The sequence below is a fragment of the Cellulomonas sp. KU4C genome, assembly GCF_056868065.1.
Map to the genome: position 1 here is coordinate 686845 of NZ_CP200322.1, position 229422 is coordinate 916266.

207 protein-coding genes, 5 tRNA genes, 1 other RNA gene, 10 pseudogenes and 1 riboswitch (2 of these 224 cut by a window edge) are annotated in these 229422 nt (G+C 73.8%); of the genes and pseudogenes, 89 read left to right on the forward strand and 134 right to left on the reverse strand.

Features of this window, described 5'->3' with window-relative positions; genetic code table 11:
* The 7 genes from AC1VL8_RS03215 to AC1VL8_RS03245 form a co-directional block, all read right to left on the reverse strand.
* Positions 1-1544 carry the 5' portion of an FAD-binding dehydrogenase gene (locus AC1VL8_RS03215; protein ID WP_483074120.1) on the reverse strand. Its footprint begins 133 nt before the window's first position, so only the first 1544 of its 1677 coding nucleotides appear in the window; the start codon lies at positions 1542-1544; the stop codon falls past the left edge of the window.
* 79 nt (positions 1545-1623) lie between these two features.
* Positions 1624-3354: a hypothetical protein gene (locus AC1VL8_RS03220; protein ID WP_483074121.1), complete on the reverse strand. Its 1731-nt coding sequence runs from the start codon at positions 3352-3354 to the stop codon at positions 1624-1626.
* Positions 3355-3456: 102 nt separating this feature from the next.
* Positions 3457-3945: a hypothetical protein gene (locus tag AC1VL8_RS03225; RefSeq protein ID WP_483074122.1), complete on the reverse strand. Its 489-nt coding sequence runs from the start codon at positions 3943-3945 to the stop codon at positions 3457-3459.
* 74 nt (positions 3946-4019) lie between these two features.
* Complete coding sequence (locus tag AC1VL8_RS03230; RefSeq protein ID WP_483074123.1) at positions 4020-4499, reverse strand: hypothetical protein; 480 nt, start codon at positions 4497-4499, stop codon at positions 4020-4022.
* A 62-nt stretch (positions 4500-4561) separates the two neighbouring features.
* Positions 4562-6139, reverse strand: coding sequence for a DUF6571 family protein (locus AC1VL8_RS03235; protein ID WP_483074124.1), 1578 nt, complete (start codon positions 6137-6139; stop codon positions 4562-4564).
* Positions 6140-6174: 35 nt separating this feature from the next.
* The gene (locus AC1VL8_RS03240; RefSeq protein ID WP_483074125.1) at positions 6175-6909 is read right to left on the reverse strand and encodes a hypothetical protein; all 735 of its coding nucleotides are present in this window, start codon (positions 6907-6909) and stop codon (positions 6175-6177) included.
* Complete coding sequence (locus AC1VL8_RS03245) at positions 6909-7205, reverse strand: hypothetical protein (protein ID WP_483074126.1); 297 nt, start codon at positions 7203-7205, stop codon at positions 6909-6911. The genes AC1VL8_RS03240 and AC1VL8_RS03245 overlap by 1 nt, the downstream gene beginning before the upstream one ends.
* A 157-nt stretch (positions 7206-7362) precedes the next feature.
* On the opposite strand from AC1VL8_RS03245, the gene AC1VL8_RS03250 reads away from it, so the two are divergent.
* Positions 7363-8799 carry a TPM domain-containing protein gene (locus AC1VL8_RS03250; RefSeq protein WP_483074127.1) on the forward strand — a complete coding sequence of 479 codons (1437 nt, stop codon included), beginning with the start codon at positions 7363-7365 and terminating at the stop codon, positions 8797-8799.
* Positions 8690-9370 (forward strand): hypothetical protein, encoded by a 681-nt coding sequence (locus AC1VL8_RS03255; protein WP_483074128.1) that lies wholly within the window; start codon positions 8690-8692, stop codon positions 9368-9370. Before AC1VL8_RS03250 ends, AC1VL8_RS03255 begins: the two co-directional genes overlap by 110 nt.
* A gap of 246 nt (positions 9371-9616) precedes the next feature.
* On the opposite strand, the gene AC1VL8_RS03260 is transcribed toward AC1VL8_RS03255, so the two are convergent.
* Positions 9617-9705, reverse strand: a tRNA-Ser gene (locus AC1VL8_RS03260).
* 52 nt (positions 9706-9757) lie between these two features.
* Entirely contained in the window at positions 9758-11044 is a 1287-nt protein-coding gene (locus AC1VL8_RS03265; protein ID WP_389232354.1) for a threonine/serine exporter family protein, read from the reverse strand.
* 61 nt (positions 11045-11105) lie between these two features.
* Here AC1VL8_RS03265 and AC1VL8_RS03270 point away from each other — a divergent pair, with 61 nt between their 5' ends.
* Positions 11106-11510, forward strand: a complete 405-nt coding sequence (locus AC1VL8_RS03270) for a YchJ family protein (RefSeq protein ID WP_483074129.1) — start codon at positions 11106-11108, stop codon at positions 11508-11510.
* Between the two features lie 83 nt (positions 11511-11593).
* Positions 11594-12556: an acetylxylan esterase gene (locus AC1VL8_RS03275; protein WP_483074130.1), complete on the forward strand. Its 963-nt coding sequence runs from the start codon at positions 11594-11596 to the stop codon at positions 12554-12556.
* Between the two features lie 102 nt (positions 12557-12658).
* Here AC1VL8_RS03275 and AC1VL8_RS03280 read toward each other — a convergent pair whose 3' ends face one another.
* From AC1VL8_RS03280 to AC1VL8_RS03300, 5 genes and pseudogenes are all read right to left on the reverse strand, one after another.
* Positions 12659-14278, reverse strand: coding sequence for a glycoside hydrolase family 43 protein (locus AC1VL8_RS03280; protein ID WP_483074131.1), 1620 nt, complete (start codon positions 14276-14278; stop codon positions 12659-12661).
* A pseudogene (locus AC1VL8_RS03285) lies at positions 14275-16742 on the reverse strand (beta-xylosidase/alpha-l-arabinosidase). Before AC1VL8_RS03285 ends, AC1VL8_RS03280 begins: the two are co-directional and overlap by 4 nt.
* A 13-nt stretch (positions 16743-16755) precedes the next feature.
* On the reverse strand, positions 16756-17646 hold the full coding sequence (locus AC1VL8_RS03290; RefSeq protein ID WP_483074132.1) for a carbohydrate ABC transporter permease: 891 nt from the start codon (positions 17644-17646) through the stop codon (positions 16756-16758).
* Positions 17646-18662 carry a carbohydrate ABC transporter permease gene (locus tag AC1VL8_RS03295; protein ID WP_483074133.1) on the reverse strand — a complete coding sequence of 339 codons (1017 nt, stop codon included), beginning with the start codon at positions 18660-18662 and terminating at the stop codon, positions 17646-17648. The genes AC1VL8_RS03290 and AC1VL8_RS03295 overlap by 1 nt, the downstream gene beginning before the upstream one ends.
* A gap of 9 nt (positions 18663-18671) precedes the next feature.
* Positions 18672-19970, reverse strand: a complete 1299-nt coding sequence (locus AC1VL8_RS03300) for an extracellular solute-binding protein (RefSeq protein ID WP_483074134.1) — start codon at positions 19968-19970, stop codon at positions 18672-18674.
* 317 nt (positions 19971-20287) lie between these two features.
* Here AC1VL8_RS03300 and AC1VL8_RS03305 point away from each other — a divergent pair, with 317 nt between their 5' ends.
* Positions 20288-22174 (forward strand): glycoside hydrolase family 6 protein, encoded by a 1887-nt coding sequence (locus tag AC1VL8_RS03305; RefSeq protein ID WP_483074135.1) that lies wholly within the window; start codon positions 20288-20290, stop codon positions 22172-22174.
* A 118-nt stretch (positions 22175-22292) separates the two neighbouring features.
* Entirely contained in the window at positions 22293-23228 is a 936-nt protein-coding gene (locus AC1VL8_RS03310) for a DUF2510 domain-containing protein (protein ID WP_483074136.1), read from the forward strand.
* Between the two features lie 45 nt (positions 23229-23273).
* Here AC1VL8_RS03310 and AC1VL8_RS03315 read toward each other — a convergent pair.
* The 7 genes and pseudogenes from AC1VL8_RS03315 to AC1VL8_RS03345 form a co-directional block, all read right to left on the reverse strand.
* Positions 23274-23399, reverse strand: a pseudogene (locus AC1VL8_RS03315) (SDR family oxidoreductase); the annotation flags it as partial.
* A 183-nt stretch (positions 23400-23582) separates the two neighbouring features.
* A tRNA-Ser gene (locus AC1VL8_RS03320) sits at positions 23583-23673 on the reverse strand.
* A gap of 14 nt (positions 23674-23687) precedes the next feature.
* Positions 23688-24170: a hypothetical protein gene (locus AC1VL8_RS03325; protein WP_483074137.1), complete on the reverse strand. Its 483-nt coding sequence runs from the start codon at positions 24168-24170 to the stop codon at positions 23688-23690.
* Positions 24171-24209: 39 nt separating this feature from the next.
* Positions 24210-24857 carry a GTP-binding protein gene (locus AC1VL8_RS03330; RefSeq protein WP_389232389.1) on the reverse strand — a complete coding sequence of 216 codons (648 nt, stop codon included), beginning with the start codon at positions 24855-24857 and terminating at the stop codon, positions 24210-24212.
* Complete coding sequence (locus AC1VL8_RS03335) at positions 24838-25212, reverse strand: DUF742 domain-containing protein (protein ID WP_389232392.1); 375 nt, start codon at positions 25210-25212, stop codon at positions 24838-24840. The genes AC1VL8_RS03330 and AC1VL8_RS03335 overlap by 20 nt, the downstream gene beginning before the upstream one ends.
* Before the next feature lie 8 nt (positions 25213-25220).
* Positions 25221-25670: a roadblock/LC7 domain-containing protein gene (locus AC1VL8_RS03340; protein ID WP_389232395.1), complete on the reverse strand. Its 450-nt coding sequence runs from the start codon at positions 25668-25670 to the stop codon at positions 25221-25223.
* A 43-nt stretch (positions 25671-25713) separates the two neighbouring features.
* A complete protein-coding gene (locus AC1VL8_RS03345) occupies positions 25714-30186 on the reverse strand; it encodes a sensor histidine kinase (RefSeq protein ID WP_483074138.1) in 4473 nt (1490 codons plus the stop codon).
* Between the two features lie 178 nt (positions 30187-30364).
* Between AC1VL8_RS03345 and AC1VL8_RS03350 the strand changes: the two genes are divergently transcribed.
* From AC1VL8_RS03350 to AC1VL8_RS03360, 3 genes and pseudogenes are all read left to right on the forward strand, one after another.
* Positions 30365-31348: an NAD(P)H-quinone oxidoreductase gene (locus AC1VL8_RS03350; RefSeq protein WP_483074139.1), complete on the forward strand. Its 984-nt coding sequence runs from the start codon at positions 30365-30367 to the stop codon at positions 31346-31348.
* A 40-nt stretch (positions 31349-31388) separates the two neighbouring features.
* Positions 31389-31903, forward strand: a pseudogene (locus AC1VL8_RS03355) (bacterial proteasome activator family protein).
* Between the two features lie 231 nt (positions 31904-32134).
* Positions 32135-34021 carry an RCC1 domain-containing protein gene (locus AC1VL8_RS03360; protein WP_483074140.1) on the forward strand — a complete coding sequence of 629 codons (1887 nt, stop codon included), beginning with the start codon at positions 32135-32137 and terminating at the stop codon, positions 34019-34021.
* A gap of 50 nt (positions 34022-34071) precedes the next feature.
* Here the strand turns inward: AC1VL8_RS03360 and AC1VL8_RS03365 are convergent, their stop codons facing one another.
* The 3 genes from AC1VL8_RS03365 to AC1VL8_RS03375 form a co-directional block, all read right to left on the reverse strand.
* Positions 34072-34680, reverse strand: coding sequence for a TetR/AcrR family transcriptional regulator (locus AC1VL8_RS03365; protein ID WP_483074141.1), 609 nt, complete (start codon positions 34678-34680; stop codon positions 34072-34074).
* Positions 34681-34703: 23 nt separating this feature from the next.
* Entirely contained in the window at positions 34704-35345 is a 642-nt protein-coding gene (locus AC1VL8_RS03370) for a GNAT family N-acetyltransferase (RefSeq protein WP_483074142.1), read from the reverse strand.
* Between the two features lie 85 nt (positions 35346-35430).
* Positions 35431-36360: an EamA family transporter gene (locus tag AC1VL8_RS03375; RefSeq protein ID WP_483076178.1), complete on the reverse strand. Its 930-nt coding sequence runs from the start codon at positions 36358-36360 to the stop codon at positions 35431-35433.
* Positions 36361-36692: 332 nt separating this feature from the next.
* Here AC1VL8_RS03375 and AC1VL8_RS03380 point away from each other — a divergent pair, with 332 nt between their 5' ends.
* Entirely contained in the window at positions 36693-37631 is a 939-nt protein-coding gene (locus tag AC1VL8_RS03380; protein ID WP_483074143.1) for a hypothetical protein, read from the forward strand.
* A 2056-nt stretch (positions 37632-39687) separates the two neighbouring features.
* On the opposite strand, the gene AC1VL8_RS03385 is transcribed toward AC1VL8_RS03380, so the two are convergent.
* The 6 genes from AC1VL8_RS03385 to serS all read right to left on the reverse strand — a co-directional run bounded on the left by AC1VL8_RS03385 (position 39688) and on the right by serS (position 46556).
* A complete protein-coding gene (locus AC1VL8_RS03385; RefSeq protein ID WP_483074144.1) occupies positions 39688-40653 on the reverse strand; it encodes a carbohydrate ABC transporter permease in 966 nt (321 codons plus the stop codon).
* Positions 40650-41639: a carbohydrate ABC transporter permease gene (locus tag AC1VL8_RS03390; protein WP_389232425.1), complete on the reverse strand. Its 990-nt coding sequence runs from the start codon at positions 41637-41639 to the stop codon at positions 40650-40652. The genes AC1VL8_RS03385 and AC1VL8_RS03390 overlap by 4 nt, the downstream gene beginning before the upstream one ends.
* A gap of 90 nt (positions 41640-41729) precedes the next feature.
* The gene (locus AC1VL8_RS03395) at positions 41730-43121 is read right to left on the reverse strand and encodes an ABC transporter substrate-binding protein (RefSeq protein WP_389232428.1); all 1392 of its coding nucleotides are present in this window, start codon (positions 43119-43121) and stop codon (positions 41730-41732) included.
* 99 nt (positions 43122-43220) lie between these two features.
* Positions 43221-44243: a LacI family DNA-binding transcriptional regulator gene (locus AC1VL8_RS03400; RefSeq protein ID WP_483074145.1), complete on the reverse strand. Its 1023-nt coding sequence runs from the start codon at positions 44241-44243 to the stop codon at positions 43221-43223.
* A 193-nt stretch (positions 44244-44436) separates the two neighbouring features.
* Positions 44437-45249 (reverse strand): HAD family hydrolase, encoded by an 813-nt coding sequence (locus AC1VL8_RS03405; protein ID WP_389232434.1) that lies wholly within the window; start codon positions 45247-45249, stop codon positions 44437-44439.
* On the reverse strand, positions 45246-46556 hold the full coding sequence (gene serS / locus AC1VL8_RS03410) for a serine--tRNA ligase (protein WP_389232437.1): 1311 nt from the start codon (positions 46554-46556) through the stop codon (positions 45246-45248). The genes AC1VL8_RS03405 and serS overlap by 4 nt, the downstream gene beginning before the upstream one ends.
* A gap of 160 nt (positions 46557-46716) precedes the next feature.
* Between serS and AC1VL8_RS03415 the strand changes: the two genes are divergently transcribed.
* Positions 46717-47859, forward strand: coding sequence for a diacylglycerol/lipid kinase family protein (locus AC1VL8_RS03415; RefSeq protein ID WP_483074146.1), 1143 nt, complete (start codon positions 46717-46719; stop codon positions 47857-47859).
* A gap of 209 nt (positions 47860-48068) precedes the next feature.
* Here AC1VL8_RS03415 and pheA read toward each other — a convergent pair whose 3' ends face one another.
* Positions 48069-49031, reverse strand: coding sequence for a prephenate dehydratase (gene pheA, locus AC1VL8_RS03420; RefSeq protein ID WP_483074147.1), 963 nt, complete (start codon positions 49029-49031; stop codon positions 48069-48071).
* A gap of 129 nt (positions 49032-49160) precedes the next feature.
* Between pheA and AC1VL8_RS03425 the strand changes: the two genes are divergently transcribed.
* Positions 49161-51719 (forward strand): hypothetical protein, encoded by a 2559-nt coding sequence (locus AC1VL8_RS03425; protein ID WP_483074148.1) that lies wholly within the window; start codon positions 49161-49163, stop codon positions 51717-51719.
* On the opposite strand, the gene AC1VL8_RS03430 is transcribed toward AC1VL8_RS03425, so the two are convergent.
* Entirely contained in the window at positions 51602-54472 is a 2871-nt protein-coding gene (locus tag AC1VL8_RS03430; protein WP_483074149.1) for a bifunctional diguanylate cyclase/phosphodiesterase, read from the reverse strand. The two genes, AC1VL8_RS03425 and AC1VL8_RS03430, sit on opposite strands and share 118 nt — an antisense overlap.
* Positions 54473-54649: 177 nt before the next feature.
* Here AC1VL8_RS03430 and AC1VL8_RS03435 point away from each other — a divergent pair, with 177 nt between their 5' ends.
* Together AC1VL8_RS03435 and AC1VL8_RS03440 are read left to right on the forward strand one after the other, a co-directional pair.
* Positions 54650-54958 (forward strand): type II toxin-antitoxin system VapB family antitoxin, encoded by a 309-nt coding sequence (locus AC1VL8_RS03435; RefSeq protein ID WP_389232450.1) that lies wholly within the window; start codon positions 54650-54652, stop codon positions 54956-54958.
* Positions 54948-55619 carry a LytR C-terminal domain-containing protein gene (locus tag AC1VL8_RS03440; RefSeq protein ID WP_483074150.1) on the forward strand — a complete coding sequence of 224 codons (672 nt, stop codon included), beginning with the start codon at positions 54948-54950 and terminating at the stop codon, positions 55617-55619. The genes AC1VL8_RS03435 and AC1VL8_RS03440 overlap by 11 nt, the downstream gene beginning before the upstream one ends.
* Positions 55620-55638: 19 nt before the next feature.
* Here the strand turns inward: AC1VL8_RS03440 and AC1VL8_RS03445 are convergent, their stop codons facing one another.
* A complete protein-coding gene (locus AC1VL8_RS03445) occupies positions 55639-56976 on the reverse strand; it encodes a uracil-xanthine permease family protein (protein ID WP_389232456.1) in 1338 nt (445 codons plus the stop codon).
* A gap of 179 nt (positions 56977-57155) precedes the next feature.
* Between AC1VL8_RS03445 and AC1VL8_RS03450 the strand changes: the two genes are divergently transcribed.
* Positions 57156-58412 (forward strand): glycosyltransferase 87 family protein, encoded by a 1257-nt coding sequence (locus AC1VL8_RS03450; RefSeq protein ID WP_483074151.1) that lies wholly within the window; start codon positions 57156-57158, stop codon positions 58410-58412.
* Here AC1VL8_RS03450 and AC1VL8_RS03455 read toward each other — a convergent pair.
* Positions 58393-59337 carry an LLM class F420-dependent oxidoreductase gene (locus AC1VL8_RS03455; protein ID WP_483074152.1) on the reverse strand — a complete coding sequence of 315 codons (945 nt, stop codon included), beginning with the start codon at positions 59335-59337 and terminating at the stop codon, positions 58393-58395. The two genes, AC1VL8_RS03450 and AC1VL8_RS03455, sit on opposite strands and share 20 nt — an antisense overlap.
* A gap of 61 nt (positions 59338-59398) precedes the next feature.
* On the opposite strand from AC1VL8_RS03455, the gene AC1VL8_RS03460 reads away from it, so the two are divergent.
* From AC1VL8_RS03460 to AC1VL8_RS03470, 3 genes are read left to right on the forward strand one after another with little or no spacing between them, the layout of a single operon-like run.
* Positions 59399-59617: a hypothetical protein gene (locus tag AC1VL8_RS03460; protein ID WP_389232464.1), complete on the forward strand. Its 219-nt coding sequence runs from the start codon at positions 59399-59401 to the stop codon at positions 59615-59617.
* 4 nt (positions 59618-59621) lie between these two features.
* Positions 59622-60281, forward strand: coding sequence for a DUF1684 domain-containing protein (locus AC1VL8_RS03465; RefSeq protein WP_389232467.1), 660 nt, complete (start codon positions 59622-59624; stop codon positions 60279-60281).
* Between the two features lie 19 nt (positions 60282-60300).
* Positions 60301-60756 (forward strand): GNAT family N-acetyltransferase, encoded by a 456-nt coding sequence (locus AC1VL8_RS03470; RefSeq protein WP_483074153.1) that lies wholly within the window; start codon positions 60301-60303, stop codon positions 60754-60756.
* Position 60757: 1 nt separating this feature from the next.
* On the opposite strand, the gene AC1VL8_RS03475 is transcribed toward AC1VL8_RS03470, so the two are convergent.
* A complete protein-coding gene (locus tag AC1VL8_RS03475; RefSeq protein WP_483074154.1) occupies positions 60758-61687 on the reverse strand; it encodes an Fpg/Nei family DNA glycosylase in 930 nt (309 codons plus the stop codon).
* A gap of 241 nt (positions 61688-61928) precedes the next feature.
* On the opposite strand from AC1VL8_RS03475, the gene AC1VL8_RS03480 reads away from it, so the two are divergent.
* Both AC1VL8_RS03480 and AC1VL8_RS03485 read left to right on the forward strand, forming a co-directional pair.
* Positions 61929-62372 (forward strand): hypothetical protein, encoded by a 444-nt coding sequence (locus AC1VL8_RS03480; RefSeq protein ID WP_483074155.1) that lies wholly within the window; start codon positions 61929-61931, stop codon positions 62370-62372.
* Positions 62373-62400: 28 nt separating this feature from the next.
* Positions 62401-62643 (forward strand): hypothetical protein, encoded by a 243-nt coding sequence (locus AC1VL8_RS03485; protein ID WP_483074156.1) that lies wholly within the window; start codon positions 62401-62403, stop codon positions 62641-62643.
* Between the two features lie 3 nt (positions 62644-62646).
* On the opposite strand, the gene AC1VL8_RS03490 is transcribed toward AC1VL8_RS03485, so the two are convergent.
* Together AC1VL8_RS03490 and map are read right to left on the reverse strand one after the other, a co-directional pair.
* Positions 62647-63258, reverse strand: a complete 612-nt coding sequence (locus AC1VL8_RS03490) for a dihydrofolate reductase family protein (RefSeq protein WP_483074157.1) — start codon at positions 63256-63258, stop codon at positions 62647-62649.
* A gap of 94 nt (positions 63259-63352) precedes the next feature.
* Positions 63353-64132 (reverse strand): type I methionyl aminopeptidase, encoded by a 780-nt coding sequence (map, locus tag AC1VL8_RS03495; protein WP_483074158.1) that lies wholly within the window; start codon positions 64130-64132, stop codon positions 63353-63355.
* Between the two features lie 66 nt (positions 64133-64198).
* Between map and AC1VL8_RS03500 the strand changes: the two genes are divergently transcribed.
* The 5 genes from AC1VL8_RS03500 (at position 64199) to atpC (ending at position 66890) form a co-directional block, all read left to right on the forward strand.
* Positions 64199-64465, forward strand: a complete 267-nt coding sequence (locus AC1VL8_RS03500) for a helix-turn-helix domain-containing protein (RefSeq protein WP_483074159.1) — start codon at positions 64199-64201, stop codon at positions 64463-64465.
* A gap of 73 nt (positions 64466-64538) precedes the next feature.
* The gene (locus AC1VL8_RS03505; RefSeq protein WP_483074160.1) at positions 64539-64880 is read left to right on the forward strand and encodes a PadR family transcriptional regulator; all 342 of its coding nucleotides are present in this window, start codon (positions 64539-64541) and stop codon (positions 64878-64880) included.
* Positions 64877-66019: a hypothetical protein gene (locus tag AC1VL8_RS03510; RefSeq protein ID WP_483074161.1), complete on the forward strand. Its 1143-nt coding sequence runs from the start codon at positions 64877-64879 to the stop codon at positions 66017-66019. The genes AC1VL8_RS03505 and AC1VL8_RS03510 overlap by 4 nt, the downstream gene beginning before the upstream one ends.
* A gap of 144 nt (positions 66020-66163) precedes the next feature.
* Positions 66164-66457 (forward strand): hypothetical protein, encoded by a 294-nt coding sequence (locus AC1VL8_RS03515; protein WP_389232491.1) that lies wholly within the window; start codon positions 66164-66166, stop codon positions 66455-66457.
* Between the two features lie 118 nt (positions 66458-66575).
* A complete protein-coding gene (atpC, locus tag AC1VL8_RS03520) occupies positions 66576-66890 on the forward strand; it encodes an ATP synthase F1 subunit epsilon (protein WP_483074162.1) in 315 nt (104 codons plus the stop codon).
* Here the strand turns inward: atpC and AC1VL8_RS03525 are convergent.
* From AC1VL8_RS03525 to AC1VL8_RS03595, 15 genes are all read right to left on the reverse strand, one after another.
* Positions 66887-67540 carry a hypothetical protein gene (locus AC1VL8_RS03525; protein WP_483074163.1) on the reverse strand — a complete coding sequence of 218 codons (654 nt, stop codon included), beginning with the start codon at positions 67538-67540 and terminating at the stop codon, positions 66887-66889. The genes atpC and AC1VL8_RS03525 overlap by 4 nt on opposite strands.
* On the reverse strand, positions 67537-68088 hold the full coding sequence (locus AC1VL8_RS03530) for a hypothetical protein (RefSeq protein WP_483074164.1): 552 nt from the start codon (positions 68086-68088) through the stop codon (positions 67537-67539). The genes AC1VL8_RS03525 and AC1VL8_RS03530 overlap by 4 nt, the downstream gene beginning before the upstream one ends.
* A gap of 189 nt (positions 68089-68277) precedes the next feature.
* Positions 68278-68754, reverse strand: coding sequence for a GNAT family N-acetyltransferase (locus tag AC1VL8_RS03535; RefSeq protein WP_483076179.1), 477 nt, complete (start codon positions 68752-68754; stop codon positions 68278-68280).
* Between the two features lie 80 nt (positions 68755-68834).
* A complete protein-coding gene (locus AC1VL8_RS03540) occupies positions 68835-69893 on the reverse strand; it encodes an ABC transporter permease subunit (RefSeq protein ID WP_389232503.1) in 1059 nt (352 codons plus the stop codon).
* The gene (locus AC1VL8_RS03545; RefSeq protein ID WP_389232506.1) at positions 69890-70969 is read right to left on the reverse strand and encodes an ABC transporter permease; all 1080 of its coding nucleotides are present in this window, start codon (positions 70967-70969) and stop codon (positions 69890-69892) included. The genes AC1VL8_RS03540 and AC1VL8_RS03545 overlap by 4 nt, the downstream gene beginning before the upstream one ends.
* Positions 70966-72516, reverse strand: coding sequence for a sugar ABC transporter ATP-binding protein (locus tag AC1VL8_RS03550; RefSeq protein WP_483074165.1), 1551 nt, complete (start codon positions 72514-72516; stop codon positions 70966-70968). Before AC1VL8_RS03550 ends, AC1VL8_RS03545 begins: the two co-directional genes overlap by 4 nt.
* 70 nt (positions 72517-72586) lie before the next feature.
* Positions 72587-73561, reverse strand: a complete 975-nt coding sequence (locus AC1VL8_RS03555) for an ABC transporter substrate-binding protein (protein ID WP_483074166.1) — start codon at positions 73559-73561, stop codon at positions 72587-72589.
* Positions 73562-73661: 100 nt separating this feature from the next.
* Positions 73662-74798, reverse strand: coding sequence for a LacI family DNA-binding transcriptional regulator (locus tag AC1VL8_RS03560; protein ID WP_483074167.1), 1137 nt, complete (start codon positions 74796-74798; stop codon positions 73662-73664).
* A 131-nt stretch (positions 74799-74929) separates the two neighbouring features.
* Positions 74930-75298, reverse strand: a complete 369-nt coding sequence (locus AC1VL8_RS03565) for a hypothetical protein (protein ID WP_483074168.1) — start codon at positions 75296-75298, stop codon at positions 74930-74932.
* 180 nt (positions 75299-75478) lie between these two features.
* Positions 75479-75889, reverse strand: a complete 411-nt coding sequence (locus AC1VL8_RS03570; protein ID WP_483074169.1) for a hypothetical protein — start codon at positions 75887-75889, stop codon at positions 75479-75481.
* 141 nt (positions 75890-76030) lie between these two features.
* On the reverse strand, positions 76031-77068 hold the full coding sequence (locus tag AC1VL8_RS03575; RefSeq protein WP_483074170.1) for a hypothetical protein: 1038 nt from the start codon (positions 77066-77068) through the stop codon (positions 76031-76033).
* Positions 77069-77893: 825 nt separating this feature from the next.
* Positions 77894-78109 carry a hypothetical protein gene (locus AC1VL8_RS03580; protein WP_483074171.1) on the reverse strand — a complete coding sequence of 72 codons (216 nt, stop codon included), beginning with the start codon at positions 78107-78109 and terminating at the stop codon, positions 77894-77896.
* Between the two features lie 698 nt (positions 78110-78807).
* Positions 78808-84555: a DUF6531 domain-containing protein gene (locus AC1VL8_RS03585; protein ID WP_483074172.1), complete on the reverse strand. Its 5748-nt coding sequence runs from the start codon at positions 84553-84555 to the stop codon at positions 78808-78810.
* Positions 84552-85253 carry a hypothetical protein gene (locus tag AC1VL8_RS03590; RefSeq protein ID WP_483074173.1) on the reverse strand — a complete coding sequence of 234 codons (702 nt, stop codon included), beginning with the start codon at positions 85251-85253 and terminating at the stop codon, positions 84552-84554. Before AC1VL8_RS03590 ends, AC1VL8_RS03585 begins: the two co-directional genes overlap by 4 nt.
* Positions 85254-85542: 289 nt before the next feature.
* Positions 85543-85629 (reverse strand) — tRNA-Ser (locus AC1VL8_RS03595).
* Between the two features lie 62 nt (positions 85630-85691).
* Here AC1VL8_RS03595 and AC1VL8_RS03600 point away from each other — a divergent pair.
* The gene (locus AC1VL8_RS03600) at positions 85692-86588 is read left to right on the forward strand and encodes a Sir2 family NAD-dependent protein deacetylase (RefSeq protein ID WP_483074174.1); all 897 of its coding nucleotides are present in this window, start codon (positions 85692-85694) and stop codon (positions 86586-86588) included.
* A gap of 8 nt (positions 86589-86596) precedes the next feature.
* Here the strand turns inward: AC1VL8_RS03600 and AC1VL8_RS03605 are convergent, their stop codons facing one another.
* Positions 86597-87064 carry a nucleoside deaminase gene (locus AC1VL8_RS03605; RefSeq protein ID WP_483074175.1) on the reverse strand — a complete coding sequence of 156 codons (468 nt, stop codon included), beginning with the start codon at positions 87062-87064 and terminating at the stop codon, positions 86597-86599.
* Between the two features lie 79 nt (positions 87065-87143).
* Between AC1VL8_RS03605 and upp the strand changes: the two genes are divergently transcribed.
* The 3 genes from upp to AC1VL8_RS03620 all read left to right on the forward strand — a co-directional run bounded on the left by upp (position 87144) and on the right by AC1VL8_RS03620 (position 89427).
* The gene (gene upp / locus AC1VL8_RS03610; protein WP_389235606.1) at positions 87144-87779 is read left to right on the forward strand and encodes a uracil phosphoribosyltransferase; all 636 of its coding nucleotides are present in this window, start codon (positions 87144-87146) and stop codon (positions 87777-87779) included.
* Positions 87780-88063: 284 nt separating this feature from the next.
* Positions 88064-88438, forward strand: a complete 375-nt coding sequence (locus AC1VL8_RS03615; RefSeq protein ID WP_389235609.1) for a hypothetical protein — start codon at positions 88064-88066, stop codon at positions 88436-88438.
* 323 nt (positions 88439-88761) lie between these two features.
* On the forward strand, positions 88762-89427 hold the full coding sequence (locus tag AC1VL8_RS03620) for an SDR family oxidoreductase (protein ID WP_483074176.1): 666 nt from the start codon (positions 88762-88764) through the stop codon (positions 89425-89427).
* A 60-nt stretch (positions 89428-89487) separates the two neighbouring features.
* Here AC1VL8_RS03620 and AC1VL8_RS03625 read toward each other — a convergent pair whose 3' ends face one another.
* The 4 genes from AC1VL8_RS03625 to AC1VL8_RS03640 all read right to left on the reverse strand — a co-directional run bounded on the left by AC1VL8_RS03625 (position 89488) and on the right by AC1VL8_RS03640 (position 93074).
* On the reverse strand, positions 89488-89787 hold the full coding sequence (locus AC1VL8_RS03625) for a DUF1540 domain-containing protein (protein ID WP_389235614.1): 300 nt from the start codon (positions 89785-89787) through the stop codon (positions 89488-89490).
* A gap of 198 nt (positions 89788-89985) precedes the next feature.
* Complete coding sequence (locus AC1VL8_RS03630) at positions 89986-91227, reverse strand: YihY/virulence factor BrkB family protein (protein ID WP_483074177.1); 1242 nt, start codon at positions 91225-91227, stop codon at positions 89986-89988.
* 39 nt (positions 91228-91266) lie between these two features.
* Entirely contained in the window at positions 91267-92202 is a 936-nt protein-coding gene (locus AC1VL8_RS03635; protein WP_483074178.1) for a hypothetical protein, read from the reverse strand.
* Positions 92202-93074, reverse strand: a complete 873-nt coding sequence (locus AC1VL8_RS03640) for a hypothetical protein (RefSeq protein ID WP_483074179.1) — start codon at positions 93072-93074, stop codon at positions 92202-92204. The genes AC1VL8_RS03635 and AC1VL8_RS03640 overlap by 1 nt, the downstream gene beginning before the upstream one ends.
* A gap of 360 nt (positions 93075-93434) precedes the next feature.
* On the opposite strand from AC1VL8_RS03640, the gene AC1VL8_RS03645 reads away from it, so the two are divergent.
* The gene (locus AC1VL8_RS03645) at positions 93435-93854 is read left to right on the forward strand and encodes a hypothetical protein (protein WP_483074180.1); all 420 of its coding nucleotides are present in this window, start codon (positions 93435-93437) and stop codon (positions 93852-93854) included.
* A gap of 379 nt (positions 93855-94233) precedes the next feature.
* Here AC1VL8_RS03645 and AC1VL8_RS03650 read toward each other — a convergent pair whose 3' ends face one another.
* Both AC1VL8_RS03650 and AC1VL8_RS03655 read right to left on the reverse strand, forming a co-directional pair.
* Positions 94234-94632: a hypothetical protein gene (locus AC1VL8_RS03650; RefSeq protein WP_483074181.1), complete on the reverse strand. Its 399-nt coding sequence runs from the start codon at positions 94630-94632 to the stop codon at positions 94234-94236.
* On the reverse strand, positions 94575-95429 hold the full coding sequence (locus AC1VL8_RS03655; RefSeq protein ID WP_483074182.1) for an AlbA family DNA-binding domain-containing protein: 855 nt from the start codon (positions 95427-95429) through the stop codon (positions 94575-94577). The genes AC1VL8_RS03650 and AC1VL8_RS03655 overlap by 58 nt, the downstream gene beginning before the upstream one ends.
* Before the next feature lie 277 nt (positions 95430-95706).
* Between AC1VL8_RS03655 and AC1VL8_RS03660 the strand changes: the two genes are divergently transcribed.
* Positions 95707-96483: a hypothetical protein gene (locus tag AC1VL8_RS03660; protein ID WP_483074183.1), complete on the forward strand. Its 777-nt coding sequence runs from the start codon at positions 95707-95709 to the stop codon at positions 96481-96483.
* Here AC1VL8_RS03660 and AC1VL8_RS03665 read toward each other — a convergent pair.
* From AC1VL8_RS03665 to AC1VL8_RS03680, 4 genes are all read right to left on the reverse strand, one after another.
* On the reverse strand, positions 96455-97639 hold the full coding sequence (locus tag AC1VL8_RS03665) for a hypothetical protein (RefSeq protein WP_483074184.1): 1185 nt from the start codon (positions 97637-97639) through the stop codon (positions 96455-96457). The two genes, AC1VL8_RS03660 and AC1VL8_RS03665, sit on opposite strands and share 29 nt — an antisense overlap.
* 372 nt (positions 97640-98011) lie before the next feature.
* Positions 98012-98506, reverse strand: a complete 495-nt coding sequence (locus AC1VL8_RS03670) for a hypothetical protein (protein ID WP_483074185.1) — start codon at positions 98504-98506, stop codon at positions 98012-98014.
* A 101-nt stretch (positions 98507-98607) separates the two neighbouring features.
* Positions 98608-100035, reverse strand: a complete 1428-nt coding sequence (locus AC1VL8_RS03675) for a toll/interleukin-1 receptor domain-containing protein (protein WP_483074186.1) — start codon at positions 100033-100035, stop codon at positions 98608-98610.
* Positions 100036-100178: 143 nt separating this feature from the next.
* Positions 100179-100757, reverse strand: coding sequence for an NYN domain-containing protein (locus tag AC1VL8_RS03680; protein ID WP_483074187.1), 579 nt, complete (start codon positions 100755-100757; stop codon positions 100179-100181).
* 333 nt (positions 100758-101090) lie between these two features.
* On the opposite strand from AC1VL8_RS03680, the gene AC1VL8_RS03685 reads away from it, so the two are divergent.
* The 12 genes from AC1VL8_RS03685 to AC1VL8_RS03740 all read left to right on the forward strand — a co-directional run bounded on the left by AC1VL8_RS03685 (position 101091) and on the right by AC1VL8_RS03740 (position 112159).
* Entirely contained in the window at positions 101091-102305 is a 1215-nt protein-coding gene (locus AC1VL8_RS03685; RefSeq protein WP_483076180.1) for an MFS transporter, read from the forward strand.
* 41 nt (positions 102306-102346) lie between these two features.
* Positions 102347-103390 carry an amidohydrolase family protein gene (locus AC1VL8_RS03690; protein ID WP_483074188.1) on the forward strand — a complete coding sequence of 348 codons (1044 nt, stop codon included), beginning with the start codon at positions 102347-102349 and terminating at the stop codon, positions 103388-103390.
* A gap of 5 nt (positions 103391-103395) precedes the next feature.
* Positions 103396-103836: a hypothetical protein gene (locus tag AC1VL8_RS03695; RefSeq protein WP_483074189.1), complete on the forward strand. Its 441-nt coding sequence runs from the start codon at positions 103396-103398 to the stop codon at positions 103834-103836.
* Entirely contained in the window at positions 103833-105008 is a 1176-nt protein-coding gene (locus tag AC1VL8_RS03700) for an NAD(P)/FAD-dependent oxidoreductase (RefSeq protein WP_483074190.1), read from the forward strand. The genes AC1VL8_RS03695 and AC1VL8_RS03700 overlap by 4 nt, the downstream gene beginning before the upstream one ends.
* Complete coding sequence (locus AC1VL8_RS03705) at positions 105005-105919, forward strand: nucleotidyltransferase family protein (protein WP_483074191.1); 915 nt, start codon at positions 105005-105007, stop codon at positions 105917-105919. The genes AC1VL8_RS03700 and AC1VL8_RS03705 overlap by 4 nt, the downstream gene beginning before the upstream one ends.
* Positions 105907-107076 (forward strand): glycosyltransferase family 4 protein, encoded by a 1170-nt coding sequence (locus tag AC1VL8_RS03710; RefSeq protein ID WP_483074192.1) that lies wholly within the window; start codon positions 105907-105909, stop codon positions 107074-107076. Before AC1VL8_RS03705 ends, AC1VL8_RS03710 begins: the two co-directional genes overlap by 13 nt.
* The gene (locus AC1VL8_RS03715) at positions 107076-107996 is read left to right on the forward strand and encodes an aminotransferase class IV (protein WP_483074193.1); all 921 of its coding nucleotides are present in this window, start codon (positions 107076-107078) and stop codon (positions 107994-107996) included. The genes AC1VL8_RS03710 and AC1VL8_RS03715 overlap by 1 nt, the downstream gene beginning before the upstream one ends.
* A gap of 1 nt (position 107997) precedes the next feature.
* Positions 107998-108540 (forward strand): NUDIX domain-containing protein, encoded by a 543-nt coding sequence (locus AC1VL8_RS03720; RefSeq protein WP_483074194.1) that lies wholly within the window; start codon positions 107998-108000, stop codon positions 108538-108540.
* Positions 108537-109700 (forward strand): glycosyltransferase, encoded by a 1164-nt coding sequence (locus AC1VL8_RS03725; protein ID WP_483074195.1) that lies wholly within the window; start codon positions 108537-108539, stop codon positions 109698-109700. Before AC1VL8_RS03720 ends, AC1VL8_RS03725 begins: the two co-directional genes overlap by 4 nt.
* Positions 109697-110410, forward strand: coding sequence for an HAD family hydrolase (locus AC1VL8_RS03730; protein ID WP_483074196.1), 714 nt, complete (start codon positions 109697-109699; stop codon positions 110408-110410). Before AC1VL8_RS03725 ends, AC1VL8_RS03730 begins: the two co-directional genes overlap by 4 nt.
* On the forward strand, positions 110407-111315 hold the full coding sequence (locus AC1VL8_RS03735; protein WP_483074197.1) for a class I SAM-dependent methyltransferase: 909 nt from the start codon (positions 110407-110409) through the stop codon (positions 111313-111315). The genes AC1VL8_RS03730 and AC1VL8_RS03735 overlap by 4 nt, the downstream gene beginning before the upstream one ends.
* A 211-nt stretch (positions 111316-111526) precedes the next feature.
* A complete protein-coding gene (locus tag AC1VL8_RS03740; protein ID WP_483074198.1) occupies positions 111527-112159 on the forward strand; it encodes a hypothetical protein in 633 nt (210 codons plus the stop codon).
* 944 nt (positions 112160-113103) lie between these two features.
* On the opposite strand, the gene AC1VL8_RS03745 is transcribed toward AC1VL8_RS03740, so the two are convergent.
* Both AC1VL8_RS03745 and AC1VL8_RS03750 read right to left on the reverse strand, forming a co-directional pair.
* On the reverse strand, positions 113104-113670 hold the full coding sequence (locus AC1VL8_RS03745; protein WP_483074199.1) for a hypothetical protein: 567 nt from the start codon (positions 113668-113670) through the stop codon (positions 113104-113106).
* Positions 113671-113831: 161 nt separating this feature from the next.
* Complete coding sequence (locus AC1VL8_RS03750) at positions 113832-114059, reverse strand: hypothetical protein (protein WP_483074200.1); 228 nt, start codon at positions 114057-114059, stop codon at positions 113832-113834.
* Between the two features lie 459 nt (positions 114060-114518).
* On the opposite strand from AC1VL8_RS03750, the gene AC1VL8_RS03755 reads away from it, so the two are divergent.
* The 6 genes from AC1VL8_RS03755 to AC1VL8_RS03780 all read left to right on the forward strand — a co-directional run bounded on the left by AC1VL8_RS03755 (position 114519) and on the right by AC1VL8_RS03780 (position 119531).
* The gene (locus AC1VL8_RS03755; RefSeq protein ID WP_483076181.1) at positions 114519-115427 is read left to right on the forward strand and encodes a GNAT family N-acetyltransferase; all 909 of its coding nucleotides are present in this window, start codon (positions 114519-114521) and stop codon (positions 115425-115427) included.
* Complete coding sequence (locus tag AC1VL8_RS03760; protein WP_483074201.1) at positions 115381-116415, forward strand: hypothetical protein; 1035 nt, start codon at positions 115381-115383, stop codon at positions 116413-116415. The genes AC1VL8_RS03755 and AC1VL8_RS03760 overlap by 47 nt, the downstream gene beginning before the upstream one ends.
* 122 nt (positions 116416-116537) lie before the next feature.
* Entirely contained in the window at positions 116538-118055 is a 1518-nt protein-coding gene (locus AC1VL8_RS03765; protein ID WP_483074202.1) for a PIN domain-containing protein, read from the forward strand.
* Positions 118055-118477, forward strand: coding sequence for an ASCH domain-containing protein (locus tag AC1VL8_RS03770; protein ID WP_483074203.1), 423 nt, complete (start codon positions 118055-118057; stop codon positions 118475-118477). Before AC1VL8_RS03765 ends, AC1VL8_RS03770 begins: the two co-directional genes overlap by 1 nt.
* Before the next feature lie 165 nt (positions 118478-118642).
* Positions 118643-119095 (forward strand): ImmA/IrrE family metallo-endopeptidase, encoded by a 453-nt coding sequence (locus AC1VL8_RS03775; RefSeq protein WP_483074204.1) that lies wholly within the window; start codon positions 118643-118645, stop codon positions 119093-119095.
* On the forward strand, positions 119088-119531 hold the full coding sequence (locus AC1VL8_RS03780; RefSeq protein ID WP_483074205.1) for a hypothetical protein: 444 nt from the start codon (positions 119088-119090) through the stop codon (positions 119529-119531). Before AC1VL8_RS03775 ends, AC1VL8_RS03780 begins: the two co-directional genes overlap by 8 nt.
* Positions 119532-119930: 399 nt before the next feature.
* Here the strand turns inward: AC1VL8_RS03780 and AC1VL8_RS03785 are convergent, their stop codons facing one another.
* Positions 119931-120527, reverse strand: coding sequence for a hypothetical protein (locus AC1VL8_RS03785; protein WP_483074206.1), 597 nt, complete (start codon positions 120525-120527; stop codon positions 119931-119933).
* Between the two features lie 781 nt (positions 120528-121308).
* Here AC1VL8_RS03785 and AC1VL8_RS03790 point away from each other — a divergent pair.
* Positions 121309-121593, forward strand: coding sequence for a hypothetical protein (locus AC1VL8_RS03790; protein WP_483074207.1), 285 nt, complete (start codon positions 121309-121311; stop codon positions 121591-121593).
* A gap of 205 nt (positions 121594-121798) precedes the next feature.
* Here AC1VL8_RS03790 and AC1VL8_RS03795 read toward each other — a convergent pair whose 3' ends face one another.
* The 4 genes from AC1VL8_RS03795 to AC1VL8_RS03810 form a co-directional block, all read right to left on the reverse strand.
* Positions 121799-122527 (reverse strand): hypothetical protein, encoded by a 729-nt coding sequence (locus tag AC1VL8_RS03795; RefSeq protein WP_483074208.1) that lies wholly within the window; start codon positions 122525-122527, stop codon positions 121799-121801.
* Positions 122520-122882 carry a hypothetical protein gene (locus tag AC1VL8_RS03800; RefSeq protein ID WP_483074209.1) on the reverse strand — a complete coding sequence of 121 codons (363 nt, stop codon included), beginning with the start codon at positions 122880-122882 and terminating at the stop codon, positions 122520-122522. Before AC1VL8_RS03800 ends, AC1VL8_RS03795 begins: the two co-directional genes overlap by 8 nt.
* Complete coding sequence (locus tag AC1VL8_RS03805; RefSeq protein ID WP_483074210.1) at positions 122866-123240, reverse strand: hypothetical protein; 375 nt, start codon at positions 123238-123240, stop codon at positions 122866-122868. Before AC1VL8_RS03805 ends, AC1VL8_RS03800 begins: the two co-directional genes overlap by 17 nt.
* A gap of 78 nt (positions 123241-123318) precedes the next feature.
* A complete protein-coding gene (locus tag AC1VL8_RS03810) occupies positions 123319-123684 on the reverse strand; it encodes a hypothetical protein (RefSeq protein ID WP_483074211.1) in 366 nt (121 codons plus the stop codon).
* 621 nt (positions 123685-124305) lie between these two features.
* On the opposite strand from AC1VL8_RS03810, the gene AC1VL8_RS03815 reads away from it, so the two are divergent.
* The gene (locus AC1VL8_RS03815) at positions 124306-124590 is read left to right on the forward strand and encodes a helix-turn-helix domain-containing protein (protein WP_483074212.1); all 285 of its coding nucleotides are present in this window, start codon (positions 124306-124308) and stop codon (positions 124588-124590) included.
* Positions 124591-124651: 61 nt separating this feature from the next.
* Positions 124652-125221 carry a Pycsar system effector family protein gene (locus AC1VL8_RS03820; protein ID WP_483074213.1) on the forward strand — a complete coding sequence of 190 codons (570 nt, stop codon included), beginning with the start codon at positions 124652-124654 and terminating at the stop codon, positions 125219-125221.
* 8 nt (positions 125222-125229) lie between these two features.
* On the opposite strand, the gene AC1VL8_RS03825 is transcribed toward AC1VL8_RS03820, so the two are convergent.
* Positions 125230-126150 (reverse strand): hypothetical protein, encoded by a 921-nt coding sequence (locus tag AC1VL8_RS03825; protein ID WP_483074214.1) that lies wholly within the window; start codon positions 126148-126150, stop codon positions 125230-125232.
* Positions 126151-126394: 244 nt separating this feature from the next.
* On the opposite strand from AC1VL8_RS03825, the gene AC1VL8_RS03830 reads away from it, so the two are divergent.
* On the forward strand, positions 126395-127126 hold the full coding sequence (locus AC1VL8_RS03830; RefSeq protein ID WP_483074215.1) for an adenylate/guanylate cyclase domain-containing protein: 732 nt from the start codon (positions 126395-126397) through the stop codon (positions 127124-127126).
* A 199-nt stretch (positions 127127-127325) separates the two neighbouring features.
* Here AC1VL8_RS03830 and nrdF read toward each other — a convergent pair whose 3' ends face one another.
* From nrdF to AC1VL8_RS03885, 11 genes are all read right to left on the reverse strand, one after another.
* Positions 127326-128300, reverse strand: a complete 975-nt coding sequence (nrdF, locus tag AC1VL8_RS03835; protein WP_389235632.1) for a class 1b ribonucleoside-diphosphate reductase subunit beta — start codon at positions 128298-128300, stop codon at positions 127326-127328.
* 107 nt (positions 128301-128407) lie between these two features.
* Positions 128408-130513: a class 1b ribonucleoside-diphosphate reductase subunit alpha gene (nrdE, locus tag AC1VL8_RS03840; protein ID WP_483076182.1), complete on the reverse strand. Its 2106-nt coding sequence runs from the start codon at positions 130511-130513 to the stop codon at positions 128408-128410.
* Between the two features lie 35 nt (positions 130514-130548).
* A complete protein-coding gene (gene nrdI / locus AC1VL8_RS03845; RefSeq protein WP_389235638.1) occupies positions 130549-130965 on the reverse strand; it encodes a class Ib ribonucleoside-diphosphate reductase assembly flavoprotein NrdI in 417 nt (138 codons plus the stop codon).
* 81 nt (positions 130966-131046) lie between these two features.
* On the reverse strand, positions 131047-131292 hold the full coding sequence (gene nrdH, locus AC1VL8_RS03850; protein ID WP_389235641.1) for a glutaredoxin-like protein NrdH: 246 nt from the start codon (positions 131290-131292) through the stop codon (positions 131047-131049).
* Between the two features lie 438 nt (positions 131293-131730).
* Positions 131731-132690 (reverse strand): class A beta-lactamase, encoded by a 960-nt coding sequence (gene bla, locus AC1VL8_RS03855; protein WP_483074216.1) that lies wholly within the window; start codon positions 132688-132690, stop codon positions 131731-131733.
* Between the two features lies 1 nt (position 132691).
* Positions 132692-133135 (reverse strand): heat shock protein transcriptional repressor HspR, encoded by a 444-nt coding sequence (locus AC1VL8_RS03860; protein ID WP_389235647.1) that lies wholly within the window; start codon positions 133133-133135, stop codon positions 132692-132694.
* A 61-nt stretch (positions 133136-133196) separates the two neighbouring features.
* Positions 133197-134207, reverse strand: a complete 1011-nt coding sequence (locus AC1VL8_RS03865) for a DnaJ C-terminal domain-containing protein (RefSeq protein ID WP_483074217.1) — start codon at positions 134205-134207, stop codon at positions 133197-133199.
* Between the two features lie 106 nt (positions 134208-134313).
* Complete coding sequence (locus AC1VL8_RS03870) at positions 134314-134943, reverse strand: nucleotide exchange factor GrpE (RefSeq protein WP_389235653.1); 630 nt, start codon at positions 134941-134943, stop codon at positions 134314-134316.
* On the reverse strand, positions 134940-136796 hold the full coding sequence (gene dnaK / locus AC1VL8_RS03875; RefSeq protein WP_483074218.1) for a molecular chaperone DnaK: 1857 nt from the start codon (positions 136794-136796) through the stop codon (positions 134940-134942). The genes AC1VL8_RS03870 and dnaK overlap by 4 nt, the downstream gene beginning before the upstream one ends.
* 272 nt (positions 136797-137068) lie before the next feature.
* Positions 137069-137866, reverse strand: a complete 798-nt coding sequence (locus AC1VL8_RS03880) for a hypothetical protein (protein ID WP_483074219.1) — start codon at positions 137864-137866, stop codon at positions 137069-137071.
* A gap of 848 nt (positions 137867-138714) precedes the next feature.
* Positions 138715-139356, reverse strand: a complete 642-nt coding sequence (locus AC1VL8_RS03885; RefSeq protein WP_483074220.1) for a TetR/AcrR family transcriptional regulator — start codon at positions 139354-139356, stop codon at positions 138715-138717.
* A gap of 199 nt (positions 139357-139555) precedes the next feature.
* Between AC1VL8_RS03885 and AC1VL8_RS03890 the strand changes: the two genes are divergently transcribed.
* From AC1VL8_RS03890 to AC1VL8_RS03900, 3 genes are read left to right on the forward strand one after another with little or no spacing between them, the layout of a single operon-like run.
* Positions 139556-141010 carry an MFS transporter gene (locus tag AC1VL8_RS03890; RefSeq protein WP_483074221.1) on the forward strand — a complete coding sequence of 485 codons (1455 nt, stop codon included), beginning with the start codon at positions 139556-139558 and terminating at the stop codon, positions 141008-141010.
* Positions 141011-141069: 59 nt separating this feature from the next.
* Positions 141070-141543 (forward strand): DUF2975 domain-containing protein, encoded by a 474-nt coding sequence (locus tag AC1VL8_RS03895; protein ID WP_483074222.1) that lies wholly within the window; start codon positions 141070-141072, stop codon positions 141541-141543.
* Complete coding sequence (locus AC1VL8_RS03900; RefSeq protein WP_483074223.1) at positions 141543-141749, forward strand: helix-turn-helix domain-containing protein; 207 nt, start codon at positions 141543-141545, stop codon at positions 141747-141749. Before AC1VL8_RS03895 ends, AC1VL8_RS03900 begins: the two co-directional genes overlap by 1 nt.
* A 26-nt stretch (positions 141750-141775) precedes the next feature.
* Here the strand turns inward: AC1VL8_RS03900 and AC1VL8_RS03905 are convergent, their stop codons facing one another.
* Entirely contained in the window at positions 141776-142741 is a 966-nt protein-coding gene (locus tag AC1VL8_RS03905; RefSeq protein WP_483074224.1) for a cold-shock protein, read from the reverse strand.
* 158 nt (positions 142742-142899) lie between these two features.
* On the opposite strand from AC1VL8_RS03905, the gene AC1VL8_RS03910 reads away from it, so the two are divergent.
* Positions 142900-144411, forward strand: a complete 1512-nt coding sequence (locus AC1VL8_RS03910; protein WP_483074225.1) for an SDR family NAD(P)-dependent oxidoreductase — start codon at positions 142900-142902, stop codon at positions 144409-144411.
* A gap of 72 nt (positions 144412-144483) precedes the next feature.
* On the opposite strand, the gene AC1VL8_RS03915 is transcribed toward AC1VL8_RS03910, so the two are convergent.
* The 4 genes from AC1VL8_RS03915 to AC1VL8_RS03930 all read right to left on the reverse strand — a co-directional run bounded on the left by AC1VL8_RS03915 (position 144484) and on the right by AC1VL8_RS03930 (position 148174).
* Entirely contained in the window at positions 144484-145323 is an 840-nt protein-coding gene (locus AC1VL8_RS03915) for a class II glutamine amidotransferase (RefSeq protein ID WP_483074226.1), read from the reverse strand.
* A gap of 52 nt (positions 145324-145375) precedes the next feature.
* Positions 145376-146026 (reverse strand): TetR/AcrR family transcriptional regulator, encoded by a 651-nt coding sequence (locus tag AC1VL8_RS03920; protein WP_483074227.1) that lies wholly within the window; start codon positions 146024-146026, stop codon positions 145376-145378.
* A 199-nt stretch (positions 146027-146225) separates the two neighbouring features.
* Positions 146226-147464, reverse strand: coding sequence for an Nramp family divalent metal transporter (locus tag AC1VL8_RS03925; protein ID WP_483074228.1), 1239 nt, complete (start codon positions 147462-147464; stop codon positions 146226-146228).
* A gap of 77 nt (positions 147465-147541) precedes the next feature.
* On the reverse strand, positions 147542-148174 hold the full coding sequence (locus AC1VL8_RS03930; protein ID WP_389235689.1) for a hypothetical protein: 633 nt from the start codon (positions 148172-148174) through the stop codon (positions 147542-147544).
* A gap of 113 nt (positions 148175-148287) precedes the next feature.
* Between AC1VL8_RS03930 and AC1VL8_RS03935 the strand changes: the two genes are divergently transcribed.
* Complete coding sequence (locus AC1VL8_RS03935; RefSeq protein WP_389235692.1) at positions 148288-149415, forward strand: GNAT family N-acetyltransferase; 1128 nt, start codon at positions 148288-148290, stop codon at positions 149413-149415.
* An 18-nt stretch (positions 149416-149433) separates the two neighbouring features.
* Here the strand turns inward: AC1VL8_RS03935 and AC1VL8_RS03940 are convergent, their stop codons facing one another.
* Genes AC1VL8_RS03940 through AC1VL8_RS03950 form a run of 3 tightly spaced genes read right to left on the reverse strand, consistent with a single transcriptional unit; the run spans position 149434 to position 153390 of the window.
* Entirely contained in the window at positions 149434-150567 is a 1134-nt protein-coding gene (locus AC1VL8_RS03940; protein ID WP_483074229.1) for an ABC transporter ATP-binding protein, read from the reverse strand.
* Positions 150564-152288 carry an ABC transporter permease gene (locus AC1VL8_RS03945; protein WP_483074230.1) on the reverse strand — a complete coding sequence of 575 codons (1725 nt, stop codon included), beginning with the start codon at positions 152286-152288 and terminating at the stop codon, positions 150564-150566. Before AC1VL8_RS03945 ends, AC1VL8_RS03940 begins: the two co-directional genes overlap by 4 nt.
* Positions 152289-152298: 10 nt before the next feature.
* On the reverse strand, positions 152299-153390 hold the full coding sequence (locus tag AC1VL8_RS03950; RefSeq protein ID WP_483074231.1) for a thiamine ABC transporter substrate-binding protein: 1092 nt from the start codon (positions 153388-153390) through the stop codon (positions 152299-152301).
* 86 nt (positions 153391-153476) lie between these two features.
* A riboswitch (TPP riboswitch) is annotated at positions 153477-153608 on the reverse strand.
* A 137-nt stretch (positions 153609-153745) separates the two neighbouring features.
* On the opposite strand from AC1VL8_RS03950, the gene AC1VL8_RS03955 reads away from it, so the two are divergent.
* Both AC1VL8_RS03955 and AC1VL8_RS03960 read left to right on the forward strand, forming a co-directional pair.
* Positions 153746-154030: a DUF4235 domain-containing protein gene (locus tag AC1VL8_RS03955; protein ID WP_483074232.1), complete on the forward strand. Its 285-nt coding sequence runs from the start codon at positions 153746-153748 to the stop codon at positions 154028-154030.
* A 112-nt stretch (positions 154031-154142) separates the two neighbouring features.
* On the forward strand, positions 154143-154862 hold the full coding sequence (locus AC1VL8_RS03960) for an SAM-dependent methyltransferase (RefSeq protein WP_483074233.1): 720 nt from the start codon (positions 154143-154145) through the stop codon (positions 154860-154862).
* Positions 154863-154963: 101 nt separating this feature from the next.
* Here the strand turns inward: AC1VL8_RS03960 and mnhG are convergent, their stop codons facing one another.
* From mnhG to AC1VL8_RS03990, 6 genes and pseudogenes are all read right to left on the reverse strand, one after another.
* The gene (gene mnhG, locus AC1VL8_RS03965; protein ID WP_389235710.1) at positions 154964-155386 is read right to left on the reverse strand and encodes a monovalent cation/H(+) antiporter subunit G; all 423 of its coding nucleotides are present in this window, start codon (positions 155384-155386) and stop codon (positions 154964-154966) included.
* A complete protein-coding gene (locus tag AC1VL8_RS03970; protein ID WP_483074234.1) occupies positions 155383-155853 on the reverse strand; it encodes an MrpF/PhaF family protein in 471 nt (156 codons plus the stop codon). Before AC1VL8_RS03970 ends, mnhG begins: the two co-directional genes overlap by 4 nt.
* Entirely contained in the window at positions 155850-156434 is a 585-nt protein-coding gene (locus AC1VL8_RS03975) for a Na+/H+ antiporter subunit E (protein ID WP_483074235.1), read from the reverse strand. Before AC1VL8_RS03975 ends, AC1VL8_RS03970 begins: the two co-directional genes overlap by 4 nt.
* On the reverse strand, positions 156431-158005 hold the full coding sequence (locus AC1VL8_RS03980) for a Na+/H+ antiporter subunit D (protein WP_389235719.1): 1575 nt from the start codon (positions 158003-158005) through the stop codon (positions 156431-156433). Before AC1VL8_RS03980 ends, AC1VL8_RS03975 begins: the two co-directional genes overlap by 4 nt.
* Positions 158002-158529, reverse strand: coding sequence for a Na(+)/H(+) antiporter subunit C (locus AC1VL8_RS03985; RefSeq protein WP_483074236.1), 528 nt, complete (start codon positions 158527-158529; stop codon positions 158002-158004). Before AC1VL8_RS03985 ends, AC1VL8_RS03980 begins: the two co-directional genes overlap by 4 nt.
* Positions 158526-161628: pseudogene (locus AC1VL8_RS03990) on the reverse strand (Na+/H+ antiporter subunit A). The gene AC1VL8_RS03985 and the pseudogene AC1VL8_RS03990 overlap by 4 nt, the downstream one beginning before the upstream one ends.
* Positions 161629-161894: 266 nt before the next feature.
* Here AC1VL8_RS03990 and AC1VL8_RS03995 point away from each other — a divergent pair.
* Positions 161895-164117 carry a (Fe-S)-binding protein gene (locus AC1VL8_RS03995; RefSeq protein ID WP_483074237.1) on the forward strand — a complete coding sequence of 741 codons (2223 nt, stop codon included), beginning with the start codon at positions 161895-161897 and terminating at the stop codon, positions 164115-164117.
* An 83-nt stretch (positions 164118-164200) separates the two neighbouring features.
* Here the strand turns inward: AC1VL8_RS03995 and AC1VL8_RS04000 are convergent, their stop codons facing one another.
* Positions 164201-165787 (reverse strand): MFS transporter, encoded by a 1587-nt coding sequence (locus AC1VL8_RS04000; protein ID WP_483074238.1) that lies wholly within the window; start codon positions 165785-165787, stop codon positions 164201-164203.
* A 74-nt stretch (positions 165788-165861) separates the two neighbouring features.
* Here AC1VL8_RS04000 and AC1VL8_RS04005 point away from each other — a divergent pair, with 74 nt between their 5' ends.
* Positions 165862-166374 (forward strand): TetR family transcriptional regulator, encoded by a 513-nt coding sequence (locus tag AC1VL8_RS04005; RefSeq protein WP_389235731.1) that lies wholly within the window; start codon positions 165862-165864, stop codon positions 166372-166374.
* Between the two features lie 406 nt (positions 166375-166780).
* A pseudogene (locus AC1VL8_RS04010) lies at positions 166781-169492 on the forward strand (cation-translocating P-type ATPase); the annotation flags it as partial.
* Between the two features lie 748 nt (positions 169493-170240).
* On the opposite strand, the gene AC1VL8_RS04015 reads toward AC1VL8_RS04010, so the two are convergent.
* The 6 genes and pseudogenes from AC1VL8_RS04015 to nth all read right to left on the reverse strand — a co-directional run bounded on the left by AC1VL8_RS04015 (position 170241) and on the right by nth (position 176385).
* Positions 170241-171041: an SDR family NAD(P)-dependent oxidoreductase gene (locus AC1VL8_RS04015; protein WP_483074239.1), complete on the reverse strand. Its 801-nt coding sequence runs from the start codon at positions 171039-171041 to the stop codon at positions 170241-170243.
* Between the two features lie 60 nt (positions 171042-171101).
* A complete protein-coding gene (locus AC1VL8_RS04020; RefSeq protein WP_483076183.1) occupies positions 171102-172874 on the reverse strand; it encodes a glycoside hydrolase family 15 protein in 1773 nt (590 codons plus the stop codon).
* A gap of 119 nt (positions 172875-172993) precedes the next feature.
* A pseudogene (locus AC1VL8_RS04025) lies at positions 172994-173887 on the reverse strand (SDR family oxidoreductase).
* Between the two features lie 122 nt (positions 173888-174009).
* Entirely contained in the window at positions 174010-175107 is a 1098-nt protein-coding gene (locus AC1VL8_RS04030) for a hypothetical protein (RefSeq protein ID WP_483074240.1), read from the reverse strand.
* 13 nt (positions 175108-175120) lie between these two features.
* Positions 175121-175697, reverse strand: a pseudogene (dcd, locus tag AC1VL8_RS04035) (dCTP deaminase).
* Positions 175678-176385, reverse strand: a complete 708-nt coding sequence (nth, locus tag AC1VL8_RS04040; protein ID WP_483074241.1) for an endonuclease III — start codon at positions 176383-176385, stop codon at positions 175678-175680. Before nth ends, dcd begins: the two are co-directional and overlap by 20 nt.
* A 159-nt stretch (positions 176386-176544) precedes the next feature.
* On the opposite strand from nth, the gene AC1VL8_RS04045 reads away from it, so the two are divergent.
* The gene (locus AC1VL8_RS04045; RefSeq protein ID WP_483074242.1) at positions 176545-176973 is read left to right on the forward strand and encodes a hypothetical protein; all 429 of its coding nucleotides are present in this window, start codon (positions 176545-176547) and stop codon (positions 176971-176973) included.
* Positions 176974-177024: 51 nt separating this feature from the next.
* Positions 177025-177702, forward strand: a complete 678-nt coding sequence (locus AC1VL8_RS04050; RefSeq protein ID WP_483074243.1) for a Crp/Fnr family transcriptional regulator — start codon at positions 177025-177027, stop codon at positions 177700-177702.
* Positions 177703-177774: 72 nt separating this feature from the next.
* On the opposite strand, the gene AC1VL8_RS04055 is transcribed toward AC1VL8_RS04050, so the two are convergent.
* The 3 genes from AC1VL8_RS04055 to AC1VL8_RS04065 are packed head-to-tail and all read right to left on the reverse strand — an operon-like array spanning position 177775 to position 178750.
* The gene (locus AC1VL8_RS04055; protein ID WP_389235752.1) at positions 177775-178257 is read right to left on the reverse strand and encodes a RidA family protein; all 483 of its coding nucleotides are present in this window, start codon (positions 178255-178257) and stop codon (positions 177775-177777) included.
* Complete coding sequence (gene sp36, locus AC1VL8_RS04060; RefSeq protein ID WP_146837291.1) at positions 178254-178415, reverse strand: Sp36 family protein; 162 nt, start codon at positions 178413-178415, stop codon at positions 178254-178256. The genes AC1VL8_RS04055 and sp36 overlap by 4 nt, the downstream gene beginning before the upstream one ends.
* A gap of 23 nt (positions 178416-178438) precedes the next feature.
* Positions 178439-178750, reverse strand: a complete 312-nt coding sequence (locus AC1VL8_RS04065; protein ID WP_483076184.1) for a WhiB family transcriptional regulator — start codon at positions 178748-178750, stop codon at positions 178439-178441.
* A gap of 490 nt (positions 178751-179240) precedes the next feature.
* Between AC1VL8_RS04065 and AC1VL8_RS04070 the strand changes: the two are divergent.
* The 4 genes and pseudogenes from AC1VL8_RS04070 to AC1VL8_RS04085 form a co-directional block, all read left to right on the forward strand.
* Positions 179241-179663: pseudogene (locus AC1VL8_RS04070) on the forward strand (transglycosylase domain-containing protein); the annotation flags it as partial.
* Between the two features lie 115 nt (positions 179664-179778).
* Positions 179779-181434, forward strand: coding sequence for a penicillin-binding protein (locus tag AC1VL8_RS04075; protein WP_483074244.1), 1656 nt, complete (start codon positions 179779-179781; stop codon positions 181432-181434).
* A complete protein-coding gene (locus AC1VL8_RS04080) occupies positions 181431-182405 on the forward strand; it encodes a metallophosphoesterase (RefSeq protein WP_483074245.1) in 975 nt (324 codons plus the stop codon). Before AC1VL8_RS04075 ends, AC1VL8_RS04080 begins: the two co-directional genes overlap by 4 nt.
* A 65-nt stretch (positions 182406-182470) precedes the next feature.
* Positions 182471-182544, forward strand: a tRNA-Pro gene (locus AC1VL8_RS04085).
* Between the two features lie 260 nt (positions 182545-182804).
* Here AC1VL8_RS04085 and AC1VL8_RS04090 read toward each other — a convergent pair.
* The 10 genes from AC1VL8_RS04090 to AC1VL8_RS04135 form a co-directional block, all read right to left on the reverse strand.
* Complete coding sequence (locus AC1VL8_RS04090) at positions 182805-183908, reverse strand: GGDEF domain-containing protein (protein WP_483074246.1); 1104 nt, start codon at positions 183906-183908, stop codon at positions 182805-182807.
* A 62-nt stretch (positions 183909-183970) separates the two neighbouring features.
* The gene (locus AC1VL8_RS04095; protein WP_483074247.1) at positions 183971-184741 is read right to left on the reverse strand and encodes an ABC transporter permease; all 771 of its coding nucleotides are present in this window, start codon (positions 184739-184741) and stop codon (positions 183971-183973) included.
* 1 nt (position 184742) lies between these two features.
* Positions 184743-185696: an ABC transporter ATP-binding protein gene (locus tag AC1VL8_RS04100; RefSeq protein ID WP_483074248.1), complete on the reverse strand. Its 954-nt coding sequence runs from the start codon at positions 185694-185696 to the stop codon at positions 184743-184745.
* 24 nt (positions 185697-185720) lie between these two features.
* The gene (locus tag AC1VL8_RS04105) at positions 185721-186512 is read right to left on the reverse strand and encodes a hypothetical protein (RefSeq protein ID WP_483074249.1); all 792 of its coding nucleotides are present in this window, start codon (positions 186510-186512) and stop codon (positions 185721-185723) included.
* Positions 186509-187417 carry an ABC transporter ATP-binding protein gene (locus tag AC1VL8_RS04110; protein WP_483074250.1) on the reverse strand — a complete coding sequence of 303 codons (909 nt, stop codon included), beginning with the start codon at positions 187415-187417 and terminating at the stop codon, positions 186509-186511. The genes AC1VL8_RS04105 and AC1VL8_RS04110 overlap by 4 nt, the downstream gene beginning before the upstream one ends.
* Positions 187414-187809 (reverse strand): GntR family transcriptional regulator, encoded by a 396-nt coding sequence (locus AC1VL8_RS04115; RefSeq protein WP_483074251.1) that lies wholly within the window; start codon positions 187807-187809, stop codon positions 187414-187416. The genes AC1VL8_RS04110 and AC1VL8_RS04115 overlap by 4 nt, the downstream gene beginning before the upstream one ends.
* A 160-nt stretch (positions 187810-187969) precedes the next feature.
* A complete protein-coding gene (locus AC1VL8_RS04120) occupies positions 187970-189040 on the reverse strand; it encodes an aspartate-semialdehyde dehydrogenase (RefSeq protein WP_483074252.1) in 1071 nt (356 codons plus the stop codon).
* Positions 189037-190314: an aspartate kinase gene (locus tag AC1VL8_RS04125; RefSeq protein WP_389234103.1), complete on the reverse strand. Its 1278-nt coding sequence runs from the start codon at positions 190312-190314 to the stop codon at positions 189037-189039. Before AC1VL8_RS04125 ends, AC1VL8_RS04120 begins: the two co-directional genes overlap by 4 nt.
* A 135-nt stretch (positions 190315-190449) precedes the next feature.
* Complete coding sequence (locus AC1VL8_RS04130) at positions 190450-191229, reverse strand: sulfite exporter TauE/SafE family protein (protein ID WP_483074253.1); 780 nt, start codon at positions 191227-191229, stop codon at positions 190450-190452.
* On the reverse strand, positions 191226-191843 hold the full coding sequence (locus tag AC1VL8_RS04135; protein ID WP_483074254.1) for a TetR/AcrR family transcriptional regulator: 618 nt from the start codon (positions 191841-191843) through the stop codon (positions 191226-191228). The genes AC1VL8_RS04130 and AC1VL8_RS04135 overlap by 4 nt, the downstream gene beginning before the upstream one ends.
* 107 nt (positions 191844-191950) lie before the next feature.
* Here AC1VL8_RS04135 and AC1VL8_RS04140 point away from each other — a divergent pair, with 107 nt between their 5' ends.
* Positions 191951-192376 (forward strand): organic hydroperoxide resistance protein, encoded by a 426-nt coding sequence (locus tag AC1VL8_RS04140; RefSeq protein WP_483074255.1) that lies wholly within the window; start codon positions 191951-191953, stop codon positions 192374-192376.
* A gap of 150 nt (positions 192377-192526) precedes the next feature.
* Here AC1VL8_RS04140 and AC1VL8_RS04145 read toward each other — a convergent pair whose 3' ends face one another.
* The 3 genes and pseudogenes from AC1VL8_RS04145 to AC1VL8_RS04155 all read right to left on the reverse strand — a co-directional run bounded on the left by AC1VL8_RS04145 (position 192527) and on the right by AC1VL8_RS04155 (position 196501).
* Positions 192527-193096 carry a DUF5063 domain-containing protein gene (locus AC1VL8_RS04145; protein ID WP_389234836.1) on the reverse strand — a complete coding sequence of 190 codons (570 nt, stop codon included), beginning with the start codon at positions 193094-193096 and terminating at the stop codon, positions 192527-192529.
* Positions 193097-193223: 127 nt separating this feature from the next.
* On the reverse strand, positions 193224-193823 hold the full coding sequence (recR, locus tag AC1VL8_RS04150) for a recombination mediator RecR (RefSeq protein WP_389234115.1): 600 nt from the start codon (positions 193821-193823) through the stop codon (positions 193224-193226).
* A gap of 43 nt (positions 193824-193866) precedes the next feature.
* Positions 193867-196501 (reverse strand): annotated as a pseudogene (locus AC1VL8_RS04155) (DNA polymerase III subunit gamma and tau).
* 427 nt (positions 196502-196928) lie between these two features.
* On the opposite strand from AC1VL8_RS04155, the gene AC1VL8_RS04160 reads away from it, so the two are divergent.
* The 5 genes and pseudogenes from AC1VL8_RS04160 to AC1VL8_RS04180 all read left to right on the forward strand — a co-directional run bounded on the left by AC1VL8_RS04160 (position 196929) and on the right by AC1VL8_RS04180 (position 201018).
* Positions 196929-197843, forward strand: coding sequence for a MetQ/NlpA family ABC transporter substrate-binding protein (locus tag AC1VL8_RS04160; RefSeq protein WP_483074256.1), 915 nt, complete (start codon positions 196929-196931; stop codon positions 197841-197843).
* 528 nt (positions 197844-198371) lie between these two features.
* On the forward strand, positions 198372-199271 hold the full coding sequence (locus tag AC1VL8_RS04165; RefSeq protein WP_389234124.1) for a MetQ/NlpA family ABC transporter substrate-binding protein: 900 nt from the start codon (positions 198372-198374) through the stop codon (positions 199269-199271).
* A gap of 52 nt (positions 199272-199323) precedes the next feature.
* Positions 199324-199440, forward strand: a pseudogene (locus AC1VL8_RS04170) (methionine ABC transporter ATP-binding protein); the annotation flags it as partial.
* Positions 199441-199444: 4 nt separating this feature from the next.
* Positions 199445-200359 carry a methionine ABC transporter ATP-binding protein gene (locus tag AC1VL8_RS04175; protein ID WP_483074257.1) on the forward strand — a complete coding sequence of 305 codons (915 nt, stop codon included), beginning with the start codon at positions 199445-199447 and terminating at the stop codon, positions 200357-200359.
* Positions 200360-200418: 59 nt separating this feature from the next.
* Positions 200419-201018: a methionine ABC transporter permease gene (locus tag AC1VL8_RS04180; protein ID WP_389234840.1), complete on the forward strand. Its 600-nt coding sequence runs from the start codon at positions 200419-200421 to the stop codon at positions 201016-201018.
* Positions 201019-201047: 29 nt separating this feature from the next.
* On the opposite strand, the gene AC1VL8_RS04185 is transcribed toward AC1VL8_RS04180, so the two are convergent.
* From AC1VL8_RS04185 to ffs, 5 genes are all read right to left on the reverse strand, one after another.
* On the reverse strand, positions 201048-202529 hold the full coding sequence (locus tag AC1VL8_RS04185) for an FAD-binding oxidoreductase (protein ID WP_483074258.1): 1482 nt from the start codon (positions 202527-202529) through the stop codon (positions 201048-201050).
* A gap of 114 nt (positions 202530-202643) precedes the next feature.
* Positions 202644-203903, reverse strand: a complete 1260-nt coding sequence (locus AC1VL8_RS04190) for a protein kinase domain-containing protein (RefSeq protein ID WP_483076185.1) — start codon at positions 203901-203903, stop codon at positions 202644-202646.
* Positions 203903-205747 (reverse strand): FtsX-like permease family protein, encoded by a 1845-nt coding sequence (locus AC1VL8_RS04195; protein WP_483074259.1) that lies wholly within the window; start codon positions 205745-205747, stop codon positions 203903-203905. Before AC1VL8_RS04195 ends, AC1VL8_RS04190 begins: the two co-directional genes overlap by 1 nt.
* Entirely contained in the window at positions 205744-206466 is a 723-nt protein-coding gene (locus tag AC1VL8_RS04200) for an ABC transporter ATP-binding protein (RefSeq protein ID WP_483074260.1), read from the reverse strand. Before AC1VL8_RS04200 ends, AC1VL8_RS04195 begins: the two co-directional genes overlap by 4 nt.
* A 130-nt stretch (positions 206467-206596) precedes the next feature.
* Positions 206597-206693: signal recognition particle sRNA small type (gene ffs / locus AC1VL8_RS04205), an RNA gene on the reverse strand.
* A 218-nt stretch (positions 206694-206911) separates the two neighbouring features.
* Here ffs and AC1VL8_RS04210 point away from each other — a divergent pair.
* The 4 genes from AC1VL8_RS04210 to AC1VL8_RS04225 all read left to right on the forward strand — a co-directional run bounded on the left by AC1VL8_RS04210 (position 206912) and on the right by AC1VL8_RS04225 (position 208921).
* On the forward strand, positions 206912-207277 hold the full coding sequence (locus tag AC1VL8_RS04210) for a hypothetical protein (RefSeq protein WP_389234142.1): 366 nt from the start codon (positions 206912-206914) through the stop codon (positions 207275-207277).
* A 52-nt stretch (positions 207278-207329) separates the two neighbouring features.
* The gene (locus AC1VL8_RS04215) at positions 207330-207707 is read left to right on the forward strand and encodes a roadblock/LC7 domain-containing protein (RefSeq protein ID WP_389234145.1); all 378 of its coding nucleotides are present in this window, start codon (positions 207330-207332) and stop codon (positions 207705-207707) included.
* Between the two features lie 100 nt (positions 207708-207807).
* A tRNA-Ser gene (locus AC1VL8_RS04220) sits at positions 207808-207892 on the forward strand.
* Positions 207893-208273: 381 nt separating this feature from the next.
* Positions 208274-208921: a hypothetical protein gene (locus AC1VL8_RS04225; protein WP_483074261.1), complete on the forward strand. Its 648-nt coding sequence runs from the start codon at positions 208274-208276 to the stop codon at positions 208919-208921.
* Between the two features lie 61 nt (positions 208922-208982).
* Here AC1VL8_RS04225 and AC1VL8_RS04230 read toward each other — a convergent pair whose 3' ends face one another.
* From AC1VL8_RS04230 to AC1VL8_RS04240, 3 genes are all read right to left on the reverse strand, one after another.
* The gene (locus tag AC1VL8_RS04230; RefSeq protein WP_483074262.1) at positions 208983-209357 is read right to left on the reverse strand and encodes a VOC family protein; all 375 of its coding nucleotides are present in this window, start codon (positions 209355-209357) and stop codon (positions 208983-208985) included.
* Between the two features lie 88 nt (positions 209358-209445).
* Positions 209446-210360, reverse strand: a complete 915-nt coding sequence (locus tag AC1VL8_RS04235; protein WP_483074263.1) for a glycosyltransferase family 2 protein — start codon at positions 210358-210360, stop codon at positions 209446-209448.
* A gap of 248 nt (positions 210361-210608) precedes the next feature.
* A complete protein-coding gene (locus AC1VL8_RS04240) occupies positions 210609-211436 on the reverse strand; it encodes a DUF5926 family protein (protein ID WP_483074264.1) in 828 nt (275 codons plus the stop codon).
* Between the two features lie 102 nt (positions 211437-211538).
* On the opposite strand from AC1VL8_RS04240, the gene pgm reads away from it, so the two are divergent.
* A complete protein-coding gene (pgm, locus tag AC1VL8_RS04245) occupies positions 211539-213212 on the forward strand; it encodes a phosphoglucomutase (alpha-D-glucose-1,6-bisphosphate-dependent) (RefSeq protein WP_483074265.1) in 1674 nt (557 codons plus the stop codon).
* Between the two features lie 119 nt (positions 213213-213331).
* The gene (locus tag AC1VL8_RS04250) at positions 213332-213493 is read left to right on the forward strand and encodes a hypothetical protein (RefSeq protein WP_483074266.1); all 162 of its coding nucleotides are present in this window, start codon (positions 213332-213334) and stop codon (positions 213491-213493) included.
* A 16-nt stretch (positions 213494-213509) separates the two neighbouring features.
* Here AC1VL8_RS04250 and AC1VL8_RS04255 read toward each other — a convergent pair whose 3' ends face one another.
* Positions 213510-214139: a DUF998 domain-containing protein gene (locus AC1VL8_RS04255; RefSeq protein WP_483074267.1), complete on the reverse strand. Its 630-nt coding sequence runs from the start codon at positions 214137-214139 to the stop codon at positions 213510-213512.
* Between the two features lie 119 nt (positions 214140-214258).
* On the reverse strand, positions 214259-214555 hold the full coding sequence (locus tag AC1VL8_RS04260) for a GNAT family N-acetyltransferase (protein ID WP_483074268.1): 297 nt from the start codon (positions 214553-214555) through the stop codon (positions 214259-214261).
* 81 nt (positions 214556-214636) lie between these two features.
* Between AC1VL8_RS04260 and AC1VL8_RS04265 the strand changes: the two genes are divergently transcribed.
* On the forward strand, positions 214637-216028 hold the full coding sequence (locus AC1VL8_RS04265; RefSeq protein ID WP_483074269.1) for an MFS transporter: 1392 nt from the start codon (positions 214637-214639) through the stop codon (positions 216026-216028).
* 97 nt (positions 216029-216125) lie between these two features.
* Here the strand turns inward: AC1VL8_RS04265 and AC1VL8_RS04270 are convergent, their stop codons facing one another.
* Complete coding sequence (locus AC1VL8_RS04270) at positions 216126-216455, reverse strand: SCO7613 C-terminal domain-containing membrane protein (protein WP_483074270.1); 330 nt, start codon at positions 216453-216455, stop codon at positions 216126-216128.
* Positions 216404-220261 (reverse strand): hypothetical protein, encoded by a 3858-nt coding sequence (locus tag AC1VL8_RS04275; protein ID WP_483074271.1) that lies wholly within the window; start codon positions 220259-220261, stop codon positions 216404-216406. The genes AC1VL8_RS04270 and AC1VL8_RS04275 overlap by 52 nt, the downstream gene beginning before the upstream one ends.
* A 238-nt stretch (positions 220262-220499) precedes the next feature.
* Between AC1VL8_RS04275 and AC1VL8_RS04280 the strand changes: the two genes are divergently transcribed.
* On the forward strand, positions 220500-222272 hold the full coding sequence (locus AC1VL8_RS04280) for a pyruvate dehydrogenase (RefSeq protein ID WP_389234170.1): 1773 nt from the start codon (positions 220500-220502) through the stop codon (positions 222270-222272).
* 97 nt (positions 222273-222369) lie between these two features.
* Here AC1VL8_RS04280 and AC1VL8_RS04285 read toward each other — a convergent pair whose 3' ends face one another.
* On the reverse strand, positions 222370-223062 hold the full coding sequence (locus AC1VL8_RS04285; protein WP_483074272.1) for a FadR/GntR family transcriptional regulator: 693 nt from the start codon (positions 223060-223062) through the stop codon (positions 222370-222372).
* Between the two features lie 240 nt (positions 223063-223302).
* Between AC1VL8_RS04285 and AC1VL8_RS04290 the strand changes: the two genes are divergently transcribed.
* Positions 223303-223866, forward strand: a complete 564-nt coding sequence (locus AC1VL8_RS04290; protein ID WP_483074273.1) for a gluconokinase — start codon at positions 223303-223305, stop codon at positions 223864-223866.
* Positions 223866-225263 (forward strand): GntT/GntP/DsdX family permease, encoded by a 1398-nt coding sequence (locus AC1VL8_RS04295; RefSeq protein WP_483074274.1) that lies wholly within the window; start codon positions 223866-223868, stop codon positions 225261-225263. Before AC1VL8_RS04290 ends, AC1VL8_RS04295 begins: the two co-directional genes overlap by 1 nt.
* Positions 225264-225330: 67 nt before the next feature.
* Here AC1VL8_RS04295 and AC1VL8_RS04300 read toward each other — a convergent pair whose 3' ends face one another.
* The gene (locus tag AC1VL8_RS04300; protein ID WP_483074275.1) at positions 225331-225654 is read right to left on the reverse strand and encodes a YtxH domain-containing protein; all 324 of its coding nucleotides are present in this window, start codon (positions 225652-225654) and stop codon (positions 225331-225333) included.
* A 136-nt stretch (positions 225655-225790) separates the two neighbouring features.
* Here AC1VL8_RS04300 and AC1VL8_RS04305 point away from each other — a divergent pair, with 136 nt between their 5' ends.
* The 4 genes from AC1VL8_RS04305 to AC1VL8_RS04320 all read left to right on the forward strand — a co-directional run bounded on the left by AC1VL8_RS04305 (position 225791) and on the right by AC1VL8_RS04320 (position 229098).
* Complete coding sequence (locus tag AC1VL8_RS04305) at positions 225791-227164, forward strand: APC family permease (RefSeq protein ID WP_483074276.1); 1374 nt, start codon at positions 225791-225793, stop codon at positions 227162-227164.
* On the forward strand, positions 227161-227982 hold the full coding sequence (gene ppk2, locus AC1VL8_RS04310) for a polyphosphate kinase 2 (protein WP_483074277.1): 822 nt from the start codon (positions 227161-227163) through the stop codon (positions 227980-227982). Before AC1VL8_RS04305 ends, ppk2 begins: the two co-directional genes overlap by 4 nt.
* Positions 227983-228019: 37 nt before the next feature.
* The gene (locus AC1VL8_RS04315; RefSeq protein WP_483074278.1) at positions 228020-228505 is read left to right on the forward strand and encodes a GNAT family N-acetyltransferase; all 486 of its coding nucleotides are present in this window, start codon (positions 228020-228022) and stop codon (positions 228503-228505) included.
* A 107-nt stretch (positions 228506-228612) separates the two neighbouring features.
* Positions 228613-229098: an ATP-binding protein gene (locus tag AC1VL8_RS04320; protein ID WP_389234194.1), complete on the forward strand. Its 486-nt coding sequence runs from the start codon at positions 228613-228615 to the stop codon at positions 229096-229098.
* Positions 229099-229157: 59 nt separating this feature from the next.
* Here the strand turns inward: AC1VL8_RS04320 and AC1VL8_RS04325 are convergent, their stop codons facing one another.
* Positions 229158-229422, reverse strand: partial view of a hypothetical protein gene (locus tag AC1VL8_RS04325; protein ID WP_483074279.1) — the 3' portion only. Its footprint extends 251 nt past the window's final position; the window shows 265 of its 516 coding nt (coding positions 252-516); its start codon lies off the right edge, out of view; its stop codon occupies positions 229158-229160.

A 229422-nucleotide genomic window follows, 5' to 3' on the forward strand; every position in this document is an offset into this window, starting at 1 on the left:
AGCCCGGGCACCGGTGCGCCGTCGCGGCCCAGCGCCCGGCCGTCGAGGTCGGTCTGGATGCCGCCGAGTGTCTTGCGCGTGATGACCCGCAGCCGGACCGCGACCAGCGGCCCGGCGTCCGGGTCCAGCAGCCGGTGCGGTGCCGCGACCCGCAGCAGCCGGTCGCCCCGGTACCGCCGGGCGTTGTGGATGCTCTGGACCTGCGCGTCCTTCGTGAACGGGTTCGCCAGCTGGGCGTCGCGGTCGCGCACCTGCCGCTCGACGGCGCCCGGGTCGAGCAGCGGCTCCGGCGTCAGCGCGTTCATCCCCGCGACCAGCTCCCGCAGGGTGCTCGCGGTGACGAAGTCCGCGCCGCCGCGCTGGAACGCCGCGACGGGCCCCGGCGCGCCCCGCCCGAGCCGGCTCGCGAGCAGCAGCCGGTAGTCCCGGCCGGTGAGGTCGGGGTTCTGCTCCGACCCGGACAGCGCGAGCTCCTTGGCGATGATCCGCCGCGTCAGCACGAACCAGGAGTGGTCGTGCGGGGCCAGGTCCGGGTCGGTGCGCAGCAGCCGGAGCGTGCCGATCGTGTCGTGCCCGGGCAGGCCCGGCGGGGGCAGCCGGCGCCCGAGCGCGTCCAGCCACAGCGACGACGGCCCCGGCAGGATCCGGATGCCGTGCCCCGGCCACACCGGCGCCCAGTTCGCGATGCCCTCGGTGTAGTGCCACATCCGGTCCCGGTTCACCAGGCGCACGCCCTCGGCCTCCGCGAGATCCAGCACCCGGCCGTCCACGTGCGCGGGCACGCCGGTGAGCATCGTCGCCGGCGGCGTGCCCAGCCGCTCCGGCCACCAGCGCCGCACCAGGTCGTGGTTCCCGCCGATCCCCCCGCTCGCGAGCAGCACCGCGCCCGCGCTCAGCGTGAAGTCGCCCACCACGTCGCGGTTCGACGCCACCCCGCGGGGCGTCGGGTCCTCCGCCAGCACCGACCCGTGCACCCCGGTCACCGCCCCGCCGGTGCGGACCAGCCCGTCGACGCGGCGCCGGTGCAGCAGGGTCAGCCGCCCGTCCGCCGCCGCCTCCCGCACCCGGTCCGCGAACGGCTCGACGACCCCCGTGCCGGTCCCCCACGGCACGTGGAACCGCGGCACCGAGTTGCCGTGCCCGCCCGCGCGCCCGTCACCGCGCTCCGCCCAGCCCACCACCGGCGTGAACCGCACCCCGCGGTCGCGCAGCCACGGCAGCGCCTCGCCCGCGGCGAACTCCACGAACGCCCGGCCCCAGCGCACCGCCCACGCGTCCTCCGGCAGGTGACCGTCGAGCCGGTCCCAGCCCGCGCTGCCCTGCCAGTCCCGCCACGCCAGGTCGAGGGAGTCCCGGATCCCCGCGCGGCGCTGCATCGGGCTGTCGACCAGGAACAGGCCGCCGAACGACCAGAACGCCTGCCCGCCCAGGTCCGCCGGTCCCTCCTGCTCGACCACCGTGACCCGCCGGCCCGCCCGGACCAGCTCGTCCGCCGCCACCAGACCCGCCAGCCCACCACCCACGACGATGACGTCCGCGTCCACGCCGCCCCCTCGACCGCCCGGGGTGGGGCGCCGTCGCCCGCACCGGTGGGGCGACTGTAGCGACCGGCGACGTCGCCGGTCAGTCCCCGTCCAGCTCGGCGGCCCACCGCTCGACGTCGAGGTCGCTGAGCAGGAACCCGATCGGCTCGCGGGCCTCGACGGCGCGCTCCCCGAGCGCGTCCGCCGGGATGTCCCCGAGCGTCACGAGCTCCCCGCCCGGCGCCCACGCGCCGGCCAGGTCGTCCGGCAGGGCGAGCACACCCGCCTCGAGCAGCGCGCGGTAGGCCGTCACCCACACCCGGTCGCGGCCGTCCTGCTCGGACGGGGGCCGGGACGACGCCCGGGCGAACGCCCGCTCGACGACGTCGGCGGGGAGCTGCCGGACGTCGACCCACGCGGGGCCGCCGTCGGTACCCGGGTCCTCGCGCACGTCGGTCGTCCGGTAGACGAACGGCACCGGCAGGTCCGCCTCGGCACGCGACACGAGGTCGACGTACGCGGCGACCCGCCGGTCGGCATCGGGTCCGGTCGCGCGCAGCTCGCCGCGCACGACGGCGTCGAGACCGGTCGACGCGTACAGGATGTTCTCCAGCTCGATCGCGTGGACGCGCGCGGCGTCGGGCTCGGGGTACCGGGCCGCGAAGCTCGCGAGCTCCGCCTGCCGGTAGCCCGCCACGCCCTCGGCGATCCGCGCCACGCCCTCGTCGGTGCTCAGCGCCACGGCGAGCAGACCCTCGACGTCCGGGCCGTCCATCACGGGGTACGCCGTGAACGGCCCGATGCTGCTGAGCGACAGGTCCCAGGTCCGGGCAGGGTAGTCGGGGCCCGGGACGCCGAACGGCGTGGCGACGTCCACCGCCACCACGTAGTGCTTGAGCAGGTCCGCGACGGCCTCCGACGCCCCGGCGGCGCGCTCCGGGGTGAACGCCGGGTTCTTCCAGAGCTGGTCGGCGACGGTGGACACCAGCAGCCCCGTCCGCTCCGGCTCCGCCGCCAGGTTGTCCGGGTCCGTGCCCACGGCGAGCGCCACCGCGGCGATCCCCGCGAAGCCGTCCCGGCTCCAGTCCCGCTCCGCGAGGTAGTAGCCGCTGCGGGCCGGGTCGGCGACGAAGAACTCCAGCGCCAGCGCCGGGTGCTGCGCGAGCTGCCCCATCGCCTCGGCCACCGGGTCCGCACCCGGCCCGCCCAGCGGGGCGCCCGTGGTCCCGTGCCGCACCCACGACGCCGCCCCGACCGGGTCCGCGCGCTCGACCTCGTCCAGCGCCCACGCGACGCCGCGGACCAGGTCCTGGCCGTACGCGCCCTCCGCGAGCAGGTGGGTGAGCACCGCCGCGTGGCCACCCGCTGACCGGTCCAGCCGCTCGAACGCGCGCTGCCGCTGCTCGTCCGCCGTCCCCGTCGCGTACCGCACCAGGTCCGTGCCGAACGTCGCGCCGTCGAACCCCGGTGTCACCGACGCCGCCTGCACCGTCGACCGCACGGCGTCCGCCAACCGCGTCAGTCCCGCCACGTCGTCGGCGCCAGCGACCCGCAGCACCGCGGCCACGGCGTCGACCGCGGCGAGGACCCCGTCCGGGCCCAGCGCGTCGACCACCGACGCGGCGTCGTCGCGCGCGGCGTCGACCGCGTCCGTCAGCCGGTCCACCGCGTCGGCGTCGGCGAGCACCCGCGCGTCCCGGGCGACGGCCCGCAGCTGCTCCGCCAGGCCGGCGGCCGGGTCCAGCACGGCGCCGGCCGGGGCGCAGGCGGTGAGCGCGAGCAGCACACCGACGGTCAGCAGCCAGCCACGCCGTGCGGCCGTGCGGCGCACGGTCCCGCCCGACCGACTCGCTCCCACCGCAGATCCCCCTCGTCGACCACCTGGCACAGGGAGAGACAGTAGAGGACGGCACGCGCTGACCTGCGGAGCGGTTCACCCGTCCGTGGTCGCCCGCTGCCGTGCGAGGGAGATGAGGTCCTCGAGCTCCGCGGGAGCCTCGTCGCGATCCGTCTGGAAACCCACCGCCAGCACCCGGGTGTCGTCCAGTGGCAGCACGGCGAACTCACCCCAGACCCCGTTCGGGTCCTCGGTCCGCCACGCGGTGACACCCTGCCCGAGTCCCTCGAGCGGCTCGACCGATCGCCCGACGCCGATCTCCCGGCCCTCGAGCGCGCACTGGTCGGCGTGCACCACGAACTCGGCGACCAGGTCCGACGCGTCCTGACCGAACCCGGACCGGTCCAGGACCGTCGCACCGACCGACGGCCGACCGTCGATCTCCAACCACGTCCCGTGCACCGGATCACCCACGTAGAGCCCCGGACTCATCACCTGGCACCACGTCCACCCGGGCGCGATCGAGTACGTGGTGTTCTGCTCGACGATCGTCACGTCGTCGAACTCGTCCTCCGGCAGCAGCACCGGCGCGGACGAGCAGCCAGAGAGAAACGCGGCCCCTATCGCGGCGAGCGCCGCACCCACGCGACGCGTGGACGTCACCCTGCCCCCTCGCGAGCCAGGGCGATCAGGTCCGTCAGCTCGGCTGGGGCCTGGTCACGATCCGTCTGGAAACCCACCGCCAGCACCCGGGTGTCGTCCAGCGGCAGCACGGCGAACTCGCCCCAGACCCCGTTCGGGTCCTCGGTCCGCCACGCCGTCACGCCGTCGCCCTGCCCGTCGAGCGGCTCGATCGAGCGTCCCGTGCCGATGGTCGCAGCCGAGAGCGTGCACTGGTCCGCGTCAGCCACGAACTCAGCCACCAAGCCCGCCGAGTCCTCGCCGATCCCCGACTGGTCCAGCACCGTCGCCCCGACGGACGGGCCTCCGTCGATCTCCAACCAGGTTCCGCGGTCCGGATCGCCCCCGTACTCGACCGGGCTCATCGCCCGGCACCACGTCCACCCGGGTGCGATCGAGTACTTCGTGTCGTGTTCGACGATCGTCACGTCGTCGAACTCGTCCTCCGGCAGCAGCACCGGCGCCGACGAGCAGCCCGCCAGGGCCAGCAGCGCACCGAGGGCGAGCAGCCGTGCGCGCTTCACGGTTGCTTCCCGACACTGATCACGCCGTAAGGATCGGCATATGCGCCCTTGATCGCGTCCGGCGACACGATCCACCGCAACGCATTCGCGGCCTCGGAATCGCGGGCGCCGAGTTCGTCGACCGAGATCTCGTCGAGCGTCAGCAACCGCCCCTCCGGCATCCAGGTGCCCAGCTGTTCGGCAGGGATCTCCACGACGCCCGCCTGAGCGAGCGCCAGGTAGCTCGACACGAGTGCCCGCGCCTGCCCGTCCTTGAAAGCGTCCGTCGCCTCGGCGCGGGCAGCGTCCTCGTTGCCGCCGAAGATCTGGGTGATCTGACCGCTCGGGACGTTCTTGATCTGCGACCACGCGGCGTCGGCCAGCTGCTTGCCCGTAGATCCAACGGTGTCGACCACCATGTCTGCGCCTGGGAGAGGAACCAGTCCGGTCGCCTTCGAGACCAACCCGGTGAACGCGGCGACCTGCTGGTCGCGCGACTTCGCCCCGGCGATGTCTATCTGGCTGAGGGCCTCCTGCATGTGGCCCTCCAGCTTCGTGCTCGTCGTGAGGACGTGCTCCAGCGCCTGGTGCGTCGCTGCCTCCACGCCAGCTCCGTTCAACGCCGCCCAGCCCCCGATGGACGCCTGCCGGTAGTTCGCAACGCCCTCGGCGATGCGGGCCATGCCCTCGTCGGTGCTGAGCGCGACCTTGAGGATGCTGTCGAGATCCTTCGAGTAGAGGATCGGCTGGTTCTGGAGCCGAGGAAGGAAGTCGTCAGACAGTGTCGTCACCGCCGCCGCGCCGTTCGCTGACGTCTCACTACCGACGGCGATCTGCACGCTCGGCATGTACTGCTTCAGCAGCGCGCCCAGAGGCTCGGACGCACCTCCCGCGTCCTCCGCTGTGAAGTGCTCGTTGTCCGGCAGCCGGCCGAAGAAGTCGGAGACGAACAACCCGGTCTTCTCGGGGTCCGCTGCGATGTTCTCCGGGTCCGTCCCGATCGCGAGCGCGGCCTCGGAGATCCCCGCGAACCCGTCCCTGCTCCAGTCACGCTCGGCGAAGTAGTACGCGCCCCGCTCCTCGTCGCCGGAGAAGAACTCGAGGCCCAGCACCGGGTGGTCGACGAGCTGGCCCATCGCGGCGGCCGTCGGATCCGGCTGGCGCAGGTCGCCAGGGTCCATCCCGAGCCCGCCGAACGGGGACTGCGTCGCGCCCGCCTCGATCCACAGCGCGGCACGGTCCGGGTTGCTGCGCTCGAACGCGTCGAGCTTCCACAGCGCACCGCGGACGAACGACTCGCCGTACGTCCCCTCGCGCAGGAGGTAGTCCAGGGCCCCACTCAGCGCGGTGGGCCCCGGGAACGCCCGGTCGAAGTCGTTCTGGTCCGCGCCCTCCGCAGTGCCGGTCGCGAGGCGCACGAGGTCCTCGCCGAACGTCCTGCCGGCGAACCCGGGTGCCTGGGTGGCGGTCGCGAGTCCGCCGCGCAGCTCCGCTGCCAGGGCCTCGAGGCCGCTCCGGTCGCGCACGCCGTACAGCCCGTCGCTCAGACCGCTGAGGGTCCCGAGGAGCCCGTCCGGTCCGAGGCGCTCGTACATCGGCCCCATGACGGCGGGGTCGTCGCCGAACGCGCTCAGCAGATCGGTCTGGCGCTGGACGGCGTCGGCGTCGGTGAACCCGGTGGCGTCCCGCGCGAAGGCGTCCAGCCCGGCACCGAGCTGCTCCCCAGCTGCGCCTTCACCTCGGGCGACACGTGCTCCCCGAGGAACGCGTACGCCTCCGGGTGGTCGAGCAGGTACTGCACCTGCTCGGCGGGTGTCTTCGCCTCGAACTCCGCGAGCTGACGCTGCTGCGTGAGCGTGCCGAGGGTGTTGGTGTCGGTGGTGCTGGCGGTGGTGAGCGCGGCGGCGAGGGCGTCGTCGGCGGCCTGGGCGTCGGTCAGCGCGGACGTGATCTGGGTGGCGAGGTCCTGCTGGACGAGCCGGGCGTCGGCGCGCTCGGCGTCGTCCTCGTAGGTCCGGGTGGAGCGCACGGCGCCGGTGGTCGGGTCGACCGTCATCCCGTAGGACCGGGCGGTGCTCTTCGCGCCGGCGAGGCTGCTCTTCGCCGTGGTGATGGCCGCGGCGGCGGCGTCGAGCGCGTCGATCACCCCCGTGGTCTCGGAGACCTGCGTCGCGAGTGCGGCCGTCAGGGTGTCGTGCGTCGTCCGGGCCGCGTCGCCGTCGGCGAACGTCCAGGACGCCGGCGGGCGGCCGTCGAGGAGGTCGTCGTCGAGGGCGGTGAGGGTGCGGCGGTGACTCAGGATCGACTCGGCGATGTCGGTCAGCGACGAGGGCTGCCAGGACTCGAGCTCGGCGGGGGTGACCATCAGATCGCCGTCTGGCCGTACCGGTTGAACCGGTCCGCCGTGGTCGTGTTCGCGGCCGTCCAGGCGTCGGCGGCGTCGCGCATCGACTGGGCGTGCGTCTCGGCGCTGGTCGCCCACGCGGCGTACGCGTCCGTCCAGGTGGTCGCGAGCGTCGACCCGGCGGCGCCGCTGGCGCTGCCCGGGAGCGCCGCCGCGATCTGCCCGACCTCGTCGGGGACGTGGTTGCGGACGCTCGACGCGACCCCCTCGACCGCCGTCGCCGCCGTCCGGACCTCGCCCGGCTTGATCTCTCCCACCGCAGGTTCCCCCCTGTCGACCGTGTGACCTCGGGAGAGACAGTAGAGGAACCGCTGCGTCCGCACCCGCGATCCGGTCCGCTCCGCCACACTGGGACCGGTCGCCGCCACCCCGGCCAGACCCGACCCGCCGACCGCCCGACGCCCCGGAGTCCGCATGCCCGTGACCGCCCGCCCGTCCGCCGCCGCACGCGGCGCCCTCGCCCTGGCGTGCACGGTCGTCGGCACCGCCGCGATGCTCGCGCTCGCCGAGCCCGCCGCCGCCGAGCCGCCGCTCGACCTGCCCGGGCCGGTCACGGACCTCGCCGGGGTGCTGTCACCGGCGCAGGAGCAGGAGGTCGAGGCGGCGCTGGACCGGCTGGACGACGCGACGCCGTACCAGCTGTTCGTCGTCTACGTGGACTCGTTCGACGGTCTGGGCAACGAGCAGTGGGCAGCGGACACCGCGGCGGCGTCGGGCCTCGGGCGCGACGACATCCTGCTGGCCGTCGCCGTCGAGGACCGCCGCTACCAGGTGTCCGTGCAGGACGACATCGACCTCACCGACCGCGAGCTGACGTCGGTCGAGCAGCACGCGATCGAGCCGGCGCTGGGCGACGACGACTGGGCGGGCGCGGCGACCGCCGCGGCGGACGCGTACGCGGACGTCCCCGGGTCCCGGGGCGCCGGGATGCGGACGTTCCTCGCGGTGGTCGGCGTCCTGGCGCTGCTCGCGGCGCTGGTCGTCGGCGGTGTCTGGCTGGTGCGCCGGCGGCGGTCCGCGGCCGAGCTCGACGCGCTCGACGACAGCGCCGCGCTGGCCCTGGTCGCCGCCGACGACGCGGTGACGGCCGCCGCGCAGGAGATCGGCTTCGCCGAGGCTCGGTACGGCACCGCGGCGGTCGCCCCGTTCGCCGCGGCGCTCGGCACCGGGCGCTCGGCGCTCGCCGAGGCGTTCCGCGTCCGGCAGCTGCTCGACGACGACGAGCCCGACACGGCCGCCGAGCGCCGCGCCCTGTCCGAGGCGGTCCTCGCGGGCTGCGCGCGGGTGCACGCGGTGATCGCCGAGCAGCGGACCGCCTTCGACCGGCTGCGCGACCTGCACGAGAACGCGCCGCGCGACCTGGCCGCCGCCCGCGACGAGGCCGCCCGGACCACCGAGCGGGTGGAGGCGGCGCGGGTCACGACCGCCGGGCTCACGCAGCGGTTCGCCGCGACCGCCCTGGGTGACGTCGCCGGCGCGGCGGACCGGGCCGCCGGCGGTGCCGCCGCCGCCGCGGCGCAGGCCACGTCCGGGCTGGCGGTCCTGGACACCGACCGCGTCGCCGCCGTCGAGCACGCCCAGGCGGCGTGGGCGCAGCTCCGGCTCGCCGCCGCGGACCTGGACGCCCTCGAGCAGCGGGCCGCGGAAGCTCGAGGCCGCCCCGCGCGCGATCGCGGCGATCTCGGCGGAGGTCGACGCCGACCTCGGCGACGCCGCACGGCTCGCCGCGGGCGACGTCGCGGTGGCGACCCTCGTGGACGCCGCGCGGTCCGCGCAGGCCCGGGCCGCCGCGACCGAGCAGGCCGCCGACCCGCTCGCTGCCCTGGCCGCGCTCCAGGCCGCCGAGCGTGACCTCGACCGGCTGCTCGACCCCCTGCGAGCCGCGGAGGCCGCCCGGTACCACGCGATCGAGCGGATCCCCCAGGCGCTGCAGACCGCCCGCACCCGGATCACCTCCGCCACCGCCACGATCGCCCGCGACCGGTCCGACGTCGGCTCCGCCGCCCGCACCCGCCTCGCCGAGGCCGAGCGGCTCGCCACCCAGGCCGACGCCGCGTCCGGGACCGACCCCGTGGGCGCCCTGCGCGACCTGCGGGCCGCCGCCGAGCGCGCCGAGCAGGCCGCGCGGGCCGCGCGGTCGGACATCGCGGCGGCGCAGCGCCGGCGCGACGACGCCGCGGGGCTCGGCTCGTCGGGCGGCTGGTCCGGCGGGTCGTCGAGCGGGTGGTCGTGGGGCTCGTCGAGCTCGTCCGGCTCACGGTCGCGGTCGTCGTGGTCCGGGCGCTCGTCGTCGGGCAGGTCCTCGTCGAGCCGGTCGTCGTCGAGCCGGTCGTCGTCCGGCCGCTCGTCGGGCGCGACGCGGTCGAGCTCGTCCTCCCGGCGCTCCGGCGGCGGTCGCCGCGGCGGCGGCGGCCGCTTCTGACCCGGCGCTCCCTCCCGCCGCGCCCCACCTCGCCGCACCCCACCCCCGCCGCGCCCCCCTCCGTCCGCGGACGAGAGGTCACGACACGCTGACGCAGCCGCGCCGGACCCAGCGTGTCGTGACCTCTCGTCGGCCGCGGGAGCGGGAGCGGGAGCGGGAGCGGGGGCGGGGCAGGGGGGGCGGGGCGGGGACGCAGGTCCCCGGGGACGACGAAGGCCCGGTCGCCGTGACCGGGCCCTCGTGATGCGGAGACGGTGGGATTTGAACCCACGGAAGGGTTGCCCCTTCACGACCTTAGCAGGGTCGCGCACTAGACCTGGCTATGCGACGTCTCCAGACTGCGCCACAGTACCGGGCGGCACGGGCACCGGGCAAAACGCCGGACGGTCAGCGCTCGAACGCCCACTCCCGGTCGGTCAGCATCCGCGCGATGGCCAGCCCCATCGCGAGCGCGACCACCACCAGACCGGCCTGCACGCCGTAGGCCAGCGCCTCGGTGGTGTCGCCGTTCGACAGGTAGAACACCGACCGGTACGCCGCCACGCCGGGCACCATGATGACGACCGCGGGCACGGACACGGTGATCCGCGGGACGCCGAGCCGGGGTGCGACGAGGGCCGCCAGCAGCCCGACGAGCAGCGCCGCACCGGCGGCCGCGGCCTGCGGGGCGAGGCCGGTGTCGACCAGGTACAGGCGGCCGGTGTTCGCGAGCATCCCGACGGCCGCGGCGCCCAGCGCCATCCGCCACGGGCTGTTGAACATCAGCGCGAACCCGAGGACGCCGACGAAGCTCGCGGCCGCGCGCAGGGGCAGCAGCGCGGCGGGCTCGATGGTGACCGCGACCTCCGGGTCCGGGGTCAGCCCCACCGCGATGGACACGCCCCACACCGCGAGCGCCGCCGAGGTCAGGATCATCATCGCGTAGGTCAGGCGGGCGACCCCCGCGGAGAAGTCGAGCTTCGCGAGGTCCAGCCCGCCCGTGACCAGCGGGAAACCGGGGACGAGGAACAGCACCGCGGACACGTACCCCGCGGCGTGCCGGACCTCGGTCGCGCCGAGCCCGTGCAGCGCGGACACCACCCCGAGGTAGGCGAGGCAGGCCAGCGCGGCGGCGAGCATCGTGACGCCGAACTGGTTGAACCCCCGGTGCACCAGCAGCCGGCGGGCGAGCTGCCCGAGCCACGCGGCGACGAACGCGCCGGCCATCTCGATCGGTCCGCCGTGGTTGAGGAACGCGAACGCCGCGCACGCGACCGCCGCCCACAGCGCGTTGACGGCCGCCGGGTACAGCGGGGGCTTGCGCTCGATGCGGTCGAGGGCGCCCGAGACCTCCTCGACCGTGGCGGAGCCGCCCGCGGCGGTCCGGGCGGCGAGCGACCCCGCCAGGCGCTCGAGCTCCGCGAGCCGGTCGGCGTTGATGCCGACGCTGCGGACCTCCGCGACCTCGGTGCGGAAGCTCGGGCCGCGGTGGGAGGTCGTGGTGATCTCGGTCAGGGTGACGTGCGCGGCGTGCCGGTCGACGCCGAGCGCGTGCGCGACGCGCGCCATCGACGACTTCACGCGGTACGAGCCGGTGCCGGCGGACAGGCTGAGGCGTCCGACGCGCAGGGCGACGCCGGACTGCCGGATGAGCAGGAGCTCGTCGTCGGTGGGCTGGGTGGGCACGGGCTCCATGATGGCGGCCCGCGGGCCCGGCGGACGGGACGTCGGTCCGCCGCGCGCCGATACTGACCGGGTGCCCGCGACCCCACCCACGCCCCCGACGCCCCCGACCCGCTGCCCCTGCCTCAGCGGGGAGACCTACGCGGCCTGCTGCGGCCCGCTGCACGCCGGCACCGCGACGGCCGCGACCGCCGAGCAGCTGATGCGGTCCCGGTACAGCGCGTTCGCGGTCGGCGACGCCGCCTACCTGCGCGCCACCTGGCATCCGTCGACCCGGCCGGCGGACCTGGACCTCGACCCGGCGGTGCGCTGGTCCCGGCTCGACGTGCTCGCGACCTCGGGCGGCGGGCCGTTCGACCGCGCGGGCACCGTCGAGTTCCAGGCGCACCACCGGCACCCGACCGGCTCGCTGCACGAGGTCAGCCGGTTCACCCGGGAGGGCGGCCGCTGGCTGTACGTGGACGGCGTGACCGGCTGACCAGGCCGTCCGGCGTCCCGGGACCGACCGGCGTCCGCTAGCGTGCTGGCCGACGGCGACGACGCCGAGGACGGAGCCGCACCGTGTACCTGGACCTGGCCGAGCCGCAGCTGTGGGCGCACACGAGCGCGCTCGTGGAGCCCGACGACTTCGACGGCTTCTGGGCGTCCACCCTCGCCGAGGGCCGCGCCGCGAGCGGGGCCCCGCAGGTGCGTCGGGTGCACACCCCGCTGACGACGGTCGACGTGTGGGACGTGACGTTCGGCGGGTTCGGGGGCGACCCGGTCCGCGCCTGGTACCGCCGGCCCGCGGGCGTCGACGCGGACCTGCCGGTCGTCGTGCAGTTCATCGGGTACGGCGGCGGGCGCGGCGAGCCCACCGACAACCTGCTGTGGGCGTCCGCCGGGTACGCGCACCTGTACGTCGACAGCCGCGGTCAGGGCTCCGGCTGGAGCCGCGGCGACACCCCCGACCCGTGGGGCACCGGCCCGCAGTCGCCCGGCGTGATGACCCGGGGCATCGAGGACCCGTCGACCTACTACTACCGGCGGCTGCTCGCCGACGCGGCGCTGGCCGTGGACGCCGCGCGCGCCCTGCCCGGGGTCGACCCCGACCGCGTCGCGGTGGTCGGCGGCAGCCAGGGCGGGGCGATGGCCCTGGCCGCGGGCGCGCTGGCCACGGACGTCGGGGCGGTGGTCGCGCACGTGCCGTTCCTCTGCGACGTCGCGCGGGCGATCACGATCACCGACGCGAAGCCGTTCGGGGAGGTCGTCGAGTACCTGCGCGTGCACCGCGACACCGACGAGCGGGTGCTGCGGACGCTGTCCTACGTCGACGGCGTGGCGTTCTCCCGCCGGGGCACGGCGCCCGCGCGGTTCGCCGTCGCGCTGATGGACCCGGTGGTGCCGCCGTCGACGGTGGTCGCCGCGCACGAGGCCTGGCAGGGGCCGAAGGAGCTGCGGGTCTGGCGGTACAACGGCCACGAGGCCGGCGGCCCGGTCGACGACCGCGAGGCCGTCGAGTTCGTCGCGACCGCGCTGGCCTGAGCCGGCCGGTCCGCCCGACCCAGGCCGCCCAACCCTGGGCGCCGAGATAGGTCGTCCGCGCCGAGACGGGGCCGCCGGACGACCTACCTCGGCGCGGCGGTCCTATCTCGGCGGCACCGGGAGCGGCACCGGGAGCGGCAGCGCGGGCGCGAGCGGGGCGTACGTCACCGCGTCGACGTGCGCGACCGTCGTCGTCGGGCGGCCGTGGCTCGTGCCGTGGACGCCGAGCCAGATGCCGAGGAACCCGCCGGTCGCGACGCTGTCCAGGGTGCGCAGGTCGGCGCGGCCGACGACGGCAGGGTCCGCGTCGCCGAGCCCGGCGAGCAGGTCGACGTCGACCCCCCGGACGCGGGCGACCAGCGTCAGCGGCAGCGCCGGGTCGCCCGGCAGCGCCGCCTTCCCGAGGTCGTGCTCGGCGTCGCCGTCCTGGTGCCGCACCGCCGCGCGCAGCCCGCCGCGGCCGTCGGGGGTCACCGCGAGCCGGACGTGGTGCCGCTCCGACTGCCGGACGGTCAGCCCGACCTCCTCGCCGTCCGCGAGCGCCGCGCGCAGCGTGACGTGCAGGTCCGCGTCGTGGTGCTGGAGCCGCAGGCCGAGGAACGCGGGCACCTCGACCTCGGCGGGTGCCGCGGGCCGCAGGGGCAGGTCCCAGCCGGTGCCGCGCGGCGTCGCCACGTCGGTCGGCAGGGCCCGGACGGCGCACCACCGCAGGTCGTCGGACGGGACCGGGCCCGCGACGGCGCCCTGGACCGCGCCCGGGTGCCACGCGTCGCCCGGCACCTCGACCTCCGTGGGCACGCGTCCCACGCCGCGCGCGAGCACCGGCCAGCCGTCCTCCCAGGTCACGGGGACCAGGAACGTCTCGCGGCCGAGCGGGTAGTGGTAGCCGCCGTAGGGCCGCATGCCGAGCAGCACCGCCCACCAGGTGCCGTCGGGCGCCTCGACCAGGTCGGCGTGCCCGACCCCGACCACGTCGCCGCCGTGCCCGAGGTGCCGGTGGGTGAGCACCGGGTTGCCGCGGTTGCCGGTGTACGGCCCGGTGACGTGGTCGGCCCGGGCGACGCAGACGGCGTGGTGGTGCTCGGTGCCGCCCTCGGCCGCCACCAGCAGGTAGCCGTCGCCGACCCGGTAGAGGTGCGGGCCCTCCGCCCAGACCGCGCCGTGCAGGGCGCCGGTCCAGATGACGTGCTCGGGCCCGACGAGCCGCCGGGTCGTGAGGTCGAGCTCGCGGACCCAGACCTCCGTCTGGTGGTGCCACTGCGGGTCGCGGGCGAGCCGGGTCGCGTGGAACCACGCGCGCCCGTCGTCGTCGATCAGCAGGGACGGGTCGATGCCGTCGCCCTCGAGGTGCACCGGGTCGGACCACGGGCCCGCGGCGTCCTCGGCGGTGAGCAGCACGTGCCCGCCGCGGGAGTCGTCCTGCTGGTCGACGAGCGTGCACACCAGCCAGAACAGCCCGTCGTGGTGCCGCAGCGTCGGGGCGTAGAGGCCGCTGGACGACGCGAGCCCCGTGTAGTCCAGCCCGCCGGGGCCGAGCTGCCCGGGCCGGTGCACGACGTGCCCGACCTGCTCCCAGCCCACCAGGTCGGTGCTGCGCAGCACCGGCAGGCCGGGCAGGTACTCGAACGTCGACGTGACGAGGTAGTAGGTGTCCCCGACCCGGCAGACCGACGGGTCGGGGTAGCACCCGGGCAGGACGGGGTTCGGGACCCGGACCGTCACAGGGGCATGACCTTCACCTCGACCAGCCGCGGGTCCGCGCCGGTGACCTCGTGCACGTCGCCGGTCACGACCAGCGTCCCCCGCGGGGTCGCGGTGCCGGGCAGGTCGACGACGTCCCGGTCGCGGGCGCTGCGGATCGCGCCACCGGTCGTCCCGCCGAGCTCACCGGGCGCGGCGCCCGCGGGGTCGACGTGCGCCGCTGCGGCGTGGGACCCGGCCCAGACCTCGACGTCGCCGGGCTCGACGACCCGGACCACCCGCCGGTCCGCGAACGCGAGCCGCGTCGTGGGCACCTGGAACGTCACCCGCCGCGACTCGCCGGGTTCGAGGTCCACGCGGCCGTAGCCGAGCAGCTGCGCCACCGGGCGCGGGATGCTGCCGAGCAGGTCCCGGGCGTAGAGCTGGACCGTCTCGGTGCCGGCGACCGTCCCGGTGTTGGTGATCGTCACCGCCGCCTCGAACGCGCCGTCGGTGGCGACGGACGGGTCGACCGCGAGGTCCGCGTAGGCGAACGTCGTGTAGCCGAGCCCGAACCCGAACGGCCGGACCGGCGTGGGGTCGGTGGACGTGACGTCGGAGGGACCGCCGAGCACCGGGTGCAGGTAGCCGTGCGGCTGCGCCCCGGCGGCGCGCGGCAGGGACACCGGCAGCCGGCCCGAGGGGTTGACCACCCCGGTCAGGACGTCGGCGAGCGCGTCGCCGCCCCCCTCGCCGGGGAAGAACGCCTGCACGACGGCCGCGGGTCGCGGGCCGGTCCCGTCCAGGGCCCAGCCGATCGCGTACGGCCGGCCGGTGAGCAGCACCAGCACCACCGGCGTGCCCGTGGCGACGACGGCCTCGACCAGCTCGCGCTGGACACCGGGCAGGTCGAGCGACTGGACGTCGTTGCCCTCCCCCACCGTGCCGCGGCCGAACAGCCCGGCCTGGTCGCCGACGACGACCACCGCGACGTCCGCCCCCGTCGCCGCCTCGACGGCCGCCGCGAACCCGCTGCGGTCGTCGCCCTCGACGGTGCAGCCCTCGGCGACGACGAGCTCGGCCGTTCGGCCCCCGCACGGTCGAACGCCGGGCCCAGCGCGTCGAGCACGCTGGCGATCTCGAACCCGAACGGCAGCCCCGGGTGGTGCGCCAGCACGTGGTTGGCGAACGAGTAGCAGCCCATCAGCGCCTCGGGCCGGGCCGCGTTGGGGCCCAGCACCGCGACCCGCGCCGGCGCGGTGCGTCCCGGACCGGCGAGCGGCAGGACGCCGTCGTCGGCGAGCAGCACCACGGACTCCTGCGCGAGCCGCCGGGCGAGCGCGCGCTGCCGCGGGGAGTCCAGGTCGACGCCGGTCGGCGGCCCGTCGGCGAACGCGTCCGGGTCCAGCAGGCCGAGCTCCTCCTTCTGCGCGAGCACGCGCAGGACGGCCCGGTCGACCAGGGCCTCGTCGAGCAGCCCGGCGCGCACCCGCGCGGCGAGCGGCTCCAGGTAGGCGTCGCCGGTCGGCAGCTCGACGTCGATCCCGGCCTCGAGCGCCTGCGCCGCGGCCTCGCCCCGGTCGGCGGCGACGCCGTGCATCACCTCGAGGAACGCGACGGCGAAGTAGTCCGCGACCACGACGCCGTCGAAGCCCCAGGTGTCGCGCAGCAGCGTCGTCAGGTGCTCCGTGCTCGCGGCCATCGGGACGCCGTCGACCGTCGCGTAGGAGTTCATCACGGACCGGGCGCCGCCGTCGCGGACGGCCATCTCGAACGGCGGCAGGTAGACGTCCGCCATCTCGCGCGGCCCGGCGCTGACCGGGGCGTGGTTGCGCCCCGCGGCCGACCCGGAGTACCCGGCGAAGTGCTTGAGGGTGGCGTGCACCCCCGCCTCCTGCAGGCCCCTCACGTACGCGGTGCCGATGGTGCCGACCAGGTACGGGTCCTCGCCGATGCACTCGTCGACCCGCCCCCAGCGCGGGTCGCGGACCACGTCGAGCACCGGTGCCAGGCCCTGGTGCACGCCGATCTCCCGCATCGAGTCCCCGATCGCCCGGGCGGCCTCCTGCACCAGGTCCGGGTCGAACGACGCGCCCCACGCCAGCGGCGTCGGGTAGGTCGCGGCCCGCCACGCGGCCAGACCGGTGAGGCACTCCTCGTGCACCAGCGCGGGGATCCCGAGCCGGGTGTCGCGCTGCAGGCGGCGCTGCTCGGCCCACAGCCACGCGGCGCGCTCGTCGGGCTCCACCGGCCGGGTGCCGTACACCCGGGTGTAGTGCCCGATGCCGTGCCGGGTGATCTCCGGCAGCGCGGACGCGTCCGCCTGTCCGGCGGCCATCTCGGACTGCATCGGCGCGACGGTGCCGTTCTGGTCGAGCCAGTAGCCGACCAGCTGGGCGAGCTTCTCCTCCAGGGTCATCCGGGCGTGCAGCGCCTGCACCCGCTCGGAGGTCGGGTGGGCTGCGGGGGTCTCGGGCACGCGGGCCTTCTCCTTCGACGTGGTCATCGGTGAGCTGCGCTCAGCCCTTGACGGCACCGGTCAGACCGCCCACGATCCTCCGCTCGAAGAGCGAGAAGAAGATCAGCGCGGGGATCATCGACAGGGACGTGAACGCCAGCACCCGGGCGGTGTCGACGGAGTACTGCGACGCGAACGACTGCACGCCCAGCGGGAGCGTGTAGGAGGTCTCGTCGTTGAGGATGAACAGCGGAAGCATGTAGCTGTTCCAGCTCGCGACGAACGCGAGGATGCCGACCGTGACGACGCCGGGCACCGACAGCGGCACGACCATCCGGAAGAAGAACCCGAGGCGGCTCGCGCCGTCGATGGCCGCGGCCTCCTCGATCTCCTGCGGGATGGCCCGCAGGAAGGGCACCAGGATGATGATCGTCGTCGGCAGCGCGAACGCGATCTGCGGGAGGATGATCCCCGCGAGGCTGTTCATCAGGCCGAGGCTCTTGATCATCAGGTACAGCGGGGTGATCGCCACGGTCATCGGGAACATCAGGCCGGCGGCGAACAGCGCGTAGAGCGCGCCGCGGGCGTTGAACCGGTACCGGGCGAGGACGAAGCTCGCCATCACGCCCAGCACCACGACCCCGATGGTGGTGCCGATGCCGCAGATCGCGGAGTTCGCGGCCTGCCGCCAGAACAGCGAGCTGCCCAGCACGTCGCCGTAGTTCCCGAACTCCCACGTGGTCGGGAAGCCGGACGGGTCCTGGGTGATCTGCGCGTTGGTCCGCAGGCCGCCGAGGATGATGTAGGCGACCGGCCCGATGCACACGGCGACGAGCAGCCACGCGACCACGTAGACCAGCGGGTTGACCTTCTCGAACCGGGAGACCTTGCGGACGGCGCCCCGGGACCGCGGCCCCGGGACGGGCGGAGCCTGCACGGCGACGGCGGCCATCACTTCTTCCCTCCGGTGAGCGCGCCCTCGGTGTCCCGGCGGAGCACGAAGCGCTGGTAGGTCAGGGCGATCACCAGCGAGATCACGAACAGGACGACCGCGACGGCGTTGCCGAAGCCGTAGTTCCCGGCGTTGCGGCCGTTGGCCACCATGTACGTCGCCATCGTCGAGGTGCCCGCGGTCGCTGCCACGTACTGGCCCCAGATGATGTAGACGAGGTCGAACAGCTGGAGCGAGCCGATGATCGACAGGAACGCCCAGATGCGGATCGTCGGGCCGAGCAGCGGCAGGGTGATCGCCCGCTGGCTCTGCCAGTAGGACGCGCCGTCGATGGCAGCGGCCTCGTGCAGCTCCTCGGGGATGGACTGCAGCCCGGCGAGGAACAGGATCACCGCGAACCCGATGTACTTCCACGTGATGATGAGCATGAGCGACCAGATCGCGACCTTCGGGTCGGACAGCCAGTCGACGGCCCACCCCTCCAGGCCGATCTTCCCCAGCAGGTCGTTGACGGCCCCGGAGGTCTGGAGCATCAGGCTCCAGCCCGTCCCGACGATGACCTCGGCGATCACGTACGGCACGAAGATCAGCACCCGGATCAGGGAGCGGCCGCGGATCCGCCGGTTCAGCAGCAGGGCGAGCACCACCGCGGCCGGACCCTGCAGCAGCAGGGACAGCACCACGATGACGCCGTTGTGCCGCAGGGCGTCGAGGAACGTCGGGTCCTTGAGGATCGTCAGGTAGTTCTCGAACCCGACGAAGTCCGTGGGGGGCCCGAAGCCCTTCCACTTGTAGAACCCGTAGTAGGCCGCCATCAGCACGGGGAAGATCACGAACGCCAGGAAGATCAGGACGGCCGGGCCGGCGAGCAGCCCGATCTCCATCCGCTGGCGCCAGGCGCCGCGGTTCCCCGGCTTGCGCCGGAGCCGGGCGGCCGGGGCCGGCGCCGTGGTGGCACCGTCCCCGGCCGCGACCGGAGCCGCGGGCGACGTCGTCACGAGTCGCGCGTCGCTCATCGCTGTCGACTACTCCTTGGCAGCAGCGTCGTTGACGGCGCTGACGATGCCGTCCGCGTCACCCGAGCCGGCGAGCATGTCGACGACGCTGGTGTTGAGGGCGTTGCCGATGTTCTGGCCGAACAGGGTGTCGAGCCACACCGACACGTACGCGGCGTCGTTGTACGCGGCGAGGATGTCCTGCAGCGCGGGCTCGGTCACGACGGACTGGGCGTCCTTGCTGGCGGGCAGGGTGTGGAACGCCTCGGCGTAGCCCTCCTGCTGCTCCTGACCCAGGATGAAGTTGAGGAACGCGGCGCACTCCTCCTGCGGGGCCTGCGCGGAGCAGGAGAACCCGTCGACGCCGCCCATCATCGCGGTGGGGTCGCCCTCACCGCCGTCGACGGCGGGGAACGGGAACCAGCCGAGGTCCGCCAGCGGCTGCTGGTCGGGCGTCAGGTTGGCGATCACACCGGGGTTCCAGGCGCCCATGAGCTCCATCGCGGCCTGGTGGTTGGCGATCAGGCCGGCGGACGAGCCGGCGCCCTGCTGCGCGGAGGTCGTCAGGTAGCCGTCGTTGAACGGCTCGGTCCCGGCGAAGTCGGCGAACGCCTCGCCCGCCTCGGCCCAGCACGGGTCGTCGAACGTCCGGTCCTTGGCCGCCTGGTCCATCGTGTCCTGCGAGCAGGCCCGCAGGGCGAAGAAGTAGTACCAGTGCGCGGCCGGCCAGGCGTCCTTGGCACCGAGGGCGATCGGCGCGGTGCCGGCGGCCTTCAGCTGGTCGACGGCGGTCTCGAGCTCGGCGATCGTCGTCGGCGTCTCGGTGATGCCGGCCTGGGCGAACAGGTCCTTGCTGTAGTAGATGCCGCCCGGGAGCACGGCGACCGGCATCCCGTAGACCTTGCCGTCGACGGTGAACGCGCTGAACGCGCCGTCGCCGACAGCAGTCTTGGTGGCGTCGTCGACCAGGTCGGTCAGGTCCATCGCCTGCCCGGCCTCGACGACGTCGGCGAGCTTGCCGCCGCCGCGGGCCATGAAGATGTCGGGGGCGTCGCCCGAGTTGAGGGCGGTCTGGAGCTTGCCGTCCATGTCCTCGTTCTGGATGGACTGGATGGTGATCGTGACGCCGGGGTTGGCCTCCTCGAAGGCGGCGACCGTGTCCTCCCAGTACGCCTTGCCCTCCCCGGTGGTGGAGTTGTGCCAGAACGTCATCTCCACGGCGCCGTCGCTGCTGCCGGAGCCGCCGTCGTCGCCTCCGCCGCACGCGCTCAGGCCCAACGCTCCCATGAGCACGGCGGCCGAGAGCGCCAGTGTCTTCCTCGCCATCATCTGATCTGTCCTCTTCGTCGAGTGACCGTCTCGCGGTCGTCGCTGACCGGGCAGAGCGACTCTGACAGGGACAAAACGGCATGTCAACCGTTATCGATAACGTTTTCGTTACCGGTATCGGAGGCCGCGTGGGTCGCCGCGGCGGTCGAGGTCGAGGGTTTCGCGGGCTGGGGCGCCCGGAAACCCTCGACCTCGCGCGAAACCCTCGACCTCGACGGGCGCGGGCCGGGGGGTGGGGGGTTTCACCCGGGGGGTGGGGGCGGTGGGGGCGTGGGGCGGTCGATCGGGAGGGGACCGCCCCCGACGAGGACCTCACCATGCCGCGCCTGCTCACCCGCCCGACCGCCACCCCGCCCGCCCGCGGCGCCGACCTGCTGACCGCCGCGGTCGCCCTCGCCGGCGCCGTGCTGCTGACCCTGACGCTGCTCGCCCCCGTGCCCGCCGCGGCCGCGCCCGCCGCACCCGGAGCGGGCACCACGACCGGCGACCGCCTCACCAGCGGCGCGCAGCTCGCGTCGGGGGCGACGCTGGTCGCCGTCGGCAGCGCGCACCGGCTGAGCGTCCAGGCCGACGGGGACGTCACCGTGCGGCTCGGCACCGGACCGGTGCTCTGGCACACCGGCACCACGGGCAACCCCGGCGCGCGCCTCGTGCAGCAGCCGTCGGGCGCGCTCGAGGTCCGGTCGACCGCGGGCGCCGTGCTGTGGAGCACCGGTGTCGCGTCGCCGGGCGCGCGGTCGGTCATCAAGCCGGACGGCGTCCTCTACACGGTCGACACCGCCGGGTCCCTGGCGTGGAAGTCCACCACCGACGGCCCCGCGCTGCGCACCGGCGGCGCCGGCGACCGCATCCCGTCCGGCGGCGTCCTGCTGGCCGGCGAGTCCGTCGGCGTCGGCGACGTGCGCCTGGCGATGGGCGGCGACGGCGACCTGGTGCTCACGCGCGCCGGCACCCCGGTCTGGCGCAGCGGGACCGCTGCGCGCGGCGCCCACGCGCGGGTCACGCCCGACGGGGCGCTCCAGGTGGTGGCCGTCGACGGGTCGGTCCGCTGGACGTCCGGCACCAGCGCCCCGGGCGCCCGCCTGGTCGTCAAGGACCACGCCCGGATCTACCTCATCACCACCGCGGGCGCGAGCGCCTGGTCGACCCCGACGCCCACCGGTGCGCCGGTGCCCGCCGTGCCCGCTGTGGTGTCCCTGCCGCTGCCCGCCGCCCTGCCGGTCCCGGTCCGCCCCGGCGCAGGTCTCGGCGGCGGCGCGGGTCTCGGCGGCGGCGCGGGCACCGACGCCGGCGGCGGGACGGACGAGCGCGTCTACCGGACCGTCCTGCAGCGTGCCCCGCAGTACGCCGACCCGGCGTCGACCGTCGCCGAGGCGGCCCGCACCGCCCAGGCCGAGGGCCGGTCCGCCGACGCGGCGCTGCTCGCGCGTGCCGCATCCGGCGGAGCCGCGCGCTGGCTCGGTCCGGCCGACGGCACCGCGGAGGTCCGCGCGTACACCGCCGCCGCGACGGCCGCGGGCCGGACCCCGGTCGTGGTCACCTACGCCATCCCCGACCGGGACTGCGGGAACCACTCCGCCGGCGGGTTCGCGACGCCCGCGGAGTACCGCACCTGGGTCGACGCCGTCGCGGCGGGCCTGCGGGGGTCCGCCGCCGTGGTCGTGGTCGAGCCGGACGCCCTGCTGCACCTCGACCGCTGCGGGAACCGCGACGACCGCACCGCCCTGCTGCGCTACTCGGTGACCGCGTACGCCGCCGTCGGCGCGGAGGTCTACCTCGACGCGGCCAGCAGCAACAGCTACGGCTGGAGCGCGGCGCAGCTGCAGGAGATGGCGCTGCGGCTGCGGGCCGCCGGGGTGGACCGCGCCGCCGGGTTCTCCGTCAACGTGTCCAACTTCCAGCGCACCGACCACGAGGTCGCCTACGGCCGCTACCTGTCGGCGCTGCTCGGCGGCCCCGCGTTCGTGGTCGACACCTCCCGGAACGGCAACGGCCCGCTCCCCGGCCCGGACGGCACGGTCTGGTGCAACCCCGAGGGCCGCGCCCTCGGCGCCCTGCCCGCCGCCACCGGCAGCGGTCCGCACGTCGCGAACCTGTGGATCAAGACGGTCGGGCGCTCCGACGGCGTGTGCGGTGGCGGCCCGGCGGCGGGTACGTACTGGGAGCCGTACCTGCTGGGGATGGCGGCACGGGCCGGGTGGTGACCTCCCCGCGGCCCTGCTCCGACCAGGTGATTCTCACCCTCTGAGTCCTCGATCCGCTCCCGTGCGCCCGCCGGGCCGCCGATAGTCGGGGCATCCGTCGTCCAAGGAGTCCCACCACGTGAACGTCTTCCGCACCGCCCTCGGCGGCATCACCGAGGCGCGGGCGACCATCGCCCGCACCGAGACCACCAACCCGCACACGGCGGGACAGGTCCGGCGGGCCGTGGGCGCGGTGCTGGTCGCCGACGGTCTGGTCGGCCTCGAGGTGCCGGGCGGGAAGAAGTCGCGCCCGGGCGTCGTCGGAGCACTGGGCGGCGTCCTGCTCGGGCTGGCGTTCGTCGCGACCGGGCTGTTCGTCGTCGGGCTCGGCCCGGAGACGGACGCCTCCACCACCGGTTCGGTCACCGCGGTGGATAGTCACGACGACACGTGCGCGCTCCGGGCCGTCTTCACCGTCGACGGGCAGGAGTACCGGACGAGCTCGACCGCCCGGTCGAGCTCCTTCTGCTCGAAGGACGTCGGCGACGCGATCCGGGTCGACTACGACTCGGCTGACCCGAGCCGGAGCGAGACCGCGGACGCCACCGGTCGCTGGGTCCCGCTGCTCTTCGTCGCCGTCGGCGCCCTCGTCGCGCTGGTGTCGCTCGGCCAGGTGGTGCTGCGCTGCGCCTCCATCGTGCTCGGCCTCCGGCTGGTGGCGACCGGCTCGTCCCAGATGAAGCGGCACCCCCGGACGGCCGAGGACGCCGGCCTGGTCGAGGAGGCGCGGCAGGCGGTGACGGCCGCGCTGCTCAGCCACCGGCGCACGGTCCGGCGGGCCACGACGCCGGCGGGATCCGGCTCCGCACCCGCGGCCGCGCCCAGGCAGGCGGGTCCGGCGTGGGCGGCGGGTGCGCCCGCCGTCACGGCTCCCGTCCTGGCACCGCCGGAGCCCCTCATCGCGGCCGGCTGGTACCTGACCGCCGACCAGCGGCACTACCGCTGGCACGACGGCACCTCGTGGACGGCGCACGTCCGTCCGGCACAGGACGAGAGCGCGCTCCCGCAGGCGTGAGACACGCCCAGCGGCGCGGCTGGCCGTGGGGGACGCGGTGCCCGGTCAGGGCAGGATCGCGTCGACGTACCCGCCGTCGACGCGCAGCGCCCCGCCCGTGGTCGCCGAGGCCAGGGGCGACGCGAGGTAGACGACCGTGTGCGCGATCTCCTCGGGCTCGATGAGCCGGCGCGGACTGCGGCGACGCCCTCCTCGGTGGTGACGTCGCCCGGCGTGGCCACGAACGACCCCGTGACCCCGACGGCGGTCGCGAGCTCCGCCAGCGCCCGGTCGACCGCGGGAGCACACCATCGAGGTGCCTGCACACGGGCGGGCTGCGAGGTGGCGGTCGACCGACCTCCGCAGCCCGCTGGGCGGAGGGCGTGGGATTCGAACCCACGAGGACGCCTTTCGACGCCCCAACGGTTTTCAAGACCGTCGCTTTCGGCCGCTCAGCCAGCCCTCCCGGACGCGAAGACCCTACCGGCCGGTCCGGGGCCCCGCAGCAACGGCGGGCCAGCGCGGCGGCGCGTCACCGTGCGGCACCCCGGCGAGCGGGTCCCACCACCGCTCGGGGCGCCCCGGGGTCACCACCGCGAGACCGCGCACCGCCGCGGCGGCCGCCAGCAGCGGGTCGTAGGAGGCGAACGCCGTCACCTCGGGATGCGCGACCGCGACGCCGAGGTGCAGCCGCCCGAACGGCGACAGGCCCGACTCGTCCAGTGCGGCCACGTGCACCGCCTGGTCGGAGAACCGCGTGACCTCGAGCCGCTCCGTCACGGCGTGCAGGCGCGCGCGGACGTGCGCCGGCGTCCACAGGGCCGCGAGCCGGAGCTCGGCCAGGGACAGCGACGTGACCAGGAGGTCCGGCAGCCGCTGCTCCGCCCACCGCTGCCAGTCGACCGACTGGTCCGGGGCGGGCAGGAAGCGCACGAGCGCCGAACCGTCGGCGTAGACCCGCACGCCCCGAACCCTATCGGGACGCGCGGGTCCGCCGGACGGTCAGGCGCCGCGCAGACGCTCCATCGCGAGCTGGACCAGCGAGATCAGCGTCTGCTTGGTCGCGGTGCGCGAGCGGGCGTCGGTGTACAGCACCGGCACGTGCGCCGGGATGGCGAGCGCCTCGCGGACGTCCTCCAGCCGGTGCTTGGCCACGCCGTCGAAGCAGTTGACGCCGACCACGAACGGGATGCCCCGCGACTCGAAGTAGTCGACGGCCGGGAAGCACTGGTCGAGACGGTCGGTGTCGACCAGGACGACCGCGCCGATCGCGCCGCGCACCAGGTCGTCCCACATGAACAGGAAGCGGTCCTGGCCCGGGGTGCCGAACAGGTAGAGCCACAGCGAGCCCGGCAGCGCGATGCGACCGAAGTCCATCGCGACCGTGGTCGACGTCTTGCGGTCGGTCTGGCCGCCCGCGTCGTCGACGCCGACCGAGTGCTCGGTCATCGCGGCCTCGGTGTTCAGCGGCTCGATGTCGGAGATCGAGCCGATGAAGGTCGTCTTGCCGACGGCGAACCCGCCGGCCACGACGATCTTGACGACGGTGGGCGCGGCGCCCATCGTGCCCGCGTCGCCCGACGGGCGCGCGGTGGGGACGGCAGCGGCCTGGCCGGTCGCGGTGCCGGCGTCAGAGGGCGGAAATGCCATTGAGAACACTCTCCAGGACGCTGAGGGACAGGGCAGGCGACTGGCCGGTCTTCGCCTCGACCGGGTCGGACGTGTGGACCTTGATGAATCCGGCGTCCGCCAGGTCGGAGGTGACGATGCGCGTCACGCCCAGGGGCAGGTGCAGCAGCGCCGACAGCTCCGCGACGGAGATGTACCCGTGCGACGCGTGCTGCAGGATCGCGCGCTTCTCCGGCGTCAGGCCCTGCGCGGAGGCTGCCGCGGGCAGCATCTCCACCAGCGCCTCGAGGGGGTAGTCGGACCGCTCCGACTTCACCCGGCCGCCCGTGAGGGCGTACGGGCGGACGGTCCGCGTCTCGAACTCGCTCTCGCTCATCGGCTACCTCACGCAGACGGAGCGCGCATGGCGCCGTCGACGGGCAGGCTGCCGCGCATCTCGCTGATCAGCTGCGGGGTGAGCGTCGCCTCGGTGCGGGACACCAGCATCGCCATCTCGTAGCCGATGAGGCCGACGTCGCACGTGGCCTCGGCCACGACCGACAGGACGGACCCGTTGGAGACGCTCATGAGGAAGAGGAACAGGTTGTCCATCTCCACGATCGACTGACGCACGTCGCCGGCGCGCAGCTGGCGCGCCGCCCCGCGGGTCAGGCTGGACATGCCGGCCACGATGGCGGCGAGCTGGTCGCCGCTCGTCCGGTCGAGCTGCTCGGACATCGCCATGAGCAGACCGTCGGCCGACACCACCAGCGTGTGCCGGGTGCCGGGCACGGTCCGGACGAAGTTGTCCAGCAGCCAGCCGAAGTTGGCTGCCTCGGTGCTGAGGGTGGTCACACATCCTCCTGATGTGAAGCAGCCGGAGCTGCGGGGACGGGTGTCACCACGAGGGCGACGGCGGGACGGGCTGCTGGTCGGACTCGGTGCGGGGCTGCTGGTCGGGCATGGTACCCGGCTGCCCCTCCCCGGCGTCCGTGAGGGAACGACGCCCCCGCCGGCTGCCGGACTGGAAGCTCGACAACCGGGACCGCAGGCCGTCGGCGTCACGCGCCGGGGCCGGGCCGGAGTCCGGGGTCGAGATCTCGGGTGCCGCCGGGATGGCGGTCGGCACGCGCCGGGTGAGCGAACCGCCGGCGGGCACGTCGACCTGGGGCCGGTACGCGGACAGCTGGGTCAGCTCGCTCAACGCCTGCTCCTGGATGTCGGCGCGCAGGGAGAGCATCGCGGCCGCCTCGGCGTCCATGCCTCCGGGGCGACGGGGGGACTCGCCGGTCGACGCCGGGGTGCTCGCGGCGGCGGGTGCGGCCGCCGGGCGCGACGACCAGGTCGGGGCCGGGGCCGGCTGCGGGACGCTGCCGCCCTCGGGCGACCAGGAGGACGCCCAGGCGCTGATGTCCCGCGGGGCGCGACGCTCGGCGATCGGGGCCGCGGTCGGCTCCGGGACGGGCGGCGGCACGGCGCCGCGGGTCCGGGTCGGCAGCGGTGCGGCCGCCGGGGCCGCAGCGGCCCAGGTGGGCTCCGCGGGGGCGACGGGCGCAGGCGGGGTCGCCACCGGCTGCGCGGGCGCGACCTGCTCCGGGACGAGGGCCTGCGGGGCACCCCAGGAGGGGGCCTCGGCGGCGGGCGCGGGCGCCCACTCGGCCGGCGCCTGCGGGGTCCAGACCGGTGCTGCGGCGGCCGGCTGCTCCGCCTCGACCGCCGCGGCGGCGGCCGGGAGCCACGTCTGCGACAGCACGGGGACCACCGCCGGGGCGACGGGCTGCGGCGCGACCGGCTGGGGCGCGGGCTGCTGGACGACGGGCTGCTGGAGCACGGGCTGCCGCGCGACGGCCGGGGCCGGCGGCGCCACGGGCACGCCCGCCGGCGACGACGTGGCGGGCCAGGCCGGGGCCGCGGACGGCGCCGGCGTGGCGGCGACCGGGGCCGTCGGCTCGGCCTGCTTGCGCCGGAAGGAGAAGAACGACCGGCGCTCGCGCTGCCGGCGCGCGGGCTCGGCCGGCTCGTCACCCTGCACGAGGGAGGCGAAGTCCGGCAGGGCCGGGGCGGTGGGCGCGGCGGGTGCGGGCGCGGCGGGTACCGGCGCTGCGGCGACGGGCTGCGGCGCGGGCTGCTCGGCGAAGGCCTGGGGTGCGGGCTGCTGCGCGTACGGCGCGTGCTGCTCGACCGACTGCGGCTCGGCGTGCTGCGGCTCGGCGTGCCGTGCCGCCAGCGGCGCGGGGGACGACTCCGTGGGGACGGGCGCCGACCACGCGGGCGTCTCGGCCCAGGGAGCCGGTGCGGCGGGCGCCTCCTGCGACCACGACGGCGCCGGGGCGTCGTCCTGCCAGGTGGGTGCGGGCGCGTCGTACGACGGAGCCGGCGCGTCCTGCGACCACGCGGCAGCCGGGGCGTCCCACGAGGCGGCGGGCTGCTCCCAGCCGGGTGCGGCGGGCTCGCTGACGGTGGCGGCGGGCTCGGTGACGGTGGCGGCGGGCTCGCTCGCGGCCCAGCCACCGTCCCACGCGTCGCCGGCGTCGGGCGTCTCGTCGGGCACGAGGCCCGGCACGACGAACGCGGCGGGCTGGACGGGGGCCGGCTCGTGCTCGGGCTCGGGGGCCGGCTCGGGCTCGGGGGCGGTGCGGAACGCCCCGAGATCGGCGGTGGTGTCGGCGACGGGCTGGCGCGTGACCAGGGGCAGGTCGCCGGTCAGCGGCGCCGACAGCGCGTCCAGGCGCGCGTGGTCCTCGGGGGACAGCTCGGGCTCGTGGTCGGCCATCGCTGCCTCGAACGAGGCGGTGTCGAAGACGGCCGTGTCGAACACCGACGCGGCGGGGGCGGCGACCGGCTCGTGGGGCGCGTCCTCGGGGTACGCGTGCTCCTGCCGCGCGGCGTCCTCGTGCGCGGCGTCCTCGTGCGCGGCGTCCTCGTGCGCGGCCTCCACCTGCGCGGCGACCTCCGGAGCGGGTGCCTCGTGCGCGGCGGCCTCCGGAGCGGGTGCCTCGGTCCCGCCCGGCGCGACGGACGTGGCGGGCCCGTCCTGCTGGGGCGTCTCGCGCTCCCCGGCGGCGAGCTCGCGCGCCCGGAAGGCGGAGAACAGGCCGCTGCGGGGACCGGCGGGCGCCGCGGGGGCGACGGGGGCCTCGTCGACAGGCGGCAGCGCGGGCGTCCGGCTGGGCAGCGAGCCCCGGGACGGCAGCGCGGCGGGACCGGCGGCGGACGGGGCGACGGCAGGGGTCCAGCCGCTGGCCTCGGCGGTGATCTCGGGCGAGAGCGTGGTCTCGGTCGGCGCGGGCAGGACGACGTCCTGCTCGGTCGGCAGCTCGGAGCGGCCGCCCGCGGGCGCGTCGGCGGTCCGGCGGCGCGGCAGGCCCGTGGTCGTGGCGCCGTCGGTGAGCGCCGCCAGGTCGACGGGGACCGCGACCGGCGCGTCGGCGACCGGGACGGAGCCCGTGGCCGGACCCGAGGCGGGCCGAGCGGCGCCGGGGCCGCCGGTGAGCGCGGGGTCGTTCGACGTGAACAGCGCGACCGGGAACCGGACGACCGCGGCCGTGCCGGAGACGTCGCCGGTGGCGCGGACCAGGGAGACCTGGGCCCCGAGCCGCTGGGCCAGGCGGGCCACCACGAACAGGCCCAGGCGCTGGGCGCCGAGCGCCTCGGTCGGGGACGTGGAGGCGATGGTGCGGTTCGCGGCCTCGATCTCGGCGGGCGACATGCCCAGGCCCTGGTCGACGATCCGGACGACGACGTGGTCGCCGTCGACGCCGGTCTCGACGACCACCGGCGTGCCGGGCTCGGAGAACAGCGTCGCGTTCTCCAGCAGCTCGGCCAGCAGGTGCGCGGCGGCGAGGGCGTTGAAGCCGTGCATCAGCGGGTCGGCCCGCAGGTCGAGCTGGACGCGGTCGTACTGCTCGATCTCGGAGGACGCGGTGCGGACCACGTCGGACAGCGGCATCGCCTCGCGCAGGCGGCGGCCGGAGTCGATGCCCGCGAGCACGAGGAGCGACTCCGCGTTGCGGCGCATACGGGTGGCGAGGTGGTCGAGGCGGAACAGGTTCGCGAGGACCGCCGGGTCCTCCTCGGAGCGCTCGAGGGAGTCGATGAACGACAGCTGGCGGCCGAGCAGCACCTGGTCGCGGCGGGCGACGTTCACGAACATCTCGGCGATGGAGCCACGCAGCGCGGCCTGCTCGCGGGCCACCTGGATGGTGGTGGCGTTGACGTCGTTGAACGCCTGGGCCAGCCGGCCGACCTCGTCCTGGGACTCGACGGGGATGTCGGCGAGCGTGAGGTCGGGGCTCTCGCCCGGGACCGCCACCTGCTCGACGAGGCGCGGCAGCTCCTCGCGGACGTTGCCGGCCGCGGCCGTCAGGCGCCGCATCGGGACGACGATCCCCCGCGACACGATGAAGGCGATGACGATCGACAGCACGGCGGCGGCGACGGTCAGGCCCACGGTGAGCAGCGTCTGCTCCTGCGCCTGGGTGGCGAGGGCGTCGGCGTCGCTCGCGGCGGACTCGAGCAGGTCGGCGGCGACGGGGCGCAGCGCGGCGAGCTCGGCGTTGACGAGGCCGTTCCACCGCGTCGCGTCCAGCGCGGACACGGTGAGCTCGTTGCCGGAGGTCAGCGACAGCTGCATCGCGGTGAGGTCGGCGTCGCGCGACGGGAGCTGGATGTTCCCGATGCGGAGGTTGTTGGTCAGCTCACGGGCCTCGGACCGGGCGTTGTCGCCGACGGCCAGGAGGGCGGCCAGCTCGCGCACCGTGCCGGAGTCGGCGCCGTCGTCCGCGAGGACGTCGTCGGCGACCGGGCCGGCGCGCAGCACCTGCTCGATGGTCTCGGCGATCGCGGCGTACGCGGACATCTGGCTGGCCAGGGACCGCTCGGACAGCGTCTCGGCGACGACGCCGGTGACGTTGTTGTCGGAGTCGACGATGTCGGTGTAGTTGCTGGACACCAGCGTCGCGGGGATGGTGTCGGCGTCGACGCGGGCGCGGATCTCCGCGAGCCGCCCGTGCTGGGTGTCGGCGGTGACGACCGCCTCGCGGACGCGCGCGTCCAGCGCGGACAGGTCGAGCGCGCGGACCGCGTCGGTGAGCTCGGCGATCGCGGCGTCGGTCGCGGCGCGGGACGCCTCCAGGTTGCCGCCGAGCGGCTTGTCGTCCGCCTCCTGGACGGAGAGCGTGCGCTCCTGCTGGAGCGACTCGGCCGCGCGGCCGGACAACGGCAGCACCGCCACCACGTCGCGGACCGTGGCGGCCGTGCGGGCCTGGTTCACGGACTGCGCGGTGACGAAGGACGAGATCGCGAGCAGGACGAGCACGGGCACGGCGAGGACCGCCAGCACCTTGGCGCGGATGCCCAGCCTGCGCAGCATGTCGACCTGCCTCCCGTTCCCTGTCGTCCGCCCGGCGACCGTGGTGCGGCCGCCCGGCGCGGGCACCCCGTTCAGGGCGCCCGTCCGAACCTCATCGGCGCCCCACCCGCCCGACTGAAGCCCCGGGCGCACTTTCATCCGCTGTGTGCTGCGCCGACGCCGTGCGTAGGCTCGCACGATGCGGGTGGTGCAGGTCAAGGAAGCAGGCGGACCGGAACAGCTGGAGACGGTGGAGCGCGCCGGTCCCCGACCCGGCCCCGGTGAGGTCCTGGTGCGGGTCGCGGCCGCGGGCGTGAACCGCGCGGACCTCCTCCAGCGCCAGGGACACTACCCGCCGCCGCCCGGTGCACCCGACTGGCCGGGGCTCGAGGTGTCCGGCGTCGTCGCAGGTCACGGCCCCGGCGTGGACGTCGCCGCGTGGCCGCTGGGTGCCCGGGTCGCGGCGCTGCTGCCGGGCGGCGGCTACGCGTCCGAGGCCGTGGTCCCGGCCGGGATGCTGCTGCCCGTGCCCGACGACCTGGACCTCGTGGACGCCGCCGGGCTGCCCGAGGCGGTGCTCACCTCGTGGACGAACCTGGTGGACGCCGGACGGCTCGCCGCGGGCGAGGTGCTCCTGGTGCAGGGCGGGTCCGGGGGCGTCGGCTCGGTCGCGGTGCAGATCGGCGCGGCCCTGGGGGCGCACGTCGTCGCCACCGCCGGCGGGGCGGACCGGGCCGCGCGGTGCCGGGACCTGGGCGCGCGCGACGTCATCGACCACCGCACCCAGGACGTGGTCGAGGCGGTCCGCGCGGCCACCGGCAGGCACGGCGCGGACGTGGTGCTCGACGTCCTCGGCGCTGGTGGGCTCGCGACGCACCTCGCGTTGCTGGCCACCGGCGGCCGGCTGGTCGTGATCGGCACCCAGCGGGGCTCCCGCGGGGAGATCGACCTGGGGCTGCTGATGACCCGGCGCGCCAGCGTCATCGGGACGACCCTGCGCCCGCGTCCCCTCGCGGACAAGGAGCGGGTCGTGGCGGACGTGCGCGCCCACGTGTGGCCGATGCTGTCCGACGGGCGGCTGCGGCCGGTCGTGCACGCGCGCCTGCCGCTGGACCGCGCGGGCGACGCGCACCGGCTGCTGGACTCCGGCGAGGTGTTCGGGAAGGTGCTGCTCGTCCCGTGAGGGCGTGACGCACGGGCCGGGGCGGGGGAGGATGGCGGGCATGAGCGACCCGAGCACCCCCGGCGCCCCGACCCCGCGGATCGTGGTGGTGGGTCAGGACGCGCCCGCCGACGGCGAGGGCGACCCGGGTCCGGCCCCGGCCGGGACGGTCGGCCAGCCCGCGAAGGTGATGCGGATCGGCACGATGATCAAGCAGCTGCTCGAGGAGGTCCGCACGGCGCCGCTCGACGACGCCGCCCGCGCGCGGCTCGCCGAGGTGCACGAGCGGTCGCTGCAGGAGCTCGAGGACGGCCTGTCCCCGAGCTGGTGGAGGAGCTGCACCGGCTGACGCTGCCGTTCGGCGACGACCAGACGCCGAGCGACGCGGAGCTGCGGATCGCGCAGGCGCAGCTGGTCGGTTGGCTGGAGGGCCTGTTCCACGGGATCCAGACGGCCCTGGTGGCGCAGCAGATGGCGGCGCAGGCGCAGCTGAGCCACATGCGGGCGCTGCCGGGCGGCTCGGGTCCGGCGCACCCGGCGACGCAGGGCGACGCGGGGCCGGGTCAGTACCTCTAGGGCCGTGGCCCCGCCGCGGGCACTGCGTAGGTGGTCGGGGGCGACGGCGGACCACCGCTCAGCTGCGCCGCGGCCGATCGCGGCGCCGCAGGTCAGGTCGTGCGTAGGTGACGTCAGCAGTCCCGCCTGGGTACCGGAGCGGATCTAGCGTCCCCGTCGACCGGGAGCCACGCCGTGTGGGACGCGCCCGGCCCGGCCCTGGCGCCGGACCACCGAACGAACGGGACCACCATGTCCGCACCACTGAGGGCGTCGGCGCGCCTCCGCCGAGCAGGGGCCACCGCACTGGCCGCGGTCGTCGTGCTCGTCGCACCGTCCGCCGCGTGGGCGCTGCCCTCGCCCGACCACGGCCCCACGGCGGGCGGGACCCTGGTCGCCGGTCCGCTCCCGGAGCGGACCGACCTCGTCCTGTCCCCCGTGGGCGGGGGAAGCAGCGGGCGCCACACGGTGCTGCTCGACCCCGACGGCGCGGCGGTCGCGTGGGGGGACAACGTCGCCGGCCAGCTCGGCGACGGCACGACGACGTCGACGAGCCGTCCCGTCCGGGTGCTCGCACCGGCGGGCGTCTCGTTCACCCAGGTCGCCACCGGCGGGTCGCACACGGTGGCGGTCGGCTCGGACGGCGCGACGTACGCCTGGGGCAGCAACGCGAACGGGCAGCTCGGTGACGGCACGACCGCCGACTCCTCCGTCCCGGTGCGCGTGCTCGCGCCGGCGGGCGTCGAGCTCACGGCCGTCGCGGCGGGCGGCGAGTTCACCGTCGCGACCGCGTCCGACGGGACGCTGTACGCGTGGGGACGGAACAACTGGGGCCAGCTCGGAACGGGCACGACCGAGAACGCGGCCTCGCCCGTCGCGGTGACGACGCCCCCGGGGGTCACCTTCAGCGAGGTGTCGCTGGGGACCAGCGTGGCCTACGCGGTCGGGTCCGACGGCGTCACGTACGCCTGGGGCAGCAACACCCGGGGTCAGCTCGGCACCGGCAACCTCACCGCGTCTTCCGTCCCGGTCCCGGTCCGCACGCCCGTCGGGGTGACCTTCGCCCGGGTCGTGGCCGGCTCCACGCACGGTCTCGGCCTGACCGCCGACGGCGACGCGTACGCGTGGGGCCACAACATCTTCGGGACGCTCGGCGACGGGACGACGACGGACCGGTGGAGCCCGGTACCCGTGGCGCTGCCGGCGGGCGTCCGCGGGCTCTCGGCCGGCGCCGGGCAGTACCACTCGGTGCTGATCGGGTCCGACGGCCTCACCTACGCATGGGGGGACGGCACCAGCGTCGGCCACGGCACCACGGACGACAGCCCGACCCCGGCGCTGGTCCGGACTCCCCCTGGCGTGACGTTCACGCACGTCGCCGCCGGGTTGCGGCACACCGTCGCCCAGGGGTCGGACGGCCTCACCTACACGTGGGGCCAGAACACCGTCGGCCAGCTCGGCGAGCCGGCGGGGCCCGACGGATCGACCGTCCCCGTCGCGCTGCGACCGGAGCCCCTGGTCACCCAGGTCGCGTTCGGCGGCGTGCCCGGCACCGACCTCCGCCAGGACGCCGCGGGCTGGACGGTCACGACGCCCGCGGGCCTGTGCGGACCCGTCGACGTGACCGTCACGTCGCGCCTGCTGGACGTCACCACGACGACGTCCACGAACGCCTTCACCGCGGGGACCTCGCCGACGGTGACGCTCCAGCCGGTGGCCCCGCCGGCGGCAGGGACGGGCACCGAGGTGCGGCTCGTCGCGGCGGCCGAGGGCGACCCCGCGCCGACGGTGCAGTGGCAGCGGTCCGCGCCCGGGTCGGACTGGGCCGACGTCGTGGGCGCGACCTCCGAGGAGCTGGCCGCCCGGGTCGAGGACGGGACCCGGCTGCGCGCGGTGTTCACGAGCTGCGCCGGCAGCGTGACGTCCGACGTCGTCGAGCTCGCGGGCCTCCCGCTGCCCGGCGCGGTGCCCGCGGCGACCGCGGACACGGCCGCGACGCCCGGGACCGTCGACCCCGATCCCGCCGGCGTCGGCGCGCTCGCCACCACCGGTGCCCCGGTGCTGGTGTGGGCCGTCGGCGGTCTGGTCCTCGTGCTGGCCGGGTCGCTGCTCGTCCGCGCTCGGAGGCTCCGCGGTTGACGCGGGGTGGCGGCGCCGGGCTGGGGGGCGCGACGGGGTGGCATGGCGGGTCAGCGCGCCGCCGCGCCACCCAGGCCCGCGGCGAGCAGGGCCACCGAGGCGTCCGCCGCGGCGTCGTCCCGGGTGCTCAGCCACGCCGTCGTGACCCCGGTCGACGCCGCGACCAGCGTCTCGGCCAGCGCGCGTGCCGGGACCGCCAGCACCGCACCGGTGTCCTGCTGCCAACGGTCCAGCATCTCCTCGACGTGCTCGGCGTAGGCGACCTGCTCCCGGCGGGCGACGTGCGCGAGGTCGGGCGTGCGGGCGGCGACGGCCACGAGCTCGGCGGTCAGCAGGTGGTACTCGGGGTCCGACCGCACCCGGTCGAGCACCGCGCCGAGCGCCGCAGCGATGCCGGCCCGGAGGTCCGTGCCGCCGGCGACGGCGTCCCAGGCCCGGCCGAGCGACGCGTCGAGCTCCCGCTCCAGGAGCGCCGCGAACAGCTCGTCCTTCGACCGGAAGCAGTAGTGGAACGCCCCCTGCGGCAGGCCGGCACGCTCGGCGACCGCGCGGGTGGTCGCCGCGCCGACGCCGCCGGCGCGCATCACCTCGACGGCGGCGTCGAGCAGCTGCTCGCGCCGCTCGGCGGCGGGACGGTGCTCCCGGGTCGTGCGTGCCACCGTCGGGTCTCCTCGGGCCGGGGTCAGGACTGCCGCGCGAGGTCCCGGTCGAGCGCGCCGGAGCGCCACATGGCGATCGGCGCCGTCGCGCCGAAGCCCGCCACCCTACCGGTGGGGACGAACCCGAACCGGGCGTACAGGGCGGCGCTGCGCTCGGTCGACGCCTCCAGGTAGGCGGGTGCGGGCGCTCCGGACCCGTCCACCGCGCGGAGACGGGTGTGCAGCAGCGCCGAGCCGATGCCGCGACCGCGGGCCGCGGCGCTGCTGCCGATCGCCCCGAGGTACCAGTGCGGCTCCCCCGGCCGGGACGCGTGCAGGTGCCGGTCGAACGCCGCCCCGGCGCGCAGGCCGGTGACGCCGAGGGCCCGGACGTACGAGCCGACGTCGCGCAGCAGGTCGAGCAGGCCCTCCGACCGGTGCCCGGGCGCCGACCAGACCGCGACACCGAGCACGGCGGGGTCTCCCTCCGCGCGGGCCAGGTCGACGACGCCGTGCCGCAGGCCGCGCCGGACCAGCGCACGGAACAGGTGCGTGAGGCGCCGCTCGCGGTCGGCGGGGCGGCCGCCGACGAGCGAGGACATCAGCGCGTCCTCGCGGAAGGTGCCGGCGAGGACGTGGGCTGCCTCGTCGACGTGGACGGGCGCGGCGGGGGTGACGACGACCATGACGGCTCCTGACGGCGGGGACGACGAGCGGACCACCCCACCGTAGGCAGTTCAGGTCAGTTGACCAAGTCGTCCGACCGGATCTTCACCGGTCCCGCACGTCCGGGTCGGGCGACCGGCGCGTCGCCGTCAGCACGATGGCCACGGACACGCATCCCAGTCCCACGACCTCCCACCCGTGCGGCAGCTGCCGCAGCGCCACCGCCCCGACCACCGCGGCCGTCGCGGGCAGCATCGCCAGCAGCACCGCGAACGTCGCCGCGCTCACCCGGCGCAGCACCACCTGCTCGATCGCGTACGGCACCACCGAGGACAGCACCGCGATGCCCACGACCGCCGCGGCCAGACCGGCGTCGGCGAGCACCGGCGCGGCGGGGGCGGCGAGGAACGGCGCGCCGACCAGCGCGCCCGCGGTCATGCCGACCGCCAGCGAGGCGATGCCGTCGGGGCGGGGCCGGGGGTCGGGGCGGGGCCGGGGGTCGGGGCGCGGGCCGGCGCCCGGCACCTCGTCCACCTCGGCCCGGCCCACCGCCACGCGCCGCCCGAGCAGGATGTACCCCGCCCAGCAGGCCGCGGCGAGCCCGATGGCGACCAGCCCGCGCACGCCGTCCTCGCCACCGGCGCGCAGCTCGACGCCGGCCAGCGCGACCACTCCCGCCGCGGCGACGACGATGCCCGCCCGCTCCCGCCACGTCCGACCGGTGACCGCCGCGACCGCGACCGGCCCGAGGAACTCGATGGCGACGGCCGTCCCCAGCGGCAGCACGTCGATCGCGACGTAGAACGTCACGTTCATCGCCGCCAGCACCACGCCGAAGGCCGCCGCGGTCACCAGCTCCGCCCGGGTCCACCGCGCCCGCCACGGGCGCCGCCACGCGAGCAGCACCACGGCCGCGACCGCGATCCGCAGCCACGCGACCGTCGGCGCGGCCACCACGGCGAACAGGGCCACCGCGAGCGCCGCGCCGCCGTACTGCGCCAGGCCCGAGACCAGGAACAGCCCGGGCGCGGGCACCCGGCCGAGGGCGCGACCCGCGCCGGCGCCCGGGGTCATCGGGTCGGCCCCTCGCCGCGCATCTCGTGGCCCTTCCCGTCGCCCTGGCGTGCCGGTGGCCGACTGTACGCGGGCCGCACCGACACCCGTGCGACGCCCGGCGAGCAGGACCACAGGGAACATCTCGGGCATTGCGTCAGCAATGTCGCCCGAATAGTCAGGAATGCGATGTTGGTACTTTCGGCGCGCCCGCACATGGCATTAGCGTCGCGACGGTGCGAGGCGATCATCGACGACGCTGGTGCGCGGTCCTGGCGGCCGCGGCGCTGGTCCTGACGTCAGGAGGCTGTGCCGTGGTGCCGTTGCTGGACGCGATCGGACCGGACGAACCCGTGCTCGTGACCGTGGCCGAGAAGGAGCGGCTGGGGTACTTCCGCCCGGAGGACTCCCGCACCCCGGGGTTGCAGCGCAAGGTCTGGGAGCACCGCGAGCAGATCTACTCCGTCGTGCAGCCGTACGTCGAGCGCGAGCTCGGCCGCGAGGTGCGGATGACCGGGATCAGCACCGGGTACCCCTACTCCGCGGCGAACGTCGAGTGGCGGACCGCGGACGAGCCGATCGTGGCGTCGTACGAGTTCGTGGAGATCGAGGCGGACGGGACCCTGAAGTCGGAGGCGCACATCTCGCGCAGCGGCGGGGACGTGCTGTCGCCCTTCGACGTGGACTCGATCTACCACCTGGCCTACCGGGCGGAGATCCAGGCGCTGCGCGACCACCTGGCGACGGCGTACCCGCACCTGGCGCCGCTCCCCGAGGGCTACGCGGAGGCCATGTCCCGGCCCGACCGGACGTTCCGGTTCCGGTTCGACGGCGAGCGGCTCGAAGACGTCCCGGCGAGGCTGGCCGCCGAGGACGCGATCGAGCTCGCCTACCGCGACGACCACGACCGCACGGACGCGGAGTGGCGGACGATCGTCGACGCCGTCGCCGGGGACCTCACCTGGTCGATCCAGATCGACCTGGTGCACACCGACCCCGCGGCCGAGGTGACCCGTGAGGACACCCTGCGCCTCGCGGACGAGCTGCGCGCGCACCCCCTCTTCGCGCCGTACACGGCCTGGGACGTCCGCGTCGCGACCCACCTCATGACCCGCGACGGGAACGACTTCCACCACGAGGTCGGGGTCTGGGCCGACCGCGACCGGGTCGAGTGGCGGGTCGACGAGACGCTCGACGGCGGCTCGATCAACTGGCGCGACGACGAGACGACCGAGCCGGAGTCGGCACCGTGACCGGGCGACCGGGCACGGACGACGACGACCTGATGGACCTCGCGAGCAGGTTCAGCTACGAGAAGGAGCTCAAGCGCGGCGCCGTCGTCGACCCCAACGGCAAGCCGTTCGTCGTGGTCGACGTCAAGCACGACACCGTGACCGGCCTGGACGCCTTCACCTTCCGCAACATGGCGACCCTGGAGCTCACCGTCGGCTTCCAGGGCACCCAGGGCGGCACCGACGTGCGCCAGGACATCGCCCTGATCACCTCCCTGACGCCGTCGCAGTTCGCGGCCGCCGAGGCCTACGTCCTGCAGGTGGAGCGCGACCGCGGCCAGGTCGTGTCGTCCGTCTGCGGCAACTCGCTCGGCGGCGGGCTGGCCGCCTACGTGTCCGCGAAGAACCCCCGGATCCGGGCCGTGACGGTCAACCCCGCACCGGTCCCGCACGCCGTCGCGGACGTGCACGCCCCGCAGGTGCGCAACTACATCACCCCCACGGACCCGCTGCACCGGGCGGTCGTCGCCGGCAAGCTCGAGAGCCGGATCCTCGGGGAGCAGGTGCGGATCGCCGGCACCGGGTTCAACCTCGCGTTCCTGGGGGCGAACCACGTCGGCAGCGACCGCTCGGACGGGGTCTACGACGCGTCGATGGGCGTGCCGTTCTCGCTGTTCCACCCCGGCGTGGTGCTCCGGTCCGACGGCCACGGGGCGCTGCGACGGCCCGGCGCGCCGGTCGCGGTGGACGCGGACGTCCTGGGGTGGATGGGCGCGAGCCTGTCCCGGCAGCGCGAGGACCTCGTCGCGGTCCTGGCGTCCGAGCTCGACGACGTCGCCGACACCCTGCGCGCCCACGAGGACGACCTCGACCGGCGCGCCGCGCAGATGCGCGAGTCGTTCGCGGCCGACGTCGACGAGGCCTACCGGCCGGTGCGCCGCACGATGTCCGACGTGGTCGAGCAGATCGACCGGGCGCTGCGGTCCCCGTGGGTCCGGATGCGGCCGCCCGGGCCGCTGCGGGTGCTCTGGACCCCGCTGCGTGATCCCGTGCTGGACGCGCTCGCCGACCTGGCCGCGGGGTGCGGCCGGGTCGCGGACTTCGCCACCCGGCTCGGCGCCGTCCAGGTCTGGGACCTGTGCGAGCAGGGGTTCCTCGCGGAGTCCCGCCACCTCACCCGGTCGCTGCTCGACAGCAGCGAGGACCTGCGGGCGGACCTGCGCCTCGTCGACGACAAGTGGCTGGCGTTCGCCGCCGGCACGCAGACGCTGGGCACCGCGCTCGCCCAGGTCGACCAGGACCTCGCCGCCGCCATCGCCGGGCGCACCTGCCCGCCCGACGCGCTGCCGGCGAGCGCGCCGCCCTGGCCGGCCGGGTCCGCGTCGCCGTCCGTGCCCGACGCCCGCGCCCGGTCGCTCCGGGACGCCGTCGAGCAGCGGCAGGACGCGGCCGGGACCCTGGCCCGCGAGCTCGCCTCCGACCTCGCGGAGCTGCTGTCCCAGCTCGACCTGGCGTGCACGGTGGCGGTCGCGGCGGTCGAGGTCGTCGGCCTGGCACTGACGACCGCGCTCCGGGGCGTCCGCGCCGGGATCGGCGCGTACCTGCTGACCCCCGTCGGCCTGGCCATGACCGCCGCGGGCTCGACCGGGGACCTGCGCCGGTTCGACGACGAGCTGGAGTACGTCACCACGTGCGTCCGCGTCGAGCTCGAGCGCGTGGAGGACGACATCCGCCGGGTGCGCAGCACGCTGGGCGAAGCTGCCCGACCTGGTCGACGAGCTGGTCCCGTACCTGCGCGACACCTTCCTCGCGGACGCCGTGCTGGAGGCCGCCGAGGACGGGTACCGCCGGTGCCGCAACCTGGTCGACCGGTCCCGGCTCGCGTTCGCGGAGGTCGCGCACCACCTGGACGACCACGCAGCCGACGCCGTCGACGCGCTGGCCGAGAACGCCCGGGACCTCGGCGCCGACCTCGACACCGTCCACGACGCGCTGTCCGCGATGATCGGCTGACGACGCACGACGCCCCGGCCCCCACGACGGCGGGGACCGGGGCGCACGGCTCGCGACCGGCGGCTCAGCCCTTGACGGACCCCGCCAGCAGGCCGCGGACGAAGTACCGCTGGAGCGAGATGAACACGATCAGCGGCACCACCATCGAGATGAACGCCCCCGCGGTGAGCACGTGCCAGTCGCCGCCGCGGCTGCCCGCCATCTCCGCGACCGCCACGGTCAGCGGCCGGGAGCCGGTGTTCGCGAAGGTGAGGCCGACCAGCAGGTCGTTCCACACCCACAGGAACTGGAAGATCCCGAACGCGGCGATCGCCGGCACCAGCAGCGGCATGAGCACCTGGAAGAAGATCTTCACGTGCCCGGCGCCGTCGACGCGCGCCGCCTCGACGAGCGAGGCGGGGATGTCCTTCATGAAGTTGTGCAGCAGGAAGATCGCCAGCGGCAGGCCGAAGATCGAGTGCGACAGCCACACGGTCCAGAACGAGCCCTCGATTCCGAACCCGACGTAGTCGCGCAGCAGCGGCACCAGCGCCACCTGGAGCGGCACGACCTGCAGCGCGAACACCGCCACGAACAGCAGGTTCCGGCCCCGGAAGTCGATCCACGCGAACGCGTAGGCCGCGAGCAGCGCGATGGTGATCGGGATGATCACGGCCGGGATCGTGATGACGAACGAGTTGACGAAGTACGTCGCCAGGTTCGCCCCGGAGCCGAAGAGCGCCTGGTCGTAGTTGTCGAGCGTGAACTCGGCCTCGCCGTTGAACAGGCCAGCGAACACCGACCACCAGCCGGAGCGCCGGATGTCGAGCTCGGGGCGGAACGACGTCACCAGCAGACCGACCGAGGGGATGGTCCACAGGATCGCGATGAGGATCGCGATGAACGACGCCCAGGGCGACGAGAGCTTGCCCTTGGTGGCGATCGCGCGCTTCTCGAGCCGGCTCAGCTCGCGCAGCTGCCCGTTGCCCGACGCGGTCTCGTCGATCGCCTGGCCGACGGGTGCCGTCGGCGGGAGGGGGGTGGTGGTCATCGGATCTCCTCCGACTTGCGCAGCTGCCGCACGTTGTAGATCACGATGGGGATGACCAGGATGAACAGGATCACCGCGAGCGCGGCGGCCAGCCCCTGGTTGTTCTGCCGGAACGCCTGCGTGTAGAACTCGTTCGCGATGACCTGGGTGTCGAACTGCCCACCGGTCATGGTCCGGACGATGTCGAACACCTTGAGCGTGCCGATCGCGATGGTGGTGAGCACGACCACGAGCGCCGGCCGGATCGACGGCACCGTGATGAACCGGAACATCTTCGCGCCGTGCAGGCCGTCCAGGCGGGCGGCCTCGACGATGTCGTCCGGGATCGCCTTGATCGCCGCCGACAGCACCGTCATCGCGAACCCGGTCTGGATCCACACCATCACGACGATGAGGAACATCGTGTTCCAGGGCCCGTTGATGAGGAACTGCTGGGGTTCCAGGCCGATCCAGACCAGCACCTGGTTGAGCAGGCCGGTCTGCTTCACGCCCGGCTGGTTCGGGCGGAACTCGTAGACGAACTTCCAGATGATCGACGCGCCGACCATCGAGATCGCCATCGGGATGAAGACCAGGGCCTTCGCGAGGCGCTCGAACCGGGTGCGGTCGACCAGCACCGCGTAGACCAGGCCGATCAGGGTGGACCCGATCGGCACCAGGATCACCCAGACCGCGGTGTTGGCCAGCACGCTCTGGAACTGGCCCTCGGTCACCGCGCGCTGGTAGTTGTCCAGCCCGACGAACTCGTTGCCCCGCCGGTCGAAGAACGAGTTCCAGATCGTGATCAGCGCGGGCCGCACGAGGCCCCACGCCAGCAGCAGCAGCGCGGGCCCGGCGAACGCGGTCGCCACGACCCACTTCGGGATCCGCTTCGGTCGGTCGACCAGGAAGAGGATCGCCCCCATCACGACCACGAACAACGCGATCGCCACGAACATCAGGGCGAACTTCTCGCCCACCGTGCTCGCATTCGTCAACCAGTCCATGTGCCCCTCCGAGCCAGGTCGGCCCGCCCGGCCGGACGAGGGAGGTCCCCCGTCCGGCCGGGCAGGCCGGTTCCGATCAGTGCCTGACGGTCAGGACGACGCCGGCCAGGACGCCTCGATCTGGTCGGTGACCTCCTGGGTCGACGAACCGGTGAACCAGTTGACCATCCCGGTCCAGAACGTCCCGGCACCGACCTCGCCCGGCATCAGGTCGGACGCGTCGAACCGGATCACCGAGTCGGGGTTGGACAGGATCTCGGCCGACAGCTTGTCGAAGTCGGTCGCGAGGTTCTCCGGGTCGAGCCCGTTGTTCGCGCTGACCCAGCCGCCCATCGGGGTGGCCTTGGCCTTGGCGTTGGCCCAGTCGGCGCTGGACAGGTACGCCTGGAACGCCTGGACCTCGGGACGGTCGTCGAACGCCGCCACGAACTCCGCGCCGCCGAGGACCGGCTTGATGTCGGTCTGGTTGGTCGGCAGGTAGAACGCGTACACGTCGCCGTCCTCGGCGACCTCCGTGCCCTCCGGCCACTGCGTGGCGTAGAAGTTCGCCGCGCGGTGCATCCAGCAGGTGCCGTCGAGGATCGGGAAGCCCGCGTCGGTCCACGGGGTGGTCGCGATCGAGTCGACGCCGCCGAGGCCGGCGTTCACGAACTCGTCGTTCTTGAGGATCTCGCCCGCGGTGTCGAACGCGTCGACGATCTGCGGGTCGTTGAACGGGATCTCGTGGGTGTACCACTGGTCGTAGACCTCGGGGCCGGCGGTGCGGAGCACCACGTCCTCGATCCAGTCGGTGGCCGGCCAGCCCGTGGCGTCACCGGACTCGACGCCCGCGCACCACGGCATCGCGCCGTCGTCGACGATCTGCTGGGACAGGTCCATCATCTCGTCCCAGGTCTCGGGGACCTCGTAGCCGGCGTCCTCGAACATGGCCGGGGAGTACCAGACGAACGACTTGGCGTTCGCGCCGAGCGGGGCCGCGTAGAACGTGCCGTCGACCGAGCCGTACTCCTTCCACGACTCGGTGAAGAACTCGTCCACGTTCGCGTTCACCGCGTCGGGGGCGGGCACGATCGCGTCCGGGAAGTCCTGGACGATCGTCTTCAGCAGGCCGGGCTGGGGCAGGTAGGCGATGTCGGGCGCGTTGCCGGCCTGGATGCGGACGAGCAGCTGCGCCTCGAACTCGCGGGAGCCCTCGTACTCGACGGTGACGCCGGTGCACTCCTCGAACGGGTCGTAGGAGTCCTCCTGGGTCTGCTGCTCGGGCTCGACGATCGACGTGTAGATCGACACGGTCGTGCCCTCGAGGTCACCGAACTCCTCGTAGGGGGCGCAGTCGATCTCCGACGCGGCGCCCGTGTCGCCGCCCGAGTCGTCCGTGCTGCCGCCTCCCGAGTCGCCACCGGAACAAGCCGTGAGCGCGAGCGCCAGCCCGAGCCCGCCGGCGATCGCGGCACCTGTGCCGCGACGACGAATCCTGGTCATGCGTTGCCTCCACCTCGTCGTGGTAGCCCGAGGCGGGGGACGCCTCGGTGCGTGGGCACCATGCAAGCGTTTACATGGCTCGCGCACAACCACTTCGGGCTAGACCGTGGTCACAATTCGGTCACAGGGAGGGGCCGTCGAACCCCGGTCGACCAGCACCGTCGGGAACACGACGTCCGCGGGGACCGGCGTCCCGGTGATCATCTCGAGCAGCATCGTGGCCGCCGTGACCCCCTGCTCGTGCGCGTTCTGGGCCATCGTGCTCAGCCCCAGGTGCTCGCCCATCTCGTGCCCGTCCACCCCGACGACCGACACGTCCTGCGGCACCCGCAGCCCCCGGTCGCGCAGCGCGAGGACAGCGCCCATCGCCATCTCGTCCGACGCAGCGAACACCGCGGTCACGTCCGGTCGCCGGTCCAGCAGCGCGTGCATCGACGCCCGGCCGCCGCGCACGTCGAAGTGCCCGTGCACCTCCAGCCCGGCGTGCGCCAGGCCCCGGTCCCGCATCTCCGCCTGCCAGCCCTGCGCCCGCCGCACCGCGGGCGACCACGGCAGCGTGTCGTCCGGCTCGCCGCTCAGGTGCGCGATCACGACGTGCCCGAGGTCCGCCAGGTGCGCGACCGCGCGCCGGGCCGTGGCGACGTCGTCGACGCCGACGGTCACCTGGCCGGGCGCCCCGGCCCCGACGAACACCAGCGGCAGCTCCAGGCCCTCCAGCGTCGCGACCTCCTCGGCCTCCAGCGGCAGGCCGACGACCAGCACCCCGTCCACGCGCCGACGGAGCACGTCGGGGTCGACCGGGCGCCGCCGCCGCTCGCGGGAGACCTCGAACGTGTACAGCAGCGCGTCGAACTCCTCCGCACGCAGCGCCCGCTCGGCCCCCTCGATCACGTTCGCGAAGAACCAGTGCGCCACCCACGGCGTGATGAGGCCGATCGTCCGGGTCCGGCCCGAGGCCAGCGAGGCGGCGGACGGCGACGGGACGTAGCCGAGCTCGTCGGCAGCACGACGCACCCGCTCGCGCGTGGCCGCCGTGACGTTCGGCAGGCCCCGCAGCGCGCGGGAGACGGTCGCGGTGGACACCCCGGCCGCCCGGGCCACGTCCACGATGCCGTGAGCCATGCGGGGGATTGTGCTCTGCGCCGACCGGGCGGGTCCACCCTCATCGACACCGGGTTGCCGTGGGAGCGCGACCGCATCGTGCGGGACGGCACGTGCCGTCCCGGGGACGCTGGGTTCGCGCGCGCACGAGCACTGACGTGCCCGTCAGCGCCTGTCAGTGCCGGTCAGCGCCTGTCAGTGCCCGTCGGGCCCGTCAGCGCCCGATGCTGCGCAGCACCGCGACGGCGCCGTCGTCGTCGATCGAGCCGGTGACCTCGTCCGCCGCGAGCCGCACGTGCTCGGACGCGTGCCCCATCGCCACCCCGCGGGCGGCCCAGCGCAGCATCTCGACGTCGTTGCCGCCGTCGCCCACCGCCACCGTCGCGAACGGCTCGACGCCCAGCGCGCGCCGGACCTCCTCCAGCGCGCTGGCCTTCGACACCCCGCCCGGGGTGAGGTCCAGCCAGGCGCTCCAGCCGACCGCGTACGACACCTGGTGCAGGCCGACCCGCTCGACGAGCGCGTGGAACTCCTCCGGCGTGCTCCCCGGGTCCCGGACGACGACGCGGGTCGCCGGCTCGGCCACCAGGTCGTCGAACGGCACCACCGTCTGGTCGCCCGTGAGCTCGTTCTCCGGGAACGCCCGCGACACCTTGAACCCGTGGCCCAGGTCCTCGACGGCGAACAGCGCGTCGGGCAGCTCCATCTGGAGCAGCCGGAGCGCCGGCTCCGGGTCGAACGTGATCGTGCTGGTCACCTCGTACCCGCCGGGCAGCGACGGGTCGAGCCGCGCCGTCACGGCGCCGTTCGAGCAGACCACCCAGCCGGACGTGATCCCCAGGTCCTGCGCCACCGGGACCGCGCTGCGCACGCCGCGACCGGTCGCGAGGACGACGTGCGCCCCCGCGTCCCGCAGCGACGCCAGGCAGCCGCGCACCTCGTCCGAGACCACGCCGTCGTAGGTGAGCAGCGTGCCGTCGACGTCCAGCGCGACGAGCGTGCCGGCCGCGGTGCGCGGGTGGGTCATCGGGATCCGCCTCCGGTGGTGGCGCGGGCCGTCGGCTCGAGGACCTCGAGGCCGCCCAGGTACGGACGCAGCCCCTCCGGCACCCGGACCGAGCCGTCGGCCTGCTGGTGGTTCTCCAGGATCGCGACGATCCAGCGGGTCGTCGCGAGGGTGCCGTTCAGGGTCGCGACCGGACGGACCTCGCCGTCCGCGGTCCGCTCCCGGACGCCGAGGCGCCGGGCCTGGAACGTCGTGCAGTTCGACGTCGAGGTCAGCTCGAGGTACCGCTCCTGGCTCGGGAGCCACGCCTCGCAGTCGAACTTGCGCGCGGCGCTCGACCCCAGGTCCCCCGCCGCCGTGTCGATCACCCGGTACGGCAGGCCGGCCAGGGCGAGCATCTGCTCCTCCCAGCCCAGGATGCGGCGGTGCTCGTCGGCGGCGTCCTCGACGGTCGTGTAGCTGAACGCCTCGACCTTGTGGAACTGGTGCACCCGGATGATGCCGCGGGTGTCCTTGCCGTACGACCCGGCCTCGCGCCGGTAGCACGCCGACCAGCCCGCGTACCGCCGCGGACCCGCCGACAGGTCGAGGATCTCCCCCGAGTGGTAGCCCGCGAGCGCCACCTCGCTGGTGCCGACCAGGTACAGGTCGTCGGCCTCCAGGCGGTAGATCTCGTCCGCGTGCGCACCCAGGAACCCGGTGCCCGCCATGATCTCGGGCTTCACCAGCGTCGGCGTGATGACCGGGGTGAAGCCGGCGGCGAGCGCGCGGTCGACGGCCGCGTTCAGCAGCGCGAGCTCGAGGCGGGCGCCGATCCCGGTCAGGTAGTAGAACCGCGCGCCGGACACCTTGGCGCCGCGCTCGGTGTCGATCGCCTGCAGGCCCTCGCCGAGCTCGAGGTGGTCGCGCACCCGGAAGTCCGCGCCGTACTCGGCCCCGAAGTCGCGCGGGGTGCCCTCGTGCCGCAGCACGACGTAGTCGTCCTCGCCGCCGGCCGGGACGCCGTCCTCGATGACGTTGCCGATCCGGCGCGCGAGCTCGGTGGCGTGCGCCTCCGCGGCGTCGGCGTCGGCCTGCAGCGCCTTGACCTGCTCGGCGAGCGTCTTGCCGCGGGCCAGCAGCGCCTGCTTCTCGTCGCCCTGCGCGGACGCCACCTGCTTGCCCAGGGACTTCTGCTCCGCGCGGAGCTGCTCGAAGTCGGTGAGCGCGGCGCGGCGGCGGGCGTCCGCGTCGAGCACCTGGTCCACGAGCCCCGGGTCGTCCCCGCGGGCCACCTGGCTGGCGCGGACGACGTCGGGGTCCTGCCGGAGCAGCTTCAGATCGATCACCAGGCGAGCGTACCGACCGCCGCCACCCCGGCCCGCCCCCAGTCCCCCGGGTGGATCCACCCGGTCCGGGATGGCGGGGTCGCGCTCGACACGCCCGGCGCGCCGTCCCGGGTGGATCCACCCCGCGCGGGACGGGGACGCGGGGCCGTAGATTCGGCGCATGACCTGGGAAGGATGGCTCGCGCTCGTCGCCGCCGTGCTGTCCGTGGTGGCCCTCGGGGTCTCCGCGGTCGTCTGGCGGCGGACCGCCCCGACGCGCCGGACCGGGACCGTCGTGGGGACCGCGTCCGCGCCCGACGAGCCGGCACCGCACCGGCCGCTGGTGGCGTTCGTCGCGAACCCCTCGAAGCCCGACGTGCCGGACCTGCGCGCCCAGGTGCGGCGCGCGTGCGCGGAGCAGTACCTGCCCGAGCCGCTGTGGCTGGAGACCACGCTCGACGACCCGGGCGTCGGGCAGACGCGCGACGCGGTCGCCCGCGGGGCGGACGTGGTGGTGGCGCTGGGCGGCGACGGCACGGTGCGCGCGGTCGCGGAGGGCCTGGTCGGCACGGGCGTCCCGATGGGGCTGGTCCCGGTCGGCACCGGGAACCTGCTGGCGCGGAACCTCGACATCCCGATCGGCGACCCGCTGGCCGCGCTGCAGATCGCGCTGGACGGCACGGACCGCACGATCGACGTCGGCTGGCTGCGGGTGCTGAAGTTCGAGTCCGGGGTGGACGACGACATCGCCGAGGCCGCCGACGACCTGCCCGCGGACACCGACGTACCGCGGGACCACATCTTCCTGGTGATCGCCGGGGTGGGGTTCGACGCGGCGATGGTCGCGGACGCCGACGACGACCTCAAGGCGCGGGTCGGCTGGATGGCCTACTTCGTCGCCGGCATCAAGCACCTGCACGGCCGCCGCCTGCGCACGACCGTCCGCCTCGACCACGAGGACGCCGAGCCGGCCCGGGTCCGCAGCCTGCTGATCGGCAACTGCGGCCGGCTGCCCGGCGGCATCACGCTGCTGCCCGACGCGGTCCTCGACGACGGCTGGCTGGACGTCGCGGCGATCGACACCCGGGGCGGCGTCGCGGGCTGGGCGCAGCTCCTCGGCGAGGTGGTCCTGCAGGGCGTGGGCGTCCGCACCGAGCTGCCCGCGAAGATCGGCCGGATCGACCACGCCCGCGCCCGCGAGGTGCACGTGGAGATCGACGGCGGCGAGTGGGTGCAGGTCGACGGCGACGTGATCGGCCAGGTCACGGAGCTGTCCGCGCGCGTCGACCCGGGCGCCCTGGTCGTCCGCGTCGCGCACCCCTGACCCGCCTCACCCGCACCCGCACCGCGCCCGACCCGCACCCGCACCCGCACCCGCACCCGCCGAGATCGGACGTCCCGGCCGAGGTCGCACCTCCTACGGACCTACCTCGGCCCGATGGTCCTACCTCGCCGTCCCCGAGCGAGGGCCCGGCCCCGTCCTCGGCCCGGTCCTCGGCCCGGGAGCGGCAGCGGCCCGGGAGCGGCGCCGCGTCAGACCGACGTGCCGCCGCGGACGGAGCGCAGGCGGTCCCGCGCGGCCCGGAAGTCGGGGTCGGCGGTGCCGAGGTGCACGTCGGCGGCGCGGCCGTCGGCCCGCGGGTAGGACCCGAGGTACCGGACCAGCGGGCACACCCGGTGCAGGCCCATGAACGCCTCGCCCATCCGCTCCTCGGCGATGTGCCCCTCGGCGTCGAGGGAGAACGAGTACCGGCCGAGCGAGTCCCCGATCGGCCGGGACTCGATGCGCGACAGGTTCACGCCGCGCGCCGCGAACTGCTCGAGCATCGTCAGCAGCGCGCCCGCCTCGTTGCTGGGCAGGTGCACGACGAGCGTGGTCTTGTCGGCACCCGTGGGCTGCGGGACCTCCCCCGGCGGGCCCACGACGACGAACCGGGTGACCGCGTCGGGGTTGTCGGCGACGCCGTCGGCGAGGACGTCGAGCCCGTAGTGCGTCGGCGCGGCGGGCGGGACGAGCGCGGCGTCGAAGCCCAGCGCCTCCCCGGCGTCGGGCGACCCGGCGGCCTCGGCCAGCAGCGCGGCGGGCGCGGTGTTCGAGGTCGCGGGCACGTGCACGGCGCCGGGCAGGTGCGCGGCGAGCCACCGGCGGCACTGCACCCAGGCGTGCGGGTGCGCGGCGACGCGGCGGACGTCCGCGAGCGCGACCCCGGGCCGCCCGACCAGGGTGAAGCCCACAGGCACGAGCACCTCGCGGTGCAGCACCAGCGGGCTGCCGACGGCGAGCGCGTCGAGGGTCGCCGTGACGCCGCCCTCGATGGTGCTCTCGATGGCGACCACGGCGCGGTCGGCCTGCCCGGTGCGGACCGCCTCGATCGCGGAGACCACGTCGGCCTGCGGGAGGTACTCCGCCTCGCGCGGGTCGGCGACCTGCCGGAGCGCTGCCTCCGTGAACGTGCCCGCGGGTCCGAGGTACGCGTAGCGGGTGCGGCCGGGCATCGGGACCTCCGGGTGGTGCGGGCGGCGCTCGTGAGGACGCGGTGAGCGCCCTGTGCGGCGCGGGTGCACGTGCGGGCGGGGACGCCCGGCACGACGCGACCGACAGTAGTGCGCCCGTACGCTGGCACGGTGCTCCTGTCCACGCCCGTGCCGTGCCCGTCCGACCCGGGCGGACCGCCCCAGCCGGCGCGGCGCCGCGCGCCCGGCGCCCGGCTGCTCGCCGTCGCACTGGCGCTGGTCGCCGTCGGCACCGGCTGGCTGACCGCCGCCCCGACGGCCGCCGCCGCGCAGGAGCCCGCGCCCGAGCAGCCGGTGGTGCTGCTCGGCGTGACCGGGCTGCGCTGGGACGACCTCGGGTCGCTCACGACGCCGTCGCTGTGGGAGCTGTCCCGCGAGGCGTCGGTCGGGACGACGGTGGTGCGCAGCCGCTGGTCGTACACCTGCCCCAGCGCGGGCTGGCTCGCGGTCTCGGCCGGCGGGCGCTCGGACGACGTGCGGGTCGCCGACGGCACCTGCCGCACGCTGCGCGACCCCTTGGCGAACGGCGCGGTGCCGGGGTGGCAGGACTACCTCGACGCGACCGACGCCTCGCCGTACGACTCCCGCCTCGGGCTGCTGGGCGACACCGTCGCGGCCGCCGGGGTGACGGCGACGGGCGTCGGGCCGGGCGCGGCGATCGCCCTGGCCGGCGCCGACGGGATGCCCGTCGGGACCCACGTGCGCGAGCCCGCGGACGCCGACGCGCTCGAGGCGGTCGTCGGGGACGCCCTCGCCACGTCCCGCCTGGTCGTGGTCGACGCGGGCGTGGTGCGGGACCCGGGCTACCAGACGCGCGGTCGCTCGGAGGCGGACGGCACCGCGACCGGCGAGGGCGAGCAGGCCCCCGACGTGTCCGGGACGGACGTCGTCATCGAGCCCACCCGCGCGGAGCAGGTCCAGGCCATCGACGCGCACGTCGGCGCCGTGCTCGACGCGGTCGCCGCGTCCCGCACGGACATCACCGTGCTGCTGTTCTCCCTCGCGGACTCCAGCCGCCGCGCGCAGCTGCAGGTCGCCGCCGCGACGGGTCCGACGCCGTCCGGGGGCGTCTACGCGGGTGGCACGATCGGCTCGCAGTCGACCCGGCAGCCCGGCTACCTCCAGGCCACGGACATCGCGCCGACCGTGCTCGACGCGCTGGGCGTCCGCGACCGCGCCCCCGCGGGCGCGCTGGTCGGGTCGGGCATCCGGTTCTCGCCGGACGACGCGACCGCGGGCGAGCGGGTCGCGTACCTGATGGACCAGAACCGCCAGGCGCAGGCCGCCAAGCCCCTGGTCGGCAGCTTCTACGTGTGGTGGGTCGGCGCGAACCTCGCCCTGTACCTGCTGGTGATGGTCGGTCTGAACAGCCGGGTCCGTCGCTGGTGGCTGGACCTCCTGCACCGGCTCCGCCCGGGGCACGACGCCGGTCCCGAGCACCCGCGCCGGGTGCTGCACGGCCTGCGGGTCGCGGCGGTGCTGGTGGCCGCGGTGCCGGTGTCGACGTTCCTGGCGAACCTGGTCCCGTGGTGGCGGTCGTCCTCGCCCGCGTGGGCGCTGGTGGTCGTGGTCGTCGGGTTCGCCGCGCTCATCACCGCGCTCACGCTCGCGGCGCCCTGGTGGCGCACGCGGCTGCTGGGCCCGCTGGGCGTGGTCGGCGCGGTCACGGCACTGGTCCTCGCGGTCGACGTGGCGACCGGGGCCCGCCTCGCGCTGGACTCGATGATGGGGCCGGGGTCGCTCGTCGCGGGCCGGTTCTACGGGTTCGGCAACCCGGCGTTCGCCCTGTTCGCCACGGCGATGATCCTCACGACGGTCGCGCTCGCGGACCCGCTGCTCCGCCGGGGCCGCCGCGGCCTGGCGGTCGGCGTCGTGGCCGTGATGGGCGTGACCGCGACGGTCGTCAACGGCACGCCGAGCATCGGCGCGGACTTCGGCGGCCCCCCCGCGCTGGTGCCGGGGTTCGGCATCCTCGCGCTGCTGGCCGCCGGGATCCGGTTGAACTGGCGCCGGGTCCTGCTGGTGCTCGCCGCCGGCGCGGTGACGGTCATCGGCATCGCCACCCTCGACTACCTGCGCCCCCCGGACGAGCGCACCCACCTCGGCGCGTTCATCGAGACCGTGCTCGACGGCGGCCTGTGGACGGTGCTGCTGCGCAAGGGCCAGGCGAACCTCGGCATCCTGTTCGGCAGCGAGCAGACGCTGCTGGCGATCGGCGGCCTGCTGCTGGTCGTGCTGCTGGTCGGGCGGCCCGCGCGGTCGGCGGTCAGCGCCCCCGACGGCGGCCCGTACGCGTGGCTGTCCGGCGGGGCGCCCGTACGCCGGCTCGCCACGGACGCGCCGATGCTGCTCAAGGGCCTGATCGCGCTCGCCGTCACGCTGGGCATCGGGTTCGCGCTGAACGACTCCGGCGTGGTCATCCCCGCGACGGGGATCGGCCTGGCGGTCCCGCTGCTGGCCGCGGTCTGCGCGAGCTGGATGCTGCTGCTACCGGCGTCGGCGACCGTGCCGGGAGCCGATCCCTTCACGGACGACGGCGCCGGGGCCGAGGCTCAGCGCACCGTCCGGAACGCCGGCGGCCTCGCGCCGACCATCCCCGGCAGCGCCGGACCGGGCACGTCGACCGGCCGCACGGCCAGCTCGAACGCCGAGGGCCGCCCGAACAGGTAGCCCTGCGCGAGGTCGCAGCCGAGGGACCGCAGCGCCGTGTACCGGGGCTCGTCCTCGACGCCCTCGGCGATCACGTCGGCGCCCAGCGACCGGCCGAGCGCGACGATCGCCTCGACCACGCCGCCCGCGCGCGAGCCCACCGGGCCGCCGCCGCCGAGCCCCTGCACGAACGACTGGTCGATCTTCAGCAGCGTCACCGGGTAGTCGTGCAGCCGGGACAGCGACGAGTAGCCGGTGCCGAAGTCGTCGATGGCGACGCCGATGCCCGTCTCGCGCAGCGCCCGCAGCATGGGGACGGCGCGGGCGTCGTCGGCGAGCGCGCTCTCGGTGACCTCGATGCCGAGCCAGCTCGGCGGCGCGTCGTGCGCGGCGAGCGTGTCGACCACGAGCGTCACCAGGTCCGGGCGGTCCTTGGCGGCCGCGAACTGCCGCGGGGAGACGTTGACCCAGACGCGCAGGTCCGCCCCGGTGCGGCGGTTGTGCGCGCTGACCTCGCCGAGCGCGCGGTCCAGCGCCCACGCGCCGAGGTCGCCGATCAGGCCGGTCTCCTCCGCCACCGGGATGAACTCCGCCGGGGACACGGGCCCGCGGGTGCGGCTGGTCCAGCGCATCAGCGCCTCGACGCCCTCGACGCGTCCGGTGATGAGGTCGACCTCGGCCTGGTAGACGAGCGTGACCTCGCCCTCCTCGACCGCGCGCCGCAGGTCGGCGGCCATCGTGAGCCGCTGGCGCGCGTGGTCGGCGCCGTGCTCCTCGTACCAGTGGTGGGTGCTGCCGCCGGCGGCCTTCGCCCCGTACATCGCGACGTCGGCGCAGCGCAGCAGCTCGTCCCAGGGCATCGCGCCGGGCTCGGCGTGCACCACGCCGACGCTGCACCCGACGGCGAACTCCTCGTCGCGCAGCACGAACGGCTCGTCGAACGCGGTGACCAGCCGCCGCGCGACCCGCTCGGCCGTCGCCGCGTCCACGTCGGGCAGCAGCACCACGAACTCGTCGCCGCCGAGCCGCGCGGCGGTCGCCCGGTCCGGCAGGTCCGCGGCGACCCGGCCCGCGGCCCGCTGCAGCAGCTCGTCGCCGACCACGTGGCCGTAGGAGTCGTTGACGAGCTTGAACCGGTCGAGGTCGAGCAGCAGCAGCGCCGTGCCCTCCCGCGAGGTCGCCAGCGCCGCGACGGCCCGCTCGCGCGCGAGGTCCCGGTTCGGCAGGCCGGTCAGCGAGTCGTGCGTGGCCGCGTGCGTGAGCCGGTCCTGCGCCTCGCGGAACCGGGTGACGTCCCGCGCCACCACCAGCACCGAGTCGACGCCCCCGTCGGGCCCGGGCTCGGGGACGGCGCGCACGTCGTACCAGTGGCCGCCGGACGGCGCCGACATGCTGATCAGGCGCCGGGGGTCGGCGTCGACGTCCACCCCGGGCTCGGTGCCCAGGGCGATCATGTGGTGCGCGAGCGCGCGGACGGCGTCCATCACCGCGGACCGACCGGACAGCTCCTTGACCGTGCGCCCGAGGTCGTCCTCGGTGAGCGAGGCCGCGCGCCGCATCGCCTCGTTCACGAACTGCAGGCAGCCGTCCGCGTCCACCCGGGCGAGCGCGTCGGGCGTGTTGCGGGTGATCGACTCCAGGTCCCGGGTGCGCAGCGCCAGCGCCCGGGTCCGCTCCGCGGCGAGCACCACCGCCCGCACCTCCGCTGCGGCCCGGGAGCCCATCAGCCCGACGACCAGCCCGGTCAGCAGCAGCCCGAGCACCAGCGGGAACCAGGCGAGGGGCCCGGGCTCGGCCTGCGGGGCGGCGACGAGGGTCCAGGTCCGGCCGGCCACGGGCACGTCGAGGGTCTGCGCGGTCCCGGAGCCGGCGCGGTCCGGTGCGGCGGCGGGGACCGTGCCCGCCGTGCCGTCCGCGAGCTCGCCCAGCACGGTCGCGCCGTCGCGCACGACGATCGCGTCGCGGGGCCGGGTGGGCACCTGGTCGAGCAGCGGGGCGACCCGGAACGTGACGACCGTCCAGCCGAGCAGCAGCCGCTGCCGTGCGGCGACGTCGTCGGGCGGGGCGGGCGCGTCGTACACCGGAGCGACCACCGCGGCCTCCGGCCCCACCGCCGAACCCGCCCGAGCCACCAGGCCGGTGTCGGCCGGGTGGCTGTCGGCGGTCAGGGCGTCCACCGGGTAGACGGCCGACAGGGCGGGCCGGCCCGTGTCCCGCGCGACGGTGAGCGCCGCGGCCACGGCGGACAGCGCGGAGGGGGCGCCGGTGCCCGCGACCAGGCCGTCGAGCAGGGACGGCGCGCCCGAGCGGACCATGCCGCCGACCGTGACGCCGTGCGGGGTTGTCGTCCCGGCGGGCGCGAGGTGCACCGGTGCGGCGGGGTCGGCCCCGTCGGACGCCGCCACCCAGCCGATCCCGGCGGTCGCGACACCGGCGGTGCCGTCGGCACCGCCGCCCGACACGGCTCCCTCCGCGGATCCCAGCACCTCGACGTGCACGTCCCACGCCGCGACGCCGTCGTCCCAGGAGGTGGCCTCGGTGGGCGTGAGCAGCCGGGCGGCGGCGCGGGCCAGCCGGGTCTGCACGTCCACGCGGCCGGAGACCGACTCCGCCGTGACGGCGAGCTGCGCGCGGGTCGCGGCGTGGATCCGCTCGCGCTGCTGCTGCGCGTCGAGCGCGGAGAACGCCAGGGTCAGCACCAGGCCGAGCGGGATCAGCACGGCGAGGATGAAGCGCAGCCGGCGACGGGCGCGCCGACGGGCGTCGAGCGGCATCCGCACCTCCCTCGGGCTCGTCACGGCGGTCCGCGCCGCCGGCGGCGGACCAGCGCGTACACCTCCCATCGGTCGCGAGGGGTCCGGACGCGACCCCTGTGGCGAACTTCACCCGGGTGCGCGCCGCCGGGCGAGCCGATCCCCTGCGGCAGCGCGGATGCCCCTAGACTCGCCGACGTGATCTTCAAGTCGGTGGGCGAGGGCAGGCCCTATCCCGATCACGGCCTCGTCACGCCCAAGCAGTGGGCCGAGGTGCCGCCGCGCCAGGTCCGCCTGGACGAGCTGGTCACCACCAAGCGGGACCTCAACCTGGACAACCTCCTGTCGGAGGACTCCACGTTCTACGGGGACCTGTTCGCGCACGTCGTGCAGTGGCGCGGCGTCCTCTACCTGGAGGACGGCCTGCACCGTGCCGTGCGTGCCGCCCTGCACCAGCGGCCCGTGCTGCACGCGCGCGTCCTCGTGATCGAGAACGATGAGCGCTGACCGCACCCCGGACGCCGCCCGCCAGCGACGCCACCGGCACGTCCGCGAGCGCCAGGCCGTCGTGTTCGGCGTGCTGCTGGGTGGCCTCGCGGTCGCCGCGCTCGGCGCCGCCGCCGTCTACACCGGCAGCTGGACGCCGCCCCTGCTCGCGCGCGGCTTCTCGTCCCCCGCCCCGACGGGCCTGGCCGCGGCGAACTCGCCGTGCCCGCCCGAGGGCGCCACGCCCGTCCCGTACGGCCAGGTGACGGTGAACGTCCTCAACTCCACCAGCCGGATCGGGCTCGCGGGCGACACCGCGTCCGCGCTGGCGTCGCGCGGGTTCGTCGTCGCTTCGCAGAACAACGCCGCCGCGATGGGCTACACCGGCTACGACGGCACCGCGCTGATCCAGTTCGGCACGCAGGGCGTGGCCGCCGCGTACACCGTCGCCGCGCAGTTCGACACCCCGCAGCTCGTGCTCGACACCCGGGCGGACGCGACCGTCGACGTCGTGGTCGGCAAGACCTACAACGCGCTGGTCGCGGCGGCCGACGTCGTGCTCGTCGCGGACCAGCCGTTCGCCGTGCCGGAGGGCTGCATCGCCCTCGACCAGGTCACCGCGGTCCCCCAGCCGACGCCGCCCCCGGCACCCGAGGCGACCGCGCCCCCGGCCGAGGGCTGACGCCCCCGGCCGGTCCGCCTCAGCGGCCGAGCTCGGTCCCGCCCGGCACGGACGCCGGGGACGCCGGCTCCTGGGTGGTGCCGCGCCACCGGGCCACGGCCCGCATCAGGTGGTAGACGCCGATCGCCGCGGCCGAGCCCAGCGCGATGCCCTCGAACGTGAGGTCGCCGACGGCCCACGTGTAGTTGGCGATGCCGATGACCAGCGCGACGGCCGCCGTGGTGAGGTTCACGGGGTTCGAGAAGTCGACCTTGTTCTGCACCCAGATCCGGGCGCCGAGCACGCCGATCATCCCGTAGAGCACCGTGGTCGCGCCGCCGAGGACGCCGGCGGGGATCGTGTTGATCAGCTCGCCGAACTTCGGCGACAGGCTCAGCACCAGCGCCGTGGCGGCCGCGACCCAGTAGGCCGCCGTCGAGTACACCTTGGTCGCCGCCATCACGCCGATGTTCTCCGCGTAGGTGGTGGTCCCGGAGCCGCCGCCGACGCCCGCGAGCGTGGTGGCCAGGCCGTCGGCGAGCAGCGCGCGGCCGGTGAGCGGGTCGAGGTCCTTGCCGGTCATCGCGGCGACGGACTTCACGTGGCCGACGTTCTCGGCGATCAGCACGAACACCACGGGCAGGAACAGCCCGAGCAGCCGCGGCTCGAACGTCGGGGTGACGAACTCCGGCAGCCCGACCCACGCGGCCTCGCCGACGGCGGTGAAGTCGACCTCGCCGCGCAGGGTCGCCACCGCGTAGCCGATCACGACGCCGACCAGGATCGACAACCGGCCGAGGATGCCGCGGAACAGCACGCCGGTGAGCACGATCGCCGCGAGGGTGACCACGGCGGTCACCGGTGCGGCACGGAACCCGCTGCACGCGCCGCTGTCGTCGCAGGTGCCCCACGCGGTCGGCGCGAGGTTGAAGCCGATCAGCGCGACGACGGTGCCGGTGACGACCGGGGGCATCACGAGGTCGATCCACCGGGAGCCGGCGAGGTGCACCACGAGGCCGATCAGCGCGAGCAGCACGCCGGTGAGCAGCACGCCGCCGACGGCCGCGGACTGCCCGCCGGACGCGGTCGCCGCGACGATCGGGCCGATGAACGCGAAGCTCGAGCCCAGGTACGAGGGCAGCCTGTTCCCCGTGACCAGCAGGAACACGACGGTGCCGAGGGCGGAGAACAGCAGCGTCGTCGCCGGGGAGAACCCGGTGAGCAGCGGCACCAGGAACGTCGCGCCGAACATGGCGACGACGTGCTGCATGCCGATCCCGATGGTCCGGGGCCAGGACAGCCGCTCGTCCGGGGCGACGACCGCCCCCGGCTCGACGCGCCTGCCGTCGCCGTGCACCCGCCACCCGATCGCGCTCACGCCGGTCCCGCCTCCTCGTGGCGCGGCGGACCGTCCGCGCGCCGGGGGCAGGCTACCGGGCCCGCTTCACCCGGTCGGGCGCCCGCGTAGGGTGTGGACGCCCGCACCCGCCCGCCCACGCCCGAGGTGACGTCATCGACCGCCTGCTGCGCTCGCGCCCCGCCCTGTGGACCGCGTTCGTGCTGGTGCACGGCTGGATCACGTACGTCGGCACCGTCCTGATCCCCGCGCGGGCCTTCTGGGACCTCGACCTGTACCGCTGGTGGATGTGGCAGGGCCTGCACCAGGGCGTGTGGCCGGTGCTGGACGGCGACTGGGTGTACCCCGCCGGGGCCGTCGTGCCGATGGCGCTGCCCGCGCTGGTCGACGCCGTCGGCACCCGGCCGTACGCGCTCGCCTGGTCCGCGATGGTCGCGCTGCTGAACGCGGTCGCGGTGCTGGTGCTGCTGCGCCGGGCCGGCGCGGGCGCGACAGGTGTCCGCGGCGTCGTCGAGGCCCCCCGGCACGACCCGGCGGTCGGCGCGTGGTGGTGGCTGGGGTTCGTGCTGCTGCTCGGTCCGGTGGCGGTCGGGCGGCTGGACGCCGTGGTCGCGCCGGTCGTCGTCGTCGCGCTCACGGTCGCGCTGCGGCACCCGGCGGTGGCGTCCGCCCTGCTCACGGCGGGTGCGTGGGTCAAGGTCGCCCCCGGCGCGCTGCTGCTGGCCCTCGTGCTCGTCGTCCGCCGCCCCTGGCGGGACCTCGTGCTGCCCGCCGCCGCGGTGTGCGCGGTGGTGGTCGGCGCGGTCGCGGCCGGCGGCGGGCTCGGGCACCTCACGAGCTTCCTCACCGAGCAGGGCGACCGCGGGCTCCAGCTCGAGTCCGTCGCCGCGACGCCGTGGCTGGTCGCCGGCATCACCAGCCCGGACGTGCGGGTGGTGCTCAACGACGCGATCACGACCTGGGAGATCGCCGGGCCGGGGACCGCGGGCGTCGCCGCCGCGCTGGGGCTGGTCCTGCCGGTCGCGCTGGCGCTCGTCACCGGCCTGCTCGCGTGGGTGCGGCTGCGCGCCGGCGACGCCCTGGACACCGCGGGGTTCCTCGCGCGCGGGGCGCTGCTGCTCGCGGTCGTGCTGATCCTGGCGAACAAGGTCGGCTCGCCGCAGTTCGTCGGCTGGCTGGCCGGGCCCGTGGTCGTCGGCCTCGCCCGGCCCGGGCTCGCCGGCCTGCGGTCCTGGCGGGTGCCGGCGGTGCTGGTGCTCGTCGTCGCGGGGCTCACGCAGGTCGTGTTCCCGGTCGCCTACGACGCGATCACCCTGCAGCAGGCGGGCCCGACGCTGGTGCTCGCGCTCCGCAACGTGCTGCTGGTCGTGCTCGCGGTGGTGGTGGCCCGCGACCTGGTCCGCACGGGGCGTGCGGACCGGTCGCGGGCGCCCGGACTCAGCGCAGCTGCGGCATGACCTCGGAGGCCACCAGCTCCAGGTGGTCGAGGTCGTGCAGGTCCAGCACCTGCAGGTAGACGCGGGTCGCGCCCAGCTCGGCGAGCGAGCCCAGGCGGTCGACGATCGCGGTCGGCGTGCCGGCGATGCCGACCTCGCGCAGCTCCTTCGGGTCGCGGCCGATCGCGGCGGCCCGGCGGTCGACCTCGGCGTCGTCACGGCCCGCGCACAGCACGAGCGCCGCGGACAGCGTCAGGGACTCCGGGTCGCGGCCGATCGTCCGGCACGCCTCGCGGACGGTCTCGAACTTCTCGCCCACGACGTCCAGCGCGGGGAACGACAGGTTGAACTCGGTGGCGAACCGGGCGGCCAGCGCGGGGGTCCGCTTCGGGCCGAGGCCGCCGACGATCACCGGCACCCCCGCCTTCGACGGGTCCAGCGGGGAGGTCTGCACGGGCTTCGGCAGCGCGGGGCTGCGCGTCAGCGTGTAGTGCTCGCCGGCGTAGTCGAACGTCTCGCCCACCGGCGTGCCCCACAGGCCGGTGACGACCTCGAGCTGCTCGGTCAGCGGGCCGAACCGCTTCTCCGGGAACGGGATGCCGTACGCCGCGTGCTCCTCGGCGTACCAGCCGGCGCCGAGCCCGAGCTCGACGCGGCCGCCCGACATCTGGTCGACCTGCGCGACCTGGATCGCGAGGACACCCGGGTGCCGGAACGTCGCGGAGGTGACCAGCGTGCCGAGCCGGATCCGGCTGGTCTCGCGCGCCAGGCCGGCGAGCGTCGTCCACGCGTCGGTCGGGCCGGGCAGGCCGTCGCCGCCCATCGTCAGGTAGTGGTCGGAGCGGAAGAACGCGTCGTAGCCCAGCTCCTCCGTGGCACGCGCCACGGCCAGGAGGTCGTCGTAGGTCGCGCCCTGCTGCGGTTCGGTGAAGATCCTCAGGTCCATGCCCCCGAGCCTTTCACGCCCGCGGAGCCGTGCACGCCGACGCCGGGGTAGCGTCGTCGGCGTGCTGCGCAGCATCCGGTGGTCGAGCCTCGCCGTGGTCGCGGGCGCCCTGACGCTGACGGTCGTCTGCCTGGTGCTGGCCGCACGCGGCGCCGTGTGGGCGCTGCTCGTCGCGCTGGTGAGCGCCGCGACGGCGGTCCGCGAGGTGCGCGCGCTGCGCCGGCTCGACCGGGCCCCGCGCGCTCGACCCGCGCGGACGCGCCCGTCCGTGAGACCGTGAGCGCATGGTGACGCAGCTCGGCCTGGCCCTCGACGCGCTCGCGGTCGCGGACTGGCGCCGACGCACCGCCCAGACCTACGCGGACGTGCGCCGGATCGCGGAGTCCGACCCCGCCGCCGCGCACGCCGAGTGGGTCGCCCGCCGCGACGAGCTGTTCGCCGAGCACGCCGCGTCCCCCCTGCGGCCCGCGGCCAAGGCCGTGTTCACCGGCCTGTCGGTGGCGCCCTACGACCCGGCCTTCCGGTTCGAGGTCCGGGTGCGCGCCACCTCCGCGCAGCGGCTCGAGGTCGCGACCGGCACCGACGGCGTCGTCCCGTTCGACCGGGTCGGCCGCGTCGAGCTCGACGGCCTCGGCGGGTTGTCCGTGTGGGCGCTGCGCAGCTACGGCGGCGGCATCTTCATCCCCGTGAAGGACCGCACCGCGGGGCGCGGCACCTACGGCGGCGGCCGGTACCTGCTGGACACCGTCAAGCACGCCGACCTGGGCCGTGCGGCCGACGGCGGCCTCGTGCTCGACCTCAACTTCGCCTACAACCCGTCGTGCGCGTACGACCCGGCGTGGGCGTGCCCGCTCGCGACCCGCGGCAACGTGCTCGACGCGGAGGTCCCCGTCGGCGAGCAGCAGCCCGACCCGCTGATCGTCGCCGACTTCGAGCTCGAGTAGCGCCGCCTACGCTGGTCCGGTGCCCCTGACGATCGAGACCCGCACCGCCGCCACGATCACCGCCGCCGAGCTGTACCCGCTGCTGCGGCTGCGCGTCGACGTGTTCGTCGTCGAGCAGGACTGCCCGTACCCCGACCTCGACGGCCAGGACCTGCTGGACGACACCCTGCAGGTCTGGGCGCACGAGGACGGCGAGGTGCTCGGCTGCATCCGGGTGCTGCGGTCCTCCGGCGCCGAGCCCGCGATCGGCCGGGTGGCGACCGCCGGGGCCGCCCGGGGACGGGGCGTCGCCGCCGCGCTGATCCGGCACGGCCTCACCCTGGTGCGCCCCGGCGCGACGGTGCACCTGCACGCGCAGGCGCACCTCGAGGACTGGTACGCGCGGTTCGGGTTCGCCCGCGCGGGCGAGGACGACGTCGAGGACGGCATCCCGCACCTGCCGATGACGCTGGTCGCACCCGGCCCCGCCGCCTGACTCAGCGCTGGCAGGTCGGGCACCAGTAGAGCTTGCGCCCCGCCATCTCCTCGACGACGACCGGGGTGCCGCACGTCCGGCACGGCTCACCGCCGCGCCCGTAGACCCAGTGCCGCAGCGACCGGTCCCGCAGCGCCGCCGCGCGGCCCGCGTCGTCCAGGTCCTCGCGCGTCAGCATCACGCCCGTGCGGATCCCGTCCGCGAGCAGCACCGCCCAGTCGTCCCACAGCGCCCGCGCCGTCCCGGCCGGGACCCGCCTGCCGGGCACGTGCGGGTCGAGCCGCGCGCGGTACAGCAGCTCCGCGCGGTAGATGTTGCCGATCCCCGCGACCACCGCCTGGTCCATCAGCAGCTGACCGACGGGCGTCCCCCGCGACGTCAGCCGCCGGACCATCTCGTCCCCGCCCGCGCCGTCGTCCGACGCCGGGTCCGGCCCCAGGCGCGCGACCGCCAGCGCCGCGGCCGCCGGGTCGAGCACCTCGCACGCCGTGGGACCGCGCAGGTCCGCGACCGTCGCCTCCGCGGCGAGCCGCACCCGGACCTGCCCGACCGGGGCCGGCGGGAACGGCGCGTCCGGCTCGTCGGCCCCGGCGTCGTCGCGCTCGCGCTCCTCCTCGCCGATCCGGACCGAGCGGCGCACCCGCGGCGCCCCGAGGCTCGCGACCGCCTCCGCCCCCTCGACCAGCGGGGACACCACGCCGTGCAGGTCCCACGCCCCGTACAGCCCGAGGTGCACCCGCAGCACGTGCCCGCCCTCGAACGTGAGGAACAGCTGCTTGCCGACCGCCGACGACCCCAGCAGCTCCCGGCCGTCGAGCAGCGCGGCCCCCGCCGCGAACCGCCCCTGCGGCGACGACACCGCCAGGCGGTGCCCGACGAGGTCCCGGTCGAACTGGCGGGCGATGCGGTGGACGGTGTGACCCTCGGGCATCCGCCCAGGTTAGGCGCGCCCCCGCCGCCGCGCCGCCCCGTACCCGCTCCCCCGTCGCTGTCCCCGCTCCCGCGTCGCTGTCCCCGACGAGGGGTCACGACACGCTGGGTGCGTCGCCCGCACGCCCGCGTGTCGTGACCTCTCGTCGGGCGGAGCGGGTGGGGGTGCGGGAGCGGGTGCGGGTGGGGGGTGGGGGGGTGGCACGATGGGGCGGCCCGTCGCCGTCGTCCGGAGGTCCCGCATGGTCAGCAGCACGTCCGACGCGACCGCGACGGCCCGGGGGCGTCGACGGCCGAGCCCGGTGCTGGTCACGGGGCTCGTGGTCGCGGTGCTGGCGGTGCTGGTGCTCGGCGGGCTGTGGCTGGTCGGGCAGCAGCGGGCGAGGGTCGCCGCGCAGGCGGACCTGGACGAGGCGCTCGAGCGCCTGGCGTCCACCGCCGCGGAGCTGGACGAGCGCGTCGTGACCGCGCGCGACCTGCTCGCGTCGACGGACGGCCGGATCGACCCCGCGGTGCAGGACGAGTTCACCGCCGTGGTGGACGACGCGGCGGAGCTGGACACCAGCGCGCCGACGGACGGCTCGGTCGCCGAGCGCGCGGCGGAGGCTGACCGCCGGACCGACCAGGCCCGCGAGCGGTTCGCCGCCGTCGACTCCGGCTCGACGGACGTCCTGGAGGGGAGCTGACTACTGGGAGCTCGCCGCCGAGGTCGAGGTGTACGAGGCCGCTCTCGTGGCGGTCGACCAGGCCGTCGCCGCGGGCGAGCAGGCCTACGCGGCGGGCTCCGGGGCCCCGGCGGCCCGGGACGCGCTGAGGGCGGCGCTCGACGCGGCCGTCGTCGCGCGCGCGACCCCGGTCGCCGACCCGGAGGACATCGACCTGGTGATCGCGGCGCGCCGCGCCGTCGACGACGCCCGCGCGGCGGTCGAGGCGGCCGTCGCGGGCGTCGCCGGCTGAGGGTCAGGCGCCGGGCAGCGACCCGGTGACGTCCTCGTAGCCCTGCGCACCCGGGAGCGCGGCCGGCGCGTAGACCAGGCGCACGACGCCGGTCGGCAGCACGTCGGAGCGCAGCAGCCGCAGCGGGTAGATCGGCTCGCCCTCGTCGAACAGGCGCTCGCCCTTCCGGGCCGCGACGGGGTGCACCAGCAGACGCAGCTCGTCCAGCAGCCCGGCGGCGAGCAGCTGGCGCACCACGGACAGCGAGCCGGGCACGAGGATCGTGCCGAGCCCGGGCTGGGCCTTGAGCGCCGCGACGGCCGCGGGCAGGTCCCCGTCGAGGCGCTCGGTGTTGCGCCACCCGAGGTCCTGGTCGCCGCGGGTCGCGACGACCTTGCGGGTGTCGCCGAGCTGCGCCGCGAACGTCGCGTCCTCGCCGCCCGCCGCCTCCCGGTCCGGCCACGCGCCGGCGAAGCTGTCGTAGGTGACGCGCCCGAGCAGCAGGAGGTCGACGTCGGCGTAGTCCTCCCCGACCGCGGCGCCCATCCGGTCGTCGAAGTACGGGAAGTGCCACGCCGGGTCGATCTCCGCGACGCCGTCGAGCGAGATGAACAGGGTGGAGACGATCGTCGCCATCGAGGGACCTCCGCGGTCGGGCCGCCGGGTGCGGCACCCGGCCATCACACCCCGGGCGACCCCGCCGTGACCAGACCCCCGCCGCCCGCCGGTCTCAGCGCGCGCGGGTCGGCAGCGTGAGGATCTCCGGGCCGTCCGCGGTGATCGCGATGGTGTGCTCGCTGTGCGCGGTCCGGCAGCCCGTGGCGCTGCGCAGGGTCCAGCCGTCCGCGTCGGTGACGAGCTCGTCGGTGTCGGCCATGATCCAGGGCTCGATCGCCAGGAGCATCCCGGGGCGCAGCGGGAACCCGCGGCCGGGGCGGCCGGTGTTCGCGACGTGCGGGTCCTGGTGCATCGTCGAGCCGATGCCGTGCCCGCCGAACTCCGTGTTCACCGGGTAGCCGGCCCCGGTGAGGACGGTGCCGATCGCGTGCGCGATGTCCCCGGTCCGCGCGCCGGGCCGGGCGGCGGCGATGCCCGCGCCGAGCGCGCGGCGGGTGGTCTCGATCATCGCGACGTCCTCGTCCCGCCGCGCGGCGCCGACGACGAAGCTGATCGCGGAGTCGGCGGCGATCCCGTCGAGCAGCACCGCGAGGTCCAGGGTGAGCAGGTCCCCGTCCGCGAGCGCGTAGTCGTGCGGCAGGCCGTGCAGGACGGCGTCGTTGACGGCCGTGCAGATGTAGTGGCCGAACGGCCCGCGACCGAACGACGGGGCGTAGTCGACGTAGCAGGAGACCGCGCCGGCGCCGAGGATCATCTCCTGGGCCCACGCGTCGATCTGGAGCAGGTTGGTCCCGACCACGGCGCGCTCGCGCAGGGTGTCCAGGATGTCGGCGACCAGCGCGCCGGTGGCCCGCGCCCGGGTCAGCTCGGCGGCGTCGAGGATCTCGATCATGCGGGGGTGCCTCCCGGCGGTGGTGATAACTATCCCGGTAAGACTATCCCGGGTTAGAGTCGGCGCATGGTCCGACTCCCGCTCACCGCCGCGGAGATCGAGCGCGGGCAGCGCCTCGGCGCCCTGCTGCGGCGCGCCCGCGGCGACCGCTCGATGCTCACCACCGCGCTCGACGCCGGCATCTCGCCGGAGACGCTCCGCAAGATCGAGTCGGGCCGGGTCGCGACCCCCGCGTTCTCCACCGTCGCCGCCGTCGCCGCGGTCCTCAGCCTCTCGCTCGACGACCTCTGGTCCGAGCTCGACCGCCCCACCGCCGACCGCCTGGCCTCCTAGCCCCCCGCACCCCCGCCCCGCCGGCGCGGGGGGGGGGTTGCCCCTATGGGTCGGGGGGCGATATATATCGGGGATGACGATGCGGCTGACCGAGCAGGCGTACCTCGTGCTGCTCGCGCTCGCGGACGAGCCCCGGCACGGGTACGGGGTGGTCCAGGAGGTGCAGGAGCTGTCCGGGGGGGCGGTCCGCCTCGGCGCCGGCACGTTGTACGGGATCCTCGACCGGGCGGTCACCGCGGGGTACGCGGAGGCGTCCGGCGAGGTCGTGGTCGACGGGCGCCTGCGCCGCTACTACCGCCTCACCCCGCAGGGGCGCGCCGCCCTGACGACCGAGACCGCCCGGCTGACCGCGCTCGCCCGGCGTGCCGACCGCCTGCTCGGCGGCACCGCCCGACCCGCCCCGGGCATCGCGTGACGACGGGCGCCGACCCGGCCTTCGCGCGGTCCGCCGCCCGGTGGCTGCGGGCCTACCCCCGGCGCTGGCGCACCGCGCGCGCCGCCGAGGTGACCGCCCTGCTCGCCGACCTCGCACCCGAGGGCTCCCGTCGGCTCGACCTGCGGTCCGGCCTCGGCCTCGTCCGCGGCGGGTGGGCGACCCGGTGGCGGGAGCACCCCCCGCTGCGAGCCTGGCTCGGGTACGTGCTGCTCGAGCGCCGGCTCGACCCCCGGTACCGCGACTGGGTGCGGGACGACATCGAGGGCCCGCTGCACGCGGCGCGCCGGACGGTCCCGTCCGGACTCGGCGGCCTGATGGTCTACCTCGTCGCGCGGGCGGGGCACGACGGCGGCGTCCCGGTCGGGTTCGTCGGCGCCTGGCTGGGGGTCGCCGCGCTCGTGGGCGCCGTCGGCGCGCCGGTCCGCCGCCGCCGCGCGGTCTCCCGGTACCTCGTCGTCCAGCCCGGCGAGGTCGTCACCCCCAGCGGCCGGCTGTACGCCCAGGTCGCCCGCACCCGCACCGCCGCACGCCCGTGGCTGACGGTCGCGCTCACGGTGACCGTCGCGGTGCTGGCGGGCTGCTCGGCGGTCGTCGCCCTGGCGCCGCGCGTCGCCGCCTCGGCACCGTGCGGCACCGCGTGCCTCACCGTGTCGACCGCACCCGTGCCGCCCGCCCACCGCTGGACGGTCCTGGCCGGTGGCGTGGTCGGCGCGCTGGTCGGCCTGCTCCTGGCCCGGGGCGCGGCGTCCCGGCTGCGGCGCTGGACGCCGGGCCCGCAGCCGCACCGGTGGGTCGCGCCGCTGCGCACGGGCACCTCCGTCCGGCTGGCGCTGCTGCTCGTCGTGGCCGCGGCGCTCGCCGCCGTCGCGCAGCCGCTGACCGTCCTGCTCGCCGGGCCGGCGGCCGTGGTGGCGTGCGTCCTGCTGCCGGTGCTGGTCGCCGCCCGCCGCGTCGTCGGCACCGGTGCGACCCGCGCGGCCGCCGGGGTCGAGGTCCTGCGCGCGGTCGCCGGCCTGCCCGACCCGCCCGACCGACTCGTCGAGGGGCACGTCCCCGCGACGACGTGGCTCCCGCCCGGCGCGGTCCTCCCCCGCCCGGGCGACCCGCCCCCGCCCTGACCCCCGCCCGCCCGCGCCGGCGTCGGCCCGGCGGCGCGCGGGCGCGTCGGCGGCGATCATCCGCGGTTTCACCCTCCTCGGGCGGTCCCCACGGGGCGCGAGCGCAGCACACTCGACGAGGACCGACCGAGCGCGGAGGTGATCGTGGAGCGGAGCGTCCCCCTGATCGGCGACCTCGGGCCCGACGCGCGCCCGCACGCCCGGATCGTGGTGCTGCACGGTCCGCGGCCCGCGGACGGCCGGACCACGTGGTTGCTCAGCCTGGTCGACCTCGGCGGCCGCGTGCTGGCGCGCGACATCGTGGCGGAGGACGGGATCCTCCCGCTCGACCACCTCGTCCAGCCGAGCCTGGACGCCATCGGCCGCCGCGTGGACGGCGAGTGGGTCAGCGACCAGGACGCCGCGGGTCAACCCCGGCACCGCGCCCGCCTCGCCTGACGAGCCCCGCTACCACGTCCAGGTCGACCACCCCCGGACCAAAGGACGACGGGCCCCGCGCGCCACGCGGCGAGACTCGGGCGGAGCAGAGCCCCGCGCGACCCGAGGAGACCCGTCCGTGACCGCCGAGCAGCCCCGCACCCCCGCGTCCGACGCGCCGACCGACGGCGCCTCGCTGACCGTCCAGGTGGTCGCCCCGGACGGCGTCCTCTGGTCGGGTGCCGCGCGCGGGGTCACGGTCCCGTCGACCGCCGGCTCGCTGGGCGTCCTCGCCCGGCACGCGCCCGTCGCCGCCGTCCTCGGCGCCGGCGTCGTGCGGCTCCGGCTCGCCGACGGGGACCCGGTCGAGGTCGCGATCACGGGCGGCTTCGTCGTCGCGGACGACGACGAGGTCACCGTGCTCGTGGACGCGGTCGCGCCCGCGCAGGACTAGGCGGGCGCGTCCCCGGCCCGGCGACGGCGACGCGCGGCGAGGAGCAGGAGCCCGAGCGCGACCAGGGCACCGGCCAGCGCGACGCCGCCCAGCGCGGGGGCTCCGGTCACCGCCAGCGCACCCCACCCGGGGGTCGGTGCGGTCGAGACGTCCTGCGTGGCCGTGAGCCCGAACGTCAGGCTCAGCCCCACGCCCTGGAGCTCGTCGCCGGCCGTGGCGGGGAGCGCCGCGACGCCGTGCACCGTCACGGGCTCGCCCTCGAGCGTGCCGAGGTCGACCGGCCGGCCCGCCAGGTCGGCCGCCGTCCCCTGCGCGAGGACGGCACCCGCGGAGTCCGCGAGGGTGAGGACCAGCGCGTCGGGTCCGTCGGCGAGCGGGCCGGTCCCTCCGGTCACGACGAGCGAGAGCGCGCTGGGCCCGGTGGTCGCCGGGTGCGCGGTGATGTCGAGCTCCGTGGCGTGCCCCGGGTAGGGCACCGCGAGCCGTGCGGTCGTGGTGGACCCCTCGACCAGGTCGATCCCGGGCCCCGCCGCCCGGGCGGTCGCCGCCGACCCGACGAGCACCCCGGCGGCGGCCGAGACGGCGACCAGGGCGGCCGCGGCCACCAGCCGGAGACCGCGCGGCGGCTGGGGAGTCCGTCGGCGGCTCATCGGCTCGTCCCCTCGAGGAGGACCTGGAGGCCGGTGCGGGCACCCGCCCAGCGGTCGTCGCCCGTGGCCGGGCTGGTGATCTCGACGTCGAGCACCCGGACGTCCGCGCCGTGCGGGCCGACGTCCCCGGGCAGGGTGGCCCGCACCGCGTGCGCGGGTCCGGCGGCGAGCACCCGACCGTCGTCGCGGACCACGACGTGGAGCGAGTCGAAGAAGCCGTCGGACGCCGGCGCCGTGTCGTCGAACGCGACGTCGACCGCGGCCGGGGTGCCCGAGACGTTCCGCACCGCGACGCGCAGCTCGAGCGGCACCCCGGGGACGAGCACGTCGTGGGCCAGGTCGACCGTCCACGCGTCCGTCGAGGAGTGCCAGTCGACGTCGCCGGGCTGCCAGCCCGGCGACGTGCTGCCCGCGGCCTCGATCGCGAAGGTCGTGCCGTCGAAGTCGATCCGGACGTCGTCACGGTCGACGACCTGCGCCGCCGTCAGGGCGACGAGCAGGCACAGCGGGGCTGCGAGGGCGGCGGCCCGGGTGCGGGGCGTGCGCATGCGAGGTCCTTCCGGCGGGGTTCGGGGCGACCGGCGACGCACGGGGGTGCCCGCCCGGTCGCCCCCAGCCTCCGTCGCCCCTGCGCCGCACGACGGCGCGCCGGCGCGCGGTGAGTAGGCCCGGGGCGCGGATGAGTAGCGTCCGCCCGGTACCTGGGTGCCGTACGCACCCGGCCCCCGGGCGACCGCCTAGAGCCGCTTCTCCAGCAGCACCACGTCGAGCCAGGACCCGGCGAGCGGCCCGTGCCCCATCAGCCCGAGGCGCTCGCGGGTGCCCACCACCCGGAACCCGGCGGCGGCGTGCAGCGCGAGGCTGGCCCGGTTCTGCGGGAACACCCCGGCCTGGATCGTCCACACGCCGCCGGCCCGCGCGGAGTCGACCAGGCCGTCGACGAGCAGCCGGCCGACGCCGCGCCCGCGGGCCGCCGGGTCCACGTACACCGACAGCTCGACCACCCCGGCGTACACGCACCGGCCGGACACCGGCGAGACCGCGACCCAGCCGAGCACGGCGTCGTCGGCGTCGAGCGCCACGAGCCGGTGGTCGGGCAGGTGCCCCGCGTCGAACTCGACCCAGGTCGGCGGCTGCGCCTGGAACGTCGCGAGCCCGGAGGCGGCGCCGGCGCCGTAGATCCGCAGCACCGCGTCGGCGTGCGCGGGCGTCATCGGGGCGAGGCGGACGGTGGGCGGCACGGGGCACCTCCGGGTCGGCGGGGTCGCTGCGCCCATCGTCGCAGGTGGGTCCGTCAGCGCCGGCGGGCCACGATCAGCCGCTGCAGCATCACGAACAGCAGCAGCACCCCGCCGATGAACACCCGCGTCCACCAGGAGTCGAGGCCCTCGCGGGCGATCAGCACCTGGATCAGCCCGTACACGAGCACGCCGGCGCCGGTGCCGAGCACGAACCCGACCCCGCCGGACAGCAGCGTCCCGCCGATGACGACCGCCGCGATGGCGTCGAGCTCCATCCCGATGCCGGTGAGGTTGTACCCGGACTTGGTGTAGAGCGCGAACAGGATGCCGGCGATCCCGGCGCAGGTCCCGCTGATCACGTAGACCCAGATCCGGGTGCGCGCGGGGCGCAGGCCCATGAGGCTGACGGCCGTGCCCCGGTCGCTGGCCCCGAGCCCGTAGACGGTCCGCCCGAACCGCGTGTAGTGCAGCACCACGAACGCGATCAGGAGCACCGCGACCGCGATCAGGATGCTCGCGTTGATCCGCCAGGTGGTGCGGCCCTCGCCGAACTTCAGGCTCCACGAGGCGAGCGCGGCGAACCCCTCGTCCTTGATCGCCAGCGAGCTGGTGCTGACGACGTTCGCCAGGCCCCGGGCGAGGAACATCACCGCGAGCGAGGCGATGAAGGGTTGGATGTCGAACACCTGCACCAGGACGCCGATCAGCAGCCCGCAGGCGGTGCCGATCAGCACGCCGACGACCAGCACGACCGGCAGCGGGAGCCCCGCGGTGAACAGCTTCGCGACGACCAGCCCGACCAGCGCCACCACGGCGCCGACCGACAGGTCGATGCCGCCGGTGAGGATCACGAACGTCATACCCACGGCGAGGACCAGCAGGTAGGAGTTGTCGATCATCAGGTTCGAGAACAGCTTCATGCTGATGAAGTCGGACCGGGACGTCGAGTACCGGCTCTGCCCGACGCCGAGCATGAGCACGAGCGTCAGCACCGTGCCGAGCACCGGCAGGAACCGGCGGTCGAGGTGCGCGAGCTGCACGAGACCGGCGAGCCGGCGTCGCACGGGACGCTCCGGCGCGGGGGCCGGGGCGTGCGTGAGCTGGTCGGTCATCGGACGACCTCCACGGGTCGGGGCCGGCTCGCCCGCGCGCGGCGGGACTCGACGAGCGAGCGCAGGTACGGGGACGCCGCGACGCACACGGCGATCAGGACGACGGCCTTGAACAGCGGCGTCGTCTGCGAGGGGAGCTCGAAGATGATGACCGCGCGCTCGAGGGTCGACAGCAGCAGGGCGCCCGCGATCAGCCCTCCGAGGTTGAACCGGCCGCCGTCGAGCTTGGTCCCGCCGAGGACGACGACCATGATCGCGTCGAGCTCCTTGAGCAGGCCGATGTTGTTCGCGTCGGCCGCCATCGTCGGCGCGCCGTAGACCAGGCCGGCGAGCGCCGCGAGGACGCCCGCGATCACGTACACGGTCCAGGTGGTCGACCGCGCCCGGACGCCCGCGAGCCGGCTCGCCTCGCCGTTGACGCCGATCGACTCCAGGAACATCCCGAGGGCGGTGCGGCGGACCAGCAGCGTCACCAGCACGAACACCACCGCCGCGATCACCACCGGCGTCGGCACCCCGAGCAGGAACCCGGACCCGATCGACTTGAACGGCGGGCTGGTGACGGTCGTGATCTGCCCCTGGGTGATGAGCATCGCGATGCCGCGGCCCGCGACCATGAGGATCATCGTGGCGATGAACGGCTGGATGCCCAGGGCCGCGACCATGAACCCGTTGAAGGCGCCCACGACCAGCCCGACGGCCAGCCCCAGCGCGATCGCCACCGCGACCGCGCCGACGGAGCCCGGGTCCGGTGACCCGTCGAGGTAGGTGAGCGACACCGCCAGCGCGATCGCCATGACGGCGCCGACGGACAGGTCGATGCCGCCGGTCGCGATCACCAGGCACATGCCCAGCGCCAGGAGCAGCGGGGTCGCGCTGTTGCGCAGCAGGTCGATGAGCTGGCCGAACAGGTGCCCGTCGCGCAGGGTCACGTCGAGGAACCCGGGGCTCTTCAGCCCGCACGCGACCAGCAGCACGAGCAGGGCGACGACGGGCCAGAACATCCCGTGGTCGGCGACGCGCCGCAGCGCCCGCAGGTCGAGGGTGCGCGCCGGTGCCGGGGCGGGGGCGGTCATCGGGACGTCTCCGCGCTCATCGCGATGGTCTCCAGGACGGTGTCGGTGGTGACGGCGTCGTCGTTCTCGATCTCGGCGATCTTCTGCCGGTCGCGCATGACGACGATGCGCTGGCTGAGCCGGAGCACCTCCTCGAGCTCGGAGGAGATGAACACCACCGACATGCCGTCGGCGGCGAGCTCCGTGACCAGGCGCTGGATCTCGGCCTTGGCGCCGATGTCGATGCCGCGCGTGGGCTCGTCGAGCACGAGGACGCGGGGGGAGGTGGCGAGCCAGCGCGCGAGCAGCACCTTCTGCTGGTTGCCGCCGGACAGGTTCTTGATCAGCGCGTTCGGGTTCGGCGGGTTGATGTTCAGCGCGACGATGTACTTCTGCACCAGCTCGTCGAGCTGGCGGGCGGGGACGCGGCGCAGCGTGCCGCGGCGGGCCTGGAGCGCGAGGGCGATGTTCTCCCGGACGGTGAGGTCCGCGATGATCCCCTCCTTCTTGCGGTCCTCGCTGGACATCGCGATGCCGCGCTGCAGGGCCGCGAGCGGCGTGCTCAACCGGGTGGGCGTGCCCTGGACCCGCAGCTCGCCGTGGTCGGGGCGGTCCGCGCCGGTCAGCAGCCGCGCGGCCTCGGTCCGGCCGGAGCCGAGCAGCCCGGCGACGCCCACGATCTCGCCCGCGTACAGGTTCACGTCGAACGGCTCCACGGCCCCGTCGCGCCCGAGGCCGACGCCCGCGAGCACCGGCACCTCCTGCGCGGAGTGGGTGGTGACCGCGCCGCGGGCCCGCTCCTCGATGCCCGCGAGGTCCTCCTCGGCGCGGCCGATCATGTGCGAGATGAGGTCCCGGCGGCTCAGGTCCGCGGTGCGGAACTCGCCGACGAACCGCCCGTTGCGCAGCACCGTCATCCGGTCGGAGATCGCGTACACCTGCTCGAGGAAGTGCGACACGAACAGGATCGCCACCCCGGACTCGCGCAGCTGGCGGACCACCCGGAACAGCTCGGCGACCTCCGCCTTGTCGAGCGACGACGTCGGCTCGTCGAGGATCAGCACCTTCGCGTCGACGACCAGCGCCCGGGCGATCGCGCACAGCTGCTGCACGGCGATGCTGTGGCTCGCGAGCTGCGACCGGGGGTCGATGTCGAGGTTGAGGCGCTCGAGGACCCGCCGCGCCGCCCGCCGGGTCGCCCGCCAGCTGATGAACGGACCGCGGCGCACCTCGTGGCCGAGCATGACGTTCTCGGCCACGGTGAGGTTCGAGCAGAGGTTGACCTCCTGGTAGACCGTGCTGATCCCGGCCCGCTGCGCGCGGTCCGGGCCGTCGAACACGTGCTCCTCGCCGTCGACCTCGATGCCGCCGGAGTCCACCCGGTACACGCCGGTCAGCGCCTTGATCAGCGTGGACTTCCCCGCGCCGTTCTCCCCCATCAGCGCGTGGACCTCGCCGGCGCGCAGCGTGAGGTCGACACCGTCGAGCGCCTTGACCCCGGGGAACGTGATGGTGATGCCGGTCATGCGCACGACGGCGCGGTCGTCGGGGTGACTCCCTGCGGACATCGGTGTCCTCCTGGTCCCGGGCCGTGGTCGGGCGGGGTGGGCCGGGACCGCCCACCCCGCCCGGCGTGGCTCAGTAGGCGCGGGCGTCCACGTCGGCCTGCGTGATCGTCTGGTCGAAGGCCTGGTCGACGACGATGGTCTCCTTCGGGACGTCCTCGCCGTCCGCGACCTGCTGGATCAGCTCGGCGAGCTGGTCGCCGAACACCGGGTTGCACTCGACGACGTAGTTGAACTTCTTGTCGACGAGCGCCTGGAGGCCGTCGCGGACCCCGTCCACCGACACGATCTGGATGTCCTCCCCCGGCACCTTGCCGGCGGCCTCGATCGCCTCGATCGCACCGAGCCCCATGTCGTCGTTGTGCGTGAAGATCAGCGTGGTCTCCGGGTACGCCTGCAGCGCGGCCTCGACGGCCGTCTTGCCCTCGGCGCGCGTGAAGTTGCCGCTGGCCTTGCCGACGACCTGGTCCCCGACGATCTCGTCGAAGCCCTCCTCGCGGTCGATCTGGGCGCCCGAGCCGAGCGTGCCCTGCAGCTCGAAGATCTTCGCGTCGGGCGCGTTCTCGGCGACCCACTCGCCCGCGGTGGTGCCCTCCTGGCGGAAGTCGGCCCCGATCCAGGTGACGTACGGGTCCTCGACGGTGGTGTCGACGGTGCGGTCGACCAGCACCACCGGGATGCCGGCGTCCTTGATCTCCTGCAGCACCTCGTCCCACCCGGTCTCGATCACCGGGGAGAACGCGATGACGTCGACGTCCTGGGCGACGAAGTCGCGCAGCGCCTTGATCTGGTTCTCCTGCTTCTGCTGCGCGTCGACGAAGTTGAGGTCGAAGCCGGCGTCCTCGGTGAGGCTCGCCTTGACCGACTCGGTGTTCGCGGTGCGCCAGCCGCTCTCGGCGCCGAGCTGGGAGAAGCCCACGCGGATCAGGTCGTCACCGCCGTCGTCGCCGCCACCGCCGCCGGAACCGGAGCTGCACGCGGCCACGCCCAGCAGGGCGGCCAGGGAGACGGCACCGAACGCGGCCCGCCGGGACTGTCGTCCGAACATGAACTCCTCCTTGAGTCACTGGACCGACGCCTGTGTCGGTGGCGAAATTGTGATCGTTCACAATCCGGCGGGTCAAGGGTGGGTGGTCACGATCCGGTAACTACCCGGGGACGGTGCGGGACGCCGGCGCGCCGGCGCGGGGCGGGGCGGTGCTCGCGCGGACGCGGACCGTCGCACCGACGTTGCCGTCCACCGCGGGCGCGCCGGCGATGGCCGCGACCATCTGGTCCAGGCACCGCCGACCCAGCTCCGTGAAGTCCGGCGTGATCGTCGTCAGCGGCGGGAAGAAGTGCGCCGACCCCTCCACGTCGTCGAACCCGATGACCGACACGTCCCGCGGCACGCGCACCCCCGCCTCCGCGAACGCGTGCAGCAGACCCAGCGCGAGCTGGTCGTTCGCCGCGAACACCGCCGTCGGCAGCTCCTCGCCCGCGGTGCGCGCCTTCGCGACCAGCTCCTGCCCGATCCGGTAGCCGGTGCTCGCCCGCCAGTCCCCCGGGATCGGCTCGCGCGGGGTGATGCCCGCCTGCCGCATGGCGTCCCGCCAGCCCCGCGACCGCGACCGCGCGTCCAGCCACGACTCCGGCCCCGCCACGTGCAGCACGTCGGTGTGCCCGAGCTCCAGCAGGTGCCGCGTCGCCATCCGGCCGCCCGCGTACTGGTTCACCGCCGCGGTGTACACCCCGCCCGACAGGTCCGACGGCCCCAGCATCACCACCGGCAGCTGCTCGTGCGCGAAGCCCTCCACGGCCCGCACCGCGTCGTCGTGCGACGCGATCACCACCGCGCCGTCCACACCCTGGTCCAGGAAGTGCTCCAGCGACCCCCGCACCGAGTCCACGTCCCACTGCGTCACCGTCGCGACGCTCACGTACATCCCGGAGCTGCGGGCCGCGTTCTCCACCGCGATCAGCGTCATCGTCGGACCGTGCAGCGGCGAGTCCTCCGTGACCACGCCGATCGACCCCGTCCGGCGCGTGACCAGGGCCCGCGCCACGGAGTTCCGCCGGTAGCCCAGCTCGGCGATCGCCGCCTCGACCTTCGCGCGGGTGCGCGCGCTGACGTTCGGGTGGTCGTTGAGCACCCGCGACACGGTCTGGTGGGACACGCCCGCGCGGCTAGCGACGTCGAGGATGCCGGGGCGTCGGGGGCGGCCGTCGGGGTCCCGACCGGCCCGGGTCTCCGGAACCGCCCGTCCCGCCTGGTCCAGGCGCGGCGTGTCGGATCCGGACTGCATCGCCCGTCCACCCTTCTGGCTACGACTGCGGCGACCGCGGCGCACGCACGAGGGTCCGCGCGCCGGTGCCGGTTCCTGTAGTGAACGTTAACAGGCAAGTGGGGGCCGTTGGCGGCGGGCGCGGGACCCGACTAGACGAGCATCCCGAGGACGAACGCGCCGGGCGCGAGCGCCACGACCAGCGCGACGTCGTCCAGGCTCGGCCAGGCCGGACGACGCACGACCCGGTCATCGTCGGGCGCCCGGTCGGTCAACGCCGGGCGCACCGACTCGATCCGCTCGACCACGTCGTCCACCACCGACCGCCGATTCAGGATCATCGCGATCCTCGCCCGCTGCACCGCCCACAACCGGTGCTGTGCACCCGAGGAGGTCACGACCACCACCAGGTCCCGCGCCACCACCTCCCGGACCGCGCGCCACGGGACGTGCAGGTCGAGCAGGAGGTTGCGGGCGTGGATGCCCGTGGCGTCGCAGGTGATGGTGCCGCGGCTCAGCACGAGGGCGAAGAGAAGCCGAGAAGAGCGCGGGCCCCAGGCCGAGCCCGGCGTCGGCATCGCCCCCGACGTCCACACCCGACACGAACGCGATGACCGCGGCCAGCACCAAGAGCACCACTCTCATGACCCGCATCCCGCGCGACATCCCGAAGACCAGCGGGACTTCTGTGACCGCGACGCTCACAGGACCTCCTCCGACCGCTCCGCCACCTGCACGCCCCGCTCGGTCAGACGCAACCAGAAGCCGTCACCCATCGAGTGCCAGTCGAAGCGGTCGAGCTCTCTCGCCGCCCGGTCGAGCCAGTCGGCGGGCGTCCCGCGCCAATCCTCGAACCCTGACGCGCGGAGCTCGCCCGGTACCAGAAGACCGTCGTCGAAGACGCGCGCAGCAACGCCCAGCACCCGTGTCCGGCCCACTGTGCTCAGCGGGTACTCGCGTCCCGACCCTTCGTAGTTGAGAGTCTGGTTCGGCAGCCAGTCGATCAGACCCATCACGAGGATCCGCTCGAGCGACGCCTGCTCGCTACGCAGATCAACGCCGCAACCCGCGTGCTCCGCGCCGCCCCTGAGCCGATCGAGGAGCCTCCGCACGCGTCCCGCCGGCCTCACCCCGCCTCCCGCGAACGCGCCGCCACGAGGCCGCCTCCCGGGCACGAGACACGGTGGTGCGTTCCGCGTGAACCCTCGAGGGACACCACCATCGGGGCACTCGGAACCGTCGCGTGCACGTGGTCACCCATGCACGTACCCCCCGACGAGAGCACCCAGTGGGACCACGCCGACGAGCGCAGCGAGCTCGACGCGAGTCGGTCGAATCAACCGGCGTCGGACCGGACCCGGCGGATGCTCACCTCTCGCCCCGAAGAGATCCAGCGCGCCGCGGAGCTCCTGGACCACTCGATCGACACGGGACTCTGCGCCGTTCATCGCCGCGATGTTGGCTCGCTGGACGGCGTAGAGGCGGTGACTCCGTCCGTACCGGTCATGGACGACGACGCGATCGGCGGCCTCGATCGCAGCTATGGCAGCCCACTCGATCCGCCACTCGAACACGAGATTCCTGCTATCAAGTGCGTCAGGGCTGGCGTAGATCCAGGATCGAGCCACGAAGAACCATGCCAGCACCGCAAGTTGCGCAATCACCACAGAGAACACGCGAGCCCCGAACTCGAGGCGTGGATCAGCGACCATCGTGGCCGTAGCCGCGGCAAGAACGAGAACCACGACACCCACGGAGCGCGTTGAATCCGAAATCCTGAAGAGCATCTCTCCTGCTTTCAGCGCCGCTGAGAGGCGGTGCATGCCAGTGCCGGAATACCCCACGCATCGTGGGCCCACCTGGCTTCTCACTGGCGTGGATGATCTCTGAAGAGGACCTCGGGCGCGATGATCCGTCGCGCCCGTGACTGCGGGTAGTTGATCGCCAGTCTCGCCAGGCAGTAGCCACCGAGCGGAGCCGGAGCCACGGCGGCCAACCCCAACCACAGGGCGAACGTCCCCCCCGACGGTCGAGCCCACGACGAACGCCATGACCGGGACCGCCAGGCTGGAGAGAAAGGTCGAGTAGGCGGAGAGCGCCTCCTGACGTGGTGGCTTGTCGGCACGTCCCGGCACGGCGGTCGGAACCTGGGCGAGGAGCGATCCCCACACGATGCCCATCAAGCCCGCCCCGATGATCCTGACCGCTCCCTCCGGGTTTCCTGCATACGCGCCGATCGCGCCCATCGCCGCACAGGCGAAGAACCCTGCGGCAAGCTCCAGCTTCAGCACATCACCCTCCACGTGAATCACGAGCGCGGCCGGAAGTGGCCGCTCAGAGCCACAGCCCGAGCGCGTAGACGCCGGGACCGAACCAGGCGACCGCGGCCAGCTCGCGCAGGCTCAGCCACGCGATGCGTCGGCTCACCTCCGCTCTCGAGGACGGCCCCCGATCAGCGGCGAGCCGGCACGCCTCGATCTGCTCGACCGCCTCCTGCACGAGAACGTTCCGCGGTCGCCGGCTCGCTTTCGCTTTGACCACGAGACATCAATCTCACCGAGACGGGATGAAGCATGTCAGGAACTGGCTGGTCGTCGCGGTGGGCACCTGTGCCGAATCTCGTTCGTCACCGGGGGCGCTGAAGTCAGTATCAATTGCCACGCTCTATTCACGATAGGAACACGCTCGAGAAGTCTCCACTCTTTCATTCGACATGTACCTTTCAATCGGGAGTACGAGAGGCGGCCAGCGCGTATCCCGCCCAAGCGAGCGTCATGACTCCGTAGGCCACCGCCGCCGCCAGCGGCGCGATGAGCGCGCGACCGAGCCAGAGGCCTGAGGCGGCCGCGACCAAGGCGCAAAAACTGGCCACGAGGCACCAGCGGTAGAAGCGCTCGGACCCGGCCCTGGTCGCCTTATCAGGAACCTGAGCCGCTTCAATTCGAAGCCGGCGAGCAAGCCGCCCCACCACGGCGGTCGCGCCAGCCGACACAGCCACGGACAATAGCGCGACTACCCCAGGTCGAACCAGCGCGTATGCCGCTAAGAAAGTGGCAGGAGCTCCGAGAAGGAGACTCGACCGCGCGACCGCGCCGACTGGGTGCCGATCGTCCATGTCAGCGAATCTCGAAGAACAAGAGGTACGACCCGAGGACCATCACCACGGGATAGAGAATCGACAGCATCCTGGCAGGCATCCTCGTCGGCTCGCGCGTGAGTCGCGGCGCGCGAACGGCGAACTCTCGCAGCAGAACCTCGACCGAGCGATGCTTGATCGCACACACAACTCCCGCGACCAGCAAAATGCTGGCGACTATGAACTGGACTAACATCCAACCTCATCTCCATGTGTAGCCGACTTTAATAGCGCAACCAGCTCCTGCGCCTGGCGAAAATCCGACGCTCGGGGACATGTCAGGCGAGAATTCGAGCCCCACTGTCGCCCCTCCTGGTCCTACCTTCGCCGTGCATTCAGGAGTCACGGAGTATCCGCCATCTGCGCCATTTGATATTGCGAATGTCAATCCGGCGTCTACCCGAGCCCCCAAACCGGTTCCCGCGTAGAAGAAGAAGCCTGACCCCGCATCCTCGTACCCAACGGCAAGGTCGAGGCAGATGAACGCGCACGCCCCGAGAACCACCCTCGGAGCGGCCCTGAAAGCAATGATGCTGTCGACGATTAATCCCGCTACATGCTCTTCAAGCCAAGCAATTGCGTCGTAGAATGCATGCCGTGCATGCGTCATACTTTCACGTGCGGTGGGTTTGGACACCAAACCCCCTGGGCTCTGCGGACTAACGACGGTGCGCTTGCCCCGCTGAGGGTTGGCTTTCTGCTGCACCGTCTCCTCGGGTGAGACCCCAGGCCTCCACCCCGGCGCATAGGCCGACGTCGGCGCCGCGGACTTCTTGGCTGCCTGAGCCTTCTTGTACGCCTGGACGCTGCCCCACTGCCCGTCGATCAGCATCCCCGCGAACCCGAGCACGTCGACCTGCGACACCGGGTTCCCGGTCAGGAACGCGAACCCGTTCAGCGTCGCCGGCGCCGTGAGCAGCCCGCGCCACGCATCGCGCGTGGCCCACGTCCCGGACACCGGGTCGTAGAGCCGCTGGTGGTACCCGACCGTCCCGGTCGCCAGGTCGCTGCAGCTCCCCGGAGTACCCGACGTCGGACGCCCACCCGTCCGTACGCGCGGTCGCCGCCCCGAGGTCGTCGTACGTCACCTCCTGGGTGATCGCCGTCGGGCCACCTGCGCCGGAGGCCTGAGCGATCACGGAGCCGAGCGCGTCGACCAGGCCCCAGCGCACCGGTCCGTCGAGGGTGCCCGCCAGGCGGTCGTCGGCCTGGAGCGCGAGGGTCCCGAGCTGGTCGCGGACCAGCGCGATCGTGTCGCCGCCGGACCGGCCCGCCACAGCCGTGAGGCCGTCGTAAGCCCAGGACGTCGAGACGGTGCCGGTCGCGGTCTGCGTCGCGGTGCCGACGGCACGGCCCAGGCCGTCGCGGGTGGTGGTCGTCGTGGCGTCGTCGGTCGCGTAGGAGCGGATCCGCCCGGCGGCGTCGTAGTCGGCGGTCATCCGGAAGCTCGGAGGCGAGGGCCGGGTCCCCGGTGGCGGTGGCGGACCGCCGGGCGCCGTTCGCGTCGACGGCGTACGCGACGTGCGCCGTGGCGTCGTCGCGGGTGACGTCGGCGGCGACCAGGCGGTGCGCCGCGTCGTAGGTGGCCGCCCAGCTGCTCGTGCCGTCCCGGGTGGTGCTCGACCGGTCGGTCCGGTTGCCCGTCGCGTCGTACGCGTACGTGGCGGTAGCGCCGTCGGTGCTGCTCGACCCGGTCAGCCGGGACAGCGCGTCGTAGGCGTACGTCGTCCGGTGGGCAGCGGCCGGGGCCGCGAGCGCCGCGGCGGGCTCGGTCGCGGCGGACACGTCGCCGGTGGTGCGGGTGCGGGCGGTGACGTTCGACGCGGGGTCGTAGGCGTAGTCCAGGCGGACGCCCTCGCCGTGCGCGGCGACCGGGTCGGACGTCGGCAGGGTGCGGGCGCCGAGGTAGTCGGCGGCGGCGCGGCACCGGGTGCCGGCGCCGGACTCCGGGATCGTCCGGCCCGCCAGGTACGCGGACGCGGAGGTGCAGGTGGCCGGCGCACCAGCAGACGCGAGCGACGCGGGCTCCGACGCGGTGACCGCCGCCGACGGCCGGGGCGCGTCGGGGACGACGGGCGTGAGGTGCGCGAGCGCGGTGAGTCGCCCCGCCGGGTCGTAGGCGAACGTGGACGCCATGCCCGGTGCCCCGTCGGCCTCGGTGCGGGTGGTGGCGGTCAGCCGTCCGGTCGCGTCCCAGGCGTGGTCGAGGTCGCCCCACGGCGTGTGCTGGGCGACGAGCCTGCCGGCGAGGTCGTACGTCGAGGCCACGGTGTCGCCCGACGGGAGCGTCAGGCCGACCACCTGCCCGGCGTCGTCGTAGTCGTACGCGAGCGTCTGCTCGGCGGCGTCGGTCTGCCGGACGAGCCGACCGGCGGCGTCGTAGGCCCACGCGGTCGCGCCCGTGGGGTCGGTCATGGCGATGGGCAGGCCGCCGGCGTCGTACGTGAGCTCGACGGTGCTGCCGTCGGCGTACCGGGTGCGGACCAGGTCGCCGCGAGGGTCGTAGGAGTAGCCGGTGACCCGGCCGTCCGCCGCCCGCGTCCGCGTGACCCGGCCGGCGGCGTCGTAGCGGGCGGTCGTGACCGACCCCACCTGGTCGGTCTCGCGGACCACCCGCCCCGCCGGGTCGTACGCGAACGACGACACGCCGCCGCGCGCGTCCGTGATCCCGGCGAGCCGGCCGTCCCCGTCGTAGGCGTACGCGGTGGTGGCCGCCAGGTCGGTGCCCGCGCCCTCGACCACCTCCACGAGCTGCCCCGCGGCGTCGTACGCGTACCGGGTCGCGGTGCCGAGCGGGTCGGTGGTGCTGGTCTGGCGGCCGGCCGCGTCGTAGCCGTACCGGCCGACGGCTCCGGTGGGGTCGGTGACCGAGGTCAGGCGCCCGGCGAGGTCGTAGCCGTACGCGGTGACCGCCCCGAGCGGGTCGGTCGCGGCCACGACACGCCCGGCGAGGTCGTACGCGGTCGTGCTCACGTCGCCCAGCGGGTCCGTGACCGCGACGACCCGGCCGGCCGCGTCGTGCGAGAAGCCCGTCACCGCGCCGAGCGGGTCGGTGACGGCGGCCACCCGGCCCGCGGCGTCGTACGCGTACGCGGTGCGCGCGCCGAGCGGGTCGGTTAGGGCGACGACCCGGCCGGACCGGTCGTGCTCGCGCGTCCAGGTCTGCCCGCGCCGGTCGGTGACCCCGGTCAGGTTCCCCACGGCGTCGTACGCGTACCCGGTGACCTCCCCGACGGGGTCGGTCACCGCGACGAGCTGGTCCACGGCGTCGTACGCGTAGGTCGTGGTGGCGCCGACCGGGTCCACCTCGGCGACCAGCCGGCCGGCGGCGTCGTAGGCGTAGGCGGTGGTCCCGCCGGCCGGGTCGGTGACCGACTCCAGGCGGCCCGCGGCGTCGTAGGTCGACGTCGTGGTGCCGCCCTCCGGGCTGGTCTCGGCGACGACCGCGCCCGTCGCGTCGTAGGCGACGCGCCACGCGCCGCCGACCGGGTCCCGCACGGTCACGGGCCGGTACGCGTCGTCGAGCTCGTAGGCGACGACCCCGCCCTCGGGGTCGGTGCGCCGCACGAGGGCGTCCTCGCGGTTGTACGCGTACGTGGTGACGCCGCCCTCCGGGTCCGTGACGGACGTGAGGCGGAACATCGCGTCCCAGGCGTAGCGGGTGACCGCTCCGCCCGGGTCGGTGACCGACGTCGGGTGGTCGTTCGCGTCGTACTCGATCCGCACGACGCCGCCGTCCGGCTGGGTCTGCGCCACCAGTCGGTCGCCGTCGTCCCAGGCGTACGACGTGGTCGACCCGGCCGGGTCGGTGACGGCGGTCAGGCGGTTGGCCGCGTCGTACGCGTACGCGGTGACCGCGCCGGTCGGGTCGGTCGAGGTCACGACGTTGCCCCGGCCGTCGTACGCGTAGCCGCGGGTGCCGCCCGCCGGGTCGGTCTCGGTGAGCACGTCCCCGGCCGCGTCGTACGTCGCCGTGGCGGTCGTGCCGTCCGCGAAGACGACCGCGTCGACGAGGCCGCGCGGGGACAGCGCCCACGTCGTGCTGCGGGTGCCGCCGTCCGCCCCGCCGGGCTCGGTGACCGACGTGAGGGCCCCGGCGCCGTCGTACGCGTACGCCGTGACGGCGCCGTCCGGCCCGGTCCGCGTCGCCACGTCGCCACGCGCGTCGTAGGTGTAGCGCGTCACGCGGCCCTCGCCGTCGGCGAACCGGGTGACCCGGTCCGCGCCGTCGTACGTGAACCGCTCCGTCTGGCCGGCGGTGTCCTCGGTGCGGACCACGCGGTAGCGGGCGTCGAACCAGTACGTCGACGGGTTGCCCTCGTTGTCGGTGTAGACGACGTGCCGCAGCCCGTCCGCGTCGGGGGTGTCCGCGTAGGCCCAGGTCCGGAGGTTGTCCTGCGCGTCCCGCTGCTCGGCGACGCGGCCCGCGGCGTCGTAGACGTTGTGCAGGTAGCGCACGCCCGCGGGGTCGGTGGCCGTCACCATCCGGTGCGCGCCGTCGTAGGTGAACCCCCGGGTGCGGCCGTCGGGGCCGGTGATCGTCGTGAGGTCGCCGGCCCCGTCGTAGGTCAGCCCCCACGCCCGGCCGTCCGGCAGGGTGAACGCGGTGATCCGCCCCGCGTCGTCGTTCGTCACGGCGATCCGCTGCCCGGCGGCGTCGGTGATCGCGGTCAGCGGCACGAACGCGTCGTCGCCGTCCGGCTGCCCGTAGGTCAGGGTCGTGACGTTCCCGGCCCGGTCGGTGACCGAGACGAGCTCGCCGATCCCCTCGAGGTCGCTGGTGTCGTAGACGCGGCGGGTGCCGTCGGCGTCGGTCTGCTCGAGCACGCCGCCGGCGACCTCCCGCAGCACCGACGGGTCGCCCGGGTCGGCGGTGAACCCGCCGGCGCCGTCGGGCTCGTGGACGAACGAGGCGCCGTCGCCGCGCACGACCAGCACGGACCCGTCGGAGAACCGTTGCGCGCGCCCGCCGAGGTCGAACGACCAGCCCGCGCCGACCCGGGTGGGCCGGCCGTCCTGGGAGTTGTGGACCAGGGTCACCTCGGTGTCGGTGCCGCCCGGGCCGGGCAGCGCGAACAGCGGCTCGTCCTCGACCAGGTTGCCGGTGGAGAACGACACCGGGTCGGCGCCGTACACGAGGTAGTTCAGGTGCCCGAGCAGCCGCCACCGCGCCAGGTCGGCCGCGCTGGGCCGGTCCGGCCACCCGCCGCCGAAGTAGTCCGTGCAGTTGAAGCCCTGGCCCTCCAGGTGCTTGCCGAGCCCGGTGAACACCCCGTTGACCAGGTGGTCGAAGCCCCCGTCGATGACGGGCCAGTCGTAGTTGTGGTTGAGGTGCAGCGCCTCCAGGTGCACCTTCGCGCCGGGCAGGCCGGCGTAGTCCGCGTACGGCAGGCTCGGGTGCACGTCGATCGCCAGGGACGGTCGCCCGGTGTACCCCGGCAGCTCCTGGTGCAGGCGGATCCCCGCGTCCACCGACAGCGGGTCGCCCCGGAAGTACACCCGCGACCCGCCGCCGCCCTCGCTGCCGCCCGGGCCGCCGGCGAACGAGTTGAACCCGATCGTGAGCAGCAGGTCCGGGTCGGCCGCGGCCGCGACGCCCGCGCGCAGCTGCCGGGACACGGTGGGCGTGCTGCCGTCGCGGGTCAGCACGACGTCCGCGTGGCACGCCTGCCCGAACAGCTGCTGGAGCCCGGTGGCGAGCCGCACGTTGTACGGCAGCTCGGTGACGTGCGCCCCGTTCGGGGCGGTGACGCTCGCGACGTCGTTGTCCGGGTCCAGCACGATCCGCGGGCGCGGCTCCGGGTCGTTGGGGGTGCCGACGACGACGAACTGCGACAGGTGGTCGAGCTCGCCCACCACGGTCGACGTCGCGGCGTCGAGGTACGACGCGACCCGCACCCACGGCTCGGCCGCGGTCTCCCGGGTGAACAGGCGCACGGTGCCCCGGTCGACGTCCGCCGCGCGCACCCGTGCCGCGTCGACGGCGACCTCGAGCCGCAGCCCCGGCACGACGTCCGCGTCGGTCGCCGGGTCGTCGGGCGTCAGGGGCTCGACCGCCGCCGACCGGGCGGGGAAGGACGTGACGACACCGCCGGCCCCGTCGGTCGCGACGACCTCGAACGGGTCGACCAGCAGCACCGCGTCCGCCGGCAGCCCCGGGTCGACGCCCGCGCGGGACCGGGCCGAGGGAGCGCCGGGGAGGTCATCGACCCGCACCGCCAGGTCGGCCGGCACCTCGTGCCCGGAGAACTCCGCCCTCACCCCGAGGTCGTCCGCGACCACGGTCCCGCCCTCGCCGGCGACCACGGTGCCGTCCGGGCCCTGGGCGGGTTGCGTGAGGGTCCGCGTGAGGTCGCCGAGCACCGCCGCGGCCTGGTCCCCGGTGAGCGGGTCGGGCGCCGGGGCGTCCGGCGGCTCCGTGGTGGCGGCCGGGGCCGGGTCGGTGCCGGTGAGCTGCGCCGCCCACGCCCGCGCGCGCTCGACGACCTCCGCGCCGGACAGCAGCCGGAGGCCCTCGTCGGCGGCGACGGGACCGCCGACCGACACCAGCAGCGTCCCCGCGACCGCGATCCCCACGCCCCGGCGCAGCGCCCGGCACGCGCGCAGCGTCCGCAGGGTGCGACCCCGACCGGGCGGCGTCACGGCGCGACCCCGCCGTCACCGCCGGGTCCGCGTCCACCGCCGGGTCCGGGCGCCGCGGTCGTCACCGTCCGGCCCGCCCGGCGCACCAGCCAGGTCCCGCCGACGACCGCCCCCAGCGCGGCGAGCAGGACGGGCCACCAGTCGCCGCCGGTCCGTGCCAGGCGCCCCGCCCACCGGTCGCCCCACCACGACCCGCGGTCGTAGACGACGCACGCGTGCAGCTGGTCGGCGTCCGGCACCCCGTCGCCGTCGTAGTCCTCCGACCCGGTGGCGCAGGTGGTGTCGCCGCAGATGACGACCTCCGCCCAGTCGCGCACGCCGTCGCCGTCGACGTCCTCGCGCCCCGTCGCGCACACCGTCGAGCCGCAGGTCAGCAGCTCGGCGTGGTCCGGTATCCCGTCGGCGTCCCGGTCCGCACCCGGGTCGGCGTCGGTGGTCGATCCCGACGCCAGCACCTCGACCCAGTCCGGCAGGCCGTCCGCGTCCGCGTCCTCGTGCCCGGTGGCGCACGTGACCGACCCGCAGACCACCTGCTCGACCGCGTCGGGGATCCGGTCGCCGTCGCCGTCGCAGGCGCGCTCACCGGGGGCGCACCGCAGGTCGGCGGGCGGCGGCGCGGCCGACGCGACGGCGGCACCCCCCGCCGTCCCGACGCAGCCCAGCAGCAGGACGAGCAGCACGCGGCACGCGGCACCCACGCCGGACCCCCTCGTTCGTCGGTCGCCGCACCCCGGGACGGGCAGCGGCTGACGACAAGCAAGGCGGAACCGGCACTACTCAACGGACCATCTGGTCCGATCTCGCGGGCGATGAGGTGGTGCGGCGACCCCTCAGACGGGGTAGATCGCGCGAAATGAGGTGGTGCGGGGCAGATCACCGACCTGCCTGGGTAGGTGGTCGGGGCGTCCACGGACCACCGCGGAGATGACGACAGCCCGAACCCTGATCAGGGTTCGGGCTGTCGCGGACGCCTCTCGGCATCACACGCGGTAGCGGTGGGATTTGAACCCACGGTGGACTTTCACCCACACACGCTTTCGAGGCGTGCTCCTTAGGCCGCTCGGACACGCTACCTCGGCAAGGGAGACTACCGGATGCCGGACGGATCTCCCGCATCGGGGTCGTACCGTGGGGGTGTGACGTCCTTGCGCCTGCCCGTTCCCGCCCACGACGACGTCCGGCCGAACCCCGGCACGGTCGACGACGCGGTGGCGCTGCTGCGGGGCAGCCGGCTGACGGTGCTGACCGGTGCGGGACTGTCGACGGACTCGGGGATCCCCGACTACCGCAGCCCGGACTCCCCGCCGCGCAACCCGATGACGTACCAGCAGTTCGTGGGCGACGCGGCGTTCCGGCAGCACTACTGGGCGCGCAACCACATCGGGTGGCAGCACGTGCACCGCACGCACCCGAACGCCGGGCACCGGGCGCTGGCGTCGATGGAGGCGCACGGCACGGTGGTCGGGCTCATCACGCAGAACGTCGACCTGCTGCACGAGCAGGCGGGCTCGCGGCGGGTCATCGACCTGCACGGCCGGTACGACCGGGTGATCTGCCTGCGCTGCCACCGCGTGGTGTCCCGGACGGAGCTCGCGGAGCGGCTGGAGGCGCTGAACCCGGGGTTCGCGGAGTCCGTGGGGGCGGTCGGGGACGTGGAGATCGCCCCGGACGCGGACGCGGTGATCGAGCAGACGTCGCACTTCGTCGTCGCGGGCTGCTGGCAGCCGGACCCCGACGGGGGCGACGGGCCGTGCGGCGGGATGTTGAAGCCGGACATCGTCTACTTCGGGGAGACGGTGCCCGCCGAGCGGGTGGCGGCCGCGTACGCGCTGGTCGACGAGGCGGACGCCCTGCTGGTCGCGGGGTCGTCGCTGACGGTGCAGTCGGGGCTGCGTTTCGTGCGGCACGCGGCGGCCGGCGGTCGACCGGTGGTGATCCTCAACCGGGGTGCGACCCGCGGGGACCCGCTGGCGACGATGACGCTGGACGCCGGTGCCTCGGAGACGCTGCAGGAGCTCGCCGCGCGGCTCTGACCGGGTGCTCAGCGCCCCCGGTGCCCCGCGAAGAACTCCCGCAGCACCGCCGCGCACTCGTCCTCGCGGACCCCGCCGACGACCTCGACCTGGTGGTTGAGCCGCACGTCGCGCACGACGTCCCACTGGGACCCGCACGCCCCGGCCTTCGGGTCCCACGCGCCGAGAACCAGCCGCGGCACCCGGGCCAGGACGGTCGCCCCCGCGCACATCAGGCACGGCTCGAGGGTGACGACGAGGGTGCAGTCGTCGAGGCGCCACCGGCCCAGCACCGAGGACGCCGCCCGCAGCGCCAGCACCTCGGCGTGCGCGGTCGGGTCGGCGTCGGCCTCCCGGCGGTTGCGGCCCGCCCCGACGACCGCGCCGTCCGGCCCCAGCACGACGGCACCGACCGGGACGTCGCCGGTGGCCGCGCAGCCCGCCGCCTCGGTGAGGGCCAGGCCCATGGCGGTGAGGTCGTCGGCGCGCGCGAACATGCCGCCATCCTCCCGCACGCGGGCGCCGGCGGGCCCGCGTGCGGCGTCCGGCACCCCCGGCGCGCGGTAGGTTGGGCACATGCGCCTGCACGTCGCCGACCACCCGCTCGTCGCCCACAAGCTGTCGGTGCTCCGGAACAAGGACACGTCGTCCCCCACGTTCCGCAAGCTCGTCGACGAGCTGGTGACCCTCCTGGCGTACGAGGCGACGCGCCACGTCCGCACCGCGCCGGTCGAGGTCCAGACCCCGGTCGCGACGACCACGGGCGTGAAGATCGCCGAGCCGCTGCCGCTCGTCGTCCCGATCCTGCGCGCCGGGCTCGGCATGCTCGACGGCATGACCCGCCTGATGCCGACCGCCGAGGTCGGGTTCCTGGGCATGCAGCGCGACGAGGAGACGCTCGAGGCCGTCACGTACGCCAACCGGCTGCCCGACGACCTGACCGGCCGGCAGTGCTTCCTCATCGACCCGATGCTCGCCACGGGCGGGACGCTGGTCGCGGCGATCGACTTCCTGCTCGACCGCGGCGCGCGTGACGTCACCGTCGTCTGCCTGCTGGCCGCGCCGGAGGGCCTCAAGGTCCTCGAGGACCACCTGGGCGACCGGATCGACGTCTCGATCGTCGTGGCAGCGGTCGACGACCACCTGGATGAGAACGCGTACATCATCCCGGGCCTCGGCGACGCCGGCGACCGCCTGTACGGCGTGGTCTGAGCCCCGGCCGCACCGCCCCCGGGCCCGCGAGGACCCGGACATCCGGTCTCGGACGCTGAGACCGCGCGCTATCCCCTTGGCCGTGGCCGCCGCGCCTGCCACGATCGACGCATGACGTCCCGCCGCCGCCCGACCCACGCCGCCCCGGCGTCCGTCGGCGACCGCCCCGGGACGTATCCGCGCTGTCGGGCCTGACGCACCGCCGTCCCCGCCCGACTCCCCGACCGCCGCCCGCCGAGGCCCGCGGTCCCCGCGCACCCCCGAGCAGCACCCTGGAGCACCCCGTGGCCCGAACCCGACCTCCCGCGACCGTCGCCCGCCCTGCGTCGGGCGCCCGACGCCGCGCGCCCGTCCTGCCCCTCGCCCCGCCGCGGCGCACGACCACGACCCCCGACGGGCAGCCCGCCCGGGCCGGCTTCGTCCTGTACGTGGGCCTGCAGGGCGACGGGCCGGAGCTCGACGCGGCGCACGCGGCCGACCTGGCGGAGGTCGCCGAGGCGCTGCGGGACCTCGCACGGGACCTGCTGCCCGCCGCCGAGACGTTCACCGCCCTGTCGCTGGTGCCCGGCACCGGAGCGGACGACGTGCCGTCGCTGCGCGCACGCCTCGCGTCGCTACGGACCCTCGAGCACCCTGCCGGCGACGCCGCGACGGGCTGACACCACTCAGCGGACCGCACGAGTCCCACCCGAGGAGCACCCAACCTCGACGTCCGACCACCCAGGCTCGGGGGATCGCGCTACTCATCAGTACTCAACCGCCCGCGGCCGGACCTAATCTGGCGGAGCAGCCCCACCCCGGCGGACTCGTTCCCCGGGGCGGGGCCTGCGACCCGCACGACGCCAACCCCCCGGCCGAGTGCGGTCACTCGCCCCCCGGGCCCGCGGACTGCCCCCCTCTGACGCGGCCCGGGGGGCGAACCACGTCCCACCCCACCGGCTCCCCGCTCGCGACCCGCGACCCGCGCTCCTACGGTGGGCAGATGCGCATCGCCATCGCCGGAGGCCACGGACAGATCGCCCGCCGACTCAGCCGCCAGCTCGCGGCCCGCGGGGACCTCCCCCTCGCCATCGTGCGGAACCCCGACCACGTCGCCGACGTCGAGGCCGACGGGGCCACCGCCGTGGTGCTCGACCTGGAGCACACCGACGCCGAGACGCTCGCCGCGCGGCTCACGGACGTGGACGCCGTCGTGTTCGCGGCCGGCGCCGGTCCGGGCAGCGGCGACGCGCGCAAGGACACGGTCGACCGCGGGGCCGCCGGACTGCTCGCCGACGCCGCCGCGCTCGCCGGGATCCGCCGCTACCTGCTGGTGTCGTCCGTCGGGGCGGGCTCGGAGCCGCCCGCCGGCACCGACCCGACCTTCGTCGCGTACCTGCGCGCGAAGACCGCGGCGGAGGAGGACCTGCGCCCCCGCGACCTCGACTGGACGATCCTGCGCCCCGGCGCCCTCACCGACGACCCCGGCACCGGGCACGTGCGCCTGGGTCCCGACATCCCGCGCGGCGAGGTGCCCCGCGACGACGTCGCCGCCGTGCTGGTGGCCCTGCTCGACGAGCCCCTCACCGCGGGTCTGGTGCTCGAGCTGTCCGAGGGGCAGACCCCGGTCCCCGCGGCCATCGCCGCCGCTCTGGAGCCGGAGGACTGACCCGGGCACGGCACGACCCCCGGTCCCGGCGAGGGGAACGGGGGTCGGTGGCGCCGCAGGTCAGGCCGGGGCGTAGGTGAGGCAGTCCGCCAGGTCGTGACCGGCACCGATGCGGACCGACGAGGCCCCGCAGGTGAGGTGCTCGTTGTGGGCGCAGTCGCCGCGCTGGCAGGCGCCGACGTGCGAGACGACGCGGTCGAGGCCGCCCTTGACGCCGAGCGGGATGAACGTCGCGCACTGCGCGTCGCCGCTGCCCCCGCCGACCGTGATGGCCGCGGCGCTGCAGGCGTGCGCGTGGTTGTACGAGCATCCGTCGACCGAGCACTCGGAGACGGGGGGCTGCTCCATGAGGGTGCTCATGATGACCTCCGGGTGGGGACGTTCTTGCTGACCTCGTCGACGTTAGGACGCCTTTCCGGGCCCGTCCAGCCAGGAAGGCCTGGCTAACTCACGTACCCGCAGGTCAGCGCGTCATATGCCGCAGAACTCGTTCTCGAGGCGCACCATCTCTCGACATTCGACAGGCGGGCCGAATACGTCACGCCGGCGTCACGGAATTCAGCCGTTCTCGCCCTCGCGGTCCGCCCGCAGCTCCGCGTGCAGCACCCCGCCGAGCAGCACGACGATGCTGGACAGCCAGATCCACAGGGCGGCCGCGAGCACCAGGCCGAGCATCTGCGCCCCGGCCTGCACCACCGCCGCGCTCCCGGCGTCCGCGCCCGGCGTGTCCGGGACCGCCGCGTCGACGTAGACCATGAAGCCCGTCGACACGAGCACCACGCCCACCGCCCCGAGCACCGACCCGGGAAGGCAGCGTCGCCAGGTGGTCGAGACGTTCGGCGCGTACCGGTGCAGCAGCGTCAGGAACCCGATGAGCACCCCCAGCACCACCGGCCAGCGCAGCACCGACCACGCCGCGCGGAACGCGTCGCCGAGCCCGAGCCGGTCCGCGATCGCGTCGCCCCCGCCCAACAGCGGGCCCACCACGACCAGCAGCAGCACGGTGACGAGGGTGACGAGCGCACCGATCGTGAACGCGAAGCCGAGCAGGAACTGCGTCACGACGTTGCGCCGGGAACCCGCCCGGTAGGCGTCGTCGAGCGCCCGCACCGCGGCACGGAACACCCGGCTGGCCAGGAACAGGGTCACGAGCAGGGCACCGACCGCGAACCCGCCGCGTTCCTCGTCGAGCAGCCCGTCGACCAGCGGCGCGAGCACGTCGGTCGCGACCTGTTGCGCGAACACCGCCGCCAGCCCGTCGATCACGGTGGCGCGGAGCTCGTCGACCTGCGCGTCGCCGAGCAGCGGGCGCAGGTACCCGAGGCTGGCACCCAGTGCCGTCGCGAGCGGCACCAGCGAGATCAGCGCGTAGTACGTCATCTCGGCCGCAAGCCCGGTGACCCGCACCTCGCCGGCCCGGACCACGGACCGCACCGCGATCGACGCCAGGTCCCGGCCGCCGATCGCGACCGGGTGCCGGTCAGCGAACGCGACGGCCCGCTCGGGCACCGTCGGCGTCCCCGCACGCTGCGCGCGCCGCTGCTCGAGCCGGGGCCGCACCGCGCCGGCGACCCAGCCGCCGGCCGCGATCGCCCCCGCACCGGCGACGGCCGCGACGCCGCCGGCGAGGACGACCCGGGGCGCGCCGTCGGCGACGGGCGCGAGGACGAGGCCCACGACGCCCGCAGCGGTCCACGCGAGGATCGTCGTCGCGGCGACCGGCAGGCGGTCCCGCACCCACGCAAGCCGCCGGGACGCGACAGCCACGGCCAGCCCGACGAGCACGAGGACGACGAGCACCGGATCAGGCCCCGGGACGCGGCGCCGGTCGGGTGGACGTCATCCTGCGACCAACATGAAGGCGTGGTCCTTGCCGGTGGGCGCGCCCTCCGTCACGACCATCCCTGGACGCAACCGCGTAGCGACGTCTACGAGGAAAGCCACCTTGCCGCGCTTCACCCGCCCCTTCTGGTCGACGTGCAGGAGGTCGATCGACGACGTGTCGGCCTGCATCTCCTGCCCTGGGAACAACACAGGGCGCCGGTTGAACATGCGGTCGGGGACGAGCGACTGGGCTTGCCGTTGGCGAGCGGTCCCGTGCGTCTTCGCGTACTCCTCCCGCTCCCCGTAGCGCCGGCGAAGCGTCCGATCGCTCGGGATCGTGAGCGGCTTCTCGTCATCGGCATGGCGGGCGATCGCCCGCTCCCTGACCTTCCTGATCCGCAGCTTGACCGAGACATCGGACCGGCTTGAATACTCCTCGATCACCTCGTCGATGATGGACAGAATTCGCTCGTCCGTGTAGCCGAACGGCCTCTTCTGCCGGACCGACCGCATATCCCGCAGAGCAAGCGCTCCACCCGTCAGGTACCGCTTCTTCCAGTTGCGCAACGAGTTGGCGGAGGCCGGCAGCTGCGCCTTCCTCCGAACGTTGATCTGGCTGTCCATGAGTGCGGTGAGGCTGGGTTCCGGGCTCACGCGAAGGCGCTCATCGTCCGGGGGGACGATCCCCAGGACCACTTCGACGGCGTGCTGCTTGGACTCGACGAGCATTCGCTCCGCCGGCCCGAGCCGGGCCGACAGCCGTCGATCGAACCGAGGGTCCCGCATCATGAGCGGCGCACTGATAGCCACCGGCACGTCTTCGAGCGGCAGAAGCAGGTCTGCAAGGCCATCGAGGCTGCGCAGCAGGACCGCGGCACCAACCGGACGCACGACCTCGTAGTCACCGTCATCGAGGCTCAGCAGCTGCCCCCGGACCAAGGTGCGGTCCATCACCGCACCTCGCGCGGCGTCGCGACCACGAGCGAGTCCCAGCCCAACGGCTCCTGCAGCGTAAGAAGGTCGATCTCACGGTGCCACATCATGTGGTGGACGTAGGAGATCACCAGGCCACGCGCGATCGGCGAGATCGCGTCGACGACGTCACCGAGGGGCCGCGGCAGCGCGCACTGGTCGCGAACAGCCTGACGCAGCTCCGGCCACGGAGCGTAGCGCTGCTGCCGGCGCGACGACAGCGTCTCGAGGTTGTACTCCGTAACCTTGACGAGGGGCTCGTGCACCACGGCGTACTCCCAGCCGACTGTCCCGCACACCTCCCGCGTCACCGCGAGATTGGCCACGACCTCATCGGACATCTTGTCGCGGGGCTTGGCATCGATCACCAGGCGGCGCCCATCACTCAGAGCGAGCAGGAAGTCCGGGTAGCGGTCGCGGCCTTCGCTCAGCATGAGCATCGGCTGCGCCGCCGCAGCGGTGACGCGCGGCATCCCCGGACCGTTGAAGAAGTACTCGATCTGCATGAGCGCCAGGCGCTCGTTCATCGACTCGCAGTGCAGGGACTCACCTGTGTGGGAGAACCACCTCTCGTTGGAGTACGCGTGACGCTTGGGCCACCGGTACTCGAGGCGGATCGGGTAGCTCCGCTCCATCCCGAGGCCCCAGCAGCGCGGTCCGATCTCGGCACGTCGGAGCCGGTTGTCTCGGGTGCGCCAGACGATGATGTTGTCCCGACCGGTGGTGGCGACACGCACACGCTCAGCCAGGTGCCGGGCGACGACGTTGGGCCCGGTTCGCCCCAGGCGCGGGGGCATGATCCCGGGGAGCGGGAAGCCGCCCGGTCCCGTGAACGTGGATGCTGCGGACATCGCAGTCCCAACCGATGGTGGACTCACCACCCGGGACGGGTGGCATGCGGTTCGGTGTGGCCTCGTCGGTCCGACGGGGTCGCGAGTCGAGCTTGGCGAACCTGGGCGGCGGTGGTGACCGGACGCCCACGCGAGAGTCAACCAGCCTGCTCCACCTGTTCCCGTTTGGCAACCCTGCACCGCCAGGTGGGCACGAGCGACTCTCGCACAGATCACCAGGCGGGCGTACCTTTGTGTATAGACGTACAGGTAGAGCCAGTGCATCACCCTACGACCGTGAGTTCAGCTGGGATCGCTGCGGACTCGATCTTCAGATGCCTTACCTGCGAGTTTACGGATTGGGTACAAGCTTGACACCGCTTGGAGGGGCTGATGAGTAGCGTCGAGGGTGTGGACCAGGCATCAGGGAGCGCGGCTGCCAAGCGGCGCGCGCCGAACGCGCACTTCGCCAAGGGCGCATGGCCTTCGGGCTCACCGGAACCCGGTGCGCCCGAGGCCGTGCTGTACGTCGCCGAGCTCGCGGCGTTCCTCCGCGCCGAGGCGGACCGGGTCGGCGGCTCCTTGGGCGACGGTCTGAAGACGGTCTCCGCGAGGTCGGGCGTCCCGGCCGGGACGCTGCGCCATGTGGCGGACGGGAACCGCTGGCCCGGGATCGAGATCCTCGCGATGGTCGAGCTGGCGTACAAGCAGGACATCATCGGCGGCTACAGCGCTGTGCTCCGCCGACGTGACCTCGCCGAGGACGACGCCGGTCGCGACACCGCCGATCACCGGAAGTAGCCGACCCGCGCAGCTGGATCGCGCAGATGCACGCTCAGATCAACGGGGTGCGCCGACCGCCACTGGCCCGCCTCACTGGGGAGCGGGTGACTCGCCGGCCGAGGGTCTCCTGCGATCCGACACGGCCCCCCTCACGTTCGCCCGCCCCCTCGTCGCCGTGCTCGATGGCCGACAGGTCCAGTGGCTCCTGCGCCCGGAGGTCGACATGCTCGCCGCTGTCAGCGCGTTCATCGACGCCCACCTCCATCGACCGCTGGCCGAGCTGTAGCGTCGACGTCGACGTCGGCGTCGGCGTCGGTGTCGGGACGGTCTACGGGTGGAACTGCCCTTGCGCCTGCGGGTTCGGTGACGCGGCTCATTGCGCCTGCGACGGGATCGGTCAGTCCTTCCGGTCGAGGAACGTGACGCCCTCGAGACCTCCCTGGGACAACAGAAGCACGACGATGTCCCGCATCGACGCGCGCAAGTCCGTGTCCGTGCCGGCGGCGTCGACTTCCGTGACCTCCGGATGCACCTCGAACACCCGGATGAGTGGCCGGTTCAGCCGAACCTTCCCCATGGGGTCCTCCCGGGCCATGATGAGGGGGGTGCTCGTCGGCCACCATACGAGGCCGGTCTTCACCCGGAACCGGGTGGGGTCGCTCAGCCGCCGACCGGAGGCGGCCACCGTCCCTAACGCCTCAGCGACGGCACGTTCGAGATCCTCGCGCGTCATGACCGTCAGCGACCCCTCGACGTCGTAGTCGCTCCACGTGCCGACACGCTGGGCGTAGACCACCGAGCCGTCGTGCCCGACAGCGCGGTACTCCCCGAGCTCCAGCCGTCCGCATCGAACGTCTGCCACCTGCGACGTCCCGGCCGCACGGGGAACCGCCGGATCACGCTGCCGTTGCTGCCCGCGATGATGCGCTCACCCAGGCGGTACCCGGCGAACAGGACGTCAGCCGCTGCTTCGGCGACGACCTGCCCGACACCGGCCGGCGTCGGGTCGACCGGCATCGCCGTCATCACCATCCAGACCTCGCTCTCGGTCGCCTGCTGGCGCAAACGGACCGCCTCGGCCTCCTGCGACCACATCGTGTCGAGCAGCGCCGTCCTCGCCTCCTGCCCACGGAACCGGGCGCGGTAGGCACGTTCGATCTGCCACTCCTGCATCCATTCGGTGTCCCTACCGACCCGCATCGGCACGCCGAACGCGTCCTGGTGCCGCATGACGAGATGCGGCGCGTCGACGCTCGCCGGAACTCGAACCACCAAGGCATGCATGCTGCCGTCCGGGGACTCCGGGCGGTCGAACGCCAAGTTCGTGACTGCCGGACGGATGGTCGTGAACGCGATTCGGCGGAGCTTCTTCTCCTGCACCTGGTCGATCGCGCCGATGTCGTTCAGCTCGCGCGCCGCCGAGGTCGCCCTGACTTCGCGAACCCCGAGCACGATCATCCCGCCGATGCCGTTCGCCATCGCGGCGATGTCCTTGCCGAACTCGTCGGGCCAGCCCGGCTTGTCGGAGAACCCGGCCTTCCAGTCGAGGTCCTCGTGCTCGAGGACGCCCTCGGCGACGGCCTGCTCGAGCATGTCGAACGTCAGCGACTCCGTAGGACCGAGGCCGAGCTCGCGATGCAACGGTGTGAACACCGTTCGAGCCTAGGGCGGCCGTCGCCGCGCCGGGACCGAACCGGAGAGGCCGTGGTTCCGGGGCTGGTGCCGCTCACCCCGACCAGCCTTGGACGTGCCCACGTGCTCAGCGCTTCTACGCAGGATGTCCACGATCCACGCGTCCGGACCTGAACGAATGCCCCCGGTGCGCCCCCTCTGGCGCCGACGATCGGGACGTGCCGGTACCGTCGCTCTCGTGTCCACGGGTCAGGATCGTCAGCTCCGCGTCGTCCGCGGCGGCGAAGCCGACCTCATCGCGCCCGTGATGAACGCGCGTGCGGCGTTCCTGCCGGACGGCGACACCGGGCTGACGGCGACGTTCCTCGAGGTCCCGTGCGAGTACGGCGTGATCGACGTCGTCCACACCAGGTTCGACGCGGACGAGCTCGACCGCCGCGACGAGCTGGGCCTGGTCGCGGTACCGGAGCGTCGGCTGCTGTCGACGCTACGGTTGCTGGCATCGGAGGGTGGCGTCGGGGACATCTCCCGGCTGGCGGGGTTGAGCATGGTGTCGCAGGCGCGGATGCGTAAGGTCATCGGCCCCGAGCTCGCTGCCCGCGGGTGGATCACGATCGACGACGGCCGCTGGCGGCTACGTGCACCGCTGGTCTCACCGGTGCACGCCGTCGTCGCGGTCGAGATCAAGCAGACCGACGCGAGCCGGGGCCTGGCGCAGGCGGGCCGTTACTCCGCCGCCGCGGAGTGCGTTGCCCTGGCCCTCGGTCCCGACGGGTCGGCCGAGCGCACGGCGGCACGCACTGCAGGGTCAGGCATCGGCGTCGCGCAGGTGCGGCCCGACGGGACGGTCACGAGCTGGCAGGCGCCGTCGCCTCAGCCTGACCTCGACCCGCTCGCCCGGGTGGCACTGGCCGAGCAGCTCGCGCACATGCGGGCGAGCGGCGCGCACAGCGGCCCGGTTCGTGAGGTGTTCGGTCGGATGCTCGTCAGCGCAGGAGCCGATCCCAGATTGTGAGGTGGGTGGGCATCACGCCCGCCAGCGGGTTCGGCGTGAGCGCCTTGATCGTCGCGGCCCTCGCCGAGGCGGCGGTCACCAGACCGAGCATGTGAGCCTTGGGGTCCACCATGGGAAGGGCAGCCGTCAGCTGCGCCAGATGCTGCAGGTAGTGCTGCCCGCCCAGCTCGTAGTCCCAGAATGACGGCATCGTCGTCCGGCCGGCGGTCCACAGCGCCCGGCACCACCGGCACCGGCAGCGCGCCGCGGACGGCAGCCGCCGCTGCAGCGCCAGGTACGTCACGGCGGTCGTCGAGTGCAGCAGGTCGGGGTGGAAGTACCGGCCGGGTCCCGGCCTGCCGCCTCCGGGCTGCAGCCAGACGCGCTGAGCCCAGCCGACGCCGCCGCCGAACCCCCGGGCACCGAACCCGAGCATCAGCCAGCCCGTCAGACCGGTGTTCGGCAGCACCACGGGCACTCCGGCGTCGGCGAGCGTGCCGACGAGGTCGACCAGCCCCTCGGGGAACAGCTTGCGGCGCGGTTCGGTGTACGACGGGTCGTAACCGGGGAGCTGGGCGCGCACGTACACCGCCTCGGGCCGCCCGTCCTCGCCGATGCCGGCACCCAGCAGGTCGCTGAGGAGGACCTTGCGAGCGACCGGGTCGATCACGTGCGAGTGGTGCACCGCCACGTTCAGCCACACCGGCGCGCCGGCCGCACGTGCCGCGACCTCGTTCACGAGCGACAGCTCCCGCTGCACGGTGCCGTTCGGCGCGACCCACAGGCCCGGGGTGAGGATGACGTTCGCACCCGCGCTCGTCTGTGCAGCATGCACGGCGTCGAGCCACGCCCGCTCCTCCGGCGAGCCGGTCGCCCCGCGCGGTAGGCACAGGTGCGGGTAGTGGGCCAGGTGGGTGCTCGACGTCTCGTCGAGCTCCTCGGCGCGGGTCCAGGACTCGGGGTCGGCGATCTTCAGCGCGGTGGCGCCCCCAGCCGCCAGCCAGTGCCGGATCGTCGACGGATGGTCTCGACCGAGGCGCGCGACCGCGCCGTACTGCGTGGGCGCGATGCTCGGGAGAGCGCTCAGGGTGGTGACCTGCGCGGCGGTGGCGGTGGTGTCCCGCGACGACCGCTGGATCAGCATCAGGCGCGATCCCGGGATGAGCGACGTGGTCACGAACGCCTCCATGGCTTCGTGGGACGGCCCCCTGCCGGCCCGTCTCCATTCCATCGGCACCCGCCCACGGCGAGGTTAGGCCGAAGGTCCCTCCCGCCGACTCCGGGTGGCTGAGCCGCCGACGCCTGCGGCACCCGGGAGGCGAGCGCGAACGTTCCGGCCCGACGAAGTTCGTCAGCCGAGCAGGTGCTCCTGGCCGTTGAGCGCGCCGGCGGTCGAGCAGTACCGCAGGAGGGAGGAGTTGATGATCCGCCCGGCCTCCTGGGAGTCCTGCTGCGAGATCACGTCGTACACGCTTGGCCAGCACCCGCTCGTCATGCGCCTCATGACCGAGCGGGCAGCGAACCGAACCCCGGCTTACAGCGGAGGTCCTCAACCCGAAGCCGGCCTCGCGAGCACGCTGGTATCAGCCGCAAGCACGAAGCTTGACGGACTCTGCTCACGGCGTCGGGCTTGCACACGCTTGACGTTGACCCAGCACTGGTACGCGGCGAACACGTACATCGCGGCGAGGCTTCCCCCCGCGAGTGCAGGACGCCACACGTCAGCGGCCGAGTCGGTGACAGCCACTGCAACCACGACGATCACGCAGAAAACCGCGACCGCGGCGCAGAACAAGAACCCCAGGATCGCGAACACGAACTGAGCCTTCGTGCCGCGCTCCTCCAACAGCTGCACGGTCTCCGATTCGGCCACTCCCCGTGCGGCACGGCCCTCGGGGGTGTCGCCGAGACGGTCGGCGATCTGCAGGTAGTTCAAGACCTTGCGCTGCTGGCGGCCTTCGGCCCCACCGTTGAACTCGACACCGACCCACCCGATGCCCGCGACGAGCAGCGGTACGAGCACCAATCCGACCCACGTGTCCATCCGACCTGCGCCTCCGAGCCTCGCGATGTGAGCGACGCAGGTGAGGATGCCGACTACCACTGACACTGACGAACGGGATGCGCCGCCACTAGGGCCAGCAATCAGTCTTCGCTGCGGCGGTGGGCGCGCTTCAAGCGCTGATCGAATAGGTGCTCGAGGAACCTCGGGTCGGTCACATGTGCGGCCAGCTCGTTTGCGTTTTCGGGCAGGCCGAGGAGCCGCACGCTGAAGTCGAGCCTGCGCAGCAGGTCCTCGCGGGCACGTGTGGTGATCTTCAACGTGTCGACTGACTGCGCGTCCTGCATCGCTTCCCCGAACCTCCCCGCGATGCGCCGGTCGGATTCGTAGCCGAAGCGTTCCGCTGAGTAGTCGTCGCCGTCCCAGGTCCACACGCCCCACCGGGCCATCCCCACGGTGAGGAAGTCCCGTACGCGAGTTCCGAGCCACAGGCTCTCGGTGGACAGCAGCCAGGCCAGGTAGTCGATCGTTCCGTAGTGCTTGACCGGTGGGCCGCTGGCGACCGCGTCGCCCTGAACGAAGGCACATGCGACGTGCTCGGGTTCGTAGCCGCCGAACTCAGGGTCACGCAGGGCAAGCTCGACGGAGCATCGGGGGTTGCGGCGGTCCCGGGTGGTGCCGGTTCCGAACGACGACCCGTCGATCGCCTGGCTCTCGTGCCAGTCGAGCGACCGGAGGTACATGTCGTCGATGGCGGACTCGAACGGCCCCGCGTTCCCGGGGATGAGCAGCTGGGGCGCGTACGCCGTCAGGTAGTGAGGGTGCGCCGCGCACATCTCCGCGAGCCCGGTCTCGGAGTCGATGAAGTCGAGCACCTGCTCAGGTGGTGTTATCTGTGTGACCGGGCGTTCGTCCGCGGCCCGTTGCCACTGCTGCTGGAGGGCCGCCCATCCCAGCCGCACGCCGCGCTGGGCGGGGTCGCGCGAGAACTCTGGCAACGGGAAGCCCCACCTGCCCCAGCCCATCGGCGACTGCCAGGTGTCTTCCATGTCGTTCGACTCGGCTGCGGCGGCGACGTCCAGCCACCAGTCGTCGGTCACGACCGGGGGCTCGAACCCCTTGTCGATGAGGAAGTCGCGGGCGACCACGAGCGTCGATCCTTGTGGGCGGATCACCTCGCCGAGTCGGCGGACGACCTCGTCCAGGCCGGCGTCGGCGTTCAGCGCGAACGTGTCAGCGAGAGGCGGTGAGTACTGCAGCACGTCGTCGCGTGTCAGTCCGAGCCAGATCGGCAGGATGACCGTGTGGCCTCCGGCCATCTGTCGGGCGACCAGTCCGTCGAGCTCCCACTGCGACCACTGCTTGCGAAAGAAGTCCTTACTCAGGACGACGATCCCGAACCGGGACCGCGCGAGTCCGGCGTCGATCGACCGGCGCAGGCTGTCCACGACGTGCAGACTGGTTTCGTCGTACCAGACGTCGATGTGCGCGTCGCGGAGCCGTTCAGCCAACGCGCGCACGAAGGTGTCCTTGTCTTCGCTAGCGTGGCTGATGAAGGCGTCGTGCAGCATGCACCGGAGAATAGGTGCCTTGCAGGCGTTTCGGGGCTCGACCGGTGACAGGACGAGCCCCGTTCCCGTGGCCAACTGCAGCAGCGATTACGTCGCAATGCCCGCTGGGAGCGTCGCCCGTCCGCGCCGAGCGCGACCAGCTCTCAGGGTTGTTCCACCCCTCCGGACTCGTCGCGCTGGCGAGAGATCGCGTCGAACGCGTCGTCCAACAGGCGGAACTCGTCGACGACCTCACGCAGGTGTACCGCGGTGGCGTGCTCCCAGAAGACCACGGTCGTCGGGATGGACCTACGGGCCAGCGCCTCCACAACGGGCGCGTAGTCACGGTCGCCGGAGACAAGGACGACGCGGTCTCCCCGCTCAGGCTTCATGTACTCGTAGGAGTCCGCGGTGATCTGCACCGCGATCGCGACGTCGACCTCCTTCTCCTTGTTCTGGAAGTTCCGGTCAAAGGTGGTGACCTCGAACCCTGCGTCCCGGGCGATCTCCCAGAGACTGTCGTTCGCCGGCGGCCGCGACCCGAACAAGCTCGACCGGCCGATCATCTCCGTCTCGGGGCAGACCTCGCGGTAGAGAGCACCGAAGTCGTACGTCCACGAGTGGTCGACGATCTTCTTCTCCATCGCGTCCTTCGGGCTAGTCGCGAGGCCACGGCGGACGGCATTGATCCGCATGCCTTCGATCCACACATTGGAGTTGTCGACGTAGACGAACAGGACCATGACATCCCCCTGAGAGTTGCACGACTCCGTGCCTGCTGGACGCCAGCGCGGCCACCCTTCAAGTCACCACACCAGGGTGTCGGCGCATCGTCCAGGGACCTTCGTCCAGCACGAGTTTCGCGGACCCCACGCCATCTCCCGCAGAGAGCCTCAACGCACGAGGTGGGAGGTCCGGGAGCACCGAGGAGCGCCGTGGATCACCCGAACGAGTGACTGGAATCGCTCCCATGACCGCCACGGTCGCGGATACGTTGCTTACGGTCGCTGGAGATCACCGCACGTGGTCACCGCTGACCCGACGCTTCTGTCATGCAATTCGGGGGGCTTTGCTTGATGCGGCAACAACGCGCATCGGCGTCCAGTGCGGCATTCGTCGACGCTCTGGGCTCCGGTCTCGTCATGTCCATGACCGTCCTTTACTTCTCTCTCCTCACCGACCTACCGCTGGCCGAGATCGGATTCGCGGTGGCGGCGGCAGGAATCGCCGCGCTTCCGCTGGGGGTGCTCGGTGGCTGGTTGTGCGACCGCTACGACTCGCGTCTGGCGATGGTTCTCAACAACGGTCTCGCTGCCGCTGGATACATCCTGTACTTGGTGGCGGACAACTTCGTCCTGGTGTTCCTCGCATTCCTCCTGGTCGCGATCGGCGACCGGATCTACTGGGCCGCTTGGACCTCGTATATCCACGACCTCTCCGCGGGGCGCCCGTACGAGCAGCTGTTCGCGAAGCTCGAGTCGGCGAAGATGGCGGCGATGGGCGTCGGCGCCGCGATCTCGGCGGCAGTGCTGGCCGTCGGTGCTGCGACCGGAGCCCGCTGGCTCGTCATCGCGAACATCGTGCTGACCGTCGTCGCGGCGACGATCTACGCCCGCATCCCGATGCCCGAGCCTGTCGCTGACGAGCCGTCGGACGAGCCCGAACCATCGTCTCCGACCCGGATCGGGCGTCTCGTCCGCCAGCGCGGGTTTCTCTCGCTCACGGCGGGTCAGTTCTTCCTCGCTCCGATCATGGTGCTGCCCAACGTCGCGCTCTCGGTCTTCTTCGTCGACGCCTGGGGGATGAATCCTGCGGTCGCCTCGGTGCTCTTCGGCATCAACGCCGCTGTGGTCGCCGCACTGCAGAGCCCATCCTCGCGCCTGGTGCGCTTCGTCCCGCGTGCGCGTCTGATCGTGGCGGCATGTGCGCTGCTCGTCGCCGTGCTCGTGGCGATCGCCTTGCTCCCGACCCTCTCTGGCCTCGCCGCGTGGTCGTTCGTCGTGCTCGTGGGTCTCGCCCTGGCGGCGGCCGACATCCTCTACATGCCGGCGACGAACGCCCTGATGGCGGAGATCCCCCTGCGCGCCGTGCGTGGTGTGTCGATCTCCGTGTTCCAGACGTCGATGGCCGTGGGTATGGCGGTGTATCCGGCGACTCTCGGACTCCTCGACGAGCAGCCCAAGGCGTTGTGGGCGCTGACCTCCGCCTCGCTCGCACTCGGCGCGATCTGCTACTCCGTCGCTGCTCGGCGGGCGCCGGAGCACGTGCGCGTCTCGGAAGTCCGCTGCTAGTTCCTTCCACCAGCAAGTTTCGTCACGAGCAGGGGGTTCACATGAACGTGCTCATCCACACCCACGGAATCGGGGAGATCGACTACAGCTCGATGGCTCCCGGCGACCTCGCGGCAGTGGAACGCCACGCCACCGAGTCGGACGTCCTGGTGGTGCCGGGGGTCTTCCTGGCCCGTGAGTACCTGGACGTGCTCGAAGAGGTGCTGCGGCAGTACGACGCTGCTCGCGAGGATTTCCCGCACATCCTCGGGTTCTCGATCGAGGGTCCGTTGCTCGGCAACTCGGGCGGCGTGCCCAGCGCCGGTATCTGGATGCCGACCGCCGACGAGTGGCGCCGGATCGCCGCGCTGGGGCCGCTCGGACTGCGGTACGTGGTGATCGGGCCCGACGGTGGCGAGCTGGACGAGCCCCTCGGTGACCTCACGCTGGGCGGCGTGATCGAGCTGCTCTACGCCAACGGCGTCAGGGCTGCGCTCGGTCACTTCCAGCACGACGACCCGACCGTCAGCGCGCGGCGCACCCGGGAAGTGATCGCCTTCATCCGCGAGCGCTTCGGCAAGGCCAAGGGTTTGATCCTCACCGACCACCTCTACAACGACATGCCCGCGTACGTCGGGCACGCGTGGCGGACCGCCGAGCAGCGTGTTCACCGAGATACGGATCTCGCTCCGACTCTCCAGGCCGACTGGTCCACCACGGACCTTCACGAGCTCCTGGGCCCGGTACCCGCCACGCTGCTCGAGGCGGCCCGTGCCGGGGAGGTGCTGCCGTTCCTGAACTTCGACGGTGACCACGTCGACCTGGAGATCTGCAAGAAGACCGTTGAGTACCTCACACCGAGCAACCTCATCGGGATCACTGACGACACGCCGGTCAGCGTGCTCGCCGGGGAGGTCCTGCACCAGCAGGAGGACCACGGCCTGTGGTACCGAAGCGACGGCATCGTCGCGGCAGGCTCTGTCCCCTGGCGAGAGCAGCTGGACAACCTCGCCCGCATCGGCGTCGACGAAGAAGGCCGCAGAGCGATCTTCGATGACAACCCCCACCTCGCGCTGCGCCCGATCGGCGTCGTGGCGCAGCGGTGACCCGGGTGCTCCGGTCTCCGCTCACCCTCGCCCCGGGGATGCTGGGGATCGACGACGGCGCCCTGATCTGGTCCGGACCGTTCGGCCGCAGGGTCGTGCTGTCAGGGCTCACGCAAGACGCCGTGCTCGTGCGGTGCGGAGACCTGTTCGCGCTCCTCGGTCTGCGCTCCGCCGAGGCGATGACGTTCACCATCTCCCGTGGTCTCGCCGGAGGTTACGCCTGGATGCCCGCGCCCTCGTGGAGCCGTGCGCTCGAGGAGCTCGCCCGACAGCCAGCGCCCTCGTGGGCCGAGCTCACCCTCGTCGGCGAGTCAGGTCCCGAGTGGATCGTCTCGGTGCCTCACGCGGAGATCCAGCACTCCATCCGTGTGCTCGACGACGCTGGCGCCGCTGTCGCCCAGGTCCAGGCGCCCGGATGGCCGCTCACGGTGGACCGCTCGCGGTGAGCGGCCACGACGGACCCGCCGTGGTCGTCATCGGTGGCGGCTGCACGGGCCTTCTGGTGGCTGTCGGCCTCGCGCGCCTGGACATCGACGTGGTCGTCGTCGAGCAGCAGGCTCTCGGCGGTGGACAGACCGCGCACGCCCACGGCTGGTTGCACCACGGCCACATCTACGACGACATCACGGCGGACCAGGCGAGCGTCCTGCGCGCCGGTGCCGACCGATGGCGGACGATGGCCGAGCAGCACGACGTCCCGCTCATCTCGAGCGGCAACGTCGTCGCCTTCAGCGGCGCCGGGGAGGCCCGGAGTGCCCGACGTAGGTGGCAGCGCGCCGGGATCGACGACTACGTCGGCGCTACCGGCGACTTCCCCGGGCTCCTCACCTACGACACCGGGGAGATTGCTCTGAGCCCTGGCCGGGTCCTGCGACGGGTTGTCGCGGGGACAGCGGTGCGGGCGGTGCGCGGCAGGGCGACGGGCGTCACGCGCTCGGCGACCGGCCCGCTCGGCGTGGAGATCGACACAGGCGCCGCCGCTCGGCACGTGCTGCATGCCGACAACGTCGTCATCGCCGCCGGCGTGGGCACCGCGTCCTTCCCTCACGTCTCGGTCGGCCTCGGCCGAAGGACCGCTCACATGCTCGTCGTGCAGACGTCCGCGTCGCTTCCCGCTGCCTTCGCCTTCCCCGAGCAGCACGCCCTCGGCCTGTTCGCGGTCCGCCGCTCGCGCGGTGCGAGGGACACCTACCTGCTCTCCGGATTCCTGTCCTCGGGTCCGGCCGCCGATCACGGACTGCTGGAGACAGAGATGTGGCGACGCGCCACCGAGCCGGTCCTGCGCCGCTACCTGCCCACCGTCTGGTCGGATCCCGACGCCCGGTGGGGCATCTATCCCGCGGAGAAGCTCGAGAGCATCCGAGACGTCCCGCTCGGCGTGCCCGGCGCCTCGGTCCACCGGAGTCTCGACGACCGCATCGTCGCCGTGAACCCCGGGAAGCTCACCACCGCACCCGTGGTCGCCGACGACGTCGTGGCCACTCTGGCTGGCGTCCGCCGCGGCGGATGTGCGCCGGTTCCGGGGGCGATTCCGATCGACCGCGCCCCGTGGGCGCGCGAGGACTGGAGCCTGACACCCCTGGTGCGCCGCGACACGCTGTTCCGGAGGTCCGCATGATCGAGGTGCTCATCCTGGCCGCCGGCGTCGGATCGCGGCTCGACCCCCTGACCCGCAGCACCCCGAAACCCGCGCTGCCGCTCGGCCAGTCCACGATCGTCGGGCAGCTCGTCGCGAAGGCGCGCAGGCTCGGCGTCGCGTCAGTGCGTGCGAACCTCTACCACCAACCGGAACGCATGAGCGCCGCGATCCTCGAGGCCGCCGAGGATCTCCCCGTCGACGCGCGACGCGAACCGGCTCTCACCGGTCCCGCGGGCGCGTTGCACGCGTTCGACGACGTCCTGGCGAGCGCCGAGGCCATCGTCGTCATGTCGGGTGATCTGTCGTTCGACGACGAGCTCGGGCCGATGGTCGCCGCCCACCTCGACGCCGGAGCGCTGCTCACGGTCGCGACCTCGGAGGTGCTCGACGGACACCGGTTCGGGGTGTTCACGACGGGACCGGACGGCGTGCCGACCGACTTCGTCGAGAAGCCCGCGTGGGCGCGAGGTCGTCCGCACCGGGTGAGCGCGGGCACGTACGTCGTCGCGCCATCCCTGCTGGGAAGGATTCCCCGCGGGACGGTCTACGACTTCGGCGCCGATCTCATTCCCGAGCTCGTCCACGAGCCCGGGGCGCTGCTGACCCACTCGTTGACGGGGCAGTGGGACGACCTCGGGGACATCGCGACCTACCGCAGGGTCGCTCTGCGGCATGCCGCCCCGACGATCGTCCACCCGACGGCATGGGTGCACCCGACTGCGGAGCTCCGCGGCGTCGTCCACGTCGCAGCCGGCGCCCGGGTCGGCGCCCGCGCGGTCGTCCGCGATTCGGTCGTCCTTCCCGGCGCCGTCGTCGCTCCCGGCCAGCTGGTCTGCGACGCCGTCATCGGAACAGCATCCCAACGAGAGGAAGCCTCGTGCGCATCCTGATCCTCGCGCCCGCCTACCACCCGCACATGGGAGGCGCAGAGACGTACGCCCGGGTCCTGGCTGAGGGTCTCGCCTCACGGGGTGACGAGGTCACGGTCGTGACCGACGGCACCCGCACCGACACTCCGAGCGGCGCCGCGGACGGCGTCAGCGTCGAGCGTCTCACCGCCTTCGCCTCAGCCCTCGCGGACCGGAACAAGCTGCCCTGGGAGCAGATGGCGTTCGCGCTCACCGAGGATGTCGCCTCCGTCGTGGCCCCGAGCCTGCCGGACCTGGTCATCGCGAACAGCAACGACACTGCCGCTCTGGGACGGATGATCGGTGATACCTACGGTGTCCCGGTCGTCGGGGCGTTCCACGAGCAGGAACCGGAGAGCGGCCCTCTGGGACCGGGACGTGCCCGCCTCGTCTACCGCAGGCTCGAGCTCGACGGCTACCTCGCCGGCAGCGACTTCTACGCTCAGAAGGCCATCCGCTTCGGTGCTCCAGCGACGCGCGTCCACCACATCCCCCACGGCGTGGACACCGAGATGTTCGCGCCCGGTCCGTCCCGCTCTCCCGACGGCGCCTTCCGCATCACCCTCAGCGGGCGGATCGCCCCCCGCAAGCAGCAGCACCTGGCCGTCGAAGTCGTCCGTCGCCTGCGGCATGAGCGTGGCCGGGACGTCGAGCTCGTGCTCGCCGGCCGGCCGCACTCCTCCACGGTCGACTACGCCGAGCGGATCCGCGCGGACGTGGCCCGGGCGGACATCGCCGCCCACGTCCATCTCCTCGAAGACCTGGGACTGCGCGACATGCCTGCCGTCTACCGGGAGAGCGACCTCGTCATCCAACCCAGCCTGGCCGAAGGTCTGGGTCTGGCCGTGCTGGAGGCGATGGCGTGCGCGCGCCCGGTCGTCGTCGCCGACACCTCCGGGCTCCGCGAGGTCATCCGCAGCGTCCAGCACGGCATCCGGGTCGACCCCACTCACGTCGACGCGTGGGTCGACGTGGTCGAGCACCTCATGGACCACCCCGACGACGCCCAGGCGATCGCGCAGAACGGTCGCGACCTCGTCCTGCAACGGTTCACCCGCGACCGCATGATCGCGGACACCCGGAGGGTCCTCGCGGCCCTCGTGGAGTCCTGGGCCTTCCCCCGAGGATCGGAGTACTGATGACATCACCCGCTTCCCGCGAGCAGAACGGCTCGCTCTGGATCGACACGTCGCTCGCGTCCTGGGACCGCGCCACAGTTCCCGTGATGAGCGATGCCGTGCTGCGAGCGCTGTCGGTCTTCGACGGCTTGATCGCCGTTCGCGACGAGGGGGCCGCTGCTCTCGTCGCCGCCCACGCGCACACCAGCCGGCTGCTCCGCAGTGCGCGCGTCATCGACCTCGACCACACCTTCACCGCCCACGACGTCCTGCGAGCGTGCCAGACGGTGGCCGACGCCGAGCTCACCAGCACCCGTACCGACGTGGTGTACGTCCGACCCATGCTGATCGGCGCGCCGATGAGCACGCAGGCGTCAGGCACGAGCCTCGTGGTCACAGCATTCGCGCAGCCGACGTACTTCGCCGAGGCCGTGGGCGCACGGCTCCAGACGTCTGCTTACCGACGCCCTCCAGGTGACACGATCTCTCCCGCGGTGAAGGCCACCGCGAACTACCACCTGACCCGGTTGGTCCGCCGGCAGGCCGCGCGCGCAGGCTTCGACGAAGCGCTGCTGCTGAACTCGGGCGGCCGGGTCGCCGAGGCCGCGGGGTCCGCGGTCCTCCTTGAGCAGGACGGCGCCCTGATCACACCCCCGACTTCCGAGGACTGTCTCCCCTCCGTCACGATCGACCTGCTCGAGCAGGTCGCTGACGAGATCGGCATCCCGTTCCGGCGTCAGCCGATCAGCCTCGCCGAGGCACACGGCGCGGCTGCACTCGCTCTGGCGGGGACGCTCACCCCGCTGACTCCCGTCGCGCAGCTCGACCACGTCTCTTACGGAGCGGGCGACACCATGACGCGGATCAGGGACGCGTATCTCTCCGCCCTGCGCACCCGCGTCAGCTGGCGAGACGCCGGTGAGCTCACGGAGGTCCGGTGACATGGGCGATGAGTTCGTCATTCTGGGCAGCGACCTCGCGCTGCAGACCCCCTGGTTCACCATCCGCAGGGACCGGGTCCGGTTCCCTGACAGCTCGACGGGTGATTACTACGTCATGGAGCGCACCCCGTTCGCTGCGGTCGTCGCCCGCGATAGCGCCCAGCGCATCTGCCTCGTCAGCGTGTTCCGCCATCCCGTCCGGGCACGACGCTGGGAACTACCGCAAGGCTCGGGAGCACCGGGAACGCCGCTGTCGGTCGTCGCGGAGGACGAGGTCCGCCAAGAGGCCGGCATCGTCGCCGCCCACCTGCGCCACGTCGGAACGCTCCACGAGGCGTACGGGTACTCCGACGGAACGTGCGAGGTCTACGTCGCCGATCACGGAGGTGACACGTCGCCGGAGCCCGAACCCTCGGAAGGTCTCATCGCGACCCGGTGGGTCCACGAGGACGAGTTCTGGTTGCTCGTCGGGTCCGGCGAGATCACCGACGCCGTGACCATCGCCGCCGTGGCGCTCGCGACGCATGACTCGGAGACACCGTGAGCGGGGAGTTCGGCTCGTCCAGCGCAGGAGCCCATCTCGCGGAGGCGCTCATCATGCTGGCCGAGCAGACGCCGCACCTGAACGACCACGCGTGGGCCGCGGATCGCGAGCGGTTTCAGCGGGCCGTCGAGGCCGGGCCCGCCGACGCACGGAACGCCGACATCGCGCGCCTCGTGGCGGCCGCCGCGACGGAGGAAGGCGACCGGAAGCATCTGGACGAGCTCGTCGCCGAGCTCGAGATCCTTGTCGACGGCTCCGACCTCACTGCCTCGGTGCGCGACATCGACGAGCACGTCTACACACGTCTCGCCCCGGGTGACGGTTCGGAGGACGGCGCCTTCGAGGTCTGCGACCCTCCCGAGAGCCCGATCTCCCGGCCGATGACGGTCGTGGTCCCTTTCCGAGCGAGCTCATCTGACCGCACCAGGAACCTCGCGGCGTGCTTGCGGGCGGTACGAGACGCCTCGGCGCACACCGGCGACGTCGAGATCACCGTCGTCGAGCAGGACACGGACACCCGGCTGCGTGACATCCCGCGCCACCTGTACGACACCCATCTGCTTGCCGTGAACAACGGGCCGTTCAACAAGGCATGGGCCGTCAATCTCGGGGTGTTCCGCTCGATGCACGACCGGGTCTGCGTCCTGGACGCCGATATGCTCACCGACGCGCGGCTTCTGACGACCGTCTGGGACCTCCTGGAGGACGCGGACCTCGTGGTGCCGCATCGGCGGGTCATCTGGATGGACCCGTGCTCCACGCGTCGGACTCTCGAGGCGGCGCAGCGCCCCCGGGAGCACCGTGCGGCGTTCCGCTACGACGGCGCGCGTGCCAGGGGGTTCGCGATCGAGGGCTCCGTCGGCGCCTGCATCGGGGTGCGCAAGGGCTTCTACCTGGACATCGGCGGTCACGACGAGCGATTCGAAGGGTGGGGAGACGAGGACAACGCGTTCTACCGTTTCGCCTCCGGACGCGGACGCACCGCACACGGCGACCACGTGATGCCTCACATGCACCACCCCCGTGCCGTCTCCGTGCGCCCCGACGGGTCCCGGCTGAACGAACGGGCCAGGCAGGTCGCCCGCCCGGCCGAGCAGAACGCCGGGTGGCTCCGCCGGTACACGCACGCTGCTGGTGCTGGCGCTGGGGACGCACGATGAAGCGTCCGCGCGCGGTCGCGTTCGACTGCGGAGGCACCTTGTTGCATCCCGACGTCCGGCTGCTGCGCAACGCGCTCGACAGCGCCGGAGTCATCTACCCACCCGAGGTGGACCTAGCAGCGACGTTGTCCAGGACCGGAGACGTGTCACGCTTCGGACTGCGCGACATCCCGTCGCGAGATGCGTTTTTCGACATCTGGGCGTTCATCTCGGGAATCCGCGATTCACGCGCCCCAGACGTCCTCCGGGAAGTCGCCCACAGCGGCGCGCTCTACACCCAGCTCGACATCGGCGCTGTTCCCACGTTGCGCGCACTCCACGAGCGCGGGCTCGCCGTCGGCGTGCTCGCGAACGACGACGGCGAGCTCAGCGACGAGCTCACGCGGTTCGGGCTGATCGATCACGTCGACGCGCACGTCTCCTCCCACGAGATCGGCTTGTCGAAGCCCGACGCAGAGCCCTTCCGTGCCATGAGCGAGCGCCTTCACACACCGCCGGGCGACTGCTGGTACGTCGGTGACTCGGTCGTCAACGACTACCTCGGCGCGCTCGAGGCCGGATACGGAGCCGCCATCACCTTCGACCCCTACCTCCGCAGCCGAGCACTGCCCGTACGACGCATCACCCACCTGTCCGCCGTCCTGAACCTCGTCGACGCGACCCGTGACTTCGAGATGGCGGACCACTCGGAACAGGAGATCCCCTCGTGACCGCTCCCGACACCGTCAACCCGAGCGACGTCGCCATGATCCGCTCGTACGCAAGGGACATCGGCACCAAGTACCACAATCACGGTGGGGCCTCACGGCGCTCCCGCCTGTGGACTCAGGAGAACGTCGACGAGGCGATCCAGACGGAACGCTTCCGCGACGACAGCCTCTACGTCTGGCAGCGCACGGAGGCCGAGGCCGAGCAGAGGCGCCTCGTCGCGTTCGCCGACCACCTCGCCATGGACGACCCGCACGACCTCCTGCACCGCTGCACGGAAGACGGCGCCTTCGGTGCGCACGTCGCGCGGACGCCCGACGGTCTCCTGGTGAGCAGGGACCTCCTGGACTCGATCGCCGAGATCTACGCCCTCGACCACAAGGTCGGCCTGCTCGGGCGGTCGCGCTGGCGCATCCTCGACATCGGAGCCGGTTATGGAAGGCTCGCCCACCGCATGGTCCAAGCGGGGGTCGACATCGAGAGCTACCTGTGTCTCGATGGCGTTCCCCTCTCGACGGCTATCTGCCGGTTCTACCTCGACTACCGCACGCTCCCCCCGGTTGTCCGGGCAGCATCGTTGACAGAGATCGACTTCGAGAACCCACCGCCGGCAGACCTCGCAGTCGCTGTGCACTCGATCTCCGAGATGCCGCTCGCCGCAGTGGATGCGTGGATCGAGCTCGCCGCCCGCGCGGGCGTGCAGCACGTGGTCGTCGTGCCCAACGATCCGGATCGGCTGCAGAGCACGGAGGCCGATGGTCGTCATGAGCCGCTGGCACCGGTCCTCGCCCGACACGGGTTCGAGCTCGAGTCCGATGAGCCCATGCTTCAGCGCGCACATCCGTGGTTGGCCCCTAGCGATCACCGGGGTGTACCGGATCGACTGCTCGTGTTCAGGCACGCATAGCGTCCACCGAACGCTGCGGTGACCGCGGCGACGACGGCTGTGGTGGCTGATCGAGGTTCGGGGAATGGCTCTACCGCACTCAGGCGGCAAACGACCCGGGACGAATTGTCCCCTGGGGCCTTACGTTCGACGAAGCCTCATGATCGTCGCCGCAGGATGCTCGCGGCAGGCTGGCGCGCCCCGCTGGAGGCGGGCCTCTAGCCTGCAACGTATGGAATCCGACGGCTCTGCACTCGAGCCGTGGCGAGCGACCCTGCTCCGGGCTGCCGCCGCGGCCACCACGAAGTGGACTGGGAACGCGCTACCGATCATCGTCAACAGGTGGAACGCCGGTCAGGCGCGGAGAGCCGAGCAGTTCATCGGCGAGCTGCAGAGCGAGATCGACGAAGACTCCTTCGGGCGTGCGATGGATCGACCGGAGACCGACGCCATGTTCGGCTGGGCGCTACGCGCCGCTGCCGACACCGGTGTCGCGGCGAAGAGGCGCATGCTCGCTCGCGTTGTGGCCCAAGCGATGAAGGACGACGCCAAGGTGGACGAGGCGCAGCTCTTCGTCTCCGCGCTTCGCGAGCTCGACGGTCCACACTTGCGTGCCCTTGCTCGGCTCAACGCGGCAGATCAGCAGGCTGAAGGGAGCGAGCGCGCCGAGGCGCTCAAGAAGGTCTGGGAAGCGGAGCCGATTCCCGTCCGAGCTACCCTCATCCGCACAGGGTGCAGCACGGCAACGGTGGAGAGCATCGCTCTGGACCTGATGTTCGTGCCCACCCCAACACCAGTGACTCAGTTCGGCCGGGACCTGTTGACCTGGATCCTCGCCGAAGACGTCGAGCGGGATCTGCAGTAGGCGACACGCGCAACGCTGCTCTCGCACGCCAGCCGGTCCGCCACAGGTTCCTCCCCGTGATGGGTCACACGATCGCTGCCGATCTCCGGTGCTCGTCGCCTGAGCTGGCGCCCCGCCGGACGATCAAGGCATGGACGAAGGCGCCGCTACGCACCCACTCTCCGCAGATCCGCGCCGGACTGTCAGTCCGGAAACTCTTCGTCGACGACCTCGGGGAAAGACCAAGGCGCCGAATCGGCCTCGGCCCAACGCTGCTCGTGCAGAACGCGTAAGCGGACGCGGGCCGGCTCACATTGGGGGGTCGTGGATCCGGGCGCGGAGGTCTCTGCCGTCGTCACCGAGCGATACCCTCTCCGGCAGCGAAGGAGCAACGGACGTCGACCCGGCAACGAGGACTGGTGGCGCCTTGCCCAAGACCCAGTCACGAATGAGTTGCACCTCGGTCGCTGGACTGACGGGCGCACGCCACGGCTCGGGTCGCTCGACAACGACCATTGCGCTCGATTTGAGGGGGATGAACGTCCCCCAAGTGCCCTGCGCCAGGACTGCGCCAACGGGGATCTCGCGCAGCGATCGGTCTTGCGGCAAGTACGGCTCCCCGAGTTTGGTCACGAGCTCGCGCGCCGCCATGACCCGGATTGAACGATGCTTGTCGGCATTCGAACACGCATGCAGGAGCTCGAGTGGATGGGCCCGCTCGGGTTTGACGTTCATCAGCGCGGCGAGCGCGGGGCCTAGTGACGGGACGCGTGACGGGGTCGTGGAACGGCTGCAGCCGTTCCACTCGTTCCCGGACCGGCCCATCCTCGGCGCCGAGGATGGGCACGCTCTTGCGAATCCTCCGCGCCCACAGGCCGCGAAGCTCGCCGCGTCCGCGTAAGTAGGCAGCTTCACCTGTACAGTGACCCGCTTGACGTGATGCCTGGCGCTTTCGTGCGTGGAGCCTAGGGCCGACTCTCCCGAGCGGCGGCGATCCTGTCCGCCGAGATGAAGACCGTCGTCAGGTTCGTGTCTTCGTGCCCCGCGGTCTGAGGTTCCCGCTCGACGACGGCCGGACCGTCCGTAGGTACCACCGCGTACGTCTGCTGCTCGAGCTCGGCGGAGCGGGCGATCGGTGCGTAGAAGTCCATCGGACCTGGTGTGACCTCGTCCCCGTCTCCGCCCTCGACGCTTGCGACGATCTTGGACACGAGCTCACTGTGCGACAACTTCGCCGACGCGCCGCCACGGGGCACCGCGAAGAGCGCAGGAAGCCCACGAGGGCCGCCGCAAACGTCCATGTCGTCCCAGAACTCGCGCCACTCGAGGAACGGGGACGGCGACGGCGGCGACCCGATGCCCGTCGCGACGAGCGGAGGAGTCAGCCCCGCGTACCGCTTCTCCATCGTGATCACGGGCACGGTCCCAGAGACGTCGATCGTGAACAGCGGCTCCTGCACCTTCGTCGAAACCGCGGTGCCGAGCGGGTACTTCACAGCAAGCGGCGCGTACAGCTCGTAGTCCGGGATCACGACGCACCATTGCCCGAACCACAGCGTCCCGGACCTGGTGAATCCAAGCTCGGTGGGGTTCGTGCCGCCCAGCCATCCGCTGGGTGCGCCGGGAGCGAGCGAGCCACGCCACATCGGTACCGGGAAGACGTAGTACGTCGGGACAGGGCTCGCCAGATATTTCAAGGCTGCGAGACCCGGATCTCGGCTTGATGCTCCTTCCCGGATCGGCTCGCCTCGGTCGTCTTGATCTCGAGATTGAAGACTTTGCCCGGTCCGCGGACAGGAAGCCGACCGACCGCGATGTCCTCCCCTTGGGTGGGCCACCACAGCCCCGCGAACGAGCGGTACCGGTACGCCGCATAGAGCGATGCCCAGTGCTCGAGAGTCTTCTCGGGGATGGAACGCACGTCAGCCTGCTTTCGGTCGCACGGTGGGGGCGGTACGTCGCAGCATCGCAGGGAGCGGTCACGTCTGTGCGGCTTTGGTCGGTCCTCACCCGTTTGCGTCCGCGTGGTTCTGACGGGTCGGAGAGATGACGGCTCAAGGGCGTCTGTGCAGGCTGGCGAACCGTCAACGAAGCATGCGACCGCGGTGCCCTTCGAGGAGGCATGTTCGGCACCTCCGCCGCCACATGCGCCCGCAGTAGGACCCCGCTGTCACTGCACCCGATTGGCGGACGCACCGTCGGGTTGACCAGCGGTACGAATCTTCTATGCCGCCCTCATCTCCTTCTCACGCGCTCGCGCTGGTTGCTCCAGAGGACACGGCCACGCTCGACGCGGTGATCGAGTTGGCGGACAAGAACAAAGCAACTCTCGGCCTGATGCCACGCGGCGCGTTTCCGGAAGCTTGCCGCCAAAGGCGGTCTGCTCACGAGCTACAGCAACGGAACGCTTGCCGGATACGCGCTGTTCTCGGTCGCGCGGGGGCGGGTCCGACTCATCCATCTGTGCGTCGCCGACGACCATCGCCGTTCCGGGGTGGCGCGGTCGCTGGTCCGACGTATCAGCGAGTTGCACCCGAACGTCACCGGGATCGGGTTGCGGTGCCGACGCGACTACACCGCAGCAATGGCGACCTGGCCCCCGCTCGGTTTCGTCCCGACCGGTGAGCGGGTCGGCCGGGGCAAGGATCAGACGCTCCTCACGCACTGGTGGCTCTCGCACCACCTCCCGGACTTGTTCTCGATGTCCGAGGCAGACAACGACATCGTCGTCGCGATCGATCACAACATCTTCATCGACCTCGTGCTCGACCCCGGCCGCCCAGGTGCCGAGGAGTCCCGGTGGCTGACCGACGAGTGGCTGCCTGAGCACGTCATCCTGAAGGTCACAAGAGTCTCTGCGAAGGAGGCATTGCAGAACACCGACGAGCGCGAACGTCACCGCCAGCTGCACACACTGAGCGTGTTCCCGACGCTGGAACACTCCGCACAGGACGCCGACGCTGCTGCGGAGCGATGGCGGGCCGCGGTGCCCCTGGTGCCTGACAAGGACCGCGCTGACTGTGACCACCTGATCAGTGCAGCGGCGGGCTCAGCCCGGATGTTCGTGACGAGAGACGACAAGCTCATCGAGCGGTACGCGGACCATGCGTACAACACGTTCGGGATCCGGGTCATCCGCCCGTCCGAGCTGACCCTCCACCTTGACGAGCTCGCGAACGGCGCTCGGTACCTACCGGTCGAGCTTCGCGGTACGAACTACCAGGTCAGCCAGTACGGCGCCGGTGCCGAACGAGAAGCTAGACCTGTTCCTTGCCAACAGAGCCGGTGAGCACAAGAACACTTACCATCGCATCTTGCGGGAGGTGGCCGGCGACGCGGACGCCCGACGGTGGTGGGTTCGCGCCCCAACCGGGGAACTCGTCGCCGCCTGGTCGTGGCGACCGGACCAGGCCGCCAACGCCCTCGAGGTGCCGTTCTTCCGCACCGTGGACACCCCGGCGGGAGCGACCCTGGGGCGGCTGATCTCGTTCCAGCTGCGTCAGGATGCCCGCCGCCACGGATTGACCTCGATCCGGGTGAGCGACCCAGCGCTGCCGTCGACGCTGCAGCACGACCTGAAGTCCGACGGCTATCTTCCAGTGCCGTCAGGATTCGCGGCAGCCGTGCTCGACGTTCGCGACCGCGAATCAGCAGTCACGATCTTGCCTGCGGCGCACGAACTACATCACGTCGTGCGCGACGCGATCGCCAACGCCTCAACGTCTGAGCGAGTGGCAGCGCTCGAACGGACCCTGTGGCCCGCGAAGTTCCTCGACACGGACATCCCGTGCTACCTCGTACCGATCCAACCCCGGTGGGCACGCCCGCTGTTCGCCCTCGACGAGACCCTCTGGGTCGACAGCGATCTGCTCGGCTTGAGCCGCGAACACGTCTACTACCGCTCGCCGCGAGCGAGCCCCGCTGTGCCGGCGCGTATCGCCTGGTACGCGTCGAGCAACGACGGGAAAGACCCGATCAGCTCGATCGTCGCGGTGTCGCAGCTCGTCGAGATCGACACCGCCTCCCCCGACGTGCTCTACCGCCGCTACCGACGGCTCGGGGTCTACCGGCGCGAGGACCTCAAAGGCCACGGACGGGCCGGGCTCGCATCCGCGATGCGCTTCGTCGACACGGAGCGCCTGCCTCGACAGGTGCCCCTGGAGAAGCTGCGCGAACTGCCCGGTGCGCACGAGATCGCGCACCTGCGAGGTCCTAGCCGCATCTCTCGATCACTGTTTGCAGCCATCTACGACCTCGGCACGCGACCTGCGTCGTGAAGCTTACCGTCGATCACCTCACGCGAACCGTCAGGAACTCCATCACCGCTCAGGCACCTATCCCTGCGGCACGTCCGGCGTGTCCCGTGCCGACAAGTGCTCGTGCGCGCAAGGCTGCCCCTGTGAGTGCCGACGACGTGCACCAGAGCTCCCGGTATGCGCTGTTGCTGGACACCAACGCGTTCATCGCCCTGGAGCCCTCGTCGCCGTCCTTCCAAGCTGACCTGCCCGACGCCGCAGATCTCGTACGCCTGGCTCAGCAAGGCAATCACGGCTTCTACCTGTCGGCGGGTACCGCGCACGACATCGACCGGGACCCCCAACAGCAGCGCCGCCGAGCGAACCACCTCCTGGCACGGAAGTACCAGCACCTCGACCCCATCCCCGCACCGCCCGACCTGCTAGCGGTCCTCGGCGAAGCGGCGCCGCCTGCAGGACGCCACTCGAACAACGACGTCGACCTAGAGATGCTGTCCGCGGTGTGGGTCGGGGCCGTGGACTTCCTCGTCACCCAGGATATTCGGCTGCGGCGTCGCGGCGTGCGCGCGGGCCTCGGCGACCGCGTGCTGACCATCGTCGAAGCAGTCGCGTTCCTGCAACGGCTGACGCCACGCGCGAGCGTCCCACCACCCGCGGTCACCCCGCTCAGGACGTACAACCTCGACCCGCACGACGAGATCTTCGCGTCCCTGCGCGAGGACTACGACGGGTTCGACACATGGTTCGCGAGGGTGCGACTCGCTCCCGGACGTCCGGCGTGGGTGATCACGGCCGACGACGGTTCGTACGGCGCACTCATGATCGTCAAGGACGAACCACCGGGAGCGACCGACCTGCCGGGGAAGGTCCTGAAACTCTGCACGTTCAAGGTTGCACCCCACGCGTTGGGAAGGGCGTACGGCGAGCTGCTGCTCAAGACCCTCTTCGGGGTGCTGCACGTCGGCAGCTACGACACGGTCTACGTCACGACCTACCTCAAGCAAGACAGGCTGATCGAACTCCTGGAGGACTTCGGGTTCACCCGCTCCAACACTCCCGCTGGGGACGACGAAGAGCTGGTCCTGGTGAAGTACCGGCGGCCAATCGACCCGGCCGTCACCGACCCGCTAGCGGCACACCGCCTGCACGGCCCCCCGTACATCCACCCGACGGCCCGCACCTTCATCGTCCCGGTGGTTCCGGTGTGGCACGACGCACTGTTTCCGGACTTCGAGATGGGCTTCGGGCTGTGGACCGGTAGCCACGCGTACGGGAACGCTCTGCGCAAGGCGTACGTCAGCGGCACCCGTTCACGGCGCGTCGGTGCCGGCGACACGCTGCTGTTCTACAGGTCCGATGACCTGCAGGCGGTGACTGTCGTAGGTGTGGTGGAGGATGTGCATGTCTCGAGCGACTCCAGGACGATCCAACAGTTCGTCGGCAGGCGAACCGTGTACACCCCGCTGGATCTCTCGCTGATGGAGCTGGAGCACGGCGAGCTGCACGCAATGGTCTTCCGTCAGGACCGGTTGCTCGACCCTGTGGTCTCGCTCAGGACCCTACGTCTCATGGGAGTGTTGAACGGACCTCCGCAGAGCATCACCGAAGTACGAGAAGGAGGACGACCGTGGGTGCACCAGCAGCTGGCCGCGTCGCAGTGATGTCGATCAAGCCGCAGTTCGCCGACGCGATCCTCGCAGGAACGAAGCTCGTAGAGTTCCGCAAGCGCAGCTTGGCTCCCGACGTCACGACCGTGCTCATCTACGCCACGATGCCCGTCGGGCGGCTCGTCGGCGCGTTCGAGGTCGGCGGGTACGACATCGCGAGCCCGACCGCAGTCTGGACTCGACACCGAGCACACGCCGGAATCAGCCGCGCGGGCTACCGGGCGTACTACCGGGGGGCACGTACGGCCGTCGGGATCCTTGTGAAGGACGCAAGGAGCCTCGCGCGCCCGCTTCGCCTCACCGAGCTTGACGAGAGCCTCACCGCCCCGCAGAGCTTCCGCTACCTGCACATCAACCCTCATGGTGCCTACACCAGCGCCCAGGTCCGACTGCACGCGGAACTCCAACTCACCTGATCGTCCGGACGAGCCTGCCCCGCCCGTCGCTCGCGATCCCGCGTGCGCGTCGATGGGGAAGCCCGTCAGATCGGTCGGAACATAAGGGCATACTTTGCTGCTGTACACACAGAGGCGATCTTCACGGCAGGAGGTGGAACATGCTGGTTAAGGAGGCCGCACGGCTTGAGGCCGCGAAGGTACTCCGGGAGCACGGCGGGCCGAACCTTCCTGTGGGACCCCTTCGCCATCGCGCAGAAGCTGGGCTTCGACGTCGAGGTCACGCAACTGCGCCCTGAGCTGTCCGGCGCGATCATCTCTGAAGGCGGCCACGTGACGATCCTCATCGAGGAGAGCGACGCCATCGCCCGTCAGGTCTTCACCTGCGCGCACGAGATCGGTCACTACTTCGAGCGCAAGCGCAACGGCGACGTGGACTACTCGTTCGTCGAAGTTCGTCAGCCAGGCAACTACGACCTCCACGAGTACTACGCTGATGAGTTCGCCGGCAGCCTGCTCATGCCGGAGAAGGAGTTCAAGGCGGCGGTCAAGGAGCACGGATCCGACTATCGGATCGCAGCCGAGTTCGGGGTGAGCCCCGCGGCCGTTCGCATGCGCCGCAAGCGTCTCGATGTCTGACAGTTCGGAACCGGACCTCTCGCAACTGGAGAGCAGCACGGTCGACGAGCTGGCGTCCGACGTTCCGCTGTCCGTGCGTGTCGAGGCGGCGAAGGACCGCACGCGCGACGACAACCGCAGCGTGTTCGCTCGCATGAACCAGCGGCGCCAGGAACACCCGATCGAGATGCTCGCTGCGGATCTCCACGACCGTCGTCAGACGACTGCGCTGCGGTGGTCATTCGGAGCCGCGATCAAGTGGGCAATGATCGGCACCCTGTGCGCCACCGCGCTGCTGATGGCCGCGTACTTGGTACTCACGACCTTCTATCGCGCCAAGTTCGACTCAGCGGTGCTCATCGCTTGGTTCTCCTCGACCGTTGTCCAGGTCATCGGGCTGGCGTTCGTAGTCGCGAACTACCTGTTCCCCAAGCCGACCGATGCAGCCGACACGTGAACGCGTCCAGTGGCTCCTCAAGCCCGAGATCGACCTCTCGCACACGCTCGCCCTGCTGCACCCGCTGATCGGCGAGGTCCCCGCGAGGTCTGCCGAGTTCCAGCGGACCACAGCAGCAGTAATCTCCGAGGTTCGCGCAACCATGGACCACGCAGACTGAACGGTGCCTCGCTCCACGTCCCCCGAGCGCCCGCCGGGTTCACCGCAACGACGGCTGCTGGCTCTAGGGTTCCAGGGCCTTCGTGCTCGAGGAGTGCATCGCTGTGACTGTGCACGGCGTGAAGCACTACCTGCACTCGACGACGGCGCGCGCCCTGAGTGACGCGCTGCTCGAGCGCCTGGACGAGTGGAACAGGGTTGCGCGGGCCGCCGGGTTCCCCGGGGCGTAGGTGACCCCCGTCAGCGGGCGCCGTGGCTCGGTCGCGGGCGAGCGAGTGCGTCGGTCCAGGTCTTGGAGGCGTAGCCGACGCTGATGCGCTGGACGATGGGTCCCACCCACTGCCCGCTGAGGTTCTTTCGGTAGGCATCCTGTTGCCCTGGTCCGTGCTTCTTGTCCAGCTTGTCGGGGGCGGGGAGGTCGTCGAACGCGGCCCAGGCGAGCCGTGGGGTGAGGCGTCCGGCGGCGGCGTCGCGGGGAAGGACCTGCAGCGCGTCGACAAGCTGGTGGGCGTGCAGGTTGCGCAGGTACCGCAGGCCAGCAAGGCGCCCGCCGATGCCGGTGAGCGCGTCCCGCGCTCCGTCTGCCACCAGGCGGTCGCGCTCGTCGCGGGTGAGCGCCTTGGTGACGACATCGTCGATCGCGATGACCCAGACGGTCCACTCAACCGCTGCCGACCATGCCCGGTCGAGGTCGATCGGGCCGCCCAGGGCGAATGCGGTGGAGACCTCCTCCTCAGCGTCGCGGAGGCGGCCTTGCGCCCGCTGCATCGCGAGCCGGGCGCGGTGGAACGTCGCGGCCGCCTCAGCGGCGCGCGCGGAGTCGTCGGGCTGGGTCATGCCTGCAGTCTGGCCCTGAGTAGGTGCTCGGGGTGGCCGTTTCGACCGGAACCTGGGTGCCCGGGCGCTTTGCCGAGTTCGGCCGTGGTTCACTCACGCGGACCTAGATTCGCAGTTCGGCTCGACCTGCTGGCAGGTTGCTCGCGACATAGCACCACCGTCTCCCGACGGCTTAGTGGGACCCGATGAGCTCGAGCGCTTGCACCCTCCCGATGACGTTCCCCCGCGCGCCGACCCACGACGCGCTCGCCCAGGTCGTTGACCGGCACACGGCCTGCCGACCGTTGGCGGGCACCGACCGGACGCCCTGGCAGACGGCAGCCCCGCCCGCCGTCGGACGCGAGCGTGAGCTCGGCCGCGGACCAGACGGCGATTCCTCGCGATGACGTTCCCATCGGGGAGGTACTGCGGGCGCCGATCTGAATCGCCGCGATGGTGATGATGATGTCCGCTCAGCCAAGGTGGCGGGTAATGGTCTGCAGTTGCGCGGCGAGGTGGCGCCGGGCGAGAGCGCGCGCAGCTGCGTGCTGCGGACCGCGGTAGCCGCGCGGAGTTCCTTCGACGACCATGATGATGTCGAGGTACGCCCGGTAGAGAGCCAGGCGCAGCAGAGCGCCCGGGCCGAGATCGAGGGGTTCTCCAGCGACTGCCGCGTACCCGTTCAGGAAGTCAGCAGCACGCCGCGGGTCGCGGAACAGCGACGTCGAGACGAGCTCCGCGAGTGGGTCGCCCCAGAAAATTCAACGCCGCGTATGCCGTTGACCTCGATGACGGCCGGCGCGTGGTCGTGAAGGTCGCGCCCCCAGCCGGAACTCCGCTGCTGACCTACGAGCACGACCTGATGCGGACGGAGGCGGACTTCCTGCGTCGTGCCCACGGTGTCGCGGCGTCGCCGAGGCTGCTCGCGCTCGACACCTCACGAGCCCTGTTCGGCGAGGTCCACCCGCGCGGGCGGCTGCCCTTCGAGATCCCCCGCACGATGGAAGCGGTCGAGGCTAGCCCGGAGGACCTGCCGAACAGCACCGACGACCCGGCGTTCCCAGCTGGGTGGGGACTGCAGATCTGACAAGCGAACGGCGCACGCGCCGGGCGCCTGGCGGGGCCGGAATCCCGCCAGGCGCCCCCGACAGAAGCACGCACGCAGAGACTCCCCTTCGAACCCGCTCGTTGGATCGGCATCGCCACCGTCCTATGTCAGCACCGGTGGGCGACCGAGGTGGCGCCGCCCGCACCGCCCGCAGGTGCAGGCCGGCTCGCCAGTCGTCCTCTCGTCATTGAGGGTCCGGGGCGTCGCGTCCGGCGCGGATGGGCGCGGTTTCGTCGCGCAGGGGCACCCCGCACGCCGGGCAGAACCGGTCGGCGTCGGCGTGGGGGTGCGGGCACACCTCTCGGCGTAGCTGGGTGCGCACCGCGGCGGCGACGACGTGCAGGGCCCGGCGGGGGTTCACCCACCGGCCGGTGAACAGGTCGCTGAAGTGACCGCTGCGCGCCACGACGAGCTGGGCACGTTCGGGGGCACGCCATGGGTCGAGGTCGGGGTCGTTGGCGGGTGAGATGACGACGGTGTAGGTGTCCCACCGGTCGCGCAGGTAGTACCGGCGGCCGTCGACGCTTCCGGTGATGACCCAGGGTGCACCCGGGACCTCTTCGGTGGCTTCGATGTCGAGCTCTGCTGCGGCGGCGGCCAGGGCGCGCGCGTCCTCGCGCTGCAAGGCTTCGGTGTCGGTGAACTGCGGTGCGAGGAGGCGGCCGAGCTCCGCGAGCTGGGCTGCGTGCTCGGTGGTGGTCCACTGGCACGAGCACAGGCCGCTGCCGTGCTCGTCCGCCTGTCCGGGGCGTGGGTGGCACGTGCACTCGCAGGCGGCCGCGGCGTCGAGGTCGATGATGTTCCCCGGCTGGACGTCCAGCAGCTGGCGGCGGGCCGCGGCCCTCTCCTGACGCGCGCGCTCCCGCTCGTCGTCGGCATCCGGTGGCGCGGTTTCGGAGTCGCCGTCAGCCATGTGCGTGCATCTCCGGCAGCTCCTCCACCGAGACCACGGGAGTCGTCCGACGCAGGGTGAGCGCCGAAGCAGGGTCGAGGGGTTCGAGCTGCAGCCACATGTCCTCACCCACGACGATCCCATCGGTCATGGAGTCGCCCGTCAGGTGGCGGATGCCCGCCACGGTCAACGCCTGGTCGTCGCGGCGCAGCGTCCCGAGCGGGAACCGGGGGTCGTCCCCGACCGGGCCAGCGGTGACCCGGGTCGCGGTGACCGTGCCGTCCGGGCCGGTGGACTCGATCAGGTGCATCGCGCCCGACGCGGTCGTCACGAGCCACCGCCCGGCGGTGTGCATCGGGTCAACCGTGGCGGACATCGTCGTCGCTGTCGTCGTCGAGGTCATCACAGGGCGGGGCTGGTTCGGGGTGGACCGGCGGGGGCTGCGGCGGGCTCAGGTACGGCAGGACGCTCCACCCGAAGCCCTGGGCGTCGAAGGTCCCGTCGCGCCAGTGCGCCCAGCCGACCGCGGCTGCGTGCAGGTACCGCTCGTGCTGCGCCGCCCACCAGTCCCACCCGACGACCACCGCGACGCGCCTGCCGTCCTGGACGAGGACGACGGGCCCCCACTCGTCGATCCCGAGTCGTGCGAAGTCCGGGATGACCGCATGAGCCGGCATGACCTGACGCGGTGTGCCCCAGGCGTCGGGACTGGGCCGGTCATCGGGTTCGCTCATCGCGGTCACCACCGTTCGCAGTGTCGTTGTCGTCGGGCACCGACGGGTCCGCCGTTGCGCGGATCCCGCTGGCACCGGTCACAACGGGTCGTCCTGCGGGAAGGCCGGCAACCCGGCGAGCTCCTCGGCCTCGACGTAGTCGATCGAGGTCACCAGCCGCTGGAGCCACCACCCGTAGTCGGTGCCGGACGGGTCGTAGTCGTACGTGTACTTGTGTCGGTCCCCCACGCGGATCACGCCTTGGTCGCGCCCGAACAGCGACTCGACCTGGATCAGCGGGGCCCAACATCCATCGGCAAAGCCCGGAGTCGAACCGGGACCGAGCCACCGCAGCATCAGCAACGAGTCCGCGTCGACGTAGTAGACGGTCGGGCTCGACGAGCAGATCGCCCACACACCGTGGGCATCTGCCAGCACGAGCTCGTCGACCGTCGGGGCGCTCATCGCGACCTCGGTGGGATCCTCGGCGGGACGTGTCGCTCCCACGGCTCCGGTGTCGGGTCCCCCTCGACGGTGGCGCGGACCTCCACGTCGGAGGTACGCCCGAGCTTCGCCTCGATCAGCGCCCGCACGGCGCTCTCGTAGCCGAAGCGCCAACCCCGACGGAACTCGTCCCTCGCCCGCAACCTGCCCGTACCCGCGACGATCGCGATGACGAACAGGGCAAGGACCAGAGCGCCTGGCTCTCCCGCCACAAAGGACAGGAGTCCGCCGACCAGGCCGGTGGTGGCGAGGGCGATCGACGACGCCCACCATCGAACCTGCGCGTATCGGTCGATCGCCGGCGCCTGCGGCCGGCGGCCCCTCTTTGGACTCATGACCCGCTCCCCTCGCCCGGTCATGTGGCGCCGCTGTCAGCCGTCGAGACGGGTCCCTCCGACCGTCAAGCGCCCTGTGCGATGTCACTCATCGTGGACGTCACGGGCGCGCGCGTCAAGAGGAAGGAAGCGATCCCGTCGGTTGCTGGCCCGCTGCTGCCCGCCTACTGTCTAGACAGTGAGCGGTGTTCCAAATGTCACTCATAGTGGCTCGAAAGGCCCCGCGCGGCTCCCTAGCGTCAAGCGAGTGCCCCGCGACGAACCCGCTGCCACGCAGCTTCTGACGTTTGGGGCGGCAGTCCGGCTGATCAGGATGAACGCCGGACTCACCCAGGAGCAGCTGAGCCAAGCGGCCGACATCCGGCGCACCTACCTCACCGAGATCGAGACCGGGCAGCGCAACCCCACGATCGTGGTCGTCTGGCGGATCGCGACGGCCCTTGGTGTATCGCCGCGGTCGTTCTTCCCGCACGTCGAGACCGCGGACTCTGACGGCCATGCAACCGCCTCGAGGACGGCCCGCGATCGCTAAGGTGTGGCCGCGGCCAAGCACGGACGCGCGACACTAGACGAGACGGAGGAGGTCCCGGTCCATGGGATGGTTCGGGCGCCGCCATCCGACCCCTGAGACCGCCGCAGGCGTACCGGACGGCAGCCGCGCGCTCGACGCCGCGTGGCGAGTCCACGACAAGGTCGCCGGGGCCACCAGCGCCGTCGACGCCAAGGCGTCCTTCCTGTTCGCCGTCCAGTCCGCAGCGATCGTCGTCGTGCTGACCCTGAGCGACGAGGAATGGGTGCTCTCACGAGTGGAGACTCCCCTGGAGCAGTGGCTGCGCGGCGGTGGCGTGGGCTTGCTGCTCGCTGGCGCGGCGCTCTCAGCGATCGTTGTGATCCCGAGGATCCGGGCGTGGGCGACCCGACGACGCGCCGGGGAGTGGAGGACCGGGGTCGTGTACTTCGGACACCTGCGTCACTGGGACCCCGCAGCCCTCGAGGACGCGTTCCGTGACGGCAGATTGCTGCTTCCGACACTGTCCCACCAGCTCATCCGTATGAGCAAAATCGCCTGGCACAAGCACGTCCTGGCCAGCGTGTCCATGTACGTGACCTTCACCGGTCTGGCTGCCGTCGGAGGCGCCGCTGCGCTCGTCCTGTGGTGCTGACGACGGAGTCACCCCCGACGCAAGTGGAGCAGCGAGGTCCTGCGTCGCCGGTCTTCCTGAGCCTTCGCAGCCAGAGCTGAGACCATCTGCGTCTTGGTCAGGTCGAGACGGGCCCGGTCCTCGATGTCGTCCCGCTTGCGCTGGCCCGTCCGGATGGCCTCGCAGTACTCGGCACCGCAGTTCTCGCACCACCCGGCCTCGAGCAACCGGCCGTACTTCTCCTTCTCGTCCTGCAGCCGCTCGATCGTGAAGTCGTCCCAGAGGGTCGCGCTCGCTCCGCCGTGGCAGTCGCAGCTGAACGCCACGTAGTCGTTCTTCTCAAAGTGGTCCCAGACAGAGCCGGTCACGACGATCTGGTGGGCGTCAGCCTCCTGGGCGGCCTTCGCGGCGTAGTTGACCGGCTTCCCCGCCCAGACCGCTTCCTGCTCGTCGACGTTCCGCGGGGTCCCGAGCTGCTTCACCAGCACTCGGCCGCACGCGATGCCCACCTTGAACCCCGTCTTGGGGAACTTCCCGTCGTTCCACTTGGCCTCGAACTTCTCGACGAGAGTGCGACTGAAGGTGCGGATCGTGACGGCCGCGCACAGGGCCCGCTCGAAGGCGAGGTCCCCCCAGAACACGCCGAAGCCGCCGTCACCCTGGATGTCGATGAACTGCGCCTCGAACTCGTTCAAGACGGCTACCGCGGACTCGACCGCGGACTTGTAGATCCGCGCGGTGGACGTGTCGCGCCTGCCCGTCCCGAGGTGCGTGGAGCCCTTCAAGTCGAACACGACGGTCACGACGTTGGGAATCTTCAGCCACTTGCTGGAGCCTTGGCCCGGGATGTCGTCGAGCGTCGGGTCGTCGATCTCCGGCACGGCGGGGACGGTCTTGAGTACGTCATCGACGTTGCTGGACAGATTCCCGAGAAGTGCGTTCAGTTCCATAGTTGCCTCCTTGGTTGGAAGATACGAGCACCCACCGACACAGCAGCAACCGCCGCGTGCCGTCAGACCGGCCACGAGCGTCGCACTGGGGTTCTGTTTGCGAATCCGGGCCCGAACGGTCCACGAGGCCGCTAGCCTCGCGGGACGCGGAGTTCGGTGGTTCGACGCCCTCGGGCGGGCAGGAGTGGTCGAGCCGGATGCAGGGCAGCAGCGCCGGCGGCGCTGGAGATATCGGGAGCGAGTAATGGACGGCAACTACCGCCCGTACGACTACGTGGCCAGCGCACGCCGCATCGACGACATCCTCGATCAGCCAGCTGGTCAGTTCGAGGAAGCCGACAGCCTTCCCGACCGCGACAAGCTCACGTACACCAACGGGTACTACGCGTACTGCTCAGCGCTCTTCGTCGACATCCGGGACTCGTCGGGACTCACGAGGCACTACGAGAGGCCGACCCTCGCGAAGCTCTACCGGTCGTTCATCTCGGAGATGGTCGCGGTCCTCAACAGCGACGTGTACGTCCGCGAGGTCAACATCGTCGGCGACTGCGTCTGGGCGGTCTACAACACCCCGAGCACACGAGCCATCGACGACGTTTTCAGCCTCGCATACACGGCGAACACCCTCAAGAATCTGCTGAACCACAAGCTCAAGAAGCACGGGTACGACACCGAGCTGAAACTCGGTATCGGGCTGGACTACGGGCGCGCTCTGATGATCCAGGCGGGATACGCCGGTAGCGGGATCAACGACGTGATCTACATGGGCGACGTCGTCAACCGGGCTGCGCACCTCGCACACAAGGCCGGACGCGCGGGGGCGGCCCCGATCTGGGTCGGGGAGACGTTCGCCCAGAACCTCAACGAGCACAACCAGGGACTGCTCAGGCAGGGGTCCAGCTTCGACCTCGGCCAATACCGAACCGGCTCGGTGGTTCGCACGGACATGAGCGACTGGCTCGAGGCACTGCCTTGAGGCGTGGAGAGAGCACCTCTGGTCGCGCCAACCGTCACCCGTTCACGCCAGACCGGCTGGCTACCCCACTGGCGGGCGGTCACCGGGCGCCTGGTCGACAGCCGGCGACAGCGAACATTGGAGTTCCAACCTTCGTTGGCACAACTCCAATGTTCGCTGTCAAACGACACAAGTGTCGCTGCTGTACCCGGGCCGGGGCTCAGAAGTCCCAGTCCTCGTCCTCGGTGTTCACGGCCTTGCCGATGACGTACGAGGAGCCCGAGCCGGAGAAGAAGTCGTGGTTCTCGTCGGCGTTCGGCGACAGCGCGGCGAGGATCGCCGGGTTGACGTCGGTCTCGTCCCGCGGGAACAGCGCCTCGTAGCCCAGGTTCATCAGGGCCTTGTTGGCGTTGTAGCGCAGGAACTTCTTGACGTCCTCGGTGAGACCCAGGGGGTCGTAGAGGTCCTGGGTGTACTCGACCTCGTTGTCGTAGAGCTCGAAGAGCAGCTCGAACGTGTAGTCCTTGAGCTCGGTGCGCTCGGCCTCGGTGAGCTTCTCCAGGCCCTTCTGGAACTTGTAGCCGATGTAGTACCCGTGCACGGCCTCGTCGCGGATGATGAGGCGGATCAGGTCGGCCGTGTTCGTGAGCTTGGCGCGGCTGGACCAGTACATCGGCGCGTAGAAGCCCGAGTAGAACAGGAACGACTCGAGCATGGTCGAGGCGACCTTGCGCTTGAGCGGCTCGTCGCCCCGGTAGTAGTCGAGGACGATCTCGGCCTTGCGCTGCAGGTTCGGGTTCTCCTCCGACCAGCGGAACGCCTCGTCGATCTCGGGGGTGGAGATCAGCGTCGAGAAGATCGACGAGTAGGACTTCGCGTGCACCGACTCCATGAACGCGATGTTGGTGTACACCGCCTCCTCGTGGGGGGTGATCGCGTCGGGGATCAGCGAGACCGCGCCGACGGTGCCCTGGATGGTGTCGAGCAGGGTCAGGCCCGTGAACACGCGGGTCGTCATCTGCTTCTCGACGTCCGAGAGCGTCGCCCAGGACTGGATGTCGTTGGACACCGGGACCTTCTCGGGCAGCCAGAAGTTGCCGACGAGCCGGTCCCAGACCTCGACGTCCTTCTCGTCCTCGACCCGGTTCCAGTTGATCGCCTGCACGCGGTCGACCAACTTCAGCTTCTCAGCCATCACTGCTCCATCGTGGTGTCGTTCACGTCTGCTGCTGATACTGCACCCTCACGGTGACGCGCCGGCCGGGCCCTCGCGGGGGAGGGGCCCGGCCGGCACCGGTCACGTCAGAGCATGCAGGACACGCAGCCCTCGACCTCGGTGCCCTCGAGGGCCATCTGCCGGAGGCGGATGTAGTAGATCGTCTTGATGCCCTTGCGCCACGCGTAGATCTGCGCGCGGTTGATGTCGCGGGTGGTGGCGGTGTCCTTGAAGAACAGCGTCAGCGACAGGCCCTGGTCCACGTGCTGCGTGGCCTCGGCGTACGTGTCGATGATCTTCTCGTAGCCGATCTCGTACGCGTCGTCGTAGTACTCCAGGTTGTCGTTCGTCATGAACGGCGCCGGGTAGTACACGCGGCCGAGCTTGCCCTCCTTGCGGATCTCGATCTTCGACGCGATCGGGTGGATCGACGACGTCGAGTTGTTGATGTAGGAGATCGAGCCCGTCGGCGGGACGGCCTGGAGGTTCTGGTTGTAGAGCCCGTGCTCGCGCACCGACTCGGCCAGGGCCTTCCAGTCCTCCTGCGTGGGGATGTGCACGCCGGAGGTCGCGAACAGCTCGGCGACGCGGGCGGTCTTCGGCGTCCAGGTGCCGGTGACGTACTTCTCGAAGTACGCGCCGGACGCGTAGGTCGAGTCCTCGAAGCCGGCGAACGCCTGGCCCCGCTCCTTGGCGAGCAGGTTCGACGCGCGGATGGCGTGGTACGCCACCGTGTAGAAGTAGATGTTCGTGAAGTCCAGGCCCTCCTCGGACCCGTAGAAGATCCGCTCGCGCGCCAGGTACCCGTGCAGGTTCATCTGCCCGAGGCCGATGGCGTGCCCGCCGCGGTTCGCCCGCTTGACCGACGGGACCGACTCGATGTCGGTCTGGTCGGACACGGCGGTGAGCGCGCGGATCGCGGTCTCGACGGAGCGGCCGAAGTCCGGGGAGTCCATCGCCAGGGCGATGTTCATCGAACCGAGGTTGCAGGAGATGTCACGGCCGACGTGGTCGTACGACAGGTCCTCGTTGAAGGTCGAGGGCGTCGAGACCTGCAGGATCTCCGAGCACAGGTTGGAGTGCGTGATCTTGCCCTTGATCGGGTTGGCCTTGTTGGCCGTGTCCTCGAACAGGATGTACGGGTAGCCGGACTCGAACTGCAGCTCGGCGAGCGTCTGGAAGAAGTCGCGGGCCTTGATCTTCTGCTTGCGGATCTGCCCGTTGTCGACCATCGCGCGGTAGTTCTCGGACACGTTCACGTCGGCGAACGGCTTGCCGTAGACGCGCTCGACGTCGTACGGCGAGAACAGGTACATGTCCTCGTTGTTCTTGGCGAGCTCGAACGTGATGTCCGGGATCACGACGCCCAGCGACAGGGTCTTGATGCGGATCTTCTCGTCCGCGTTCTCCCGCTTGGTGTCGAGGAACCGCATGATGTCGGGGTGGTGCGCGTGCAGGTAGACCGCACCCGCGCCCTGGCGCGCGCCGAGCTGGTTCGCGTAGGAGAAGGAGTCCTCGAGGAGCTTCATCACGGGGATGACGCCGGACGACTGGTTCTCGATGTGCTTGATCGGGGCGCCGTGCTCGCGGATGTTCGAGAGCAGCAGGGCCACGCCGCCGCCGCGCTTCGACAGCTGCAGGGCGGAGTTGATGCCGCGGGCGATCGACTCCATGTTGTCCTCGATGCGCAGCAGGAAGCAGGACACGGGCTCGCCGCGCTGCGCCTTGCCGAGGTTGAGGAACGTCGGGGTCGCCGGCTGGAAGCGGCCGGAGACGATCTCGTCGACGAGCTGGAGGGCGAACGTCTCGTCGCCCTCGGCGAGCGCGAGCGACACCATCGCGACGCGGTCCTCGAAGCGCTCCAGGTACCGCTTGCCGTCGAACGTCTTCAGCGTGTACGAGGTGTAGTACTTGAAGGCGCCGAGGAAGGTCTGGAACCGGAACTTCTTCGAGTAGGCGTGCTTGAACAGGCTCTTGATGAACGCGCGGTCGTACTGCGCGAGCACCTCGGGCTCGTAGTACTTGTGCTCGACCAGGTAGTCCAGCTTCTCCTCGAGGTCGTGGAAGAAGACGGTGTTCTGGTTGACGTGCTGCAGGAAGTACTGCCGCGCCGCCTCCCGGTCCTTGTCGAACTGGATCTCGCCGTCGCGGCCGTAGAGGTTCAGCATCGCGTTGAGCGAGTGGTAGTCCATCTCGGGCGTGAGGGTGATGACCTCGGTCGCGTCCGTCACGCCGTCATCTGTGAGTGTCGCTGCCAAAACCGTCCCCATCCGTCTCGGACGCGTGACACGTCCTCGGTCGTTCCCATGAGCTCGAAGGCGTACAGGTACGGGACCTGGCACTTCGCCGCGATGATGTCTCCGGCCATGCAGTAGTGCGCGCCGAAGTTGGTGTTCCCCGCCGCGATCACGCCGCGGATCAGGGAGCGGTTGGCCGGGTCGTTGAGGAACTTGACGACCTGCCGCGGGACCGCCCCGCCCTCGTTGCCGCCGCCGTACGTGGGGACCACCAGCACATAGGGGTCCTGCACGCGCAGGAACGGCTCCGAGGGTCGGAGCGGGATCCGCGTGGCGTCGATGTCGAGCTTGTCGACGAACCGGCGGGTGTTCTCGGAGACGCTGGAGAAGTAGACCAGGGAGCTCATGCTCGCCCTCCCCCGCGCCTGCGTTCGATCGTGCTGCCGTGCGACCGGGCCGCCCGGGTCATCGGGCGGCGTGCGGTCGGTTCAGGCGACGGAGACCGCGGCGCGGTCGGCGATCGCCTTGATCTGGTCGGGGCGGTAGCCGGACCAGTGCTGGCCGTCGGCCACGACGACCGGCGCCTGCAGGTGGCCGAGCGACATGACGTAGTCACGGGCGTCGGCGTCCTCGGTGATGTCGACGACCTCGTACTGCAGGCCGGCCTTGTCCAGCGCGCGGTAGGTCGCGTTGCACTGGACGCACGACGGCTTGCTGTAGACGGTGATGGTCATCGTGGTCTCCCCGGTCTGAATGCTGTTCTGGGGCCGCTCCGGGCGGGTCTCCCGGTGGTCCGGTCCCCGCGTCGAGCAGCGAGTTGGAACACTACACCTAGTGGTGCGTCCCGCAACGGACCACTAGGACTGGTGTTACACGCGTGTCGTTCGTCCACAGCCTGTGCAGAACTCCCGGTGTCCGGGTTCATCCACAGGCTACGACCGACCACCGACACGCGGCCCTCCCGCTGGCCACGCGCCGGGCCTGCACGGTCGTCCACAGATATCCCCAGACCCGCCCACACCCGGACCCACATGTGGACGACCGGCGGACCGCCGTCCGGGGGTGACGCACGTCCCAGGCGACGACCCCCGGAGGTCCCGGCGTGTCGCGGCGCACCGGCGTGTCGCACCCCGCGGACGGGCCGGCCGGTGGCAGCGCGCGCTGCTCGCGGCTCAGCCGCCGTACGCCGCCAGCACCACGGACGCGGCGGCGGCGAGCACGGCGTCGTCCGGCTCGGCGTCGGGCTCCGGCCGGTCGGTCAGCACCGCGAGCACCACCGGGTCGCGGTCCGGCGGCCAGAGCACGGCGACGTCGTTGCGGGACCCGTACCGGCCGGCGGACCCGGTCTTGCCGCCGACCACCCAGCCCGCGGGCGCCCCGGCGCGGATGGTCGCGTCCCCGGTGGTCGACCCGGTCAGCCAGCCGACGTACACGTCCCGGACCTCCGGGGTCAGCGCGTCGCCCAGCGCGTACCGCCGGAGGCCCTCGCCGAGCGCGAGCGGGGTGCTGGTGCGGGCGGGGTCGCCGGGCGTGAACCGGTTGAGGTCGGGCTCGTCCGCGTCGACCAGCGTCGTCGTGTCGCCCGCCGCGACCAGCGCGGCCTGCAGCGCCTCCGGGCCGCCGAGCCGGCGCAGCAGCACGTTCAGCGCGCCGTTGTCGCTCTCGGACACCGCGGCCGCGCCGAGCTCGCGCACGGTCAGCCGCTCCCCGACCCGCCCGCCGGTCACCGGGGCGTAGCCCGCGTCGGCGACGTCCTCCGGCGCGAGCGGCAGCTCCTCGTCGAGCGCCGCGGCCGGCTGCCCTCGCAGGAGCTCCCCCACCGCGAGCGCCTTGAGCGTCGAGGCGTACCCGAACCGCTCGTCGGCCCGGTAGGCCACGACGTCGCCGGTCGCGGTGTCGACCGCGTAGACGCCGACGCGGGCGCCGGACGACCGCTCGAGGGCGACCAGCGCGTCCACCACCGACGCGGTGCGGTCCGCGGACGTGGGGGTCGGGGGCGGGTCGGCGGGCGCGGAGGTCGACGGCGCGGGGGCGGTCGGGTCCGCGGGAGGCGGGTCCGCGGGGGCGCCGCACGCCACGAGCAGCAGGGCGACGCCCACGGCCCCCGCGACGGCACGCAGACCGCGGGTCACGTCACCGCCCCGCCGGGCGCCACAGCACGATGGCCCCCGGCGCTCCGACGGCGCGCGGGTCCACGGGCGCCTCGCCACGCCGGCGCTGGCTGCGGCCCATCGGTCCCATCGCGACGACGTCCCCGGACGGGTGCGCGGTGAACACGCGCCGGCCGGGCTCGGCGAACGCCCGCAGGTACTCGACCTGCTTGCGGAGCCGGTCGACCTCGTTCTCGAGCTCGAGGATCCGCTTGATCCCGGCGAGGTTGACGCCCTCCTCCTGGGAGAGCCGCTGCACCTCGCGCAGGGTCGCGATGTCGCGCAGCGAGTAGCGGCGGCCGCGACCCCGGGTGCGGCCGGGCTGGACGAGCCCGAGCCGGTCGTACTGCCGCAGGGTCTGGGGGTGCATGCCGGCGAGCTCGGCGGCCACCGAGATCACGTAGACCTGCGCGTCCTCGGACGCCATCACACCCTCCTCGCTCGGGGACCGGCCGGGGTGGCGTGCGCCGCACCCGGCCGGTCGTGGCTCACTCCGCGGCGCGCGCCAGCAGGTCGGCGCGCGGGTCCTCGCCGGACGTCGCGATGCCGAACGCCTGCACGGCCTCCTTCGCGGCGGCGCTGAGCCGCTGCGGGACGACGACCTGCACGGTGACCAGCAGGTCGCCGGTGCCGCTCGCCGTGGTGACGCCGCGGCCCTTGACGCGCAGCGTCCGCCCCGACGGGGTGCCCGCCGGGATCTTCAGGCGGACCGTGCCGCCGTCGAGCGTCGGCACCGTCACGTCGGCGCCGAGCGCGGCCTCGTCGAACGCGACCGGCAGCGTGACCCGCAGGTTGGTGCCGTCGAGCCCGAAGACCGGGTGCGGCGTGACCCGCACGGTGACCTCGAGGTCACCGGCCGGGGCGCCGTGCTCGCCGGGTCGGCCCTTGCCGCGCAGCCGGATCTTCTGGCCGTCGCGGACGCCCGCGGGGATGCGGGCCTTGACGGTCCGCCCCTCGACGCCCAGGGCCACGGTCGACCCCTCGACGGCCTGCCGGAACGGCAGCGTGGTCACGGCCGACAGGTCCGCGCCGCGCCGCCCGCCGCGGGTCTGGCCGCCGAAGCCGCCGCCCCCGCCGAACAGGCCGCCCAGCAGGTCCTCGAACCCGCCACCGCCGGCACCTCCGCCGCCGCCCTGCGGGAACCGCACGCGGCTGCCCCCGCCGCCGGCGCCGGTGAACACGCCGCCGAACAGGTCCTCGAAGCCGCCGTTCGCGCCGCCGCCCCCGCCCGCGCCGCCGGTCCCGGCGCGGAACCGCGCCCCGCCGGCCATCGCGCGCAGCTGGTCGTACTGCTGGCGCTGCTCGGGGTCGGACAGCACGGCGTACGCCTCGCCGACCTCCTTGAACTTGGCCTCCGCGACCGCGTCCCCGGGGTTGTGGTCCGGGTGCATGGTGCGGGCGAGCTTGCGGTACGCCTTCTTGATCGCGGCGGCGTCGGCGTCCTTGGGGACGCCGAGCACGGCGTAGAAGTCCTTCTCCAGCCAGTCCTGACCGCTCACTGCGCCTCCCTCCGTGTGGGTCGGTGGTCCCCGGTCCGCCGGCGCGCGGCCGCGGACCGGGCGGACCCGCCGGGCACGTGCGCCCGGCGGGTCCTCATCCTGCTCGTCACGCCTCCGGGTCGACGACCGCGACGCGCGCCGGCCGGACGATGCGGTCGCCCAGCCGGTAGCCCGGCTGGAGGACCTGCTGCACCGTCGGCTCGGTCACGTCGGCCGAGTGCCCGTGCATGAGCGCCTCGTGCACCTGCGGGTCGAACGCCTCGCCGGGCGCCCCGTACCGCTCGATGCCGAACCGGCCGACGGTCGCCTCGAGCTTCTCGGCGATCGAGGCGAACGGCCCGACCAGGTCGCCGTGCTGGCGGGCGAGCTCGATGTCGTCGAGCACCCCGATCAGCGCCTCGGCGACCGCGGCCACGCCCTGGTCGCGGGCGTTCAGGGCCTCGGCCTTGGACCGCTTCACGTAGGCCGAGTACTGCTGCTCGAGGTTGTAGTAGTCGGCGTTGCGCCGCTGCAGCTCGTCGAGCCGCTCGGCCGCCAGCTGCTGCGCCTCGGCCAGGCCCTCGCCGGCGATGGCCTGCTCGGCGGCGGACGCCGCCTGCTCGGCCTCGGCGAGGACCTGCTCCTCGGGCGTCGGCTCGCGCAACTCGCCCGTCTCCGGGTCGATGCGGCGCTTGTCGGTCACGCGCGGGGCCTCCTCCTCGGGATCACGCCCCTGCGGGTTCGGCTGGTCGGTCACTTCTTGTCACCCTCGTCGTCGACGATCTCGGCGTCCACCACGTCGTCGTCGGACGACGCGGCGGGCTGCTCCGCGGCGGGCTGCTCACCGGCGGGGGCGTCCTGGTTCTGGGAGTACAGCGCCTCGCCGATCTTCTGGCTGGCGGCGACCAGGGCGGTCTGCTTGGCGGTGACCTCGGCCAGGTCCTCGCCCTCCAGCGCCTTCTTCAGGTCGTCGACCGCGCCGCGGACCTCGGACTTGACGTCGTCGGACAGCTTGTCGTCGTTGTCGGTGAGCAGCTTCTCCGTGGAGTAGACGAGCTGCTCGGCGGAGTTGCGGGTCTCCGCCTCCTCGCGACGCTGCTTGTCCTCGGCGGCGTGCGCCTCGGCCTCCTTGACCATGCGGTCGATCTCGTCCTTCGGCAGGCCGGAGCCGCCAGAGATCGTCATCGACTGCTCCTTGCCGGTGCCGCGGTCCTTGGCGGACACGTGCACGATGCCGTTCGCGTCGATGTCGAAGGTGACCTCGACCTGCGGGACGCCGCGCGGGGCCGGCGCGATGCCGGTCAGCTCGAACGTGCCCAGCGGCTTGTTGTCCCGCGCGAACTCGCGCTCGCCCTGGAACACCTGGATCAGCACGGACGGCTGGTTGTCCTCGGCGGTCGAGAAGATCTCGCTGCGCTTGGTCGGGATGGCCGTGTTGCGCTCGATGAGCTTGGTCATCACGCCACCCTTGGTCTCGATGCCCAGGGACAGCGGGGTCACGTCGATCAGCAGGACGTCCTTGCGGTCGCCCTTGATGACACCGGCCTGCAGGGCGGCGCCGACGGCGACGACCTCGTCCGGGTTGACGCCCTTGTTGGGCTCGCGACCGCCGGTGAGCTCGCGCACCACGTCGGTGACGGCGGGCATGCGGGTCGAGCCGCCCACGAGGACGATGTGGTCGATGTCGGCGACCTTGATGCCGGCGTCGCGGATGACGGCCTGGAACGGCGCCTTCGTACGCTCGAGCAGGTCCTTGGTCATCTCCTGGAACTGCGCCCGGGTGAGCTTCTCGTCCAGGTGGATGGGGCCGTTCTCGCTCATCGACAGGTACTGCAGGCTGATGTTGGTGCTGGTCGCGGACGACAGCTCCTTCTTGGCCTGCTCCGCCGCCTCGCGCAGCCGCTGGAGGGCGATCTTGTCCTTCGACAGGTCGACGCCGGTGCTGTTCTTCACCTGGCCGACGAGCCACTGCACGATCCGGTTGTCCCAGTCGTCGCCGCCGAGGCGGTTGTCGCCGGAGGTCGCGCGGACCTCGATGGTGGAGAAGTCGTCGTCCTTGCCCACCTCGAGCAGGGAGACGTCGAACGTGCCGCCGCCGAGGTCGAAGACGAGGATGAGCTCGTCCTCCTTGCCCTTCTCGAGGCCGTAGGCCAGGGCCGCAGCGGTGGGCTCGTTGACGATGCGCAGGACGTTGAGGCCGGCGATCTGGCCGGCGTCCTTGGTCGCCTGGCGCTCGGCGTCGTTGAAGTACGCCGGGACGGTGATGACCGCGTCCGTGACGGGCTCGCCCAGGTACTCCTCGGCGTCGCGCTTGAGCTTGCCGAGCACGCGGGCGGAGATCTCCTGCGCCGTGTACTTCTTGTCGTCGATCTCGGTCGTCCAGTCGGTGCCGACGTGGCGCTTGACCGAGGCGATGGTGCGGTCGACGTTGGTGACGGCCTGGCGCTTGGCGACCTCGCCGACCAGGACCTCACCGGTCTTGGAGAACGCGACGACCGAGGGGGTCGTGCGCGCGCCCTCGGCGTTGGCGATGACGGTGGGCTCCCCGCCCTCGAGGACGGCGACCACCGAGTTGGTGGTGCCCAGGTCGATGCCGACTGCTCGTGCCATGTGAGTGCCTCTTCCTTCGTCGTGCGGTGTCCGTGGGGCGTCCGTGGCCGTGGTGGCCGGGGCGCCTTGAGCCTGCTGCGCTCAAGTCTGCGACGCGGTCGCCGTGCTGGCAACTCCGCGGGGGCGAACTTGAGTCCACCACGCTCAACCCTGGGTGGCCGCCAGTTGTTCCCGGGCGACGCGCGGCGGCCGGTCGTGCCAGCCCGCGTCGCAAGCGGCGCAGCGCCAATCGATCGGCACACTCGCACGAAGGCGCGCCTGGCGGTACTGGACTAAAGTCCGCCGACGAATCGTGACAATCCCTCCAAGTACTTATCGCCCAGCCCGACTCCCAGGAGTTCACCTATCACGAATCGGAACCGGTTCTCTTGCTGCAACCGGTGCCCGGTGAGCACGACACCCGTTCGACTCTCGAAGCCTTCAGGGTTCGAAACCCAATCCAAATATAGCTCGACTATTTCATATGCCCCGATGTGCGATCCGAGCAGCGCCGCGTCGATCCCATCCGCTGCTCTTTGAACGGTCGCCATGAGCTTCATGAGTCGCGCGTCCGACACCGTCGCGCCCGGGAGCAGTTCCGGCCGCCTGACACCCAATAGTTGATCGAGGATGGACGCCTGTGGATCACGACCCCCCCGCGCGCCGCCATTGAACCCATCGTCGACTCCAAGAGAGTGCGCTACCTGGTTCCTAGTGCGGCGCAGGAACTCGAGGTCGCTCAGCGCGGACCTCAAGCCGTCAGGTGGAGTTCCAAAATATGACGCGTAGCATGCCAGCCTGCTGTTCCAGTCGCCAACGACAAGTCCACTTACTTCCCGAGGAGGAAACACAATGCCCCTCTTGATCAACTGGGCTCCGTCGATTAATTTCGGGAAACCCTCTTGGAGCAGTGGATCGGAATCCATCGCGACCCTCGCAATGTCAGAAAGAAAGCGCTCGAAAGAGGAAGTTATCATCACGAGGGTCAGCAGGCGGCGCCACCGACTAGCGGTTTTCGCCATTTCGCTGAGTCGTGCAACGTCATGACCCAGCCGGCGCTCAAACAGCGCAGGGAGTGAAAGGTGGCTCATTGGGTCGTCCGTCGGCTGAGCACCCTTAAGTGCATCATTAAGTCCGCCTTCAGATAGGCGTCCGACCCAAAAGTACGCATTAACCGTAGACATGTCGACCCGGAAACGCCTGGCGGCCAAAGACCGCCCAAACCGGCTCACGCCCCTGTCGAAGCTCTCGCCATTCGCCATCAGGCAACCCTTCTTCCGATTTCATCGCGGCTCAAACCAGCGCCGCGGCGTCGACGAGCACCTCAACGACGGCGCGACACGGTTCGCGCGGGCTCTTGCCTACGTGCGATTGACCCCCATCAAACTCTTCCGACGGCGCTTCCGCTGCCTTGAGCCCGCTGCATGCCACACGCGAGGCCCCTCGACGACGACAAGCAGCACGCTAGCGTGTCGTCAGCCGCAGAGTCTGCTACTTCAATCGGTTCTTTCAACTGGCGCTCGCCATGAGCGCAGTTCTACTAGCCAGGTTCTGCTGGACACCGCGGCGTGAAGCGCGGCCTATCGGCGGTGACGGGTTCTCTGCCCATTCGATGCCAATCGGTCGTTGCCCGACGCCGCCAGCGTCATGCGGCCAACGTCAGCCCGCCCGTTCTTCTGCAGTCGTCAGAGAGCAGATCGCGCGACTGTCGCGCTCCGTGATGTAGTAACCCAGTTCGTTCGCGCCGGCTGCAAACACGAAGCCCGCCTCGTGATCGAGCAATCGGTGACCGAAATCGAGCGCCTAATAGGGGCGGCGCACGCCGGGTGCGCCGGGTGCGCCGGGTGCGCCGGGTGCGCCAGACTGAGGCCGATTTTGGTCACCAGCACGGTTCTGCCGTCACAGTGCTGCCCAACCTGGGCCGGCCGCTCGCCCTGGCTCAGCCCCCGGAGGCCGCCTGGCTCCGCAGCCCCGCGATCAGCAGGTCGAGCCCGGCCCGGAACTGCTCGTCGTCCTTGTGCGCGGCGAACTCCTCGGCGACGTGGTGCAGGAACGGGAACGCGTCCTCGTCGAGCGCGCGCAGGTCGCCGCGGAGCTCGGCGACGAACTCCTCGCGGTCGACCCGGCCGTCGCGGACCTCCGGCGGCGGGTCCTGGCCCCGGTCGGCCGCCACGCCGATCACGTACGCCATCACGGCGGCGACCCCGTCGAGCCGCTGCCGGGGGGTCAGGTCGAGGCGCATGAGCTGCTGGCCCATCCGGTCGTACAGGGTGAGCCCGTTCACCTGGGTGCCGGAGTCCTGGAGGAAGTAGGCGCCGAGCCACGGCCGGTGCACGGTGGCCTCGTAGAAGGCGATCGCCAGCTCGCGCAGGTCGTCGAGCGGGTCGGCGCCCGCGCCGAGGTGGGCCGTCCGGGCGACGACGTCGGCCAGCACGTGGTCCGCCGCGCGCTCGAGCAGCTCGTCCTTGCTGGACACGTACCAGTAGATGCTGCCGACCCCGCCGCCGAGCCGCCCGGCCAGCGCGCGGAACGTGAGTCCGGGCTCGCCGGCCTCGTCGAGCAGGGCGACGGCCTCGGCCACCACGGCGTCCATCGAGTGCGAGGCGCGGCGCCGGCCACCGGCGGCGCGTGCACCCCCGCGACGCCGGGCCGGCTCCCCCGGCTCCCGGGGGCTGCTCCGGCCACGACCTCGTCCTCACGCATGGCAGCACTGTACCGAACACCGTTCGAGGGTGTAGAACACTGTTCGGTAACCGAACGCCGTTCGATTGGACTCCGTCATGTCAGCTCTCACCGCACCCGCGACCCCGCGGGCCTACCCGTCCCTGCGCGCCGCGTGGATCCCGATGGCCGCGCTCTGCCTCGCCTTCTTCGTCGAGATGGTCGACAACACCCTGCTCACGATCGCCCTGCCGACCATCGGCCGGGACCTCGGCGCCGGCACCACCGCGCTGCAGTGGGTCACCGGCGCGTACTCGCTCACGTTCGGCGGCCTGCTGCTGACCGCCGGCTCGGCCGCCGACCGGATCGGCCGGCGCCGCGTCCTGCTCTGGGGCCTCGCCGCGTTCGGGCTGATCAGCCTGCTGGCCGCGGCGGTCGGCACGTCCGGCGAGCTCATCGCCCTGCGCGCCGCGCTCGGCGTCGCCGCGGCCGCGATGGCCCCGATCACCAACTCGCTGGTGTTCCGGCTGTTCGACTCCCAGGAGCTGAGGACGCGGGCGATGACCGTGATGATCGTCGTCGGCATGAGCGGGTTCGTCCTCGGGCCGCTGCTCGGCGGCACGGCCCTCGCGCACGTCGGCTGGCAGTGGCTGCTCCTGGTCAACGCCCCGGTCGCGCTGGTCGCGTGGCTCGGCGTCCGCAAGGGCGTCGCGGCGGACGACCCCGCCGGACTCACGCAGGACCGGCTCGACCTGCCCGGGTCGCTGCTGAGCATCGCCGCGATCGGCCTGGCCTGCCTCACCGCGACCAGCGGCGTCGAGCACGGCTGGACGTCGCCGTGGACCTGGGCCTCCGGCGCGGGCGCGGTGCTCGCGCTGGTCGGGTTCCTGCGGCACGAGCGCCGCACCGCCCAGCCGATGCTGGACCTCACCCTGTTCCGCGACGGCATCGTCCGCGGCGCGGCCGTCGCCCAGGTCGGCACGGCGATCGCGATGGCCGGCGTGATGTTCAGCCTGATCCTGCACTTCCAGTACGCGTACGGGTGGAGCCCGGTGCGCGCGGGCCTCGCCAACCTGCCGCTCATCGCGACGATGGTGCTGGCCGCACCGCTCTCCGAGCGCCTCGCGCGGCGCTGCGGCCACCGGGTCGCCTGCCTGGTCGGTGCCGTGTTCCTCGCCGGGTCGCTCGGCGGCCTCGCCTGGGGCGTCGAGCACGGCTACCCCGCGATCGCCGCCCTGATGGTCACGTTCACGTTCGGCCTGCGCACCGTCATGACGATCTGCGCCGTCGCCCTGGTGTCCGCGATGCCGGAGAACCGGACGTCGCTGGGCGCCGCGCTGAACGACACCGCGCAGGAGGTCGGCAGCAGCGTCGGGACCGCCGTGGTCGGCACGCTGATCGCCGTCCTGGTCACGACCGTGCTGCCCGACGGGACCTGGACCGGCGACCTGGTGGCGTCGTTCTTCCACGGCGAGCGGGTCGTGCTCACGACGCTGGCCGTCGTCGTCGGGCTCCTGGTAGGCGTGGGCGCCCTGTCGCTCAGCAGCTCGCGTGCCGTCGACGAGCACCAGTGACGATCGACGGTCGATGGTTTACTATCGTTTTTCGATAGACGCCGACGAAGGGCTGCCCCATGAACCGCTGGACCGTCCTCGCGCTGCGGGCGCTCATCGTGCTGCTGGCGGCGGGCCTCGTCACCGTCCAGGTGATGGTCGTGCCCGCGATGGTGCGCGACCTCGCCGCCGAGCCCGACGCGGCGCACCTGCGCTGGCCCCTCGGGCTGATCGCCCTGCTCGGCGCCGGCACCGTCGAGGTCGCCCTCGTCGGCGTCTGGCAGCTGCTGACGATGGCCCGCCGCGACACCGTGTTCTCCCGCGCGGCGTTCCGCTGGGTCGACGTCGTCATCGGCGCGGCCGTCGCCGCGTGGCTGCTCGCGATCGTGCTCGCGTTCGTGCTCGCACCCGGGGAGGCCGTCGCGCCGGGCCTGGTGCTGCTGGTCGTCCTCGGGGGCGTCGGCGCGGCCGGGATCGCCCTGCTCGTCCTCGTGCTGCGGACCCTGCTGGCGAAGGCCACGACGCTGCGCACCGAGCTCGACGAGGTCATCTGATGCCGATCGTCGTCGACATCGACGTGATGCTCGCGCGCCGCAAGATGACCGTCGGCGAGCTGGCCGAGCGCGTCGGCATCACACCCGCCAACCTCGCGGTGCTCAAGAACGGGCGGGCGCGGGCCGTGCGGTTCAGCACGCTCGACGCGCTCTGCGAGGTGCTGGAGTGCCAGCCCGGGGACCTGCTGCGGCACGAGACCGACTGAGGTCCCCGGGCCGACCCGCCGCGGGGTCAGACCAGGTCGACGCGGTCGGCCTGCGGCCCGCGGTCGCTCTGCCGCACCTGGAACCGGACGCGGTCGCCCTCCTCGAGGACCTCGCCGTCCCGGACGACCGAGACGTGCACGAACAGGTCCGGGCCGCCGTCGTCGGGCGAGATGAAGCCGAAGCCGCGGTCCGCGTCGTACCGCGCGACCGTGCCCTCGCCGCCGCGCGCCGAGCCGCGGCCGCCACCCTGCTGCCGACCTCCGCCGAACCCGCCCTGACCGCCGCGCCCGCCGTGGCCGCCGCGCGACGGACCCGACGGGCCCCGACGCTGCTGGCCGCCCACGATCCGCACGTCCTGCGCCTGCGGGCCGCGCTCGCCGTCCGCGACGCGGTAGCTCACGCGGTCGCCCTCGACGAGCTCGGTGGCGCCGCCGACCAGCGACCGCGCGTGCGCGAACAGGTCCTCGCCGCCGTCGTCGGGCGTGACGAACCCGAAGCCCTTCGCGACGTCGAAGAACACCACGGTGCCGTCGGCGCCGTCGGACGTCGCCTGCCGGCCCGCCTGCGGCCCGAGCGGCAGCAGGTGGTCCGCCTGCGGCCCCTTCTCCCCGTCGACCACGAGGAACGCGACGCGCTGCCCCTCGGTGACGACACCGCCCCCGACGATCGCCGAGCTGTGCACGAAGATCTCGCCGCCGCCGTCGACCGTCGCGAAGCCGTAGCCCTTGGTCGACTCGTACCAGGCGACCGTGCCCAGCACGCCGAGGGTGCTCGCGGGGGCCTCGGCGGTGACCCGCACGCGCCGCGCCTGCGGGCCGCGGTCGCCCTCGCCGACCTCGAACTCGACCTCCTGGCCCTCGCGGAGGGCGCGCGTCCCGTCGCCGTCGACGATCTCGGACGCGTGGACGAACAGGTCCTCGGCGTCGTCACCGAGGGCGAGGAAGCCGAAGCCTCGTTCGGCGTCGAACCAGCGGACGGTTCCCTGGGGCACTTCGGACTCCTCGTGACGACAGCAGATGCTCCCCCCAGTGTCCCCCCTGCGGGCGCAGCGGTGTGACCGGCCGCACCGCGGGCCCTGCGCGCCGCACGCGTACGATTCTCCGGGCCCGCGCGACCGCGGCAGCTCTCCCCACCCAGGACGGACGGCGCATGAGCGCGCAGACCACCGAGCCGGCACCGCAGACCGGCGACACCCCCGCCGAGCAGCCCGGCATCGACCCCGAGGACTTCGCGACGTTCCTGCGCGTCGTCGACCAGGTCGCCGCGCTGCCCAAGGAGCACCCGCAGCACTCCGCGGCCCGGCGGGCGTCGTCCTGGCTCTACAAGGCCGCGAAGAAGCACCGCCGCGGCGAGCGGCACCGCGCGATCTCCGCGGCCGACGCCGCCGTCGTCGCCGCGACCGCCACCGGGAGCCCCGGGCGCATCGACGACGAGACCGCCGGCCTCGCGCTGACCTCGGCCGCGACCAGCGCCGTCGCGGGGACGCTGCTGCGCCCGCGGCCCTGCTACGTCTGCAAGCAGGACTACACGGTCGTCGACGCCCACTACCACCAGCTCTGCCCCGACTGCGCGGCGCTGCACCACGCCAAGCGCGACGCCCGCACCGACCTCACCGGCCGGCGGGCGCTGCTGACCGGCGGCCGCGCGAAGATCGGCATGTACATCGCCCTGCGCCTGCTGCGGGACGGCGCGGACCTGACCATCACCACCCGGTTCCCGAAGGACGCCGTCCGCCGGTTCAGCGCGATGCCGGACGCCGCGGACTGGCTGCACCGGCTGCACGTCGTCGGCATCGACCTGCGCGACCCGGCCCAGGTCGTCTCCCTCGCCGACCACGTCGCCGCGCAGGGTCCGCTGGACGTCCTCATCAACAACGCCGCCCAGACCGTGCGCCGGCTGCCCGGGGCGTACTCGCGGATCACCGAGGCCGAGCAGGCCCCGCTGTCCGGCGAGGGCGCCCGGATGATCACCACGTTCGGGCACACCAGCGACGCCCACCCGCGCGCGCTCGCCGGGTCCGTGAGCGAGCTGACCAGCCCGGCGCTGGCGATCGAGCGCGCGGCCCGCGCCGCCGCCGAGGAGCTCGCCGCCCAGTCGCTGACCGCCGAGGCCGCCAGCCTGGAGCGCCTGGTCGCCGGGACGTCGATCGACGCCGGCGGCCTGGTCCCCGACGTCGCCGAGACGAACAGCTGGGTCGCGACCGTGGACGCCGTCGACCCGATGGAGCTGCTCGAGGTGCAGCTGTGCAACCAGACGGCGCCGTTCATCCTGGTCAGCCGCCTGCGCCCCGCCCTCGCGGCGTCGCCCGCCCGCCGGACGTACATCGTCAACGTGTCCGCGATGGAGGGCGTGTTCTCGCGCGGCTACAAGGGCCCCGGGCACCCGCACACCAACATGAGCAAGGCCGCGCTCAACATGCTGACCCGCACGAGCGCCGCGGAGATGCTGGCCGACGGCATCCTCATGACCGCCGTGGACACGGGCTGGATCACCGACGAGCGGCCGCACCACACCAAGGTCCGGCTCGCGGAGGAGGGGTTCCACGCGCCGCTCGACCTGGTCGACGGGGCCGCGCGGGTGTACGACCCGATCGTCCGCGGCGAGGCGGGCGAGGACCTGTACGGCTGCTTCCTCAAGGACTACGCCCGCTCGCAGTGGTGACCGGCACGGCGGTGACCGGCGCCGTGGTGACCGGTGCGGTGGTGACCGGCACGGCGGTGACCGGCGCGGTGGTCACGCCGCGGACATCGCCGGCGCGAACGGCAGCAGCTCCTCGGCCCCGTCGGCGATGACCAGGCACGAGCTCTCGGGCACCTCGAGCCACGCCCCGCGCAGGCCGCCGAGCGGCTCGGACACCACCAGCCGCGTGTCGTCGGCGAGCCCGTGCAGCACCGGGTTGTCCGGGTACTGCGCGCGCAGGACGGCGACGTCGCGGTTGCGGAACAGCGACCGCGACCGGCCCTCGGAGGAGTACCGGAACGTCCACAGCCGCTGCCCGTCGGTCGTCGCGACCGTGCCCTGCACCGGGTAGTGGACGCCGTGCCGGGCGGCGACCTCCTCGACCAGCCCCACCGCGGCCGCGACCGCCGCGGGCGGGTCGTCCGTCAGGCCCGCGCTCAGCGCCAGGTAGAACAGCGTCTCCGAGTCCGTCGACCCCTCGATCAGCGGGTACAGCGACGGGTCGACCGCGAGCTGCAGGTCCCGCTTCAGCGCGCTGAACCCGTCGATCATCCCGTTGTGCATCCACAGCCACTGGCCGTGGCGGAACGGGTGGCAGTTCGTCCGCTGCACCGGGGACCCGGTCGTCGCACGCACGTGGGCGAACAGCACGCCCGACCGGATGTGCTGGGCGAGCTCGCGGAGGTTCTGGTCGCTCCACGCCGGCTCGACGCTCCGGAACAGGCCGGGGATCGGCGAGTGCTCGTCGTACCACCCGACACCGAACCCGTCGCCGTTCATCGGCTCGGAGCCCAGGAGGCTCTGCCTGCTCTGCATGACCAGGGAGTGCTCGGGCTTGTACAGCAGCTCGTCCAGCGTCACGGGTGAGCCTGTGTAGGCGATCCACCGGCACATGTCGACCTCCTCGTCGGGGTGGGCCTCCACTGTCCCGCCGGGCCTCGCAGCGCTAGGCGTCCGCCTCGAACCGGGACGGCACCAGGTCGGCGAGCAGCGTCCGGTGCGCCCACCGCACCCACGCCAGCCCGCTCCACCCGCCGCGGCGCACCAGGGCGTTCCAGGTCTCGGGGCCGAGCACCAGGGTCACGAGGTCGACCGCCTGGTCGGCGTCGAGCCCGGACCGCAGCACGCCGTCCCGGTCGCAGGCGTCGACCAGCACCCGGTGCACCGCGCGGCGGCGGGTCTCGTCGCGGTCCCACGCGGCGGCGAGCACCGGCTCGCCCGCGGCGCCGAGCCGGACGAGGTCGAGCACCGGGCCCGCGCGGCCTATCAGCTCGGCGGCCCCGCGGACGTGCAGGAACAGGCGGCGGACCGGGTCGGGCTCGGCGGCGACGGCGCGGACCCAGGGCTGGTCGGTGAGGTCCGGGGCCGCGTCCCGGCGGTCGGCGCCGTCGACGGCGCGGTCGAGGCAGCCCACGAGCACGTCGGCCTTGGTGGGGTAGGAGTAGTAGACGGTCTGCACGCCGACCCCGGCCTCGCGGGCGATCGCGGTGATCGCGGTCCCGGAGACCCCCTGCGCGACGAACAGCCCGGTGGCGGCGTCGGCGATCCGCCCCCGCGAGGCGGCAGCCCGCCGCGTCCGCCCGTCTGCGCTGCTCACGCCGGTAACCGTAGCAGCACTACCACTTCCTTCCGGTAGCGCCACTCCCACTTCCCCCGCCCTCGGGCCGCGCGGCCGACGAGTGGTCACGACACGCGGGCGTCGCGGGGTTCGGACCCGCGTGTCGTGACCACTCGTGCAGCGCGCGGGCGCAGTTGGGGGCGGGTTGTGGGAGTGGTGCTACGGAAATGGGAGAGGCTCAGGCGCCGGTGGCCAGGAGGGCCAGCAGGGCGAGGTTGAGGGCGACGACCAGGGCGACCACCACGACGAGGACCGCCTGCAGCCGGCGACCGTTGGCGTGCTCGCCCATCAGCGCCCGGTCCCGGTTGAGCCGCACCAGGGGGATCACCGCGAACGGGATGCCGAAGCTCAGCACCACCTGGCTCACCACGAGGGTCCACGTCGGGTCCGCGCCGACCGCGAGCAGCACCAGCGCGGGGACCAGCGTCACCGCGCGCCGGACCAGCAGCGGCACCCGGCGGTGCACCAGCCCCTCCATCACGGCCGCGCCCGCGTAGCAGCCGACCGACGTCGAGGCGAGCCCCGACGCGAGCAGCCCGACCGCGAACACCACGCCGATGCCGCCGCCGAGCGCCGACGAGATCGCCGCGTGCGCGCCCTCGATGGTGTCGGTGCCCTCGACCCCGCGCAGGTTCGCCGCGGCCAGCAGCAGCAGCCCGATGTTCACCGTCCCGGCGACGGTCAGCGCCGAGCCGACGTCCCAGCGGGTCGCCCGCAGCAGACCGCGCCGCTCCTCGGGCGCCGGTGTGCGGCCGAACCGGTCGCGGCTCAGCGCGGAGTGCACGTAGATCGCGTGCGGCATCACCGTCGCGCCCAGCATCGACGCGGCGAGCAGCACCGAGTCGGTGCCGGCGAACCGCGGCGCCAGGCCCGCGAGCATCCCCGCCGGGTCGGGCGGCCCCACGAGCAGCCCCGCGAGGAACCCGACGACGATGACCAGCAGAAGCGCCGCCACCAGCGCCTCGAACCGTCGCTGCCCGTACCGGTTCTGGGTGGCGAGCAGCAGCATGGAGACCACGCCGACGACCAGCCCGCCGGCGACCAGGGGCAGCCCGAACAGCAGGTGCAGCGCGATCGCCCCGCCGACGACCTCCGCGATGTCCGTGGCCGCGGCGACCACCTCGGCCTGGGCCCAGAACGCCAGCCGGGGCCCGCGTCGCAGCCGCTGCCCGAGCACCCCGGGCAGCGAGTCGCCGGTGACGATCCCGAGCTTGGCCGACTGGTACTGCACCAGCACGGCCATCACGTTCGCGGCGACCAGCACCCAGAGCAGCAGGTACCCGTACCGGGCGCCGGCGGTGAGGTTCGCCGCGACGTTCCCGGGGTCGACGTAGGCGATCGCCGCGACGAACGCCGGGCCCAGCAGGGGCAGGACGGGGCGGCGCACCCCCGCGCGCCGCTCGGTCTTCGTAGTCACCGCACCTCCAAGTTCGGATGTCCGAACTCAGTCTAGGCACACGGCCGCGCCCGAGCCCCTCCGCCGGCCGCGCGGGCTCAGGCGGCCGTGACCACCTCGCGCCGCCAGCGCCCGTCCTCCTGGCGGAACCCGACCCTCTCGAGGTAGTCCCCGGTGTCGCGGGCGTCCGGCGCGACGACCAGGGCCCGCAGCCCCGTGCCGTCGAACGCCCCGCTGCGGCGGTACACGAACTCACCCGGGGTGAAGTCGCGGAACCGCGGCGTCACGTAGTCGAGCTCGACCTCGCCGACCCCGTCGCCGGCGTCGCGGACGACGACGACGCCCACGGTCTCGTCGCCCCGGAGCACCAGGTAGGCCCACCGGCCGTCCGCCTCCGCCGCACCGCGGAACGACGGGTAGTACCGGGCGATGTCCTCGGCGTGCACGCCGACGACGTGCCGCAGGTAGTGGTCGGCCGCGCCGACGGGCACCACCTGGTAGACGTCCGCGTCGTGCCGCTCCCGGGTCAGACGCCACAGCCAGTAGACGTCGATCACCGCGATCACCGCGTTCATCACCGCGAACGGCCAGATCCCGACGACCGCGTTGTACCCGGCGGCGATCGCGGACCCCGCGAGGTTCATCCACCGGAACCGCAGCACCCGTGCCTGCATCAGCGACACGACGACGAGCGCGGACCCGACCCACCCGATGATCTCCAGCACTGGCATGGCGAGAAGGTACCGCCCGCCAGGCCCGGAGGTATCCGTAGCGACGCTCCGACAACCCGGGACCCGGCCCGAAATCGCTCGACCCGCACCCCGACCGCGCGCAGCATGGCCGGATGACCGCCGACCCGCGGACGGCACCCGTCCTGGTCCCGCTCCCGCTGCCCACCGACCTCGACGCCCCCGACGCGTGGCTGCTGCACGGCATGGTCGACGCCGTCAACGACGTGCTGCTCGACACCTGGGGCACCCGCGACGAGGCCCGGGTGGCCGGCGAGCAGCTCGCGGCGCTGCGCGACCAGGAGTACGTCACCAGGCTGCGGTTCGTCGCGCTCGACGCGCCGCCGGAGGCCGGGCCGCCGGACCCCGCACGGGTGCTGGGGCGCGCCGTCCTCGACCTGCCGCGGCAGGACAACACGCACACCGGCTCGGCCGGCGTCGAGGTCCGGCCCGCGCACCGGGGACGCGGCATCGGCGCGGCGCTGCACGACCTGGTGATCGCGACCGCCCGCGCGCACGGCCGCAGCACCCTGACCGCCTCGTCCGACCACGCCGCCGAGCCCGACGCCGGCCCCGGGACGCTCGCCCCGAGCACGGGCACCGGCCGGGTCCGCGCGGACGACCGGGGCGTCGCCTTCCTCGCCCACCGCGGCTGGACGCTGGAGCAGGTCGTCCGGCGGTCGGTGCTGGACCTGCCGGTCGACGCCCCGGTGCTGGCCGGCCACGCCGCGGCGGCCGCACGGGCCGCGGGACCGGACTACCGGGTGGTCCGGTGGGAGGCGCGCTGCCCCGACGAGCTCGTCGACCAGTTCGCCCACCTCCAGACCCGGATGAGCACCGACGCCCCGAAGGGCGGCCTCGACCTGCGCGAGGACGTCTGGGACGCCGCCCGGGTGCGCGCCGCCGAGCAGACCTACGTCGACCGGGGCATGCCCTACCGCGTCGCGGCGGCGCTGCACCAGCCGACCGGCGACCTCGTGGCGTACACGTCGCTGGTCAGCCGCCCGGACTCCGACGAGTTCGTGTTCCAGGACGACACGCTGGTCCTGCGCGAGCACCGCGGGCACCGGCTCGGGATGCTGGTGAAGACCGCCAACCTGGCCCGGCTCGCCGAGGTGCAGCCCGGCGCCCGGCGGATCGGGACCTGGAACGCCGAGGAGAACGCGCACATGCTCGCGATCAACGTCGCGCTCGGGTTCCGGCCGGCGGGCGGCTCCGGGGAGTGGCAGCTCCGGCTCGGCTGAGACGGCAGGGGCGCCGGCTCAGCCCCCGACGACCGCCACCGCGCCCTCGTCGGCGACCAGCCGCACCCGGTCCCCCGCCGCCGGGTCCGTGCCGCTCGCGGGCAGCGCGGCGGTGACACGCACGTCCTCGGGCTCGAGCACCGCCTCGACCTCCACGCGTCCGCGACGGGTGCGTCGACCGGCGACGACCGCGGACCGGACCGGCGCACCGTCCGGCACGGGCTCGTCCGCGGCGAGCACCCGCCAGCCGCCCGGCGCCACGGCGAGGGTGCCCGGGACCAGCTCGGCGTCGGGCCCGCCCGGCCCCGCGTCGCCCGGCCCCACGACCGGCCCCGCGCCCGGGCCCGCGCCCGGGCCCGCGAGGAACGTCCGGTACCCCAGGAACTCCGCCACGGCCCGGGTCGCCGGCCGCCGCCACAGCTCCTCGGGTGCCGCGACCTGCAGCAGCCGCCCACCGCCCATCACCGCGACGCGGTCGGCGACGGTGAACGCCTCGTCCTGGTCGTGGGTGACGAACAGGGCGGTGGTGCCGGTCGCCACCAGGACCTCGCGCAGGTCGTCCGCCAGCCGCTCGCGCAGGGACCGGTCCAGGGCGGACAGCGGCTCGTCGAGCAGCAGCAGCCGGGGTCGGGGCGCGAGCGACCGCGCGAGGGCGACCCGCTGCCGCTCGCCGCCGGACAGGGTCGCCACCGGGCGCCGGGCGTACCCGGGCAGTCCGACGAGGTCCAGCAGCTCCGCGACCCGGTCGGCCCGGGCACGGCGGTCGAGGTCGCGCAGCCCGTAGGCGACGTTCCCCGCGACGTCCCGGTGCGGGAACAGCTGGCCGTCCTGGAACACCAGCCCGAAGCCGCGGCGGTGCACCGGGACCGCCGCGACGTCGCCGCCGGCCCACCGGACCGAGCCGCCCGCGGGGGGTTCGAGCCCTGCGACGGCGCGCAGCAGCGAGGACTTGCCGCAGCCGGACGGGCCGAGCAGCGCCAGCACCTCGCCGGCGGGGACGTCGAGGGTCACGCCGTCGACGGCGACCACGCCCGCGGACCCGCGCCCGCCCGGGTAGCGCACGACGAGATCGCGCACCGCCAGCCCGGCCGCGCGGGCGTCGGGGTCGGAGGTCGCCCCGGCCGTCGTCGGGCTGGTCACCTGGTCCGTCACAGCTCTCCTCCCACCGGCCCGCGCAGCTGCTCCGCGAGCGCCATCACGCCCGCGGTCAGCAGCGCGAGCACCACGCCCGCCGCGAGCGCCATCCCGTAGTTGTCGGCGCCCGGCTGCCCGATCAGCCGGAACACCACGACCGGCAGCGTCGGCCGGTCGGGCCGGGACAGGAACGAGGTCGCCCCGAACTCCCCGAGCGAGACCGCGAACGCGAACCCCGTCGCGAGGCCCACCGACCGGGCGACCAGGGCGCCGTCCACGGTGGCGAGCACGCGGCCGGGCGCCGCACCGAGCGTGGCCGCGGCCTCGCGCAGCCGGGGGTCGATCGCCCGCAGCACCGGCAGCAGCGACCGGACGACGAGCGGCACCGCGACGACCGCCTGCGCGACCGGCACCAGCACGCCGGTGCTGCGCAGGTCGGTGGCGATGCCGAACGGGTGCCCGAGCGTGAGCAGCGCGCCGAACCCGACGGTCACCGCGGACACCCCGAGCGGCAGCATGAACACCCCGTCGAGCACGCCGACGGCCCGGCGCGCCCCGGGCCGTCGGGGCCGGCGCGAGACGACCAGCGCCACCAGGCCGCCGACCACGAGCGCCAGCAGCGTCGCGTCCACGGCGACCCGCAGCGAGTTGCCCAGCGCCTCCCACACGGTGACGGTCAGCGCGTTGCGCCCGCCCGTCGTGCCGAGCGCACGGTAGTGGTCGAGCCCCCAGCCGTCGCCGGTGCGCAGCGACCCGAGCAGCAGCGCGCCCAGCGGCAGCGCGATCAGCAGCAGCGTCACGGCGGTGACCGCGGCGGGAAGCGGGTGCGGCCGCCGGGTGCCCGGCTCGGACTCCCCGACCAGCTGCAGCGTCCGCTCGCGTCGCGCCCGGGCCCGACCGGCGACGGCCAGCGCCGCGACGACCACCACGACCTGGACCACGGACAGCACCGCGGCGGCACGCAGGTCGAGGAACTGCGTCGTCTGGATCCAGATCTCCGTCTCGACGGTCCCGAACCGCAGGCCGCCGAGCACCAGCACCGTGCCGAACGCGGTCGCGCAGAACAGGAAGACCAGCGACGCCGCCGACGTGATCGCCGGGGTCAGCGCGGGCAGCGTCACCGTCCAGAACGCGCGGGCGGGCGACGCGCCCAGCGACCGGGCGGCCTGCTCGGGCCGCGGGTCGAGCCGCTCCCACAGGCCGCCGACCGTGCGGACCACCACGGCGTAGTTGAAGAACACCAGCGCCGCGACGATCGCCGTGAACGTCCCGTCGAGGTGCAGGGACCCGAGCGGTCCGCCCTCGCGGAGCAGCGCCCGGAACGCGACGCCGACCACGACGGTCGGCAGCACGAACGGCACGGTCACGAACGCCCGCAGCACCCCGCGCCCGGGGAACCGGCACCGGTACAGCACGTACGCGCCGGGCACGCCCAGCAGCACGGACACCACCGTGCCGATCGCGCCCTGCGCCAGCGTGAGCCCGACGATCCGCCAGGTGCGCGGCCGCGCGAACACCTCGGCGAACCCGGACAGGTCCAGCGCCCCGTCGGCCACGAACCCGCGGCTCACGAGCGTCAGCACCGGCCAGGCGAAGAACACCCCGAGGAACACCAGGGGCACCGCGGCGGCCAGCGCCCACGCCGCCGCGCGGCCCCACGCCCACACCCGGTCGCCCGGGCGCGCGGGCGTCCCCGGCCGGGCGGTGCCGGTCGGGGACGCCTGCGCCCAGGTGCTCATCGTCGCGCCGTCAGCCGATCACGAGGTCGGTCCAGTCGCGGACCCACTCGTCGCGGTGCTCGGCGATGTCCGCCAGCGGCACCTCGATCGGCTGCTCGGCCTGCGGGGCCCACCGCGCCCACTCCTCCGGCAGGTCCACCGCGGAGCTCACCGGGTACATGTACATCGAGCCCGGGATGTCGGCCTGGACCTCGTCGGACAGCAGCCAGTCGAGCAGCTGCTGCGCGCCCTCGGGGTTCTGCGCGCCCGCGAGGACGCCCGCGTACTCGACCTGCCGGAAGCAGGTGCCGAGCAGCGCCCCGGTGGTCGGCTCGCCGCCGCCCTCGGGCACGGTCTCCGGCGGGGACGACGCGTAGGACAGGGCGATCGGCCGGGAGCCGCCGCCACCGCCGCCGGAGAAGTCGGTGTAGTACGCGTCGGACCAGCCCTCGGCGACCTTGAGGCCGTTCGCCGTCAGGTCGGTCCAGTACTGCTGCCAGCCGTCCTCGCCGAACGCGCCGACCGTCGCCAGCAGGAACGCCAGGCCCGGGCTGCTCGTCGCGGCGTTGGTGACCACCGTCAGGTCCCGGTACTGCGGCTGGGTGAGGTCCTCGAGCGTCGTCGGCTCGGGCACGCCCTGCGCGGTGAACCAGGCGTGGTCGACGTTCAGGCACACGTCGCCGACGTCGACCGCGGTCAGCGAGCCCGAGTCGTCCGGCGCGTACGCCGCGGCGTCGGCGGCGGCGGGGGCCGACGACGTGTACGGGGCGAGCACGCCCTCGTCGATCGCCCGCGACGCGAACGTCGTGTCGATGCCGTAGACGACGTCGCCCAGCGGGGCGTCCTTGGTGAGGATCAGCTGGTTGACCAGCGCGCCGCCGTCGCCGGGGGCGACCTGCTTGACGGTCAGGCCGGTGTCCGCCTCGAACTGCTCGAGCAGCCCGTCGCTCAGCGCGAACGAGTCGTGCGTGACCAGCGTGACGGTCCCGCCGCCGGCGCCGGTCGACGCGTCGTCGGACGCACCCCCGGCGACCGAGCAGCCCGTCAGGGCCAGGGCGGTGGCGGCCAGCGCGGCCGGGGCGGTGTGCCGGAGCGTCCGGCGGTGCGCGCGCGTGCGCGTCATGGTGGTTCCTCCTCGATGTGCACCGAGGGGGCCGCCCCGTCCCGGACGCGCACCCGCGCGCGAGCACGGGGCACGACGGCACGAGGTGGCTGAGAATCCCGACTCCCTCCGCCGGTGCTAACCGGATCAGGTTCGAGGGTCTGCGGTTCCGTCCGCACTCTCAGCGTCGGTCGGGTGCCACCTGCGGTGACGCCCGGGACGCTCCCCTGTCGTTCGGGGCCGAGGCTACACCCGGTCCGGCGGGCGTCCCGCACGGGCCCGGTGACCTGCGGCGCGGGGGCGGCGGCACTAGCGTGAGGGCAGCACCGGGCCCGGCAGCCGCCGCCCGGACGACGCACGAGCGCAGGAGGTCGCAGTGGCCGACGAAGAGACCCAGTCCACCATCGCCAAGGTCACCGGCCTGATCGTCGCGGGCGCCGTCGCGTGGCTCGCGACGAAGGCCGTCGACACCGCGTGGAAGGCCGCGTCCGGGCACAAGCCGCCGAAGCCCGAGGACGACGCCGACGACATCCGGATCGGGGAGGTCGTCGCCGCCGCGGCCATCACGTCCGCGGCCGTGACGATCGCCCGGGTGCTCGCGACCCGCGGGACGAAGAAGTTCGCGCAGCGCGTCGACACGAACCGCCGCCTGCCGCGCTGACGCGGTCGCGCAAGGCCCCCAGGTCCCCCCGTCGCGCCCGCGCGCGACGGTAGCCTGGGCCATGCCCTCTACCGACGAAACCCCAGGTCAGCGCCGTGCGACGGGTCGCTCCGTGTACACCGTCGACGACGTCCTCGCGCTCCTCGACCAGCTGTTCGAGGAGCGCGCCGACCGGTGGTCCGACCGCGGCGGCACGGACTTCTGGGACGCGTTCTACGCCGACCGCGGCCGCGGCGTGCCGTTCTTCCGCGACGCCCCCGACGAGAGCCTCGTCGCCTGGCACGCCGACGGCCGGCTGCCGCTCGACCCCGGGACCCGGGTGCTCGAGCTCGGCTGCGGGCCGGGCCGGAACGCCGTCTGGCTCGCGCAGCAGGGCTGCGTGGTCGACGCGCTCGACCTGTCCGCGACCGCGCTCGCCTGGGGCCGCGAGCGCGCCGACGCCGCCGGGGTCGCGGTGCGGTTCGTCCGGGCCGACGTGCTCGGCTGGCAGGGCGAGGCGCCCTACGACGTCGTCGTCGACTCCGGCTGCTTCCACCACCTGCCCCCGCACCGCCGGCTCTCGTACCGGTGGCTGCTGGAGCGCGTGCTCCGGCCGGGCGGGCACCTGGCGCTGACCTGCTTCACGACCGGGCACGCCGGTGGCGGCACGGAGGCGGACGACCTCGACCTGTACCGCACCGGCGGCCTCGGCGGTGGCCTCGCCTACGCCCCCGACGACCTGCGCCGGGCGTTCGACTGGCTGACCGAGGTGGAGCTGCGCCCGATGCGCCGGGTCCGGGACGCGACGACGTACGGCGAGGACCTGCTCCAGGTGGCGCTCCTGCGGCGGTGACGCCTCCCCCGAGGGCGCATGAGACACCGCGAGGGCGTACTCCGCGGAGTACGCCCTCGCGGTGTCGGATGCGCCCTCGCGGTGTCGGGTGCGGCCGCGCGTCAGCGCCGGTCCGGCTCCTCGCTGCGCGGCAGCGACGTGGCCGTGTTGCGGGGCAGGTCCGGGGCGTCGCGCTCCGTGGCCATGTCCTGGGCCTCGGTGAGCTCGTCGACCACCAGCAGGTCCCGGCGCACCTTGCCGGTCCGGAAGCCCGCGCGGCCCACCAGGTGCGCCGCGACGGGCGCGGTGAGCATCTGGAACAGCGCGACCAGCACCAGGGCCCACACCGCCCCGCCGGACCGGAGCCGCAGCGCGAGGCCGACCAGGACGAGGATCAGGCCGAGCACCTGCGGCTTCGTGCCGGCGTGCATCCGCGACAGCAGGTCCGGGAACCGCAGCACGCCCACGCCCGCGGCGAACGCGAGCAGCGCCCCGCCCAGCATGCACACGGCCGCGGCGACGTCGGCGACCAGGTCCCAGCTCATCGGGCACTCCCCTCGTCGCTCGCCGTGCCGTCCTCGGCCGGCGCCTCCTTGTGGTGCCCGTCCTGCGCGACCGCCTCCGCGGTCGACACCTCGGCCTCGACCTCGCGGGCGCGACGGGCCTTGCGGGCGGCCTCCGCCTCCTCCTCGGCGCGGATCCGCTCGGCCTCCTCCTGGGCGATCTCCTCGCGGGACCGGACCCGGCCCTCGCCGGCGGGCTCGACGGACGCGAACCGGGAGATCGTCACCGAACCGACGAACCCGACGAGCGACAGCACCACGAGGATCGGCACCACGTCGGTCCGGCGCTCGGACGCGGCGTACAGCGCCACCGCCGCGACGACCACGGTCACGATGATGTCCAGCGCGACGGTGCGGTCGAGCATCGACGGCCCGCGCTCGGCCCGGATCAGGGCCAGGACGCCCGCCACCGTGAGCAGCGCGGCGCAGATGATGAGGACGACGGTCATGCGCGCACCTCCGCGCGTCGGGCGGCGCGGCGCGGGTGCGGCTCGAGGCCGGCCTCCCGCAGCTCCGCGTCGGAGGCGAACGCGCGCAGCACCCGCTCCTCCTGGTCGAGGACGTTCTGGCGGGCCCGCTCCACGCCGCCGGACTGCTCGACGTCGAGGACGTGCAGGTAGAGCATCCCGGTCAGCCGGTGCGCCTCGACGACGAGCGACCCGGGCACGAGCGAGCACAGCTCGGCGGTCATCGTCAGGTACAGGTCGGAGTGGTTGCGCAGCTGCACGCCGATCACGGCCCCGCGCGGGGTGTGCCGGGGGCGCAGGGCCACCCAGGACACCTCGACGGACGCGTGCAGCAGGTCCCAGACGAACCGGGTCACCAGGACCACGAGGCCCCAGGGGTGCAGCCGGCCGTGGAAGTCGATGGGCGTCATCCGCAGCAGCCCGGTGACGAGCACCGCGACCACGGTGCCGGCCAGGACGTTGCCGAACGACAGGTCGCCCCAGAGCAGCACCCAGACGACGACGAGCCAGATGATCGTCGGCCACTGGGTCGCCAGCCGGTGGCGGCGCGGGTGCAGGCTCATCCGTCCTCCTCCAGGGCCGGGTCGACCGACTCGTCCTCGCGGGTGGCGTCCACCGACTCGCCGGAGCCGCGGCTGCCGTCCGGGAGCACCGCCTGCACGTACACCGACCGGTCGGCGAGGGCGGCGGAGGCGCGCTCCGCGTACCCGTACAGCGGGCCGGCGGCGACGGTCAGGGTCAGGCCGAGCACGACGAGCGCGGCGGCGGAGCCGACCATGCCCTTCGGCAGGTGCGTGTCGGGCAGCGGCTCGGGCGGGGTCTGCCAGAACGCCTTGTTCCAGGCCTTGATCAGCGCGTAGAGCGTGAGGAGCGAGGTGAGCACGCCACCGACGACCAGGGTCAGCGCGAGCCCGGACCCGTCCTGCACGCCCGCCTGCATCAGGCCGACCTTGCCGAGGAACCCGGACAGCGGCGGGATCCCGCCGAGGTTCATCGCGGGGACGAAGAACAGGATCCCCAGGACGGGCGCGGCCTTCGCCAGGCCGCCCAGCGAGTCGAGCGACGTCGACCCGCCCCGCCGTTCGATCAGCCCCGCGACCAGGAACAACCCGGTCTGCACGATGATGTGGTGCGCGACGTAGTAGATCGCCGCGGCCCAGCCGGTCTCGGAGGCCAGGGAGATGCCGAAGATCATGTAGCCGATGTGGCTGACCAGCGTGAACGACAGCAACCGCTTGAGGTCGTCCTGCGCGACGGCACCCAGGATGCCGACGACCATCGTCGCGAGCGCCGCCCACATGAGGACGTCGTCCATCCGCCCCTCGGGGAACAGCAGCGTCTGGGTGCGGATGATCGCGTACACGCCGACCTTGGTCAGCAGGCCCGCGAACACGGCCGTCACCGGCGCGGGCGCCGTCGGGTAGGAGTCCGGCAGCCAGGCGGACAGCGGGAAGATCGCCGCCTTGATGCCGAACGCCAGCAGCAGCATGGCCTGGAGCAGCAGGCGCACGTCGGCGTCGATCTCCGGCAGCCGCTCCGCGAGCTGGGCGAGGTTCACCGTGCCCGTGGCCGCGTAGATCATCGCGATCGCCACGAGGAACAGCAGCGACGACAGCAGCGCGACGACCACGTAGATGCTGCCCGCGCGGATCCGCTCGCCGGTGCCGCCCAGGGTCAGCAGCACGTAGGACGCCGCGAGCAGGATCTCGAAGCCGACGTAGATGTTGAACAGGTCCCCCGACAGGAACGCGTTCGCGACGCCGGCGGTCAGGATCAGGTACGTCGGGTGGTAGATCGACACCGGCGCGGCCTCGTCGCCGTCGGCCTCGCCCTGGGCCAGCGAGTACAGCTGGACGCACAGGGTCACGGCCGCCGACACGGTGAGCATCAGCGCCGACAGCCGGTCCGCGACCAGGTCGATGCCGACCGGCGCCGCCCAGCCGCCGATGTCGACGACCAGCGGGCCGTCGTCGGCGAGCACCAGCAGCGTCGCGGCGACGACCAGGACGATGCTCAGGGAGACGACGCTGATGATGCGCTGCAGCCGCGGCCGGCGGTACAGCGCGAGCGCGAGGCCCGCCCCGAACAGCGGGACGACGACGGGCAGCGGCACCAGGAACGCGTAGTCGTTCATCGGCCCTCCTGCCCTCGGTCGGTCGTGTCGTGGCGGTCCGCGCCCGCGGGCACCGGTTCGCCCTCGTCGGTCTCGTCGCGGGTCTCGGCCGCCTCCTCGTCGAGGGTGGTGGTCGAGTCCTCGGTGTCGGCGTCCTCGAACGCGCGCTCGTCGCGGGCGGCGAGCCGCGCGATGCGGCGGTCCTCGACGTCGTCCTGCACCTCGTCGTGCTGGTGCAGCTGCCAGGACCGGTAGGCCATCGCCAGCAGGAACGCCGTCATGCCGAGGGTGATGACGATGGCGGTCAGCACCATCGCCTGGGGCAGCGGGTCGCTCATCCGCCCCTCGGGCTCCAGCCCGACGATCGGCGGCCGCCCCGCCGCGCCCCCGGCGACCAGGAACAGCAGGTTCGCGCCGTTGCCGATCAGCACGACGCCGATCAGCACGCGGGACAGGCTGCGCTCCAGCAGCAGGTACACGCCGGTGGTCACCAGGACGACGATCACGCCGACCAGCACCAGGTTCGGGCTCATGTCGATGGTCACGCGGCGCCTCCCGTCCCGCGGGGGGTCCCGCGTCCCACGTCCAGGCCCTCGCCCGTCGGGGCGAGCACCTGCACCGGCTCGCCCGGGTCGGCGTGCCCGCCGACGCCCTCGGGGTCGCCGTCCGCCTCGGACTGCCGGTCGATCTCCGCGCCGAGGCTGCGCAGGATGTCGAGCACCAGACCCACGACCACCAGGTAGACACCGACGTCGAAGAACAGCGACGTCACCAGGTGGATGTCCCCGACCAGCGGCAGCGAGACGTCGATGATCCAGGACTGCAGCACGCTGCCGCCGAACACGAGGGCGCCGAGGCCCACGCCCGCGGACAGGAACAGGCCGCTGCCGAGCAGCAGACCCGGCTGGACCGGGGCGGCCTCGCCGAGCTCGTACCGGCCGCCCGCGAGGTAGCGCACGATCAGCGCGATCCCCGTGACCAGGCCGGCCGCGAACCCGCCGCCCGGCGCGTTGTGGCCGGAGAAGAGCAGGAACAGCGAGTACACGATCATCGTGTGGAACAGCAGCCGGACCACGACCTCGAACACCACGGACCGGCGGCGCGGGGCGAGGGTCCGCCCGGCGCGCAGCCACTCGCGCGACTGGTAGGTCGGCCGGTCGGTCACGGGCCGGCGCAGCGCGGCCGTGGGGTCCTCCCCGCCGCCGCCCCACACCTGCCGGTGCTCGGGGGCGTCGCCGGCCCGGAAGATCGCGCCGGACCGCTTGCGCAGGAACACCAGCGACGCGACGCCGGTCGCCGCGACCAGCAGCACCGAGATCTCGCCCATCGTGTCCCACGCGCGGATGTCGACCAGCGTCACGTTGACGATGTTCTTGCCGCCGCCGAACGAGTACGCCTCCTCGGCGAAGTCGACCGACACCGGGTCGTGGACCCGCGCGCCCGGCACGACGAGCGCGAGCCCGCCGACCGTGAGCCCGACGGCCAGCGCGATGCCGAGCCGCACCCAGCGGGAGCCGACCAGCGGCCGGTCGGAGAAGTACGGGGGCAGCCGGCGCATGACCAGCACGAACACGACGAGCGTGACGGTCTCGACGAGCACCTGCGTGAGCGCCAGGTCGGGCGCGCCCTGCAGCAGGAACAGCGCGGCGACGCCGTAGCCGCCGACCCCGAGCAGGATGACGGCCTTGAGCCGGCGGCGGGCCCGCGCGACCAGCACCGCGGCGACGGCCACGAACAGGCCGATCACCAGCTGGGCGGGGCGGTCCCAGGCCCGGACCTCGGTCGGCAAGCTCGGTGAGCGCGACCAGCGGGATGCCCACCATGAGCACGAAGACCACGAGGATCCCGCCGAGGTAGAACGGCAGCGAGCCGCGCTGGGTGAGGGCGGTGACGTCCGCGGCGAGGTCGTCGAGCTTGCGCATCATCCGGCGGTAGAACCGGTCGGCCTCGGGCACGTGCGGGACGCGCGCCTGCACGGCCTCGACCGGTCCGCGCGCGACGAACAGCAGCGCGCCGGACAGCAGCACCGCGACCGTGATCGCCAGCGTCGGCGTGAACCCGCCCCACAGCAGCAGGTGCCCGGCCTCGCCGGTGGGGTACGTGTCGGCGTGCGGGGCGAGCAGCTGCTCGCCGAGCCCGGGCAGCAGCGCGACCGCGAGGCCGAGCACGGCCAGCAGCATCGCGGGCCACACCAGCAGCAGCGACGGGCGGCCGACGGGCGCGGGGTCGGCGCGGTCGTCGTCACAGGTCGGGGCGGCCTCGGCCACGTCCTTGGCGGCCTTGTCCTCCGCGGCGTACCGCGCGTCCTTCGCCGCGCTCAGCCGCTTCACCGCGGCGGGCGACAGCACCGGCTTCGTCCAGAACGCGCCCCACCAGAGCCGCAGGCCGTACGCGACGGTCAGCGCGGAGCCGACGGCGACGACCACCAGCACGACGACGTCCAGCGGCTCGCCGCCGTGGCCGAACGCCTCGAGCGCGGCCTCCTTCGCGACGTAGCCCGCGAACGGGGGCGCGCCGATCATCGACAGCGTCGCGAGCCCGCCGGCCAGGGCGGTGACCGGCAGCGCCCGGCCGACCCCGGACAGCCGCCGCAGGTCGCGGGTGCCGGTGGCCGCGTCGACCACGCCGACGACGAGGAACAGCGCCGCCTTGAACATGGCGTGCGCCCCGACCATCGCGAGGCCCGCGAGCGCGGTGGCCCGCGTCCCGTAGCCGATCAGGAGCACGATCAGGCCGAGCTGGCTGACGGTGCCGAACGCGAGGATGAGCTTGAGGTCGTGCTGCCGCAGCGCGCGCCAGCCGCCGAGCACCAGGGTCCCGCCGCCGAGCAGCACGATCATCCAGCGCCAGACCGACAGGTCGGAGTACGCGGGCGCGAACCGCGCCACCAGGTAGACGCCGGCCTTCACCATCGCGGCGGCGTGCAGGTACGCGCTGACCGGGGTCGGGGCCGCCATCGCCGCGGGCAGCCAGAAGTGCAGCGGGATCAGCGCGGACTTGCTCGCGGCACCGACGAGCAGGCAGACCACGGCGGCGGTGACCAGGGGCCCGTGCGGGGGGTTCGCGATCGTCTCGGACAGCCGGTAGGTGCCCGCGGCCTCGCCCAGCAGCACGACGCCGACCAGCATCGTCAGGCCACCCGCGGTGGTGACGACGATGGCCTGCATCGCCGCGCGGCGGCTGGCCTTGCGCTCGTGGTAGTGCCCGATGAGCAGGTAGGAGAAGACCGTGGTCAGCTCCCAGAACACGAACAGCAGCAGCGTGTCGTCCGCGGTGACCAGCCCCAGCATCACGCCCGCGAAGGCAACCAGCACGCCGCTGAACCGGCCGAGGCCGCTCGCGTGCGGCTTGAAGTAGGCCGAGCAGTAGATCAGCACGATCGACCCGACGCCGCCGACCAGGAGGGTCATCAGCCAGGACAGCGTGTCCAGGCGGAACGACAGCTCGAGGCCGAGGCCGGGGATCCAGGCGACGGACTGGACCGGCCCGCGGCCGTCCATCACTTCGCCGGTGAGGGTGAGCGCCCAGACCGCCGCCGAGGCGGGGGCGAGCGCGAGGACCCAGAACGCCCTCCGGCCGATCCACGCGACGAGCGCGGGCGCGACCAGGGCTGCGACGAGGTGCACCGCGAGGAGCTGCAGCACGTCCGCTCCGTCCTGTCGTGGGCGGGTGGTCGGTCGGTCGGTGCCGACGGCGGCCGGCGGGGTGTGGTGTTGTCAGCAGGTCGGGACCCGTCGCCGCCGCCGACGCCGTGGGAGCAGGGCTCACCGACGGGGCCGACCGAGGGTCGAGGGATTGCCAGCACTCTATCAAGCGATGCCCACACGCACTCGGCGCGGACAGGTGGTCCTCGCCACTGGCGGGACCTCCGGCGGAGGGCCCGCGGGGTGGCGGCGGCTACCGTGACGGCGTGGATACGCTCCGGCTGACCTGCCTCGTCGTGGTGCTCGTCGCGACCGTCGTCGGCGTCGGGGTGTTCGCCCACGGCGCGACCCGGATCACGCGGACGGTCCGGTCGGGCCGGCCGGCGCCGGGGCGCCTGCGACCCGTCGGCCGACGCACCCTGCTGGTGCTGCGGGAGATGGTCGGGCACGGCCGGTTCCGGCACACGCCCGTCGTCCGGGCCGCGCACTGGGTCGTCATGGTGTCGTTCCCGATCCTGTTCTTCACGCTGGTCACCGGGTACGCGCAGGTCGTCGACCCGCGGGCCGCGCTGCCGCTGCTCGGGCACCTGCCGCCGTGGGAGCTGCTGACCGAGGGGATCGCCTGGCTGTCGCTGGTCGGCATCCTCGCGCTGATCGCCGTGCGGGTCCGGGCGACGCCGCGCGGGCTGCCGCGGACGTCCGCACGGGCGGTCGCCGCCGCCGGGGCCGGTGTCGGCGACGGCAGCGGGCCCGCCCCGACCGTGCCGGTCCGCCGGTCGCGGTTCTTCGGGTCGAGCACCGCGCAGGCCGTCGTCGTCGAGGCGACGGTGCTGCTCGTCGTGCTCGCGGTGCTGCTGCTGCGCGGGCTGGAGCACGAGCTCGCGGTGCGGGACGGGTCGGCGCCGGCGTCCGCGTGGCACTTCCCCACCACCGCGTGGATCGGCGGGCTGTGGTCGGGGGCGTCGACCGCCGCCGTCGAGGCCGCCGTCGTGCTGTGCGCGACGGTGAAGATCCTGGTGTCCGCGTCGTGGTTCGTCGTGGTCGGCCTGCAGCCGACGATGGGCGTCGCCTGGCACCGGTTCCTCGCGGTGCTCAACGTGTACGCGCAGCGCTCCCCGTCCGGCGCGGTCGCGCTCGGCCCGCTGCAGCCGCTGCGGGTCGGCGACCGCGACCTCGACGTCGCCGCCCTGGAGGACCTGCCCGACGACGCCCGCCTCGGGGTGCGCGCCGTGGAGGACCTCACCTGGAAGGGCCTGCTCGACGTCACCACCTGCACCGAGTGCGGGCGCTGCCAGGACCAGTGCCCGGCGTGGGCGACCGGCAAGCCGCTGTCCCCGAAGCTGCTGACCCTGGCGCTGCGGGACCACGCGGCCGCGACCGCCCCGTACCTGCGGGCCGCGCGCGCCGGCGACGAGGTCGAGCCCGGGCACGTCGACGTCGACCTGGTGGCGTCCGGGATCATCGACGCCGACGCCCTGTGGGCCTGCACCACCTGCGGCGCGTGCGTCGAGCAGTGCCCGGTCGACATCGAGCACGTCGACACCATCGTGGACATCCGGCGCTACCAGACCCTGATGGAGTCGGCGTTCCCCGCCGAGCTGGGCGGCACGTTCACCAAGCTCGAGCGGCGCGGCAACCCCTGGGGCCTGCCCGCCCGGCAGCGCCTCGACTGGGCGAAGGACCTGCCGTTCGACGTGCCGGTGGTCGGCGCCGACGTCGCGACCGCCGCCGAGGTCGACTACCTGTTCTGGGTCGGCTGCGCGGGCGCCTACGAGGAGAAGGCCCGTCGCACCACCCGCGCGGTCGCGGAGCTGCTGCACACCGCCGGCGTCACGTTCGCGGTGCTCGGCGACGGCGAGGGCTGCACCGGCGACCCGGCCCGCCGCGCCGGCAACGAGGTGCTCTACCAGATGCTCGCGTCCGCGAACGTGGAGACCCTCGCCGCCGCGGAGGCCCGGGCCGTCGTCGTCACCTGCGCGCACTGCTTCAACACGCTGTCCCGGGAGTACCCGCAGCTCGGCGGCCGGTACGACGTCGTGCACCACACCGAGCTGCTGGACCGGCTGGTCGGCGAGGGCCGGCTGCGCCCGGTCGCGGCCCCGGACGCCGCCCCGCAGCGCGTGACCTACCACGACCCCTGCTACCTCGGCCGGCACAACCAGGTCTACGAGCCCCCGCGTGAGCTGCTCGCCGCGATCCCCGGCGTCGAGGTCGTCGAGATGCCCCGCAACCGCGAGCGCTCGTTCTGCTGCGGCGCCGGCGGCGCGCGGATGTGGGTCGAGGAGTCGATCGGCACCCGCATCGGCACCGCCCGCGCCGAGGAGGCCGTCGGCACCGGCGCCGACGTCGTCGCGACCGCGTGCCCCTACTGCACGGTGATGCTCACGGACGGCGTCGCGGCGGCCACGCAGCCGGACGTCGACCGCGCCACGGTCGGCGTCCCCGAGGTCACCGACATCGCCCAGCTCCTCCTCGCCCGCATCCCCTGACCCGCCGGTCGAGGTCGAGGGTTTCGCGCGAGGTCGAGGGTTTCAGCCCCCGGTCCGCGACGAAACCCTCGACCTCGAGCCCGTCAGAGGGCGGTGGCGCGGCGGAGGGTGGCGAACGAGACCGCCGCCGCCAGGACCGCCACGACCGCGCCGACGGCCGACGCGTGCTGGGCGCCGGCGTCGAAGGCCAGGCGGGCCGACTCCAGCAGGGAGTCCGCGACCGCCGGGCCCAGGTCGCCGGCCACGCGGGTGGCGCCACCGAGCGTCTCCGCGGCGGCGTGCGCCTGGTCGCCGGTCAGCGTCTCCGGGACCGTCAGCCGCGCGCGGTAGGTCGCGTTCAGCACCGAGCCGAGCACGGCGACGCCGAGGGTGGTGCCGAGCTCGTAGGCCGTCTCCGAGATCGCCGACGCCGCGCCGGCCTTCTCCGGCGGGACGGCGGTGGTGATCTGGTCGTTGGTCAGCGTCTCCGCCAGCCCGACGCCGACGCCCATCACGAGGAACGCCACCGCGACCGAGGTGGGGGTCGGCACGTCGCCCACCAGCGTCAGCACGCCGTAGCCGACCGCCGCGAGCAGGAAGCTCGACCCGATGAGCGTCCCGGGCCGGACGTGCCGGACCAGGCGGACCGCGAGCAGCCCGGCCGCGACCGACCCGACGAGCCCGGGCAGCAGCACCACGCCCGCGGCCATCGGGGACAGCCCGGCGGCGAGCTGGAGCAGCTGCGACACGATCACCAGCAGCCCCGAGAACCCGAGCACCGACAGCAGGTTGGCCGACACCGCCCCGGAGAACACGGGGTTCGCGAACAGCCGGACGTCGAGCATCGGCACGGGCAGCCGACGCTGGCGGCGGACGAACGCCCACCCCGCGACCAGGCCCACGAGCGCGCTGCCGACGGTGGTGGCCGTCAGGCCGTGCTCGCCGGTCGCGATGATCGCGTAGACCAGCGGCAGCATCGTGGCGAGCGCGAGGACGCTGCTCCACGGGTCGAGCGGGCCGGGCGCGGGGTCCTTCGACTCCGGCACCAGGGCCGCGGCGAGCGGCAGCAGCACCAGCAGCACGGGCACGTTGAGCAGGAACACCGAGCCCCACCAGAAGTGGGTGAGCAGCGCGCCGCCGACGACCGGGCCGAGAGCCGCGCCGCCGGCGAACCCGGACGCCCAGATCGCGATGGCGAGGCGGCGCTGCGCGCGGTCGAGGAACACGTTCCGGATCAGCGACAGGGTCGAGGGCATCAGCGTCGCGCCGAACAGGCCGAGGGCCGCGCGGGCGGCGATCAGCATCGCCGGGCTGGTGGACCAGGCGGCGAGCAGCGACACGACGGCGAACCCGGTCGCGCCGATCATCAGCAGCCGCTTGCGCCCGACCCGGTCGCCGAGGCTGCCCATCGGCACCAGCAGCCCGGCCAGCACCAGCGGGTAGGCGTCCACGATCCACAGCAGCTCCGACCCCGACGCGCCGAGCGCCGCCGTGATCGACGGCAGCGCGAAGCTCAGCACCGTGTTGTCCACCGAGATCAGCAGCACGGGGAGCATCAGCACGACGAGCACGGCCCAGGGCCGCACGGGGCGGCCGCGGTGCGTCAGCGTGGTCGGCGCGGGGGTGCGCGTCGCGGGGGCGGGGACCGTCGCGGGCGCGGCGGGGCTGGACATGGCGGGGACCTCAATCATCGGGAAGCACAGCGACTGTACCGTCTGGACGGTTCACACGGAAGGTGAACCCGCGGACCGCTACGGTCATTCCCATGTCCGAGACCCGAGACCGGCTGCTCGACGCCTTCGAGGGCCTGCTCATCGCGCACGGCCCGCGGGCGGCGACGCTCGACGCCGTGGCCGCCGCCGCCGAGGTGTCCAAGGGCGGCCTGCTCTACCACTTCCCCAGCAAGGCGGCCCTGGTCCAGGGCCAGCGGGACCGGCTCGCGGAGCTCGGCACCGCCGACGTCGCCGCGATGCGCGCGGCACCCGAGGGCGCCGCCGAGTACTACCTGCGCGAGTCGATGCAGTCGGGCGGGCCGCTCGACCGGGCCCTGATCGCCGCGGTGCGGCTCGCCGAGGAGTCCGACGGCGACGCCACCGCCGTGCTCGAGGACCTGCGCACCCACTGGTACGACGCCCTGCTCGCCGAGCTGGCGGACCCCGCCGTCGCGCACGTGGTCCAGCTGCTCGGCGACGGCATGTACTACAACGCGGTCACCGGCGTCCGCGACCCCGGTGCGCTCGACGACGCACTGACCGTGCTGGGGCGGCTGCGGGGCTGAGGCCCCGGCCCGGGCCCGTCCACCCCGGGCACGCCGACGGCCCCGCAGCGCAGGCCGCGGGGCCGTCGGGGAGGATGTGTCCGCCCGGTGCGGAGGTCACCGGGCGGGTCTGGTCCGACGCGTCAGATGCGCACGCGCCGGGGGTTGCTCACGCTCGTCCAGCCGGCGTCCTCGTACTGCGACTCCGCCGTCTGCTGGTCGTTCGATGCCATCTCCATGACGCCCCCCTCGATCCGTTCGGACTGTGCCATCCTGCGGGGCGGACGCCGCTCGCGCACCCTCGGCGGGTGAACTCCACGTAAAACCTCACCCGGGGGGTCACCCGGACGGCCCTTGCGCGGACGGGCTCGTCCGCGCGGGCACCCCCGTGCCACGATGGCGGGCAGCCGATCAGTCAGGTGGTGACATGTCGACCCCGACCCGCACGCCGTCCTCGCCCTCCACCGAGGTCACGGACCAGCCGCGCCCCTACGCGCAGGACCCGACGGAGGTGCTGGCCGGCCTCCGCTCCGACCCGGACGGGCTCCCCGCGGGCGAGGCCGCGCGCCGCCTCGCCGAGCACGGGCCGAACCGGCTGCCGACACCGCCCCGGCCCAGCGCCCTGCGCCGGCTGCTCGGGCACTTCGACGACATCCTCATCTACATCCTGCTGGCGTCGGCGGTGCTCAAGGCGATCCTCGGCGACTGGATCGACTTCAGCGTCATCCTCGCGGTCGCCGTCATCAACGCGGGCGTCGGCTTCCTCCAGGAGGGGCAGGCCGAGCGCGCGCTCGACGGCATCCGCACGATGCTCTCGCTCGACGCCCAGACCCGCCGCGACGGCGAGTGGCAGGTCGTCGACGCGGAGACGCTGGTGCCCGGGGACGTCGTGCGCGTCCGCTCGGGCGACCGCGTGCCCGCAGACCTGCGCCTGATCGAGGCGACGAACCTCCAGGTGGAGGAGGCCGCGCTCACCGGCGAGTCGGTCGCCGCGACCAAGCACGTCGAGGCCGTCGGCGCCGACGCGGGCGTGGGCGACCGCGCGTCGATGCTGTTCTCCAGCACGATCGTGGCCGCGGGCACCGGCGTCGGGGTCGTCACCAGCACGGGCAGCGGCACCGAGATCGGCCGCATCCAGGCGCTCATCTCCGAGGTCGACCACCTCGACACCCCGCTGTCCCGCCAGCTCGCGCGGTTCGGCAAGACGCTGTCGCTCGGCATCCTCGGCATGGCCGCCGTCATGCTCGTCATCGGCCGCGTCATCCACGACTGGGACCTGCCGGACCTGGTGTCCGCCGCGATCGGGTTCGCGGTCGCCGCCGTCCCCGAGGGCCTGCCCGCGCTGGTCACCGTCACCCTGGCGCTCGGCGTCCAGCAGATGGCGCGCCGCAACGCGATCACCCGCAAGCTCACGGCCGTCGAGGCCCTGGGCTCGGTGACCACCATCTGCTCGGACAAGACCGGCACCCTCACCAAGAACGAGATGACCACCCGCACGGTCGTCACCGCAGCCGGCACGTACGCCGTCGAGGGCCTCGGCTACGCGCCCGAGGGGCGGATCACCCGCGACGGCGCCCACGCCCCGCTGGACGCGCACCCCGACCTGCGGGCGCTGCTCGTCGCCGCCGGCGCCTGCAACGACGCGCGGGTGGTCCAGGACGGCGGCAGCTGGCGCGTCGTCGGCCAGCCCACCGAGGGCGCCATCACCACGGTCGTGCAGAAGTCCGGCGCCGACCTGACCGGGGTCGAGCGGCTCGCGTCGCTGCCGTTCGAGTCGGCCACCAAGTTCATGGCCACCCTCGACCGCGTCCCCGGCGCCGGGACCCGGGTGCGCGCCGTCGGCGCCCCCGACCGGCTGCTCGACCGCTGCACCCACCAGCGCGCCGCCGACGGCACCCTCGAGCCGCTGGACCAGGCCCGCTGGGACGCCGTCGTCGACGAGCTCGGCGGCCAGGGGCTGCGGACCCTCGCCGCCGCGGAGCGGCCCGTCGCCGACGGCACCGCCACGCTCGACGCCGACGACCTCGGGGGCGGGCTGACGTTCCTCGGCGTCTTCGGGATCGTCGACCCCCCGCGACCCGAGGCCGTCCAGGCCATCGCCGACTGCCACCGGGCGGGCATCCGGGTCAAGATGATCACCGGCGACCACGTCGGCACCGCCACGGCCATCGCCCGCGAGCTCGGCATCGCCGCCCCCGAGGGCCGGGTCCCGTCGCTCACCGGGGCCGACCTCGAGGCGATGACCCAGGAGCAGCTGCGCACCCGGGTCCGCGAGGTCGACGTCTACGCGCGCACCAGCCCCGAGCACAAGATCCGGATCGTCCGGGCGCTGCAGTCGCACGGCGAGGTCGTCGCCATGACCGGCGACGGCGTGAACGACGCCCCCGCGCTCACCCGGGCCGACGTCGGCATCGCGATGGGCATCAAGGGCACCGAGGCCACCAAGGAGGCCGCCGAGATCGTCCTCGCGGACGACAACTTCGCCACCATCGAGCGCGCGGTCGAGGAGGGGCGGCGGATCTACGACAACATCGCGAAGTCGGTGGTGTTCCTGCTGCCGACGAACGGTGCGCAGTCGCTCGTGATCCTCGTGGCCGTGCTGCTCGGGCTGACGCTGCCGCTCGCCCCGGTGCAGATCCTCTGGGTCAACCTGGTGACGGCCGTGACCCTGTCGCTGGCCCTCGCGTACGAGCCGGGCGAGCCGGGGCTGATGAGCCGGCCGCCGCGCACCGCCACCGGGTCCGTGATCTCCCGACGGTCCCTGCTGCACGTGGTCGTCGTGTCCCTGCTGATCGGCGGCGCGACCCTCGCGGTCTTCGCGATCGAGCAGGCCCGGGGCACCGCCACCGACGTCGCCCAGACCACCGCCGTCACGATGCTCGCGCTCGGCCAGCTCGCCTACCTGTTCAACTGCCGGTTCCTCGGGGCGTCCAGCGTGACCCTCCAGGTGCTGCGCGGGAACCGGGTGGTCTGGCTGGCCGCGGGCGCGCTGCTCGTGCTGCAGCTGGTCTTCACCTACGTGCCGTTCATGAACTCCTGGTTCGACTCCGCACCCATCGGCATCCGCGCCTGGGGCCTCACGCTCGGCTTCGCGCTGCTGGTGTTCCTGCTGGTCGAGGCCCTGAAGGCGGTCACCCGGGCCGTCGACGCGCGCGGCACCGCCCCGCGGACCGGTGTCGCCCCCACCCCCGACGCCGTCGACCTGGCCGAGGCCGCCGCGCGGCTGCCCGAGCTCGTCACCGTGGCGGCCACCGGGCGCACGGTCACGCTGACCCAGGACGGCCGGGCGGTCGCGCAGATCGTGCCCCCGCGCGGCTCGGCCCGGCGGACCACCGGGCGGGCGGCCGGTGCGCCGGTCGCCGCGGCCACGACCACCGCGATCCAGCTCGACCCGCCCGCGCTGCCCGAGGCGGCGACCGCGGCGGACCCGGCCGGCGGCGAGGCCGTTGCCGCGGGGCCGTCCGCGCCGACCCCGACGGCTCCGGCTCCGGACGTCGCGGACCCGGCGGTCGGGGCGGACGCGACGGACGCGACGGACGCGGTCACGGTCGTCGACGCCCCGGTCGACCACCTCGCGGGCTCGCCCGCCGCGGCCGCCGACGACCACCCCACGGTCGTCATGGCGCCGGTCACCGACTCCACCCCGGCCCCGCCCCCGCGCCGCCGCGCCCGCCGCGCCGAGCCGGCACCGCCGACGGAGCCCGTCGACCGCGGCGTCCCGGACGCCTGACGTCCCCCGGGGCGCCGCACCCAGGAAGCCACGCCGAGTCAGGACCCCCGCGTCGAGGAAGGACCCGCGGAGGTCCTGACTCGGCGCGTAGGTCCTGACTCGGCGTCGCGCGGCGGGCGCCGCGCGGTGGGCACCGGGCACCGCGCGCCGGCGCGGCTCAGATCGTCGCGACCGAGCCCGCGTCGACCCGGTAGTTCGACCCGTTGACGAAGCTCGCCCGCTCGGACACCAGGAACCCGATCACCGCGGCGACCTCGTCGGCCTGCCCGCGGCGCTTCAGGGCCATCAGCGGCCGCTCCTCGTCGAGGAACGACCGGATCGCCTCGTCGCGGTCGGTGCCCCGCTCGTCGGCGCGCTTGTCCATCATCGCGTCGGTCATCGGCGTCGCGATGAACGCCGGGGACACCGCGTTCACCAGCACGCCCTCGGGGCCGTAGCCCTTCGACAGGCCCTTGACCAGGGACAGCACCCCGGCCTTGGCGGCGCAGTAGGGCAGCTCGTCCACGTAGGGCTGCACGCCGTCCTCGGAGGCGAGCAGCACGATCCGTCCACGCCCGGCGGCGCGCATCGGCCCGAGCACCGCCCGGACCACCCGCACCGCGGCGAGCAGGTCCACCTCGATGGTCCGCGCCCAGCCCTCGTCGTCGATCTCGTGGAACAGGCCCTGCGCCCCGGTGACGCCGGCGGCGTGCACGAGGATCTCGGGCGCGCCGAACGCTGCCCCCGCCCGCTCGACCAGCGCGGCGACGTCGCCGGGCGACGTCAGGTCGGCGACCACGGGCAGCAGCCGGTCGGGCGCCGCCCCGAGGTCCGCGACCGCCGCGTGCAGCGCGTCGGCGTCCTGGTCGGTCAGCACGACGCGCGCGCCCTCCGCCAGCAGCAGCCGGGCGGTCGTGAGGCCGATGCCGGAGTCGCCGCCGGTGACGAGCGCGACGCGGTCGGTGATGCCCAGGTCCATGAGGTCCTCCTCGGTCGGGGGCGCGGCGTCGGTCGACGGGCGCCGGGGGTGGCGGGCGGGTCAGCCCGTCGGGTCGGTGGCGCCGGGCGCGGGCCCGCCGCGCAGCGCCGGCGCGAGGGTCAGCGCCGCCTGCACCAGCGCGAGGTGGCTGAGGGCCTGCGGGAGGTTGCCGAGGAACGCCCCGGTGCCGGCCTCGATCATCTCGGGCCAGACCCCCACGTCGTTCGCGAGCGCCAGCAGGTCCGTCATCCACGCCTGCGCCTCCTCGGTCCGGCCCACCAGGGCCAGCGCCGAGACGCCCCAGAACGCGCACGCGACGAACGAGCCCTCCTCGGCCGGCATCCCGGAGTACCGGTGCAGCAGCGGTCCGTCGCCGAGCTCGGCGCGCAGGGCGTCGACGGTGCGGCTCATCCGCTCGCCGGTGTCGAACCCGCTGCGGGCGTGCAGCAGCACCGACGCGTCCAGGGCGTCGCTCCCGGGGTGCATGACGTAGGCGCCGCGCTCCTCGGACCAGCCGTGCTCGTCGACCCACGCGCGGATCCGCTCGGCCTCCGCGCGCCACCGGTCGGGGTCGCCGGGGATCTGCCCGCGCTCGGCCAGGTGCACCGCGCAGCGCAGCGCCTGCCAGCACCCGAGCTTCGACGAGGTGTAGTGGCGCTCCTCGGTCAGCTTCCACATGCCGGCGTCGGGCCGGTGCCAGGCGTCCGCGGCCTCGTCGGCGACCGCGGCGAGCAGCCGACCGGTGTCGGCGTCGAGCAGGTTGCCGGCGTCGACGTACCCCCGGACGACGGCCAGCAGGTCGCCGTACACGCCGAGCTGGAGCTGGCCGTCCGCGCGGTTGCCGGTGACGACGGGCCCGATGCCGCGCCAGCCCGGCACGTGCGCGCGGTCGTCTCCGCCCGGCAGCCCGCCGTCCAGGGTGAAGAACACCCGCACGCCGTGCTCGCGCAGGGTGCGCAGCGTCCAGGACATCGCCGTGTGCACCTCCTCGCGCAGGCCGAAGCCGATCCACGCGTCCAGCGTGTACGCGGCGTCGCGCACCCAGGCGTAGCGGTAGTCCCAGTTCTTGCCGCCCGCGCGGCTCTCGGGCAGCGACGTGGTCCCGGCGGCGGCGATCGCCCCGGTCGGCTCGTGCAGCAGGAGCTTCAGGGCGAGCGCGCTGCGCTGCACCGCCTTGCCCCACGGCCCGTCGTAGTGGAACTCGCGGGTCCACGCCCGCCAGTTCTCGATGGTCCGGTCGATGCCGCGGTCGACGTCCTCCGGGTCGGGCAGCACCACGGGCTCGCGCTCGGTACCGACCACGGCGACGAGGTGCCGCGAGCCCGCGGTGGCCTCGAACGCACCGGTGCAGGCCTGGTCGTCGACGACGGACGTCATCTCGCCGAGCGTGCGGACGGTCAGGGTCACGCCGTCGTCGCGCAGCACCGGGCCGCGCACGGTGCGCTGCACCCACGGCGACGCGGTGCCCAGCACCGTGCCGGGCGCGACCCGCCAGGCCATCGGCACCGACCCGCTCAGCCCCTCGACCCGCCGCGCGAGCTCGCTCCACGGCAGCCGGCCGGCGACGCCGGTGTTCATCGCGTCGGTCACGCGCACCGACCCGCCCGCGGTCACGTAGGTCGTCTCCAGCACGTTCGTGCCGACGACGTACTGCCGCCGCAGCCGGAACGGGACGGTCGGCGCGAGCTCCACCCGTCCGCCGGCGTCGGCGTCGAGCAGTGCCGCGAACACCGGCGGGGTGTCGAGGTCGGGGACGGGGAACCAGTCCACCCGGCCGTCGTCCGCGACCAGCGCGACGGTCCGGCCGTCACCGAGCACCGCGTACGCCCGCAGGTCGGCGTACCCGTCGGTGCGCGGGGTCGGGTCACGCGGCTCCTCCGCCGCGGCGTGCCCCGACCCCTGCGTCCGCGTGCCGGCGTCCCCGTCCAGGTTCTCCAGACCGGGCTGCTCGGTCACGGGGTCGGCATCCCCCCGTTGACGTTGAGCGTCTCGCCGCTCACGTAGCTCGACTCCTGGGACGCGAGGTACACGTACGCCGGCGCCAGCTCGGCGGGCTGACCGGCCCTGCCGAACGGGGTCTGCGTGCCGAAGTCCGGGAGCGCCGAGGGCGGCTGCCCGCCGGCCGTCTGCAGCGGCGTCCAGATCGGCCCCGGCGCCACGACGTTCACGCGGATCCCCTTCGGGGCGAGCTTGCTGCGCGAGCGCCTTGGAGATCGTGTTGATCGCGGCCTTCGTGGTCGCGTAGTCCACCAGGATCGGCGCGGGCTGGTACGCCTGGATCGACGAGGTGGTGATGATGCTGGACCCCTTCGGCAGGTGCGGGACGGCCTCCTGCACCAGCCAGAACAGGGCGTGCACGTTGGTCCGGAACGTCTGGTCGAACGACTCCGACGTCAGGTCGGCGATGTCCTCGACGAACTGCTGCCGCCCGGCGACGACCGCGAGCGTGTCGAGACCGCCGAGCTCGTCCAGCGCGGTCCGCACCAGCGAGCGCGAGTAGGCCTCGTCGGCGACGTCACCCGGTGCCAGCACCACCGTCCGGCCGGCGTCGCGGACCAGCTGCGCCACGACCTCCGCGTCCTCCTGCTCCTCGGGCAGGTGCTGAGCACCAGGTCGGCGCCCTCCCGCGCGAACGCGATCGCCACGGCGCGGCCGATGCCGGAGTCGCCGCCGGTGATGATCGCCTTGCGACCCGTCAGCCGGCCGGTGCCGCGGTAGGTGTCCTGGCCGTGGTCCGCGAGCGGCTCCAGGTCCGCGTCGAGGCCGGGGCCGTCCTGGCTCTGCTCCGGCGGCTCGGGCGTCGGGTACTGGGCGATCGGGTCCTGGAAGGTGTACTGGTCGGCCACGGGTGATGCCTCACATCCGGTTCGGGGAACGCCGACGCCCGCCGTCGTGCGACAGCGGGCGTCGTGTCCCGTCATCGTCGGACGGGCTCCCGGGGGCCGCAACCGGGGGCGGCCGGCGTCCCTCAGAGGTCGGCGGGGTCGACCAGGAACCCGCCCATGTCGGCGATCTCGCCGCCGACCTCGCCGTGCAGCTCCCGCGCGATGCCCCGCACCGCGCGGGCGGCCCGGCCGCGCGCGACGCGGTGGGTCAGCGACGGGCGCTCGGACTCGAGCTCCTCCACGTCGGGCGCCTCCCACCGGACCTGGTAGGCGACGACCTCGCCACGCGCCCAGTCGAGCCCGCCCAGCACCGACGGGACCTCGTGCTCGACGGCGACCTCGACCACGACGATCCCGTCGACCCCGAGGTCCACCTGCACGCCGAACGCCTCGGACGGCGGCGGGTTCTCGCGCATGTGCTGGTCGAACGCGTCGGCCTCGGCGTGCAGCCGGCGGCGCTCCGCGGGGTCGGCCACGCCCGCACCCGCCTGCTCGCGCTGCGCGAGCGCCGCACCCGCCTCCGCGGGGGTGGCGCGCGGTCGACCCGGGTCCGCGCCGGGTCCGTCGATCCGGGCACGGGCGACGACCCGGCGCGCGGCGTCGAGCACGACCGCGGGCTCGGCCCACCGGTCGGTCAGCACCACGAGGTCGAGCGCCGCGTCCATCTCGGGCTCCAGCACGACACCCGTCTCGGTTCGCAGCGCGCCGCCGAGCCGGCGCGCGGCGGCGACCAGCCACTGCACGACCCGCAGCTCCTCGCGGACCGGGCCGGCGGTGCCGAACGCCCGGCGCAGGCCGTCGCGGTCGCCGCCGTACGCGGGCGCCTCGACGCGCTCGCGCGGGCAGTCGACCACCCAGGCGACGCGGCTTCCCGTCGGCAGGCCCCAGCGCGCGACCTGACCGGGTTCGAGGGCGAACGGCCCGGTGAGCGTGGACAGCCGGCCGAGCCGCAGCACCCCCGCGGTCGCGCCCGGTGCGGCGCCGCGCGCGGCACCCGAGGCCCGACGGCCCGACGGCACCCGCGGCGGTCGCTCCCAGCGGGCGTGCGGGAACCGGCTGACGGCGAGCACCTCGACCTCGTCCGCGGCCACGCCCTCCGGGAGCACCAGCAGGTGCCGTCCGGGCGGCGGGGTCGGGCCGGCCGCGGCGGGGACGTCCGGCAGCGGGGGCAGCAGGCTCACCATCGCCGGCCCGTCAGACCTGGGTGCGGTGGAAGTTCTGCCAGGAGCGCGAGGCCGTCGGTCCGCGCTGGCCCTGGTAGCGGGACCCGCTGGCACCGGACCCGTAGGGCTGCAGCGCCGGGGACGACAGCCGGAAGAAGCACATCTGGCCGATCTTCATGCCGGGCCACAGCGTGATCGGCAGCGTGGCCACGTTGGAGAAGCTCCAGCGTCACGTGCCCGGAGAACCCGGGGTCGATGAACCCCGCGGTCGAGTGCGTGAGCAGGCCGAGCCGACCGAGCGAGGACTTGCCCTCGAGGCGCGCCGCGATGTCGTCGGGCAGCGTGACCTGCTCGAACGTCGACCCGAGCACGAACTCCCCCGGGTGCAGCACGAACGGCTCGTCGGGTTCGACCTCGACGAGCCGGGTCAGGTCCGGCTGGTCCTGCGCCGGGTCGATGACCGGGTACTTGTGGTTGTCGAACAGCCGGAAGAACCGGTCGAGCCGCACGTCGATGCTGGACGGCTGGAGCATCGCCGGGTCGTACGGGTCGAGGGCCACCCGGCCGGAGTCGAGCTCGGCGGAGATGTCACGGTCGGAGAGCAGCACGGGGCAACGGTAGTGCCTCCGCCCGGACGAGCGCCGACGGGCAGTCCCGCGTGATCGGGCAGCTCGCGCAGTCCGGCGTGCGGGCGTGGCAGGTGCGTCGGCCGTGGAAGATCAGGCGGTGGCTGAGCAGCGTCCACTCGGCCCGCGGGATCAGGGCGGCGACGTCCCGCTCGACCTTGACCGGGTCGTCCTGGGTGGTCCAGCCGAGCCGCCGCGCGAGGCGACCCACGTGCGTGTCGACCGTGATGCCGGGGATCCCGAACGCGTCGCCGAGCACGACGTTCGCGGTCTTGCGCCCGACGCCCGGGAGGGTCACCAGGTCCTCGAGCCGGGCGGGCACCTCGCCGTCGAACCGCTCCAGCAGCGCCCGGCCCAGGCCCTGGAGCGACCGGGCCTTCGCGCGGAAGAACCCGGTCGGTCGGATCAGGGCCTCGAGCTCGGCCGGGTCCGCGCCCGCGAACGCGGCGGCGTCGGGGTACCGCGCGAACAGCGCGGGCGTCACCTGGTTGACCCGGACGTCGGTGGTCTGCGCGGACAGCACGGTCGCGACCAGCAGCTCCAGCGGGGTGCGGAAGTCGAGCTCGCAGCGCGCGTCCGGCCACCGCGCGGCCAGCGCCCGGTTCACGCGGCGCGCGCGCCGGACGAGCGCGACGTCGGGCCGCTCGGCGGGCGTCGGGGAGGCGGGCACCGGACCAGCGTAGGGCGGCCGCGCGCTCCCCCGGGGAACGCATTCCTCCGGGGGAGTGGATCACATGACCAAGTGCTCAAGTCCGCGCCGCCGGGCGTCGACACGTCATCTGGTGAGCGCCTGCCCCCGCGGGTGCGACGAGAAGGACGGCGGAACCGCATGACCCTGGCCGGAACGGCTGCCGAGCAGCTGGTGGACCTGCGCCGACGACGTGGTGCCCTGCGGCTCGAGCACCAGCACGTGGTGCGGTGGCGCCGGCTGGTGCGCGACCGCCTGGAGCTCGCCGTCGCCGCGGCCGCCCCGCCGCAGACCCCGGGCGCCTGCCCGGACGTGCGCGCCGCCCTCGGTCCCGCCGCCGCCGCCGACGTGCCGGCCGCCGCCGAGCTCGCCGCCGCCGTCCGCGGCGCCCTGCCCATCGCGGAGGTGCACGAGCTGCCGCGGCTGCGTGACCTGGACACGCGGCTCGCCCGGTACGAGATGCGCCTCGAGGACGCGCTGCGCGACCTCACGGACCAGTACATCGACCAGCTCGCGCACGACGTCGCCGAGGGCGGTGTCGACGCGCTCCGCGGTCCCGCACGCGCCTGATGAGGCAGACTGAGAACCGTCACATCCCGGTCAGAAGGTGAGGTTCTCCCAGTGGAGGACGACGTCGTGCTCTCGGCGCCCCTGTTCGCGAACATGGACCCCGAGGCGTCGCGCACCCTGCTCGCCTCGATGGCGCCCCTGCACGTCGCCCGCGGCGAGGTGCTGTTCCACGAGGGAGAGCCGGGCGACCGCCTGTACGTGATCCGCTCGGGCAAGATCAAGCTCGGCCGCCGCTCGACGGACGGCCGCGAGAACCTCCTCGCGGTGCTCGGCCCGGGCGAGATGTTTGGCGAGCTGTCCCTGTTCGACCCGGGTCCCCGCACCGCCACCGCGACCGGCCTGGCCGACGCGGTCGTGCTGGAGCTCGGCCACGGCGACCTCATCCCGTGGCTCGAGCAGAACCCGACCGTCGCGAAGCACCTGCTCGGCGCGCTCGGCCGCCGGCTGCGCCGCACCAACGACGCGCTCGCCGACCTGGTGTTCTCGGACGTCCCCGGCCGTGTCGCCAAGGCCCTGCTGGACCTGTCGCACCGGTTCGGCCAGCAGACCGACGAGGGCGTCCGCGTCGCCCACGACCTCACGCAGGAGGAGCTGGCGCAGCTCGTCGGCGCGAGCCGCGAGACCGTGAACAAGGCCCTCGCCGACTTCGCCGCCCGTGGGTGGGTCCGCCGCGAGGGTCGGGCGATCGTGCTGCTCGACCTCGAGCGGCTGGAGCGCCGCGCGCGCTGAGCGTCCGTCTCCGCACGCCACGACGGCCCGCACCCTCGCAGGGTGCGGGCCGTCGTGGCGTCCGGGTGGGGGTCAGGCCTCCGGGGCCAGCTCCACGACGATCTCGACCTCGACCGGCGAGTCCAGCGGCAGCACCGCGACGCCGACCGCGGACCGCGCGTGCACGCCCGCCTCGCCGAACACCTCGTGCAGCAGCGTGCTCGCGCCGTTGATGACGCCGGGCTGGCCGGTGAACGCGGGGTCGCTCGACACGAACCCCACCACCTTGACCACCCGGACCACGCGGTCCAGGTCACCGACCAGGGACGCGACCGCGGCGACCGCGTTCAGCGCGGCCGTGCGGGCGAGGTCCTGCGCCGTCTCGGGCGAGACCTGCCCGGGGCCGGTGCCGACCTTGCCGCGCGCGGGGAGCTCGCCCCCGACGAACGGCAGCTGGCCGGACGTGTGGACGTAGTCACCGGTGCGGACCGCGGGCACGTAGGCGGCGACCGGCGCCGCGACCTGCGGGAGCTCGATCCCCAGCTCGGCCAGGCGGTCGAGGACGCGGCCCGTCACTTCTCGCCCGTCGGGCGCTTGAGGTACGCCACGAGCCCGGTCTCGGACTGCAGCACCTGGACGAGCTCCCAGCCGTCCTGACCCCACTGGTCGAGGATCGCCTTGGTGGCGTGGACGATGAGGGGGACGGTCGCGTACTCCCACGTGGTGGTGGCCATGCCGCCACCCTAGCGGGGCGGCGTCACGTGGCCATCGCCTCCGCGGGCTGCGCGGCCTCCTCGGCCTGCGCGCCGACCAGCTCGTCGCGCCAGGACTCGACCTCGGGCCGGCGCCGGCGCAGCGCCCGGCGCTCCCGCTCGGTCATGCCGCCCCACACGCCGAAGTCCGTGCGCGAGTCCAGCGCGTCGGCCAGGCACTCCAGCCGCACCCGGCACGACTGGCACACCGATCGTGCGTCCCGCTGCGCCGCGCCCTCCACGAACAGCGTGTCGGGCGAGACCTTGCCCGCCCCGCACGCCGCCTGTGCCGTCCAGTGCCCGTCGGGCCCCGTCATCGCCATGCCTCGTCCCTCGCCCCCTGAGTACGGGACGTCACCGGCCCGACGACGCGCACCTGGGTGCGGCGGAGCCCGGTCGGCAGTCCCCCTGCTGGCCCGACCGTACCGGGTGGCGCTTTCCCGAGTCATCCTCCGTTCGGGTTGCCTCGGGCACGGATCTCCTCGAAACCGCACGCCGGGTGCCCTGTGCAGGTACCGTGCAGGTCCCCCGGGGCCCCGGTCGACGCCCCCCACGCGGACAGCGGCCTCCCGTACCCTGGCGGGCATGGCTCCCTCCCCCACGCCGCGCGGGCGGCAGGTCACCGTCGTGCAGGCGCTGGCCCTGCTGCTCGCCTTCGTGCTGACCGCCGGCGTCGGCGGTCTGCTCACCGCCGGGCTGATCCTCCCGACCGTCGCCGTCGCGAACACCGCCACCGAGCTGAGCGCCGAGGCGTTCGAGGACCTCCCGTCCGAGCTCGAGCGCAAGCCGCTGTCGGAGAAGTCCGTGATGCTCGCGGCCGACGGCACGGTGCTCGCGGAGTTCTTCGCGGAGAACCGCGTCGTCGTGTCGCTCGAGCAGGTGTCGCTGCCGATGCAGAACGCCGTGATCGCGACCGAGGACCGCCGGTTCTTCCAGCACGGCGGCATCGACCCCGCCGGCATGATGCGCGCGCTGGTGAAGAACTCGCTGAACAGCTCCCAGGAGGGGGCCTCGACGCTGACGCAGCAGTACGTGAAGAACGTCCTCATCGAGACCGCGGTGCGCAACGACGACCTCGCCGCCGTCGAGGCGGCCCGCGAGGCCGAGGGCCCCGAGGGCTACGCCCGCAAGCTCCGCGAGGCGAAGCTGGCCATCGCGCTCGAGAAGGAGCTCACGAAGGACCAGATCCTCGAGAACTACCTCAACATCGCGCAGTTCGGCGTCGCGACCTACGGCGTGGAGTCGGCGGCCCGGCGCTACTTCAGCAAGTCCGCGGCGGAGCTGCAGCTACCTCGAGGCCGCGACCATCGCCGGCGTCACGCAGAGCCCGACCGCGCTCGACCCGGTGAAGAACCCCGAGGCGTCGCAGACCCGGCGCGACACCGTGCTCCGGCTCATGCTGCGCGAGGGCTACATCACGCAGGAGGAGCTCGACGCGGGACTCGCGACCCCGCTGATCGCGACGCTCGTCGTCAGCGAGGCGCGCAGCGGCTGCATGGCGGCGGGCGACGTCGTCGCGGGCTCCGGCTACTTCTGCGACTACGTGACGCGCGTGATCCGCAACGACCCCGCGTTCGGCGAGACGCCCGAGGCGCGCGAGGAGACCCTGTACCGCGGCGGCCTCACCATCACCACGACGCTCGACCCGCGCCAGCAGGCGATCGCCGACGCGGAGGTCAAGGCCGGCGTCCCGGTCGACGACCCGTCGGGCGTCGGTTCCGCGATGTCGGTGGTCGAGCCGGGCACCGGGTTCATCAAGGCGATGGCGCAGAACCGCGTCTACGACAACACCGCCGAGGCGACCGGCCGCAACCTGGCGGTCAACTACAACACCTCGTACTCGTACGGCGGTTCCGGCGGGTTCGCGCCCGGGTCGACGTTCAAGCCGTTCACGCTGCTCGAGTGGCTGAAGCAGGGCCACAGCCTGAACGAGCGGGTCAACGGCTCCGTCCGGCCGCTGAACGAGAACCAGTTCACCGCGTGCGGCTCCCGGCTGGGCGGCAAGAGCTGGACCCCCGGCAACTCCGAGGGCGGCGCGGGGACCATGACGATCATGGACGCGACGAGGAACTCCGTGAACCTCGCGTACCTGACGATGGCGATGCAGCTCGACCTGTGCAACATCATGAACGGCGCCGCCGACCTCGGCGTCACGCAGTCGGGCGCGAGCTCGGAGGGCAAGCCGTTCAACGCCTACCCGTCCAGCGTCCTCGGCTCCGACTCCACCACCCCGCTGAGCCTCGCCGGTGCGTACGCGACGTTCGCGTCGGGCGGCATCTACTGCAAGCCGACCGCGATCACCAACGTCAAGAACGCGGACGGCACCGACCTCCCGATCCCCGACGCGGGCTGCCGCCAGGCGATCGACCCGAACGTCGCCGCCGGCATGAACTACGCGCTGAGCAACGTGTGGAACGGCACGGCCCGGAGCGTCGGCGCCCCGTCCGGCTACACGGCCTCGGGCAAGACCGGCACGACCAGCGAGAACGAGCAGACCTGGTTCGTCGGGTACACGCCCCGCCTGGTCGGCGCGACGTGGGTCGGGTTCGCGGACGCCTTCAAGCCGATGCAGCGGATGCCGATCAACGGCATCTACCGGACCCGCGTGTTCGGCGCGACGATCGCCGGCGAGACGTGGAAGCGCACGATGGACCAGATCCTCGCGGACGGTCAGCCGAACCCCGGCTTCACCGAGCCGAGCAGCGAGATCCGCGTCGGTCGCGCGATCCCGGTGCCCTCGGTGGTCGGCCAGGACCAGGCCGCGGCCATCAACACGCTGCAGGCCGCGGGCTTCCCCGCGACCGTCGGCGGGACGACCCCCTCCCCGCAGACCGCCGGGTCCGTGGTCAGCCAGAGCCCGTCGGGCAGCGCTCCCGCCGGGACGCCGATCACGCTGACCGTCTCCGACGGGTCGGGGGCCGGCCAGCCCGGTGCCGGTCAGCCGGGGGCGGGGCAGCCCGGTGACAACGGCAGGGGCAACGGCGGCGGGAACGGCCCGTGACGCACCCGGTCGCCCGCGCGCTCGGCGCCGCGGCGCTGGCCGGTGCGGGCGCCGTCGCGTGGGGCCTCGTCGAGGCCGGCTGGTACACGCTGCGCGAGGTGACCGTGCCGGTGCTGCCGCCCGGCCAGGACCCCCTACGCGTCCTGCACGTGTCCGACCTCCACCTCACACCCGGTCAGCGGCGCAAGGTCGACTGGGTGCGCGACCTCGCGTCGCTGGAGCCCGACCTGGTCGTGGACACCGGCGACAACTGGGCGCACGTCGACGCGATGCCGGCCCTGCTGCGCGCGCTCGAGCCGCACCTCGCCCGGCCCGGGGCGTTCGTGTGGGGGTCGAACGACTTCGTGGCCCCGTCGCCGAAGAACCCCGCGCGCTACCTGCTGCCCGACGCCCGCACGACGCCCGCCGCCCCGCCCGCCGCGCTCCCGTGGCGCGAGCTGGGCGCCCGGTTCACCGAGGCCGGCTGGGTGGACCTCACCAACCGCCGCGGGGTCGTCGAGACCGCCGGCCGGCGGATCTCGCTGGTGGGCACCGACGACGCCCACCTGGACCGCGACCGGTTCCCCGCCGCCGGCGGCCCCGACGACGCCCGCCCCGCGCCGGTCCGCGACGACGCCGGGGTGCTGCGCAGCGCGGCCGGCGACGTCGACCTGCACCTCGGCGTGACGCACGCGCCCTACCGCCGGGTGCTGGACGCCATGCACGCCGACGACGTCGACCTGCTGCTCGCCGGCCACACCCACGGCGGCCAGCTCGCGGTGCCCGGCTTCGGCGCGCTGGTGACGAACTGCGACCTCGACCGGGGACGGGCGAAGGGCCTGCACGGCTGGCCGGGCCCCCGCCCGGACGCCCGCGGCGGCGCGGACTCCACCTGGCTGCACGTGTGCGGCGGGCTCGGGACGTCGCCGTACGCGCCCGTGCGGTTCGCGTGCCGGCCGGAGGCGACGCTGCTGACGCTGGTCGCGGGCTGAGGCCACGCGGCGGACGCCCGATTCACGACCACCGTCCGACGTCGGCTATGCTGGGCAGGCTTCACCGGGGTGTGGCGCAGCTTGGTAGCGCGCCTCGTTCGGGACGAGGAGGTCGTGGGTTCGAATCCCGCCACCCCGACCGGTGAGACACAGACGCAAGGCCCGGACCGCCACGGTCCGGGCCTTGCGTCGTCCGGGCCCGGCACCCACCCCCACCCGCACACCCCCCCGCGCGCACTCCCCCCGCCGGACGAGAGGTCACGACACGCTGGCCGACGCAGCCGGCGACCCGCGTGTCGTGACCTCTCGTCGGGCGCAGGTGCGGGTGGGGGGCGGGGGCGCAGGTGCGGGTGGGGGTCAGGGGCGGGGGCGTCGGGGCGGGGTGGGGTCGGGTGGGGGTCACGGCCCCGCGGCGGGGGCCTGCGCGCGGGGGCGGGGGACGATCCGCTCGGCGGCGATCCGGAACCGGTCACGACCCGCGTTCTTCGCCCGGTACAGCGCGACGTCGGCGGCGGCCAGGGCGCTGCCGGGCGGCGTGCCCTCGGTGATGAGCGCGATCCCGGCGGAGAACGTGACCCCGTGCCCCTCCTCGGCCCACTCGGTGCGCAGCGCCCGCAGCACGTTCACCGCCTGGACGGGCTCGGTGCGCGGCAGGATCAGCACGAACTCCTCGCCGCCGTAGCGGGCGGCGTAGTCGCGGCGGCGCAGGTGCTGGCCGATCGCGTGGCCGAACCGCTCGAGGACGAGGTCGCCGGCGGCGTGGCCGAGGGTGTCGTTGACGCGCTTGAAGTGGTCGAGGTCGGCGATCACGACGGTGTCGCCCGGGACGGCCTCGGCGAGCCGCTCGTCCAGGTCGCGGCGGTTCGCCAGCGAGGTGAGCTGGTCGGTGCGGGAGTCGGCGTAGAGCCGGCGGCGCAGGGACCGCTGGTAGGCGGTGGTCACGGCGAGCGTCTGCGCGATCGCCCACCAGGTGACGCCGTACACGCCCAGCCGGATCCACGAGGCGGCGTCGAACACCGGCAGGATCGCGAGGTAGGCGGCCCACGCGACCGGGAGCACGGCCAGCGCGGTGCGGCCGTGGTGGAACAGCCCGAGGTAGACGAAGCACAGCGGGATCAGGCCGAGGAACGCGGTGGCGGTGCCGGTCGTGGTGAGCGCCAGCACGCCGAGCAGCACGAGCACGCCGACGGGGTACGCGACGGTCGCCCGGGGTAACCGGGGGCCGCGCCGGCGGAGGCTGAGGACGACCGCGGCCGCGAGCGCGCCCACGGTGCCGAGCAGCACGCGCGCCTCGTGGGCGTCGACGCCGAGGGCGACCGCGCCGACGACCAGGACCGCCCCGCTGAACACCAGCAGCAGCCGGCCCGCCGTCGCCGCCTCCCCGCCGACCCGTGCCCACGCCGGGACGCGCGCGGCGAGCCGCACGACGACCGGCGGCCCGTCGGGCGCACGGTCGCCGGCGCGGGGTGCGTCGTCCCGGGCGGCGTCCATACCCGTTGTCATCGGCCGAAGGTCCAGGTTCCTTCACCCCTCGCGCCGAACTCTCCCGTGATCTGCGCGTCCGGTCAGCGCCAGCGGAAGATCCTCGCGGACAGCGGGACGAGCACGACGGTCCAGCCCGCCAGCACCAGCAGCTCGCGCGTGGGGACGCCGGCCCCGACCCACGCGTCCAGCATCGCCTGCGAGCCCGCGCCCAGCGGGGTCCACGCCGCGATCTGCTGGATGACGTCCGGCATGATCGGCAGCGGCAGCCAGACCCCGGCGAAGAACAGCGACACGAAGTACGCGGTCATGCCGAACCCGGTGGCCGAGCCCGCGGTGGGCGCCCTCGCCGCGATCAGCGAGCCGAGGCCGAACGTCGCCGTCGCGCACAGCAGGAACGCCAGCAGCGCGACACCGGGGTCCCGCGGGGCGGCGACGTCCACGACCAGCATCCCGAGGGCGAGCGTCAGCGCGGCCGCGACGAGCAGCGCGACGACGTTCACGGCGATCTGCGCGATCAGCAGCCGGGACGGCGGCAGCGGCGTCGTCGACAGCCGGCGCAGCACGCCCTGGCCGCGGTAGGTGGCGATCGTGATCGGGTAGGAGGACAGCGCGACCGTACCGATCGCGAGCGCCAGCACGACGGGGGTGTACCCGGTGATGCCGTTGATCCGCGACAGCAGCGGGTCGTCCTCGCTGAACGGCATGGAGCCCCAGGGCATCAGCAGGCCGAGGACGGTCAGCAGCACCGGCGGGAACAGCACGGCGAAGAAGAAGTTCGACGGGTCGCGCAGCGCGAGCCGCCCCTCGACGGCGGTGACCCGGGCGAGCGTGCGGGCACTGGTGGCGGACATGTCAGGCCTCCACGGGGGTCGGTGACCCGGCGTCGGCATCGGCGCCGGTCAGGCGGACGAACGCGTCCTCGAGCGTGCTGCGGTGCACGTGCAGGTCGTCGGGGCGCACCCCGGCCGCGGCGAGCGCGACCATCACGTCCTGCACGACGTTGCCGGTGCCGCGGACCTCGACCGCGCCGTCCGGCCGGGCCTCCGCGGTCGCCACGGGGCCGAGGGCGGCCAGCGCCGCGAGGTCCACCGGCGCGGACGGCCGGAAGACGAGGGTCTGCTCCGCCCCGACCCGGGCGGCCACCTCGGCGGGCGTCCCCTCGGCGACGACCCGGCCGGCGTCGATCAGCACGACCCGGTCGCAGAGGCGCTCGGCCTCCTCCATGAAGTGCGTGACCAGGACGACCGTGACCCCGCGGGAACGGACGCCCTCGACGACGTCCCAGGTGTCCCGCCGCGCCTGCGGGTCGAGGCCGGTGGTGAGCTCGTCCAGGATCGCGATCTCCGGGTCGCCGACGAGGGCGAGCGCGATGGACAGCCGCTGCTTCTGGCCGCCCGACAGCGCGGCGTACCGGGTGCCGGCCTTGTCGACCAGCCCGAGGTCGTGCAGCAGCCGGTCGGGGTCGGCGGGCTCGTCGTAGAACCCCGCGTACTCCTCGATCGCCTCCCGGACGGTGATCCGGGCCGGCAGCGCGCTCTCCTGCAGCTGGAGCCCGACCCGGTCGCGCAGCGCCGCGCCGTCCCGCCGGGGGTCCAGGCCGAGCACCGTGACCGCGCCGCCGTCCCGGTCCCGCAGGCCCGCGATCATCTCGACCGTCGTGGTCTTGCCGGCGCCGTTGCGGCCGAGCACGCCCACGATCTCCCCGCGGGCGACGGTCAGGCTGACGTCGGCGACGGCGACCGTGCTGCCGTACCGCTTGCTCAGGTGCTCGACCCGGATCACCGCGTCGTCGTCGTGCGTGGTCATCGGTCCCCCTCGTCGGTGCGCGGATCAGCCGCGGCGCGGCGGGACGGACCACCGCGTCGCGAGGGCCCAGAACGCCGCGGCCAGGGCCAGGGCCAGGACGGCGGCGACGGTGGCGATCAGCGCGAGCGGCGTCCCGCCGTCGGCCGCCGTGCCGAACAGGTGCGAGTACGGCACCCAGTCGTACGGGTTGTCGACCAGGATCATCAGCAGCACGACCGGACCCACGGTGAGCGGCAGGGTGAGGGTGCCCCACCAGCCGCCGGCGCTCAGGTAGACGGTCCCCACCAGCAGGCCGCTGAGGTACGACACCAGGAACGTCGCGAGGTACGCGACGAGCACCCCGAGGATGCCGCCGTCGCCCGGGGCGAACCAGCCCTCCTGCAGGCGCCAGCCCCAGCCCATCGCGTCGTACCAGGCCCGCTCGAGGAGCAGGCCGCCGGACATGATGAGGGCGAACGCCACCGCGCTGACCACGACGGCGACCAGCGCCCCCCGGGCGTAGCTGCGGCGGGTCATCCCGTTGGCGACGTGCACCGCCGGGTACGTGGTGGCGACGCCGATCAGCACGGAGAACGGGAACCAGATCCCGCTCTGCCGCGCGTTCCACAGGATCGACACGTCCACGTCGCCCGCGACGGCGCGCACCAGGAACGGCACGCCGATCACGATGACCAGGACGATCGCCCAGTACCAGAGCGCGACGGCCCAGAACCAGGACAGCAGCGACACCGCGGTCCGCAGCACCGGTCCCTGGCGGCGGACCGGGCGGGCGGGGAACAGGGCCGTGCGGCCGCGCTCGGTGGTCGTGGTGCTCATGAGGCCCTCCCCATCTCGCGGGCCGCGTCGGCGGCGCCGTCGGCGGTCAGGTGCACGAACAGGTCCTGCAGCGGCACGGGGCCGATTTCGAGCCCGGCGGCCCGCGCGTCGGCGGCCTCGCCGTCGTCGAGGGTCGCCAGCACCGTCGCCTGGGCGGTGCCGCCGAGCTGCTGCCGGCTGAGCACGGTCCGGCCGACGACGAACCGCTCGACCTCGCGCGTCGGCCCGGTCACCGCGATGCCGCGCGCGGTGACCGCGTCGGTCTCCTGCGCGAGCAGCACCCGGCCGTGGTCCAGCACGACGACGTGCTCGAGCAGCCGCTCGACCTCGCCGATCAGGTGGCTGGACAGCACGATCGTGCGCGGGTGGGCGATGTAGTCCTCGATGAGCGCGTCGTAGAAGGCGTACCGCGTGGGGGCGTCGAGGCCGAGGTGCACCTCGTCGAGGATCGTCAGGTCCGCGCGGGTGGCGACCGCGAGGGCGATGCCGAACGCGGACTTCTGGCCGCGGGACAGCTTCTGCGGCTTGCGGGTCGGGTCCAGCTCGAACCGGTCCATCAGCCGCTCGGCGACCTCGCGGGAGAACTGCGGCCGGCAGTCCTCGGTGTACCGCAGGTTGGTGCGCAGGCTCTCGGTGTCGAGCACGTCGCCCGACTCCCGGACCAGCAGCACCCGCGGGACCACGTCCTCGTTCTCCCACGGGTCCTCGCCGCCGACCAGCACCGTGCCCGCCGTCGGGCGACGGAACGCGGCGACCACGGACGCGAGGGTCGTCTTGCCGGAACCGTTGCGGCCCAGCAGGCCGGTGATCGCACCGGCGGGGAACGTAAGGTCCACGGAGTCGAGCGCGGTCGTCCGGCCGTAGCGCACGGTCAGGCCGCGCACCTCCACACCCAGCGGGTTCATGACGCGGCCCCCTCGGCCTCGGTGGTGGTGGTCGCGCGGGCGGTCCGGGCGCGCAGCCGGGCGACGACGTCCTCCAGCGGGATGCCGAGCGCGCGGGCCTGGTCGGCGACCGGGTCGACGACGTCCGCGAAGAACGACTCGCGACCCTCGGCGCGCAGCCGGTCGGGCGCGCCCGCCGCGACGAACATCCCGACGCCGCGGCGCTTGTAGAGGATGCCGTCGTCCACGAGCTGCGCGAACGCCTTGGCCGCGGTGGCGGGGTTGATGCGGAAGGTGGTGGCGTACTGCGTGGTGCTCATCACCTGCTCCTCGGGCTGGAGGTCGCCCCGCAGGACGTCCTGGCGGATCTGGTCGGCGATCTGCACGTAGATGGGGTCACGGCCGTCGAACACGGGTGACCTCCTCTCCTGCGGATGCCCGTGGGCTTCTGTGGTTCATTACTCCACTAATGAACCACAGAGCCTCGTACCGCGCAAGACCCCCGGGCGCGCGCGAGCCCGGGACCGTGGCGGTCCCGGGCTCGGCGTGGTGCGGCGTGGCGCGCTGCGCGGATCAGGCGGTGGCGGCACCCAGCCGCTCGGCGAGCAGCTCCGCGACCTGCACGGCGTTCAGCGCCGCGCCCTTGCGGAGGTTGTCGTTCGAGATGAACAGCGCCAGGCCACGACCCTCGGGCGCGCCCTCGTCCTGCCGGATCCGGCCGACCAGCGACGGGTCCGCGCCGGCGGCCTGCTGCGGGGTCGGCACGTCGGCGAGCCGCACGCCCGGGGCCCCGGCCAGCAGCTCCTGCGCGCGCTCCGGCGTGATCGGCCGGTCGAACTCCGCGTTGACCGACAGCGAGTGGCCCGTGAACACCGGCACCCGCACGCAGGTCCCGGAGACCAGCAGGTCCGGCAGCCCGAGGATCTTGCGGGACTCGTTGCGGAGCTTCTGCTCCTCGTCGGTCTCCAGCGAGCCGTCGTCGACGAGGTTGCCGGCCAGCGGGATCACGTTGAACGCGATCGGGGCGACGTACTTCACCGGTGCCGGGAACGTCACCGCCGAGCCGTCGTGCACCAGGCCGAGCGTGTCCTGGCCAACCGCCGCGCGGACCTGGTCGTCGAGCTCGCGCGCGCCCGCGAGCCCGCTGCCGGACACCGCCTGGTAGGTCGACACGACCAGCCGACGCAGCCCGGCCTCCTCGTGCAGCACCCGCAGGACCGGCATCGCGGCCATCGTCGTGCAGTTCGGGTTCGCGACGATGCCCTTGCGCACCTCGTCCAGGGCGCCGGGGTTCACCTCGGACACGACCAGCGGGACGTCCGGGTCCATCCGCCACGCGGACGAGTTGTCGACGACCACCGCACCGGCCGCCGCGAACCGCGGGGCCTGCGCCTTCGAGGTCGCGCCGCCCGCGGAGAACAGGGCGATGTCCAACCCGGTCGGGTCGGCGGTCTCCGCGTCCTCGACCACGACGTCCCGGCCCCGCCACGGCAGGGTCGTGCCCGCCGACCGCGCCGAGGCGAAGTAGCGGATCTCCGCGACCGGGAAGTCGCGCTCCTCGAGCAGGCGGCGCATCACGGCACCGACCTGGCCGGTGGCCCCGACGACGCCGACCCGCAGGCCGCGCGCGTGCTGCTCGCTCATCGTCCCGACCCCCCGTAGACCACGGCCTGCCCGTCGGCGCTGTCCAGGTCGAACGCCGTGTGCACCGCGCGCACGGCCTCGTCGAGCTGGTCGGCGCGGGTGACGACCGAGATGCGGATCTCGGAGGTCGAGATCATCTCGATGTTGATGCCCGCGTCCGACAGCGCGGCGAACAGCCGCGCCGAGACGCCCGGGTGCGACTTCATCCCCGCGCCGATCAGCGAGAGCTTGCCGATCGTGTCGTCGTACTGCAGCGAGCCGAAGCCGATGTCCGGCTGGTGCTCGGTCAGCGCGGCGGTCGCGGCGGCACCGTCGGCGGCGGGCAGGGTGAACGAGATGTCCGTCCGGCCGGTCGAGGCCACCGAGACGTTCTGCACGATCATGTCGAGGTTCACGCCCGACCCCGCGACGACCTCGAAGATGCGCGCGGCCTTGCCGGGCACGTCCGGGACGTCGACGATCGTGATCTTGGCCTCGCTGCGGTCGTGCGCGACGCCGGCGATGATCGGCTGCTCCATCGGTGCTCCTTCGACTTCCTCGGTGGCGTCCGTGACCAGGGTGCCCGTGTGGGCGGAGAACGACGAGCGCACGTGCACGGGCACCGCGTACCGCCGGGCGTACTCGACGCAGCGCAGCATCAGCACCTTCGCGCCGCTCGCCGCCATCTCCAGCATCTCGTCGTAGCTGATCCGGTCGATCTTGCGGGCCGTCGGGACGATCCGCGGGTCGGCGGTGAACACGCCGTCGACGTCCGTGTAGATCTCGCAGACGTCGGCGCCCAGCGCGGCGGCCAGCGCCACCGCCGTCGTGTCCGAGCCGCCGCGGCCCAGCGTCGTCACGTCGTTCGTGCTCTGCGTGACGCCCTGGAACCCGGCCACGATCGCGACCGCGCCGCCCTCGACGGCCTGCTGGATGCGGCCCGGCGTCACGTCGATGATCCGCGCGCGGCCGTGCACCGAGTCGGTGATGACCCCCGCCTGCTGGCCGGTGAACGACTGCGCGTCCACGCCGAGGCTGGAGATCGCCATCGCGAGCAGCGACATCGAGATCCGCTCGCCCGCGGTCAGCAGGATGTCCATCTCCCGCGACGGCGGCAGCGGCGTCATCTGCTGCGCGAGGTCGATGAGCTCGTCCGTCGTGTCGCCCATCGCCGAGACCACCACGACGACCGAGTCGCCCGCGCGCTTCGCCTCCGCGATCCGCTTCGCGACGCGCTTGATGCTGTCGGCGTCAGCGACCGAGGAACCGCCGTACTTCTGCACGATGAGGGCCACGAGAGGGAGCTTTCCGGGTGCGGGGTGCGGTCGCGCGCGGCGACCGGCGGGGTCGGGCGAAGTCTAGGACCCGGGCACGCGGCAGCCCCGGGTCCGCCCGCATGGCGGGACCGCCGCCCGGGCACGCGCGCCCACTCAGAGCAGCTGCCACCCCAGGCGCACGATCAGCACCGCCACCACCACGAGGAACACCACCCGCACGAACCCGCTGCCCCGCGCCACCGCGGTCCGCGCGCCCAGGTACGCGCCGAGCACGTTCGCGGCCCCCACCAGCAGCCCGAGCAGCCACAGTGGCGCCCCCTGCACCGCGAACACGACCAGCGCGCCCAGGTTCGTCGCGACGTTGACGATCTTCGCCTGCGCGGAGGCCTCGAGGAACGCGTAGCCCAGCACACCGACCAGCGCGATCACCAGGAACGAGCCGGTGCCCGGGCCGAGCAGGCCGTCGTAGCCGCCGATGACGACGCCGAGCCCGAGCGCGACCAGCAGGTGCGTGCGGCCCTGCCAGCGCAGCTCCGTGGCCCGGCCGACCTGCGGGCGCGCGACCGTGTAGCCGGCGACCGCGACCAGCGCGACCAGGATCACCGGCACGAACACGTCCTCGGGCAGCAGCGACGCGAGCGCCGCACCACCCCCCGCGCCGGCGAGGGCCGCCGCCGCCATCGGTCCCGCGGTCCGCAGGTCCGGCTGGACGCGGCGGTAGTACGTCGCGGCGCTGACCGAGGTGCCGAGGATGCCGGCGAGCTTGTTCGTCGCCAGCGCCTGCACGGGGCTGATCCCCGGGACCAGCAGCAGCGCGGGCAGCTGCACCAGGCCGCCGCCGCCGACCACCGCGTCCACCCAGCCCGCGGCGAACCCCGCGAGGACGAGCAGCAGGACGGTGCCGAGCGACAGGTCCAGGCCGGAGAGGGTCACGCGCCGGCGGTGCCGGTCGCGCGGTGGGCGGCGACGATGGCCGCACCCGCGTGCCGCAGCGTGGCCGTGACGACCCGCGCGCGCTCCGCACCGCCGACGTACCCCGCGACCATCGCGCCGTCCCGGAGCATGACCAGGTCCTCGGCCACGGCGGTGGCGTCGGGCACGTCCAGGTCCGCGAGCAGGTCCGCCGCGGCCCCGACCATCCAGCGCCGGTGCTCGGCGACGACGAGGCGGACCGGGTGCGCGGGGTCGGCGTACTCGGCGGCCGCGTTGATGAACGGGCAGCCCCGGAACCCCGCCGTGCACGACTGCCGGCCGAGCGCGTCGGCGTACCCGCGCAGCACGGCCCCGGGGTCGCCGGGGTGCTCGGCCCGGACGACGTCGAGCGCCGCGCGCTCCGCCGCGTCCACGGCCTCGAGGTACGCCACGACGAGCGCGTCCTTGGTCGGGTAGTGCCGGTAGAACGTCACCTTGCTGACCTCGGCCGCCGCGATCACGCGGTCCGCGCTCACGGCCCGGATCCCGTCCGCGTAGAACAGCCGGGAGGCGGCGTCGAGGACCCGCGCGGCGGCGCCGGCGGGCCGGGGGGCGGCCTCGACGGTGGTCGGCATGCGGGTCCTCCTGGGGTGCGACGTGGTCGACGGCCGCCAGTCTGGCACGGACGCGCGCGAACTCGGCTAGTGTAGACGTACTAGTTCGTCTACCTCTCGGAGGACTCATGAGCGCCATCTACACCGCCACCGCCACCTCGACCGGTGAGGGCCGCCGCGGCGGCCAGGTCACCAGCAGCGACGGCGTCCTGGACGTGACGCTCGCCATCCCGACCGAGATGGGCGGCGCCGGCGGCGGCACCAACCCCGAGCAGCTGTTCGCCGCCGGGTGGGCCGCGTGCTTCCACTCCGCGCTCAAGTCCGTCGCCGCCGCGCAGAAGACCGTGATCCAGGACAGCGCCGTCGTCGCCGACATCGGCATCGTCCCCGTCGAGGGCGGCGCGTTCACGCTGACCTCCACGCTGCACGTCGAGATCGGCGGCGTCGACCAGGCGACCGCCGAGGCCCTCGTCGCCCGCGCCCACGAGGTCTGCCCCTACTCCAACGTCACCCGCGGCAACATCGACGTGGTCCTGGAGACCACCGTCGCCTGACCCCCGCCCCCCTCGCCGGCCGCGCTCTGGCCGCGAGGGCGCACGAGACACCACGAGGGCGTACTCCGCGGAGTACGCCCTCGTGGTGTCCCTGCCGCCCTCGCGGGTGGGGTGCGCGGGTGGGGTGCGCGGGTGGGGTGCGTGGGTGGGTCAGGGGTGGAGGGCGTCGTACTCCGCCTCGGCTGCCACGTCGTCCTCGACGTCGAGGCGGAGGTGGGCCAGGAGGGTCTGCAGGGTGCGCAGGACGCTCGACGCCCGCTCGCCCCAGCTCGACAGGTACGAGAACTGCCACCACCACAGGGCCTCGAGGACGTGGCCCCGGTCGTAGTGCCGCAGCCCCTGCACCAGCGCGCCGGCGACCGCGACCAGGTCCCCGGACAGCGTGGCGGTCGCGACCTCCCCGCCCAGCACCGGGTCGACGACCTCGGCGTACTCGTCGACGCCCTCGAGCACCCGGCCGAGCGCCACCCGCAGCGGGTCGACGTCCGGGTCGGGCCCGACGTCCGGCTCGTAGCGCTCGCTGGGCACCACGTCGACGATCGCGCCGAGCCGCGCCCCCACCGCCAGCACGTCCGACACCGCGAGCAGCAGCAGCGGGATCGCGGCGTCCGGGTTGCTCCCGGCGCCGACCTCCGTGACCGTCGTCAGGTACGCGCGGCACTCGCGGGCCACCGAGTCGGCGACCCCGCGCAGGTCCGCGGACTCCGGGTCCAGCGCCAGGTCGTCCACCCGGGGCGGGCTCGGCTGCTGCGGGAGGTCGTCGGCGCCGGTCACGCCGCCATCGTGCACCGCAGCGTCGCGTGACGCCCGCCGGATCCGGCCGCGACACCCTGACCTGCGCGGACGGTCAGGCGCTGATGCGGCGCCGACCCTCGAACGCCCGGCCGAGCGTGACCTCGTCGGCGTACTCCAGGTCGCCGCCGACCGGCAGGCCCGACGCCAGGCGGCTGATCGTCAGCCCCATCGGCACCAGCAGGCGCGCGAGGTACGTCGCGGTCGCCTCGCCCTCGACGTTCGGGTCCGTCGCCAGGATCACCTCGGTGACGGTGCCGTCCGCGAGCCGGGTCAGCAGGTCCTTGATGCGCAGGTCGTCCGGGCCGATGCCCGCGATCGGGTTGATGGCCCCGCCGAGCACGTGGTACTTCCCGCGGAACTCCCGCGTGCGCTCGATCGCGACGACGTCCTTCGGCTCCTCGACCACGCAGATCACCGCCGCCGACCGGCGCGGGTCGCGGCAGATCCGGCAGAGGTCCTCCTCGGACACGTTGCCGCACACCGTGCAGAACTTCACGCGGGCCTTGACCTCGGTCAACGCGTCGACGAGGCGCCGCACGTCCGTCGCGTCCGCCGCGAGGAGGTGGAACGCGATCCGCTGCGCGCTCTTGGGACCGACGCCGGGCAGCCGCCCGAGCTCGTCGATCAGGTCCTGGACCGCGCCTTCGTACACCTGTCCAGGGTACGGCCCCCGGCCCGTTCAGCCGGCAGGCGCGTCAGAAGCCCTCGTCGACGAGCTCCTCGACCACGGTGGCGCTCAGCATCTGCACGACCAGCGGCACGCCGGCCAGGCCGTTCGCCCCGATGTCGGGGTCGTCCATCGACGGCTCGTCGTCGGCCCACCGGTTGCGGGCGGGGGCGCTCGGCGCGGCGGACGCACCCGCGCGCGCGGCGGCACGGACCCGGTCGGCACCGCTCGGACGGGCGGCCGGACCAGCACCGGAGCGCGACGCGCCACCGGCGGGCTCGGGCGGGCCGTCCGGGGTGGGCGGCTCGACGGCGGCCCAGTCGTCGTCCGGCGGCGGCTCCGGCGCGCCAGGGACGTCGCCCTCGGGGACGTCCCACGGCGGCGGGGCGGCGGACGTCGCGCGGGCGGCGGGGGCGGGGTCGGCCGCGCCCCGGGCAGGGCTCCCGGGGCGGCCGGGAGCGGGGTCGGTCGACGCGCCGGACGTGGACGTGCCGGGCGCCGACGCGTCGGGCCCGGAGTCCGTCGGGGCGGCGGGGGCGTCCGGACGGCGGGCCGGGGCCACGACGCCGACGACCTCGGCGGTGCTCCAGGGGTCGACGGCCGCCTCGGGGTCCTCGTCGGGCGACGCGTCGACCGCCGTGGCGGCCTCGGGGCCGGAACCGCCCTGCGGCGCCCGCGCGGCCTCGGTCGTGGGGCTGGGCACCGGCGCCGGGCGGGCGGCCGGGGCGTCCCACGACGCGGCGGCCTCGGCGGCGCTGGGCGCACCGGTGCGCGCCGCGGGGGCGGTCGGTGCGCCACCGCGCGGCGCGGCGGACGCGTCGGCGCCCTGGCCCACGAGCACCGGCTCGACCTTGACGGTGAAGCCCAGCGTCTCCCGCACCGCCTGCTGGACGAGGTCCGCGTGCGACCCGCCGCGGAACGCCGACGCGAGGCCCGGCGCGGCGAACCCGAGCTTGAGGGTGGTCGCGTCGAGCTCGACGACCTGGGCGTTCTGGCTGATCAGCACCCACGTGGTCTTCTTCAGCCGGCCCAGGGTCTCGAGGACCTCCGGCCAGCGACGACGCAGCACCTCGGTGTCGCCGCCGCCGGGCGTGCCGCCGGGGCGCTCGACCGTGGCCTGCGGCTCCGCGGTCGGGACGTCGCGCGGGGCGACGGGCTCGGCCAGGGCTACGGGCGCGGCGGGAGCGGCGGCGGGCTCGACGTGGTCGACGGGCTCGGCCTCGGGTGCGTCGGCCTCGGGGGCGGGCTCGGGCACCGGCGCCACGGGCCCGGGCTCGGCGGGCACGGGCTCGGCAGGCGCGGGCTCGACGGGCACCGGCTCGGGCTCGACGACGGCGGCGACCGGCGCGGGCGGGGCGGGCGGGGCGGGCGCCGCCACCGCGGGCGCCGCCACCGCGGGCGTCACCACCGCGACACGCTCGACCGGCGTCGCGGGCGTGGGCACCGGGGGCGCCGGGGTCACGGCAGCCGTAGCCGCGGGCGCCGTCCCGCCGGTCGCCCCGCGCACGCCCTCGCGCTCGAGCCGGTCGAGGCGCGCCCCGATGCCGGCGGCGGTGTCGTCCAGGGCGGGCAGAAGCAGCCGGGCCATCAGCAGCTCGAGGTGCAGCCGGGGAGAGGTCGCGCCGGTCATCTCGGACAGCGCGGCGTTGACGAGGTCGGCGGACCGGGAGAAGCTCCGCGGCGCCGAGCTGGCGGGCCTGGGTCTGCATCCGGGTCATCTGGTCGCCGGGCACGTCGCGGAGCACGGCCGCGGCGGCGTCGCCGGAGGCCGCGAGCACGATGAGGTCGCGCAGCCGCTCCAGCAGGTCCTCGACGAACCGGCGGGGCTCGTGGCCGGTGGAGATGACGCGCTCGACGACCCGGAACGCGCTGGCGCCGTCGCGGGCGGCGACCGCCTCGACCAGGTCGTCCAGCAGGGAGGCGTGGGTGTACCCGAGCAGCGCGACGGCGTCCTCGTACCCGAGGCCCTCGGGCCCGGACCCGGCGATGAGCTGGTCGAGCACCGAGAGGGAGTCGCGGACGGACCCGCCGCCGGCGCGGACGACGAGCGGCAGCACGCCGGAGCCGACCTGCACGCCCTCGGCGGTGCACAGCTGCTCGAGGTAGCCGACCATCACGTCCGGCGGCACGAGCCGGAACGGGTAGTGGTGGGTCCGGGAGCGGATGGTGCCGATGACCTTGTCGGGCTCCGTGGTCGCGAAGATGAACTTCACGTGCTCCGGCGGCTCCTCGACGATCTTGAGCAGCGCGTTGAAGCCCTGTGGCGAGACCATGTGCGCCTCGTCGAGGATGAACACCTTGTACCGGTCGCGCGCGGGGGCGAAGGTGGCGCGCTCGCGCAGGTCGCGGGCGTCGTCGACGCCGCCGTGGCTGGCCGCGTCGATCTCGACGACGTCGAGGCTGCCGGGGCCGCCGCGGGCGAGCTCGACGCAGGACGCGCAGCGCCCGCAGGGGGTGTCGGTCGGGCCCTCGGCGCAGTTCAGGCAGCGCGCGAGGATCCGGGCGGAGGTCGTCTTGCCGCAGCCGCGGGGGCCGGAGAACAGGTACGCGTGGTTGGTCTGCCCGCTGCGCAGCGCCTGCCGGAGCGGCGCGGTGACGTGGTCCTGCCCGACGACCTCGGCGAAGGTCTCGGGCCGGTAGCGGCGGTACAGGGCTGTCGTCACCCCAGAACTGTAGAGGGGGACACCCACACCGCGGGACGGTCCCGGGACACCCCGTCTCACAAGATGGACGTCGCGTTCCATCAAACGAGACGAATGCGCTACGTTCCCCGCACAGCGCCGACCGACCGGGTCCGGCGGACCGCCGCACGGGAGGAGGCCGACCGATGCACCACCGCACCGCGCGCCCCGCCGTGACCCTGGTCGCCTGTCGCTGTACCCCCGCGGTCTGACCCTCCCGCGACGACGAGGTGGCCCACGGCCGCCCGCCCGCCGGTCCGACCGCCGCCGCCCGCGCCGACCCGCCGCACCCGCGGCCGCACGGCGCCGGGCGCCACCGGTGCGGCCCGCGCCGCACACCCGCTCGCCCCACCCCACCCGCTCCCCGGCACCCCGCCGGGACCCGCACCCCCCGAGAGGCACTCCCCCCATGAAGCGCAGACTGACCGCCTGGATCGCCGCGATCGCCGCCACCGCGTCCCTCGCCGCGTGCGCGTCCGGCGGCAGCGCCTCCGCGGGCGACGCCACCGCGCCCGCCGACGCCGACAACCCCGTCACCGTCCGGGTCGGCGTCACCGACAAGGCCCAGGAGTACTGGACGACGTTCACGGACCTCGCCGCCGAGGAGGGGATCGAGGTCGAGCTGGTGAACTTCACCGACTACGCCCAGCCGAACCCGATCCTCAGCTCCGGCGACCTCGAGCTGAACCAGTTCCAGCACCTGCTGTACCTGGCCAACTACAACGTGGCGTCCGACGACGACCTGCAGCCGATCGGCTCGACCGCGATCTACCAGCTCGGCCTCTACACCACCAAGGGCTACGCCTCCCCGGAGGACGTCCCGGACGGCGCGGAGATCGCCATCCCGAACGACGTGGTGAACCAGGCGCGTGCGCTCCTGGTGCTCCAGTCCGCCGGGCTGATCGAGCTGGCCGGCGGCGGCAACGCGTTCTCGACCCCGGCCGAGATCGACGAGGCCGCCTCGCGCGTGAAGGTCGTCCCCGTCGACGCCAACCAGACCGCCGTGCAGCTGCAGAGCCTGGACGGCGCCGTCATCAACAACAACTTCGCCACGGACGCGGGCATCGACCCGACCACGGCGATCTACTCCGACCTGCAGGACACGGACACGGCCCGCCCGTACCTGAACCTCTGGGTCGCCCGGGCCGAGGACGCCGACAACCCGGTGTTCGCGCAGCTCATCGAGATCTACCACTCGAAGGCGGTCACCGACCAGCTCCTGGAGGAGAACGGCGGCACCGCCGTGGTCGAGGACGTCCCCGCCGAGGAGCTGCAGTCCGACCTCGCGGACCTCGAGGAGCTGGTGCGGACCTCCGGCGCCTGATCCACGACCCGCACGCCACCGACGGCGCCGGCCCCTCCGCGGGGGCCGGCGCCGTCGGCCGCGCTGGCGGGGCCCTCGCGAGGGTGGGACCGTGGAGCGCGGCACCCGCTCGTGGAGCCGTGAGACCGCCGGACGGGCCGTCGCAGCCGGGTGCTACTGTCGCCGCCGTCCGCCCCCTCCCGGGACAGGAGCCCTGCTGTGAGCACCCACGCCGCCTCCGAGCGCCGCGCGCCGTCCGTGCGCGCCCTCGACGGGTCGTGCCGCGGTCTCCTGTGCTGTCGTCTCCGAATGTGCTGACGCTGCTCCCACGCAGCTCGGCCACCCCCGGCGGAACCCGCCCCCGTCCCTGACGCCGCCCGCGCCCCGCGCGGCCGGCCCGCGGGTGGGGCGCACCCCCGGACCCCCGACGCACGTCGCACGGGCCCGGACCCCCGCCGGTCGGCCCCGGCGCCGCGCCCCTCGCCGCGCCACCCGTCACCGCCCGCACCACCGGTCCCGACACGGACCGCACCTGGAAGGCACTCCCCCATGAAGCGCACCCTGACCGCCGCGTTCGCCGCCCTCACCGTCGCGGCGCTCGCCGCCTGCTCGTCGGGCGGGCCCGCCGCCGCCCCCACGGCCGCCAGCACGGACGACCCGGTGACGGTGCGCGTGGGCGTCACCGACATCAGCAAGGAGTACTGGACGACGTTCACGGACCTCGCCGCCGAGGAGGGCATCGAGGTCGAGCTCGTGAACTTCACCGACTACCAGCAGCCCAACCCGGTCCTGTCCGAGGGCCAGCTCGAGCTCAACCAGTTCCAGCACCTGCTGTTCCTCGCGAACTACAACGAGAGCGCCGGCGACGACCTCGCACCCATCGGCAGCACCGTGATCTACCAGCTCGGCCTCTACACGACCCAGGGCTACGCGACGCCGGACGACATCCCCGACGGCGGCGAGATCGCGATCCCGAACGACCCGACCAACCAGGCGCGCGCGCTGCTCGTGCTCCAGTCCGCCGGGCTCATCGAGCTGAAGGACGGCGGCAACGCGCTGTCGTCGCCCGCCGAGATCGACGAGGCCGCCTCGCGGGTGAAGGTCGTCCCCGTCGACGCCAACCAGACCGCGATCCAGCTGCAGGACCTCGACGGCGCCGTGGTGAACAACAACTTCGCCGCCGACGCGGGCATCGACCCGACCACGGCGATCTACTCCGACCTCGAGGACACGGACACGGCCCGCCCGTACGTGAACATCTGGGTCGCCCGCGCCGAGGACGCCGACAACCCGGTGTACGCGCAGCTCATCGAGATCTACCACCGCGACGAGGTCATCGGGCAGCTGCTCGAGGAGAACCAGGGCACCGCCGTCGAGCAGAACCTGACGCCCGAGGAGCTGCAGACCAGCCTCGACGAGCTGCAGACCCTGGTCGCCGACAACGCCTGAGCCACGTCCCCCCTCCCACCACCCCACCCAGGACGGTGAACCGATGACCGCGATGGTCTCCCTGCGCGACGTCACCAAGGTGTTCGACGGCTCCTCCGGGCCCGTCCGCGCCGTCGACGGCGTCTCCCTCGACATCGAGCGCGGCGACGTGTTCGGCGTGATCGGCTACTCCGGTGCCGGCAAGAGCACCCTCGTGCGGCTCATCAACGCGCTCGAGGCTGCCGACCTCCGGTCAGGTCGTCGTCGACGGCGTCGACCTGACCGGCCTGAACGAGCGCGGCCTGCGCCCCGCCCGGGCCGGGATCGGCTTCATCTTCCAGCAGTTCAACCTGCTGCGGTCCCGCACCGTCGCGGCCAACGTCGCGTACCCGCTGCGGGTCGCGAAGTGGTCGCGGGAAGACCGCCGGAAGCGGGTCGCGGAGCTGCTGGAGTTCGTCGGGCTGTCCGACAAGGCCAAGCAGTACCCCGACCAGCTGTCCGGCGGGCAGAAGCAGCGCGTCGGCATCGCCCGCGCGCTCGCGACGTCCCCCGCCCTGCTGCTCGCCGACGAGGCCACCAGCGCCCTCGACCCCGAGACGACCAAGGACGTCCTCGACCTGCTGCAGCGGATCAACCGCGAGCTCGGCATCACGATCGTCGTCATCACCCACGAGATGTCCGTCGTGTCGTACCTGTGCAACCGGGTCGCGGTGATGGAGGACGGCAAGGTCGTCGAGTCCGGGGACGTCTACGACGTGTTCGCCCAGCCCGAGCAGCACGTCACCCGGCGGTTCATCGGCGCCGCGCTGCACGACCGGCCGCGGCCCGACGTGGTCGCCCGGCTGCGCGAGCGGCATCCGGGGCGGCTGGTCACGGTCGCCATCCGGGAGGTCGCCGGCGAGCCCGGCATCCAGATCACCGAGCGCCTGCAGGCCCACGGGGTCGACGGCTCCGTGGTGTTCGGCGGGATCACCGAGGTCGGGTCGCGGCCGCTCGGCTCGCTCACGTTCGCGCTCACCGGCCCGGACGCCGCCGTCGAGGCGCTGCTGGCCGACCTGCGCGCGCACACCGAGGTCATCGACCACACGGCCGAGGAGGTCTCCGCGTGAACAGCAACGGCACCAGCCTCTGGCCCGAGCTCTGGCAGGCGCTCGGCGAGACCCTGCAGATGGCGATCGCCGCCCTGGCGATCGGCGGTCTGGCCGGGCTCGTCCTCGGCATCGCGCTCTACGTGACCCGCAAGGGCAGCATCCTGGCGAACCGCCCGGTGTTCTTCGTCCTGAACGTGCTGGTCAACATCGTCCGGCCGATCCCGTTCATCATCTTCATCACCGCCGTCCGGCCGCTGACCCAGGCGCTCACCAACGCGTCGTACGGCGTCGAGGCGGCGATCCCGGCGCTGGCGATCATGGCGACGTTCGCGACCTCGCGGATCGTGGAGCAGAACCTCGTCGCCCTCGACCCGGGCGTCGTCGAGGCGGCGCGCGCGATGGGCGCCGGGCCGCTGCGGATCATCGCGACCGTCATCGTGCCCGAGACCCTGGGCCCGCTGATCCTCGGGTTCACGTTCCTGTTCGTCGGCATCGTCGACATGACGGCGGTCGCGGGCGCGATCGGGGCCGGCGGCCTCGGCGACTTCGCGATCGTGTACGGCTACCAGCGGTTCAACGACGTGGTCACGTGGACCGCCGTCGCGGTGATCGTGGTCATGGTCCAGCTGGCCCAGTTCCTCGGCAACTTCCTGGCCCGCCGCGTCCTGCGCCGCTGACCCGGACCCGGGGCCCGAGGTCGAGGGTTTCACGCGAGGTCGAGGGTTTCAGCCCGCGATCTCGACCGAAACCCTCGACCTCGCGCCCGGCTCGGGGGGAGGAGGGGAAGCGAGGCTTTGCCGGGATTGAGGATGCGCTTCGGGTCCAGGGCCGCCTTGATGGCCTGCTGGATCGCCAGGACCCGGTCGCCCAGCTCGCCGCGGAGGGCCGCGCGCTTCTCGGTGCCGATGCCGTGCTCGCCGGTCACCGTGCCGCCGAGCTCCACCGCGAGCGCGAGGATCCGCCCGTGCGCGTCGGCCGCGGCCGCGACCTGCGCGGGGTCCGCCGGGTCGTACGCGATCACCGGGTGCAGGTTCCCGTCGCCGACGTGGCCGCCGGTGCCGATCGGCAGCCCCGTGGCCGCGGCGACGCCCGCCAGCCGTGCCAGCAGCTCCGGGAGCCGGGTGCGCGGGACGGCGACGTCCTCGTTGACGCTGCCGCCGCGGACCGCGCGCATGGCCTGGTTGAACGACCGCCGGGCGCGCATCAGGGCGTGCAGGCGCTCGGGGTCGTGCGCGACGTCCACGCCCACGGCGCCGTGCTCCCGCGCGACCGCCGCGTACGACGCGACGTCCTCGACGCCCCGGGCGCCGGGCTCGTCGGTGATGACCAGCAGCATCGCGCGCGCCCCGACGGGCAGTCCGGCCTCGGGGTCGTACGCGGCGAGGGCGGCGAGGACCACCTCGTCCAGCAGCTCGAGCGTCGACGGCCGGTGCGGGCTCGCGACGATCGCGTTCGCGGCGTCCAGGGCGTCGGCCACCGAGGCGAACGTCGCGCACACCCCGCGGTCCGGGCCGGGCGCGGGCAGCAGCCCGAGCGTCGCCTCCGTGACGACGGCGAGCGTCCCCTCCGACCCGACCACGAGCCCCGTGAGGTCCAGCCCGGCGACGGCCTTCACGGTGCCCGCGGCGGTGCGGATCACGGTGCCGTCCGCCAGCACGACCTCCAGCGCCCGCACGAAGTCCCGCGTCACGCCGTACTTCACGCACCGCATGCCGCCGGCGTTGGTGGCGATGTTGCCGCCGATCGTGCTCAGCGCGTACGACGCCGGGTCGGGCGGGTAGAACAGCCCCCGCGCCGCGACCGCGTCGACGAGGTCCTTCGTGATGACGCCGGGCTGCACGACGGCGACCTGGTCGACGGGGTCGATGCGACGGATCGCCGTCATCCGGGCGGTCGAGAGCAGGATCGCGCCGGGGACCGCGTTGGCGCCGCCCGCGAGCCCGCTGAGCGACCCCTGCGGGACGACCGGTGCACCGTGGGCGTGCGCGACCCGCAGGACCGCCGACACCTCGGCGGTCGTCGACGGCAGGACGAGGGCGAGCGCCTCGCCGGTGGGCGGTGTCGCGGACCCGTCCTGGCCCCGGGCCCGCAGCGCGGCGACGTCGGTGACCAGCGCCTCGGGCGGCAGCGCCGCGGCGAGGTCGGTTAGCAGGTCGGCGGGGAGGTCGGCGGGGGTCTCGGCGGTCACGGCGGCCTCAGGCGCTCCTCGGTCGGGTCGGCCCGGCGGCTCCGGGCACGCCCGCGCACCGTAGCCCCGCGCGGCGGGGGTCGACGGTGGCGTCTCAGCGGACGAGGCGCCGCGTCAGCCCTTGTCCTTGCCCTTGCCCTTGCCGGGACCGGCCGCAGGGTCGGTGCCCGGGTCCGCGCCCGTGCTGCTGCCCTGCGCGGCGCGCTCGGCCGCGTTCGCGTGCGCCCGCTCGTTCGCGTTCGCCGCGGGACCGGCCTGCCCGGTCGCCGCGCCGTCGGCACGAGCAGGGTCGCCCGGGGGCTCCGGCTCGGCCGCGGGCGCGACCTCCGCCACGACGGGCTCCACGGACGTCTCCCCGGCCGCGGGCTCCTCGGTGGCGGGGTCCTCGGTGGCGGGCTCCTGCGCGGTGCCGAGGTCGGCCACCTGCTGCTCGACGGGCTCCCCGGTGGTCGGCGTCTCGGCGGTCGTGGAGCCGGTGGTCGGGTCGGTGGCCACGGTGGGACCGGCCTGCGGGGCGTCCTGCCCGAGGGCGGCGCCGACGCCCAGCACGACGGCCATGACGCCCACGGCGGCGACCGCCACGACGGCGACCCGCGCGCCCCGGCGGCGAGTGTGGTCGCGCCGCGCCGAACGCAGGTCCCGCCGGGTGGTCGGCGCGTCCGCCCGGGCCGCGGCGGCGGGTAGCGCGACCGGCGGCAGGTCGACGGCGGGCATCGCGACCGGCGGCAGCGACACCGTGCCGACCGGCACCGGCACCGGCACCGGCACCGTCGCCGCCCCGACCCCACCCACGGCCGGCCCGAGCCCGACGGCGCCGGGCCGCAGCAGCGCACGCAGCTCCTCCGCCGCGCCGGCGGCGGTCAGCCGGTCGAGCGGGTCCAGCGCGGTCATCGCGCCGACGAGCTCCGCCCACCGCGCGCCGAACCGCTCCGGGACGGGCACGGGCTGGTGCAGGCGCGCCACCGCCGAGGTCAGGGCGTCGCCGGGGAACGCGCGCTCGCCCGTCAGGCACTCGACGAGCACGAGCCCGAGCGCGTAGACGTCGGACTCGGCGGTGAGCCGGCCGCCGATCGCCTGCTCGGGGCTGAGGTACGGGGGGGTGCCCAGCAGCTCGCCGGTGGTGGTCAGCGACTCGTCGGACCGCGCGCGGGCGATGCCGAAGTCCGCGAGCTTGGTCCACGGCCCGGCGGTGCCGGACAGGTCCTGCGCCGGCATGAGGATGTTCGCGGGCTTCACGTCCCGGTGCACCACGCCCTGGTCGTGGATGTACGCGAGCGCCTCGGCCACGTGCAGGGTGACGAGCGCCGCGTCCTCGACGGGCATCGGGCCGGCGGCGATGCGCTCCGCGAGCGACGGTCCGCGGACCAGCTCCATCACCAGGAAGTCCTGCAGCTCGCCGTCGGGGAAGCGGTGGTGCCGGCGTCGAGCATCGTGACCAGACCGGGGTGGTTCAGGCGGGCGAGCAGGCGCATCTCCGCGCGGTGCCGGGTGTCACCGGCCTGGCCCGCGGCGGACGGGTGGAACACCTTGACGGCCACCTCGCGCCCGAGGACGCGGTCGTCGGCGCGGTAGACCTCGGCCATCCCGCCCTGGCCGAGCCGCTCCGCGAGCAGGTACCGGTCGCCCAGGACGGTCCCCTCGGGGAGCGGGACGTCCCGTGGCCGGGGTCCCTGGCCGGGCGGGGTGCCGAACGCGGGCGCGGTCGCCACCTCGGGCTGCTCGCTCACGCTGGACCTCCTGGACGACGAGCCTCCAGGATCACCGGGGTGGGCGGGTTCCGCGCGTCGAGACGACCCGGCGTGCCCGACTTCACCCCGACGGGTGCGGCGCCCCGGGCGGGTCAGTCCGGCCGCACCTGCGTCTGCGCCAGCACCGACCGCAGCAGCGGACGGCTGGACTCCGTGGCCCCCAGCACCAGCAGGCAGCCTCCCGCCAGGCAGCCGACCAGCAGCAGCAGACCCGACGGGTCCGTCACCCCGGCGAACCCCAGCACCGGCGACATCATCACCACCGCGGCGCCCGCCGACCCGACGCCCACGGTGAGCATCGGCACCAGCACCTCGCGGCGGCGCACCGAGTCGAGCAAGCTCCGCCGGCGTGCCCGCCAGCACCTGCAGCGCGTACTCGCGCCGCCGGTCCAGCACGGAGGCGGCCTGGGTGATCCCCGCCGACGCCGCCGCCACCAGGAACGTGATCGTCAGCGTCAGCAGCGCGCCGCGCATCAGGTCGCCGGACAGGGTCTGCGCGGCCGCGCGCTCGGCGGCGGTCGCGTCCTGCGGCATGGTCGCCGACGTGATCGTGGGGATCACCGCGAGCGCCCCGGCGACGAACCCCGCCAGCCCCAGCCCGCCGACCACGCGCCAGATCGCCCGCGGGTCGTCGACGAGCCGCCGCGCCGCGAGCAGCTGCGCGGGCGTGCGCGCCAGACGCGCACGCCACCGGCCGAGCAGCCCGAGCACCCACGGGCCGATCAGGTTCAGCGCGCCGAACCCGAGCGCCAGCGACCCGACGCCGAACGCCGCGGCCGCGGCCCCGAACGCCCCGAGCGCCGCGGTCACCACCATGAACGTCCCCATCGCCGCGACCGCGACGACCGCCCGCACGGCCCGCATCGCCGGCGGCGTGTGCCGGCGCGCCACCCCGAGCGGGGAGACGACCACCCGACGCAGCGACACGACCCCGCTGACCACGGCGAGCAGCGGCACGACGACGCACGCCGCGAGCAGCACCGGCCAGCCGACCCACAGCTCCGCGACCGAGAACGTGCTGCCCTGGAACGGCACCCGGGTCCACACCGGCAGCAGCACGGCGTAGCCGACCATCCCCGCGAGCGCCCCGACCAGGCCCTGCCACGCGGTCTCGACCACGGTCAGCGCCACCACCTCGCGCGGGGTCACCCCCAGCAGGCGCAGCGTGGACAGGCGGGCGTCACGCCGGGCCACGCCGAGGCGCGCCGCCGACCCGCCGAGCGTCACCAGCGGCACCACCAGCAGCACCACCGCGATCCACGCGAGGATCACGTAGAACTCGGCGTTCTCCCGCTGGTACGCCCCCACCGGCGCGTCCGCGCGGCCCAGGAACCCCAGCAGGCCGCCGACCACCGACAGGGTCAGCGCGGTCATCACCGCGAACGCCGCCACCGCGAGCCCGGTGATCAGCCGCCCGTCGCGCCCGCCCGCCCGGCGCAGCCCCGGGGCGAGGGCCAGGACCGCCCTCACCGCGCACCGCCCGTGCGGACGTCGGCGACGACCCGGCCGTCCCGGACCTCGGTCCGCCGGTCGCACCACGCAGCGACCCCGGCGTCGTGCGTCACCACCACCAGGGACGCGCCCGCGAGCCGGGTCGTCTCCGTGAGCACCCGCATCACCTCGGCGCCGGTCGCCTGGTCGAGGGCGCCCGTCGGCTCGTCCGCGAACACGACCTCCGGCCCGGTGATGAGCGCCCGTGCCACCGCGACCCGCTGCGCCTGGCCGCCGGACAGCTCGCCGGGACGACGCTGCTCCATCCCCGCCAGCCCGAGCGACGCCAGCCACCGGCCCGCCAGCTCCGTGGCCTCCTTGCGCGGGGTGCCGAGCAGCATCGGCGCGAGCGCGACGTTCTCGATCGCCGGCAGCTCCGCGAGCAGCTGCCCGAACTGGAACACGAACCCGTACTGCCGCCGCCGCACCAGCGAGCGGGCGCGCTCGTCGAGGTCGTGCAGCCCCCGGCCCGACAGCGCCACCGTCCCGGAGTCCGGCACGAGGATGCCCGCCAGGCAGTGCAGCAGCGTCGACTTGCCCGAGCCCGACGGCCCCATCACGGCGACCGACTCCCCGGCCGCGACGTCCAGGTCGACGCCCGCGAGCGCGACGGTCGGGCCGAACCGCTTGACCAGGCCACGGGCGGACAGGCGGGCGGTGGTGGCGGGCGGTGGCGGGGCGGGGGTCTGCTGGCTCATGCGACCAGCGTCCGCCGGGACCCGCGGGCGGCGCGTCGGCCCGCGGTCGCGTCCGTGCGCGTCACGCCGTGCGACCGGGGGTGGACCGGACCGGGGGCGTCCGCCCGTGGGGGGAGCCCGGGTGCGGGCACGGAAGGACCCCCCGCACACCCGCCAGAGCTCACCTGCCCTTGCTGCCTTCCGGCCCTGGGGGGGTTCAGCGAGATGACGCCGCACGAGGGGTCGGGGACCAGCGTAACGCAGCGGCGGCACCGGTCCGGCACGGCCACGGGCCCGTCCCGGTCACGGGTCGCGCGACCAGGGGAATCGCTCGCTCGGGGCGCGGATCACCCGTCCGCGCCGTTCAGACGCCTGCCGCGCCTGTCGATACGGGTCAGTGCGACCGGACGACCGGCGCCACCCCGACATCCCGGCGGCCACGAGCCGCCCCTGCGAAAGGCTCCTCGTGGCTAACGTCGACTCGACCCTCACCGCCGCCATGTCGATCGAGGGCGCGATCGCCGTCGCGCTCGTCGACTACGACAGCGGGATGACCCTCGGGTCCGCGGGGTCGGGCCTCGACATCGACATCGCCGCGGCGGGCAACACCGAGGTCGTCCGCGCCAAGATGCGCACCCTCCAGGCGCTCGGCCTCACCGACGGCATCGAGGACATGCTCATCACGCTGTCCTCGCAGATGCACCTGATCCGGCTGCTGCAGAGCGAGCACGGCAAGGGCCTGTTCCTCTACCTGGCCCTGGACCGCAGCCGCGCCAACCTCGCGATGGCCCGCCGCCAGCTGCTCAACCTCGAGCGCGACCTGACGATCTGACGACCCGACCGCCGCACGCGCGGCCCGACCGAGCGAGGAAGAGCGACACCCCGTGATCATCCGCCAGAACGCGCAGCAGGCTGCCGCCAGCCTGCGGCACGCCGTCACCGGGATCCGCCGCGTGATGCTCGTGCAGCGCGACGGGACGCCGTTCAGCGACGACGGCCCCGAGGACACCCGCGACCACCTCGCGTCCCTCGTCATCGCGGGCATGGAGATGGCGCACCACACCGCCGCCGGCGCCGACCTCACCGGCCTCGCGACGTTCACGGTCAGGACCGACGACGGCGCCGTCGTCGCGACACCGGTCGGCGACCGGTACGCGCTGGCTGTGGTCGTCGACGCCGGGGTGAACCTCGTGCTGCTGCAACGCGCGATGACCCCGCAGGTCGACCAGCTGCTCGCGCTCGACGGCGGTGCGGTCGTCTGACCGGCGCGCGGGACCGGGAGGGGCGCCGAGATCGCCCGGACAGCCCCCCTCAGCGCCGGATTCGGTGCAGGCCCCCGGCTCGGGTACCCTCTACAGGCCGGGAGGATTCGCCTAGTGGCCTATGGCGCACGCTTGGAAAGCGTGTTGGGTTAACGCCCTCGGGGGTTCGAATCCCCCATCCTCCGCAGGTCGAAGGGCCCGTCACCGCGTTCGCGCAGGTGGCGGGCCCTTCGTCATGCCCGGGCACGGGCCCGGCCGGAGGTGAGCACCACGAAGAGGGGCTTGCGCCCGAGCAGCCGTGCAGCGGTAGAAAGGGCGGGTCGGCCGCCTGCCCGACCGTGGAGCGCCGGCCATACCGCCGGCCCACGCCCCCCGCCCGCAGGTCGTGGAACAAGCCGAAGGCCCGTCGGCGTCACGCCGACGGGCCTTCGATGAATACCTGTAACGGGATACGTTCCCCGCCTTCGCCCTGGAGTCTACGCACCGTGACCACAGCGTCTCAACCACCATCTCTCGACCCGGCGACCCTGACCCGGTACCTGAGCGCAGAGCGGCTCCGGCCGTACATGGTCTCGGCCAAGGGCAAGGTCGCCGGTGCGTTCACGCTCTACCGGTGGAACGTGGCCGCCTCGGCTGCGGTGTACGAGACGCTGCACCTCGCGGAGGTCGTCCTCCGGAACGCCATGGACACGCACCTGCGGACCTGGAACACCCGCTCGGACGCTCCGGATCAGGACGCCCCGCACTCCGCCGAGTGGACGCTCGACCCGCGTCAGCGGCTGACACTGATCCTCGGCAACGACCTCGATGACGCGAGACGGCGTGCAGCCAAAGCCGTCGCCCGCTCCCGGAGCCCCCGTCGTCCTGTGACGCACGGGGATGTGGTCGCCCAGCTCACCCTCGGCTCGTGGCGGTACATGCTGCCGGCCCGGAACCTTCGCAAGCGGCCGGCCAAGCGCGAGCTGTGGGAGACGGAGCTCCACAAGGCGTTCCCCCACGCTCCCGGCCACACCCACGTCGTGGACGACGTGGAAACGCTCTGGCTCCTGCGCAACCGCGTCGCACACCTGGAGCCGCTGCTCCGTCCGCGCGCCATCGAGGACGGCACGGCCGCACTCCGCCGTGTGATCGGATACATCGAACCGTCGATCTGCACGTGGCACGACTCCCAGTCGCGGGTGGCGGCAGCTCTCGCGTCCCGGCCGGCAGCCTAGGCGTCGCACCCGTCGGACGGTCCTGTCCCGCGGGAACAGCGCCCAGGTCGTACCCGCCGGATCACTCCGGCTGCTCCCCCTCGTCGGTCGACTCGTACAGCCCGAGCTCGTTGCCCTCGGTGTCCACGAAGACCGCCCACCAGCTCGTCGGGCTGATCTCGGTCCGCGGCATCACGACCCGGCCGCCGAGCTCGGTCACCTTCCCGAGCGCGTCGTCGATGGAGTCGACCTCCACGTAGCTGCGCGGGGCCTGGAGCCGCTCGTCGCGGGGCGCGAGGCCGCCGCCGCTGATCTGGTTCGGGGCCTGCCACATGGGGTAGCCCTCGAACCCCGGCATCTCCTCGATCGACCAGCCGAACACCCCGCCGTAGAACCGCTTCGCGCGGTCCACGTCGTCGACGGGGATGTCGGTGTGCGTGATGTCGCCGTGTGCCATCGCTGCCCCCAGGAACCCGGGCCGCCCCGCGCCGGTGCGGGGTCGACTCCGGTCATCGTCCCGCACGCGGTGCACCCGGGGCCAGGGGTCAGCGCCTCGGCTTGCCGCCGCCGACCGTGCGGAGCTTGCGCGCCGCGACGGCGAGCTGGACGTCGCGGTACTGCGCGGCGCGGTGCATCTGGCCGCGCAGGTCGCTGCCCGAGGGCCGGTGCCGCAGGTCGCACGGCACCTCGACGGCGACGAACCCCTTGCGGAGCAGGTCGATCGTCATGCCGGTCTCGACACCCCAGCCCCGCGCGAGCGGCGTGGCCGCCTCGAACGCCTCCCGGGTGAGGCAGCGCATCCCGGACAGCGGCTGGGTGGGCGTCCAGCCGGTCATCGACTGGATGGCCCGGCGCGCGGCCCCGACGACGATGCCACGACCACCCGCGCCGGGCTGCGGCGGGAGCAGCGCGATCGACACGTCGGCGGTGCCCTCGAGCACCGGCGGGACGAGCGGGGCGGTGTTCACGGCGGTGTCGCCGAGGTCGCCGTCGATGAACAGCAGCAGGCGCGGCGGGCGGTCCGGGGCGTCGCGCATGGCGACGACGGCGGCGCCGGTCTCCATCGCGGCGGCCTTGCCGCGGTTGTGCGAGTGCCGCACGACGACGGCGCCGGCCTCGCGGGCGACGTGCTGGGTGTTGTCCTCCGACCCGTCGTCGACCACGAGCACGAGGTCGACGTGCGGGATCGCCCGGGCCGAGCGGACGGTGGCGGCGATCCGCCGGGACTCGTCCTTGGCCGGGATCACGACGGCGACGCGCTGCCGCGTCCGGCCGGTGCGGGCGGTCGTCGTCGGGGTGTCGAGCGGGGCCGGCGGCTGGGCCTTGGGGCGCCGGGGCTTGCGGGCGGGCTTCTGCCCGGCCTCGGCGGCGGCGTCGGGGGTGCCGGAGGCGTCCTCGCCCTGAGCAGGGCGGTCCTCGCCCGGTCGCGCCTCGGTGGTCTCGTCCGCCTCGCCTGTCACCTGGCACAGCCTAACGACGTGGCGGGCCACCCGCGTCCTGCGGGGGCCGGACACGCGGATGCTGCACAGGACGGCCACGACCGGGGCGCGTCCCCGTCACCTGCGGGTCCGCCGCCCGCCCGACGGGGACGGCGCCGGCCCCACGGGGACGGCGCGGGGCCGGGGGACGACGCGGGGCGCCCACCCGGGGACGACGCAGGCCGCCCGCCCGGGGTCTCCCGGGGGGCGGCCTGCGGGGCGTCACGTGGTCAGCGGAGCGTGACCTGCCGGGCGACGATGCCGGCGCGGGCGCGGCGTGCGTTCGCGTCGAGCGGCTCGGTGCTGGCCAGGGCCTCGGCGAACTGCGGGGCGAACGCGGCGAGCGGCGCCTCGACGTCCTCGGCCTCGCTGCCGCGCGCCAGCTCCCAGACGGGCACGACCAGACCGTTGGACCGGAAGTAGCCGATGAACTTCGCGCCCTCGAACCCGGACTCGCGGCGGCCGTGCAGGCGGGCGAGGCCGTCGATGACCTGCTGCTCGTCGTGCGGCTGCGCCCAGCGCAGGTACTCGCGGGCGCCCATGCGGACCCAGTACGCGGCGTCGACGGCCGCGACCTTGTGCGTGTCGACGACGCCGGCGTCGGCCTCCTCGATGGCGGCCTTCAGCTCGGGCGTCATCTCGGTGTCGGCGGCGACCCAGTACGCGAACGACTCCTCGACGGTGACCTCGAACGGCACGGTCAGGTCGAGGACGTCCTGCAGGCGCGGGCCGGGGCCGGGGAGGCCGACCTGCTGCACGGCGGTACCCGGCTCGGACTCGAGCGCCTCGACCAGCGCGGCGGCGAGGTCGCGGCTGGCGTCGCCGGAGCTGCTGACGGTCTGGAGGGCGAGCAGGACGACGCCGTCGGCGCGGTGCAGCGCGGCCCAGCCGTCGGGCAGGACGGTGGTGACGGTGATGTCGCGGGCGCCGTGCTCCGCGGTGGTGCGCGCGGTCGCGGTGGCGGCGGGCACGAGCTCGCGCAGGGCGACCCAGTCGGGCTCCGAGGGGAGCCCCTCGAAGGGGCGCAGCACGAACTCGACGGAAGATGCGGTGGCCATGCGCCCCAGGCTACCGGCCGCCGCACGGGACCCGCGGACGGTCGTCCACAGGTTCGCCGTACGACCCGTCGGGAGGTCGGCTTCGGTGGCAGGATCGGGGGCATGGACCCGCGCGCCGGAACCCCCGCCCAGCCCTCCGACCTGGTCGACGTCGAGGCGATGCTCGCCGCGTACGTCGACCGTCGCCCCGACCTCGACGACCCCGCCCAGCGCGTGGTGTTCGGCACCAGCGGCCACCGGGGCTCCAGCCTCGACGGCGCGTTCAACGAGGCGCACATCGTCGCGATCACCGCCGCGATCGTCGAGTACCGCCGCGCGCAGGGCACCGACGGCCCGCTGTTCATCGGCCGGGACACCCACGGCCTGTCGCTGCCGGCCTGGCAGACCGCGCTCGAGGTCCTCGCGGCCGCCGGGGTCGAGGTCCGCGTCGACGCCCGCGACTCATGGACCCCGACGCCGGCCGTCTCGCACGCGATCCTCCTGCACAACGGCGCCGCGACCTCCGAGGGCGTGCGGGCCGCCGGCCCCGGCCTCGCGGACGGCATCGTCGTCACCCCGTCCCACAACCCGCCGCGCGACGGCGGCTTCAAGTACAACCCGCCGCACGGCGGGCCCGCGGGGTCCGAGGCGACGTCCTGGATCGCGAACCGCGCGAACGACCTGCTCGCCTCCGGGGTGGACCGGGTCCCCCGGGTCGGCCTCGACGCCGCGCTCGCCGCGGACACGACCCGCAAGCACGACTTCCTCGGCGCGTACGTCGACGACCTCGTGCACGTGCTCGACCTGGACGCGATCCGGTCGGCCGGCGTGCGGATCGGCGCGGACCCGCTGGGCGGCGCGTCCGTCGAGTACTGGGGCGCCATCGCCGAGCGGTACGGGCTGGACCTCACGGTCGTGAACCCGAAGGTCGACCCGCAGTGGGCGTTCATGACGCTCGACTGGGACGCGAAGATCCGGATGGACTGCTCGTCGCCGTCCGCGATGGCCTCCCTGGTCACCGCGATGCAGGGCGACGCACCGTTCGACATCGCCACGGGCAACGACGCGGACTCCGACCGGCACGGCATCGTCACCCCCGACGCCGGGCTGATGAACCCGAACCACTACCTCGCGGTCGCCATCCGCTACCTGTACTCCGGCGCGCGGCCGGGCTGGCCCGCCGACGCGGCCATCGGCAAGACGCTGGTGTCGTCCTCGCTGATCGACCGGGTCGCCGGGAGCCTCGGACGCCGCCTGCTCGAGGTGCCCGTCGGCTTCAAGTGGTTCGTGCCCGGCCTGCTCGACGGCTCGGTCGGGTTCGGCGGCGAGGAGTCGGCGGGCGCGTCGTTCCTGCGCACCGACGGCAGCGTGTGGACGACCGACAAGGACGGCATCATCCTGGCGCTGCTCGCGTCCGAGATCCTCGCCACCACCGGGAAGTCCCCGTCCCAGCACCACGCCGAGCTGGTCGGCGAGTTCGGGCAGTCCTGGTACGCCCGGGTCGACGCGCCCGCGACGCTCGAGCAGAAGGCCACCCTCGGCAAGCTGTCCCCGGAGCAGGTCACCGCCACGACGCTCGCCGGCGAGGACATCACCGCCAAGCTCACCGCGGCGCCCGGCAACGACGCCCCGATCGGCGGGCTCAAGGTCACGACCGAGAACGCCTGGTTCGCGGCCCGGCCCTCCGGCACCGAGAACGTCTACAAGATCTACGCCGAGTCGTTCGTCAGCCCGGAGCACCTGACCCAGGTGCAGGCCGCGGCGAAGGACGTCGTCTCCGACGCGCTCGGCGGCTGACCCGACCGGGGCCGGTGGTCGCGCGTCCGCCACGGACCGCGTGACCACCGGCCCGGCGCGCGTGCCGTGCGGGCCGCACCTAGCGTGGGCGGGACACCCGCACACCCCAGGAGGACGTGATGAGCACCGACGCACCGCACCCCGAGGGCGCACCCGACGCGCTCGCCGACCCGCAGGTCGACGAGGTCCGCGACGACGAGATCTCCGACGACGAGGTCGCCCGCTCGATGCCCGACGCGGCGACGAGCGACCAGGACCCCGCCTCCTACCTCAACCCCTGAGGGCCGGCGCGCGCGGTCAGGACGCGGCCGCGCGGCGCAGCGCCACCACCAGCGCGAGCGGGGCGACCGACTGCGCCCCCGCGACCAGGCGCTCCGTCAGCCCGACCAGCTCGCCGTCTCCGGTGAGCTCGACGACGAACCAGCCGAGCAGCGCCAGCAGGGCCGCGCTCGTGGGCAGCGCGACGCCGCGCCGCAGCGGGCGCGCGCCCCGTCGCCGGGCCACTGCCGCGGGCCACAGGGCGAGCGCGCCGAACGCGATCCCGGCCGCCACCGCGTGCGCCGTCGGCACCCGGTCCACCGGCAGCAGGCCGACCGCCGCCGTGCCCGCGCCCCCGAGCGCCAGCAGCAGCCGCCCCGGCAGCGGAACGCCGCGCGACCCCGCCGCCGTCACCAGGTGCGCGGCACCCGTGACCAGCAGCCCCGCGGTCATCACCCCGGGACTGTCGACCGCCGCGGTCGCGAGCTCGCTGATCGTCGCGCGCACCGGGTCGAACCCGTCCTGCACCGCCGCCGCGAGGGTCCAGCCGCCGATCATCGCGACGGGCGCCGCTGCCGCGGAGACGAGCGCCCAGGCACGGGGCGTGGGCTCGGCCCGGTTCGGGGGCTGGGCCCGGTTCGGGGGCTGGGGTCGGTCGGGGGTCGGCACCGCGGCACCGTAGCCCCGGGGGGTCGGCCGCGCAGGGTGGAAGATTCGGCCCGACACGCCGGGCGTGTCGGACAGCATGGATCCACGCCCCCCCCGGGGGGCGACGAGTCCGGGGCGGGTCAGCGGGCGTCGGGGGTGACGAGGTCGGCGTAGTCGGGGTGGTCGTCGACGAAGGCGCGGACGAACGGGCACTGCGGGTCGATCCGGTCGCCCGCCGCGCGCACGGCGTCGAGGGCCGCCCGCACGAGGGCCGAGCCGACGCCGTGGCCCTCCTGACGCGGGTCGACCTCGGTGTGGGTGAAGACGACCACGCCCGGGCGGCGCCGGTACTCGGCGACACCGAGCACGGTGCCGTCGGCGTCGCGGGCCTCGAAGCGGTGCTCGTCGGGCAGGTCGGTGACGGTCGGTGCGCTCATGCGACCGAGTATCGGCGGCGGTGCAGCGGCCCGCGCGATATCGGTGCGGGCCGTGTCGGCGGGGGGTGCGAGACTGGCCGGGTGCTGGGGCCCTACCGTGACGTGCTCGCCCGGCCGGGGGCGCTGGCGTTCTCCGCCGCCGGCGTGATCGCCCGGCTCCCGATGTCGATGGTGGGCATCCGGATCGTGCTGATGATCGAGGCGGTGCACGGCTCGTACGGACTGGCCGGCAGCGTGTCCGCAGTGTCGGTGCTGGCCCAGGCCGTCTGCTCGCCGCAGCTGGCCCGCCTCGTCGACCTGCACGGCCAGGCGCGCGTGATGCGGCCCGCCATCGCGGTGTCGGCCACCGCGCTCGTGACGCTGGTGCTGTGCACGGTCGGCGGTGCGCCCGTGTGGACGCTCTACGTGGCGGCGGGCGCCGCGGGCGCGACGATCGGGTCGTTCGGCGCGCTGGTCCGCGCACGCTGGTCGCACCTGCTCGACGACCCCCGCTCGGTGCACACGGCGTACTCCCTCGAGTCGGCGCTCGACGAGCTGGTGTTCGTCGTCGGACCGATCCTCGCGACGACCCTGGCGACCTCGGTGGCCCCCTCGGCGGGACTCGTCGTCCCGGTGGTGGGGATGCTGGTCGGCGGGTTCTGGTTCCTCGCGCAGCGGGCGACGCAGCCGCCGCCGCACCCCCGACCCGCCCCGACCGGGAGCGACGGCCGCCCGCAGGCGCGCCGGTCGGTGATGCGGTCGTGGGGCATGGTCGTGCTCGCGGTCGTGTTCGTCGCGATGGGCGCGATCTTCGGCGCGACCGACGTCAGCACCGTCGCGTTCGCCGAGGAGGACGGCCGGCCCGGGCTCGCCGGCGTCGTCCTGGCGGTGTTCGCGTGCGGGTCGATGATCTCCGGCCTGCTGTACGGCGCCCGGCACTGGACGACGCCGCTGTGGCAGCGGTTCGCGGTCGGGATGGTCGCGCTCGCCGCCGGGGCGTCGCTGTTCGTGCTGGTCGACACGATGGTGGTGCTCGCGGTCGTCATGTTCGTCGCGGGGTTCGCGATCGCGCCCACGCTGATCAACGGCAACGGGCTGGTGCAGCACTTCGTGCCCCGGGAGCGGTTGACCGAGGGGCTGACCTGGGTCGGCACGTCGCTGGGCGTCGGGGTGTCGCTGGGGTCGTGGCTCGCCGGGACGCTGATCGACCGCCAGGGCTCGCACGGCGGGTACCTCGTGGTGGTCGGAGCGGCGGTGCTGGCCGTGCTCGCGGTGGCCGCGTCGCTGCGCGCCCTGCGGTCGGGGACCGCGGACCTCGGCGAGACCAGGGCCGGGGTCGACAGCGCGTCCGCGACCGGGCTCGACGCCACCGCCGAGGTCGTGGCCGCCGAGGTCGTGGCCGCGCCCCGGGTGGGCGGCGCGCCCGGGGTCGGCACCGCACGCCTGGACGCCGCCGACGTCCCGGCACCGCCCGCCCCGCCGCGCGAGGCGTAGCCACCCCGTCGGCACGTTGGCACCGCAGCCCGGGACGCCGCCCCACAGGTACGTCCGACCCACCGCGCGGGGCGTGCGACCACCCCGCGCGAGAGGGTCAGCGCAGCACGCCGCGCCGCGCGGCCTCCCCGTCGCCGCCGGCCGCGGACCGCCGCTCGGCGAAGATCCCAAGCACCAGCAGCAGCCCACCGGCCGCGAGCAGCGTGAGCAGCCACGGTCCGGCGGAGATCGTCCGGCCGATCTGGGCCGCGAACACCGACACGACCGCGACCGGGAGCGCAGCGGCGCCGACGACGAGCGGGGCGCGGAGCATCTGCCGCGCGCCGACCAGCATGAACCCGAGGGCCAGCACCACGACGAGGATCGCCCGCCACGTCATCGGGTCGGTCCAGATCGCCAGCATCGACGGGCCGAGGGTGGCGAGCACACCCGGCGTGAGGGTGGCGACGCTGCCCGCACGACCGGCGGGCCAGCCAGCCCGGTGACGCCGGCCGGGCTGGTCATGCTGGTCGTCCCGGTCGGACCGGTCGGGTGACCGGTGGGCCCGACCGCCCGCGTCGTGGCCGCGAGCGCGACCGCGCCCATCGCGGTGAGCGCGAGCCCGAGGGGCAGCGCGAACACCTCGACCCGCAGCTCGCGCGGGCTCCACGCCCCGATGGCCCACGCCAGCGCCAGGCACCACAGGGCCCAGCCGGGCGGCACCGCGGTGGCCAGCAGGTCGCCCGTCCGGCGGGCCTCCGACCGCACGGCCACGACGGCGAGCGCCAGCAGGGCGAGCTCGACGACCCAGCCGGTCCAGGTCAGCGCCCACGACGGCCGGGCCGCGGCGAGCGTGCCGACGGTCCCGGCGACGAGCGCGGGGGCCAGCGACCACCGGCGCAGCAGCGCGGCGCGACGGAGGCGGGTCGCGGTCGGGTCGACCGGGACGGGCCACCGGACACCCGGGACACCGGGCCGGCCCGGCGCACCCGTCGGACCGGGCACCGCCGACGGGGTGGCCGCCCGCACGGCCGCCGCCGCGCGGGCCGCACGGTCCGCGAGCAGCAGCCCGAGCGCGCCGAGCAGCAGCGCCCCGATCAGCGACCAGAGCAGGGCTGCGCCGAGCAGCCGGGCGTTGGCCACGCCCGACCCGGCCGGGGTGGTCGCGGCGAGGTGCACCGCCCGCACGGTGCCGGCGAGCGCGGCCGCCCCGCCACCCAGCACCGACGGGCCCGCGAGCGCCCGCAGCGTCCCGCGCTCCCCGAGGGGGCTGCGGGCCCGGCGGGCGGCGAGCAGGCCGACGGCGACCGTCGCCGCGGCGAGCCCGAGCAGCACCGCCGAGCGGACGCCGACGGCGCGGCCCGACGCCGCCAGGAGCAGCGAGGGCACGACCGCGAGCGCGACGCCCGCCCCGACGAGCCCGCGCCACCGGTCCGAGCGGCGGGCCAGCAGGGCCCCGACGAGGATCGCCGCGGCAGCGGGCGGTGCGGTGTACGCCTCGACCAGGCCGACGTCCCGCCACGCGAGCGCGGACCACACCACGCCGCACCACAGCAGAGCAGCGCCCCACCAGACGGGTCGGCGGTCGGCCTGCCGGGCCACGACGGAGGCACCGGCGGCGAGCACGGCGCAGAGCACGAGCACGGTGTCCGCGCCGGTGGTCGAGCGACCCACGCCCAGGAGCAGGGCCAGCGTGCCGGTCCCGGCCGCGGCGAGCTCGACGACCGGGCGCACCTGCTCGGACGTGACGCCCGGGGCCCGGCGGCGGACGCGGTCGGCGACGCCGGGTGCCGCCACCACCGCGGCAGCGGCCAGCACGGCGACGACGGGCAGCAGCACCGGGGAGCCCGAGCCGGGCAGCAGCAGGGCGCCGGCGGTGATGACGACCACCGCCACGGACGGCAGGACCAGGCCCGCCGCGACGAGCCGCAGCCACGCCGGCACCTGGCGGGCGCGGGTGTCGAGGAGCAGCACCTCCAGCAGGACCAGCGCGGCGGCGACGCCGGCGCCCCACCACGTGCGCTCGACGGCGACCGACCCGATGCCGAGCACCGCCGGGAGCGCCGCGACGACGAGGACGCCGGCCCAGGTGGCGTCGGTGACCCGCCGCAGCACGGTGAGCAGCGCGCCGAGCGCCAGCAGCACGACCGCGACGGTCCCGATCACGCCGAACGCGTCCCAGCCATCGGCCCCGAGCAGCACCGCGAGGACCGCGGCGCCGTAGCCGGTGGCGACGCCGACCAGCACGCCCCGCAGCTCGGCGGCGACCAGCGCCCGCGCCCGCAGCACGAGCAGGACCACGACGACCGCCCCCACGGCGATCGTCGGGCGGGACGACCAGGTGAGCAGGCCCAGCAGCGCGACCTGCCCGGCGGCCACGGCCGTGAGCGTGCCCCGCCACGGACCCGGCAGCGGGTGGTCGGCGCGCAGCGCACGGCGGGGCGGCACCCGACGGGCGACCTCGACCAGGGCGACCGCGACCAGCGCCTCGGCGACCAGCAGCGGGACCGCCCACGGGCGCAGCAGACCGGCACCGAGCACGACGGCGAGCACCGCCGCCAGCGGCAGGCACGCCTGGCCGACCCGCACCACCGCGGGCGCCCGCCGCGCCGCCACGGGAGCGGGCGCACCCGGCGCACCGGCGACCGGCGTCAGCGACCCGAACCGGGGCGCGGCCGGCAGCGCCGACCCGGACGCGGGGGCGAGGGGCAGCGCCGGCGCCGGCACCGCCGCCAGCCGCAGGCGGGCGGCCCCCGCGCACGCCCCGGCGAGCACGACCGCCGCCAGCGCCGGTCCGAGCCCTGCGCCGGGCACCGACGCGGCGTACGCGTCGCCGGGGAGGGTCGTCGGCAGGGTCAGGTCGACGGCGCCGAGCAGGGCCAGCGTGGCCACGCCCCCGGCCAGGACGCCCGGCAGCGCCACGACGACGAGGGCGACCCAGCCGCCCGAGACCAGCGCCCGGTACCGGGCACCGGCGTCCCGCTCCCGCCCGCGGCGTCGCGGGACCAGGACCAGGACCGCCCAGACCGCGGCCGCGGCCAGCGCCGCCACCCCGGACGCGGCCCGGACCGATCCCACCGGGGCGAGCCCGCCGGCGAGCACCGCGAGCGCCCCGGCCGACGCGGTCCACGCGGTGGCACCACCGGCGACGGCCTGGGCGCGGGCGACCCCGGCCGCGAGCAGCAGCGCGATCGCCGTCCCGCCGGCGACCCAGCCCCGCGCGGGCGGGTCCAAGGACACCGACTGCGCGACGGCGCCGGCCAGCAGGCCGACGGCCGCGACGGTCAGGAGCGCGTCGACCGCGTCGGTCGTGCCGCCGAACCGCTCGTGCACCCGACGTCGGTAGCGGGTCCGGACCAGGGTCGCGAGGGCCGCGCCGAGCAGCCCGAGGTTCCACGCCCAGCCGGACCCGACGGCCCCGGCGACGGAGAGCGGCACCACCGGCAGGACCAGCACGAGCGTCGTCCACGAGCGCACCCGCAGGGCGAGTCCGGCCACGGGGACCCCCACGCCGACGACCAGCAGCAGCACGGCGAGCACGACCCACCGCCACGAGCCGTCCGCGAGGTAGGCGGCGACCCAGGCGTCGACCACGCACAGCGCGGCGACGAGCCCCCCGACCGCCTCGGCCGACGAGCCGATCCCGGTGCGGCGGAGCATGAGCGTGCCCGTCGCGGCGAGGCCGGTCGCGAGCAGCAGCACGAGCACGCGGGCGCCGGGCTGGTCGGCGAGCACGAAGAACGCGAAGACCAGGGCGGCGGCCGCGACGAGCCCGGCACCCGCCAGGGCGAGCAGCCGTGCGACGTCGACCGTCGGTGCCGCCGACGGTCCGGGGTGGCCGGGGCCGGCCGGGTACGGGCGGACCGGGTAGGGGCGGGGCTGGAACGGGCCGGCGGCGGGGGCACCGGGACGGCCGACGGGCGGCGGTCCCCAGCCGGGCCGGGCCGGCCCCACCGGGGCGGGTCGCCCGACCGGCGGACCCGCGGGTGCCACGAACCAGCCGCCCCCGGCGACGGGCGCGGGTGCCGCAGAGCCGCCGGACTGCGCCGCGCGCGCCTGCTCGATCACCGCGTGCCGCGCGTCGAGCGCGCGCACGGCCTCCCGGGAGGCGTCGGCGATCCGGACGCCCACGGGTCCGTCGAGCGCGAGCCCGCAGGCGGCGCACCGGGGCCCGGTGAGGGTCGCGCCGCACGCCGGGCAGCGGGAGAAGTCGGTCAGCTCGCGGCGGGCGGCGTCCGCCGAGGTCGGTTCCACGCTCCGTAGCGTGCCAGCCCGCGGGTACTCAACCCCCGTCGTCCACAGGACCTACCTAGTTCTTCACCAGGTCGGACCCGCTCCCGGGGTGCCGACGTCCGCGCACCGGGCGACGCTGGGGGCGCCTCGGCGTGCGACCGGGGCCCGTCCCGCGTGACCGACGAGACACCGCCCACCGGTGGCCGGTCGCGATTCATGGGATGAATATGGACCCGAGGATCGACGTGAGGAGCACGGCATGGCACGCAGCAGCACGGTGGCCGACCAGCTCGTCGCCCAGGTGATCGCCGCCGGGGCACGACACATCTACGGGATCGTCGGGGACAGCCTGAACCCGGTCGTCGACGCGATCCGCCGGGCGCGGGCCGCGGGCGCCGACATCGAGTGGGTGCACGTCCGCCACGAGGAGGCCGCCGCGTTCGCCGCCGCCGCCGAGGCCGAGATCACCGGCAACCTCGCCGTCTGCGCGGGCTCCTGCGGCCCCGGCAACCTGCACCTCATCAACGGCCTGTACGACGCGAACCGCAACCGGGTCCCCGTGCTCGCCATCGCCTCGCACATCCCGAGCGCCCAGATCGGCACGCAGTTCTTCCAGGAGACGCACCCCGACCGGCTGTTCCTCGAGTGCTCGGTGTACTCCGAGATGATCTCGTCCGCCGAGCAGGCCCCCCGGGTCATCCGCAGCGCGATCCACCACGCCTACGGCGCCCCCGGCGTCGCCGTGCTGACCATCCCGGGCGACGTCGCCGACCTCGAGGCGCCCGCCGCCGGCACCGACACCCTGACCCGGCCGAGCCGGCCCCGCGTCATCCCGGCGACCTCGGACGTCACCGCGCTCGCCGACGCGATCGACGCCGCGAAGAAGGTCACGATCCTCGCCGGCGCCGGTGTCCGCGGCGCGCACGACGACGTCCTCGCGCTCGCCGACGCGATCGCCGCGCCCGTGGGCCACAGCCTGCGCGGCAAGGAGTTCATCCAGTACGACAACCCGTTCGACGTCGGCATGACCGGCCTGCTCGGGTACGGCGCGCTGCAGTCCGCGATGGACGAGGCCGACCTGCTGGTCCTGCTCGGCACCGACTTCCCCTACGACCAGTTCCTGCCCTCGGGGGTGCGCACCGCGCAGGTCGACATCGACCCCACCCACCTCGGGCGCCGCACCCGGACCGACCTGGCCGTGGTCGGCGACGTCGGCGAGACCGTGCGCGCGCTGCTGCCGCTGGTCACGCGCAAGAAGTCCCGGCGGTTCCTGGACTCGATGGTCAAGAAGCACGAGAAGGCCATGTCGGGCGTCGTCGGCGCGTACACGAAGGACGTCGAGCACCACACGCCGATCCACCCCGAGTACGCCGCGGTGCTGCTCGACGAGGAGGCCGCCGACGACGCCGTGTTCACGGTCGACACGGGCATGGGCAACGTCTGGGCGGCGCGCTACCTGACCCCGAACGGCCGCCGCCGGGTGATCGGGTCGTTCCTGCACGGGTCGATGGCGAACGCGGTCCCGCACGCCATCGGCGCGGCGTTCGCGGCCCGGGAGACCGGTGCCCCGCAGAAGCACGTCGTCGCGATCGCGGGCGACGGCGGCCTGTCGATGCTGCTGGGCGAGCTCATCACGCTGGTCCACTACGACCTGCCGGTGAAGATCGTCCTGTTCGACAACGCGACGCTCGGGATGGTCCGCCTGGAGATGCTGGTCGACGGGCTGCCGAGCTACGGCACGGACTCCCCGTCGATCGACTACGCGGCGGTGGCGCGCGCGGTCGGCATCCCGTCGGTCCGCGTCGAGGACCCCACGCAGATCCGCACGGCGCTGCGCGAGGCGTTCAGCCACGACGGCCCCGCGCTGATCGACCTGGTGACCGACCCGCGCGCGCTGTCGCTGCCCCCGAAGATCACGCGGGCGCAGGTCAGCGGCTTCACGGCGGCGATGAGCAAGGAGATCCTCGGCGGCGGCATGGGCGAGGTCATGGCGATGGCCCGCAGCAACCTCCGCAACATCCCGCGCCCCTGACCGACGCGCCCGACCCACCGCCCCGCCGAGACAGGACCTCCGCCGCGAGACAGGGCCGCCGGACGCCCTTTCTCGGCGCCGCGGTCCTGTCTCGGCGTCAGTGCAGGTCGCCGAGGGCGGCGCGGATCTCCGCCGTGATCGTCGTCATCGCGCGCTCGGCGCCGTCGGGGTCGCGGCGCCGGACCGCGTCGGCCACGGCCTCGTGGGCGTCGAGCGCCTCGGCGCGGGGGCGGCTCGGCATCAGGCCGTGACGGGTGCGTCCGGCCAGCACCTCGGCGACCACGTCGGTCAGCGCGGCGAACATCTCGTTGCGGCCGGCGCGCAGCAGCAGCGCGTGGAACTCGACGTCGCAGGCCAGGAACTCGTCGAGCCGGCCGGCCTCCCCGTGCGCGCGCATCTGCGCGACGAGGGCGAGCAGCCGGTCGACCTCGGCGGCGTCGGCGTGCCGGGCGGCGGCCGCGGCGGCGACGGGCTCGACGGCGGCGCGCAGTTCGGTGAGCGACCTCAGCTGCCCGAGGCGCCCGGGGCCGGCGAGCCGCCAGCGGATGACGCGGGCGTCGAACACGACCCAGTCGGCGGCGGGGCGCACGACCAGGCCGACGCGGCGGCGCGAGGTGACGAGGCCGAGGTGCTCGAGCATCCGCATGGTCTCGCGCGCGACGGTCCGGGAGACGCCGAACCGCTGCTGCAGCTGCTCCAGCGTGAGCACCGACCCCTCGGCGAGGACGCCGGAGGTGATCTCGGCGCCGATCACCTCGAGCAGCCCGTTGTGCAGCACCTCGACGGCCACGCCCACTCCCTCTGCCCCCGGCGGTGCGTCCCCTCGACGCGCGGCCCCCGGAGGGCCGTGCCAGGGTCGCACACAGGCGTGGCGACGGCGGCACGGCCGCCACGACCAGCGACGACGCGTTAGGTGCGACCTTTGGCTTTTAAAGATCGCACCTTTGTGCCAGAGTGTCCGTCACCTCGGGGCGATCCGGGGTGGCCCGGACGCTCGCCGCCCGGACAACGACGTCAAGGAGGGGCAGCGATGCCGGAGGTCCAGCACCTGGTGGTGATGGGGGTCTCGGGGTCGGGGAAGACCACGACCGCCCAGATCCTCGCCGAACGCCTGAACTGGCCGTACGCCGAGGCCGACGAGTTCCACCCGCAGAGCAACATCGACAAGATGTCGGCCGGCACGCCGCTGACCGACGAGGACCGCTGGCCCTGGCTGCGCGCGATGCGCGACTGGCTGACCGAGCAGTCCCGCGCCGGCCGGTCGACGATCGTCACCTGCTCCGCGCTGCGCGTCGTCTACCGCGACGTGCTCCGCGAGGCCGAGGGCCGGGTCCGGTTCGTGCACCTCGACGGGACGATCGAGTCCATCGGCGACCGCATGTCCGGCCGCGCCGGGCACTTCATGCCGACGTCGCTGCTGCCCTCGCAGTTCCAGACGCTCGAGCGGCTGACCGACGCTGAGGACGGCGTCGTCGTCCCCGTCGAGGTCTCCCCGCACTCCGTCGCCGACGCCGCGCTGCGCGAGCTCGGCATCGACGTCACCACGGCCCGCGCGACGACGCCGGCGCCCTCGACCCCCGCCCAGGAGTCCTGATGTCCCTGCTCCCCACGGCCGGCGCGCTGCTCGCCGCCGCCGACGACGCCGCCCCCGCGGTGTCCGACACCCGCCTGATCGTCGCCGCCGTCATCGGCATCGCCGTGATCGTCGCGCTGATCGTCTGGGTCAAGCTGCACCCGTTCCTGTCGCTGATGCTCGGCGCGGGCGTGCTCGCGGTCGCCGCCGGTCTGTCCTACGTCGACGCGTTCAGCAGCTTCACCGACGGCCTCGGATCGACCGTCGCCGGCGTCGGCATCCTCATCGCGCTCGGCGCGATCATCGGCAAGATGCTGATCGACTCCGGCGGGGCCGACCAGATCGTCGACACCGTGCTCGCGAAGACCCCCGCGAAGCGCCTGCCGTGGGCGATGGCGTTCGCCGCGTTCATCATCGGCATCCCGCTGTTCTTCGAGGTCGGCGTCGTCCTGCTGATCCCCGTCGTCATGCTGGTCGCCCGGCGGTCCAAGCTGTCGATGATCGCGGTCGGCATCCCCGCCCTGGCCGGCCTGTCCGCGCTGCACGGCCTGGTGCCCCCGCACCCCGGACCGCTGATCGCCATCGACGCCCTCGGCGCCAACCTGGGCCTCACGCTCGGCCTCGGCCTGCTGGTGTCCATCCCGACCGTCGCCATCGCGGGCCCGCTGCTCGCCAAGCCGATGGCCCGCTGGGTCCCGCTGGAGCCGCCGACCGAGATCATCGGCGGGGCCGACCGCGACGACGACGCCACCAAGCCGTCCTTCGCCGTGGCGATCACCGTCGTGCTGCTGCCCGTCGTCCTCATGCTGGCCCGCACGCTGGCCGAGACCATCGGGTTCCAGGACTCCGGCGCCGGCCAGGTGCTCGACTTCATCGGCACCCCGCTGGTCGCGCTGCTCATCACGTCGCTGGTCGCGCTGGTGCTGCTCGGCACCGCCCAGGGCCGCACCCGCAGCCAGGTCAGCAAGCTCGTGGACTCCTCGTTCGCCCCGATCGCCAGCATCCTGCTGATCGTCGGCGCGGGCGGCGGTTTCAAGCAGACGCTGGTGGACTCCGGTGTCGGCGACGTGATCGCCAAGGGCCTCGCGGACGCCCCGATCTCCCCGCTGCTCGCCGCCTGGCTGGTCGCGGTCCTGATCCGCGTCGCCACGGGCTCCGCGACCGTCGCGACGGTGACCGCCGCCGGCATCGTCGCCCCGCTCGCCGAGGGTCTGCCGGCCACCCACGTCGCGCTCATGGTGCTGGCGATCGGCGCCGGCTCGGTGTTCCTCAGCCACGTGAACGACGCCGGGTTCTGGCTGGTCAAGGAGTACTTCAAGATGACCGTCGGCCAGACGTTCAAGACCTGGTCGCTCATGGAGTGCGTGCTGTCGGTGACCGCGCTGATCGTGGTGCTGCTGCTCAGCCTCGTGATCTAGCGGTCCCCCGCACGCGACAGCAGGGCCCCGCCGGTTCGTCCGGCGGGGCCCTGCTGCGTCCCTGGCGTCAGCCCGCCGGCGGCGGCGTGACCGGCGTCGTCGGCGCCGGAGCGCCCTGGGCCGACGGGGCCGGCGTGGCCGGCTCGTCGTCGCCGGAACGGGACACGGCGCTCTTCACCGCGTCCACCGCCTTGTCCTTCAGCGCGACGCCCTGGTCCTTGGCGAACTGCGCGGCCGTCGACTCCAGGTCGTCCACCCGCGACTGCACGCGCGGGTCGTGCCAGGCGTCGGACGCCCAGCCCTTGATCTTCTCGAACTGCGCGCGACCTGCGCGGGTGCCGAGCACGTAGCCCACCCCCGCGCCGAGGACGAATGCGAGCTTGCCCTTCATGCGTGACCTCCGGTTGTCGGTGCCTGGTGGTCCGTCCGACAGTAGGCGCGGGCCACGGGCCGTGCCCGGTGAGCGGGCGTTCCCCGCGCGCGGTCGTCCCGACAGGGCCACAGTGGGCGCCGGAGGGGGTGGTCCGATGGCCGAGGCCGTGCAGGAGTCCGACCAGCAGCCCGCGCTGAAGCGGACGATCGGTCGGACCGTGCTGCTGCTGTTCGTGGTCGGCGACATCCTCGGCGCGGGCATCTACGCCCTCACCGGGACGGTCGCCGCGGAGGTCGGCGGGGCGATCTGGCTGCCGTTCCTGCTCGCGTTCGGGCTCGCGGCGCTGACCGCGACCGCGTACGCCGAGCTCGTGGCCCGGTACCCGCAGGCGGCCGGCGCCGCCCTGTACGCGAACCGGGCGTTCCAGCGGCCGTTCCTGACGTTCCTGGTGGCGTTCGCCGTGATGATGTCCGGCATCACCAGCGCGTCGGCGGCCGCCCGGGCGTTCGGCGGGGACTACCTCGCGGAGCTGCTGCCGTTCGGGGTGCCCGTGGTCGTCGCCGCCTGGGTGTTCCTCGGGCTCATCACGCTGGTCAACGTGCTCGGGGTGTCCGAGTCGGTGCGGGTCAACGTCGTCCTCACGCTCGTCGAGGCCAGCGGGCTGCTCGTCATCATCGGCATCGGCGCGTGGGCGCTGCTGCAGGGCGACGGCGACCCGGGGCGCGCGCTGCAGCTGGAGACCGCCGGGCCGGCGTGGATGGGCGTGCTCGGCGGGACCGCGCTGGCGTTCTACGCGCTGCTCGGCTTCGAGGACTCGGTGAACCTGGCGGAGGAGGCCCGGCACCCGCGGCGGGACTTCCCCCGGGCCCTGTTCGGCGGCCTGCTCGTCGCCGGGCTGATCTACCTGGCCGTCGCCTTCACGTCGTCGATGCTGGTGGAGACCGACGTGCTCGCGGACTCGACCGGCCCGCTGCTCGAGGTGGTCAAGGTCGCGGGCCTGGCGTTCCCGCCGTGGCTGTTCGCGCTGATCGCGCTGCTCGCGGTGATGAACACCGCGCTGATCAACATGATGATGGCGTCGCGGCTGGTCTACGGGATGTCGCGCGAGGGCATCGTCCCGGCGTTCCTCGGCCGGGTGCACGCCCGCCGCCGCACGCCGGTCACCGCGATCGCGTTCACGGTGGTGCTGGCCCTGACGCTGACTGCGACCGGCGACCTGGGCGACCTCGCGGACACCACGGTGCTGCTCCTGCTGCTGGTGTTCGCGGTGGTCAACGTCGCGGTCCTCGTGCTGCGCCGCCGACCGGTCGAGGACGACGAGGCCGAGCGGCCCGAGGGCGACTCGGCGCGGTCGTTCCGCGCGCCGACGTGGGCCCCGGTGCTCGGCGCCGTGGTCTCGCTCGTGCTCGCGTCCCCGCTGACCGGGCGGGACCCGGGCGTGTACGCGCGGGCCGGCGTGCTGCTGGCCATCGGCGTCGTGCTGTACCTGGTGAACCGGGTCGCGCGCGGGCGTACGGTCCCGTCATGACGACGCGCAAGGTACCCAAGGGCGTGTACGAGGCCGAGCTGTTCCGCCTGCAGTCCGAGCTCGTGACGCTCCAGGAGTGGGTGCGGGCCACCGGGTCCCGGGTGGTCGTGGTGTTCGAGGGCCGCGACGCCGCCGGCAAGGGCGGCACGATCAAGCGGATCACCGAGTACCTCAGCCCCCGCGTCGCGAGGATCGCCGCGCTGCCCGCGCCCACGGACCGCGAGCGCACCCAGTGGTACTTCCAGCGGTACGTCGCGCACCTGCCCGCCGCCGGGGAGATCGTGCTGTTCGACCGGTCCTGGTACAACCGCGCCGGGGTCGAGAAGGTGATGGGGTTCTCGACGCCCGCCGAGCAGGAGCGGTTCCTCGACCAGGCGCCCGGCTTCGAGCAGATGCTCATCGACGACGGCATCCTGCTGCGCAAGTACTGGTTCTCGGTGTCCGACGAGGTCCAGCTCAAGCGGTTCCGCTCCCGGCTGGACGACCCGGTGCGGCGGTGGAAGCTGAGCCCGATGGACCTGGAGTCGATCGCCCGGTGGGAGGACTACTCCCGGGCGAAGGACGAGATGTTCGCGCACACCGACACCCCGGCGAGCCCGTGGTTCGTCGTGGAGTCCGACATCAAGCGGAACGCGCGGCTCAACATGATCGCGCACCTGCTGTCGACGATCCCGTACCGGCCCGTCCCGCACGAGCCCGTGCACCTGCCCGACCGGCCACCGGCCGCCGACGACTACCGGCGCCCGCCGCGCGAGCTGTTCACCTCCGTCCCGGACCACGCCGCCCAGCTGCTCGGCGACCCGGAGGCGGACGCCTGAGCGACGGGTCCGGGCACCGGGGGTACCGTCCTGGGCGATGACGACGACCGCCCCGCCCACGATCGCCCCCGACGACCCGCGCGCGCCCGACGTGCTGGCGCTGCTGACCCGGCACCTCGAGCTCATGCACGAGCAGAGCCCGCCGGAGGACGTGCACGCGCTCGACGTCGACGCGCTGACCGCGCCGCACATCACGTTCGTCAGCGCGCGCGACGCCGACGGGACGCTGCTGGGCGTCGGCGCGCTGGCGGAGATCGCGCCCGGGCAGGGCGAGCTGAAGTCGATGCACACCGCCGCGGCCGCCCGGCGCCGCGGGGTCGCCGGCTCGCTGCTCGCCCACCTGGTGGACCTGGCGGTCGACCGCGGGTACGCCCGGGTCAGCCTCGAGACCGGCCCGGAGGACGGGTTCGCGGCGGCCCGTGCGCTGTACGCGCGCGCCGGGTTCGTGGCGTGCGGGCCGTTCGCGGAGTACCTGCCGAGCCCGCACTCGACCTTCATGACGCTGGACCTGACGGCCCGCTGACGCACGAGGACGCCCGGCGACGCCCGACGGCGATCGCGTCGGCTGGCGTCCCGACGCACCCCGACCTACCGTCAGGTCGGCCCTTCCTTCGAGACCCAGGAGATGACGTGGCTCAGGACGACCCCACGGGCCCGCGCCCGCAGACCGACAGCGGTCTGGAGTCGTCGCGACCCCCGCAGCGGTTCACGACGGTCCGCCGGTGGGAGCTGGACACGGTGACCGACCTGGCCCGGGTCCGCCGCGAGCTGCTGGCCGAGGTCACGGCACCGCACGCCACCCCGCAGCTCGAGCTCGGCCGCGTGCCGGAGAACATGGTCCTGGTGGCCTCCGAGCTCGCCACGAACGCCCTCGACCACGGCCTGCCCCCGACCGTCCTGTCCCTCGGGACGGACGGGCGGGACTATCTGCTCGACGTCTGCGACAGCGACCTCGAGTCGGTCCCGATGATCGCCGGCGAGCGCGCGGTCGGCGCGGGCGGGTTCGGCCTGCTGATCGCCCGCCGGCTGTCGCAGGACGTCGGCTGGTACACCGACGAGCAGACGAAGCACGTCTGGGCGGTCTTCCCCGCCCAGGGCCGGCCCGCCGGGACCTGACGACCCCGCCGGGGCCGGGGACCTCCGCCGGGGCCCGACGACCCCGGCGTGACCGGACGTCAGGCGCCGGTCGTGTCCTGCTCCTCGGGCGGGTCGGGCACGAGCAGCATGCCCGCGGACACCAGCCCCCAGACCACCGCGGCCCGGGTGTGCGGCCACGACCGGCCCGCCGCGCGGCGCACCTCGCCGCGGCGGAAGATCCAGCGCTCCCCGGCGACGGTCATGGCGACGGACCCGGCGACCAGCGCGGCCGCGGTGGCACCGACGACGACGCGGGCGCGGGGGGACATGCCGCCCAGCGCGTCGCGCAGCCCGACCGGCTCC

Bases quoted from the DNA above. Each gene is read 5' to 3' on its own strand.
- AC1VL8_RS03265 (WP_389232354.1), bottom strand. From the start codon at position 11,044: ATGGAGCCCGTGCCCACCCAGCCCACCGACGACGAGCTCCTGCTCATC.
- AC1VL8_RS03385 (WP_483074144.1), bottom strand. From the start codon at position 40,653: ATGACCACCACCCCCCTCCCGCCGACGGCACCCGTCGGCCAGGCGATC.
- AC1VL8_RS03890 (WP_483074221.1), top strand. From the start codon at position 139,556: ATGTCAGCTCTCACCGCACCCGCGACCCCGCGGGCCTACCCGTCCCTG.
- AC1VL8_RS04230 (WP_483074262.1), bottom strand. From the start codon at position 209,357: ATGGCACACGGCGACATCACGCACACCGACATCCCCGTCGACGACGTG.
- AC1VL8_RS04160 (WP_483074256.1), top strand. From the start codon at position 196,929: ATGAAGCGCAGACTGACCGCCTGGATCGCCGCGATCGCCGCCACCGCG.
- AC1VL8_RS03655 (WP_483074182.1), bottom strand. From the start codon at position 95,429: ATGCTCGAGCAGGCCGTCGCCGAGGGCGTCCTCGAGCACGAGGACCTC.
- AC1VL8_RS03480 (WP_483074155.1), top strand. From the start codon at position 61,929: ATGGTCAGCAGCACGTCCGACGCGACCGCGACGGCCCGGGGGCGTCGA.
- sp36 (WP_146837291.1), bottom strand. From the start codon at position 178,415: ATGGCCACCACCACGTGGGAGTACGCGACCGTCCCCCTCATCGTCCAC.
- AC1VL8_RS03795 (WP_483074208.1), bottom strand. From the start codon at position 122,527: ATGGCTGACGGCGACTCCGAAACCGCGCCACCGGATGCCGACGACGAG.
- AC1VL8_RS03250 (WP_483074127.1), top strand. From the start codon at position 7,363: ATGCCCGTGACCGCCCGCCCGTCCGCCGCCGCACGCGGCGCCCTCGCC.
- AC1VL8_RS04190 (WP_483076185.1), bottom strand. From the start codon at position 203,903: ATGGAGCTGGTCCGCGGACCGTCGCTCGCGGAGCGCATCGCCGCCGGC.
- AC1VL8_RS03670 (WP_483074185.1), bottom strand. From the start codon at position 98,506: ATGGACACGTGGGTCGGATTGGTGCTCGTACCGCTGCTCGTCGCGGGC.
- AC1VL8_RS04140 (WP_483074255.1), top strand. From the start codon at position 191,951: ATGAGCGCCATCTACACCGCCACCGCCACCTCGACCGGTGAGGGCCGC.
- AC1VL8_RS03690 (WP_483074188.1), top strand. From the start codon at position 102,347: ATGAACGTGCTCATCCACACCCACGGAATCGGGGAGATCGACTACAGC.
- AC1VL8_RS03550 (WP_483074165.1), bottom strand. From the start codon at position 72,516: ATGTCCGCAGGGAGTCACCCCGACGACCGCGCCGTCGTGCGCATGACC.
- AC1VL8_RS03405 (WP_389232434.1), bottom strand. From the start codon at position 45,249: ATGACCCACCCGCGCACCGCGGCCGGCACGCTCGTCGCGCTGGACGTC.
- AC1VL8_RS04200 (WP_483074260.1), bottom strand. From the start codon at position 206,466: ATGAGCCAGCAGACCCCCGCCCCGCCACCGCCCGCCACCACCGCCCGC.
- AC1VL8_RS03675 (WP_483074186.1), bottom strand. From the start codon at position 100,035: ATGCTGCACGACGCCTTCATCAGCCACGCTAGCGAAGACAAGGACACC.
- AC1VL8_RS03555 (WP_483074166.1), bottom strand. From the start codon at position 73,561: ATGTTCGGACGACAGTCCCGGCGGGCCGCGTTCGGTGCCGTCTCCCTG.
- AC1VL8_RS03770 (WP_483074203.1), top strand. From the start codon at position 118,055: ATGTCGATCAAGCCGCAGTTCGCCGACGCGATCCTCGCAGGAACGAAG.
- AC1VL8_RS03930 (WP_389235689.1), bottom strand. From the start codon at position 148,174: ATGCCAGTGCTGGAGATCATCGGGTGGGTCGGGTCCGCGCTCGTCGTC.
- AC1VL8_RS03800 (WP_483074209.1), bottom strand. From the start codon at position 122,882: ATGTCCGCCACGGTTGACCCGATGCACACCGCCGGGCGGTGGCTCGTG.
- AC1VL8_RS03235 (WP_483074124.1), bottom strand. From the start codon at position 6,139: ATGTACGAGCGCCTCGGACCGGACGGGCTCCTCGGGACCCTCAGCGGT.
- nrdI (WP_389235638.1), bottom strand. From the start codon at position 130,965: ATGAGCTCCCTGGTCTACTTCTCCAGCGTCTCCGAGAACACCCGCCGG.
- AC1VL8_RS03295 (WP_483074133.1), bottom strand. From the start codon at position 18,662: ATGAGCGACGCGCGACTCGTGACGACGTCGCCCGCGGCTCCGGTCGCG.
- AC1VL8_RS03475 (WP_483074154.1), bottom strand. From the start codon at position 61,687: ATGCCCGAGGGTCACACCGTCCACCGCATCGCCCGCCAGTTCGACCGG.
- AC1VL8_RS04225 (WP_483074261.1), top strand. From the start codon at position 208,274: ATGGTCTCGGCCAAGGGCAAGGTCGCCGGTGCGTTCACGCTCTACCGG.
- AC1VL8_RS03730 (WP_483074196.1), top strand. From the start codon at position 109,697: ATGAAGCGTCCGCGCGCGGTCGCGTTCGACTGCGGAGGCACCTTGTTG.
- AC1VL8_RS03415 (WP_483074146.1), top strand. From the start codon at position 46,717: ATGACCTGGGAAGGATGGCTCGCGCTCGTCGCCGCCGTGCTGTCCGTG.
- AC1VL8_RS04240 (WP_483074264.1), bottom strand. From the start codon at position 211,436: ATGGCCACCGCATCTTCCGTCGAGTTCGTGCTGCGCCCCTTCGAGGGG.
- AC1VL8_RS04165 (WP_389234124.1), top strand. From the start codon at position 198,372: ATGAAGCGCACCCTGACCGCCGCGTTCGCCGCCCTCACCGTCGCGGCG.
- AC1VL8_RS04260 (WP_483074268.1), bottom strand. From the start codon at position 214,555: ATGAGCGCACCGACCGTCACCGACCTGCCCGACGAGCACCGCTTCGAG.
- AC1VL8_RS03685 (WP_483076180.1), top strand. From the start codon at position 101,091: ATGCGGCAACAACGCGCATCGGCGTCCAGTGCGGCATTCGTCGACGCT.
- AC1VL8_RS03805 (WP_483074210.1), bottom strand. From the start codon at position 123,240: ATGAGCGAACCCGATGACCGGCCCAGTCCCGACGCCTGGGGCACACCG.
- AC1VL8_RS04015 (WP_483074239.1), bottom strand. From the start codon at position 171,041: ATGGACCTGGGCATCACCGACCGCGTCGCGCTCGTCACCGGCGGCGAC.
- AC1VL8_RS03490 (WP_483074157.1), bottom strand. From the start codon at position 63,258: ATGGCGACGATCGTCTCCACCCTGTTCATCTCGCTCGACGGCGTCGCG.
- AC1VL8_RS03705 (WP_483074191.1), top strand. From the start codon at position 105,005: ATGATCGAGGTGCTCATCCTGGCCGCCGGCGTCGGATCGCGGCTCGAC.
- AC1VL8_RS03330 (WP_389232389.1), bottom strand. From the start codon at position 24,857: ATGGCATTTCCGCCCTCTGACGCCGGCACCGCGACCGGCCAGGCCGCT.
- AC1VL8_RS03505 (WP_483074160.1), top strand. From the start codon at position 64,539: ATGACGATGCGGCTGACCGAGCAGGCGTACCTCGTGCTGCTCGCGCTC.
- AC1VL8_RS03715 (WP_483074193.1), top strand. From the start codon at position 107,076: ATGACATCACCCGCTTCCCGCGAGCAGAACGGCTCGCTCTGGATCGAC.
- AC1VL8_RS04110 (WP_483074250.1), bottom strand. From the start codon at position 187,417: ATGAACCCGCTGGGTGTGGAGGTGCGCGGCCTGACCGTGCGCTACGGC.
- AC1VL8_RS04105 (WP_483074249.1), bottom strand. From the start codon at position 186,512: ATGAGCACCACGACCACCGAGCGCGGCCGCACGGCCCTGTTCCCCGCC.
- AC1VL8_RS03525 (WP_483074163.1), bottom strand. From the start codon at position 67,540: ATGAGCCGCCGACGGACTCCCCAGCCGCCGCGCGGTCTCCGGCTGGTG.
- AC1VL8_RS04180 (WP_389234840.1), top strand. From the start codon at position 200,419: ATGGCGATCGCCGCCCTGGCGATCGGCGGTCTGGCCGGGCTCGTCCTC.
- AC1VL8_RS03440 (WP_483074150.1), top strand. From the start codon at position 54,948: ATGAGCGCTGACCGCACCCCGGACGCCGCCCGCCAGCGACGCCACCGG.
- AC1VL8_RS03825 (WP_483074214.1), bottom strand. From the start codon at position 126,150: ATGGAACTGAACGCACTTCTCGGGAATCTGTCCAGCAACGTCGATGAC.
- ppk2 (WP_483074277.1), top strand. From the start codon at position 227,161: ATGACGACGCGCAAGGTACCCAAGGGCGTGTACGAGGCCGAGCTGTTC.
- pheA (WP_483074147.1), bottom strand. From the start codon at position 49,031: ATGCCCGGCCGCACCCGCTACGCGTACCTCGGACCCGCGGGCACGTTC.
- AC1VL8_RS03640 (WP_483074179.1), bottom strand. From the start codon at position 93,074: ATGTCCGCAGCATCCACGTTCACGGGACCGGGCGGCTTCCCGCTCCCC.
- AC1VL8_RS04095 (WP_483074247.1), bottom strand. From the start codon at position 184,741: ATGTCCGCCACCAGTGCCCGCACGCTCGCCCGGGTCACCGCCGTCGAG.
- AC1VL8_RS04305 (WP_483074276.1), top strand. From the start codon at position 225,791: ATGGCCGAGGCCGTGCAGGAGTCCGACCAGCAGCCCGCGCTGAAGCGG.
- AC1VL8_RS03635 (WP_483074178.1), bottom strand. From the start codon at position 92,202: ATGGACCGCACCTTGGTCCGGGGGCAGCTGCTGAGCCTCGATGACGGT.
- AC1VL8_RS03360 (WP_483074140.1), top strand. From the start codon at position 32,135: ATGTCCGCACCACTGAGGGCGTCGGCGCGCCTCCGCCGAGCAGGGGCC.
- AC1VL8_RS03535 (WP_483076179.1), bottom strand. From the start codon at position 68,754: ATGACGCCCGCGCACGCCGACGCGGTGCTGCGGATCTACGGCGCCGGC.
- AC1VL8_RS03540 (WP_389232503.1), bottom strand. From the start codon at position 69,893: ATGACCGACCAGCTCACGCACGCCCCGGCCCCCGCGCCGGAGCGTCCC.
- AC1VL8_RS04135 (WP_483074254.1), bottom strand. From the start codon at position 191,843: ATGCCGACCACCGTCGAGGCCGCCCCCCGGCCCGCCGGCGCCGCCGCG.
- AC1VL8_RS03560 (WP_483074167.1), bottom strand. From the start codon at position 74,798: ATGCAGTCCGGATCCGACACGCCGCGCCTGGACCAGGCGGGACGGGCG.
- AC1VL8_RS03240 (WP_483074125.1), bottom strand. From the start codon at position 6,909: ATGGTCACCCCCGCCGAGCTCGAGTCCTGGCAGCCCTCGTCGCTGACC.
- AC1VL8_RS03400 (WP_483074145.1), bottom strand. From the start codon at position 44,243: ATGGCTCACGGCATCGTGGACGTGGCCCGGGCGGCCGGGGTGTCCACC.
- AC1VL8_RS03370 (WP_483074142.1), bottom strand. From the start codon at position 35,345: ATGGTCGTCGTCACCCCCGCCGCGCCCGTCCACGTCGACGAGGCAGCC.
- AC1VL8_RS03300 (WP_483074134.1), bottom strand. From the start codon at position 19,970: ATGATGGCGAGGAAGACACTGGCGCTCTCGGCCGCCGTGCTCATGGGA.
- AC1VL8_RS03430 (WP_483074149.1), bottom strand. From the start codon at position 54,472: ATGCCGCTCGACGCCCGTCGGCGCGCCCGTCGCCGGCTGCGCTTCATC.
- nrdF (WP_389235632.1), bottom strand. From the start codon at position 128,300: ATGGCTGAGAAGCTGAAGTTGGTCGACCGCGTGCAGGCGATCAACTGG.
- AC1VL8_RS04280 (WP_389234170.1), top strand. From the start codon at position 220,500: ATGGCACGCAGCAGCACGGTGGCCGACCAGCTCGTCGCCCAGGTGATC.
- nrdH (WP_389235641.1), bottom strand. From the start codon at position 131,292: ATGACCATCACCGTCTACAGCAAGCCGTCGTGCGTCCAGTGCAACGCG.
- AC1VL8_RS03580 (WP_483074171.1), bottom strand. From the start codon at position 78,109: ATGTTAGTCCAGTTCATAGTCGCCAGCATTTTGCTGGTCGCGGGAGTT.
- AC1VL8_RS03900 (WP_483074223.1), top strand. From the start codon at position 141,543: ATGCCGATCGTCGTCGACATCGACGTGATGCTCGCGCGCCGCAAGATG.
- AC1VL8_RS03305 (WP_483074135.1), top strand. From the start codon at position 20,288: ATGCCGCGCCTGCTCACCCGCCCGACCGCCACCCCGCCCGCCCGCGGC.
- AC1VL8_RS03780 (WP_483074205.1), top strand. From the start codon at position 119,088: ATGTCTGACAGTTCGGAACCGGACCTCTCGCAACTGGAGAGCAGCACG.
- AC1VL8_RS03935 (WP_389235692.1), top strand. From the start codon at position 148,288: ATGACCGCCGACCCGCGGACGGCACCCGTCCTGGTCCCGCTCCCGCTG.
- AC1VL8_RS03395 (WP_389232428.1), bottom strand. From the start codon at position 43,121: ATGACCAGGATTCGTCGTCGCGGCACAGGTGCCGCGATCGCCGGCGGG.
- AC1VL8_RS03530 (WP_483074164.1), bottom strand. From the start codon at position 68,088: ATGCGCACGCCCCGCACCCGGGCCGCCGCCCTCGCAGCCCCGCTGTGC.
- AC1VL8_RS04250 (WP_483074266.1), top strand. From the start codon at position 213,332: ATGAGCACCGACGCACCGCACCCCGAGGGCGCACCCGACGCGCTCGCC.
- AC1VL8_RS03455 (WP_483074152.1), bottom strand. From the start codon at position 59,337: ATGGACCTGAGGATCTTCACCGAACCGCAGCAGGGCGCGACCTACGAC.
- mnhG (WP_389235710.1), bottom strand. From the start codon at position 155,386: ATGAGCTGGGACCTGGTCGCCGACGTCGCCGCGGCCGTGTGCATGCTG.
- AC1VL8_RS04005 (WP_389235731.1), top strand. From the start codon at position 165,862: ATGTCCGAGACCCGAGACCGGCTGCTCGACGCCTTCGAGGGCCTGCTC.
- AC1VL8_RS04090 (WP_483074246.1), bottom strand. From the start codon at position 183,908: ATGACAACGGGTATGGACGCCGCCCGGGACGACGCACCCCGCGCCGGC.
- pgm (WP_483074265.1), top strand. From the start codon at position 211,539: ATGGACCCGCGCGCCGGAACCCCCGCCCAGCCCTCCGACCTGGTCGAC.
- AC1VL8_RS03810 (WP_483074211.1), bottom strand. From the start codon at position 123,684: ATGAGCGCCCCGACGGTCGACGAGCTCGTGCTGGCAGATGCCCACGGT.
- AC1VL8_RS03980 (WP_389235719.1), bottom strand. From the start codon at position 158,005: ATGAACGACTACGCGTTCCTGGTGCCGCTGCCCGTCGTCGTCCCGCTG.
- AC1VL8_RS03465 (WP_389232467.1), top strand. From the start codon at position 59,622: ATGGTGACGCAGCTCGGCCTGGCCCTCGACGCGCTCGCGGTCGCGGAC.
- AC1VL8_RS03740 (WP_483074198.1), top strand. From the start codon at position 111,527: ATGGAATCCGACGGCTCTGCACTCGAGCCGTGGCGAGCGACCCTGCTC.
- AC1VL8_RS04290 (WP_483074273.1), top strand. From the start codon at position 223,303: ATGCCGGAGGTCCAGCACCTGGTGGTGATGGGGGTCTCGGGGTCGGGG.
- AC1VL8_RS03620 (WP_483074176.1), top strand. From the start codon at position 88,762: ATGCGCATCGCCATCGCCGGAGGCCACGGACAGATCGCCCGCCGACTC.
- AC1VL8_RS03970 (WP_483074234.1), bottom strand. From the start codon at position 155,853: ATGACCGTCGTCCTCATCATCTGCGCCGCGCTGCTCACGGTGGCGGGC.
- AC1VL8_RS04045 (WP_483074242.1), top strand. From the start codon at position 176,545: ATGACCCTGGCCGGAACGGCTGCCGAGCAGCTGGTGGACCTGCGCCGA.
- AC1VL8_RS03500 (WP_483074159.1), top strand. From the start codon at position 64,199: ATGGTCCGACTCCCGCTCACCGCCGCGGAGATCGAGCGCGGGCAGCGC.
- AC1VL8_RS03950 (WP_483074231.1), bottom strand. From the start codon at position 153,390: ATGACGCGCACGCGCGCGCACCGCCGGACGCTCCGGCACACCGCCCCG.
- AC1VL8_RS04000 (WP_483074238.1), bottom strand. From the start codon at position 165,787: ATGATTGAGGTCCCCGCCATGTCCAGCCCCGCCGCGCCCGCGACGGTC.
- AC1VL8_RS03895 (WP_483074222.1), top strand. From the start codon at position 141,070: ATGAACCGCTGGACCGTCCTCGCGCTGCGGGCGCTCATCGTGCTGCTG.
- AC1VL8_RS03910 (WP_483074225.1), top strand. From the start codon at position 142,900: ATGAGCGCGCAGACCACCGAGCCGGCACCGCAGACCGGCGACACCCCC.
- AC1VL8_RS03680 (WP_483074187.1), bottom strand. From the start codon at position 100,757: ATGGTCCTGTTCGTCTACGTCGACAACTCCAATGTGTGGATCGAAGGC.
- upp (WP_389235606.1), top strand. From the start codon at position 87,144: ATGCGCCTGCACGTCGCCGACCACCCGCTCGTCGCCCACAAGCTGTCG.
- AC1VL8_RS03290 (WP_483074132.1), bottom strand. From the start codon at position 17,646: ATGGCCGCCGTCGCCGTGCAGGCTCCGCCCGTCCCGGGGCCGCGGTCC.
- AC1VL8_RS03345 (WP_483074138.1), bottom strand. From the start codon at position 30,186: ATGCTGCGCAGGCTGGGCATCCGCGCCAAGGTGCTGGCGGTCCTCGCC.
- nrdE (WP_483076182.1), bottom strand. From the start codon at position 130,513: ATGGACTACCACTCGCTCAACGCGATGCTGAACCTCTACGGCCGCGAC.
- AC1VL8_RS03545 (WP_389232506.1), bottom strand. From the start codon at position 70,969: ATGACCGCCCCCGCCCCGGCACCGGCGCGCACCCTCGACCTGCGGGCG.
- AC1VL8_RS03820 (WP_483074213.1), top strand. From the start codon at position 124,652: ATGGGATGGTTCGGGCGCCGCCATCCGACCCCTGAGACCGCCGCAGGC.
- dnaK (WP_483074218.1), bottom strand. From the start codon at position 136,796: ATGGCACGAGCAGTCGGCATCGACCTGGGCACCACCAACTCGGTGGTC.
- AC1VL8_RS03945 (WP_483074230.1), bottom strand. From the start codon at position 152,288: ATGAGCACCTGGGCGCAGGCGTCCCCGACCGGCACCGCCCGGCCGGGG.
- AC1VL8_RS03880 (WP_483074219.1), bottom strand. From the start codon at position 137,866: ATGAGCCACCTTTCACTCCCTGCGCTGTTTGAGCGCCGGCTGGGTCAT.
- map (WP_483074158.1), bottom strand. From the start codon at position 64,132: ATGATCGAGATCCTCGACGCCGCCGAGCTGACCCGGGCGCGGGCCACC.
- AC1VL8_RS03860 (WP_389235647.1), bottom strand. From the start codon at position 133,135: ATGGCGTCCGAGGACGCGCAGGTCTACGTGATCTCGGTGGCCGCCGAG.
- AC1VL8_RS03390 (WP_389232425.1), bottom strand. From the start codon at position 41,639: ATGGACTGGTTGACGAATGCGAGCACGGTGGGCGAGAAGTTCGCCCTG.
- AC1VL8_RS04120 (WP_483074252.1), bottom strand. From the start codon at position 189,040: ATGAGCGAGCAGCACGCGCGCGGCCTGCGGGTCGGCGTCGTCGGGGCC.
- AC1VL8_RS03605 (WP_483074175.1), bottom strand. From the start codon at position 87,064: ATGTTCGCGCGCGCCGACGACCTCACCGCCATGGGCCTGGCCCTCACC.
- AC1VL8_RS04295 (WP_483074274.1), top strand. From the start codon at position 223,866: ATGTCCCTGCTCCCCACGGCCGGCGCGCTGCTCGCCGCCGCCGACGAC.
- AC1VL8_RS03350 (WP_483074139.1), top strand. From the start codon at position 30,365: ATGCGGGTGGTGCAGGTCAAGGAAGCAGGCGGACCGGAACAGCTGGAG.
- AC1VL8_RS04300 (WP_483074275.1), bottom strand. From the start codon at position 225,654: ATGAAGGGCAAGCTCGCATTCGTCCTCGGCGCGGGGGTGGGCTACGTG.
- AC1VL8_RS03720 (WP_483074194.1), top strand. From the start codon at position 107,998: ATGGGCGATGAGTTCGTCATTCTGGGCAGCGACCTCGCGCTGCAGACC.
- AC1VL8_RS04315 (WP_483074278.1), top strand. From the start codon at position 228,020: ATGACGACGACCGCCCCGCCCACGATCGCCCCCGACGACCCGCGCGCG.
- AC1VL8_RS03335 (WP_389232392.1), bottom strand. From the start codon at position 25,212: ATGAGCGAGAGCGAGTTCGAGACGCGGACCGTCCGCCCGTACGCCCTC.
- AC1VL8_RS04100 (WP_483074248.1), bottom strand. From the start codon at position 185,696: ATGACCACGCACGACGACGACGCGGTGATCCGGGTCGAGCACCTGAGC.
- AC1VL8_RS03915 (WP_483074226.1), bottom strand. From the start codon at position 145,323: ATGTGCCGGTGGATCGCCTACACAGGCTCACCCGTGACGCTGGACGAG.
- AC1VL8_RS03830 (WP_483074215.1), top strand. From the start codon at position 126,395: ATGGACGGCAACTACCGCCCGTACGACTACGTGGCCAGCGCACGCCGC.
- AC1VL8_RS04065 (WP_483076184.1), bottom strand. From the start codon at position 178,750: ATGACGGGGCCCGACGGGCACTGGACGGCACAGGCGGCGTGCGGGGCG.
- AC1VL8_RS03975 (WP_483074235.1), bottom strand. From the start codon at position 156,434: ATGAGCCTGCACCCGCGCCGCCACCGGCTGGCGACCCAGTGGCCGACG.
- AC1VL8_RS03785 (WP_483074206.1), bottom strand. From the start codon at position 120,527: ATGACCCAGCCCGACGACTCCGCGCGCGCCGCTGAGGCGGCCGCGACG.
- AC1VL8_RS03625 (WP_389235614.1), bottom strand. From the start codon at position 89,787: ATGAGCACCCTCATGGAGCAGCCCCCCGTCTCCGAGTGCTCGGTCGAC.